A 230,686-nucleotide genomic window follows, 5' to 3' on the forward strand; every position below is an offset into this window, starting at 1 on the left:
TTTCCTCAGCGATTTTGATCATTCGTTTGACCATCTCGCCACCCACCGAACCGTTTTCACGTGCAGTTGTATCAGCTCCAAGTTCTACTTTGAACTCATTTGCAATTTCTTCCTTCATGTTGTCCACTGCATTTTCCGCACCAGGCACTAACAATTGATTTCTGTTGTTACGAGCCATCATCGATCACTCCTCGGTGTAGTTGAACAGAATTAAACTGCTCCATTTTATTATGAATAGTTAAGGTTATTTCTATACTACTTAGTCTAAAAATGGCATTTGCATCATATATTAAATTTGCATGTATTCATTACATAGGCAAAGGAGGTCAGTACGCATGGCACAAAGCATCCATCATGTCGAATTAGATATGCCAAGTAAAAGGATTTGGAATTTTGTTAGTGACATGAATAACTGGGCGCCCCTTGTTCCAGGATATACGGAACATGAAATTATTAATGAGCGTCAATCAACATGGAAATTACACGGTGATATTGGAGTAGTTCAAAAAGATGTACGTGTGAAAGTCCGGATTACTGAATGGACAGAACCATCACACATTATATTTGAATTAAGTGGTTCAAGCGAAAGCTGGGTAGGTGACGGATATTTTAAAGCAACTCCCTTATCCCAAGCAAAAACACAAATAACCGGAAGCTTAAATATTACGGTTAAAGGCATGATGGGAGCGATGATCAATCCCGTATTAAAAACAGTCATACCAAAAATCGGCAAAGAATTCACAGAGAAAGTTGCGGCAAAAATCGCTGAAACGGAAAAAATGACAGCAACTGTATAATAAGATAGCTTACACGGGTTCAACTTGAATCCGTGTTTTTATATACCCTTTCCTTTTGACCAACGCTTAGTTATATGCTATTTACTCTAATGCTCGCAAATGATAAAGTAAATAAGGTTAGGTTGAAAACGGAAAGGAAATAAGCGAATGAAAAAATTAAAACAGAATAAATCAATGATGGAATATATCTATATTATCCTTGGCGCCACACTTGTCGGACTTTCTTATAACACATTTTTTCTGCCAGCAAAGCTTGCGGCAGGTGGTATATCAGGAATTAGCACCATCCTATTTGAAATATACGCACTAAGTCCAGCACTTGTTCAACTCGTGATTAACATACCAATCTTCTTTATTGGCTGGTTTGCGTTAGGTAAAGACTTCAGCTTCAAAACACTGCTAGGTACATTTTGGGTTCCTTTGATTATTTATCTTTCAGCGGATATTCCGATTGAAATTACGAATCCACTGCTAGGAGCTCTTTACGGTGGAATCTTACTCGGTATTGGACTAGGTATTGTTTATAAAGGAAATGGATCAACAGGTGGAACGGCAGCAATCGCACAAATCGTAAAGAAGTTCACCGGTATATCAAGCGGGTATTCTCAATTTATTGTGGACGGGCTTGTCGTAATTGCCTCCATCATCGTATTTAGTTTAGAACTCACTTTATTTGCGCTATTAGCTATCTACATTAGTGGAAAAGCAATTGATTTTGTTCAATTACGAACAACAGCGACAAAGTTAATTTTAATCATTACCGATGAAGAAGAAAAAATTCAAACTCTTATTCATGAAGGAATCGACCGTGGTTTAACGAAAGTTCGATCTGTCGGCGGCTATTCTAACCTTGATAAGACAATGATTCTCTGTGTAACTGAACAACAAGAGGCCGTGCAGCTGAAAAAACTGTTGCAAAAAGAAGCTCCTTCAACTTTTGTTATTTTTATTAATGCATCTGAAATTTTAGGCCGCGGTTTTTCTCTAGATCGTTATTATGGTCAAAAATTATAAGGTTTCTTGTGGCATGCACTGTAGCATGCCTTCTTTAAGTTCACTTCTCTTTTCTGTGCATAATTTTAGCATCATTATTAAAAATAAACGATAATAAGTATTGTCACAATTATAAACCTTGTTATTAGGGAACGATTTATTAAGCGTGTTTAAAAGAAAATTAAGACCGGCCTCTATTATGAAAAAAGGTGGAGCACAATGACAGCAAGCAACAATACAGTAATTCAGTTAGACCATGTGAATTATTTTGATGGAGACGTACATATTTTAAAGGATATTACCGGCTCCTTTCCTGAAGGGAAAATAACAACATTGGTTGGACCTTCAGGCGCTGGGAAAACAACATTATTTAGATTATGTAATGGACTTATATCACCAAAATCCGGTGAAATTTATATTAAAAATAAACGGATTACGGATTATGAACCAACCACATTACGTCGCAATATCGGGTTAGCATTACAAAGTGCAACTATGATAAGTGGTACGGTTTTTTCAAACTTAGCCCTACCTTTAACATTACAAGGTAAACAGTTAAAAGAGGAAAAAGCAAAGGAATTACTGCGCGATGTTCGCTTAGATGAAGAATTTTTATATCGAAATGTCAAGGATTTATCTGGTGGACAGCGACAAAAAGTTTCAGTAGCGAGGACGCTTGTAAATCGACCAAAAGTTTTATTGCTTGATGAGATTACTTCTTCACTTGACCGTGTTTCACAACAAGATATTGAGGAATTGATTGTGAAAATTAACCAGAAATATCGTACAACAATTATATGGATTACCCACAATTTACAGCAGGCCTTATCAGTTGGGGATTATACATGGGTGATGATGAACGGAGAAGTTGTTGAAACTGGAGAAACTAGCCTTCTGGATAACCCTCAAGATGAAAGAGTAAAACAATTTGTAGAGGGGGTTAATGTATGAGCTATTTGACATTAGCCTTAGCTCTTATTTTCGTCTTGATACCAATTTTATTATCAAAAACGCTTAATCTAGGATTAGAAAAAGATACCATTGTCGCAGTGATTCGCTCAACGATACAATTATTAGCAGTTGGCTATGTTCTGCAATTCGTATTTGACTCAGAAAGTATGATCTTTATCATACTCATGATTATGTTGATGATTTTTGCTGCAACACATAATGCAAGGAAAAAAGGTGTTACGATAAAAGGGATTACATGGAAACTCGTTTCGACATATGTTTTCATCGAAGTATTAACTCAAAGTATTTTACTCGGGTTCCACATTATACCACCCACGGCTCAATATATTATTCCCATTAGTGGTATGATGATCGGGAATTCGATGGTGCTTTCGATTCTATTTCTTAATCGGTTTACAGCTGAAATTGATACCCATCAAGATAAAGCAGAGCTAATTCTATCCCTTGGCGGAACACCAAAGCAAGCAATTCATAAACAACTTATTACATCGATTCAAGCAAGTACAATACCGACAATTGAAAGCCAGAAAACAATTGGGCTCGTTCAGCTTCCTGGAATGATGAGTGGACAAATCATTGCGGGTGCAGATCCTATACAAGCTGTACAATTTCAATTACTTATTCTTTTTCTAGTTTTAACTTCTGCTGTCGTTACAAGTGCCATGCTAGGATTCTTATCCTATCCAAGTCTATTTAACAATCGGATGCAATTGTTGAAGAATGATAAGAATACTTAAACTGATTCGCAGTAGCTTTATAATTTAACCTCGTGTTTGAATGTTATTATGAACGGAAATTATAGAGGCATGCAGCAGACATGCCTCTACATATTATCTGGTTTTTAATGCTGAATATTTAGACTCCGGCATTAACAAACCTAAATGGCCCCGAAGTGTACTGTAATCATATTCCTTTCTAAATAGCCCGCGCTGTTGAAGTATTGGAATAACTTGTTCAACAAATTCGCTTAAGCCACCAGGTAAATATTGAGGCATCAAATTAAAACCATCCGCACCTTCAGCTACAATCCAAGCTTCTAATTGGTCTGCAATCTGTTCCGGTGTACCGAATATCGTGAAATGTCCTCTTGCACCAGCAATTCGTTTATAAAGCTCCCTAATTGTTAAGTTTTCTCGCCTCGCCAGTTCAATTATTAATTTTCTTCTGCTTTGGTTTCCATTCGTTTTCGGGATTTCATCCGGAAGTTGATCATCAAGTGAAAGATTTGAGAAATCCATACCACCAAGATAATCGGATAAGAAATCAAGTCCAATCTCTGAAACAATCAGGTCTTGTAATTGCTCATATTTCTCTTTAGCCTCAGCCTCTGTCCTGCCTATAAAAGGGGAAACACCTGGCATAATTTTTACTTCATCCGGTTTTCTTCCAGAGGCAATTACCTTTTTCTTTACTTTTTTATAAAATTGTTGTGCCCCTTCAAGCGTCTGCTGTGCTGTGAAAATAACATCCGCTGTCTGGGCCGCAAGCGTTGTGCCAGCTTCTGAAGACCCCGCCTGAACGATAACTGGATGACCTTGCGGTGAACGCGATGCATTTAATGGTCCTTTTACAGAAAAATGCTTTCCTTCATGATTCAATGAATGCAACTTATCAGAATTAAAGTAAACACCAGATTCTTTATCACGAATAAGTACTCCGTCTTCCCAACTATCCCATAAACCTTTCACGACTTCGACAAATTCACCTGCTCGTTCATAGCGTAGGTCATGCGCTAAATGTTCCTTCTTACTAAAATTGCTTGCTTCGTGCTCATAATAGGACGTCACCACATTCCATGCTGATCTTCCATTGCTTATATGATCTAGTGAAGCAAATTTTCTAGCTAGATGAAATGGCTCATTGTATGTTGTTGATGCTGTAGCTGCAAGACCAATTTTTTTTGTAACAGCAGCTAATGCAGGAAGAAGTGTAAGCGGATCTAGCCTTACTAATTCTGCAGGGTGTGATAATCGATGAAAAGAAAGACCATCACTTAAAAAAATCATATCTAGCTTTCCTTTCTCAGCAATTTCAGCAACTTCACGATAAAAGTTAAAATCCTCAAATCCATCGGCTGGAACATCTGGGTGTCTCCATGAGGCCATATGATGACCTGTTCCCATAAGAAAAACACCTAAAGCTATCTGTTTTTTCTCCACTGTTTTCAATCCTTTCATACTATTTCTTTTGATAAACTGGATTCCACTTTAGGAGTCTGCTCTCTAATAGCTTCGCAAGAGAATCTGCCAGCTTCCCTAAAAGTGCGTATAGTAATATCGCTAGAACAACGATATCAAGTTGCATAAATTCTCGGGCATTATTTGACATGTAACCAATTCCAGAGGAAGCTGCTACTGTTTCTGCTACGATTAACGTTACCCACATTGTTCCCAGTGCATATCGAATTCCAACTAAAATAGATGGCAGTGCTCCCCTCAGTACAATTTTTGAAAAAAGCTTCTGCCTTGATAATCGATAAACATTCCCCATTTCAATTAGCCCCTTATCAACCGAACGAATGCCGTGATACGTGTTTATATAAATTGGAAAAAAGACACCAATAGCTACCAAAATAACTTTGGGCTCTTCACCAACCCCAAACCATAATATAATAAGTGGAATTAAAGCTAAATGTGGGATATTACGGAACATTTGAACGGTAGTGTCTAAATGTTTCTCCGCAATCGGATATATTCCATTTAATAAACCAAAAATTAACCCTAATCCACCACCGATTATAAAACCGGTTAATGCACGGTTAAAGCTAATAAAAATATGAGTCCACAGATCTCCATTCACAGCCATTTGAGCACCCGCTTGAACAACTTCCAAAGGGGGAGGCAATATGCTGCCTGAAATTGATCTGTTCATTGTAAATAACTGCCAACCCAATAACAATGCTACCGGAATTATCCACGGGGCTATTCGGTCATAAAAACTACTAGTTTTTTCTTTCACTTTTTTCACTTCCTTTTACTTACATAATTCATCCGTGAACTTATGAACTATGAATAGAATGTTTGGTGGTACACACCTAGATTTCACTTATGCAGATAGGAAGGTCTATACTTTCCTATCTGCTAAGCTAGCCATTAATTAACTGATTTTAATTATTTATTTTCTGGATACCAAATGTTCTCTGTGAAGTCTATTTCATTATTAATTAACCCAATGTCTAATAAATCTTTTGCTTCGACTTGTAAATCTTCTATTGCTTGATTGTCTATAAACTGTACATTGGATTGTTTTCTTGCTAAGACCGTTCCCCATGTGGCCGAAGGAATTTTGGTCGCTTCTTCTAATAGCTCAGCTGCTTCAGTAGGATCCGCATCAATACTCTTGCCAACTTGTGATAAGTGTTCAATGAATAATTCGACTACCTCAGGAGCTTCCTCGGTTATCTCAGAAGTCGCAAAGTAAAATGATCTGTATGGAACAATATCTTCTGCTGTCTGTAAAACCACATTCCCTCTAGATTCAGCATCAGCTAAATATGGATCCCAAACAACCCATGCATCTACCTCTCCTTTTTCAAAAGCAAGACTAGCATCTGGTGGATTAAGAATGACAGATTCAATATCATCAATCGATAAATCGACAGCGTGAAGCGATTTCGTTAATAAATATTGAGCAATCGATGCGTTATTATAAGCAACCTTCTTCCCTTTTAAATCTTCAAGAGACTGTATATCGGAATTTTCGCTTACTAAAATCCCCTCCGATGTTGGGGCAGATGGTTCACTAGCAATATATTTAAAGTCACTTCCTTTATCTAAAGCAAAAATAGACGGAATATCCCCGGCTCCTGCAAAGTCAATACTTCCAGAATTTAATGCTTCAAGAATTGAGCTACCAGTATTAAACTCCGACCAAGTAACTGTATAACCTAGATCTTCAAGTTCTTTTTGAAGCTCCCCATCATTCTTTAGAGTCAGTGTTGTGCCATTTTTCTGATAACCGATTTTGATTTCATCCGAGGAACCTGCAATCGCACTGCACCCTGCAAATAGAACGGATAGCAATAATATACTGAACAAAATGAACATGTTCCTTTTCGAAAAATAATCCATTTTATATACTCCTCTCACCTATACTGTTTGCCGTATGCTAATAATCTCATGCACCTTGGGTATAACCTTTTCACCTATTTCTTGTATTGTTTCTAAATGCGGGAAACCCCGTAACAATACTTTATCGAATCCTAAATCAGCAAATGCAACAATCCGTGCTGCAACCTGATCTGGCGTTCCAACGAGTGCAATCGAATTTCCAGACAATACCTGGGTCAGTCCCGCCCACAAATTAGGGCCAATCTTAAAATCATTTTCTCGCCCTTCTTCCATTAATTGGTGCAGCCTTTTTACACCAACGGAATCACCTTTTGCTGTTGCCTGCTTTTTCTCGTTTAACAAATCAATTTCAGCCTTTGTGAGCAGTCTATCAGCATTCTTATAAGCTTCTTCTTCTGTCTGACCTAATACAACTTGAAAAGAAACACTATAACTCAATTCCCGATTGTAAGCTGCTGTCCGTTTCTTCATTTCGTTAATTCGTTCTTTCGTATTTTCCAGTGTTTCCCCCCATAACATATAAACATCAGACTCCGCTGCTGCTACGTCCTTACCAACATCTGATGCGCCACCAAAATATATTTTTGGTATAGCTTCAGGCTTTGGAAATAATGTTGATCCTTGAAGTTTATAAAATTCACCTTCATGATTAACGGTTTCTTCTGTAAATAGTCGTTTCAATACTTGAATATACTCCCGAGTTCTCCGGTATCTTGTTCCATGATCCAAAAAATCACCATCAGCAGCTAAATCCACTGGAGAACCTCCTGTTACCACATTAACGAGCGCTCTTCCTCTTGACCAATAATCTACTGTAGCAAACTGTTTAGCAAATATAGTTGGTTGAATCGAACCCGGGCGAATCGCAAAAAGAAATTTTAAGCGATCTGTCTGACCGATCAAATTAGCTGCAACAACTAGGGAATCCAGGCACCCTCCACCTGTTGGCAATAACAATGTTGAGAATCCTCCTTTTTCTGCTGCTTGTGCAATATCCCTAATATATTCAAATGTAGGCAGTCTTTCCGAACTTTCATCTGTCCCTGTCCAAGGGTTCACTTTTCTGCGTGAAGCATTATTGCTGGATGCGCCAACAAACTCTCCATCGCCTGATGTTGGTGCCATTGTAATAAATTCAACCATGTTAAAACCTCCACAATGTTATATATTTAACTTCTTTTTTCAAAGCCGTTGATATAAGAATAAAACTGCAATCAATCACATAGTAAAGTTATTCATTTCCAACTTTTCTCATCCTGTGTTCCTGTATATCAAGCTTTTGTTTTCCAAGTACACTCGATAAAAGTTCTTCTTCTAACTTTGCAAATTTTGGATTTGATCGAGTTCTTGGTCTTGGGAGATCTATTCGCAAATCCAGTTTCACCGAACCGTTTTCAATTAAAATAACACGGTCCGCAAGCTTAATTGCCTCACTCATATCATGAGTAACCAGAATCGTTGTAAATTTCTGTTTCAACCAAAGTTCCTCAATAAGTAACTGCATTTCTAACCTAGTCAACGCATCAAGCGCTCCCAATGGTTCATCAAGAAGCATCAATTTTGGTTTTGATGCCAATGCTCTAGCTAAAGCAATCCGTTGCTTTTGTCCTCCTGATAAAACGGCTGGCCACTCTTTTGCCCTCTCTTCTAAGCCGACTTGTTGTAAAGCCCACTTCGCTTGTTCCATCCATTCTTTCTTTAAACCTAATCCAACTCCAACATTCTCCAGAACTGTTAACCAAGGCAATAACCGAGCATCTTGAAACATAATTCGTGCCTGTTTATTTAAACCATCTAATAGGATATCATCCTGCTTAACCTCTCCGGTGGTTGCTTTCTCAAGGCCAGCAATATGTCTAAGCAAGGTACTTTTTCCGCATCCACTCTTTCCAACAATTGCAATAAATTCACCAGGATTGATACGTAGATCAACTTCACGCAATACTTCTAAATGTCCAAAGGATTTTTCGAGTTGGTTGATTTCCAATTCGACACCTAAATTTGTCATTCTAGAGAGAGCCTCCTTCTCATTCATTTTTAAAAACTAGGAGCAATTTCATTTTCTGGCAACTCTGATTGATGCAAAAGTAAATTGGACTTAATTCTATCTTCAAATTGGTCAAATGAGATTGAATTGCTTAACTGAAAAAACTGAATACCATCATTTCTAGCTTTTTCATATGACAGTTCACAGAATGTCTGTGGTGGGGCAACGAATGCCTCCACACCTTGCTTTTCAGCAAATTTTAATGCTGCACCCCTTCTTCCTTCTTTTAAATGTACAGCTGGATTTTCATAGTCTGCAACCTGTTTAGTTTTTGAATTATAAATCCGTAAAACCTTTCCTTCAACAATTGGTACGATAAACTTCCTTTCATCCAGTACTGCAGCAATAATCATACTTTTCTCTCCTCACTTCTTTGTATTTTTCTTTATTCTACAAAACTAGCTCCCAGGCTTTTCCGTAAAGCGGAATTAATATCAGCTTTTATATCCTCAGCATCTTCTAATCCGACCGATATTCGAATTAATTCTGGTGTAACACCGGTAATTCGCTGCTCTTCTGGTGATAATCTAGAGTGGGTCGTACTTGCCGGATGGATAACAAGTGTTTTTGAATCACCTACATTAGCGACATGTGATAAAAGCTTTACCGATTGGATAAACGTTTTTGCCGCTTCAAGTCCTCCTTTTATGCCAAATGTAAAGATTGCTCCTGCTCCACGAGGTAAATAAGTTTCCGCAAGCTCAAATTGACCATCTCCTTTTAAACTAGGGTAGTTTACCCATGTTACAAGTTCATGCTCATTTAAATACGCAGCAATCTGTTTCGTATTTTCGACATGCTGTTTCATTCGAAGCGACAGTGATTCAAGCCCTTGAATAAATAACCAACCATTAAAAGGAGATAAGGCTGTTCCAAGATCATGCCCTAACTCAAATCTAGCTTTTGAAATAAAAGCACTTTCACTAGTCAGTTCCACATATGATTGGTTATTTAGTGAATCTTTGGGTGTTGTAAATTCTGGAAAGTTACCATTTGCCCAGTTAAACTTTCCTGCATCGATAATGATTCCGCCAATCGATGTTCCATGCCCACCAATAAATTTCGTTGTCGAATGAATAACAATATCTGCTCCAAATGCGATCGGGCATTGGAGATACGGTGTCGTGAAAGTAGAATCTGCAACTAAAGGTATACCGTGTTCATCAGCTATTTGGCCTAATTTTTCGATATCAGCTATTTGCAGCCCAGGATTCCCAATTGTCTCCGTAAAAATTGCCTTTGTATTTGCATTAATCGCATTGGTTATTTCTGAGAAATTTGTTCCATCAACGAAACGAACCGTTACACCAAAACGTTTAAACGTTTCAGAGAAAAGATTGTACGTTCCACCGTATAATGCATTTGTTGTCACAATCTCATCTCCTACTTTTGCAAGTGTTAATAAAGCGATTGTGATGGCTGATTGTCCAGAAGAAACTGCAAATGCATCCACACCACCCTCTAACCCTGCTAGGCGTTTTTCAAGGACCCGGTTAGTTGGGTTCGCATTACGTGAATAAATATATCCTTCCTCCTGCATTTGAAATAGGGATGCAGCATGATCTGTGCTTTCAAACCCATAGGATGTTGTTTGATAGATAGGTACAGCCCTAGAATGTGTTACCGCATCAAGTTCTTGTCCCCCGTGCTGTGCAATAGTATTAAAATTTAAAATACCATCATGTTCATTCGTCATTTTTTATATCTCCTTTTCATTATTTAATGGCAGCAAAACTAATTTAATTAAACAGATAGGTTAACTTGGTTTAACAGATAAAAAAACATCGCTTTTAAAAAATGTTTTTCAATAACAAAGAGGCTGAAAGTGTTTTTATCAGTAAACATTCAAACATGATTGACAAAAATATCCGATTCGGAAATATACTTAGAGCATCAAGCGACAGATGGTGAGCACCCTTGTGATATGTACCCCAATGTCTCACCCATGCCCCTTCCGTCTACGTATATTTTCTGCGCTAAGTTTGTCTATCGTTCTTCATTTATTTAAATACTTTAGATATCTCGCAGCCTCTTTGAATTATCACATACACCCTCCTTATTTTCAGTGGAATTAAGAATTGGCACCTTGCTACTCAACTTATGACATAATTGCTGCCGCAGGATCATTAGACCAGATTCTTCCCCAGACTCTAGATAAGGATTTTTTATGGGTCAACTAATTTGCACTGGGGGAACTCCCTACATGTTCTCTCAATTTCTCCAGTTCACTCCCTAAAAACCTCGCTACTTCCAGCATACCGTATTTTCCGCTTTTTGCTTCTGCTTCGCTATTGTAGTTCGTATTTGTGTTAATATCGTACGTGTAAATATTCCCATCCTTATCCTCAATAAATTCGATTCCTGCAATACGAATATTATTCGCCGCTAGGACACGCTCATATTTTTCTAATACTGGATGATTAAATCCCTCACGAATTTGAAACTTAGCTGGCTGGGCACTTTCTTCACCCACCGGGCAAAAAAGATCATCGATTGTGCAACCATCTGCCGGACATAATTCAAATCCCTCTGATGTATCCACACGCACAGCATAAAGGAACTTTCCATTAACAAACTCACATCGCGTAATATAGGATTCCGGAGATTCAATATACTCTTGAAGTAACGTAACGCCATCAACCGGCTCTTCAAACGACTCCCCTTCCACATAATTTTGCAGTGCGTTTATGGAAGTAAATAATTGAACGCCCAAGCCTTTACCTGCACGATTATGCTTCGTTATAAACTTCTTCCCTTTAAAAGCTTCTGCTGCTTGTAAAATATTTTCTTTCCCTACAGCTGCAATTGTCTTTGGTGTCTTAACACCATACTTTTCAAGCTCAAGATATTGCAGAACCTTGCTTACTTCAAGCTGCAGTGCACGACTGCCGTTTATTACAGTTCTTCCATGATGCTCTAACCACGCGAGTACAGCATTCGTTAATTCTGGTGCAAACCGATTTCCACGGGTATGTGACGAGGCACTCATCCGATTGTAAAAAACCCCTTCTGGAGGTGCTGCACTAAGATCAACCGTACCATTATCAAGCAACCAATCTTCATAAGGTAAATTAAGCTCTTTTAATCGATTAATTAAATGCTCTGTCCACTCATTATTTTCATGGATAACGTATATTTTACTCATTTATAATTCTCCCCTAACTTAGATATGCGTTAATGAATTACGTAATTCTTCAACCTTAGGCATTACTTGCTTTGCAAAGCGTTCCAATTCTTCAAGCTGTGGAGAGCATTGTAATAATAGTTGATCTACTCCGGCTGCTTCATAAGCTAAAATTCGCTTTGCAATTTGTTCCGGTGTGCCAACAAGATTCGGACGCAATCCCCGGTTTGATACTGAGTAATCTTGCAATTTAAGCTGTTGCTCAAGCTCTGACTTCGTTGTAAAATCTTTCATACCTGCATAGCCTGCAGCATCTTTAACTGTCGTAATACGGTGTAATTCTTCCTGTGCCTCTTCCTCCGTATCTCTGCAAATAACATAGGCAGCCATACTAAATGATTGCAATGCTTCTTTTTCAGCCTTCTTTCTACGTCTCTTCATATCTTCAATTTTATTCCTAACTTCTTCCACCGTTCCGCCATGCATCACATATGCGTCACAATAAGCTGTAATAACTTGCTTTCCTTTTTCACTCTCACCACCAGCATATAAAATTGGATTTGGCCGTTGAACTGGCTTTGGTGATAAATTTGTATTTTTAATGTTATAAAACTTTCCATCATAAGAAAATGTCTCTTCCGTCCATAATCCTTTTAAAACTTCTAAAAATTCACTTGTACGATCATAGCGATCATTATGCTCTGTAAATTCTCCACCATACTGTTTGGCCTCTTCCTCCCACCAACCAGAGACAACATTTAAAGTGAATCGACCATTGCTAATTTGGTCAATATTTGCGGCCATTTTAGCAGTTACCGCCGGGTTATGGAATACCGGTCGGACAGCGGTCATAATTTCCATTTTCTCGGTAACAGCTGCCAGTGCTGCGGCAGTTGTCCATGCTTCAATAGAATCGGCTTCAATCCCTTTAATATCATTCAAATATAATTCAGCTATTAACGTTGTATCATAACCCCACGTTTCAGCGTGTTGAATGACTTTCTTTGCGTAATCAAATGTTGGTGGCATATTTTCATCCTCTACATTCCTTAGCCATCCACCAAAAATCGGTAACCAAAACCCATATTTCATTGTTCCATCTCCTCCTAACTTCTGTTCAACAAAAAACCTCTATTCTAGGATAAGAATAGAGGTTTTACATATTATGTATGTATGCTCTTCTTATCTTCCAAGCAGTCCGCTTGATGGAATTAGCACAGTATTCTTAAATGAACCTGTTGCCGAGGATTCTTTGGGCCATGTCCCTCCACCTCTCGTGATAAGATAAATCAAATAATGAAGTTGTTGGTTGAATAATAATATAGAACTTAAGAAATGTCAATCAATTAATTCTTATAATTCTTAGTTGACTTATATGATTTGATATATTAGAATATATCCAACAATTGAAAATTCTTATCAAGAGAAGCTGAGGGAACTGGCCCTATGACGCTTCAGCAACCACTAATTATTTTAGAAAGGTGCTACTTCCAGCAAGATTTTTTCTTGAGAGATAAGAGCTGATAAATGATGTAGTGTACCCTCTTTTCTCTTTTTAGAAGAAAAGGGGGTTTTTTACTCGTATTAAATATTTAGTACCTGTCAACTAAATTTAAACTGTGAACTAACTGCTGTGGTATGAGCAATTCCGCTAAATATACACAATGATCTAGCACTAGCGGTGGAAACAAACAGTGACTTCTGCCGGGGGACGGAGCCATAGTGAGACTTCAAAAACGACAGTTCAAAAAGGTTCACGGGTCCCCCGAATAAAGCGTAGTGTGTTTCCGTAGCGAGTATACGTACCAATCCATCATTACGGATTAGTGCAATTTCTCAAAAGTCTAATATTAACCAGTGTTTCGTAGAGTACAAATAAAAAGCTAAAGGAGAATGTTTACATGAGCGAGATTGTAATTCTATCCGGAAGTCCTTCTGAGTTTTCAAGATCTGAGCAGGTGCTTAAATATTTGGGTACTTTATTAGAAGGTGAGCAATTCTCAGTAACGCATATTTCCGTAAAAGATGTAGCCTATGAAGATTTATTTCAAGGAAATTTCAATAGTACTGCTGTTAAAGAAATTGCAGTCAAAATCCAACATGCCAAAGGACTAATCGTCGGATCACCAGTATATAAAGGAGCATATTCCGGTGTACTAAAAGCTTTGATTGATATATTGCCACAGGATATTTTGAAACATAAGCCAGTACTACCGCTTATGACAGGTGGAAGTCCCTCCCATTTACTTGCTGTCGAATATACGTTAAAGCCGGTTCTTGCTACATTAAAAGCACATAATTTAAAAGGTCTTTACCTATTGGATAGACAGATTGATAAGCAAAATTCCCTTCCAATTATTGATGAAGATATTTTACAACGAACAAAAAAACAACTCTTTTACTTTGTTCAGCTTATAAATAATCCAGTTGCTAGAGAAGTTGTTACGTACTAAAGATGCTATTCAATAATAAAAAGGGAGAAATAATATGACAAAAAAGCGTATTTTTTTAAATGCTTTCGATATGAATACTCCGGGACATCAATCACCTGGACTATGGACACATCCAGATGATCAGTCGCATCGATACAAAGATAGTACCTATTGGACTGAGCTTGCAAAAACATTAGAAAATGGAAGATTCGATGCAGTCTTTATTGCAGATGTATTAGGGACCTATGATGTATATGGTGAATCCCGTGATGCAGCAGTAAGAAATGGTGTGCAATCACCAGTTAATGATCCATTTCTAATTGTTCCATACATGGCAGCAGTGACAAAGCATCTCGGTTTTGGAATTACTGCTTCTGTGACACATGAGCATCCATACACATTTGCTCGTAAAATCAGTACGTTAGATCATTTAACAAATGGACGTATTGGCTGGAACATCGTTACCTCTTATTTAAAAAGCGCAGCTGTTAATATGGGATTAGAAGATCAGATTAATCATGATGAACGCTATAATATTGCGGAGGAATATTTGGAAGTTTGCTATAAGCTTTGGGAAGAAAGCTGGGAAGATGATGCGGTAAAGCTTGACAAAGAAAATCGCGTTTTTACAGATCCAAGTAAAGTTCATGATATTAACCATCAAGGAAAATATTACCGGGTCCCTGGTGCTCATCTATGTGAGCCTTCTCCCCAACGGACCCCTGTTCTTTATCAGGCGGGCGCATCCAAAAAGGGGCGTGCTTTTGCAGCTAATAATGCGGAGCTTGTTTTCATTGGCGCACCAACGATTGCAACAGCAAAAGCAACCGTGGATAAACTGCAAGAAGATATCGAACGGGCAGGAAGATCCAAAGATGAAATAAAAATTCTTACGATGTTTGTACCGATTGTTGGCAAAACAGAAGCAGAGGCTAAAGAAAAATATAAAGACTATCAACAATATATAAGTGCAGAAGGTGCACTAGCACTATTCGGTGGGTGGACTGGAGTCGATTTATCCCAGTACGCAAAGGATCAAGAAATCAGTTATATCGAAAATGATTCGATTCGGTCCGCACTTGAAAATTTCACAAAAATCCATCCTGATCGACCATCAACAGTAGAGGATGTTATCCAAACAATTGGTATTGGTGGAATGGGAGCAACGGCAATTGGCGCTCCCGAACAGATTGCAGATGAGATGGAGCGATGGGTCAACGAAGCTGGTATAGACGGATTTAACATCGCATATGCCATTACTCCAGGGTCTTTTAATGATTTCGTTGAGCTCGTCATACCTGTTTTACAAGAAAGAGGGCTTGTTCAAACCGAATATGAAGGAAGTACTTTAAGAGATAACTTATTTGGAAAAGGCGATAAGCTCCTTGATACGCATCCTGGAAGGAAAAAACACTTGCTTGTAAAGTAGAAATAACTAAAAAAGAAAGCATGCCATTTCATTATAGGCATGCTTTTTTACTGGTGAGTTTACCATTCAATGTCTGTGCTCCTCACTATGTATTACTTCTTCCAAAAATGTTTCAGATTTCGTATGATCATGTTCATCACAGTAATAAACAACTGTTTTTATTTTATGAGAAATATCACATACATATGAATATCTAAGGAGGTTTTTCATATACGAACCCTCATGAGAACCTACTTCCAATACAGTTGTATCCGTACTATATTCTACCCAATTATGATGTGATGATTCCTTATCATTACTCTCATGCTCTATTACTTCTGCATTCACTGTATTATATGACACTGCTAGGACAATTACTTGGAGAAGAACCACTGCAAAAATCAATTTTTTCATCAATTCACCCACTAATTTAAAGTCATTAAATAATTTCTGCCGTTTTTTATGAAAATATACATTTAGACTCAATTCTCTTGTATGGAAATTAAAAACAGGAGCACTATCCCTATAAATGATAGTACTCCCATTATAACTTTAAAGGCTTCTCAGTCTAAAATAATATTGCTTTTATTTCTCATAAACCTCATCGCTCTCATCACTTTCCACAGGTTGTTCCGGTCCGCCACCTACTACATAATCTTCCGGTGCATCCTCAAAGTAATCGGACGGATTCGGTGCTGCCGAAGCATTATTGCTGATACGGATTTCAACCGTATAAGTCATCCGAACAAATTCATTAAATACACCCATGTCCACGACGGTACCTTTCACTTCAGGGGAATCAACATATTTCACAATATAGTTAATATCGGCACCTTTCGAGTGATATTCTTCATAAAACAATCTTGGGAGATCGCCTTCTAACTGACCTCGAAAATCACGTAAATAAGGACTTCCTTCTGAATAAGTAACGGTAATATTCTTATTATCTTTATCCGTCAGCTTTGTTCCTGCCTCAACGGACTGTGAAATAAGTGTTCCGTATGAAACATCTGTGCTAAATTTATGTTTTACTGTCACGAGTAGATCAGGATAATTTGCCACAGCTTCTTCTGGAGTCAGCTCCCCAAAGTTCGGAACTTCAGTAGCTTCTCCCAATGAGACAACAACTTTCATTTTATCCCTTTTAGCAATTTTTTCATCTGGTGCTTCACTCTGACTAATAATATTCCCGGCTTCAATCGTGTCGGAATCCGATTCTTCATATGTCATTTCAATTTCATTGGTTTCTGCCCATTTTTCTACTTCTTCTTTGGCTACCCCAGCAAAATCAGGTATGTTGATATTCTTCTCGAAAACTTCTTTTCCTTTTGAATAATAGACAGCAGCACTATCTTTACGCTTGTATTCTGATTCATCAATGTTGCTATCCCTGATGGAAAACTGAATAAAGCCACCTTCTTCGATATCATCGCTATATTCTGTGACCATCTGCAAATTTTCTGCTTTATTTTCATCAATCCAGGTTTGCGCTTCCTCATGTGTCATCTCCGAAAAATCAACAAGCGGAATAACCTCTTCTGGGTCAGCTCCTAAGCTGCTAGTTAATTGAAGCGTTTTTCCTTTTCTAATCTTTTCTCCAGGAGATACACTTTGCGAAATAATCTGGTTTGCATCATACTCCATACTATATTCCTGCGCTAATTCAACCTCTACATCATTTTCACTTGCCCAAGCACGTGCTTCTGAAACAGGCTTGTCCACAAAATTTTCAACTTTCACATGAACAAGCATATAGTAAATGAAGAATATCAAAACACAAGCTATGACAGTTCCAGAAATAATCAGCCACATCCGGCGTCTTTTTTTCTTTCGATAATCCTGATCAATTTCTACTTCTTCTTCTGCGTCTTGACGGCGACTGCTTCTGGAAGAATTAGACTCTGACTTAAGCGGGGTATTACGCTCAGGTACTGTTTCTTCACTTTCCGCAGCAGAAGCTTGTTCTTCCTGCTTCCGCTGCGTTTCTATTTTTTCCTGCTTAACACTTTTCTCTTCTTTCTTATCTTTTATTTCTTTGTCTTCTTTTTCATTTACCAGATCATCATACTTGTCTTTATTAAACTTTGATAAAAAATCACTCATAGGAAGACAGTGCACCCTTCCTCAAATGGAAAGCCTGATCAGACTGTAAAGCAATTTCATTGGAGTGCGTTACCACAATGACACATTTCCCGTGTTCATGTGCCAATTTTTTAAAAATATCAATAATTTCCTGTTCCATCTCTTCATCAAGGTTTCCTGTAGGCTCATCAGCAAGAATTAATTCCACATTGGTCGCGAGAGCTCGGGCAATAGCCACACGCTGCTGCTCCCCCCCAGAAAGCTTATTAACGAAACGATCTGCTTTACTTTTTACAATACCAATATAATCTAGTAAATTATAAGCTACTGTCTTTGCATCTTCTGGAATTTCATTTTCCGTAATCGTCATAGGAACCAGTACATTTTCCACAGCTGTAAAGGTCGGTATTAAATTATAGCTTTGAAAAATAATCCCGACATTATTACGACGGTACTTTTCATAGCCAATTTTCTTAATGTCTTCTTCATTAAATAATACTTTTCCGCTATGGGGCGAATCCAAGGCACTGAGTAATGATAACAAGGTGGTTTTCCCTGAACCGGACTGCCCTAAAATCGTATAAAACTTCCCTTTTTCAAAAGAGACAGATGTATCCTTTAAGATATAACGACGTTGTTCGCCATCTTGATAATAATAATTTAAATCTTTCGCTTCTAATATCATATTCTCACCTCTCTAGTAATGAGCGTAACCTCTCTATTACATCAGTATTTTCTTCGGATTTAGCCTTACAATATAAATTAGCGGGATAACCGTTGAAATTAAAATAGTTAACAGGCCAATTCCATAGAAGCCCAGAACATAGCTTGAGTTAAGATTTACCTCATAAGAGTCTATGACATCCTCTGTTGTCAAATCTATTTGTGTATCACCAAAATAAATATACTCTTCATAATACTCATCTTGATTCTCATTAGCTTTCATCATCATATCAGATACCTGTCCAGCTAAGAGATTCCCGCTAAACAAGGATAATGTGATACCAATTACTGCAACCACCATCACTTCAATTAGAATTTGTCCTACCACACGGATCCGTCGTTCCCCTAAGGATAAGTAAATGCCCAGTTCGCGTTTCCGGTCCCGGAGGAATAGTAAAACTACTAATCCAGTTATCAGCACCGTTGCAATTACTGCAACAAGCAAAACATATTTTGCTAGTTTGGACATCGACTCCATTGGTCCTGCGATGCTATCGTATTGATCCGTAGCATTGATTACAGTATAAAATTCGGGCAGCAATGGAGCTACCTCTTCTTCAAATGCTTCACTATCTTCAGGGCTGTTTAAATAAAACATCGGTGTGTAATATTCGAAAGAGTCCCCTTCTTCTTCCATCATTTTTGCAAATTCTTCATCCTCTTTCATATATTCTTCCATATGATATCTATTTTCGCTGGCGACAATCTCATTTGGAACATATACTGTATTTTGATACTCTATGTCCATCCAATCTATCATACCGGTATCTGAGTCTACTTCTATATCTTCTTTAATTGACTGCGGTTCAAATAAGCCAATTACTTCCAATACGACATCTCGAGAAGTGACTACATCCTCTTCACCTGTTTCTTCATCATACGTATAGACTGCATTCTCTAATGTAAAAGTATCACCTACATTTAGATCATTTTTTTCTGCCAATTTATTTGAGATGATAGCTACAGAAGTGCCATTGTCCACTTCATCTTGGGTAAAAACGCGACCATCAACTAATTTACCCTTCTGTTCTTCAAAATCAATCACGGGAGCATAGTTAATTCCATTCAGCTTAAAGTCCATGCTGGGGCCCATCATAACTACTTCATCTTCCGTCCCTTCACCCTGATAGCTCTCAATGCTCTCTGACCCTAGATAGGTAGACGTATTATAATCAAAGTATTTCACATAGGAAAGCGCACCAATTTGTTTTATCAAATCAATGTCTATGTTTTCAATCTCTAGCCACTCTTCCTCGCTTAGATCTTCCACTGCTTCATGATCGAGCTCGAGCGTTGCGGCAGTTCCCAGTCTATCTTTAATATTCGTTTCTACATTACCAGTTGCCTGTTGAATAGAAATTGCTCCTGATATTAAATTCCCTAAAATAAAAATAACTGCTAATAAAATTAATGATTTCCCTTTTTTTCTTGTAATACCTAAAAACCCACGTTTAATAAAATTCATTCCAAACCCCCTCACTAAAATAATTCCACTTTTGCCAATAAATCCACTTATGAATAAATATATGTATGATAGATGTTATTCAAGGCTCCCTTGGAAGCTAACTCTCACCTCACTCTATTTAATTGTATTATTTTTGTAATATAAATGTATTATATTCGTAATACACCAGAAAAACAACTAATATTTTAAAAAAAATCCAAAATTTGTATTTACTTATTGATTGGATAAAATTACCATTTCCATCATAATCAATTTTACAGAAACCTCTCCTAGAAACTAGCAAACTCTGTATTTGATAATATATTGTCCTAAGACAAATGAATGCATAAAAAATCCTTCTAAGATTTCTACTATCTTAGAAGGATTTTCTTAAGTTACACCATACTTGTATTACTTCTTTGAATACTATTATTTTAATAACCCCTCTGGGAAGGTTGTTAAATCAATATTAAATATAAGCGGCAGCATAAAATAAGCAAATAAAACAATGAGTATCGTTGAGAACACATTTAAAGCAAATCCTGTTTTTACCATTTCGATAATTTTTAGTTTTCCAGTCCCGAATATAATCGCATTTGGCGGCGTTCCAACCGGCAGCATAAATGCACAGTTAGCCGCAATGGCACATGGAGCCATTAAAGCAAGCGGGTGGACATCAATCGCAACTGCTAAAGCACCTAAAATTGGCATAATCATAGTCGCTGTAGCTGTATTAGACGTGATTTCTGTTAACATCATAATTAATAAAGTTGCACCAGCAATAATGATAAAGATATGGAGACCATCGAGTATTGTAAGCTGTTCTCCTAGCCAACTAGATAAGCCACTTGATTGGAAACCTGCTGCAATTGCAAGTCCTCCACCAAATAATAACAACACACCCCATGGAATGTCTTTCGAATCAGCCCACTCGAGTACACGCGGACTCGCTTTTGCGGGGATTAAAAATAATAGAACAGTTGCCATCATGGCAATCATCCCATCTGAAATTCCTGGTAATTGGTAAATCAGTGCACTTTCTCCACTCCAGAAAAAGTCTTTTGAAATCCACATAAAAGCGGCAAAAACAAAGACGGCTGAAACAACGCCTTCTTCATAGGAAATTTTCCCAAGCTTCTTTCTCTCATCTTGGATCAATTCTTTTCCACCCGGTATCTGTTTAAGATTAATCTTAAAAGCAATTTTTGCTAAATAATACCAAGTACTAAGCAGGACTATGATCATGAGTGGTGTTGCAAACAACATCCATGATGCAAAGGAAATTTCGATGCCAAATAGTTCTCTAACCTGTCCGGCAAGTATTATAGTTGGAGGTGTTCCAATTAAGGTCGCAAAACCGCCAATCGTCCCAGCATAACCAACTCCAAAAAGCATTGACTTTTCAAATTTTGGCAAATCTGATCCATCTTTTTGACCTTTAAGTGTAGCAGCTACTTGTGCAGTTATTGCAAGAGCCATTGGAATCATCATCATTACCGCCGCTGTATTAGAAACCCACATCGATAAAAAGGCGGTAGCCGACATGAATCCAAGTAAAATCCGTTGTGTACTCGTTCCAATAACAGCTATAATGAACAGGGCGATTCTTCTATGTAAATCCCATTTTTCCATCGCCGTCGCAATAAAGAAACCACCTAAAAACAAGAAAATAATATCATTTCCGTAAGCAGAAGCAACCGCTGAACCTTCCATACTTCCTGTCAGTGGCAGTAAAATAAGGGGCATTAAGGACGTCACCGGAATCGGAATCGCTTCTGTAATCCACCACGTAGCAATCCATAGAGTAGAAGCTAATACAAACCTTCCTTCTGTTGATAGACCTTCTGGAAAGAAGAAAATTAGTGTTAGCACAAATAACATCGGTCCTAATATTAATCCAACCTGTTGACCTTTTGAGTAAGGTTTTTTCTCATTTGGTTTATTTGGCTTAGCATCTTTTTGATTCAGTTGTTCATAATCACCTGACTCCTTTTTTAAGGCTTGACTGTCTTTTTTAGCATAAGCAAACACGTTAAGTGCATCTTTTGTTTTCTTATGCTGCTGCCACATTTTGTTCCAAACAAGGGCAAAGTCTTGTTTCATCATATCCACCTCTTTTTCAAATATTTGAAAGCGTTTACTACATTATTCATGAAACCAGAAGCTACGTCTAGTTTATTTAATTAAATGAAACCAGCTTCTAAAAAAAGAGGTGCGTCAATTGTAGCTTTATATTTTTGTAAAGGCCGACCTAAAACTTGGTAAATTAATTGTGTTTCGATTAATTTTTCTTCCTCAAAAAAACGCAGGTATTTACGTAAAGATACGTGTGATATGGAACATTTTTCAGCAAGCTCCGTTGCAGTAAGCCAGTCATCGATTTCAATCAAACATTGCATGATACGAAAGGCAGTTTCTTTCGTAATTCCTTTAGGCAGCGTATAGACTTTATTTTGTCCGCCCTTATGAAATAATCGGTCAACTTCTTGCTGCGAAAAAACTTCACTTTTATCTAGCTTGTTCAAACGGTATCGATTTAAAGCTTTTTGAAAACGTTTAAAAGAAAATGGTTTGATTAAATAATCGACAACACCAAAGCGGTGTCCCGTTTGAACCGTTTTCGCATCATTAGCTGAAGTAATTAGGATCACATCCAAATCTATTCCTTCTGCTCGAATTTTTTTCAGTAGGTCGAGACCATTCGTCGTGCCGATATAAACATCAAGCAGAAGTAGATCAGGTTGATGTTGCTTAAGTTTTTTCAATCCATCTTCGAGCGTATGTGTATCAAATATAAGTTCAAAACCGTCTATTTTATTTAAAAATAGACGGTGAAATCTACTAACATCTACATCATCTTCAATCATTGCAACCTTAATCATTTGCTTAGCTCCTTTCTGTATAAGGAATGTGAACCGTAATAATAGTCCCTTTATCTTTTTCAGATAAAATGTCTAATGTTCCATTAAGCAGCTGAATTTTCTTTTTGATATTGGCTATTCCATATCCATGATCACCTTTTTTTGAACTTATTAAAACTTGTTGCTCGCTTGCCGAAAACCCAATGCCATTATCTTCAATCACATAACGCAGCACTCCACCGACTTGCTTTAATGTGAGTGTCAGGTTTTTATGCTCCTTATGCTTCATCGCTTCCCATGCATTATCACAAGTATTACCGATCACCGTAACCCAAGTATCAATGAACTCCGTATTCATGCTTGGCCAAGGTATTCCACTTTGGACATGAACGTTAACCCCCATTTGTTCCATCCAGCCAATTCTTTTAGCTAGATAATGAGCAATACTCACATCTTCAACTAGCTGGCCGACTTGGCTTGCAGCACTTGCTGTTTTCAGATGGTAACGCTCAGATATATCTGCAATATAATCTTTTAATTCTTCATAGGATTCTGTTTCAACCATCGCCTGAATGATATGAAGTTTATTCATAAATTCATGTGTTTCACTTCTTAAGCTATGTGCATACACTTCTGCTCCAATAAGTTGTCTCATTAAGTCATTGAGTTGGCTTCGTTCATTAAAGGTTGCCAGTGCACCGACACATTGATTATTGACATAGATAGGAACTCGAGTGACGATTGTTTCAACATCGCCTCTTTTGATTAGCTCATGGAGGGCAGTAGATTTTGTCTTTATCGCCTCTTGAAGTTTTAACTCTGGCCAAATAAGATCAATAGGAGTATGTTCGAATTGTCCTTGGTAGCCAGTCCGCCTTAAAAATTGCTGGGCTGTATCGTTGGCTAAAAGAACTTCTCCCGTATTATTTATCGCTAACATCCCATCATTAACAGCCTCAAGCATGGAATTTCTTTCTTGAACAGCTAAAGCGATTTCTTTTGGCTCCATGCCATTCAATGTTTTCTTCATTCGGTTAGCGAGATACCAAGCACCAATAAGACCAAGGATTAAACTTATCGCAGTAATCATAATTAAGATAATTTGATTTTCTAAGACAGCTTCTTGAATCGATTTCGTTGCAATCCCGACAGAAACAGCTCCAATTTGATTGCCTTGTTGATCCCAAACAGGATGAAAAGCCCTCATGGACGGGCCTAATGTGCCTATATCTTCTGATGTATATTTTTCGCCATCCAAGACTTCTTCAGCATCTGACCCAACAAAGGTTTGTCCAATTTTTTCACGGTCAGGATGGGTAAAACGAATTTTTTGGTTATCCATTACGACAATATATAGAAAGTCATTTTCTTCACGAACAAGCTCAACGTAATCAATTAATTCTTGATTGGTTTCTCCAACAAGTAGTGAATCTTGAATAAGTGTATTATAAGCAATGTGGCTTGCGCTAATTTGAACCTTTTCGGCTAGATTATCCTTTGTATTTTTGGATTGGTTATAAGCCACAAACAAACTCAATATTAGGAGTGATAGTATAACTATAAGACTAGTAAATAACATCACTTGGCCTTTTAATGAAACTTTCCCCCATAGTTGCTTCATCTGTCACGCACTCCTTTAAATACTGTATACAAGTTATATGAAATGGTGTTTAAGCTAGAGATAGTGACCCAATTTTGATGTATCTCATAACAAAAAAGCATTCTTCTATGATTTATCAATTTTATTTTAATTGGGAAGCTATGCGTATAGGTGCTCTATACGTTTTGTATCTCAAATCAATTGAATTTCTTTTCAGAATAAAGAGCATACGTTTATTAGTATTATACTTTTCAGTATTTGTGTCAACGTTAAGAAAGATTAATGAATCAGGGAATTTAATACCATTTGTCTTGCGTTATTTTTGTTCCATAATAGTACTTTCTCGTAAATAAAAAACTTCCTTCTAAGATATATCACCTTAGAAGGAGTTATGTTATTGTTTCATATATACATCTTTCAGGTTTAAAAGCTGTGTCGGCATTTGCGTTAGACCATTCACGTCTTCATTTACGCCCATTAAATATTCCTGATGATGGATGTAAACCATTGGTGCAATTTCAACTAATAGTTCCTGTACTTGACGATAGAGTTCCAACCGCTCATTGGGATCAACAGTTTGGCGGGCTTGATCTAATAGTTCATCAAGCTCTTCATCTTCGGTAAACGTACGATTCCCAGCATTACCCAGGTTATCTGAATGGAGTAACGGATATAGTCCATTATCTGCATCACCAGTAACCGTTGTCCAGCCGAAGACAAACATATCGTGTTCGCCATTAGCTGTTTGCTCAAGCATTGCTCCCCACTCCAGGATTTCCACTTCAGCAGTAATTCCAATTTCCCTAAGCTGAGCCTGAATATTTGTTGCAGTATCTATCCGCTGGCGATCATCGTTCGTCCAGATAGTTGTTGAGAAGCCGTCTTCGAACCCAGCTTCAGCTAGCAAATCCTTCGCAGCTTCTACATTATAATCAAGACCCGTAACCTCTTCACTATAACCAAATACATTCGGAGCGATTGGACCTTTTGCAGGTATTCCTATACCATCATAAATCCCCTCAATAATTTGCTCTTTATCAATTGCCATTGAGATTGCTTTTCTTACACGTGCATCATCAAATGGTTCCTTTGCCATATTAAATCCCAAATAAGATAATGCAGAGCTTTCTTGGCGTTGAACGGATAAGCCATCTGTTGCTTCGATTTGGCTAACATCTGATGGACTCAGTGGATTTGTAATATCCGCATCACCAGTTTCAAGTTCTGCGATACGAGTTAAATCTTCCGCAACAACTTTAAATGTTACCGAATCTAGTACTGCAGGCTCACCCCAATAATCTTCATTTTTTAACAAGCGTACAAATTGGCCTGGCTGCCACTCATCATAGACAAATGGCCCTGTTCCTTGTGGGTTTGCACTAATGACAGTTCCAGGATTTTCGCCATTTTCCATCGCAGCATAATCTTCTTCAATTTGTTCTTTTGAAATCATCACTCCACCAGGATGTGCAAGATGTGCTGGAAGTGGTGCGAATGGATACGCTGTTTTAAATTGAACGATATAATTATCGATTACTTCTACTTCCGTAATCATGTTGTACATAATCGCTCTTGGTGATCCAACTTCCGGGTCAAGTGTACGATCGATATTTGCTTTCACTGCCTCCGCGTTAAAATCAGAACCATCATGGAATGTGATTCCCTCGCGAAGCTTAAATACCCATGTTGTATCATCAATTTGCTCCCAGCTTTCGGCAAGCAATGGCTGGTTCTCCATATTTTCATCTTGTGTTACGAGTGTTTCAAAGATATTGCGCTGTACATCACTAGATGGCGTATCATTTGATGCAGCTGGATCAAGTGACACCACATCAGATTGCTTGGCAATAATTAAATCGCCACCTTGTGTTGTTTGTCCATCTGGGTTTCCTTCATCTGCATCATCTACATCATTAGGTTCGCTTGCACAAGCAACAAGCGCGATGCTTAGAAAGCCAATTAAAAAGATTAAAATATAAGATTTCTTCCGCATTCTCATGTGCTGTTTTCTCCTTATTCGTTTATGTAGTTTAACTCATCTAATATATCGAAATTAATCTTTAATTTCAAACTTTTGTCACTTATTGAACTGATTCTTTAACCATATGATGTTCTAAAAAGTTTTGATAACTAAAACCCTTAACCTCATCCTCTGAATAATAATGTAGAAGTTTTTCAATAAGAGTTGGATATGACGAAGCATCCTCTAATCCTGTAACAAAGTTTGATATCCCATCGAAGTCCGATCCAAACCCAATATTCTGTACACCACCAAGTGCGCAAATATGCTCAATATGTTTCAGTAAATCATCTATTTGAGCTTCCTCTTTATCTTTATGAATAAAGGGAGGATAAAAGACAACATGAATAAGTCCATTATTGGTAATCAATGCTTTGATTTGTTCATCATCCAAATTCCTAGGGTGATTGCAAATCGCTCTTGCATTGCAATGACTGGCAATTGGATAATCAGCATGCTCAATAATATCCCAAAATCCGTTCACTGTTGAATGTGCAACGTCTGTAAACACCTTTTGAGCATTGTTCAATTGAACGACCTCTTTACCGAACAATGTTAATCCACCGCCACGAGGCTCTTCTGCACCATCCGCGCAAAGATTGGCATTATTCCACGTTAACCCAATAGATAGAACACCAAAGCGATATAGCTGCCGAAGCTTCATTAAATCATTGCCAAATGCATCGGCTCCTTCTAATGTCAAGACTGCACCAATTTCCCCTGGCTTCAGGGAAGCTAGTTCGTTCCATTTTTTAATATGCTTCATCTTTGGGTTTTTATTGATAATCTCCGTATGAAATAGATCAATTTGTTCTAAAGCATGCTGCCACTTTTCATCTGATGGTACATGCGGTGGAATAAAGACAGCAAAAAATTGAAGCATGACATTTCCCTTCGTTAAACGGAATAAATTCGTTTGTAATTCAGGGGCTGTACGAAAATCCAGAGATAACTGGTTTCCATATTGCCCTCTTTTCGAAAGCTGCAACTTTAAAAGCGCGTCACAATGTGTATCAACTATTTTCATTTTTCCACACTCCTTTTTCTATTTTATCATGACTAATTCAATGAAATGAACAAAACGAAGAGATTGATCATCTCTTCGTCTTATTGTTTTTATGCATTATTTTTTTCATATTGTCTCAATTCCACCCGGCGAATTTTTCCGGAAGAAGTTTTGGGAAGTTCCTCAATAAATTCAATTTTTCTTGGATATTTATATGGTGCAGTTGACTGCTTCACATGGTTTTGTAATTCTTTTATTAGATTTGGGTTATCCGCATCTTCACGATCTTGCAAAACAATAAATGCTTTTACTACATTCCCCCGAATTTCATCTGGGCTTGCAACTACTGCACATTCCTTTACCGCTGGATGCTTTGTCAATGCATCTTCTACCTCAAACGGTCCAATTGTATAACCAGAGCTCACGATAATATCGTCGTTTCTACCCTCAAACCAGAAATAGCCTTCCTCATCTATTTTGGCTTGGTCTCCTGTAATGTAAAAATTACCTCGTTGCGATTTTTTGGTACGCTCTGGATCCTTATAATATGATTTAAATAATGCTGGTGTATCTAGCGGAATTGCAATATCTCCAACTTTTCCAACAGGAACTGGATTACAGTCCTCATCAATTAGCTGCACACCATTTCCCGGTGTTGGTTTTCCCATCGATCCAGGCTTTACTTTCATTCCTTTTAAAAATCCAAGGAGCAGTGTATTCTCCGTTTGACCGTAGCCATCACGAACGGTAACGCCAAAATATTTTTCGAACTTGTCAATCACTTCACGATTCAATGGTTCTCCGGCAGAAACTGCACTATGTAATGCTGAAAGGCTGTATTCAGAAAGGTTATCTAACTTCGCCATTAGTCTATATTCTGTCGGTGTACAGCAGAATACGTTGACTTGATTATCCTCTAATAAGGTTAGGTATTTTTTTGGACTAAATTTCCCGTTATAGACAAAGCCTGTCGCACCAGAACCGAGTACAGATAAAAACGGACTCCATACCCATTTTTGCCAACCTGGAGCTGCAGTTGCCCAAACAGTATCACCGTTTTGTATACTCAACCAGTTTGCTGGAGCTGTTTGCATATGTGCATACCCCCAACCATGAGAATGCATAACTGCCTTAGGATTACCTGTTGTTCCAGAAGTGTAAGGTAAAAATGCGATATCATCTCTTGTAGTTGCTACCATTTCTAGCTCATCTGATGCATTTTCTTTTATTTCATCAAGCAGACTCCAATCTTCAGCTTTTTCACCAACAGAAAACTTCATAAGTGTTGGATACTCTTCTATAGTTTTGAATTGATCTACATAATCAGCATAACTTACAATAGCCCGTACTTCTCCGTGCGTAATCCGGTATTGCAAATCTTTTGTTCGCAGCATTTCTGAAGAAGGGATAATAATAATTCCTGCCTTTAATGCAGCAAGATACACTTCATAGGTCTCGATAATCCGGGGCATCATGACCAATAATTTATCACCTTTCTTAAGCCCATGTTCAAGAAAAGTATTTCCAATCCGGTTTGCATTTCGCATAAGTACTTGATATGTAATTTCTTTTCTGTTCCCCTGTTCATCTTCCCATATAATTGCCTTTCGATCTGATTCATTGGCGTATTTTTCTATTTCCATCACAATATTATACATTTCCGGTGCAATTAAATGTTCCTTTTTCATTTTATAACCTCCATTTAGAACCTGATACTAACTCCTAATCATTATATCAGAATAGGATTAGAAATATCAAAATTCGAGGATATCGATTAAGTATGGTAAGATAGAATTAACTAGGAGGAGGTTCTACGATGACGAAAATGCAATTTCAAGTCCAGTTGAACAAGAAAAAAATACACCTAACAGCAACCCAGCTTGTTTTCTACAAACAGAGCAAAGTGTTAGAAGCCACCGATAAAAATAGCAACTATTATTATTTGATTTTTTATAAAAATAATTTTATTAACGGGGCAAAACGTAATCAAATTAAAATTAACTCTCATGTTCATCAAGCATTTAAGAATGGTATTCGCTACCTGGGTGAGCATCCAATTACTAGGACTCTAATCAAAAAACAGAAATCCTTCCACCTCATTTCATTTAATCAGCTTTATAAAAGCATTCAAAAAAAATACACAACGCTTGAAACTGCGCTTATCTTTTCCTATTTCGATTCATTTATAAAATTGGAATCCACCCATAAATTATTTAGACAAACATTTTATGAATATCGCAGAAATGGCCAACATTTCGCTGCCTATAAACTGTTGAATTGCTACAGCCTTGCATATCCAAATAATAAATTTGCTCATGATATGCTGCACAACTTGCAATTTCAAACTTATAAACCAATCTATCAAAACATGACAACCCTTTACGAAAAGGACCCAATTTATTTCGAAGCTTCTTTCGAAAGTTTTAAAGGTAATAAAGGTAATCAAACCTTCCTAAAATTACTCTTTCAATTATATCGTGAGCAAAACCGCCTTCTTGATGAACTTGCAGTAAGAAGTGAATTGCTCCAATTACATGATTCAGAAGAAAACAACTCCACCGTCATATTTCTATTAGAAAACTTCTCTTTAGACGATCAGCTTTTAATTTTACAACAACTAAAGCAGCACGCTGCCATTCGAGAAAAGAGTATGCAACTGCTTTTATCCACTGGAAAGGCAAATGACTTCGTTCACTTCCTATTTAAGACTGATTTCCAACCAACCCCTGAACAAATGGACGCTATTATCACCCGATTTGAGCAAGCTGATTCCGATGTGCTCTCTTCTCACTATCAATTGTCTAAAACAAGATTGCTTACATTATGCAGCTTCGATGCCCGTATATTAGATAAGTTAGTCACACCATTCGTTACTGCATTTTTTAACCATTATTCTCTTCATGATATTTTAGACTGGACCGAGGCTTTTCGTAAAGCCAATTTCCATTTACCTATCGAACAAAAGCTAAGAAAGATGCAAACAATGACAGAAGACCCCGATCAGCAATTTGCGCTGGGCGAACTCTATGTTCATTTTCAGCAATTAGAAAAATCGATCGACTGCTTCAAATGGGAAATGGAAATGCATCCAAATAATCCAAAGCCAGTGTCGTACTTATCAAAAATTTATAATCGGCTCGGGCAACAAGAAGAAGCTACCGCATACCAACAGTTATTTCTACAGATGAATCGATAATCAGAAACTGGAAATACTCGTATTTGATTAAAAGAAGAGAACCGTCCGCACCTATTAGGTAACGAACGGCTCTCTTCTTTTTTAACCTACCTCAGTTTCTAATTGCTCTTTCGGCAATACTTCATTCATGCTTCCTGTTCGATAGCCTTTTAAATCAACAGATACATAATCAAAACCTAATGATACAAGTTTTAATTGGATTTGCTCGCGTTGGTTGAGTAAATCTACTATTGAATCTTCTGTAACTTCAATTCTTGCAACATTTTCATGATAACGTACACGTACCATATCAAATCCAAGCTTAATCAGGAAAAGCTCCGCCTCATTAACTTGGTTAATTTTTTGACGATTAATTTCTGTTCCGTATGGGAATCGAGATGCTAGACTGCAAGACGCAGGCTTATTCCAAACAGGTACTTCCAATTGCTTTGATAGCTCTCGAATTTCGTTTTTATAAAGGCCAACTTCTTGTAAGACACTGCGTGCGCCTTCTTCCGTTCTCGCTTTCAGGCCTGGCCGAAAATCATCCATATCATCCATTATCATGCCATCCAATACATACGGGTAACCTAGCTCTTCAGCTAATTCATTCAGCCGCACGTAAAGCATTTTTTTACTATGGTACCAGCTGTCTGGCGTATTTGCTACAATTGCTGGATTATCTAATTCTTTCATTTCTGTTTTTAGGACACGTACACCCATTTTTTCAGCAAGCTCTACTGCTCCATCGAATTCCTCTTGTCGGAAAAGCTCTGATGCTACTACTACTGCTAGCACATCGTCACCTAGTTCCTGCTGGGCACGCTTTAATAGAAATGAACTGTCCACTCCACCTGAAAACGCAACCATTACACGGCCCATATCAGTAAGGATTTGACCAAGCTGACTGTTTTTTTGATCCATTGAATTACTCATTTGCTTCGCCTCACTTTGTATATAGTTAAAACCATTATAACATAAACAATTCTTTCACTATTAGTTTATCGTCCAAACAAAACACTGTCAATGAAATCGCTTAATAATATTTAGTTGACAAATTTAAGCGTTGGCTACATATTATAATAAAACCTATAATATTACTATGAATTATATAAAGGCGGTGAATATAGTGTATCTCACTTTAAAGGGTGTTGAAAAAAGTTTTCAACATAATACAAACGATAAATTGAAGGTTTTGGATGATATAAGCTTTGATATTGAAAAAGGCCAGTTTGTTTCGATTGTCGGTCCTTCTGGTTGCGGAAAGTCTACATTACTTTATTTAATTTCCGGTCTGGATAAAGCGACAAAGGGCAAAATTGAAGTGGCTGGAGAACCTGTAAATAATCCAGGTCCAGATCGTGTTGTTGTGTTTCAAGAGGATGGGCTTTTTCCTTGGGCAACCGTGCTGGACAATGTAATGTATGGATTACTTTTGAAAAAAACACCGAAAAAAGAGGCGGAACAAAAGGCAAAAGAAATGCTGAAGCTTGTTCATTTAAGCAACTATGCTGGTGCCTATCCGCATCAATTATCTGGCGGAATGAAGCATCGTGTGTCAATTGCAAGAGCTCTTGTTATGGATCCTGATATTTTATTAATGGATGAACCATTCGCTGCATTGGATGAACAAACAAGAATGACGCTTCATCACGAATTACTTGAGATATGGAGAACAACGAAAGTGACTGTTTTATTTGTTACGCATAATATACGTGAAGCAGTGCTTTTATCTCAAAAAGTTATTGTAATGGGGACGCGACCGGGAAAAATTAAAACAACGTTTACTGTTCAAACCACGCAAGACGGAGTAACCCCAGATAGTATTACACTTGATTTGGAACAAAAGATTCTTGCTGCATTAGAAGAAGAAATGGAAAAAGTGCTAAGGGAGGAGCTTGGAGATGATTACAGCTTTAAGACGGGTTCTGTTCATCGGGATTCTAGCGGTGATATGGGAAGTGGCATCTAGACTTTCATCCGTTCCGGACTTTATGTTTCCCGGAGTACTCCAGGTGCTCGAAACACTTTTCACAGGAATTACTGGTGGACAAATAACAGAAGCCATGTTTCGCAGTATTGGGCGACTGCTCTTTGGATTTATTATCGCATCAACGCTTGGACTATTCCTTGGTTATTTAATATGGCGTTTTAAAATTGTTGATGAGACACTAGGATTTCTAGTCGTTGCATTACAGTCCATTCCTAGTATTGTGTGGCTGCCACTTGCAATTGTCTGGTTCGGTCTTGGAGAAACAGCGATCCTGTTTGTTGTCACAATTGGTGCAACGTGGACGATGACCATGAATACGACGAGCGGATTTAAAAATGTACCTACCCTCTATCAACGGGTTGCGAAAACGTTTGGTTCTAGTGGATTTCATTTATTGCGAACTGTGATTATCCCTGCATCCGTCCCACAAATTATTTCTGGCATGCGGTTAGCTTGGGCGTTTTCCTGGCGTGCGTTAATGGCCGGGGAATTACTTGGTGCTGGTGGTGGACTTGGTCATTTACTTGAAACAGGACGTTCGTTAGGTCAAATGGATTTAGTTATATCTGTGATGATTATCATCGCAATTATTGGAACAATTATTGACAATGTTGTTTTCACAAAGCTTGATCGAAGTGTTCAGAAAAAATGGGGATTGTCTTCCTAAAACTTCTGAATCTATGAAACTATGTATTTCATTTGGAGGGGTAAAAAATTGAGTAGATATTCGATTCTGGTCATAGCTTTTACAGCTATGTTGGTATTCTTATCAGCGTGTGGCGGATCTTCAGAAGAAAATGAGACGAATGAAGTAACCATTGGCTACTTCCCGAATTTGACACATATTGCAACAATTGTTGGTTTAGAGAACGGTTATTTTGAAGAAGAATTTGGTGAGGATATTACGTTAAAAACGAAGACAGTAACAAATGGCGGGTTATTTATGGAAGCAATGGCTACAGAAACAATTGATGTTGGTACCGTTGGTCCTGGCCCACTATTAAACATCTATGTAAAGGATCCAAGCTATCACATTATATCTGGTGCTGTAAATGGCGGCGCTGTCTTAGTTGCCGATAACGACAGCGGTGTTACCGAACTTGCTGATTTAGACGGAAAACGCGTTGCAATTCCTGTTATTGGAAGCACACAGGATGTGATGCTCCGTAAAGCACTGCAAGAGGTTGATTTATCACCGACTACAAGTGGTGGAACTGTTGAGTTATATGCAGCTGCCCCCGCAGACACAACCACCCTTTTTTCACAGGATTCCGTACACGCTGCAGCAACACAGGAACCATGGGGGTATGTGCTGGAAACACAAGCGAATGGACAAAAACTGCTTGACTGGGATGAATTCGCATGGGGGAAAGAATCTACGAATACAGTAGTTGCTGCTTCGGAGAATTTTATGGAAAATGACGCATTGACCGAGTCTTATTTAAAAGCTCACCTTCGCGCAGTAGAATTTATCCAGAAAAACCCAGAGGAAAGCCAAGCATTAGTTATTGAGCATTTGAAAGAACTCACAGGACAAGAGCTTAATGCCGATGAAGTAGAAGCAGCATTTAATAACTTGGAAGTTACAACCTCTGTTAATGAGCAAGTGATTCAAGAAATGGCAGACATCAGCTTAGAAGCTGAATATGTTTCAAGCAATAACATTGATGGGATGATTAACCTTTCGATATTAGAAGGACTAAAAGAATAGAGATTTAACATGAAGCTGTTGTGAAGACTTACTATTTACGACAGCTTTTTGTGTTTATTGGAAAGAGAAAGCGAAGTAGCGTGCAATTATGGTTGGAGCACTGCTAATTGAATTTCCGTAGCTGGGGTTGTCAACTTGACTTTCATCTCTGCCTAAAATGTTTTACTAAGTAGATTTTTCACCGTTTTGGTTTCTAATCAGCCGTGATAAGCCTTATCTCGGTCGATTCTTCTTATTTTTTTATTCTCAAATCGGCCGTGACAGCCTTTCTATCGTTGAATTTTTCCTATTTTTTACCCGTTTGCCAGATTGAAACTCCGAAGAACGAGTTCAAGGTGCCTCACTGGTCGCGGAAAGCGACTGCTCGGAACAATCCCGGACGGCGGAAACTGCTCAAACTTAAAAAAACAGTAGTTAGTTCGCATTTTATCTTATCTGCAGCAAACAAAAAATCGCATCGTCAATACAAGAAACTGTTTGAGCCTAATATATTAGCAAGTTTAATTTTTACGTGTCTACACTTCACTAATCTGGTAAAATAATGATTAAGGATGTGATATCTTGACACAATTTAACGATGAAGAATTTGAGAATGCATATAAACAAGAAACAGATCGAATCAATGCCCAGTTGGATAAAGAGATATTATTTGCCATGATTGGGGATGTAAACACTGGAAAATCATCAACGATTAATCAGATAATCGGTGAAGAGGTTGCCTTGGTTGGAGCGAAGCCAGGCGAGACCACAGGAATCGATCGCTATATATATCGTGACAAAATCATTTTCGCAGATACACCTGGTCTGGATGATATTAATCGTCATAACTCGGAAGAAACAATGAAATTTTATAAAAATGCAGATGTCATCCTATTCTTTCTAAATGCAGCCGGAACGGTTTTTTCTGAAGGTGAAAAGAGATCATTTGATATGATTTCAAAGGAAAATAAAAACATCCTTTTTGTTTTAAATAAAATCGATGCAGCAGATGACATACCAAGCCTTATCCAATATGTAAAACAGCACACGAAAAATAAATATAATGTCGTTCCTATTTCTTCTCGAACAGGAGAAAACATTGATAAGCTTCGAAATGAAATAATGGCTATTTTGAAAAAAAAACATAAAGAAATACAATTTGCGAGGCTTGTAAAAGAAAAATCTTCTACGGCTAACAGGTGGATTGTAGCTGCTTCAGGCTCCGCAACTGCTGTTGGGGCTGCTCCAATACCAGGTTCAGACTTTATTCCATTAACCGGAATTCAGGTTGCACTATTGGTTAAGCTAGCAACGCTTTATGAAAAACCACTATCTAAAGAGCGCGCTAAAGAGCTAACGATAGCAACCATCACGGGGAATATCGGAAAAACGCTATTCCGTCAAGTCATTAAATTCATTCCTGGAGCTGGATCTGTGGCAGGCGGAAGCATTGCCGGAGGAATGACGCTCGCTCTCGGATATGCTGTTAAATATGCATATGAGAATGATATTGAATTAGATGCTAATAGCTTAAAATCGTTATACGAGTATTTCCGGAAAAAGGACAAGATTAATTCATAACAAAAGGGCAGCCAGAAAGCTGCCTTTCGTTATGGATGTTTTCCTAATATCCTTTATAATAACTTTGTGCGGTTCGTGGTAGACTTGGTGTCTAAACAATTTTTAATAATTACTCATACCCTTGTATCCTCATTTACCTTTAAAATCAATTAGAAGGACCGACCCCCTCTGTCAATTTTCTAACCATCTATAAAACCTCCAAATAACGATAAGGAAGAGAAAGTAACCCAAAAGAGAAAATTCATGTTTCCAATATACAGAATGAATAAATAAACCATATTGCTCTGCTATTTGTTCTGCGATGTATACAAATAAACTGCAAAGGAAAAGAAAAATGTACCTGGGTAATTTATGTAACCTCTTCAATACAAAAATAATGGTAAGGGAAAATAACGGAAGAATACAAAGCGTGAATAAGATATTTATTGTAAATAGCTCGGAAAACGGACGCCTTGGAAAAGAATACAGACCTGCCCCCACCAGCAAAAGATCTAAATACGTTCCTATAAGTGATGCAAAAATAATGGCAGATAAATAGGTTTTAATTCTGTGATTTCTTCGGTAATAATGCTTCTTTCGCGAGGATTGAAAATTCGATTTTCTCAAGGGTTTTACAATATTCATGATAAATAGCTCCATTTCCTTTAAACATATCCATTTTTAAATAATGAACTACTTTCCAATTCAAATACCAGTCCCCTTTCTCAGCTTCTTTCTGTTCTATATTATTCCATGCGAACTTTAATATGGGACTATATAATTTTGGGGCGTTTGGTTTGATGCAGCAGCTTTTTATTCTTCGCTGGTAAGATCCCCCAGGTACGGATTCATCAAGATCATTAAATAAATGAGGCCAAAAATCTTTTCTTGATCCAGTGTGGGGGTGTTGAATCGCCCACTTATAAATAGATAGATAGTTTTCTTTATCAAAAAGTAATTGATACAAACGTTTTCCCAACAAAATCCGGTTATGTAAAGAGGCAAATTGGTGAATGGTTTGACCAATAATTCTTATCTCCTTTTCATCGATTGATGGAAAAATGATTTGGTTTAAATCCAATAACTCATGCAGTTTATATTCCAGTGTTTCCAGTACAGTGGATTGATAATAAGGATTTTGGATGACTCTTTTCTCCAAATAGCTTTGTTCATTGACAATAAGTGCGGCGGTCAAAAGATGTCGATCTTTGATTTGGTAGAAATAATCCCAAACTACTCTCATGAAAAAGGAGACATGAAACAATGGTAAAAGGTAAAAAAGATTGGTGTTTCTTTTTACACTTTCTTCATAGAGCAGTAATTGCGGATAAATGTCCTGAAAGATTAACCAATTGCCTCGCTCTAAAAAAGTAAAAAAATCCTTCTTTTCCTCCTCAGATAATAGCCTGGATAATAGACTTCCTTTTAAATCGGTCATGTTCCATCCACCATTTCGAGAAACCATATGTCCTAGAAAGGCCCAGTGGATTTCAGGGAACCTTATATAAAATTCTAAGTAGGCATTCGTTCTGGTCACATTATTTACATTTCTTTTTTTCGTTTCACGATGAATGTATTCGAATAATTCATGTTCCACAGCATTTAATTTATTTTCATGAATCGTGGGTCTCGACTTCTTCGTTAATTCCTTTTTTATTGCTGCTAGTTCAGGAGTAATTGGTTGACTGGCCAATTTCTTTGTTAAAAATCCAATGATGGAGTATCACTCCTTTACTAACTATGTTATGGATATGTATGAGAATAAATGATGAAAAGTTATAAAAGCAACAAGCTGTATTCTAGGATTTTGGAATTTTTACAATAGGGATGGAATAAAATGATATAGCTGTTTGGAGGTGTCATTGTGAAAAGCAAAATAACAGATGAAATCAATCGAATCATCGAGGTATTAAAAAATGATCAATCCTCTGATGGATCCTGGGATTATCCTTTTGAAACAGGCGTCTCTACGGATGCCTATATGATTATTTTGCTTCGTACCTTGGAAATAAATGATGAAAAGCTCATCCAGGCTTTAGTCGAAAGAATACTTAGCAGACAGGAGAAAAACGGATCCTGGAAACTTTTTTATGATGAAAAAAACGGAAATTTAACTGCTACCGTTGAAGCTTATTATGCACTTTTATATTCTGGTTACCGAAATAAGGATGATAAAGAAATGGAAGCTGCAAGAAGGTGTATTTTGGCATGGGGCGGTATTGAAAAAAGTCATATGCTTGCCAAAATCATGCTCGCTCTAACCGGTCAATATAAATGGCCTAGTTTCTTTCCAATGCCTGTTGAATTTATTCTTTTGCCATTGTCATTCCCTATTAATTTTTTCGATTTTTCCGTTTATGGAAGAACGAACATTGCACCGATATTAATCTTAGCCGATCAAAAATTTGTGATGAAAACGAATAGAAGCCCCGATCTTTCTGATTTGTTTCTTTCAAGGGGAAATGCAGAAAATGACGAATTCTTCCTAAATCGATCTGGGGAGTGGCGCTCCTTTTATTCCTTTATTCAACAAGGTATTAAAAATATCCTTGGGTTCCCCGAATACATCCATAACATGGCCATACAACAGACGAAAAAATATATGCTAGACCGAATCGAATCGGATGGGACCTTTTACAATTATTTTAGTTCTACCTTTCTGATGATCTTTTCGTTATTAGCTCTCAGATTTCCCAAAAACGACCCAATCATAAAAAAAGCAGTAGAGGGATTGAAAGGCATGGCCTGTCAAATTGACGGCAAAACGCATATGCAATACACAACGGCAAACGTCTGGAACACATCCTTAATCAGTTATGCATTACAAGGCGCTGGTATTGCCTGGGACGATCCAATGATCGGGCAAGCAAATAACTACTTACTTTCCCATCAACAGTATCGTTACGGTGACTGGGCGATTCATAATCCAACGAAAACCCCGGGCGGATGGGGATTTTCTGATAAGAACACCTTGAACCCAGATATAGACGATACAACGGCTTCATTACGATCTATCACTGTTTTAGTACAACATGAGGTCGTTTACCGACAGGCTTGGGACAGAGGAATCAACTGGATTTTTTCCATGCAGAATTATGATGGCGGCTGGGCTGCTTTCGAAAAAAATGTGGATAAACATATTGTAAAGCTTATTCCAATTGAAGGGGCTGAATATTTATTAACAGATCCCTCTTCCGCAGATTTAACAGGTAGGACCCTGGAGTTTTTCGGCAACTTCACCAATTTGTCTAAAAATCATAACGCGATAAAAAATGGAGTGAATTGGCTAAGGAACAATCAAGAAAAAAATGGTTCTTGGTATGGAAGATGGGGAATTTGTTATATTTATGGAACATGGGCAGCCATAACCGGGTTGATTTCAACTGGAGTTGATACCGAGAATTCTTCCGTTCAAAGATCGTTAAAATGGCTGATAAGCATTCAAAATCAAGATGGAGGATGGGGAGAATCTTGTTATAGTGATATCAATCAATCCTATACACCACTCGGGGTCAGCACATTAACACATACTGCCTGGGCATTAGATACGCTTATTGCGGCATCTGATAATGTCACACCAGAAATATTGGCGGGAGTAAAATTTTTGCTGGACACTTCAAATAAAAAGGGTTGGACCTTATCCTATCCAGCAGGGCAAGGAATGGCAGGAGGATTTTACATTCATTATCATAGTTACCAATATATTTTCCCTTTGTTAGCCTTGAGTCATTACAGAAATAAATTTTTAGAATGACGGGGACAGAGGGTTAGGCCCTTTGATCTCTCCGTCCCGTTTTCTCAATTGCGCTAGCTGCTAGAGATTACTAAATAGATTTAGATTTTAGAGGCCGATGTAAAACAAGTAGTAAGAGAAAAACCTCTTATCAGGAATTACGATTATATTTTTGTCATAGTTCTAAACTATCCCTCAATTACCCTCATGTTTTTAAAAAACTCCTAGCTCAATAAATTCATTACCGTTATTTTCCCTATTAAATTTCCTCTTATAATCAATTTATTTTCTTCTTGAACTGACCATTACCGATAATTAAAGAAGGTAATTTACAAAAGAAACAGATATTTATAGTATAATAATATTGGAGCACTAATCTAGAAAACTCTGTTCCGAAATTAAGCTCATTTGAGGAGTCGATGCACGTTGACAAAGGTACACGAACAAACTATTTTTCATCATATTGGAAATCGGTTTCAAACAGAAGATCGAGAGATTCATATCGTAGCTCGTCTAGAAGAACCGCTCGTGGTAGTACTAGGGAATGTTTTGAGCGATGAAGAGTGCGACGAACTCATTCGATTATCAAAAGATAACATGCATCGTTCAAAAATCGGCTATTCACGGGAAGTAAATGACATTCGGACAAGCAGCGGTATGTTTTTTGAAGGCACTGAACACAGCATTCTGTCTACTATTGAAAAAAGAGTATCCAATATTATGAACGTCCCCGTAGAACATGCTGAAGGGCTTCAAATTCTAAATTATACGCCTGGACAAGAGTATAAAGCTCATTTTGATTACTTTTCAGCTACAAGCAAAGCATCCGAAAACAACCGAATCAGTACAATGGTCATGTATTTAAATGAGGTCGAACAAGGTGGAGAAACCTACTTTCCGGAGTTGAATTTTACTGTTTCTCCAAAAAAGGGAATGGCAGTGTACTTTGAATATTTCTATACCAATCACACCTTAAATGAACAGACCTTACATGGTGGAGCGCCCGTAATTGCAGGGGAAAAATGGATAGCCACACAATGGATGAGAAGACAAAGAGTGAGATAATCAATAATGAAATATACAGTAAAAGAGACTTAAACAGTCAAGTCTCTTTTACCTTGCATTAGCTCGCCCAACCTTTAATAATTTTTTAAGCCAATCTATCAATTCTATTTCCCTCGTTTTGATACTTCTCTTCCGTCATAGGTAAACACCGTTTCCCTTCCTTCAATTACCGTCTCCATATGAACTGGTCTTCCCCATAGCTGATAAACATATGGCATTACATGCTCTAAATATCGAATATCTAATTCTGTTCCTTCATACCCATGAACGAGATATAATTCACCGTTACGCAGATAATCTCCATCCTCCACGACAATATATGGAAAACCACCATTTACCCGAATCGATATGAGCTGATCCCTTACCTGTTCATAATCCTTCTGCGTTATTCGGTAATCTCTTCCCTTTTTCTCAAATAAATACATATCCTCCCGTTCGACAAGTTCCTTCGTTAAATAATTGCGGATAAATGAAATATCTGATTCAATCTCCCGAACCTCAAAAATTTTCTCCCTGCCGGCATTCGGCTTGTAACCTCGGTATTGCATTTCCTCAGTCGGATTATTATAACGTTCTTCAATATCTTCGAATATTTTTATTCCTAGATAATAGGGATTAATCGAAGTACGTGATGGCTGAACGACCCCAGCATTTAACTTGGAAAATTCAATCGTCTCATCGGTTGTTAAATCCATTTCTCTTAAAATTCTCTGATGCCAATAGGATGCCCAACCTTCGTTCATGATTTTCGTTTCGAGCTGTGGCCAGAAATAGAGCATTTCTTCACGCATCATTGTTAAAATATCACGTTGCCAATCCTCCAATTCACGACTGTGCTCTTCAATAAATAGTAATAGGTCCTTTTCAGGCTTAGGCGGCAGTTTTTTTAGTCGTTTTCTAACTTTCGGTTTTGGGTCGATTCGTTTCTCGTCTAAACTCCATAAATCGTCATATGGACTTTTTGTTCGTTGCTCTTCTTCCACTTCATCCTCGTCTACTATAGGTAGTTTCGAACGAATAATCGATGGATCGATGTGTTCTTGAATCGACAGAATTGCATCTAAGAAACTCTCCACCTCATCTTTCCCATACAGCATCTCGTAATCAGCAATTCGTTCTGCAGTAGCTGTCATGCTCTCAACCATATCTCTCCTCGTATTTGAGAAGCGCACATTGTTTTTGAAAAAATCACAATGAGCTAGTACGTGTGCGATAATTAATTTATTTTGTATCAAGCTGTTTGTATCGAGCAGAAAGGCATAACATGGGTCAGAATTGATTACTAGCTCATATATTTGACTTAGCCCAAGATCGTATTGAAGCTTCATTTTATGAAATTGCTTTCCAAAGCTCCAATGCGTAAACCGTGTTGGCATTCCATATGCACCAAATGTATAAATAATATCTGCTGGACAAATTTCATAACGCATCGGGTAAAAATCAAGCCCAAAACCAGTTGCAATTTCTGTGATTTCTTCAATTGCAAACTTTAGCTCTTTTGATTGTGTCAACTTCATCCCTCCACAAGTGCTTTATATAGTTTATGATATGTCAGAAGAAAAATGTCCAACAAATCGTAAGCCTCGGTAAACAGTTTATACGATTAAGCAAGAATCTAAAGAAGTTTTATATGTGACAGCATATACATTTATCACTTTCAATCGAAAAAATAGTAATAAATTTTAAAGGATCAATCATTTGATTTTTGTTCCTTTAATAATTCTTTTTTTATTCGGTCAATTATAGTAAAATAACTCTATATTAAAAGGCAATGAAGAGAAGAGTAAATGTGTTCAAGCATAACAGAGAACTCCAGTAGCTGGAAATGGAGGATGTAATAGCACATTGAACCAAAACTTAGAGCTGCACATAGGATTATTCTTATCGATTATGATGATGTGTCGGGTTCTCCCGTTATAGAGATAGAGTATATTTCGTACTCGAAAAGGTTTCTGTGGAGATACAGAAATAAACTGGGGTGGCACCACGAACTTCTAAATTCAAAGAGTCTCGTCCCCAAGGTTATTAACCTTGGGGGTGAGACTTTTTTGTTCGCAAAATAATTCTAGATTTAGGAGTTGATCTCGTGAAGTGGAAATACCCTCTTTTACTTTTGTTAGGAATCGGTGTTTCAAATTTAGGTGCATGGGTTTATTTAATCTCATTGAACTTAATTGTATTGGACATGACAAGATCTCCCTTAGCCATATCATTTCTTTATATCCTTATTCCAGTTGCAACTTTATGTACTAATTTTTGGGCTGGAAGTTTTATTGATCGAATAAACCAAAGAAGTTTAATGATATTCTTAGATTTAATTCGAGCAATATTTATATTTACATTAGCTTATATCGATTCACTAGTTCTCATTTATACTTTTGCTTTTGCCATTAATATAGCAAGCTCCCTGTTTGCGCCAGCTTCTATGATTTATATGACAAGGGTGATCCCCAAAGACGATAGGCAAAGGTTTAATGCACTGAGAAACTTTATAAATTCTTGTGGTTTTATACTAGGCCCTTCCATTGCAGGGTTCCTCTTTATACTTGGGACTCCAAATTTAGCCATTCAATTAAATGCTATAGCATTATGTTTATCTGCAATCATTATTCTTTTACTTCCAAATCTAGAACGAAGAAAACAGGATGACCTTTCAGAAAAAGTTACCATTACTTTAATTGTAAATGACTGGAAAAAAGTTCTTCGTTTTAGCAAATCAAATCGTTATGTGACTTTGATTTATGTTTTCTTTAGTGGAATTACAGTACTTATGACTGCTTTAGATTCTTTAGAAGCCGCATTCGCAACCGAAATACTTTCTTTATCTGAAAGCTCCTATGGATTCCTTGTAACTGTTGCAGGAATGGGAATTATTGTAGGATCATTCATAAACACTTTATTCACTAAACAATTAAAGCTAAATATTCTAATTGGTCTTGGTTCCCTTTTTACACCAGCTGGTTATTTAATCTTTGCTTTTTCACATAATTTCATCTGGGCCGCTATAGGATTTTTTACTTTAACATTTGCACTGTCATTTGCAAACACTGGCTTTTTAACTTTTTATCAAAATAATGTATCAGTAGATATTATGGGGAGATTTTCAAGTGTGTTAGGAATTTTAGAGGCTTTCTTAATCATTCTGTTTACAGCAACTATTGGGATAGCTGCTGAACTATTTGAAATCCGACTAATTTATATTATAGGTTGTTTTGTATTTTTAGTGCTAGGGTTTGTAATTTATTTGGTTGTATTCAATAAATCAAACAGCAACTACTATCATTAAGTGTTTCGTAATGATAATAGTTAGAAACAGAGGAATTCACACATTGGCTGTGTGAATTCCTCTGTTTGTATATTTTCCATCGATATAAACAACGAATTTCTTACTTTGTTAAACTGTGGCTGCACCTTTTAGGAAAAAGCTTTTCATCGCATGATAAACATCGCCTTTTTCCTTTAACACGTAATATCGAAATTTTGGATCATCAATATTTTTATATGCATTCATTAATGTGGAGTAACGGTTATACCCATTTACTTCTCCATAGCCAAACATATTGGAAACATCCATAATTTCTTTTACGAGCTTGATGCATGTTGCATTGTCTGAGCTAATATTTTCTCCATCTGAAAAATGAAATGGATAGATATTATAACGGGATGGACTAAATTTGTCTTCTATCAGCTCTAACGCTTTTTTATAAGCAGACGAGCAGATTGTTCCACCGCTCTCTCCCTTCGAAAAGAATGCTTCCTCTGAAACTACTTTTGCTTCCGTATGATGTGCAATAAATGCAAATTCCACTGTTTCATACTTTGTTCGCAAAAAGCGATTCATCCAAAAGAAAAAGCTTCGCGCCATATACTTTTCGAAATTTCCCATCGATGCACTCGTATCCATCATGGCAATGACAACTGCTTTTGATTCTCGATTAATCACTTCGTTCCATGTCTTAAAACGTAAATCTTCATTATAAATTGGTGTGATTTTCGCTTCTCCATCTCTTGCATTGCGTTTCAGTGCTGTTAAAATGGTTCGTTTTTTATCCACATTTCCCATTAACCCTTTTTTTCGAACATCATTAAATTCAATTTTCTCTGTTGTGATTTCTGCCGATTCCTTCTGCTTTAGGTTTGGAAGTTCTAAATCTGGAAATAGCGCATTTTCTATTTCTGCAATCGAAACCTCTGTTTCGTAATAATCGGTTCCTGGATTTTCTCCTGCCTTCTTTCCATTTCCTGCACCTTTTTGCCCGTTCGCATCCGCATTCGGATCACGAGCAATTACATCTCCTACTTCGGAATCGCCATTTCCTTGCCCTACATGTTTCGATTTTTCATAGTTATAACGTATCTTATATTCATCTAAAGATCGAATCGGAATTTTAATGACGTCTTTCCCATTGGACATAATAATATTCTCTTCACTAATAAGGTCTGGCAAGTTATTTTTGATCGCATCTTTCACTTTATCAATATGACGTTGCTGATCCTGATAACCTTTCCGATGGAGAGACCAGTTTTCCTGGGAGACAACAAAGTTATGCTCATTTTCTTCAGTCATTTGTATCCTCTCCTATTTGAATTTTCAATCTCTTATTATGAAAATATACTTTCTTTATACTATGCAGAGAGAAACAAGTTATTGCCACTAATTCAAGAAATCTAGTATAAAAACAAAAGAATAATCAATATTTCATTTATAGATATGCAGTTTTCATAAAGTTTATCTAAGTGCAGCCTCTCTCATATCAACCCTCCAAAAAGTGAAAACAGGACTAACATTAAGTCAGCCCTGTTCGCATTTTTTCTTCACACATTATCGATTTAGCAAACTACCAACATAGCGTAATAAATCGTTAGCAGACACAGAGTTATAGCCATGTTCATCGATGAGACGTGCAATGACTTCATTTATCTTTTTCAATTGTGACTCATCTGGTGTTTTCGATGATGTCGTAATTTTTACAACATCCTTCAAGTCTGCAAATAGTTTCTTCTGAATTGCTTCACGCAAACGTTCATGTGAATTATAATCAAATCGTTTTCCTTTTCTTGCATAAGCAGAAAGTCGAATAAGAATTTCCTCACGAAATGCCTTTTTCGCATTTTCTGAGATCCCAATTTGTTCCTCAATCGATCGCATCAGCTTTTCGTCTGGACTCATTTCCTCTCCAGTAAGTGGATCACGTAATTTATTTTTATTGCAGTACGCTTCCACGTTATCCAAATAGTTATCCATCAACGTTTTAGCTGATTCTTCATACGAGTAAACAAACGCTTTTTGTACTTCTTTCTTCGCAATCTCATCATATTCTCTTCTTGCTACCGCAATGTAATTCATATATTTTTCCAAATCATCCTTTGAAATAGACGGATGTTGATCAAGTCCATCCTTTAACGATCGCAATACATCTAATGCATTAATCGATGGCACTTCCTTACGAATTATCGTTGAGGATATCCGGTTAATGACATAACGAGGGTCAATTCCAGACATTCCTTCATCCTGAAATTCCTTCTTTAACTCTTCTGTATCCACTTGATTAAACCCTTCAACACTTTCGCCATCATAAAGCCTCATCTTCTTCACAAGGTCAATTCCTTGTTTCTTCGATTCCTTCAATCTTGTCAGGATTGAAAATATCGCAGCAGCTCGAAGTGCATGTGGTGCCACATGAACATCCGCAATATCACTTTCTTTAATCATTTTCTCGTAGATTCGTTCTTCCTGACTAACTCTTAAATTATATGGAATCGGCATTACAATAATTCGAGAATGCAATGCTTCATTTTTCTTATTTGCTATAAAGGAACGATATTCCGATTCGTTGGTATGCGCCACAATAAGCTCATCAGCGGAAATTAACGCAAATCTCCCAGCCTTGAAATTTCCTTCTTGAGTCAAAGATAATAAATGCCAAAGGAACTTTTCATCACTTTTTAAAATCTCTTGGAACTCCATCATGCCTCGATTTGCCTTGTTTAATTCTCCATCAAAACGATATGCCCGTGGATCGGATTCAGATCCATATTCTGCAATCGTAGAGAAATCAATACTCCCGGTTAAATCAGCGATATCCTGCGACTTCGGATCAGATGGACTGAACGTTCCAATCCCAACACGTTTATCCTCTGAGAAGAATATTCGCTCCACCTTCACATCTTCAATACGGCCACCATACTCCTGATCAAGTCGCATTGTATTTAATGGTGATAAGCTCCCTTCAATTCGGATACCATACTCTTCATAAAAATCTTCTCGCAAATGCTGTGGAATTAAATGAAGCGGATCCTCATGCATTGGGCAGCCTTTTATCGCATATACTGCTCCTTCTTCAGTACGTGAATATTGCTCAAGTCCTCGCTTTAACATACTGACGATGGTCGATTTCCCACCACTTACTGGACCCATTAATAATAATATCCGCTTTCTTACATCTAACCTTTTAGCCGCTGGATGAAAATACTCTTCTACTAATCGTTCAATGGCCGTCTCTAATCCAAAAATTCCTTCCCCAAAGAAGTGGAACATTTTCTTATCGTCTTTTTCAGTAACCCCTGAGCTTTTAATCATATGATATACACGAGAATGTGCTGTCTGTGCGACTTCTGGTCTCTCTTTAACAATCTCTAAATATTCTTCAAATGTACCTTCCCATTTTAAACGATTTTCTTCTTCCCTATAGTCTCTCGCCTTATTTAATATATTCATCAGCTACTCCCTCCATCTATGCAGCGGTTTATATATCCTATGCACGGACACATCTTTTCATGCTTTGTATTCAAAAGCGGAAGCGCCCGGGTAGCGACGTACGGACTGCGCCCCGAACTTTGGGGTGGTTCGACGAGTCGAACATTCCTACGCAGGAGATAAAGGAAACACGCCCCTTTAGGGGTATGCCGATGTTAGGCGTAGCCTGATTTTAATCGGCCATCCTTTTACCTAGAGACGGTGTTGACTTTCACCGCCAGGGTATAAGTGCGACTAAGCCTCTGACACAGCCAATCGGCAAGTCTTCTTTATCGTGTCATGAGGTGAGGGAAGTCTCGCTAGTCGTTGGGCGCTGGAGCTGGACTTGGCTATTCTACTTTGAAAAATAAATCAAGCTAATTATTATATTTGTTTTCCCTTAAAAAGGCGGGGAATTGTAATTTTCTCTTTAAAAGCAAGTTAATCTATATGAATCCAGGGTATGATATAATGCAAATAATCTAATAAAGGCTGGAGCACTAGCAGGATAAGAAGTTACTATGCAATCATTAATATCTGTTCCAATACAATGCGTCTCGTTATCTATTCACAAGATAAATCAGGCAGACTGCATGAGGTCGAAAATGTCAAATCAGTTGCCCGTCTTCTTTTTATAACTGACTAAATCCCATTTACATTGAACAAAAAACAACCCAGAGCTGATTGTATCTGGATTGTTTTTCATTTACTATTTAATTATGTCTTGTATAGACTCGACCGCTTTTTCGATAACTCGATCTGTAATGATATAATGTTGTTCCAATTCTTCAAAAGCTTTACCTGCCTCCACTAAATCCTGAATCCCTTTTTTCATATACGATTTGTAATTACGATTCACCGTATCAATTTTCGTTGCAAACCTTTCATCAGTACCTGGAGTAACAGCTTCCACATACAAATCCACTACCTTTTCACCATCACGAGCTGGAAAAAATTCATGTGGATCCGTGCTATCAAATATACAAAATCCAAGCTCAAGGACGAGAACCATATCTAAGCTTTTGGGGTCAAAGCTACAATGATACAACTCCACATCATACCCACGCTCTTCACATGCTTTTGCAATTTTTTTCATAAAGGTTGATTTTCCAGTACCTGCTCTTCCTTTAATATAATAAACATTAGAAAGGTTTTCGATTAAATGCGGGACCTCATTAACAACTCCATTCGGTGTATTCGTACCAAATAAGCGGTGGTATACCTGCGCATCTCTATTCAAGGTTGTGGCTGAAGACAATAAACCTTGAATAAAAGTTTCGGCTAACTTATCCGCTCGTTCGAAGTTCATTTCATTAATATAAATGGCTTCTAAATCATCATGAATTTTTAGACCTGTTGCAAAGTTTTCATAAGCTTTCTCTGTAAAATGATTCACCTTATCTTGTAGTTCCCACTTTTCAGCTGTTGGTTGATGCTTCCCAGTTATTTGCTCTAAATCAAGTTCTATCCCCTTTGTCTCATTTAATGCAATACGGTCGGTAACGATTGCTACAGATTTTTCTCGAATGATTATACCATCTAAATAGTTTCTGCCCAGAGGGCTTTTTAAAGCTTCTAGCTTATCCGTTGAATTATAGATGTCAATGAGCTTTTTTAAAATATTTGTTTTATACGTTTCAGAGGGATGCTTTAAATAAATAATTGTCTCTAATTGTTCTATGTTTGTCTGTAAGTAATTCACTAATCCCACTGCAGTATTACCACTCACATAATAGTTATGAATAGACAAGTTAACACATCCTTTTGGTCGTTTTTCCTAGTTTATGTATTGCCCAAATGAATGTGAATCATGTTCTACGACCATACATTTGCGAGCAGGTAATTTCTGGAGTTTATTGATACAAGAAGAAGCTGAGACAAAAGTATTTTTATGAAATAAAAACCGAACATGATTGGTGCAAATAACTCGCTCCGGAAATATACTTCGCGCATCCAGAGACGGCTGGAGTCTACGTATATTTCCTAAGCTAAGCTTATGCATCGTTCGTCTTTAACATTAATCACTTTTGTTATGTCCCAGCTTCTTCCCGTTCTTATTAACTGTTTGCTAACTGACGCATTTCATCTTCTGTAAATACACGAGATCTCGTAATAAATCGTTTCCCTTCCGGACCTTCTAATGAAAACATTCCACCTCTACCATCGATTGCATCAATAATGAGCTGGGTATGCTTCCAGTATTCGTATTGATCTTTTGACATGTAGAAAGGTGTATCGCCTATCTCTCCTAGTAAAACATCTGATTCTCCAGTTCGAAATTCTCCGAGTTGATAGCACATTGGTGAACTGCCATCACAGCACCCTCCTGATTGATGAAACATTAAAGATCCGTGAATGTTGATCAAGGTATTAATCAGACGTAATGCGTCCTCTGTAGCCGTTACACGTTCGACCATGTAAACGCCTCCCTTTATCAGACCCTATTTAGAATAATCCTGCTGGACCTTCACTATAGCTTATTAATAAGTTTTTCGTTTGCTGATAATGGCCAAGCATCATTAAATGATTTTCCCGTCCGATACCTGATTTCTTATAGCCGCCAAATGCTGCATGTGCTGGGTATTGGTGGTAGCAGTTTGTCCATACACGGCCAGCCTGAATTTCACGGCCAAATCGGTAAGCTATGTTAATATTACGTGTCCAAACACCTGCACCTAATCCATATAATGTGTCATTAGCGATTTCCATAGCTTCCTCTTTATCTTTAAACGTTGTCACGGAAAGAACAGGTCCAAAAATTTCCTCTTGAAAAATACGCATTTTATTATTCCCTTTAAAAATCGTTGGCTCGACATAATAACCATTTTCAAGCTCACCTTCAAGCCTGTTTACATTGCCACCAATCAGGACCTCTGCACCTTCCTGTTTTCCGATATCCAGATAAGATGCGATTTTTTCCAATTGCTCGTGTGAAGCTTGTGCCCCCATCATTGTTTCCGTATCTAGCGGATGACCAATTTTAATTTGTTTTACGCGATCGATCACACGTTCCATAAATTGATCATAGATCGATTCATGGACCAGAGCACGAGACGGACATGTACAAACCTCACCTTGGTTGAGTGCAAACATAACGAAGCCCTCCACCGCTTTATCCAAGAAACCATCATTTGCATCCAGTACATCCTCAAAGAAAATATTTGGTGATTTGCCACCAAGCTCCAGTGTAACAGGGATAATATTTTCAGATGCATATTGCATAATCAATCTTCCGGTAGTTGTTTCCCCTGTAAATGCTACTTTGGAAATACCAGGGTTCGTAGCAAGTGGTTTTCCTGCTTCAACACCAAATCCATTTACAATATTAACAACACCTGGTGGTAACAGATCTTGAATAAGCTCCATGAACACATGGATGGAAGCCGGTGTTTGTTCAGCTGGCTTCAGTACGACACAGTTCCCAGCAGCAAGTGCCGGCGCTAGCTTCCATGTTGCCATCAGCAATGGAAAGTTCCAAGGAATAATTTGTCCGACGACACCAAGTGGCTCATGAAAGTGGTATGCTACTGTATCATCGTCAATCTGACTGATCCCACCTTCTTGTGCTCGGATAACACCTGCAAAATATCGAAAATGATCAATAGCAAGCGGTATGTCTGCAGCTAACGGCTCTCGGACTGCTTTTCCATTATCCCAGGTTTCAGCGACTGCCAGCTTTTCTAAATTTTCTTCCATGCGATTGGCAATCTTATTTAATATATTTGAACGTTCTGTAACAGAAGTCTTTCCCCAAGCGTCTTTTGCTGCATTAGCCGCATCAACTGCAGCCTGAACGTCTTCTTTTGTAGAGCGAGCAATCTCACAAAATACCTTGCCCGTTACGGGACTGACGTTTTCAAAATACTTTCCATTCATCGGTGGCCGGTATTCCCCTCCAATAAAATTATCATAACGCTCCTTGAATGTGACGATTGAACCCTCTGTATTTGGGTTTGCATACCTCATACTCCATTCCTCCTCTTATATTGTAATGATTTACAAATACATGCTGAAGAATCATGTTGTATTCCCTATTTTCAATTATATCGGTATTATCAGAATCATTCAAATAAATCTGGTGGATTCGCCTAAAAAAACCTTAATAAACTCAACATTGCCAAGCCTTTAGGCGAATCTCTTAGTTGCACTTATGCAAGATAAGAAAGTTTATACTTTCTTATCTGCTAAAAAAAAGCTGTGACCAATCTTCCCGTCACAGCTTTTCCTAATTTTAATGATGATGGCTATGCCCTTTTGATGGGTTGGTAATCACAAATCCTTCGTTGTTCACAAAGAAGTATTGAATCCAAATTCCATCTAAAAATTCCTCACGTGTATCAAGCAATATATCAACATCTTTATCTGTTTTCACAATTTCATCATGCTCTGTTGGTGTATCTAAAGAAATACCATAATGTGCATGATCACCGTGCATATGAGAAATATTTACTCGGATCATTTTGCCTTCTGCTTCTTCTTTTGCCAGCATTTCCTTTAGCATTTTTGCTGCATTACGATTTATTTTACATTTCATGTTCTAGTCTCCAATCTATTATGCATCTGTTGTACAAGTATATATTATCCCATGAAATCGATGAAAATCCTAATATTTCAGACTGGCTTTAGGGAGAATTAAAAAAATCCCCATTCATTCGGAGATTTTTCTAATTATTTCTTCCATGACTTATAATCGCCTTGTAAAAGCTTTAATATCTGAATAAATAATCCTTCACTTTCATAATCCATACATGTTACTTATTCCATTACATATTGAACCCACTTGTTAGGACGTCACTACCAGCCAGAATAAGTAAATATTTAAGCTGTCTGGATTTGTGCTATTTGCGTTAATTTTTTTAGCAGGGAATGAAATATATGCTCCACATCGCAAGCTTCTGGAACTTTAGGATTAGTCACAATTCCATTACCGCTAAAGGAATCTTCTACAAGCAGCGGAATGCTATCTTTAAATTCCTCTAAGTCAATATATCGTAACGCATCCTCCCAAATGGCAAATTTATCATTATATGATTTAATTAGCTTATGAGCCTGTTTAGCTAATTGATCTCTTTCTCCAGTATCTTCTTCTCCTAAATTTACTGCAATAGCTGCATATTTCTCTGCTGCTGCTTCTAGGCCAAATTCGACTACAAACGGTAATAACAGCGCGACACTTAATCCATGTGGAATATTAAACCTTGCACCTAATGGTCTCCCTGCTGCATGTGCCAAATTTGTAGATGCATTGGAGAAAGCAATTCCGGCATAACAGCTTGCGAGCAGCATTTCTTCACGAGCCTCCACATTTGCTCCGTTTTCATAAACCTTAGGTAACGACCTGCCAATCATACGAATTGCGTTTAGCGCATAATTATCTGTTGTTGCGCTGGCAAGCGTTGATACATATGCTTCCATTGCATGGGCCAGTGCGTCAAGACCAGTGTAAGCTGTGAATTGACTTGGTAGACTTTTTGTCAGTAACGGATCTAGAATAGCAACATCTGGTACCAAGTCTTTATGTCCTGGATTCATTTTAATCTCTGTCTTCATATTTTTTACGACCATTACTTTTGTCGCCTCAGAACCTGTACCAGCTGTAGTAGGCACAGCCAGCAGCGGAAGCCTTTTCAACCGGTTTTGAGCAGCTATATCCTCCCACGCTAAAGTTGGATTAACCGCAAACACAGAAGCTGCTTTGGCAATGTCTATAGCGCTTCCTCCCCCGATTGCGACAACACAATCTGCATTAGATTTGAGCAGACTATCCAATGCGGCAAGAAGGTGATCAGTTGTAGGCTCTCCCCTGTAATCAGAAAAAATCGTAACTGCAAGATTTTGTTTTTGTACGATAGATTTGATTTTCACATCATAATTTAGACCTTCAGAAGCTAGAAACGCATCCATTACGACAAATAACTTCGTTGCTCCATTTTCAACTGCTATTTTCCCTAAGTGTTCTAAGCTATTTGATCCCAGTTCAATTTGACGTGGTAAATATGTTGAAGCCATTATTAAACCTCCTTCAGTAATTTTCCATCTGATAATTTTTTCAGTATTTGCAGTTACTCACTCCCTTCAAAGCACTATTATTAAATGAACGAAACCCATTACCTCATATATTCAACCAGCCATAAGCTGATATCTGGTATATAGGTGACAAGTAGCAGAACAACGACCATCGTAATTAACAATACTCCAATTCCTTTAACCACTTCCTCTATTTTCAATTTGGCTACTCCAGCTGCAACAAATAAATTCACTCCTACTGGTGGTGTAATGAATCCAATTGCTAAATTGAAAATCATAATCAAACCGAAATGAACTGGGTCTACCCCAATTGCTAGTGCCATTGGCAGCAAAATCGGTGTTAAAATAACGATTGCCGCTAATGACTCCATTATTAAACCAACGAGTAATAAGAAAGCATTTAGTAACAGCAGAATGACCCATTTATTTTCACTAATACCCAGTACAAAGTTAGCTACTACTTCTGCAACTCTTTCCAATGTGATTAATCTCCCGAATATACTTGCCATCACAATTAGTAAAATAATGACCGAGGATGTAATGCCTGCTTTTGCTAGATTTCTATATAAACCTTTAAAATCCATATCCTTATAGATAAACATTCCTATAATAATTCCATAGCCAGCTGCAACTGCTGCCGCTTCCGTAGGGGTCATGAATCCACCATAGATACCGCCTAAAATAAATATGGGAACGAGTAAAGCTAGTTTGGCATCCCACGCAGCAGACAATGTATTTTTTAAACTGAAAGCAGTTTTATCTCCTCGCCAATCATTCTTTTTTGCAATAAAGTAGGTCACCACTATTAAGGCAATGCCTGTCAGAATTCCAGGAATTATTCCTGCAATGAACAATTGTGAAATCGACTGTTGGGAAACAACTCCATAAATCACCAGAGGATTACTAGGGGGAATAATAACTCCAATTGTTCCTGCAGCAGCTACGACCGCAGTTGCAAACCCTGGTGAGTATCCTTGCTTGATCATAGCTGGTATTAATAATGTTCCAATAGCTGCAACCGTTGCAGGACCCGACCCACTAATCGCTGAGAAAAACATACTTGTCACAATTGCTACGAGTGCAAGACCACCTGGCAAGTAACCAAGTAACTCATCTGATAAATTCAATAGCTTTCTGATGATGTTTCCACCACCCATAATAATTCCAGCAGCAATAAAAAACGGAACAGCCATGATTGGGAAATTATCAATACTTGTAAATGCGGTCTGCGGAAAAAAATCTATTGGAATTGCATTGGTAGCTAATACCGTTGCTAATGTACTAACACCGAGTGCAAAAGCAATCGGCATACCAAGAACAATAAACAATATAAAATAGCCAAATAGCAACAAGGATATGCTTGATTCACCTAAGGTCAAGACAGGAAGGATCATTATAAATGCAAGGATTGTTCCAATTAGTCCATCCTTTACATCCATATGTTTTGTATCCTGCATTAGATTTTGAATTAAGCGGATTGCCATAAGCAAGAAGCCAAGTGGTACAGCGCTATAAGGGATTGCCATCGGCAGAGATAATGCTGGTGTAGTCTGACCTGTTTCAAACTGGAACATAATTAACGTGTATCCATATTTAACAATCATGTAGCTGAAGTAAAGCATAAAAATTGTGTTGGCAATATGAATCGATTTTTGTAATCCTGAAGGAAACCTGTCTACTAAAGCAGTAACCTGGATTGAATCTCTCTTTTTAATAGCTAGACTAGCACCTAGAAATGAAACAAAAATAAAAATGTAGCGGGAAACTTCTTCTGTCCATGTGGTAATATTAGCAAACTCAATAAATGGTAAAATATATCGATTGATCACTTGAAGATTAATTAAGATGATAAACGTCAGAAAGCCCAGTACAATTAGCACTTCCTCAAATCGCTGATCCATAAATTTCAATGTTTTTAGTAATCCGCTGTTTTTTTTCATTAGTGGTGAATTATGATGCCTATTTTCCATTGCGGATAAATCTCGCCCCATATTTTCTCAGCTCCTCCCACCCAGTTGAGGGATTTTTTAAAACTGAAATAGATTATTTAAAGATGTCTTCCCTTGTCTTCCCAAGTGTTTCAAGAATGATGTCGACATACTCAGGCTCTGCCACTCCCTCTTTCACAAACTGATCCCAAACTGGCTCTGCAGTTTGCTTCCATATCTTCATTTCTTCTTCTGTTGGTTCATAGATTTCAATTCCATAATCAATAAACTGCTGCTTTGCTTCGTCTTCTCTTTCATTCGCAAGATCACGTTGCCATTCCGTTGCCTCTAGGCCAGCCTCCATAATGATATCTTGATATTCCTTTGATAGTGCATCAAATTTATCTTTATTCATAACAACGATGTCCGAACTGTAATTATAATTCACCTCAGTAGCATAATTTAACACCTCTTGATGTTTGGAATCCCAAAGCAAAGAATAGCTATTTCCTTCTCCTTCTACTGTACCTTGCTGCAATGCAGTAAAGACCTCTGACCAAGCTACAGGTGTCGGACTTGCACCAAATTCACTAAAATCAGCTTGTTCAATTCTAGAATTTGTTGTTCTAATTTTAAGCCCGGCCATATCTTTTGGAAGTTTAACTGGTCTTACGTTATTAACAACCTGACGAAATCCATAGTCAGGAAAGAATATAACTTTGAATCCTGACTTTTCCATTTCCTTTCGAATGATTTCTCCTGGCTTCCCATCTACGGCTTTATACACTTCTTCTTTATTCTCAAAAATATAAGGAAGATCCCAAGCGGTAAAATAATTTGTGAAGCTAGTCATATTTGGAGTAGAGGAGCTGGCCAATTCCAGACTTCCTCTCTGAGCACTTTCGATTACTTCTCTATCACTTCCGAGCAGAGAATCGTGAAATGTATCCACGGTTATTTTTCCATTTGACTTCTCCTCAACTAGTTCCGCAAATTTGTTAATTCCGATTGAAACTGGGTGACTACCAGCTTTTGATTGACCAAGTCGCAGTGTTATTTCCTCAGATTGACCAGCAATAGCATTTTGATTGAGTACATTATTTCCAATCAACGTAAAACTTAAGAAGGCTAAAATAACTAGGAGGATAATAACAGTGGATTTCACTTTTTTCATCAAATAACTCCTCTCATTTGATAACGCTTACATTTATGTTAGTTTTCTTTTTATTTTGATACGGAAAACATACATATCCGGACGATATAAGCCTTGGTAAGACTCAACAGCTTTTCCAAACTGATCATAAATAACTCTTTCTGTACAAAGTACAGTTGAGGATTCAGGTATTTCTAAATGTGCAGCTTCTTGTTTATTAGCTTGATGGGTTGTAATTGATTGCTCTGCTTCACTTAAATTGATAGATAGTTCATTTTCTAACAGATCGTAAATTGTTGCTGTATTTAAGTCAAATGCTGAAAGCTTTATTCCTATTTCGGATGGATAAAAGTGCTTTTCAATTGCTACTGGAATGTTATCTGCAAAACGCAACCGCTCGATTAAATAAGCATCCTTGTTGAATTCAAATATCTTCACTCCATCTTGCTGTAATAGTTTTCCAGAATATAATAGCCTGCTGCTCGGATTCATTCCCGTTCTTATTACCGTATCGGTAAAGCTATTTAATGAGGTTAACCACTCTTGTATTGGGGGATGTTTAGAAATAAATGTACCTTTTCCATGAACCTTTTGAAGTTTTCCTTCATTTACTAATTTGGAAACAGCTTCTCTGACTGTCGTTCTGCTAACAGCATACATATCCATTAATTCTCGCTCACTGGGTATCTTTTCTTGATATGCTCCAACTCGAATTTGCTTTTCCAGCAAATTACTAATTTGTGCGTGTAATGGAATTGGTAAATCAGCATTAATCATCTACATCCTCCTTTGCATGTATACTAGTAGTGATGTCATGTCGTACGTACCAGAAATCTCATCTTGACGATTAAGCTATTATTTTCTTTTATTAAAACAGTTGCTTTTTTATAAGTCAATAGATTCTGTAAATTCGGATTATCAGAAATTATAATATACCTTATTATAATTTCTAATATTGAACATACATGCCAATCTCTATACTGTTGATAGAATCGCATAAAAACAAGAAAGGATGAACCTTTCTTATTTCTTAAACCTATATAATGGCTTCTAGCTATTTCAATACTTCACGATTATACGTCTTAACATCCATCACCTGACCATCTACAATGTAATATTGTGTTTCACCTCTTAAAACTACCCATGTTTTAATGGTGTTCTCACCTGTTTGAACCACGATAAAACGCCAGTCCTCATCATACACATTATTCAGATCCTGGGAGATATCTTTCTGGAGATTTCTTTCTTGAAGCTCTTTCATATTTAGTAAATTTATCCCACCACGATTGTGAACGTCTTCCGCTAACTCGTCCGATAACTCTTCTAGCGGGTGCCTCGCTAGATAATCCTCGGAAAAATATGTTTCTACTAATTCATCATCTTCCAATAAAGCTGCTTCATACATATCTGATACTACAGATACAGCTACTGCATTAAAACATCCGCTCAATAACAGCATTGGTATACATATCATTACGGCTATCAGTCGTTTCATAAAATAACCTCTCTTAGCAATTTCATCAATTAAATTCTAAGCTATTACTAGAAAAATTTAAACTCTAAACATTAGAAAACAGAGCATTCGGCTATAGGCGAATGCTCTAGTTGCACTTATGGAAGTAGAAAAGTTATTTTACTTTCCTACTTCCATAAATGATGCAGATTCATTTGAACCTTGCATCATTGATATGATAGATGTAAGATTTTTCTTTTTTAGTGAAAAAGGTTTTCATGCATAAGGGAGTGAATGTTCCACTGATCATCCACCGCATCTTCAGTGCTATTTAACGCTGAAACAATGATTAAAACAGAAATAATGAGAAGTGATAGTACGGTGACGATCCAAATCAGTTTGCGACCGGTCATACGTACACCTCCTGTTTGAATTGGTCAAATTGGCAATTGCTTTTTACTCTTTTTCTGACCTAATTCATTCTATGTACACTGTTTCATAGTTAGAATTCAAATGTAGCATGTTGCATTTCTAAAGATCATAGCTATCTGGATTTGTCCCTGCCCGATCATTGTTATTCATCGCATCCAACTTTTCCATATCCTCTTTAGTGAGTGAGAAATCAAATATGTCCGCATTCGCTTTAATCCTTTCATCTGTAATCGATTTAGGAATGGTAATAACTTCATGCTGAATATCCCAGCGCAAAATGATCTGCGCTGCTGTTTTCCCATGTTTTTTTGCAATTTCTATAAGTGTTGGATCATCAAACAATTGTCCACGTTTTAATGGTGACCATGCCTCAAAATTAATATTTTCATTTGCGCAAAATTCCCGCAGCTCCACTTGGCTTAAATGCGGGTGAAATTCCACTTGATTAATGACAGGTTGAACATGACTATCCTTTAATAAGTTCTGTAAATGATGTACATGAAAATTGCTAACACCAATTGCACGAACCCTGCCCTCATTATATAATTTTTCCATAGCTCGCCACGTTTCCTTATACTTTCCTTTTACTGGCCAATGAATGAGATAAAGATCTAAATACGCAAGCCCTAATTTCTGTAAACTTCTTTCATAGGCTTCCAACGTGCTCTCGTAGCCTTGCTCATCATTCCAAACCTTCGATGTAATAAAAAGCTCTTCTCTAGTGATACCAGACTCACTGATTGCCTGCCCAACCCCGACCTCATTATCGTAAAAAGATGCAGTATCAATACTGCGATACCCATACTTTAATGCCGCTTTAACAGCATTGACCACCGTTTCTCCATCTTCAACCTTATAAACTCCAAGTCCAAACCCTGGCATTTTCACATCATTATTTAATGTAACGGTATCCTGCAAATGTGTAATCATATCGAACCCCTCCTATTCCATTCTCCATCTATCTTATCTTAGCTTTTTTAATGGACATTGTTAATCTATATGTTTATTAGTAGGCATAAATAAATCCCAGGTAAACAATTAAATCGTTTATCTGGGACCCAATTTACAGTGTATACCAATACTTCCCATCTCTAATTTCCCGCTGACACTCCCCGTTATACCGTAGATATTCCAAGTGGGCGAGTGTTTCACCAACCGCAAACCTTGTTTCATGAATGGTCAGCTGCCTTTTGAAAAGCTTTTCAGTAGCCTCATAAATCGTACGTCCATTTTTTAATATACCTATAAGTACACCTAATCGTTCATCATGATGTGCTCTAATTTCATCAATCCGTTTGCTTGCACCGTTAAATGGGTTTCCATGTGATGGTACGACTAAATCAGCATCCAATTTTCTTATTTTAGCTAATGAGGTAAAATACGTTCCTAAAGGATTTGGGTCACCATGAAACCAGTAGGAAATGTTCGGTGTGATGCTTGGTAAAATATGATCGGTTGAAAGCAGCATATTTTTTTCTTTGTTATAAAAGCTTACTAGTCCATCTGAATGTCCAGGTGTAAAAATCACCTCATATTCATATTTTCCAATCGGAATCGATTCACCTTCCTCAAAATAATGGTAAACATTTGGATATGGTGTTACCAGCGGTACAAATTCCCTTGTATTCGAGCTCATTTTAGTTGCAACATCTGCAGGAATTCCCGACAGCTGATAGTTTTCATGCAGACCATTTAAAAAATGTTCCTGCCATGCTACCAGACCTGCCTCAGCATCAATACGTGACATCGAAACTTTTGCAGCCGTCTTTTTCTGCAACCCTCCAGCATAACCAAAATGATCTGGATGGTAATGTGTAATGATAATATTTGTTACTGTCTTACCATCCAATTCTTTCTCCCATCGCTCTGCAGTTGATTTTTTATGCAGCCCTGTATCAATTACTTGAAAACCATTTTCCCCCTCTGCCAGAAAACAATTTACATGGTTTAGGCGAAAGGGAAGGTCAATTTTAACTAATTGGATTCCGTATTCTTCTAACACAACAATTCACTTCCTTCTCTAAAAACACACTTAAGCATAGCTTCGTTCTACTTCTTATTAGTTAACTTTCCTTTCTCCTTCCCAGAACATTTCACGTAACAGGTACTTTTGTAATTTACCCGTTGCAGTTTTGGGTAACGCTTCCACAAATTTCACAGCCTTTGGTGCTTTAAAATGTGCCATATTATCACGACAATAGCGAATTACCTCATCTTCTGTCAACGTCGCATCGGGTTGAAGCACGATGATGGCAAGCGGCACCTCTCCCCATTTTTCATCTGGAATCGCAATCACAGCCACCTCAAGGACATCTGAATGCTTGTACAACATACCTTCAACCTCCGTAGAAGATATATTTTCGCCACCGGAGATAATCAAATCCTTGGCGCGGTCACGAATTTCTATAAATCCATCCGGGTGGGTTACAGCAAGATCTCCCGTGTGGAACCAGCCATCTTTAATTGCTGCATTCGTTTTTTCCTCATCTTTATAATAGCCCTTCATAACTACATTTCCTTTTGTAATGATTTCACCTAATTCTTCCCCATTCCAGCGTACTTCCTCGCCATCCTGATGGACAACCTTTGTTTCGCCATTAAAGGCAAGCTCAATTCCTTGCCTCGCTTTTATCGTTGCTTGTTCATCCATTGATTTGCCATCAAACGCTTTTTTCCACTCACAGTAGAGGATAAATGGAGATGTCTCTGTTAAACCATAAACATGAATCATATTTAAACCGAGAATCTCCTGGGCTTTATGGATAAGTGCCGCTGCAGGTGGTGAACCAGCTGTTGCCATCCGTGGACTGGTCGTTATCATTACATCCTTTGCCTTTGGTTCGTTCACTAGCATATTAATCACTGTCGGCGCTCCACATAACAATGAAATCTTTCTTTTTTCAAACAGGTCTAAAATAAGTGGAGGGTCTACTTTTCGCAAACATACATGGGTAGCACCTGCTGCGGTAATTGCCCAAACGCCTCCCCAGCCATTTGCATGAAACATTGGCAATGTATGTAGATAGACATCATCATGCTCCACACGCAAATGATGTAAAAAATTAGCCGCGTTCATATAATTGCCCCTGTGCGTTAGCATCACACCTTTTGGATGTGAAGTCGTTCCGCTTGTGTAATTAAGCGTTAAAAGCTGATTCTCATCAAAATTCACCGAAGGAAGCATAAGGTCTGCTTGTACGCCACTTAGATAATTCTCGTAATCGATTCCAGTTAAAGAAGTCTTTTGATCATCAACAGCAACAACAATAATCGTTTCCAACGATAGCTTCTCTTGAATTTCCTCAATTGGTTTAGCAAATTCCTCATCAACGATCAGCATTTTAGCATCACTATGGTTAATAATATACGCTAAATCGTTTGCAGTGAGGCGGTAGTTTAATGGCACCATAACAGCACCTAACTGACAAATCCCATAGAAGCACTCAAGCATATAATGCGTATTCGGGAGCATCACTGCAACATGATCTCCTTCCCCGATCCCAGTTTCGATTAAAGCTTGGGAGAGCCTATCCACCCGATTGCCAAATTCTTTATACGTAAATTCCTTTTCTCCATCAATAACAGCAACTTTTTCTGGATAGTATTTGATTGCACGTCTTTTCCAATCTAGTGGTGTAAGTGGTGATAACATCGTAACAACTCCTTCATCTTTAATCGTTTATAAGAATAGATCTTTACCAATAATTAACTTCATTACTTCCGAGGATCCGCCATAAATTCGTTGTACCCGTGCATCTGCATATGCTCGGGCGATGGGATATTCTGTCATATACCCATATCCTCCAAAAAGCTGTAGACAATGATCCATCACTTCTCCCTGAACCTCGGTACAGCTTAACTTAGCCATGCTTGCTGTTACTGTATCTAATTCTCCCTTAATTAATAGATTTGTACATTCATTAGCAAAGGAGCGTTGAACCCTTGCCTTCGTTGCCACTTCTGCTAAAACAAATTGAGTATTTTGAAAGGAGGCGAGCGTTGTTCCAAAAAGTTCACGCTCTTTCACGTATTGAACCGTTTGCTCAATTATTCCTTCCATCGAAGCTACAGCATTGTTTGCAACAATTAATCGTTCCCTCGGTAACTCGCTCATTAAAATCTTAAAGCCTTGATCCTTTTCTCCCAAGATAGCAGCTTCCGTTACAAGAACATCTTCAAAGTATAATTCTGATGTATCACAGGAATGCAGACCAATTTTATCCAGATTCGTTCCTCGTTCAAAACCAGCTACAGGAACATCCACGATGAACAACGTTATTCCTCGAGATGGCTTTACATCCAAATTTGTTTTTGCAACAACGACAACAAAATCACAATGCTGTCCATTTGTAATAAATGTTTTAGAACCATTTAATTGATAAGCTGCTTGTTTTCTATCATACTTAGCGATCGTTTTAATCCCTTGCAAATCGCTTCCTGCTGCTGGTTCGGTCATAGCAATTGCACCAATCAATTCTCCGGTCGCCATTTTCGGAAGGTAGTGTTTCTTTTGTTTTTCTGTGCCGTAGTTTAATAGATATTGTGCAATGATTGTATCATGGACCGATAAATTAGCGGCAATCGAGTTATATCCTAATCTACTAAACGTTTCAATAATCGTTGTCGAATATAAAAATGTCGTTCCAAGCCCACCGTATTCTTCAGGTACCTCTGGTAAAAGAAACCCTTGATTTCCAAGCTTATTCCATAAATCTCTTGGAATATTTCCTTGCTTTTCCCAAGTAGCATAGTGATCAGCAATTTCCTTTCTGCAAAATTCTGCTGCGCTTTTACTAAGCAGATTAATTTCCTCTTTCTCTTCAGATGTCTGATGCATTTTCTCCTCCCCTTTGTGATGCATGATAACTACTTACCTTTGAAGCTAGGTTTCCTTTTTTCAAAAAAAGCACGAATTCCCTCTTCATTATCTTCTGTCTGAAGGAGTAGCGTTTGTACAGCTGTTTCTTGCATATCGTTCGTGTCATAAGTTAGTTCCTGTGAATGATTAACCAATTGTTTTACAAACTGATTGGCAAGTGGTGGACCATCAACAATAAACTGAGCAAACTCTGTTGCACCTTCTAATAAATTTCCTTCAATTACGCGATTAATAACGCCTTTTTCATGAGCAACAATTGCTGAAATCGGACGAGCCGAAGAAATCCACTCCTTTGCAAGATTAGCCGGTAGCTTTTCTGCTAATGCCTTGATGAGGCCAAGATCTGGAATAATCCCGACATTCGTAAAACTGCATACGAATTTTGCATCTTTTTGTGCAACAACAAAGTCTGCTGCAACTGCAATACTAAATCCAGCACCAGCAGCAAAACCATGAACCGCACTTACAACATATTTATCTAATTTCCTTATCGTTTGGATGATTGCTAAAGCACGCTTCATGTACTTCATAATTTCTACTGAGTTATTTAGGCTATTTATTGTTTCGAGGTCGCCACCAGCGGAAAACGCCTTCCCTTCTCCGTAAAGAATTATTGCCTTCACATCATCATCTTGATTTGCTTCCTCTAAAGCAGCTACTAGCTCATCTGCCATTTCAATCGATAACGCATTTCGTTTATCTGGTCGATTCATTGAAATATAAGCAATCTTGTTTTCTTTTTTTACTCGTACCACTTCCGACATGTTGAGCCCCCCTTATTGTTTAACAATAGAATTATATTCCCGACTTACTTTTTCCTGTGCGGCTTGATATTGCTTGTTCAGTTCTTCGGTAATTTCTGCAATGGACTGTACCTTCTCAATTCCACCAACACCTTGTCCAGCTCCCCAAATATCTTTCCATGCACGTATATTTGGATCCCCTAGCTCGGAAAAATCCATTTTTTTGTTTTCAGGTAGATTTTTCGGGTCCAGACCGGAATTTATAATACTAGGAATCAAGTAATTTGCTGGAATCCCACTAAATGCAGGGGTATAAACAATATCATCGATTGTTGATGCAATTGCCATACTCTGGTAACCCTCACTAGCCCCGCTCTCTTTTGCAGAAATAAAATGAGTTCCAAAATAAGCAAAATCTACTCCCAAAACCTGTGCTGCCAGTATATCCTCGCCCTTAGACATCGCCCCAGCAAGTATGAGCGGTCCGTCAAAAAAGCTACGTACTTCATGGACGAAGGCAATTGGATTTAATATCCCAGCATGACCTCCGGCACCACTGGAAACTAGAATGAGACCATCACTTCCCTTTTCCAGCGCCTTTTTTGCGAATTTGATGTTAATAACATCGGAGAGTACGATCCCACCATAATTGTGAACGATGTTTACTACCGGACTCGGATCTCCAAGTGATGTAATGACAATTGGTGGCTGGTGCTTTTCAATTAGTTGAAGGTCTTCCAAAAAACGTTTATTAGAATTATGGCTAATAAAATTAATAGCCCATGGCGCAATTTTACGGCCTGGATTTTGCTCTTTCAGTTGTGTGAGTTCCGACTTTATTTCTCCCATCCACGCATCCAGCTTTTCCGTAGTTCTGGCATTCAAGGCTGGAAAAGAACCAACGATTCCAGCGTTACAAGCTTCGATGACCATGGTTGGATTAGAAATTAAAAACATTGGAGCCATAATGACTGGTAGTGTCATTTGCTGCTTTAACTCGTTTAATTCCATTTTCTTCAATCTCCTTTACTTTTTTGTTTCCATAAAATAATCATGTATTACTCATTGGAAATTGCTAATTGTTTCTTGACTTGATCACGCAATGCCATTTTCAGGAATTTACCGACAGACGTCTTTGGAATTTCTTCTAAAAATAAAACCTCATCCGGTAACCACCATTTCGCAAACTGTGTCTTTAAAAACGCAAGTATTTCCTCTTTTGTGACATTCGCGTTTTCTTTAAGTACAACACAAGCTATCGGTCGTTCCTGCCATTTTGGATCTGGAATCGCAACAACAGCCGCTTCATAAATTGCTTCATGTGCCATTAATGCATTCTCTAAATCAACAGACGAAATCCATTCGCCACCACTCTTAATAAGATCCTTTGTACGATCGACGATTTTTACCGCACCTTCCTCATCTATCGTGACAACATCTCCAGTGTGTAACCAACCATCACGAAAAGCATCCGCCGTTCGTTCATCCTTGTAATATTGATCCGCTATCCACGGGCCACGAATCAACATTTCCCCCATTTCCTCTCCATCTGCTGCAACCTCACCATTTTCATTTACAACCTTAAGCTCAAGACCTGGAACAATCATTCCTTGTCTTGATCGGAATTCTAATCGATCTGCCTCCGATAAATCTGATTGATAACTTTTCAACCTGGAGACCGTTGCAAGTGGTGACGTTTCTGTCATACCATATGCATGGATAAAAGGAATACCATACGTTGATTCAAACGCCTTTATCATTCCTTTTGGCGCTGCCGATCCCCCACATAAAACAGCTCGTAAGCTTTTCATGTTGTAGCTTCCCTGCTCAAGTGCTTTTAATAAACCGAGCCAAATTGTAGGAACTCCGGCCGTTATTGACACTTGGTTTTCTTCGATTAGAGACGCTAATATTTGCGGTGTAGGCGAAGGTCCGGGCAGCACTTGATCTGCACCAAGCCAAGCTGCTGCAAAAGGTATCCCCCAAGCATTCACATGAAACATAGGTACAACTGGCATAGCTATGTCAGCTTCCGACAAGCCAACTGTATTCGCCATTCCAAGTGCCATACTATGCAAGTAGATTCCCCGGTGCGTATATAGCACACCCTTTGGCTTTCCAGTTGTGGCAGATGTATAACACAATCCTGCTGGATCATTCTCATCTAAATCTTCCCGAAATTCATATGTTGGATCAGCATCTTGTACGAGCGCTTCATATGAATATAAAGATGTTAACTTTGACTCTGGTAAAAATGCTTCATCTGTCATTACAACAAAAGCCTCTACTGTTTGGAGCCTGTCCTGTATTCTTTCAATTAGTGGCAGTAAATCGGGGTCAATTAAAAGAATCTTATCCGCTGCATGATTAATAATGTAAATGAGATGCTCTTCTGAAAGCCGGATATTAATTGTATGCAAAACTGCTCCCATACTTGGAACAGCAAAATATGCTTCCAGATGACGATGGTGGTTCCAAGCGAACGTTCCAACTCGATCTCCCTTTTCTATCCCAAGAGATTCAAGCGCACTAGCAAGCGATCGCATTCTTTTCACGATTTTCTTATACGTAAACGAATGGGTTCCAGATAGTGTTCGTGAAATAACCTTTTTCTTCGCATAATACTTTTCCGTATGATTGATCATAAAAGGCAGTGTCAATTGCGTGTTCATCATTGGGCATTTCCCCTTCTCTATTAATTAAAATATAGATAACTAATTTAATACGCCTATTTCTCGAAGAATTAATTCCGTGTGTTCACCACGTTTTGGTGCCGGCAAGAAAGTTTCTTTAGGGCTTTCCGACAATTTTATCGGGTTGCCAATTTGCTTCATATTACCTAATTCAGGGTGAGCTATTGTTTGTATCATTTCTCTTGCCTGCAGCTGCGAATCTTCCAGTGTTTCTTCCATTATCTTCACTGGTGTAACACATGCTTCCTTTTCAGAAAAGATATCCAACCATTCCTCCAAGGTTTTCCCGGCAATATTCGTTTGGATTTCGTGTATCATCTGCTCTTGTTTCTCCTTTGGAGCATCTAAACAGTCAATGAAATCCTGTCTTTCGATTCCTTCGCAAAAAACCTTCCAAAACTTTTGTTCAATGCCACCCATCGATAGAAACCGATTATCTTTCGTTTCATATACTTGGTAACAAGCAAACCCTCCGTTCAAAAGCTCTTCCCCCCGAGTTACTTCTCGTTCAGCAAAAACATTTGGCAATAGCATGTGCATCCAAGATACGACCCCGTCCAGCATCGATACATCGACAAGCTGTCCTTTTCCTGTTTTCTCCCGTTCAAATAATGCTAGCAAAATCCCTGCAATTGCCGGATATGCTCCACCACCAATATCAGCAATTTGTGTAGCTGGGATAACTGGTTTGCGATCCTTTTCCCCCATCACATGTAATAAGCCCGCATAGCTAAGATAGTTTATATCATGTCCAGGTTTGTTTTTATATGGACCGGTCTGTCCATAGCCAGTAATAGCACAATAAATCAGTCTCGGATTTATTTGTTTCAATGTTTCATAGTCAAGTCCAAGCCTCTTCATTACTCCTGGACGAAACGATTCCATAACAACATCCGCAGTTTCTACTAGCTTTAAAAAATGGCTTCGTTCTTTTTCAGTTTTTAAATCGAGACAGATACTTTTTTTATTGCGATTTAGAGAATGAAAGACTGCGCTATCCGCATCAAGCTTTGGTTCAAAGTCTCTTAAATAATCTCCAGCCACTGGATCCTCTACTTTAATTACCTCTGCACCAAAATCAGCAAGCATTAATGTACAATATGGGCCTGGCAGCAGTCTTGTGAGATCAAGTACACGTATCGCTTGTAAAACCATACCTCTCACCCTTTCAAAGCTTAATCGAGTCTTTCAATAATGGTTGCATTTGCCATGCCATGTCCTTCACACATCGTCTGTAACCCGAAACGTCCTCCGGTACGCTCAAGCTCGTGTATCATCGTCGTCATCAACCTTGCCCCGCTTGCACCTAACGGATGACCGAGTGCGATAGCACCACCATTTGGATTTAACTTCGAAGTGTCTGCTCCAGTTTCTTTCAGCCAGGCAATTGGAACAGAAGCAAATGCCTCATTCACTTCAAAAACATCGATATCTTCAATCGTCAGTCCTGCTTTTTTTAATACTTTCTCTGTTGCAGGTATTGGTCCAGTTAACATCAATGTCGGATCAGAACCAACTACCGTTCTTGCTAAAACTCGGAATCTTGGCTTTAGCCCAAGCTCTTCCGCTTTCTCTCGTGACATTAAAAGGATTGCTGCTGCACCATCACTAATTTGGCTCGCATTCCCTGCCGTTATCGTTCCGTCCTCTTTAAAAGCTGGAGCCAGACTTGCTAGCTTCTCGATAGATGAGTTAGCACGTGGACCTTCATCTTCCTTTAACATTGTTTTTGTTCCATCCGAATGTGTAACCTCAAGTGGCATGATCTCTTTTTCAAAATGACCTTTCTTTCTAGCTGCCACCGCTTTTTCATGACTGTTTAATGAAAATTCATCCATCTCTCGTCTTGTGATTCCCCATTTTTCCGCGATACGTCCTGCTGATAAACCTTGATTAATAATTTCATAGTTTCCTGTTAATGCATTACTCAGTTTAACCCCTTGCATATTGGAGCCCATCGGTACCCGTGACATATTTTCAATCCCTGCTGCAACAACTACATCCATATCTCCGCTAATAATTGCTTGCGCTGCAAAATGAACTGCCTGCTGACTTGAACCGCACTGTCTGTCAATGGTCGTACCTGGTACTTCGATTGGATAACCAGCAATTAAAGCTGCTTGTCTTGCAATATCAAAAGCCTGTTCCCCCACCTGGGTAACACAGCCCATGATGACATCCTCAACCAAGCCCGGTGAAATTCCTGCTCGCTTCACTACTTCTGCCAGTGGTTTTGCGGCTAACTCTTCGGCTCGAATACCACTCAATGATCCGTTCCGTTTTCCAACTGGAGTTCTGACTGCCGCGACGATTACTGCTTCTCTCATAGTTAACTTCTCTCCTTGTTATTTCGGCTGCATCCGGATCGCACCATCTAGCCGAATTGTTTCTCCATTCAACATTGGATTTTCGATAATACTCTGCACTAATAGCGCATACTCACTAGGTTTACCCAATCGTGATGGGAATGGTGTCATTTTACCGAGTTCCTCTCTTGCTTTTTCAGGTAAAGTTTCAAACATTGGAGTTAGAAAAAGACCTGGCGCTATTGACATCACTCTGATTCCATATGGAGCAAGATCACGAGCAATCGGAAGTGTCATCCCAGCAACGCCACCTTTAGAAGCACTATATGCAGCCTGTCCAATCTGTCCTTCAAATGCAGCAACAGAAGCTGTGTTGATAATTACACCACGTTCATCAAGCTCATTCGGTTCATTGGAACCCATCCGCTCTGCTGCTAAACGAATAACATTAAACGTTCCAATCAAATTGATCTGAATAATCTTAGAAAAGGCTGCTAAATCATGCACGCCCCTTCTTCCATAAGTTTTTTCAGCAATTGCAATCCCAGCACAATTGACAACTACATTAACTTTTCCAAAATGATTTTCCGTTTCATTCAGTGCTCGCTCTACACTTTTTTCATCTGTAACATCCGTCTCAACAAATAAACTACTTGTCCCTAGCTCTTCTGCAAGAATCTTCCCTCTCTCTTCGTTTAAATCAAGAATGGCTGCTTTTCCGCCATTTTTAATTATATTTCTAGTTGTCGCCTCACCTAGTCCTGATGCTCCTCCTGTAATCACAGCTACAGTACTTACTAGTTTCATCGAGTCCACCCACCCTTACTTTTATTTATTTTTTAGCAGCATGAGCATTACGTAATCTGCAATAACTGCGGCGATTTCTTTTTTATCTTTTTTTCCATCAGCTGAATACCACTGTGTCACCCAATTCATCGCGCCAAAAAGAATATTTCGAGCAATTTTCTTATCTAAGTTGCGAAATACTTGCGTGTGGATTCCTTGTTGAATTATTTCGTCAAAACAATGACTATACTTTGCCTGAAGCTCGCGTAACTTTTCCTGCTGTTCTTCTGAAAAGAATTGTTCCAGCTTCAACATGAGTTCAAACCCAGATTGTTCATGAATAACATGCTCAATATGAACAACCATGGATTGTTTCAACTTCTCTTCTATAGATATGTCTTGTTGTTGGATATATTTCACATTTTCAATACTGCGTTCCAGCAGCATTTGGTGACTTTGATAGAGTAGGTCCTGCTTATCTTTAAAATAATAATAAACAGCACCTTTCGTCATGAGGAGGTTTGCGGCGATATCTTCCATTGTCGTTCCTTGGTAGCCTTTTTCTGCAAAAATATGAACCGCAGAACGTAAAATCTCTTCCTTTTTCTTTGCTATCTTTCTTTCACGTAAAGACATTCATCACACATCCTGACAAACCATTTGTAATCGCTTTCATTTTTATTCTAGTTAGTTAGTTTTTGAATGTCAAGTATGTAGTCAGAAAATTTATATTAAATTTATAAATTAAGATTATTCTTATCGAAAAGAAAACCAGGATAAACTTTATATCCTGGTTTTCTTTGTGTTTTTTTATTCCATACCTCAATTATCCAATCATACTGTGCCCGCCATTTACGCTTATTGCTCCGTTCCTTGCAGAACCAGAAATGATTAAGCTCCTGTCACGACGAAAAAGTTCACCAATTACGGCCAAAACCCCAGCCACTTCCACCACGTAAATACGACAATCAAGGTTACAATCGTACTCGCAATTGTGGACAAAATACCAGGAAGATAAAAATCCTTTTGGCTGACCAATCCTGTTCCATGAACAACAACATTTGGCATTGTTTCCACAATTAATATATAACCAAACAACATTGTTATTGCTGAAGCAAAGCTTATAACTACAGGATCCAGACCAGTCTGTAGAGACAGACTAATCAATACAGGCAGTAAAGTTACAACCGCAGTCGATACATTGGTTACACCTAGGTGATAAAGTTGCGATACTAAGATAACCACGAATATAGAAATCCACGGATTCGAAAATACATTTAATATGTATTCTGATGTAATAAGAACTTCTAGTAACTCAATTGCTCCAGACTCAATTAAAGCAAAACCTAAAGAAAGAGTTGCCCCGATTAATAATACTAAATCAAAATTTATATTTACCAGCTTTTTCCATTCCACAAAACCAATTCCAGGCATTGCCATTAAAAATACTGCCATTAAAGCCGGAACTGTTGGATGATAGCCATGTAATGATTCGGTCATCCACAGAAGTACTGTAATGAATAAAATTACAATACATTTTATTTCGGAGCTGGTAAGTCTACCGAGTTCCTGGTTTTGCTCTCTCATAGTTGATTGTAATTTATCAAAGGAATATTCTTCAGGTGGAAAGCATTTCCATACAATATAGGGAATAACAATAATTAAAATTAACCAGATAGGAAATGTATACAGAAACCAGTTCAAATATGATATTGTTCTTCCAACATATAATTGTAAAATCTCTATTGTTAATATATTCCCAATAGCAGCTGTTAAAATTGCCGTACCACTGATATTACCTGCATAGGCAGTGCCTATAAGCATAAGTTTGCTAAAATTACTTCCCTTTTGCGCCCCAACCGATTTGAGTATAGAAACAACAACAGGAATCATTAATGAAGCCCGTACTGCAGTTGCCGGTATAAAAAAGGCTTGAATTTGCATAAGTAAACATATCCCGATAAAAATACCCTTTGCAGTTGATCCCCATTTTTGAAGCATCCAATAGGTGACTCTGTTCATTAAAGGAGTTTCATTAACCCCTTTAGCAATCATCATTCCAGCAATAATTAAAAATACAGCGGGGGATGCAAAACCACTTAATACGACATCTACTGAAACAGTATGTAAAAATAGTAACAAAACAAGTACGAGGACAGAGGTCATTCCAAGCGGCAGTGATTCAAAAGCCCATAATAGCAACCCGTAAACCATAATCGATATTGTCGCTTTTGCTGACCAGTCTATATCTTCTGGCAACAGAAACAATAGCCCTAAAAAAATGACTGTAGAAAATAAGAACGAGACTATGTTTCCTGACATCTTTATTCTATTGGGTTGATGCTTGCCTTTCATTTTGAAAAACATAGATTGTATCCTTCTTTCAGGTTCTTATAGTCTTTATTAATGAGAAATGGAAAGAAATAAATTTCAAATGAATGTTCCCGTACCAATTAGTAAATTGTACGGGGTACGCTTGAACTACCCCAGATAAACCCTCACTTGCACATACCCCATCACTAACACATACAACACAACAGCAAACTTCCAATTAAATTGAATGCCATTTTTAAATCCACTTAATTGATTTTGTCCACTCAGCATAATAATTGGCATAATCACTGGCGATAGCAATATAGAAATAGAGCTTCCCAGTGTAATTGCCAATACAATTAACTCTGGAGGATATGGTAGGTGGATACTTTGTAATATACCAGCTACCAGAACCATTACCGTAAGAGGGCCTAATGCTACAAAACCTAATAGGATTACCATAATCGGCAGGAAATACAATATATTCAAAAATGGCAGCATCTCTTGTAGAGAATAAATCCCATTCACAATAGAGTTCGCAAATTCAGTCTGATTAAGAGCAAAAATTAGAAATCCTGCTCCAAGCATGACACAAAGCTGATAGGATTGCTTTGCCATATCGGTTCTTACATAGCTTTTAGCTAAATCAAATAATTTGTTCATCCTACCTTTAATTATGTAGTAAACTACAATCCAGACCATAACGACCAATGGAATTAAAATAAGCAGCTCCATTGTTACTATAAAATTTAATATAAATATAGTGCCGAACAACGAAATAAACAGGATAATAAATTCTTTAACATTACGGTGCATCACCTTTTTATTGGAAGTATGGTTTAGAAGTTCTGCGATTTCAGTCTTTAATCCAGCCGTCAAGTTTACTCCATACTTTTTTTCTTCCGATTTTGAAAATAGTAGTGCGACAAAAATTCCACATATCGAGATGATTAATCCCTGAATAATAGAAATGCTTAGTGATGCATCCATTGTTTCAACAACATAAGCAAAACTTGGAATACTAATTACCCAAAGCACTGAAAGTGAGAATCCCCGCAGGAGAGCAGTTCCTTTAAAATGTTCCCACGCTTCTCCCTTTTCATCTTTTAAAATCATATTTACAAACTGATACATCATCGTAATCGAGCCGAACAGTAAAAAATAAGCAATAACTTGTGTAAAAGAGATCATACCAAAGTAAAATTTCCGACTAGTATTCAAAAAGCGATGTCCAAATCCCATAATTGCTTCCAAAAATGGCTCTTCTCGTAGCACCCAGCTAATCATTGGTACAATGACAAGGAGCCCAATGATATTTCTCATTTGTAAAAATCCGCTCCAAAATCCTTCTATTAAAGAAGTTTCAGAGAAAAATAAAATCATAAAACCTATAACAAACAATGAAGATGGCATTTTTATTTTTGGAGGTGTGTACTTGACCACCGTAAACACAAAAATTCCGATTCCACTAATGGAAAGGATTCTTGACAGCCATTCATTATCATAAAAATATGTGACGAAATGCAAAACAGTAAACGTTATAATAGAAAGCGTTAAACACCAGTTTGTCAGATTTTTCATTGTAATATCCCCTAGACAACATGTTAACCTTATTCTTCCATAGTTCCGTCAATTCGTCTATAGATTACAGTATGGACAACCGTCATTTCAACTTGTTCCTCCAGACGAAATTTTACTAGTAAACCAATTTAGGCATAATAAAAACTGCTTATCTTGATTAATATCCAAGATAAGCAGTATAAAAATGTAGAAATGTTTCAGACTAAATCACTGCATGTTCTTCATCTTTAACATCCGTTATAAACATATGTCCAGGTGCATGGGTAATTACTAATTCGGGTTTACTTGCCATAACTGCTGCCTGTGGAGTTACACCACACCCCCAAAATACAGGCACTTCATCTTCATGAATTGTTACAGCATCCCCGAAATCCGGATTATCAATTGCGTCGATTCCGATTAAGCTCGGATCACCAATATGGATCGGTGCACCATGGACAGAAGGAAAACGCGAAGTAATTTGTGTTGCTCGAATCGCTTCTGCAGGCTTCATCGGACGCATGCTTACGACCACTGGTCCTTCAAATATACCAGCTGATTCACAAGCTATGTTTGTTTTGTACATGGATACATTTCGGCCTTCCTCAATATAACGAATTGGAATACCATTTTCGAGCAGCGGTTTTTCAAATGTAAAACTGCAGCCGATAAGAAATGAAACAAAATCATCTTGCCAATAAGAAGTTATATCTGTAACTTCCTCAGCAAATTCTCCATTTCGATAAATTCGATATTTTGGAAGATCTGTTTTTAAATCACCGTCTGGCGCAGTCTTATGTGGTATAGATGAGCCGACATCCGTAACTTCTATTAGCGGACAGGTTTTAGGGTTTCGCATACAGAACAATAGAAAGTCATAAGCGTATTTTTTCGGTAAAATCACTAGATTGGCCTGTGTGTAACCAGGTGCGAGTCCTGTCGTCGGCTTTGTCCAATCTCCTTTGCGAATCATCTTTCGAATTTCATTTACTTGTTCATTCGTATCATTAACCACTTAAACACTTCCTTTTTATTCAGTTTACAAATTTAAGATTTTAGATTTACAACTAGTACATCTATGTCAATCTTAATTCGATTTACAAGATGCCTCTGCTTTCCGTGCCATGGTGATTAATACGAGCAGGAAGAATGAGGCATCTTATTCTGTTAAAATCAATTTCATTCTTGACAACCATCATTATTTTCTATCCAATAACTCCTGCTCCCAAACTCAAGCATCTTAACAAACGTTCACGTTTCACATAAAGCAATTGTGCTTCTTCCACTTGGACTGTCTCAAATCGCAATTCACTGCCAGTATATTTCTGAGCTACAAATGGCAGGTCAACAGAAATAACAGTCCCTATCCTTGTATATCCACCGGTTGTTTGGCGATCAGCTAGTAGAACAATGGGCTGTCCACTTGCAGGAACTTGAATCGTTCCAGAAAGCACGGCATCGGATAAAATATCTGCTCCATGCTTATGAGTGAGCTCTGCCCCTTCTAACCTGTATCCCATCCGGTCAGATTGCGTGGATACTTTATAGCTGGATGATAAAAATTGCTCGATGGAACTTTCCGCAATCGCTGCTTGATCTGGTCCAAGGATAACACGAACTTTTTCTACATTTTTGTAATTTGGTACGTATGTGGGAGATAATCCCCTACCAGACACACTTTTTAAAGAGAAACTGAATGGACTGCTAGCTAAGTGATCTCCCTTTTGTAAATATCTTCCTTTAAAACCACCTATCGCGGCTTTCGTATAAGTAGATTTACTTCCCATTACAACAGGAGTATCTATACCACCTGCGACGGCAATATAAGCATATGCTCCGTCTTTTGGTTGTCCAAAGGTGATAACTTGTCCCTTTCTAACAGAAAATGATTTCCATACCGGGAGCAGTTCCCCATCTAGCTTGGGTGATAAATCTGCACCACAAATAGCAAGTACAGTATCCTCAAGTATTCGGAGTTCCGGTCCCATAATCACAATTTCAATTCCTGCTGCTTCTCGAGGGTTACCTACTAAGATATTTCCAACCTGTAACGCGAAGCTATCCATTGCTCCTGATACAACAACGCCAAATGCCTGAAACCCAGTTCTTCCAAGATCTTGTACAGAGGTTGCTAGACCTGGCTTTACAACTTCAATAATTGTATTACTCATTTACTTCCCTACTCTTTTTATGATAATTCCGTTCTCCGTTAATGCTGTACATAAACGTTTAGCAAACTCCAGCGACTTTGGTTCGTCCCCATGAATGCAAATAGTATCTGCATTGATTGCTATATCTGAGCCATCAACCGCCTCTACTTTGCCATCCTTTACCATCCGAATGACACGGCTAACTGCTTCGTTTGCATCCTCAACCATCGCATTTTCAAGCGTTCTTGATGTTAGTGAACCATCCGGCTGATACGTGCGGTCAGCAAAAACTTCTTCAGCAACAGGCAATCCTGCTTTTTCCCCAGCTTTGACTAACTCACTTCCTGCTAGACCATATAAAATAAGTTTCGGGTTAATTGCATAAACTGCTTCAGCAATAGCTTGGGCAATTTCTGGATCTTTTCCGGCCATGTTATACAACGCCCCATGTGGTTTCACATGATTCAATGCATTTTGATTAATATGGGTAAAAGCTTGAAGCGCTCCAACCTGATAAATCATAAGATTATAGACATCTTGCGGATCTATTTTCATTGGACGACGACCAAACCCAATTAAATCCAAAAGGCCAGGATGAGCACCAATTCCTAGCTTTTTCTCTGTCGCCATTTTTACCGAGTGTTGCATTACATTATAATCTCCAGCATGGAAACCACATGCAATATTGGCAGAAGAAATATAGTTCATCACTAAATCATCCATGCCAATTTTAAATGCTCCAAAGCTTTCTCCTAAGTCACTATTTACGTCAACAAAATAGGTCACGTGCTAAAACCTCCCTATTCTATGAATGTTTCTACATAAGGAATATACGTTCCTGCATTCACTTCTTTCTCAATCACTTCATATTCTTCAACATCAATTGGTTTAAAACGAATATAATTACCTGCTCGCAAAAGAATTGGAGACGAGCTGTTCGGATCATATAATTTTATAGGTGTTCTTCCAATAATTTGCCAGCCACCAGGCGATTCAAGTGGATAAATTCCAGTCTGCTCACCTGCAATCCCTACAGATCCAGCCGGAATTGCAGCACGAGGATTTTCAAGCCTTGCTGTTGCAATTTCCTTGGACATTCCCCCAAGATAAGCAAATCCTGGGATGAATCCCATCATATAAATTAAATAGTCCCCACTTGAATGAATGGAAATCACTTGCGATTCATCGAGGTTATGAAGACGAGCAACTGCTGCTAGGTCAGGTCCCATCTCCCCTCCATAACAAACTGGAACATGCATGATTTCTGCAGGTGGAAGCTCCATATCTGAAAGCCTGTTTTGCAACTTCTCCATTTGAGTTACTAATGCACTATATAAAATCGTGTATGGATCGTACACAACCGTAATCGCTGTGTACGTTGGAACCCACTCAATTACACCCGGTATTCCTTCTTTCTCTAATAAAATACAGAAGCTGCGAATTTGTTGGTTTATATCTTTTGATATATGGTCACCAAACTGAATCCGTAGACCTGTATCCCCAAAAGCACTTATTTGAAACATACGTATCCCACCATTAAAATTAATCATTATTAGAGGTTGTTCAAAAAGTCTAACCTCCTTTTTGAACACGCACTATTATATATAAAAAACAAAGTTATATCTTAAAAAATATTACTGCGCAACATTAGAAAAGTTGCGGCAATGTTTGAATTAGTGTTCTAATTCCAAGGAACGTTGTCAGCACTACTATAATTATACCAAAAACAGTCAACCAGACAGGATGTTTATAATCACCGACAATTTTTGTATTATGTGCAGCAAGCAGAATAGACCCTAATGTCAATGGTAAAATTAAACCATTTACAGCACCAGCAAACACGAGCAATGTAACAGCTTGGCCAATAAACACAAAAATGAGGGTTGATAATAATATAAACCCAATTATCCAATAACGATAATATTGATCAATTTTTTCGTGGAATGTGCGTAAAAATGATACAGATGTGTATGCTGCACCAATAACTGAGGTAATTGCCGCAACCCAGAGTACAAGACCAAACATACGATAGCCAAATTCACCTGCAGCATATTGAAATACAGTTGCAGCAGGATTATCCGGATCTAAAGATACACCGGCTGAAACTACCCCAAGTACTGCTAAAAACAGTAAAATTCGAATCGCAGAAGCAATTAGAATTCCCATGACGGATGTTCGATTTACTTCAGGAATACTTTCCTTCCCAGAAATACCCGCATCTAATAATCGATGCCCACCAGAGAATGTTATGTATCCTCCAACTGTACCACCAACAATTGTGATAATTGCGTATACATCAAGCTCCAAAGGAACAAAGGATCGGTAAATTGCTTCACCAACCGGTGGTTGACTCACAAACATTACATAAGCAATAAGGATAATAAGCAATGCCCCAAGCCATTTTACAATTTGATCCATAGCAGCTCCTGCTTCTTTTGATAAAAACACAAAAATAGCAATTCCCGCCGTAATGACAGCACCAATTCTCGGATCGATTCCTAGCATTGCATTAATACCTAGACCTGATCCACCAATATTTCCAATATTGAAGGCAATTCCACCAATTACAATAAATATTGCTACAACGAAGCCTAATCCAGGTAAAACTGCATTGGCAATCTCCTGACCACGCATCTTCGAAACCGTAATTATTCTCCAGACATTTAACTGCGCACCGATATCTAATATGATCGAAGCTAAAATAACAAAGCCGAAACTTGCCAATAGTGCTTCTGTAAAATACGCTGTTTGTGTTAAAAAACCTGGCCCAACTGCTGATGTAGCCATTAGAAAAGCAGCACCAATTAACGAATTTCTCCTGCTTTTCTTGTCTTTCTCTGTCATCACATGATGACCTCTATTTTTATCTGTCATGATGTCACACTCCTATGTTGAAATACCCCAGATTGATTGTCAATTATCGAATGAAATGAAGAAAGATTTTATTATTATAGCACAAAACGTATTTTTGATAACTTTTGAACTAATTATTCCCATCAAGAAATTATAAATTCTATGCTCACAGCAGAAGATAACTCACTTTCAATTACCTATCATGAGCATGTATATATTTCAAAAATGAGGAAACCTAGATGTAGATATTCTAACAGTGATTCAATATCTAAAATAATAATTTTACAAACTGGATAAAATGTAAACTTTTTATATACAATAAGATTATAATTAGTATAAGCTAAACTTTTCTAATGTATCCTTACATTTACTCTATTTTACACTCTATTATTAGAGTTTAATTTTTTAACATTCTGTGGTAAAGTGGCTTAATAAAGTTGATAATTGGTAGGTGAGCCTATTGGAAGAAAAGGCATCTTTAAAAATGATGCAAATTGAAGATAAATTTATTGAAAATATCGCGGATAATATGCGGATGTATGGGATTTCTACAACTGTGGGCAGGGTGCTAGGCATCATATATATTAATCGAAATCCGATGACATTGGACGAACTATCTGAAGCTACTGGAATGAGCAAAACGAGAATGAGTCAAGTCGTTCGTGAAATGGTCGATCATAATATTGCCGAGAAGGTATTTGAAAAAGGGGTTCGCAAAGACATTTATAATGTGGAGCAGGATTATTACCAGACCTTTATTTCTTTATTTACATCCGGTTGGCAGCGTGCAATTAAGCGGAATAGGTTAGTTGGTAAAAAGTTATCTGCCGAATTAGCAAACCTCCTTGAAAACGAAACAATAAATGAAGAAACAGAAGCAAAAATTAATGATTTGTTAAGTGAAACAAAAGAATGGTTAAACTATTATGACTGGCTTCATCGTTTAGTTGAGTTTTTTGATAGCGGAGAAGTATTTAATCATGTCCCCAAAGAGAAATAATTGTTAGATAGGTTTTTTCAGAACTAAATTAAAGATTCAAGATATCTAAAAACGTTTTTTCTATATATCATCCAATATTTGCCAAACAAAAGCTGTTGATTTTGATTAAAACCAACAGCTTTATTTAAAGGATTTAATGCAATTGAGGGTTCTCCAGCTCACAAATGTGTTATCGCAATTCTAATAACTTCTGCTTTAGTTCTTCCTCCATGCCAATCAACTCTTGCTCTGCTTGATTGCGCTTCGCACGTCCTTCTGTTTGAATTTGAATCGTTTCTTCAATCGTAGAAACTAAATGCTCCTGTGTCTGCTTCAACGTATCAATATCAACAAGTCCGCGTTCATTCTCTTTTGCTGTTTCAATCGTATTTGTTTTTAACATTTCCGCATTTTTCAGCAAAAGTTCATTCGTTGTTTTCGATACTTGTTTTTGCGCTTCTACCGCGTTGCGCTGCCGTAACAGCGTTAATGCAATCGCAACTTGATTTTTCCATAACGGAATAGCTGTTAAGATAGATGATTGAATTTTTTCAACAAGTGCTTGATTTGTATTTTGAATCAAACGAATTTGCGGAGCAGTTTGCATCGTAATTTGTCTGCTTAATTTTAAATCATGCGTCCGTTTCTCCAAACGATCAGCAAATTGCATGAGATCATTCACTTCTTGAAAATCCATTTGGCTTTGATTAATTTCTGCTTTTTGCTTTAATTCCGGAATTAATTTGGTTTCCAGTTCTTCCAGCTTTACTTCACCGGCGGCAATATATATATTCAATGCGTCATAATAATCTCTGTTTTGATCAAAGAGCTGTTCCAGCATGCCATTATCAGTAATCAATGCATCCTTGCTTCGATCTAGTTTCACTCGAATACGATCGATTTGAGCACCTGTCTTTTGATATTTTGATAAAATCTCATTTACCGTACCAGAAATTTTACCAAACATTCGAGAAAGCAAGCCACGTTTTTCTGGTCGAAGCTCGTCTGGATTAACTTGCTCAAGCTTCTTCATTAAATCACTTAAAATGGAACCGATCTCGCCAACATCCTGTTTTTGCACGTGCTCTAGCATTCCATGCGAAAAATTCAATAGTTTTGATTGTGCCTCTGTTCCATATTGTGCAATCGACCCGTTATTTTTCGGATCAATTTGTTCTGCCAATTGTATTGCTCTTGCTTGATTTTCTTTCGATAACGTATGAATCAACTTCTCAGGCTTGTCTGCATTTTGCTGTGCTAAAGTTTCTGATGAGGAGTATTTAGACTCTCCCCCAAATGGGTTTGCTAATATATCATCAATTGCTTGTGAAGCTTTATGTTGATTGTGTTCACTCATTTCATCATCCCCTTGTTGTTCTTATTCATCCGATGAATGGACTGCTTTGCAACATCAAGTTCGAAGTGTAACGTATCCATATCATCATTAAGCATAACATGTAAATCTTTTTTTATCGTTTCTCCAAGCGTTGTAATTGTTTGACGTGTTTGTCTTAGCGAGCTTTCCATTTCTCTGGTTTTAGCAGGCTGTGTTGCCAAAAAAGCGTATTTTTCTGCTAGCTCTACAAGAGAGTCCAAATGATTATAGAAAAATCCTTCTGCTTGATAAAAACGATTTGGATCCCGCTTTGCATTTATATATATTTTTTGAGCTGTACGGGCAATTTCCAAATTTCGTTTGGCATCCTGCAGTGAGCGAACACGAAATAACGCTTTTTGCAAACGGGAAATCTTTTGCTTTGCTTCTTTTAAGTTTGATTCGATAAATTTGTATTCTCTTCTTGTCAACCCATTTCTTTTCACATACCGATAATCCAAAATTTGCTTGGAAGTAATGAAAAATACAATACCTCCCCCTAATGCGATCAAACTTGATAATAAAAAGGTTTGACTAAAAGCGAAAAAGCTAACAAGCCATGTTAATATCGTACCAGTAAAACCAAGCATGGATTGAATAATAAATTGTAAAAACGCCCTCAAATCCATCAACTCCTATTCGAAATTCCTCTATACAAGTTCAAAAAGGTCATGTCATTCTCCCCAGACTTTTTGAACTACCATTAAAGTCAATTATTAAATAAAATCATTCTCCTACCATTATACTATTACGATAAAGACTCGCAATAGGTTTCAATTTTTTTATGTTCGAACTAAAGTATGATCAAGTTTTGACGAAGGTTTTAGTACTAAACTATTTAAAACAAACATCATACAAAAGGTCAATACATATCGCTGCACACTTTACAAAATGTCTAATGAAGCAACTGTAATTATCCACTATAATTCATATATCCAAATATTTAGAATTAATGTTTAAATACCATAAAATGGTAACGTTTTCAAAAAATATCAGTATTCTTCTTTAGGCTAGTAGATTAGCAAAAATAGTGCATGCGGTAAATAAAGGATACACATATAGCTATTGAAATTTACATCTATATCATTTATCTTATATAATAATATCTGAATATTATTTAATTTATTTTTGGAGCTAATGTTTCGAAAAGTCATATTTAAACAGACGCTGCATTGCAATTCTTAAATGAATGAGGTGGTAGTATGAAACAACTAGGGACAGAGAAACTTCTCGAAGTAAAGGATCTAAAAGTTAATTTTGAAGTTGGCCACAATAAAATTGCAAAGGCAGTTGATGGTGTTAGTTTTTTCATAAATAAGGGAGAAACGGTAGCATTAGTTGGCGAATCAGGTAGCGGAAAAAGTGTTACTTCCCTTTCCATTATGCGACTAATTCCCATTCCACCTGGGAAGATAGTAGGTGGTTCGATTGAACTGGATGGGCAGGATTTACTTAGCTACACTGAAAAAAGAATGAGAAAGGTTCGTGGTGAGGACATCGGCATGATTTTCCAAGAACCCATGACATCCCTCGACCCTGTCTTTCGGATCGAAAACCAGTTGATAGAATCTATTATATACCATCAACGTATCTCTAAAAAAGAAGCGAAACAACGTGCACTGGAGTTATTAAAACTTGTTGGGATTGCAAATCCAGAAAAAGTATTACACGAATATCCTCATCAGTTATCCGGTGGAATGCGCCAACGCGTCATGATTGCCATTGCAATGTCGAATAATCCAAAATTGCTCATTGCTGATGAGCCAACAACTGCCCTAGATGTAACTGTTCAAGCACAAATTCTAAAATTAATGCTTAAAATGAAAGACACGTTTAATTCTTCAATTTTATTAATCACGCACGACATGGGGGTTGTAGCAGAAACTGCTGATCGCGTGTTAGTCATGTATGGTGGTCAGATTGTTGAGGAAGCGCAAGTTAAAGAATTATTTTTAAATCCAAAACATCCGTACACAGCAGCCCTGCTTCGAACAATTCCGAGCTTGGAACAAAATATGCGAAGATTACCTTCCATTCCTGGAAACGTTCCCCCTGCACATAAATTTCCAAAAGGCTGTCGCTTTGCTGACAGATGCGAGTTTGCAATGGATATTTGCAAAGAGGTTGCTCCAGCATTAGACAGTATATCAGATGGACATCAGGTCCGTTGCCACCTCCATGTGAACAAAAGCGGAAGCGCCCGGATAGCGACGTACGGACTGGACTGAACCCGAGGAGATAAAGGAAACACAACGACTTAAGGAAGTTGATGTTGACTTTCACCACAAGGGTATAAGTGCGACTAAGCCTCTGGCACGGCCAGTCGGCAAGTCTTCTGTATCGTACGGAGGTGAGGGAAGTTTCGCTAGTCGCTGGGCGCTGGAGCTGGACTAGGCTATTCCGGTACATGAAGTAATTCAGTCATATTTTATACTTTCTTCCAGCACGCGAAAGGAGGACAAGCAGTTGACGAAAAAACAAGAAGTATTACTGGAAGTATTTAACTTAAAAACTTATTTTCCAGTGAAGGCAAATAAAATTGGAAAAAAGCCGGTATTAAAAGCAGTTGATGATATCTCACTTACCGTTTATAAGGGAGAAACACTCGGTATTGTTGGAGAATCCGGATCTGGAAAATCCACATTTGGCCGTACAATTTTAAGGCTGGTTGAGCCAACCGAGGGTGAAATTATTTTCGAAGGTCAGCATATTGAAAACTTAAAACCAAAGGAATTGCAGGTAATTCGAAATCAGATGCAAGTGATATTTCAAGACCCCTTTGGATCACTCAATCCCAGAATGAGAATTGAAGAAATCATTGAAGAACCGATTAAAATGCATACAAGATTATCAAAATCAGAAAGAAAAAGCAGAATAAAAGAATTGATTGAAAAGGTTGGTTTATCGGAGGAAGCATTAAAAAAGTTCCCCCACGAATTTTCGGGAGGCCAGCGCCAACGTATTGGCATTGCTCGAGCACTTGCTATTAACCCAAAATTTGTCATTGCAGATGAACCAGTAAGTGCTCTTGATGTTTCCATTCAATCTCAAGTTTTGAATCTGATGATGGATTTACAGGATGAGTTTCACTTAACTTACTTATTTATCTCCCATGATTTAAGTGTCATCAAACACATCAGTGATCGAGTAGCTGTCATGTATTTAGGAAGAATTGTAGAAATAGGGACGAAGGAATCTATTTATAAGAACCCACTGCATCCTTATACAAAAGCACTGCTCTCGTCTATACCTGTTGTTGATTTTGAGAATAAACGAGAAGAAATTATGATTTCTGGTGAATTGCCAAGTCCAGTAGATCCACCAGTTGGCTGTGCTTTTCACACGAGGTGTCCGTTCGCAATGGATATATGCAGAGAGAAACGCCCACAACTACAGGACATCAATGCAGAGCAACAAGTAGCATGCTTTTTATATAAGAAAGAAGAAACAAAAGAAAATGATCCATATCATACAATTGAAGTTTAAGGGTGATGAATTTGCTGAAATATCACAATATCACAGATGTTCCCGGTATCAAAGTAGGCAATGTAGAGGATATAGACGCATTAACTGGTTGTACCTCCATTATAGCTGAGTACGGCGCTAGTTGCGGTGTCGATGTCCGTGGTTCTGCTCCAGGCACAAGAGAAACGGATGCACTTGATCCCATTAATGCAATTCAAGAAGTGCATGCAATTTGCTTAGCTGGCGGGAGTGCTTACGGTTTAGAAGCAGCGTCTGGGGTTATGCAGTATTTAGAGGAGGAAAATATTGGATTTAACGTTGGCGTTGCAAAAGTGCCAATTGTTCCAAGTGCTGTTATTTTTGATCTTAATATTGGAGATTCCAACGTTCGACCTAATCTCCAAATGGGCTATGAATCTGCTAAAAAAGCTAGAGTTGGGGATTTTCCTCTGGGTAATGTTGGCGCCGGCTGTGGAGCAACAGTGGGAAAACTAGCTGGTCCTGAAAAGGCAATGAAATCAGGGTTAGGTAGTTCATCCCTTGCGGGTGCTTCTGATTTAATTGTCGGAGCAATTGTTTCTGTAAATGCCGTGGGAGATATCAAAAATCCGGATACAAATACAATACTTGCCGGAGCTTGGGACCCCGATGCGTCTATATTCATCAATTGTAACGACTACATAAAACAGAACCAGACACATCAAGCCCAGCCAGGAGCAAACACAACCATTGGAGTTGTTGCAATGAATGCAAAACTAACAAAAGCTGAGGCTAAGAAGATTGCTAGCCTTACACAAAATGCTTTAGCACGAACAATATTCCCTGTTCACACAATGTTTGATGGCGATACTATTTTTGTGTTGGGAACAGGAACGAAGAAATATCCAGTGGATTACTTAGGTGCACTTGCAGCTGAATCAATGGAACAGGCAATTGTAAAAGCTGTTAAAGCAGCAGAATCTATTAATCATATGGAAAGTTATACTAGTTTACAAGAGAGAAAAACAGAAATATCTGGTTAACAACGTACAGAAGTGAAGAAAGTTTCGTTAGAACTTTATGCTTTGCAGGTTTGGTTCTTCCGATATAAGGAATACCTCCAGCTAAATTTTATAGTATCTTTACTAAATAAAAGGGGTGAATGCAGTGTTAAAGAGAAAATGTTGGTTATCATTCGTTTTGGTTTGCGTTCTATTTTTAATCGGTGCTTGTTCAAATTCAGAGGGAGATAATAGTTCTACAGCAATGAGTGGTGATACAAATGGACAATCGTCGTCACAAGCACAGGAAATTCGCGTTCGTATCAATGACGATCCAGACTTTTTAGATCCACACCATGCAACAGCATCAATTTCCTTCCAAATGATTTTAAATATGTTCGAAGGGTTATTTATTCCAGAACAAGACGGCTCCTTAACTGAAGGGGTTGCAGAGAGCTATGAAGTATCTGATGATGGTTTAACGTATACCTTTAAAATCCGTGAAGGGATTACTTTTCATAACGGTGAAGATTTAACAATTGATGATATTATGTATACATTTGAGCGTTTAATGGGACTAGCTGGTGGAGAAAAATTATCCAATAACTTTGATAATGTTGATTCCATTGACACACTGGATGACACAACCTTTGTTATGACATTAAAAGAACCAAACTCGAACTTTCTATACTCATTAACCGCATTACAATCAGCGATTATACCAAAAAGTAATGATGGGAAGCATAATGAAAATCCAATTGGTACAGGACCTTTCGCCTTTGTGAACTATTCACCTGGATCAAGTTTGGAACTGAAAAAACATGAGGGATATTGGCAAGAAGGCTTGCCATATTTAGAAAAAGTAAATTTTATCTTTCAATCTGATGACCAAGCAGCTGTAATGAACCTATTAGCAAATGAGGTTAATCTAACAGGGATTCCTGGACATCGTGTTTCTGAAGTAGAAGGTAACTATAATGTTTCACATCAAAATAACAATTCTAGCTTAATTATTACATTTAATGGTGATAAAGAACCATTTAATGATGTAAAGGTTCGACAAGCAATTAACTATGCAATTAATAAGCAGGATATTATTGATTCTGTATTCTCTGGCTATGCAACGCCAATTGGGTCAAATATGAGCCCTGCTATGGGAGATTATTACTTAGACGGACTTCAGGAGGTTTATAACCGTGATGTAGAAAAAGCAAAGGAACTTCTTGCAGAGGCTGGTTACCCCAATGGATTTTCAACAAAAATAACCGTATCTTCACATAATGATATATACTCCAGTATTGCTCAGATTGCAGTTGAGAACTTAAAAGAAATTGGAATTGATGTTGAGATTGAGGTAGTTGAATGGGGAATTTGGTTAGAGCGTGTTTACTCCGGTCGGGATTATGAAATGACAACCATTGATTTAACAGGACGTCCATCTGCTTATGAGGTTCTTAATGACTACATTTCAGAAAACGATGCGGAGAATTTCTTCCTCTTCGATAATGAGGAATTTGACCAAGTCATGTCAGATGTGCTATTGGAATCAAATCGGGATAAGCAGATTGAATACTATCAACGTGCTCAGGAAATTTTAAATGAACAAGTACCGGCTGTTTATATTGCTGATTATCAAATTCTGTGGGGATCTACGAATAATATTACAGGTCTAAAAAGTTATCCATTCTGGTTCCATGATATGAAAGAAGTTAAATTCGAATAGTGAAGGGCTGGTACTATGTTCTTTTATCTTCGTCGCATCATTTTACTTTTTATAACGGTAGCACTAGTGTCGGTCATTACGTTTGCAGTCTTTCAAGTATTACCAGGTGATCCAATTCGAACAATGCTCGGAACTGAGGCGGATGAGACGCAAATTGAAAATTTAAGAAGCGAGTTAGGTTTAGACCGTCCTTTGTATGAACAGTACTTCACTTGGATTAAGGGACTGTTCACTGGTGATTTAGGGAATTCAATCCGTTTTTCAATGCCAGTCAGTACATTACTAATGGAACGGTTACCCGTGACATTATCTGTAGCAAGTATAGCATTACTAATCGTTTTACTTGTTGCACTTCCGCTAGGGATTTTCGCAGCTCGCCGAAAAAATAAAGCTAGTGATGTCGTTTTATCATCTGTGACCCAATTGGGGATGGCGGTCCCCTCCTTCTGGCTCGGAATGATTTTTATTCTCTATATCGGGATGAATGTAGACTTTTTCCGAATTAATGGATATATTCCATGGACTGAAAGTATTCAGGGTGCATTAAGTACACTGCTATTACCTGCACTAACAATTGCTATTCCACAGGTTGCTGTTAAATTCCGATATGTTCGGACGTCGATTTTAGAGCAGGTGCAGCTTGATTATGTAAGAACGATTCGAAGTAAAGGGTTACCAGAGAAAATCGTTGTTTATAAACATATCTTGAAAAATGCAATGATCCCGATTCTCACTATTTTCGGATTGATCACTGCCGAAATTGTAGCAGGGACAATTATCGTTGAACAAGTCTTTGCTTTGCCTGGAATAGGTCAATTGTTAATCACATCGATAAGCAATCGGGATTTTCCACTCGTACAAGGAATCGTTATGTATATAACTGTTGCCGTTGTATGTATCAACTTTCTTGTGGACATTTTATATTCTGTCGTTGATCCAAGAATCCGGTTACGTTAGGGAGTGTAAACCATGCAAAAACATAAAAAAAATATCAATCTCCTATTGGGATCGGGTATACTGCTGGCCTTTATCGGTATTTTAATTGTAAGTTTTTTCTATACTCCTTACGATGTTAATTCAATGGATATTCCGAATAAGCTAAAAGAGCCAAGCACAACACATATCTTTGGGACAGATGAATTTGGCCGTGATATTTTTAGCAGGATTTTAAAAGGCAGTCAAACAGCGTTTTTAGTAGGTATACTGACAATTGCGATCGGCGGGTTCTTCGGTGTATTAATTGGAGGAATTGCTGGCTATGCAGGTGGATGGCTAGATGAAGTGTTCATGAGAATAATGGATGCTCTCATGGCTTTCCCAGGGATTATTTTAGCTTTAATGCTTGTTGCTGTTTTTGGTCCAGGAATAATTAACACTTCTATTGCACTTGGCATCATTGCTGTTCCAAGTATCGCTAGGGTAACACGGAGTGGCTTTGTACAGCAAAAAGAAGCAGAATATGTGACTGCAGCCAAGCTAATCGGAGTGAAAAACTACAAAATAATGTTTAAGCATATTTTACCAAACATTTCTTCGCAAATTATTGTAGCTCTATCAATTGCCTTTGCAATTGCCATGTTAGCAGAAGCAGCACTCAGTTATTTAGGGTTAGGCGTACAGCCTCCTGATCCAAGCTGGGGAAGAATGTTAAAGGATGCTCAAAGCTACTTAATCAACTCTCCTTGGTATACGTATGCACCTGGTGGGGCAATCACATTACTCGTATTGGGGTTATACCTATTAAGCAACGCATTAAGGGATTTAATGGATCCTCGTTCAAAATAAAGCTCAAAAGCGGAAGCGCCCGGTTAACGACGTACGGACTGCGCCCCGAACTCTGGGGTGGTTCGACAGTCGAACATTCCTACGGAGGAGATAAAGGAAACATGTCCCTTCAGGGGTATGCCGATGTTGACTTTCACCGCAAGGGTATAAGTGCGACTAGGCCTCATGTCTTAGCCAGTCGGCAAGTCTTCTTTATCGTACGGAGGTGAGGGAAGTCTCTCTAGGCGCTGGCGCTGGCGCTGGACGTGGCTTTCCGGTAAAAGAAATACTACATCCACATTTTATGCTTTCTTACACTAAAATAAAGGGATGGTTTTTATGCAACTTCTCGCATAAGAACCATCCCTTCTTTACATATTATATTTCACGGCAATATTTTTAATTTGAACATAATTCTTCAATGCTTCAAATCCTTTTTCTCTTCCTATTCCGCTTTTTTTATAGCCTCCAAATGGCATTTGAACTCCGCCACCAGCACCATAATTATTTACAAATACTTGGCCGGACTTGACTCCCTGAGCTGTATAATGAGCTGTATCAATATTTGAAGTCCAAATTCCTGTTACTAAACCATATTCCGTCTGATTTGCAAGTGCAATTGCTTCTTCTATATCCTCAAAGGTAAAAACAGTAAGAACCGGTCCAAAAATTTCCTCCTGTGCCAATGTACTATTATGCTCCAGACCGTCAATAATGGTTGGTTGAATATAATAGCCACTTGTATCTTCAACTTTAACCGGCTCTCCCCCAGTAAGAATTTTTCCTTCTTTTTTGCCTATTTCCAAGTAAGACAATATCTTCTCATATTGACGTTTATTTAAAATTGGTCCAATGTCTGGATCTTCTATTCCCCGACCAACTTTTAATGCATCAAATTTTTCTGCCAATTGATTAACAAACGTCTCTTTAATTGATGAGTGCACAAGTAATCTTGAGCCAGCTGAACATGTCTGACCTGCATTTTGAACAATTGCATTCTTAACACCCTCTGCCGCTTTTTCTAAATCCGCATCCTGAAACACGATGTTCGGAGATTTCCCTCCTAGTTCAAGTGTTACTGGAGTGACACTTTCAGCAGCAGCCTTCATAACAGTAATTCCCGTTTTTACAGAGCCAGTGAATGTAATTTGATCGACACCTTCATGGGAAACCAGATGGCTGCCTGCAGTTGAACCAAGACCTGTAACATGTTGAAAAATTCCTTTTGGCAACTTACATTGAGCGAACCATTTCGCCAGAGCATTTGCTGTCAATGGTGTATCCTCCGCACTTTTTACAATAACAGCATTACCTGTTGCAATTGCAGCAGCTACACTTCTGGACATAATTTGAATCGGATAGTTCCAAGGTATTATATGGGCGGTCACTCCCATCGGCTCAAGTACAGTTACATCAAGAAGTCCATCTTCAATCGGAATGCTATCCCCCATTAACTTATCTGCCGCTCCAGCATAGAATTCAAAATATCTTGCAGCTGCTTCGATATCATTCCTTGCTTGTGTCATCGGTTTTCCAACATCTAGACATTCCAACTCACTTAACTTATCTTTATTTTCGCGAATATAGGTTGCGAGCTCCATTAACAACTGTCCACGCTCATACGGTTTAAATGACTTCCATTCCTTACTTTCAAAAGCTTCACGCGCAACTTCTACAGCAGTATCAATTTGCTTCTCCGTCGCATTCACAATTTCTGCTAGCTTTTCACCTGTTGATGGATTATATACTGGAAGCCATTCGTCTTCTCCAGCTCCAACCCATTCCCCATTAATCAGCATTTTTATCTTATCCATTTATTTACCCCTTCCTATAAACTTCTTCCACCATCCACATGGAGTGTTGTCCCAGTAACCATCTTTGCTCCATCTGATAACAGATAGCTAATCGCTTCCGCAATATCAGTCGGTTTAATCAGTTCACCTAATGGTACACTCATTTTAAAATCATCTAGTGTTAATCCATTTTCTTGGTCCTTCTCAGATGGAAATTGCACAAGCATTTGTGTTTCCGCTGGTCCTGGATGCAGTACATTAACACGAATTTTATCTTGGGCAACTTCAATTGCGAGCGCTCTTGAGAAAGCTTCTACAGCACCCTTTGTTGCGATATATGATTGAAGACCGGGTCTTGGTCTTGCCACAGAAACAGAGCCAACATTTATAATTGCTCCTCCCTCTTGCTTTTTCATATAGGATACAGCTTCCTTACATGTTAAAAAAATCGAGGTAGCATTAATGCCAATGATTTTATTCCAAAAATCTAAAGAAACATCCTCAATTGGAGTTGATGATTGAGCTATCCCCGCCAGATTCACAAGTCCATCTATTTTCCCATATGTTTCAAAAATCTGTTTAAACACTTCCTTAATCCGATTACTGTCTAAAAGATTTACTTCTTCTTGTCGGAAATTATTATGCGTAATGTGTGCCATACCTTCTAAAGAAATATCAATTCCAACAACAAATGCTCCTTCAGAAAGTAATGTAGAGACGACTTCATTACCCATACCTCCTCCAGCACCTGTAACGATAAATACTTTTTCCTTCTGTTTCACACGTTCACCCCTCTAGAATTTTATTAACAATCTTGTCTCCCATCTCAGCTGTTGATGCATTCCCACCTAAATCTGGTGTTATGTTATCACCCTCAACTAACACACTTTCAATTGCTTGTACAACCTTCTCAGCTAAATCGATATAACCGAAATGATCTAGCATCAAACTGATACTCCAAATTTGTGCAACGGGATTAGCAATTCCTTTGCCTGCAATATCTGGTGCGGATCCGTGTATTGGTTCAAACATAGATGGATACGTACCTTCCGGATTGATATTTCCAGATGGTGCAATACCAATACCACCTGCAATCGCTGCACCTAAGTCTGTTAATATATCGCCAAATAAATTACTGGCAACGACCACTTCAAATTCTTCTGGCTTTAAGACAAAAAAGGCAGCCAATGCATCTATATGATATAAATGGAACGGAATAGATGGATATCCCTTCGCAATTTCACGGACGATGTCATCCCAAAACGGCATCGAATAATTCATAGCATTTGATTTTGTCGCAACGGAAAGCTTGCTCCTTCCCTTTTGTTTTGCATATTCAAATGCATATTTAACAATCCGTTCTGTTCCATACCTTGTGAAAACACTGTTTTGAATCACTGTTTCGTGAGGCGTATTCTCATGAAGCTTCCCACCGCTATTTGAATATTCACCTTCTGTATTTTCCCGAATCACCGTAAAATCGATATCTTCCACCGACTTATAACGCAGTGGGCTTTCAATCCCTTTCAATAGCTTAATCGGCCGTAAATTTACATATTGCTGAAAGGCTCTGCGAATTGGCAATATAAGCTCCCACACCGAAATATGGTCTGGAACTTCCGGTGCTCCTACCGCACCAAATAGAATAGCATCATAGTCTTTAAGGATCTCTAAACCATCATCCGGCATCATCTTGCCCGTCTCTAGATAACGCTTACAATTCCAATCGAATTCGTTTCGCTCAAACACTATTCCACCATGTAAATTTTCCAGGGCTTTTAATACCTTATACCCTTCATGCATAACATCAGGGCCAATACCGTCACCTGGAATTGAGGCGATGTTAAAGTATTTCATTTCTTTCAGCTCCATTCTTCAGTACATCATACGTATTATGTATATGGTATAATAAAACCAAAACATTGTAAATACAAAAATCAAAAAATTCATTATACTTCCAAGAGTGAACCCAGCTTGTTATTTTTATCTATCGGGATTTGCAGATATCATATTTAAACAAGTCTTTAGAAAATCGCATCTAAATCTGAATATATTAAATAATAATAAACCGGAGTGAATAAGATGGAGCCTTTTTCAAAACTAAGTTCAGCAAATAAACGATCAGCAGAGATTGTCGCGCAGATAAAAGCCCATTTATTAAATGGTACGTTAAAACCTGGTGATAAACTACCAACTGAAGAGGAGCTGGTTGAGCAATTTGGTGTAAGCAGAACACCCATCAGGGAAGCTATTAAGACACTGGAGGCAATCGGGATTGTGCAAATTAAACGGGGAGAAGGCATGTTTATCACAAAACAGCCTACGAGCGATTCTCTCAACCCATTGATATTCAGTTTGCTATTACTCAATGAAAGCCTAGATAAACTGATAGAGTTCAGACAACACTTTGAAGTTTTAATGATGAATGTCATTAAATCAAATTGGTCAGAAGAAAAAATTGCAAAGATCAGACAGGTCTATGAATCCCAGAAAGAAACGCTAGCATCTGATATTTCTATTGAAGACTTAGTAGAAATTGATTTAACATTCCATTATGCAATACTGGATACGACAGAAAATGAATATATTATTGAAATCGGTAAAACGATTTATGAATTGTATAAACCGAAAATGCTCCAAGCCAAACATACATGTAATGTTGAAAAAACGCTGAAAGCACATAAATACCACCTAGAATTGCTTTCAAGTAAAGAACCACTGACGCAAATGCAGATAGATGAGATGATTAAGTATAATAAAGAATGGATTGGTTAAACCACTCCTGTTGTTCTTTATTTCATTGAACAATCATCTTACTTACAAAACTAATCATTTACGAGATGCTATTAGAAAGACAAAAAACAAAGCGAGGGATTATATAATGGACAGAATCGGAATTGATGCTGGAGGAACGCTAATAAAAATAGCCTATGAAGAACATGGAAAGCTTCACGTGAAGACATATCCCATCCAAGAAAAAAATGAGCTGCTTCAATGGTTACAATTCATTTCTCCTCATGCTACATTACATGTAACTGGAGGAAAACGTAAGTTGATTTCTCACCAGCTAAGCCAAAACATCCGTGTTTTAGATGAATTCCAATCCCTCATTGAGGGAACGCGCTATTTACTAAGCCTAGAAAAGCAACAAAAGGAAGAGGATTATCTCGTTGTAAATATCGGTACTGGTACATCAATATTCCATGTAACAAAGCATAAGTTTGAGCGCCTTGCTGGAAGCGGTGTTGCTGGAGGAACATTAATGGGTCTTGGTTCATTAATTACAGGAAAAAGCAGTTTTCTAAAACTTATTGCATTAGCTGAGAAGGGAAATCATGAAAACAGTGATTTATTAGTGAGGGATATTTATACACCAAATGAGCCTCCTATTTTTGGAGATCTTACTGCTGCTAATTTTGGTAAAGCTAATCTCAATAAAACAGCCTCAAAAGCAGATCATATGGCTGCACTTATTCAATTAATTGGAGAAATTACGATATCACTTGCTAGTCAAGTTGCAATCCAAAAAGACATAAGCACCATCATTTTTATTGGCAGTACATTAAATGGTAATACTCTTTTTAAAAAGGTATTAAGCAGTTTTCAAGATAAGCTATCCTATGAAGCAATTTTTCTTGATAAAGGAGCATATGCAGGTGCAATAGGTGCCTTAATTTCTTAATCATTACCCATTCATGGACTTCATTAGTTTTAATCGTACTAAATGTAAATCAGAGCCACATACTGGCTTCGATTTCAGATGGCAGAAGATTTTTGGAGATAATCATCTCTTTTTTTAATTCCTTGAGCAATATTACAGCTTGATTATTTTCAACACGGTTGATTACCCCATTAAATTTTTTATCCGATTAACATACGCTATCTGTTTTCCCCCTATAGTTTCATAGATTTTACTGCTCCTTTTTGATACCCTTATCTGTGAAAATACTTTTTGGAGGTTAACAATTGAATAGAAGATTTATACTAACTTTGATTTTCATCATCTTTTTAACTGCTTGTGGGCAGACTAGTGATCTAACAGAACCTTTATCCATTGCAAACAACACAAATGATGAACGGTCTGCTTCGCTTATGGAGAAAAATGTGGATACAGGATCAAATGAAACCTCCTCCCTTTCCGATTTAAAAGTTCATTACATTGATGTTGGCCAAGCAGATGCCACGCTCTTCCAATATTCCGATCAAGATAAGTCGTATACAATCCTTTTTGATACAGGAGATTGGAAAGGCGATGAGGTTGTAAATTACCTAAAGGCACAGGATGTTTCTACAATTGACCTTGTCGTTGTCAGTCACCCAGATGCTGATCATATCGGTCAATTGGATGATGTCGTTCAAGATTTTGATGTTGGTGAGGTTTGGATGTCAGGAAATGAGAGCTCCTCTCAAACCTTCATGCGTGGTGTCGAAGCCGTTATTAATAGTGAGGCAGATTATCACGAGCCAAGGGCTAATGAGGAATATGAAATCGGTCCACTAGAAATCACAGTACTTTACCCTGAAACAATTACCGGAAAATCAAACGAAGAATCCATTTCATTACTGTTTACATATGGTAGCACGAAGTTTTTATTTACAGGTGATGCTGGAAAAAGTGACGAACGAAACATCCTGAGCAGTGGAATCGATATAGGAGCGGATATTCTGCATCTCGGTCACCACGGATCCAACACATCAAGTGACCATGCTTTTATTCATGCAGTTGATCCAGTAGTTGCAATCTATAGTGCGGGTGTAAATAATCTCTATGGACACCCTAGTCAAGATGTAGTTTCACATATTAAAGATGCTGGAGTTGAACTGTACGGAACGGATAAAGATGGAACAATTGTAGTCACATCTGATGGAGAAAATTTTCATATTGAAACAAACAAGGAAGAAACAACAACAGATTCCAATACTTCAAATAGTTCTGAGCAAGATCCAGGTGCAAATGCAGAAACGGCAGCTGATAATTCTTGTATCAATTTGAACACCGCTACTATTTCTGAAGTTCAAGCAATCATCCATATTGGCCCAGAGCGAGCTGCAGAATTAATAGATTTAAGACCATTTAATGCATTAGATGACTTAAGTCGTATCCAAGGAATAGGACCAGCTAGAATGGCAGACATAAAGGAACAAGATCTGGCTTGTATGGATTAACAGGGAGGGAAACATATGAGAGGAATACTAGATCGATTTGAGGGAGACAAAGCAGTAATTTTACTTCAAGATACGAAAGAAGAATATATTGTAAACGAAAGTGAGCTTCCCGCTGGGAGTAAAATCAATACCGTCTTTGATCTTGAAAAAAATCGTACTACATATAAAATAAAGAGAATTAACATTTCTAACACAGAGGAAGCTGCACAACAATCGTCTGATTTAATGGCAAAACTTAGAGCAAAAAGCAGGAGAAGCAAATTTAAAAAATAGTGGTAGTATTTGTTGGAATAAAGGTTAGCTTTATCATTAATTTAAAGGATAGAGCTAACCTTTTTATTAGGTTTTTAAAGTAATTTTAATAAGTTCCCCACCAGGAATAGATTCGAAATCATGCCTCACCATCTATGATACGCTGCAAGCTTATATTAAAGTCTCTGCCCCAATTCATTACCGCTTCAATGGTAACTCCCTCTTGTTCTGCAATTTCCTTTATCGGCAAATTTAAATATAACGATAGGTAAACCCATTTCCACTGATTTACAGTTAAATTGTTCTCATAATACTCCCATAAGGAAGCACTATTGTCAGGATATGTAACTGGTGAGTTTGATTCTATGGTTGCGACTGGAAGAAGTTTTATTTTATGTTGGTTGATTGATTTAAGCTGAAGTAATTCGAAAATATGCTTACGAATTATAATATTGAAGTATGTAGACAGGACACCTTGCTCTGGCTGTAATGCTAATGTATTCTCTATTCCTTTATTAACGTAGGTATCATAGTTTCTAAGTCTATACAGATGAAAATGAAACCTACTACGATTCTCTTCAAAAATCTCCTCTAAATAAAATTTCTTTACATTCTCCATTCCTTCGCCTCTTTTCCCCCTGTTAGTATATAACAGCAAAATTTTAAATTTTATATATTTCCATCTAATCCCCATTATAGGAAAAAAGTAACAAAAATTCAACAGTAAAAGCTAAAACTTTCCAAAAATTTAGGTATTTAGCACTTCGAATTTTAAATATTTTAATGATGAAAGTTTTATTATAAGATCACCATCCTGTAGATTTATTTCAAAAAACAATATATTTTTCAAAACGCATTAGATACAACGAACTGCTAAATAATTGGCAATTACCGATAAGTGACAGTCATCCACATTTTCTGTACAATGAAATTAATTCTATTTAAGAGGTTGTTGAAAAAGTCCGGTAAACATGATAAGGAACTTCGACGCCCAGGACGTGTTAGTGTCGGCGTCACAAAGGGACGTTTCGACCTTAGCCGACCTCGGTCCTTTTTATCCTCCTTTTTGAACACGCACTTTAATAGACTTTTTCTATGCTGTAACTTGAATTTTGATAAATTATGTTGCCTTGTTCAAATCTATGAAAGGAGATTCGATCATGCCTATTTCTCTATTTTGGCTACTCATTACAATGCTATTAACTTTCCCTACTACATTAGGTACACTTGATAATTTTCCTATCCAATTAAAGCACGAATCTCTAGAAAATACGGATAGTATACATAAAACAGCAACAATCGCTGATAGTCATATCGATACGATGATGAATGTACTTAACGAGAGCACATGGCTCCCAGAAGTCGATATTGGTGAAAATACTTCCCTTCATGCTGATATACCGAAGCTTGAGGAAGGTGGTATAAATGTAGGATTTTTCGCAGCATTCACAGAGGGATATTATGATAATAATCCTCGTAGTATTAGTCGTACACTCGCATTAATTCATGCACTTTATTGGATGGAGGAAAATAATCAGGACCATTTTCAAATTGCCAAGACAACATTTGATATTTGGAAAACAATAAAAGCAGGTAAAATTGCAGCCGTCCCTACAATTGAAGGTGCCTATTCTTTAGAAGAGCATAATGCAATTGAATTACTCCATCAATATTACGACCTTGGTATTAAAGCGATTGGTTTTAATTGGAACTATTCCAATGCACTCGGTGAAGGTGCGAATAAAATATATGGAGACCCAGCAAGAACTCCTTCAAATGGTGGCTTAACGAAGCTTGGTGCTCAGGTTGCAACAGAAATGAATAAGCTAGGCATGGTTATTGATGTATCTCATATGTCAGAAAACACGTTTTGGGACGTATTAGAAGTCACCAATGCTCCTATTATGGCAACACACTCTGGTGTCAAAGCGCTAAGAAATCACCAGCGCAACCTAACAGATGAGCAGCTAATCGCCCTTGCTGAAAATGGTGGTGTTGTTGGTATCGTCTTTTATCCAGTATTTTTAACGGATAAACCATCCGCCTATGTTACCGATATCGTTGATCACATTGATTATGCTGTTAATTTAATTGGGATTGATCACGTTGCAATAGGTTCTGACTTTGACGGTTCGGATATGCCTTCAGACTTACAAGATGCAACCGAGCTTTATAAAATTACGGATGAATTACAAAACAGAGGGTATTCTGATGAGGAGATTGAAAAAATCCTTGGAAAAAATACGCTTCGTTTATTGTTAGAAGTTGAAAAAGCTGCAACTAGCAATCCATATGCAAAAGGGTTAGATTTCGAAATAAATCCGGAATATAGAATGGGTGAAATGATCGAAGAAACAACGCCAACTTTAGAAGCAACTATTGATGGTCCAGCAAATACAATTGAAACGCTGGATTTCCGAGTAATTGTCGATGGAGTTGCCTATGAACCGGAGTACGATAATAATTCTGCTACACTATCCTTCAAACTGACAGAACCTTTGACCGAGCATTTTCATGTTGTGACATTTGAGGCTGCAGATAAGGATGGAACCGTCCAGCGAGCTACGCGTATTTTCTATTTGAACAAGGAAGCGTAAAATGATACAAGCAAAATAAAATATCAACAGAGATTGATTGTAATCCTGTTGATATTTTTATGCTTTTCTTCTACTAAGCCAATTTCCAGCGCAACGTTTTTGCTTTATGATATCGATCTGCAACTGCTGGCCAATTGACGACGTTCCACCACGCGTCAACATAATCCTTTTTCTCATTTAAATATTGTAAATAGTAAGCATGCTCCCATACATCTAGTACTAATAAAGGAATCATATCTTGCTGGGAAAGATTTTGGTGCTTCTCTGCTTGTAAAATTTCCATTCTTCCTGAACGTGGTGCCCAAACAAGCATCGCCCAGCCTCCACCTTCTACTTGGTCTGCTGCTTGAGTAAAGTGCTCCTTAAACTGTTCAAAACTGCCAAAGTCACGCTCGATTGCTTGGAGTAATTCTCCTTCTGGTTGCCCTCCCGCATCAGGTGCCATAATCTCCCAAAATATCGTATGCAAATAATGCCCAGCACCATTAAAAGCAGCCTCTCGCTCCCAATGTTTAATGAGGTCAAAATCACCTGTTTGTCTTGCTTCTTCCATTTTAATTTCTGCTTTATTTAATCCATCCACATAACTTTGATGATGTTTATCATGGTGTAAATACATAATTTCCTTTGCGATATACGGCTCTAATGCGTCATAAGGGTATGGAAGCGGCGGCAAATGATGTCCACCTATCGGAACAAATGACTGCCTTTTCTCTGCTTGCACAAACACTTCTTTTTGCTCATACAATGCATAAACTTGTTCAACTAATTTAGAGATATACTGTTCATCTATAGTTTCTCGCTCTGCATCTGTAAACACGTGTTCAAAGTGATTTAATATGCTAGCAAGCACTTCCTTTGTTTGTCCTTCAAAATGAGACAAATCGCGTTCAAGTTGACCCTTATTTTCCTGATACCATTTCTGCACTTCCATTAAGTATGAACTCATAATTCCCTCCTAATCACCATATTGATATTATCGTATGAGTAAATTGCTTAGATGTTCCTTAAAATTCTGCTGCTTATTTATTCGGAGAGCCGTGAAATCGTCTCTGCCAATAAGAAGCATCTTTCCGTTAAAGAATCTATCTCTAAATATTCATCTTCATTATGGAGCCCTCCACCAACAGGTCCTAGCCCATCCATTGTTGCTACTCCTAAATTAGCGGGGAATGATGCATCAGAGCCACCTCCAGTATGAACAGCTTTCAATTCAATTCCGATTGAGTCTGCAGCATCTTGAATCACCTGTAAAAGTTTCTTGTTTGCTTTATTTAATTCAAGAGGAAGCCGATTAATTCCACCTTTCAACGTAATATTTGTACCTTTTATATCAGGTTTAGCGCAGATCTCTTCAATTCTCTTCCTTACATACTTAGCTTGATCACTACTTGTAATTCGCACATCTACCATGCCTTTTGCTTCAGATGGTACAACATTTACTGCATTTCCACCTTCAATCATACCAACATTAATCGATATTCCCTTTTGCGCATTATTCAGCTGTTGAAGTTTGATAATTTTATGAGCAAGTTCTTCTATCGCACTTTTCCCTTCTTCTGGAGAAACTCCGGAATGTGCTGCTTTTCCTTTCACAGATAAAATATATTTTCCACCTCCGCGTCTTTCCGAGACAATGGAACCATCTTTTCGTGCAGGTTCCATAATAAGTGCATATTTTTTCGTAGCAGAAACTTCCTCAATTAGTTTTCTAGACGTTGGTGAACCAATTTCTTCATCACTATTTAAAATAATCGTTACATTTTTATACGCATTGTTATGCTGATGATGGAGTGCTTTTATTGCATATAATAGTGTTACTAGACTTGACTTCATATCAATAACACCTGGTCCATATGCACGGGTTCCCTTAATGGTAAAAGGGCGCTCACTTACAGTCCCTTCTGGAAAAACAGTATCCATATGTGCAACAAGTAAAATATCAGTTTCTTTATTTTCCTCGTATTCTATGACAACATTATTTCCGTATCGCTTATTTTTCTTTATCGTAACCTGAAAATCCATCTCTCTAAATTGCTTTATCAATATTTCTGCTACTCTATCAATACCTTTTTTATAATACGATCCACTATCAATGTTAACTAATTGTTCAATTAAATCGAGCATCTCCTTTTTATGATTCAAAATGTACTTCTCCATGATGATTTCCTTCCCTTAGATAGACAATCCCCTTATCCTCCCTTAAGGGATAGTGACACGCTGCGAAATGTCCGGATTCTTTTTCTTCAAATAATGGCTCCTCTTGTGCACAAAGTTCTGTAGCATACGGACAGCGTGGATGAAAAACACAACCTGAAGGTGGATGAACGGCGTTTGGGATATCTCCTTTTATTAATACTCTATGTTCTTTCAAATCCCGCTGTGTGGGGTCTGGCACAGGAATAGCTGCTAAGAGCCCCTTAGTATATGGATGCATCGGCTTTTTAAATAGATTCTCTTTTGTTGTTAACTCAACATTTTTCCCTAAATACATGACAGCGATACGATCACTAATATGTTTCACAACAGGAAGACCATGTGCAATAAAAAGATACGTAATTTGAAGTTCCTTCTGAAGTTTTACAAGTAGATTTAAAATTTGGGATTGAATGGATACATCAAGCGCAGATACAGGTTCATCGCACACAATTAACTTCGGATTCAAGGCAATAGCTCGTGCAATACCAATACGTTGTCTCTGACCTCCGCTAAATTCATGTGGATAACGATTTGCATAGGAAGGATTCAGTCCGACAACCTTCATTAATTCTAGCACGCGTTTTTCAAGTACTTTTTTCGATATTGTTTCATGTGTTCGAATTGGTTCTGCTATTAAATCAAATACACGCATTCGTGGATTAAGGGAGGAATAAGGATCCTGGAAAATAATCTGAATGTCTGATCGTTTCTTTCGCAATGCTTCCCCTTTTAGTTTCGTTATATCCTCGCCTTCAAAATAAATCTCTCCTGCGGTTGGTTCTAATAACTGAACAATCATATTACCCGTTGTCGATTTACCACACCCTGATTCTCCAACAATACCGAGTGTTTCCCCCGCATCGATAAAAAAGCTAACATCATTTACTGCTTTTAAATCGTTTTTATTTCTTTTTAAAAAGCCACTTTTAACTTCAAAAGATTTCTTTAATCCTCTCACTTCAAGTAAATGCCCTTTCCCTGTCAAGTTCCTTCCCCCTTTCTTTCATGTAGCCAGCATCTAACCAAATGCCCGGGTTTGACCTCGATTAATTCTGGATGAACCGTTCTGCAGGTTTCCATAACCAAAGCACAACGGTCTGCGAATCGGCAGCCGATTGGATAATCAATTGGATTTGGCACAGAGCCAGGAATAGGTACTAGTTCTTCTTTTAATTCATGCACTTTTGGTGTACTGGAGAGAAGTCCCTTCGTATACGGATGTTTCGGATGCTTAAATAACGTAAAGACATCTGTTTCTTCAACAATTTGACCACCATACATAACGATAACTCGATCCGCCATCTCAGCTACAACACCTAAATCATGTGTAATCAGCAGAATTGATGTTTCGAATTCAATAATTAATTCTTTCATTAAATGAAGTATCTGAGCTTGTATGGTAACATCAAGTGCAGTTGTTGGTTCATCTGCAATTAATAATTCGGGGTTACAGGATAATGCCATTGCAATCATTACTCGTTGTCGCATTCCACCGCTTAAAGCATGCGGATAGGAATGAAACACTCTATCAGGCCGTGGGATGCCAACCTTTGTCAGCATCTCAATCGTCAGCTGCTTTGCTTCTTTTTTACTTTTATGTTGATGCTCGATAATAGATTCTGAAATTTGATTTCCCACTGTAAATACTGGATTTAAAGAGGTTAGCGGTTCTTGGAAGATCATAGCTATTTTATTGCCACGAATTGCTCGCATTTTTTTCATAGAATAGTCTACTAGATTATGGCCTTCAAAGAGGATTTCTCCAGATTCAATTCGACCTGGCGGATCAATCAAACGCATCAGTGATAGTGAGGTTACACTTTTTCCGGATCCTGATTCACCTACAATTGCAAGTATTTCCCCTTTGTTAATCGATAAGGATACATCATCAACCGCGGGCACAGTTCCATCTTCTGTATGAAAATAGGTCCTCAGATTTTTAATGTGAATGAACGGTTCCTTCATTGTTATTCCTCCTTATCGGCGTCTATTTTGTTCGGGGGTCCAGCACATCACGGAGCCAATCACCTAAAAAGATAATACCGAGAACCATTATGGTTATCGCAATGCCTGGAAAGGTCGCCAACCACCAGCTTGTAGCTAAGTAATCCCTTCCATCACTTAAAACCGTACCCCATGATACGGTCGGGGGCTGTATACCCAACCCTAGAAAACTTAAAGACGATTCTAAGATAATCGTTGACGCTACACTCAATGTTGAAATAACAATAAATGTTGAGATAACATTAGGCAGCAGATGTCTTATTATAATCTTATTATTTTTCACACCAATGGACCTGGCCGCCCTTACAAAATCTCTTTCCTTTATCGATAGAACTTCACCGCGCACCAGTCTTGCATACGATGTCCAATTTGTTAAACCGAGCACAATAATCAGCGTGATAATACTCGGTCCAAAAACGGCTAAAAAGACGAGTGAAAAAAGAATGGTTGGTATGGCGAGAAATGAATCTACAAAGCGCATTAAAATATTATCTAAAAGCCCACCGTAAAACCCGGCAATTAATCCGATACAGACACCAATTATTCCAGATAATAGAACTGCCGCAATCCCGACAAGCAATGATACTTGAGAACCGTAAATTATTCGGCTTAAAATATCTCTCCCTAGATTATCTGTTCCAAGTAAATGTTCTGCGCTTCCCCCTTCCATCCATGAAGGCGGTACATGCAATCCCCCCGGATTAATAGCATTTGGATCATGCGGTGCAAGTATTGGTGCAAAAACAGCTACGAGGGTTATAAAGAACACAATGAGAAGTCCTACTGTTCCTGTCTTACTTCTGAGAAGCAGCTTACTCCATCTTTTGATTGTTCCATTTCGTTTTCTCATATAAACTTGAGAATCTGCATCAATTATTGCTTTCGATTGCTCTCCCAATCACTTCGACCTCCTAATTCAATTTAATACGAGGGTCAAGGATGCGGTAAATGATATCAGCTAACAGATTCATCAGTATGACAATCGCTGCAATAATCATGACACATGCCTGAACAATCGCCATGTCACGCGTATTGACTGCCTGTATTAGTAATTGTCCTATTCCCGGCCATGCGAATACCGTTTCGGTGATTAGGGCTCCGCCAATCAGTGTTGATGTTTGTAGTGCGGTTATCGTTACAAAAGGAATAAGCGCGTTACGAAAAGCATGTTTATAAATCACGTGCACCGATTTAATTCCTTTGCTTTTGGCAGTCCGTATATAATCCTGATTTAATATTTCGAGCATGCTTGAACGTATCAGCCTTGTCATTTCAGCAGCAATCCCTGTTCCTAATGTGATAGCAGGAAGAATCAGGTGAGCAATACTCCCTCTTCCCGATACCGGTAATACACCTAATGTTACCGAGAACAATAAAATCAGCATAATACCAAGCCAAAAATTCGGCATCGCTTTTCCAACAACTGCAGCACCAGTAGCAATTAAATCAATACTTGAATTTTGTTTTGTCGCGGACCAGACTCCAAATGGTATAGCTATCATAATTGCAATCACAATCGCTGCAATCGCTAACTCAAACGTAGCCGGAAGCCGTTCTAAAACGACAGATAACGCATCTTGTCCATAGCGAAAAGATTCTCCAAAATCCCCTTGAATCATACGAAAAACATAGTTTCCATACTGTATATAAAAGGGTTCATTTAGTCCAAGCGATTCTCGCAACTGTTCAATTTCTTCCAATGCAGCATCCTCTGGAAGCATGAGCGCAACAGGGTCACCAGCAATAAAAACGAGTGTAAAAACAATAAATGAAATGATTAGTAAGACCGGAATAATTTGCAGCATTCTCCTTACGATGTAATGCATCATCTGTCGCCACCTTCCTGTTAGGTATGGAAAGGAAGAGTGGAGACATTCCCCACCCTTAGCAAGTGCTACTTTCTAGTAATCGAATCGATATAAATCATCTCATCCATCGTTGGCTTATAATCAATGTGATCAACCACCCCTATATTTATTGACTCTTGGTGCAAGACAAGGTGTGCGACATCTTCAGCAAGCAGTTCTTGAATTTTTATATATTGCTCATTTCTCTCCTCTGCATCCATATTTTGTTCAGCAGCTGCTAGCAATTCCTCTACTTCATCATTTCGATAATCAAGCTGTCCGATAAAACGATCATACCGGTAATAATCAAGTGCATTTGCGGCATCAAACATCGAATTACCAAGCCCTAATAAATAAGCGTCTTTGTTTTCTCCAGCGTTTCGCAGTTCAAGATAATTACTCCACTCCATAAATTCGATATTTATTGTTACTCCTATTTCTGCTAACATTCCAGCTACCATCTCTGCAATTTCCGCATCCTGCAAGTAACGTCCTCTAGGTGAATGAAGTGTCATTTCAAATCCATCTTTAAACCCGGCTTCAGCTAATAATTCCTTTGCTCTTTCCGGATCATAATTATACGTATTATATAAATGCTCTGCATGACCAACATCGCCCGGACCAACACGAGTTATCGTTGGTGTACCAGCACCTCCTAGTATATTGTCTACAATTGCTTGATTGTCGATTGCTAAATCTAGCGCTTCACGCACTCTCCTGTCTTCTGTTGGATAACCTTCCGTCGACCTTAAGAAAATCATTAATGTTCGATTGGAAATTCCTTGTGTTAAATAGGTCCCTTCATTTTCATTTACTCGCACCCAATCACTAGGTGGAATATTGACAGCCATATCGACCCCACCTGTCAGTAATTCGGAAACCCGTGTTGAATTTTCTGGAATAATCCGATAAACAATTTCATCCCATTCTTCATTTTTCTCATCAAAATAATCCCCATATGTTTTCAGCACAATCCGGTCATCCCGAACCCATTCGACAAACTCAAACGGCCCAGTCCCTATTGGATTTGCAAGAAAATGATCGAAGCCATTTTCTTCAATATAATTTGCAGGTAAAATACTTGAGCCAATTCTTGAAATACGATTTAACAGGGCAGGATCTGGTTCATGTGTATGAATACGAAATGTAGTGTCATCGATAACTTCAACCTCTTTAATTGTTTTATAGTTCGCATGGTCAAGCAGTGTCGTATCAGTTGCTACACGTTCCAGCGAATACTTGACATCAGCTGAAGTTAAGGCGTCACCATTATGAAACGTCACCCCATCCTTCAATTTAAATTCCCATGTTAAGTCATCGATATTTTCATAGCTTTCCGCTAAATCCGGCTCCATTTCTCCTGTTTCGTTATTTCGTTTTACCAAATAATTAAACATATTAATATGAATAGCTTCTGTTGAGGTATTATTGTGATTATGCACATCAAACGATACCATGTCTGTACCGAGTGCAATTGTTAGTGTACGATTATCTTCGTTACCTTCTTCCGTTTTACCAGCTTCCCCATTTTTTCCACCAGTACAACCAACTAAAAGCCCGATTGCAATAAACAGGATACAGATAAACCAAAGCTGTTTTCTCTTCATCTTATTGCCCCCTTTTGAAAAAAATTCTATTTCTATTGAAAATCAGTAAACCCATTATTTATTTTATTAAGGTGTAATTTCATTGGGAGAACTAGCGGATTGATGCGATGGATATACTATGAAAGTTGGCTGGCGAGAGGATAGATTAGAACTTCGGTTATATTCAATTGATTATATGTTATGGGATAAAAATTGATGATTATTTTTCGATAGGGGTGGGTTCGAATCGTTGGGATTTAAATTAATGTTATGTCCATGAAAAAGATGAGTAAGAAACAGTCATTCTACTCATCTTTTTCATGGCTTAGAAAACTATAAAATTTTAGTACTGTGGATAATTCAGGCCCCGAAACAGCCAGGTTCACGAAGCGCTAACTTTTTGTTATTCGTTATTAAGGAAATTTTCCAAATTACTATCGGCCAAGTGACCGGAACCCTGTCTCTTTTAGATTTGATATCAAGCAGGTATGCTTTTAATATTGCTTTAAATGCTGGATAAATCCAAAACTGTCTGTAAAACGACATTTACCCCTCGTTCACAATCTTCCCAGGATGTTAGTTCATCTTCGGCGTGGCTTTTTCCATTAACGCTTGGCACAAAGACCATAGCAGCAGGTAGATATGTCGCAATGAATTGCGCGTCATGTCCCGCACCGCTTGGTATGCGTTTATACGAGTAGTCTAGGGACCTGCAGGATTCCTCTAAAGAGTTTACTAGTTTATCATTAAACCATACTGTATCACGGTCCCAGAGTTTCGTTACCTTTACTTCACATTTTTCTTTTGTGTCCGATTCCGTTAATCCTTGAATAATGTCCTCAACTTGACTGATTGTAGCCGCTTCTTTATGACGAGCTTCAAGTGTGAAAACGACTTTATTTGGAATCACTGTATGGATATTCGGACTAACATTCATCCGGCCAATGGTATAAACAAGATCACTGTCCAATTTACTCATTTGCTCTCGTATTTCATTGATTAAGGAATTGGTTGCAAATAAGGCATCTTTTCTCATTTGCATTGGAGTAGTACCCGCATGGTCAGATTCTCCAACTACTTCAATTTCATAGCAGCACATGCCTACCACACATTCTACTACTCCGATATTGATGAATTCACTTTCTAAAACAGGACCTTGTTCAATATGCAGTTCCAAAAAAGCCTTTGCATCTGTCAAGCGGTTTTCTTTATTTCCTTTATAACCACTTGCATGTAAAGATTCGGCAAATGTGATGCCATTTTTATCGGTCGACCTCAACATCTCATCTTTATCGAACCTTCCTGATAAGACCCCTGAAGCCATTAGCGAAGGTTCGAATCTAGCACCTTCTTCATTGGTGATATTAGCTACCACGATTGGAATCTGTGGCTTAATATTATTTTCGACCAATACTCTTACTACCTCAAGGCCAGTTAAAACACCTAGTACACCGTCAAATCTTCCCCCTTTTTCTACGGAGTCCAAATGCGATCCGATAACAATTGGGGGCTTGTCATTTTCCACCCCTTCTAGCGTCGCATACATATTACCCATATCATCCCATTTTACCGTCATCCCTAACGCTTCACAGTCAGATTTAAAATGATCCCTTACTTTTATATCAATTTCGGATAATGCTAAACGAGTGACACCGTTATTATCTGTTCTTCCATAGTCTGCAAATTCTTCCACCGTTTGTTTTAATCTTTCTCCATTAATTAATACTTTTTGTTTCTCCACCGTAACTCCTCCTGGTTTTATTGTTTTTGAAGTTGTCTTTTAATTAGTAGTGTCGTTACATACTTTCTACTATCAGCATTCAAAAGCAGAATGGACTTCATTTTGATTAAGCCCTCTTTTCGGAACTCCACCTTATCACCGTCCAAACTCCCTGTAATCGCAGTGATTTTATAACCGTTATTAACAAACTCATCAATTAGCTGTTTTTCTTGTAAAAACGCTTGATAGCTTGACAATGTGATCCCCCTAATCTAATCATTCTATATTTTGCTGCTAAGATAGCATTTTCTAAATCCTATCCAGGGACTTTAAGTAATAGCGATATCCCTTTCCTGAATACAATCAACCCTCCTCTTCATTTTTTTGTAAATTAAAACTGAAAAGCTGCTTCATTATTTATTCATCAAGCAGCTACAGGAGATTTCATGAAGTTCATTTAAATGCTTTTAACTTTTTCTTCTTCATTCATTTGCACAGAATTAAATTTGGCTCGTTTTAAGAACTTCCCTGTCCCTAGTTTGGCTATTAATTCCTTGTCCTTGATGACATATTCTCCGCGAGATAGAACTGTTACGGGCTGACCAATTACCCTCATCCCTTCCAAGGCGCTATAATCAACGGCCGAATGATGTGTATCAACGGAAATCGTACGTTCCACATTTGGATCGAATAGGACGATGTCAGCATCTGTCCCAGGCGCAATCGTTCCTTTTTGCGGGAATAACCCAAACAATTTGGCAGCCTGCGTTGAGACCATGTCAACAAATTGATTAATAGAAATGCGTCCTTTTTTCACGCCTTCAGAGAATAGAACGCTAAAACGATCTTCGACAAATGGCCCACCATTTGGAATCTTAGTAAAGTCACCTTTTCCTAAATCCTTTTGTCCATCAAAGTCGAAGGAACAATGGTCGGAACCAATCGTTTGCAGTTCTCCACTTTTCAAGGCATTCCACAATACTTCCTGGTTAGATTTATCGCGTAATGGCGGAGACCATACATATTTTGCACCTTCAAAATTAGCTTTTTCCAGATAGGTTTGATCAAGTACTAAATATTGGGGGCAAGTTTCTCCGTAAACAGAGAATCCTTTGCTTCTAGCTTCAGCAATTTGTTCCACTGCTTCTTTACAAGTGACGTGCACTACATATAATTGAGAATTAGCTAATGCCGTTAACTTCGCAGCACGGCCTGTTGCTTCACCTTCCAGTTCTGGTGGGCGAGTTAAGGCGTGATAGATTGGATCTGTCTTGCCTGCTTTTAACGCTTCTTGTGTCAAGTGTTCGATAACGTCCCCATTTTCTGCATGTACCATAACTAATCCACCATGGTCTTTTGCAGTAATTAGGGTTTGGAAAAGTGTTTCATCATCTGCTTGTAAAACATTTTTGTAAGCCATAAATACTTTAAAGGAAGTCACTCCTTCTTCAATTATAGAAGGTATCTCCTGTAAGACATTTTCATTTGCTTCTACGATTTGTAAATGAAATCCATAGTCAATCACTGCTCTGCCTTCTGATTTAGCATGCCATTTTTCCAAAGCACTTTTCAGCGGTTTTCCTTTTTCTGTTAAACAGAAGTCTATAACCGTCGTTGTTCCACCGTATGCAGCTGCAATGGTTCCGCTTTCAAAATCATCTTTTGTTACAGTTCCGCCAAACGGCATCTCCATATGAGTATGCGGATCAATGCCTCCAGGGAAAACATAAAGTCCTGTTGCATCAATAACTTCTGCATAGACATCACTTAAATCTTGACCAATCGCTTTTACTTTTTCATCTTCAATTAATACGTCCGCTTGATACGTGTCTGTTGCTGTGACAATCGTTCCATTTTTAATAATTTTTTTCATCTATGATTCCTCCCTCATATAAAATTCTATCGACAGTAATTAGCGTCTTTCCAATATCTCAATTGCTGCTTGACGGTCATTCCAGGACATCGGGGCTTCAGTTGGAATTAAATCAATCATGTCAATCGCACCGTCCACCGGACAAACGATGGAGCATAGATTACAGCCAACACAATCATCTTCTCTTACCCTCAGAATATCATTTCCATTTTCATCTGTAAGCATATCAATACATTGATGGGATGTATCTTCACAGGCTATATGACATTTATTACAATTAATGCAGACATCATTATTTATACGGGCAACCACCTTATGATTTAAATCCAGGTTACTCCAGTCCGTATACTTTTCAACAGATTTTCCTATTATGTCACTTAGGGAATCAATTCCCTTTTCATCCAGATAATTTTCCAAGCCCTCTGTTAAATCATCAATAATCCGGAATCCGTGATGCATCGCTGCTGTACATACTTGTACACCACCAGCACCCATCAGCATAAATTCCACGGTATCTCGCCACGTAGAAATTCCACCAATTCCCGATATCGGGATATTCACTTCCGGATTTCTTGCGCACTCTCCAACCATATTTAATGCAATTGGTTTCACTGCTGGACCGCAATAACCACCGTGTGCCCCTTTTCCATTCACATTTGGAAGCGTGTTCCATGTATCCAAATCTACACCTATTAAACTATTAATCGTGTTAATCAAACTGATGGCGTCTGCCCCACCTCGAGCAGCAGCTTTTGCTGTTGCTGTTATATCTGTAATGTTTGGAGTCAGTTTCGTGATAACTGGAACCTCAGCAGCTTCCTTGGCATACATTGTCGTCATTTCTACTAAATCTGGATGCTGACCAATAGCTGAACCCATTCCTCTTTCAGACATGCCATGTGGACAGCCAAGATTTAGCTCAAACCCATCAACTCCGACGTCCTGAACTCTTTTTACAATCTCATGCCATTTTTCACGCTTAGGCTCTACCATCAAGGAAGCGATAATGACACGTTCAGGAAAAAGTTTCTTCGTTTCATAGATTTCTTTCAAATTAACATCTAGTGGTCGATCTGAGATTAATTCTATATTGTTAAAACCAGCAACTCGCTGTCCGTTAAAATGAGAGGCACCAAATCGAGAGGTGACATTTAATACTGGTTCTCCTAATGTTTTCCATACAGCCCCTCCCCATCCTGCTTCAAAAGCACGCTGTACTTGATATCCGGTATTCGTCGGGGGTGCAGATGCCAGCCAGTACGGATTAGGTGATTTGATTCCAGCAAAATTAATACTTATATCAGCCATTTACATCCTCCTTATATTTAATTAACTCTATTATGCATATCTGTTACAGATTCTTTAAAGCGTTCGTGAATTGCTAATGCCGTATCTTTTCCTTGTTGAGCAGCAGTTACGACCATTGCTTCTCCAAGCCCTTTGCCAAAAATCATATCTCCTGCAGCATACACTTTTGGATTAGATGTGATAAAAGTTTCTGGGTCAACTTTTACAACTCCGCCATTATGATTCAAACCAAAAGCCTCAATCATTTTCATATGTCTTGTTTGACCAATGGCTTTGACAACGATATCTACATCCATCAAGAATTCGGATCCTTCTTTTTCCACTGGTCGAGGGCGTCCATCTCCTTCAGCTTCATGTAACTCCATCTTCACGCATTCCATTTGTTTTACATGCCCATTTTCATCACTGATAAGACGTTTTGGATTGGTCAACCATCTAAATTCCACACCATCCTGTTTGGCAAACTCATATTCAAAATCATAAGCAGTCATTTCAGCTTCCGTTCTACGGTAAAGAATTTTCACATTGTCAGCACCAAGTCTCACAGACGTTGTCGCACCATCAACAGCGGTATTCCCTGCACCGATAACAGCAACACATTTTCCAATAAACTCCTCTGCATAGTCACCATTTTTCGTTCTTTCTACCAAGTCAATAGCGTCGTATATTCCTTCTAGTTCCTCGCCTTCAATTCCGAGCATTGGAACTTTGGACATTCCAATAGCTAGTACTATCGCATCATATTGTTCTACAAGATCATCCGCAAGAATATCCTTGCCGATTTCGGTATTCGTTCGAATTTCCACTCCTAAATTTTCCACTTGTTCCACTTCCCAAAGTGAAATATCTTTCGGTAGACGGAAAGGAACAATCCCAAATGTATCTAACCCACCAGCTTCACTTTTGGCTTCAAATATAGTTACTGCATAACCTAATCGAGCCAATTCACGTGCCGTTGATAAGCCAGCAGGTCCACTGCCGACAATAGCAACCGTTTTTCCATTCTTTTCACCTGCCTTAAATAATACTTCTTCATTCTTAATTGCCCAATCTGTAGCAAATCGTTGCAAATCCCCAATTGGAATAGGTTTGGTAGATTGATTTAGTACACAGGCACCTTCACAAAGTTCTTCTGTAGGACAAACTCGTGCACAACTAGCCCCGACAGGATTTGAATTCATAATCGTTGTTGCAGACCCCTTCAAGTTCCCAGAAGCAATCTTTTTAATGAACCCCGGTATATCAATCCCTGTTGGGCATGCTGTGATACAAGGTGCGTCATAACAATATAAACACCGATTCGCTTCATCCAGTGCTTCCTCGGAGTTAAAACTTGTTTTAGATTCCTCAAAGTTTGCTGCAAGCACCTCACCTGATATAAGATTTTTTAATAAATCACTCAATGATAAACCTCCCTTTATAACTCTTTTTAAAAATGAAATAGAAGATTACTATATATTCATGTTCAAAAAGGAGGATAAAAAGGACCGAGGTCGTCTAAGATTGCAACGTCCTTTTGCGACGCCGACACTAGCACATCCTGTGCATCGAAGTTCGAGGCGGCGTTGCTCCCCGTACCGGGCTTCCACAGGACGTGGACGGTTTTAACAGAAGTTCATTAAATCTTTTGGTACGTGAGGAACGGAAAAGCAGGCCAACGAGCTTCTCGCGTGTTGTGGTGACTTCGACGTTCGACACAGGATGTCTCGGTAGTTAGTCGAAGATCCTCTGTTCTCGATGTGTCATTTTTACCGGACTTTTTGAACAATCTCTATATACTTATGCGGTAACCTATTAGCAAATCACCATTTTAACTATAGCAATCTTCTTCATTAAAGCTTATTTGCTTATATTGCTGGAAATAATTATATAAATTCACTAGTGGTGTAAGAGAAGATCGAGAAAAGTGTGATGCCAAAAATTTAATTAGTATGACGTGAATTTACTAGAGGGTATCTTTCATCCATTTCTAAAATAGCGAATATTCCATTAATTAATTTTAATAATTTAATCTTAACAACTGCCCTACAATTTCGAAGAATTTTCTTCCTTTTTTTTGACATTAGAAAAATTTATATTTTACTTATGTCAAGCTAATTATACGGGGCCAGATCGAATATTTTCTGTAACCGATCCCCCAAACAGATTAAATTTATTTTATCCTTCCTTCGCTATTCCTTGAACTTTACTTCAAAACTTAACAGAGCTTACCATTAACAATTCTGATAAGCTCCGTTATATGTTACCTAGGTGTTAAACCCACTTCGTCGTAATAACTTTCTTCCTCGTATAAAAATGCAATCCATCTTTTCCGTTCGCATGAAGGTCGCCATAAAACGAATCTTTCCATCCAGAGAATGGGAAGAATGCCATTGGTGCAGGTACTCCGATATTGACACCAAGCATACCTGCATCAATTGTCTCTCGGAACCGACGAACACTTCCACCATCCTTGGTGAAAATACAAGCACCGTTCGCAAAACGGGATTGATTGGATAAATCAATTGCATCATCCAAATCCTTCACACGCGCGATTGATAATACTGGTGCGAAGATTTCATCCTGCCAGATTTTCATTTCTGAGGTTACGTTATCGAAAATTGTTGGTCCAACAAAGTAGCCTTTTTGCTGAACTGCTTCATCATTTCGACCATCACGCACAAGTTTTGCTCCTTCTTGTTCTCCTGTTTCAATATAGTTCAGTGTTCGCTCTTTATGTTGCTCTCGAATCACTGGTCCTAGGAATACACCATCATCTAGCCCATTGCCAATTTCGATTTCATTGGCTTTTTGCGTTAACAGAGAAATAAATTCATCCGCAACGGAATCTTCAACCGCAACGACTGATGCTGCCATACAACGTTCACCAGCGGAACCAAATGCTGCATTCATGATTTGTGTTGTTGCATTATCTAAGTTAGCATCTGCCAGAACGATCGAATGGTTTTTAGCCCCAGCTAAAGCTTGCACGCGCTTCAGGTTATCCGTTCCGCGTTTGTATACATATTCTGCCACAGGCTGCGATCCAACAAAAGAGATTGCTGCTACTTTTTTATGATCCAGTAAACCATTAACGACATCATGTGCTCCATGCACAATATTAAACACACCTTCTGGTAAACCTGCTTCCTCTAGTAACTCTGCTAAACGATTTGCTAAAAGCGGGGTACGTTCAGATGGCTTTAAAACAAACGTATTTCCAGTTGCGATTGCCATCGGGAACATCCAGCAAGGCACCATCATTGGAAAGTTAAATGGCGTAATCCCACCAATAACACCGATTGGATAGCGGTATACACCAGACTCTAATTCTGTTGCAATCGATGGAAGCTGTTCTCCCATCATTAAGGACGGGGCACCTGCAGCAAACTCTACATTCTCAATTCCACGTTGCACTTCACCATATGCTTCCGCGTAACTTTTTCCATTTTCAATCGTAATGATTTTCGCTAATTCTTCCCAATTGTCTACGAGCAACTGCTGATATTTAAATAGAATACGGGCACGTTTTGGGACCGCTACTTCTTTCCATGATTGGAACGCCTCAGCGGCTACCTGTACTGCATGATCAACATCCTCTTTTGTTGAGACAGGTACGTTTGCAATCACCTCACCTGTTGCTGGATTGTACACGGCTTCCGTTTTATCTGTATTCGCTTCTACCCATTTTCCACCGATATAGTTTTTAACTTCTTTTACTGCTGTTTGTGTCAATTGAAATCCTCCTAGCTTCATCTTTTAGAAATATAGATTTCTTCTAGTCTAGCATTTTTATCCCAATAGGTTGACTAATCTGCACCTACTGATTTTTCCGAACACTTAACTGTTAATTTCCCTGGTTATGCATTTTGTTAGTTATCAGCATTCTCACTAAAAACTTTTCGTAAAACAGAAATAATAAAATCAATATCTTCATCTGTAGATGATAATGGAGGGCTTAGCGTCAAAATATTGTTATAACCCGCAACTGTATCTCCATTCTTACCAATTATCAATCCTCTGTCTTTACAATCCGCAATCAGCTTTCCTACACGTTCCTTTGAGCCTGGTTCCTTCGTCAGCTTATCTTCAACAATTTCGATTCCAGCGACTAAACCTAACCCACGTATATCCCCAACATAATCATAAGCTTTCAATTCATCTAATCCATTTAGCAAACGTTCTCCTAATTCTACAGATCGGTCAACTAAATTTTCTCTCTCCATAATTTCAATATTTTTTAATGCTACTGCACAAGCAGCTGGATTTCCACCAAATGTATTCACATGACGAAAATGGCTATTCTCTTCATTGCTTTTAAATGCTTCGTAAATATCCTTTCGAACTGCTGTTACCGATAGTGGTAAATAGGCACTCGTTAAGCCTTTTGCCATCGTTATCATATCTGGCTTAATATTAAAATGTTTATGTCCGAAAGATTTACCCGTTCTTCCAAACCCGCAAATTACTTCATCAATGATAAGAAGAACACCATGGCGCTTACAAATTCTCTCAACCTCTTCCACGTATACAGAATGTGGTATTAATACACCGCCGCCAGTAATTAATGGTTCCATAATAAGCGCGGCAATCGTTTCCTTTTGTTCCCAAATAATTGTTTCTTCTATTTCTTTCGCTTTTTGTAAATTATATTCCTCAATTGATACTCCTTCTGGTTTCCGGTAGTTATCCGGTGGTGCAACATGTAAAAACCCAGAAGTCAGCGGTTCATATTTATATTTCCTTAATGCCTGGCCTGTTGCAGATAAAGCTCCCATCGAGCTTCCATGATAAGCACGATAACGAGAAAGAATTTTGTAGCGGTTTGTATCGCCATTCTGTTGATGATATTGACGAGCGATCTTAAATGCTACCTCATTCGCATCTGAACCGCTGTTGGAATAAAAGATCATATAATCATCGTCAAGCAATTCATTTATTTTCTCTGCTAACTGAATCGCTGGAAGATGGCTTTGTGTCATTGGAGTGTATGCCATTTTTTTAACCTGTTCATAAGCAGCTTTAGCTAATTCCTCGCGTCCATAGCCAACATTGACACACCATAATCCAGACATTCCATCAAGGTACCTGTTTCCTTCATGATCTGTAATCCAAGAACCTTTCCCTTCCTCTACAATCATTGGCGCATTTTCTTTACTATAGGGTGAAATATGATGCCACACATTTTGACGATCTTTTTCAACTAATGTTTGTTTTTGAAGCGTTTCCATTTTACCTTCTCCTTCCATGTTTAGATTTTCCTTTTAACGAAATGTCCATTTTGCTCATCATGTTGTATTTAGTTTCCTTTTACAGAATTCTTAATTATTAAGTTTGACACAACTTTCTTTCTATTACATAATTATTTTATATCGTTTATTTTAAAAAAGCATTTTACATAAAGTAAAATAAATCATTTTTTTATTTTACAATTTGGAGGGCAGTCCATGGAAAATTGGAAAGTAACTATAAATGATATATTAGGCAGAGACATATTTAAAAATGCGAAATTAATTGCTGGGGAAAAGGGAAAAGATCGGGAAATAAAATGGTCACATATTTTAGAGATGGAAGCGTTTGATTCATTTATAAATGGAGGAGAATTAATTCTTACTACAGGATCTAACATCGAATTTGACTCACCAGCAGGAATACCTAAGCTAAATAAACTAATTGAAAAAGATGTCGCTGGAATTTGCATTGAACTTGGAACACATGTGAAAGCAATAGCACCAGAAATTATAGCATTCGCTAACGAACACCATTTTCCCATCATAGCTTTTTCACAAATTGTTAAATTTGTAGATATCACCCAGGATTTACATACGATTATTATCAATAGACATCATCAAATGCTCAACCACCTCCATGTTCTCTCGAATCAATTTAATGAATTATCTTTAGAACCAAACGGTATTTTAAAAATCCTAAAAAAACTGTACGATCTATTTCATGCTACTGCTTTACTTATAACCGATGATAAAAAAGCATTTTACTACCCGCTTAAACTTAAAGAGCGTACTGAATTTATGAACTTGATAATGAATAATTCTATAAAATTGGAACCATATAAAGATCATCTATTGGATAATGAATATTACACTACTTTTCCAATTAAAGGACTTGGTCATTCATGGGGAAATCTCTGTTTACAAAAGAAATCAAATGATTTGGATGAGTTTTCATTTTCCGTGATGGATCGTGCTTCATTAGCCATTGCGCAAATCCTGCTTCGAAATCGAACGATTGAAGAAAGAAAGCAAAACCAAGAAGAGGAAATTGTTCAAAAATTACTGCACGGCGAGGAATTTGAATCATCAATAGCACATAAATTCCTACCTGCTCCTGCTAATAATTGTTATTACAGACTGATTCTTATTGAAAATAATTCCATTGAAGAAAACTTGAAAGAAGAAGATTGGGAAGAGATAAAGCTACAACAGTCTATCATTCTAAGATCATTATTAAAGAAAAATGGCTTCTTCCCAGCTATGTCTGTTACCAAAAATAAAATTGCAGTAATCGCCTCTTTCTATAAGAAGAGTAATACAATAAGAGATATCGACAGTTTTACTATTCTAGCAAAGGAAATTCGCAACATTCATGAGAATCATATTTTTCACGGAGATCATTATGGCATTGGGATAAGCAGTCTTCAAAAAGATTATAAAAAAATAGCTACATGCTGTCATGAAGCAAACGAAGTACTTTTTATTCAGAAAAAGAAACTCTTGGATACGCTATTCTATGAAGAGATAGGGGTTTATCGTCTTTTATCGAAGCTTAACCAAAATGAATTAAAAGCTTATGTATCAGAGTATTTAGGTCCTTTATTAGAATATGAGGAAAAAATAAAGGGTAACCTGCTTTTAACCCTTTCTATATTTCTCGATACCATGGGATCCAAAAAAGAGACTTCTGACCGGCTTTATATTGTACGGCAAACGCTTTATCACCGTTTGGAAAAAATAGAAGAGTTACTTGGTGATGACTTTATGGAACCAACTAAAAGACAGGCGATTGAATTGGCAGTCAGCGCCTATAAAATGCTAAATAATACGGAATTCTAAAACCGAAAGAAAATAAAGGAAAACTCAAAAAATAAGTGTGGTACCTATCACACATCATCTTAATTTGCAGAAGGTATCACGCTTATTTTTAAAATAATTGCTCTCCTATTTACTCGTTATATAGACGTTACGTGGACTGCAGGACGCTGACCCTGATTCCATTTCCCATCCAATGCTCGTTCAATCTGTGCTCCTAGTTGCAGAAGCAATCCATCATTTCCTTGACGTGCAAGGGCGTGAATTCCTAATGGAAGCCCGCTTTTAAGCTTAGCCATCGGTAACGAAATACCCGGAAGCCCACAAAGGTTAGCAATCGAAGTATAAGCAAATATGCTCCATAGATTCTCAAACCAATCGTACACAGATGGGTTATCACTAGTAGTCAAATATTCCTTCGTTCCAATTTTCGGTGTAGGTAATGCCATTGTTGGAGTTAGAATGATATCCCAAGCTTCAAAAAAGCTGCCTAGACTACGGGAGGTTTGATTAAAGGCAGCTTGCATTTTCGCTCGGTCCGTATAGGAAGCAATACGCCCTTCTTCCCATACTTTAATACACATTGATTCAATCAGTTTGACAGGTGGCCGTTCTAAGTTTTTTTGCTCCAGCAACTCTGCAATCACTTGTGAAAAATTCATGATATAGCATGAAGTCTGCGCTTCGTAAGCAGTATGGAAATCAATATCAGGAATAACCCACTCGACGTGATGACCGAGTTTCTCAAGAAAACGTGCTGTCCGCTCCAATTCAGCAACAATTTCCGGTGTAGCCCGATAATCTCCCCACTCATGCGAAACCGCGATACGCAGCTTCTCTGGATCCCGATGAATAAGCTCAGAGTACGGTTCTTTCGGCATCCAATAAGGCATAAACTCGCCAGGTGCCCCACCCCTGCAATTATCTACAAACGCAGCAGTATCACGAATCGTACGTGAAATGCATCCTTGAGCAGAGACAACTCCCATTAAATCCGAACCAGCAGGTCCTACCGAAAAGACTCCACGAGATGGCTTTAAACCAATATTTCCGTTTACACCAGCAGGTATTCGAATCGAGCCACCACCATCAGTCGCATGTGAGAGTGGAACGATACCAGCAGCAACCGAAGCTGCCGTGCCAGCAGAAGAACCACAGGTCGTATATTCAAGATTCCAAGGATTTCGTGTTACGTAGACTTCTGGATTCTCTGCTGAACTGCAGAGCCCAAACTCAGGTGTTGTCGTTCTACCTATAATATTAAGACCCGCTTTACGGATCTGCTCGGTCAGGAAGCTGTCAGCTTGAGAACGATTTCCTTGCATAAAAAGAGAGCCCATCTCTTGCAGACGCCCTTTGACAGTGGGGCCTAAATCTTTCATTAAAAAAGGTACTCCCGCGAATACCCCATCCGGATTTGTTCCATCTTTCATAGGTTCATTAATCGCATCATCAAAAACTTCAATAACAGCGTTAATTTCGGGATTTAAGGCTTTGATAGCAACGGTAACCTGCTTGGCCACCTCTTGCGAAGAAATTTGTCCATTCTTTACTAATTCAGCAAGACCGATGGCATCAAGATCAGCCCATTCATCCCAGTTCATCACTTTTCCCATAAAATTTCTCCCCTTTAATCCCGCACTGATTTGATGGTTGTACGTTAGAATTAATCATCATTATATAAAGCGCTTTCATTAAAAAATTAGTACAAATCTATTGTTATTCCTATCCTACAAGAGATTCATTTGATTTGCATTTTACAATGTGTCTAATAATTTCCATATTTTCATACAAATTGTAAAGATCACCGTATTATTTGCAGCTTAACCTTTTAATAAATAAAAAGTAACAATAAAGATGCATAACCAGAAGATCGATTATGCATCCTCCTTCATATTATTTAATACGATTACATGGTTTCCCTTTTATCCAGGATAACTTATTATCTGTTAAATTCATAACGATACTAAACACGGTTTCCATCCCGGTTAGGGCAGATTCTTCGTCTGTATCGTTCGTAACATGACTACAAATAGAATTCGGATAATTATCATGATTGGATAGGAAGTGAAATAGATCTTCGGCTTCTAAAGCTTTTTCTTTTAAATCTTTTACTTGGTTACGAATTGTATCGAATCGACTGTAAGAGTTTGGTACTACCTCTTCCCTGATGAAGTCTCTCATTTCCGTTGAACAGAGGTGATTGGTATGGACAAGCGTCCCATTTGTTGCCTCAATTCTTGCAGTATGAATTGGTGATACTTCCAAGCTTGCTGCATCTCCCGGCTTCGATGCGATTAAAAAGTGTGCAGGAGATGCCATTTGATTACGATCAACTTTAGAGATAGCTTCTTCAAATGATTCCGATTCTAAAATAGCTCTTAGCCCTAAATGAATAGGAACTTTAGGCTGCCATGTATTGGTTACTAATGCATTGAGACATACACCAACACCTGCACTGTTGCAGCCGATTTTTCCAATAATACCAGCCTCTGTAATCATCTGTACTGTTGGCAAAGTGTCCTGCTGAATTTCAAGGTGAACTAAAGAGTCTATTTGTGCACCTTTCCAATCCCAGTTTTGTGCTAACCATGTTTTAGATGTTTTCGGTTTCGTTAATGCAAAGGAAGTACAACCATCTGGTGCGGTGCTTAATGCAATCTCACTTCTAGCGTTCAGTGCAAGTATATCTTCAAATTGTACTGCTGCTCCTTTAGCTAATCCTTCCATCTCCTTCATGTAATTTGCATTATATTTTTCAATTGCGGAAACATGTAATAGTGCTTTATTGCATGCTTCCTTCCAGGAGATTCCAGATGTTTCTTTAAAGAGCTTTTCATACGTTTGTAAGCTGCTGTGCACCTGCTCTTTTGCAAGGCTGCCATGTTTAAATCCTATTTCATATGATGTTCCTGATAGAGTAAGAACGGTATCTACATTTGGCAGCAATCTACTCATGCTTGGACGCCAACCTTAGAATTTCTATATACGATATCTCCGTCAATCATCGTCCATTCTACTTGAACATCTGGTATGTCATCGTAAACAAATCCACCAATGGCAACCCTGCCACCCGTTACCATCTCCATTTTAAACTCTCCTTTTAATGATGCGGAATCTAGCATTTATATATAATTTATTATCGATACCATCTAAAAACTGCTTAGGTTTTTCAATATAATATATTACTGTTGTGAATTGCAAAACGGATACTTTACATGCTTACAATCCAATTCTCTCCTGTGAGGTTTACTAAATAAACCTTATGCTGAGTACATTTTTTGCTTGGAATCATTAGGTATTACAATCCAACGATTAAACAGATCTATTAAAAATCCTATACCAAACATAAATAACAAGGTGCCTGGACCAAGACCAGTTATGTGTTGTCGAAAAAGAATTATAAGAATACTGATGGATAAGGGAATAGCTGTGCAATAGATTGTTCCTAATGTATAATTTTTCATTAATTTCCCGAACGCCTTCAACAAATAGTCAGACGGCAAGTATACATTACTCGATTGGAAATAAATACATAAGGCAACTGCAATCAGGCTGAGTCCTATGAATAGGTATAGATAACGAACCACAGTTTCACCCGGTACATACACAATTTGATGGATATACAAAAACAGATCAACTAATATTCCAAAAACAAAAGTAAGAACGATACTTTTGATAATCATTTCAATCGTGAATTTTATTTTCATCAAATAGCTTAGTAAAAAAGATAGAATGTTTAGCAAAATAATACAACCGCCAATGGAAAACGGTAATATGAAGGCAAGATTTTCACCTGCAGTTGCCCAAGGAGCGCTTCCTAAGTTGGCTATTATCATAAAGCTATTTCCTAGTGCGTTTAACATAATCGAACATACAAACCATAATGAATTTAATGATAATCTTCTCATATTGCCCTCCAATAATCCCTGATTTTTAAACGTACGATTAAAAACACTGATTCGTTCAATTTAAAAACAGGAGTAAATATTCAATTATGAGAAAGCAAATCTATTCAATTAAAATATCAAACTGGAATCTAAATGATGTAATAAACAGAAAATCTATTACCAACACACATGTTAGTTTAACTCAATTTCATTTTTTTCTGTATCAGGAAACTGAATAAATTTTAAAACCTGACTCTATCATTCTCATTTCTTTAGCTAATATTATCTAAAACCAAATGTCGCTTACCTGATGTCCGTATGCAATCGGATCTGTGGGGTCAGTCCCCAGCTCCATAATGCCAGTTATCCATGCTTGGCCGGCAATGGTAGGTACTACTGCATCTTTTCCACCTATTTTAGTGTATTCAACGATTCGACTTTCAAATTTTGTCCCAGTAATGGATTGATTTTCAAATCTTTCTCCTTTTTGAATTTGCCCCTTTGCTGCCATTACTGCCAAGCGAGCGCTCGTACCTGTCCCGCATGGTGACCTATCAAGCCTACCATGTAACACAACTGTCCCATTTTTACTTAATAAACCTGTGTCACTCCGTTTAACAGCGCCTTCAAAGATAATGTTTGATACACCACGTATTTTCTTATTTTCAGGATGAATTACTGTAAGTTGTTCATTCACTGCTTGCTTAATTTTTTGACCTACCAAGCACATTTCATGGGCCTCATTCGGAGAAATCTGAAAACCAAGCTTTTCAGCATTAACATGCGCGAACATCATGCCACCATATGATGTGTCGACACTTAATGTTCCAATTCCAGGAACTTCGATGCTAGCACCTAGATCAATAACAAAGGCTGGTACATTCGTAAGCTTGACTTGTTTCACCTTTCCATTTTCACATGTACAATCCACACGAATTAAGCCTCCTGGTGCATCAAGGACCAACCTAGTTACAGGCTCTTTCATGGGGAGGATTCCTGTCTCTAAAAGAACAGTGGCCACACACATCGTATTTGAACCTGACATAGGTGGATATTCCGTACTTTCTAATATGACAAAGCCCATATCCGCCTGTGGGCTACAGGGAGATAATAGTATATTGGCATTATGAAATGGGCCACCACGAGGTTCAAACAGTAACATTTGCCTAATTTCGTCCAAATGCCTCTCTAGATACTCCTTTTTTTCAAACATATTTTCACCGGGAATATGTGGAACACCGCCCACAACTACATTTCCCACCTCGCCCTCAGCATGTGCACCTACCACACTGATTTTTCGTGACCACCTCATTGAAAGTCCCCCTTTTTATTTCAATAATTTCTTATCAGCATTTACATATTGATGTTTCATCAAAGATTAAAAGTGATTCTTCGTATTAAACTTCATCCATGTTAATGCTTTCCACCCTACTTTACCGAGTATCCTCCATCAATAAACAGATGCGTGCCCGTTATAAAAGAAGACTCATCAGATGCCAGAAAGACAACTGCTCCCAAAACATCATCCGGCTTTCCAATTCGATTTAACATCGTAAGCGCAGCTTCTCTTGCAACAACTTCTTGATCTTGTAAGCGTGCACCGGTTAAATTTGTTTGTATCGTTCCCGGGGCTATGGCATTAACTCTAATATTATGGTCACCTAAATCCATTGCCATATGTCTAGTCATCGAAGCGACAGCTCCTTTGGAAGCACCATATTGAACGGCATTCGGTTCAGCCAATACGGAGGTAGTAGAAGAAACATGGATAATGGATCCTTTTCCTTGTTCAACCATTACTCGTGCAGCTTCTTGGCTGCATAAGAATACCCCTTTTGCATTTACATCCATAACCCTGTCATAATCTTCCTCTGTCAATTCTAAGAATGGTTTTCTAATTGTAATACCAGCATTTGCCACCATTATATCCAGACTAGAAAATACCTCCAATGTGTGAACAACTAAATTATTTACGGAATCTTTCTTAGATACATCCACCTCAACTGCCTGCCAAAGTTCTTGATCATATCCAGAATTTTTGGCTTCTCGCTCAGCACTTTTAATATCTATATCTGCAAATACTACTTTAGCCCCTTCTCTGAGGAAACCTTTGGCTATTGCAGCACCATTTCCAGAACCAGCTCCAGTTACTATTGCTACTTTATCTTTCAATCGCATAATCTCTACCCCTTTTCATCCTTATATTTTCCGAATCTTTCCATCACTTTGATCGTTCTTATTTTTTATCTGCTCTTCCCAGAAATCTGCGTTTTTAATACCAAGCTTAATTGGATCAAATACTGGGTCTTTGCCAGCTTTTCTTTGTTCCTTATAATCTTTTAACACCGCGAGTGCTGGTTTACGAAGAAGAACAATGGCGAAAATATTAAGATATGCCATGCTCCCTAGACCAATATCACCTAGTGCCCATGCTGTACTTGTAGCAACGATGGAACCAGTGAATACAAAAATTAACACCAAAAACTTTAATACATCTCCAGTTAATCGTTTATTTATTTTCTTATTACGCATGATATATGCCAAAGAAGTTTCTGATTTATAATAATAAGAAATCATCGTTGTAAAGCAAAAGAACAACAAAGCAATCGCGAGAAATGGATACCCAAATCCGGCCAGAACATTATCGACAGCTAATTGAACATTTGTAGCACCTGCCTCTACTCCAGGGATATTTGTAACAACGGCTTCTTCACCGATCGGATGGACATTAAACATCCCGGTTATCAAAACCATAAACGCTGTAGCCGAACAAATTATCCATGTATCTATATATACCGCTAAAGCCTGTACTAATCCTTGTTTAGCAGGATGAGATACTTCAGCAGCAGCGCCTTCAAAAGTTTCACCACCAGATCCAGCAGCATTGGAGAAGAATCCGCGTTGTACGCCCCAAGCAACAGCAGAGCCAACTAATCCGCCAAAAGTTGAGTTGATACCAAAAGCACTTGAAATAATTAAATTAAAAACTTCAGGAATGAACGTAAAGTTTACAATTAATACAATGATACATACAACGAGATAGCCAATCGCCATAATAGGCACAAGGAACTCTGCTGTTTTAGCGATTCTTTTCGTTCCACCAAAAATAATCATTGCCAATACGATTACCAAAAACAATCCGATAAAAATTGGCTGAATTCCAAATGCTCCTTGCATCGATACTGCAATTGTATTCGATTGAATATTCATTAACAGAAATCCGTTTGCCACGATGGTTAGAATGGCGTATGCGACAGCTAATTTTTTATATCCTAACCCTTTTTCGATATAATAGGGTGGTCCACCGCGATATTCTCCATCTTGTTTACTTTTATAGATTTGTGCTAAAGAAATTTCAATAAATGAAGTTGCAGCGCCTAAAAATGACATCACCCACATCCAAAAAACAGCACCAGGTCCACCTAAAGCAATCGCGGTTACAACACCAGCAATATTTCCCGTCCCTACTCGACTCCCTAATGACATCGATATTGCTTGAAAGGATGACACACCACTTTTTGAATCCTTCCTGCTAAATACTAATTGAACCATATCTTTTAAGTGGGTTACTTGGACAAATCGCGTAATTATGGTAAAGAATAATCCGATTGCTAAAAAAGCATAAATAAAATACTGATTCCAAACCAATCCACTAAACCAGCCTACTATTTCTCCCATAAATAGCCTCCTATTGACATTTGGTTTTAAATGACTAATCTCAAGTGAAAATAACCGCATTTATTATTTTAATTTTCTGAAATTTAATCATGTAATAAAATTTAATCTGATGAGTGAATTTCATCATGAATTATTTAACAGTGATTTAAAATCGTAATATCCTTAACATACATCTTATGTTGATTTTGAAGGCTTCCAATAATGACATCAGACACATCATCAGGGTCCATAAAGCTAGCTAACCGTTCCTCATCCATGTCTTTTTCCCATAGATCAGTTCTCATATTTCCCATGTAAGCAGAATGAACTTTAATATTCGTATTTGCTAATTCCAGTACAATCGCGTCAGTGAACCCACGAACTCCAAACTTACTAGCACTATAAACACTTTCTGTTTCCTTCGCTACTTTCCCAGAGCCAGACACAATATTGATTATTTGTCCTTTATTTTGTTCTTTCATATATGGCAATACTTCCTGTGTACAAAATATCGTCCCTTTTAAGTTAGTATCTAGCATTTGGACGATCTCATCTTCTTCCAACTCATCTAAATACTTAAAAATCCCCACCCCAGCATTATTAATCAGATAGTCTATCGATCCATGAATACGCTTAATTTTTCCTATTACTTCCCGTACACTTTTTTTAGATCTCACATCTATTTCATAAAAGGAAGTGTCGCCTTTTATTTGTGATGCACTTTGAATTAATTTTTCTTTTGATCTCCCTAATAAACATACGTGACTACCTAGCAGTGCAAATTTTTTCGCTAAAGATGCTCCTAACCCACTTCCGGCACCAGTTATTACAACAGTTCCATAGTCCATACCTTAATCCTCCCTTCCTGAAAGAAGCCACACTTGCAAATATGCAACTCCTTTCAAGCAAACTTTAAAACATTCTATTTGGATAATTTCTATCTCGGAGATAATGTTTCTTTCTTCTTTACAGCTCCACCTAAATTTTAATTTCATCTATATAACTTTGCGATCTTTTTTGGAAACTTGTTCTACTTTTGACGCAATTTCTTCCCTTGAACCATATTCTTTCTCCCAAAATTCTGCTCCTTTAATTCCAACCTTACTAGGCCTGAATACAGGGTCTTTACCTTGTTTCCTCTGCATTTCATAATCCTTTAAAGCTTTTAATGCAGGCTTTGTTAAAAACAAGATAGCTATCATATTTAACCATGTCATGACCCCAAATCCTAAATCACCAAATCCCCATGCTAACGAAGCTGAATTCGTACTATTGTAAAACACAGTAACTAAGAGCCCGAACTTTAACACAGTTAACGGCCAAGTAACTTTTACTTTGCGATTACGATTCATATATGCGAGGCTTGTTTCTGCTTTATAGGAATACGTAATCAGACTTGTAAATGCAAAGAAAAAAATTGCAATCGCGACAAAAGGACCGCCAAGACCGGGTAAAACAGATTCAACTGCTAGCTGTACATTACTAGAACCTGCTTCCACCTCACCGATATTATTCACAACCGTTGTACCATTCGCCAATTCTACGTTATACATGCCTGTGATGATGACCATGAAAGCAGTTGCCGAGCAGATAACCAGTGTAGTGATATAAACAGAAAGCGCTTGCACCAAACCTTGCTTTACAGGATGAGAAACTTCTGCAGCTCCCGATTCAAACGTTTCACTACCAAACCCTGCAGCATTGGAAAAGGCACCTCGCTGTACGCCCCAGGCAATTGCGGAGCCAATAATTCCTCCAAATGTAGCGTCAGGGTTAATTGCGCTAGAAAAAATTAATGAAATCACATTCGGTATTTCCGTAAAGTTAGCAAGTAGAATAATAATACAAATGACAATATAACTTATAGCCATAACGGGTACGATGATCTCAGCGGTTTTTGCAATTCGCTTTACGCCCCCGAAAATAACAGCTGCAAGCAATAGCACCAGAAAACTACCCGTAATGATTGGATTAATTCCAAGTGCTCCTTCAAGAGAAAGAGCAATTGTGTTTACTTGAATTCCAGGTACTAGAATTGTCATGGAAATCATCGTAACGATAGCAAAGATTGCAGCGAACCATTCCAGATTTAACCCCTTGCCAATATAATAAGGAGTCCCGCCTCGATATTCTCCATCCTGTTTAACTTTATATATTTGAGCAAGTGTCGTTTCTATAAAAGCAGTACTTGCTGAAAAGAAAGCCATTACCCACATCCAAAATACTGCCCCTGGCCCACCAAGCGTAATTGCGGTTGCTACTCCGGCAATATTACCAATCCCAACTCTGCTTCCTATAGACATGGATAAGGCTTGAAAAGAAGACACTCCTGCATTCGATCCATTGCCAGTAAACGTCAGCTTAATCATTTCTTTAATATATCTAATATGAAAAAAACGAGTAACAATGGAGTAAAATAATCCAACGCCTAAAATAAAGTAGACCAATGCTGGACTCCATATAATCTCATTTAACAAACTAATAAAACTATCCATAGGATGCCTCCTGGTTTAACATCACCTAATAAGATTCTAGTATACTGCGTGAAACTTATTAGGTGATTAGAACATTTTGAGTTTACTGTTTTCTAAAGGTTGTTTCCTTTCTAGCTTCTAGTAAACATTGTAACTTTGACCTGTTTGCGCTCCTAAGATACTCTTTTTAAATGCAAGAGCAACACTTTTCGATTTAACAGGTTCTGCTCCTACAAATATAGAACCATATTTATCGATTGATTCTTCAACTACATTCGGGCTTACACTATTAATACGAATTCCTCGTGGAAGCTCGATAGCTGCTGATTTAACAAAGGCGCGAACACCGCCATTTGCCATAGCTGATGAAGCCGCCCTCACCAGAGGATCATCCATCAAGATACCAGTGGTTAATGTAATACTTCCTTTATCTTGAATATATTCCAAGCCTAGAAGCACCAAATTGATTTGTCCTAAAAGCTTACTATTTACTGAAACAAGATTTTGTTCAGGAGTCATTTCTTCAACTAACCCGAAATGCGCTGCACCTGTTGCACATACTAGGGCATCAATATTACCAACTTCTTCAAACATTTTTTGAATGCTTTCTGTTGAAGTAATATCAACCTTTACTTCTGAGCTATTGCGACTAGCCTGGACAATTTCTACATCATCACCTTGCAATTCATTTACTACAGCTTTTCCTATTGTCCCACTTGCACCTACTACTAAAATTTTCATTTCTCCACCTCATTTATTTTTCAATCTATATTTCTATTTTATGCCTACCAATAATTCTCTCAACTATTTCTCTTTAGGAAATCGATCGTTTTGGACTTTCCATATTTCTGTCTTCTAATTCAAATTCTTGATAGATTAAATCTCTTGCTTCAGCAATGTTTGGCTGGAACTGTATTAATGCTTCGTCCCTTTCCTTTCTAACCGCCGCTACAGCCTTTTCTATAAGCGATTCCATCTGAAGCTTATTGCCATTTATTTCAGAGGCAATGGTAAGACCTGCCACAGTACCTTGCGCCATTGCAATCTTTGCATTCTCTACTCCAGTTATATTGCCTGCAACAAAAAGATTTTCTACATTTGTCTCCATTCGCTCACTATGAATTGGAACATGGCCTCCCAACTCCCGGACATATTTAAACACACAACCTGAAAGCGCTGCCAATTCGGGTAATGGAGCTAATCCACCTGCTATACAAACAAAATCAGCTTCAATTATCTTCTCCGTATTTGAAATAATTTCTCCGTTTGGTCTAACATTTACTGTCTTAACACCTGTGACCTTGCTCTCTCCTAAAATTTCTGTAGCTGCAGTTTTTATTTTTATTGGAATATCAAATAACTTTATGCCATTTTTAGGATAAAATTTGACTGCAAAACTTGGATGAATATACTTTGCAACCTTACCAGCTTGCCGCAATAAAACAGTTGGAGCCATGTGCGTAAGTCGCATGAACGATTCCATCACTTTTTCAGGAGTCCCATTATCTGATAGATTAGTGTTCGCTTGTGGGATAATAATTTCTTTAACGTCTACTCCACAAAGTTTTAATTCGTTAGCTATTGCAATTGAAAGTACATTGGCACCAATAATAACGCATGTATTGCCTGGTTTAACCCGATGCACATTTCCCATCACTTGAGCAGCGCCAATGGACATAACACCAGGGATAGTCCAACCTGGAATTGGGTTTGGGACTTCCGTTGCTCCTGTCGCTAATAACAATTTATCCGTTTTTTCAATTCCTTGGGAAGTATAAGCCTTCCATCCAAACTCGGATTGTTCTAAATCATATACAGATACACCGCATTCTATCTTAACTCCTAAGTGAACTGCTTTTTCATGAAGTCCAGTTGCAACCTCTATTCCATTCCACCAATTACCTGTTGACTCTTGATGAAGTTGCCCAAGTAGTCGGCCTCCAACTTTCGTAAATTCATCAATTATCTTTACCTTCAGGCCTTCTTCTGCAGCTGCAATTGCTGCATTTAAGCCAGCGGGACCGGCTCCAATAATGAGTAAATTCCACAACTTCATCCACTCCTTTCGTCAAATCCAGTTAGTGAATCAATTTTCATCCCATTATAGATAGGAGTAATACATGCCCGAACTACTTTTCTTTCCTCTAACTTTACGCGGCATTCATAACAGTGACCAATATTACAATAGATTCCTCTCTCTTTGCCACTTACTTCGTGTTGACGAAGAGCGTATATCCCTTGCGCCATCATTGCTGATGCAATCGTGTCACCTTCATATGCCTCATATGGTTTTCCATTAAAATAGATGGTAATCTGATTCCGCTCTGTTTGTTTTCCTAATACTGGATGATTGTCAATTCTCATTGTCATGTTTTCCACCTCCAAGCACGGCGAAAGTTGCTGGACGTATTGGAGAACGATAGCTAAGCTGTACTTCGTCTTTAATAGGTTCCTTGTTAGTTTCCGCAACAATTTGATCAATCACATTCCGACATGTTCTTCCTCCACAGTATCCCATCCCTGCTCTTGTACGCAATTTCACTTCCCGTGAGGAACAGGCGTACTGATGTACCGTATCTTGGATTGTCTCTAATGTTACTTCTTCACATCTGCATACAATTGTTTTTTCTACCGCCATAAATAACCCTCCTATCAAATGAAACCGTGATATGGTTTCTGGGTCGTTGCCATATGCGCCCACTTTATCATGGTAATAAAGTCAAAGACCGGAAGTCCTGTTGCACGCTGGATATCAGAAGCATATGGTGGCAAATCACTGCATTCTAGTAAGATCGCAGCAATATTTGGATTCTCTTCTATAAGTTCCAAAGCAGCATCAACGACTTCTTCTCGTAAGATATTATTATTAAAGCTTCCTCTGCTTTCAACTATAGCTGAAAACTCTGGTAGCTCCCCTAAACCTTTAACTTTTACATAGTCTGAATTCGTTATGCCACAGCTTCTAAATAAGTTTTCCGTAATTCCATGAATATCCGCAGTCAACATGCCAACTTCCTGATTAATTTTTAAACCTGCTTTTATCCATGGCAGCTGAATGACACTTGATAAGTAGACGGGTATATCAACAGCATCTGCTACCTGTTCTTGGAAATTACCAAAGAATCCACAAGCCGCACAAATGGCACGTGCTCCTTCCGCTTCCAATTGTTTTGCTGTTGCAATAATATCATCGACCAGCGTCGGATCCCCAATATGGATTCTTTCTTGCGTGCAATTTGGTACAACTTTCATCACTACAGGAAAATCATAGGTCGATAGATTTGCTACATTTCCAGGAATTGTTGGATACCAGCAGTTGTCTAAAAATAAAATCCCAATAGAGAACCCTGATACATACATGCCCTTTTTCATCGAAATAATACCGCACTCTTTTTCCTTACCTAAATACTCATGTTCTCGTTCTCTATCCAACTCTTGCAAGTTAATCATGGCTCCTCCTTATTGTTTCAGAGAATGACTTTTCTCCGAAACGATTCATCTATTTATTTTAGAAAAGCTCTACTGATACTAATTCGAAACAACAGATTTATCCAGTTCGCTAACTTCATATCCTAGCTTTATTAGTTCTTCTTTAATTTTCGTTTTTATTTCTTCAGTAGGTTGTGTTAAAGGTTTTCTCACCTTTCCACCTTTTATACCAATCAAGTCCATCCCTGCTTTTACCGGTCCTGGATATGGATTGCCTTCAGCCTCCATCAGGCCATAAATACCTGATAATTTCTGATTCAAAGCACGTGCTGCATTTATATCGCTCTTTCGGGCTACCAATTCGTAAAGCTCTACAAGTTCCTTAGGAAGCAAATTAACGAGAATTCCAAAAGCACCCTGACCTCCAATTGAGAGAGAAGGAAGAATAAATGGTTCTTCACCGGTAAAGACAGTAAAGTTTTCAACATTCTTCGTTATAGCTAGAACATCACAGAAGTGGCCAAAATCCGCAGATTCTTTAACACTTACAATGTTTTCTTCCTGACTCAACTCATAGATCAATTCAGGTGAAAGGGAAACGTTAGTTGCTCCTGGATAATTGTAAATGACAATTCCGACACTTGATTTTTCAGCTATTTCCTTATAAAATGCACGGATTCCTTCTTCACTTGTCTGTTGATAATAAGGAGGTAGAACAAGCCCCCATGCCGCTCCACATTCTCCAGCATAATTCGCAAGTTCGATTGTCTCCTCGGCAGTCGCGCATCCAACACCTGCCATTACAGGCACTCTTCCTGCAGCATACTCACAACCAGCCTTGATCAAACTTTTGCGTTCCTCTAATGACATCACATGGTATTCTCCTGTTGTGCCTCCAACGAGAAGACCATGAACTCCATTTTCAATTTGAAAGTCGATTACTTTCTTATAATCCTCAAAATTAATCGTTTCATCTTCATTGAACGGTGTAATTAGCGGTACAATTATACCTTTTGGTGCAATACTCATTAGTAATTCCTCCCCATGTTTTTTTATGAAATAATAGCTTCTTTATAACGCGAAAATCTGAGACGACTTATATCGAAGTCTGTTTTTTCTCCAGAAATTAATTGGGTAATCATTTTTCCAGTAATAGGTGCCATACTAATACCGTCCCCTTCATGCCCGCTAGCAATATAGAAGCCTGGAACTTCCTCTACTTCAGACACAATTGGCAAATGATCAATTACCCAAGGTCTTATTCCTGCATACGCACGTATACAATTTACATCCTTTAAAACTGGCAGAAAACGCATCGCCCGTTCAGCAATTCCTCTAATCACTTGATTTTCTGACCGAATATCATATCCATTAAAAGCGCGGTGCCCACCTACGAGATAGTTATCCGCATCTGTTGGCTCAATCGTAAACGCAATATTATGATCTTCTACCAACTTACTAACGTCTCGCTTATAATTGATATCCTCAAATTTGGAAAGCATATAGCCAAACTCATGCACTTTTTGATTCACAATTCTATCCGTCTTTTCTGTTACTAGAATCATTCCTTTTCTTGGACGAATCGGAATATCGATTCCAACCATGTCACCGATTTGGCTTGCCCATACACCAGCACAGTTTACAATTCGTTCGGTTCGGATTATTTCTTTGTCTGTTATCACTTTTTCAATACGACCATGAACTCCTCTGCCAATCTCTCTAACTTCATGATTCGTAAAAAGCTTTAGACCATATTTCTTTGCTTCTTCTATAAAGGCGTAACAGACTAAATAAGGGTTCATTGTTGAATCAACTTCCGTCCAAATCCCACCAATTAAATCTTTGGCTAATTTAGGTTCAATCTCGAGAAGTTCTTTTTGATCAACAATTTGCATACGGTATCCATCACTTCTCTGCTGTGCAGCGTACTCTGCAGCAATCTCTAATTCTTGCTCCGTTTCACATACATATAAACTACCTCTGGAAGAGAATTGAAAATCAAAGGATAATTCTTTGGCCAATTCTTTATACATTTGAATACTTTTATAGCCTATATCTGTATCAATCCCAGGCTTTTTATCACTAATAAGTGCTACTGCATCACAACGACTGGAGGTTCCGCTTGCAATATCTCCCTTCTCTACTAATCCAACCTTATATCCGGCTTTTGATAGATAATAAGCTGTGCTGCAACCAATAATTCCAGCTCCAACCACGATAATATCGAAATTCATGAAGCCCGCCCTCCTTTCGTTAGCTGTTCTTTCTATTTAAATGTGTCTAGCCTTTATAAAAACCAGAAGGCTTTACTTCAAGGGCAATATTTACTTGCTTTTTATATAGATACTCTTCAAAACCATATGTTCCTAAATCTCCACCTAAACCGCTTTGCTTGTAACCACTCCAGGGCGCTTCATTAAAAGTCGGGTGGTACGTATTAATCCATGTAATCCCTGCTTGCAACCTGCGAATCACGCGTTGTGCTTTTGCACCATCATTTGTAAATACTGCTGCTGCAAGTCCAAAGTCTGTTCCATTTGCTAATTCAATTGCTTCTTCCTCCGTTTCAAACACTTGAATAACAAGAACAGGTCCAAAGATTTCCTCTTGAACAATGCGCATATCTGGAGTCGTATTCGTAAAAATCGTTGGTTCAACAAAGTTACCTTTTGCGAGATCCCCTTCAGTTACTTGCTTGCCTCCACATAAAAGTTCTGCGCCCTCTTCTTTGCCAATTTCCACGTAATTTAATACGTTTTCCATATGAGATATCGATATAAGTGGTCCCATTTCAGTAGTATCATCCCATCCCGGCCCGAGCTTAATCTTCTTTGCTCGTGAAACTAACTCTGGTACAAACTTGTCATAGATGCTTTTTTCAAGGAGGAGCCGTGAACCAGCTGAACATACTTGACCTTGGCCTGCGAATATTCCTAACAGTGCATAATCAACTGCTGTTTCAAAATCCGCATCAGCAAAAACGATATTCGGTGATTTTCCACCAAGTTCCAATCCAACTTTTTTTAGCGTATTTGCAGCATCCTTCATAATTTGCTTTCCTGTCGATGTTCCCCCAGTAAAAGATATTTTTTCAACATCAGGGTGATTGATTAATTCATTTCCAACAACAGAGCCAGATCCGTGTACTAAATTTGCGACTCCATTTGGCAGACCAACCTCATCGATAATTTCAAACAGTCGAATTAACGTTAGTGGTGTCTGGGTGGATGGCTTAACGACTACCGTACATCCAGCCGCTAATGCGGCCGACATTTTTTGCGCTGCCATTACGAGTGGGTAATTCCACGGAACAATAATTGCAACAACTCCAATCGGCTCCCGTATAACCATTGCTTGAATTTCATCTGGTACTTCATATGTCTGTCCATGCGGCTTTGTAGCGAGGCCAGCATAGTATTGGAATTGATTAATAGCATCTTCCACATCGGTAATTGAATCATCATAAATTTTTCCATTATTTAATGTCTCAAGCATCGCAATTTCGTCTTTGCGTTCTTCTAGCTTACTGGCAATTTGGAGCAGATAATCTGCTCGCGTACGTGCATATGTGCTTTTCCAGCCATTTTTATAAAAGGCATCTTTAGCAGCTATCACTGCTTGATTTACTTCTTCTATCGTACCTTCCGTGACACTTCCAATTACTTCATTCGTTGCAGGGTTGATTACCTCACGTTTATTATTCGAAGCGCTTACTTTCCATTCCCCATCAATATACATACCTTCCACTGTATCCTTATCGCGTAAGACAGACATATTATGAGCTACTGTATTTAACATTTGGTCAAACTCCCTTCTCGATGCATTCGATAATTTGTAAACGAATACAAATTATATTTTTTGAATTAACTATAAATAAATGCTATATTAAAAATTACCATTAGTAAAATAACAATTTTACATACTTGCCATCAAATTTATTCATGAAAGGAGGATACGAAATGAGCATTCAACGGTTTGAAATATTAAATAAGGTTGTTCAATTACAAAACATAACAAAGGCTGCAGCAGAGCTAAATCTCTCTCAATCCGGTATCAGTTATGCTATAAAAAATCTGGAGGAAGAGTTAGATATACAGCTATTAATTCGTAATCGTTCTGGTGTTACGTTAACAAGTGAGGGGGAAAGAATTTATCAGCATTCCCTTTCAGTTACGAATGCTTATGAAAATTTAATCCAAGAAGCTGCAGCTATAAAAGGGATTGAAAGAGGAACAATTCATATTGGCACTTTTGCAAGCGTTACCACTAATTGGATGCCAAAAATTATTACTGTGTTTAAGGAAAGGTTTCCTGGAATAACCATTAAAATATACGAAGATGATTATCAAAGTCTAGAAAATGCAGTCATAGCTGGTGAATTAGACTGCTGTTTTTCAACCATTTCGAACAATAAACAGCTAGTGTACATCCCATTAAAAAAAGACAAGCTCTACTGTATTGTTTCGAATGATTGTCCATTATCTAAACAAAAAGTGATGAAAATCAGTCAAATTGGGGATTATCCGTTAATTAAACCAAAAGTTGGCTGGGATAATGAAATATCCGATTTTTTCAGCAGTCACAAAATCAATCCTGCAATTGCCTATGAGGTATCAGATGACCAATCCATTATAGCCCTTGTTCAAGCGAACTTAGGCATTAATATTCGCCCAGGACTTGTCCTAACGAAACGAACTCCAAAAATAACCGTACTTGATTTAGAAGATGATGCATATCGAATGATTGGATTAGCAACGTGCAATCAAGTATCACATGCAACACAACGGTTTATTTCTGTTGTTACCGAGCTGTTTCAGGAAATTTGAAGGTGTTCGGTATAAACTACTTAGAGTATAGTTAACGGTTTGACTTAATTTAATATTACACGATCAAAATAAGGCATGGAATCCAAATTCGATTCCATGCCTTATACACCGTTATACTATTCTTCTAATACCGTCTTCGCAATTGTATTATCCAATTCTTCGAAATCATCGTAGGAAATGGTTTTATAGAGCTCTTTTCTCGTTTGCATATTAAACACACCATCTGCTTGGGAGCCTTGCTCTTTAATTAAGTTAAAGATTCGTTCATATGCTTTCGCTGCTACTCTTAAAGATGTAACTGGGTAGATTACCATCCGAAAGCCCATGTTTTGAAACTCCTCTGCTGTAATAAATGGAGTTTTACCAAACTCTGTCATGTTTGCAAGTAATGGAACGTCTAATTTTTTCGCAAAAAGACGAAATTCTTCATCGGTTTGTAATGCCTCCGGGAATATTGCATCTGCACCAGCTTGTATATAACTCTGGGAACGCTCTACAGCAGCATCTATCCCCTCTACTGCTCTTGCATCTGTTCTTGCAACAATGATTAACGAAGGTGCTACTTCTTTAATAGCTTTGATTTTTTGTACCATTTCTTCCGTCGTTACAAGCTGCTTTCCATTTAAATGACCGCATTTCTTCGGTAACTGTTGATCTTCAATTTGAACTGCGGCAACATTCGCTTCTACCATTTCGCGAGCAGTTCGAGCAACATTTAACACACCGCCAAAGCCTGTATCGATATCAACTAAGACGGGTAAATTTGTTGCCCTGACAAGGTCTCTTGCACGTTCTGCCACTTCTGTTGATGTAACAATTCCGAGATCAGGTAATCCTCTGCTTGCTGTGTAAGCTCCACCTGATAAATATAAAACGGAAAATCCTGCATCCTTTGCGATTAATGCTGCCATTGCATCATGCGCACCAGGTATTTGTAAAATGTTATCGGTAAGCATCTGTTCTTTAAACCGATCAGCTAATTCCTTCTGAGTCGATTGTTGGTCTACAATCCATGCCATAAACGTTCCTCCCTCTCGTTAAATATAAACAGAAATTCACAGGATGTTTATCTCATCTTGCCTTATTCTCTTCCTTACGCATATTGTTTTAAGGGATTACAGCCCTTTATTGCGCAATAAATAACTCTACAAATTCATTGACATTCATTTTTGCTAGCTTGTTGTAGTCATAGCTAACTTCTTCAATTTTCTTACGCTGTTTTTCCGTGTAATGTGTAGCAAGGTTTGCTGCATACTTCTCAATGATTTTAGGTATTGCTTCATCTCTGCGGAACCGATGTCCTAATGGATATTCTCGCTCTACATTTTCCGTCACTGTGCCATCCGTAAAATGTACCTGCACCGCATTTGCAATCGAGCGCTTGCTCGGATCAAGATAATCCTCTGTATAGGATTTATTTTCTACAACGACCATTTTATCGCGCAACCCGTCAATAATTGGATTTGCAGCAAAATCATTCTCATAGTGCTCAGCGCGAATATCTCCTTCTAAAAGTCCAATTGCTGTAATATACTGCAAGCAGTGATCACGATCGGCCGGGTTATTGAGCGGACCCTTTTTATCAATAATCCGAATCGCTGATTCATGCGTTGTAATTGTAATTTTATCAATCTCACCTATACGATTGACTACTTCAGGATGAAGCTTTACCGCTGCTTCGGCTGCTGTTTGTGCATGGAATTCAGCTGGGAAGGAAACTTTAAACAACACATTTTCCATTACGTAACTGTCGAGCGGCTGACTAAGAACTAATTCCTGCTTGTTAAATAGTACGTCTTGGAATCCCCAGCCAGGTGCGCTTAATGCTGTCGGATAGCCCATTTCTCCTTTCATTGCCATCAGAGCTAAGCGTACTGCCCTGCTTGTCGCGTCTCCAGCAGCCCAAGACTTCCGTGAACCAGTATTCGGAGCGTGACGATACGTACGTAAGCTTGAATTATCAATCCAGGCATTTGTCAATGCATTCGTGATTTCTTCACGTCCACCACCAAGCATTTTTGTTACAACAGCTGTTGTTGCTATTTTTACATATAGAACGTGATCAAGTCCTACACGATTCAAGCTATTTTCTAACGCAAGCACACCTTGAATTTCATGTGCCTTAATCATCATTTCCAGTACATCTTCCACCTTTAGCGGCTCTTTCCCCTTCTGAATTCTAACTTGACTGAGATAATCAGCAACTGCTAAAATTCCACCTAAGTTGTCTGAGGGGTGTCCCCACTCTGCAGCAAGCCACGTATCGTTATAGTCAAGCCAGCGAATCATTGTTCCAATATTAAATGCTCCCTGAATTGGATCAAGTACATGAGATGTCCCAGGCACGCGCACACCATTTGGAACAACTGTACCAGGAACGACTGGTCCGAGCAGCTTCGTACACTCTGGATAATCAAGTGCAAGAATTCCGCATCCTAATGTATCGATTAGTACATGGTGGGCTGTTGAATATGCTTCTTCACTCGTTATATCTTTATTCAAAACGTAATCTACAATTTCCTCTATTAATGCATCTGTCTTTTTATAAGTATCCGTTTGTAACATGATAAGCATCCTTTCCCTTACATTCTTTTTTTTGTTTATCAAACATGCCGTGCGCCAGTGTAATTAACTCGCGGCCGGAACAATCGATTATTTTCATGCTGTTCAATGACATGTGCTGCCAGTCCTGCTGTTCTCGCACTAAAAAAGATTGGCGTATATAGTGGGATTGGGATTCCCAGTTTCCAATAAACTGGTGCTGCATAGTAGTCAAGATTTGGATAAAGTCCTTTTTCTTTCTCCATAACCTTTTCGCCTGCCTCACACATTTCAAGCAACAGATAATCCCCGTCTTTTTCACATAGCTGCCTTAATGCTTCTTTCGTAATCAATGCTCTTGGATCCATTTTTTTCATATATACACGATGACCGAACCCCATAATCTTTTCTTTCTTTTGTAATTTCTTCAGTAGCAGTTCTTCAAATTCTGATACGGTTTTTACTTCATTTAACATATACATCACAGCTTCGTTTGCCCCGCCATGTAAATTTCCTTTTAAAGAAGCAATTGCCCCGGTTAACGCTCCATAGATATCCGAGTTCGTGGACGCAATCACACGTGCAGCAAATGTAGAATTCGGCATTTCGTGCTCACTATACAATAGAAGCAAACGGTCAAAAATTTCTACTTCTAACTCAGAAGGCTTTTCACCAGTAATCATGTACAAAAAATTTGCGCTGTAGGATAAATCCTGAAGTGGATAAACCGGTTCTTGTCCATTTATTATCCGGTGACTATTCACCGTTATCGTCGGAAGCTGACCCAGCAATTGATAAGCTCGTTTTTTATTAGCTGGCAATGTTCGATCTTCAATCGCCTCATCGAATCCTGCTAAAACAGACAAACCAGTACGCATCCCATCCATTGGATGTGTTTGCTCCGGCAATAATCGAAGTACATCCATCACATTTGAAGGCACATCATAATAATCCTTCAATATCTCTTCTAACTTCGCTTTCTCAGCTGCTGTTGGCAGTTCCCCTTCTAATAAGAGATGCACGATTTCAGCATAATCTTTACGTTTCGATAGCTCAATCAGATCATAGCCTTGAATAATGATTTGTTCCTTCTCCACATCAAGAAACGAAATGGACGTCTCTGCTGCAATTACCCCTTCCAGACCTGGCACATATTTTGCTTTTGTTTCCATGAATATCCCCCTAGCTTTTTTAAAATCTCAGAAAATACTATGACGAACAATTCGGCTCACTACATCACCAAACAGACAGCGCTTTCAAACCATTTCCAATTTCATTATAATATTGAATTGAAAATTATAAAAATATATAATATTAATAATTAGCCATTGATTTTTTCTATAGCTCATAAAAGTGAGGCGATTAAGGATGAACTATCAAGATTGGGAAATGCTGGCTGCACTATATTCTACTGAAAATATTACAAAAGCAGCAGAGCATCTTTTTTTATCACAGCCCACATTAACATCAAGGATTCAAAAATTAGAAGAGCACTACGGTGTACAGCTCATTCTCCGAAAGCGCAGAGGTGTTACATTCACACCTGAAGGAGAGCATTTAGCACAGCATGCACAAAATATGCTTCGGGAACAACGGAAGATTGAAGAGAAAATTAATAACATGAAAAATCAAGTAACAGGTACGTTACGAGTTGGTGTTTCGAATTTTTTTGCATTAAATAAGATGCCGAAATTATTACGTCTTTTTAAAAAAGAATATCCAAATGTTGAGTGTCAAATGGTAACCGGGTGGAGTAGTGAAATGCATCGACTAATTTTAAACAATGAGGTGCATATTAGCTTTATTAAAGGGGACTATCCATGGAAAGAAAACAAAGAGCTTTTATACGAAGAAGAAGTATGTATTGCATCTCCATGGGATTTCAAGTGGGAGGAACTGCCGCGCATGCCACGGATTGATTACCGCACTGACGAGCATATGAAAAGCATGGTGGATGAATGGTGGTTCCATAACTATTCACAAAGGGCTAATATTACCATTCAAGTTAATCAAGTAGAAACCTGTAAAGAAATGATTGTAAACGGACTAGGCTATGCGATTATCGCAAATTTAGTTGTTCGTCCTTATACAGAACTTTTTATAAAACCAATTATGCTACCATCTGGAGAGCCAATGATAAGAAAAACATGGATGTATTATCATGAAGATGCATTACAAATGAACATTGTACGAGCTTTTATTCGATTTATTCAAACGTTGGATGTGAAATCTTTATAACTCTCTTAAAGCCGAAACAAGAAATAGCTTATATCCGTGCATAAATAATATTATTAGTCAGAAACTAACGGAAGAAAATGAGCGAACACTTTATGAGAGGAATAAATACGTATGGGAAATCATGATAACATTAAATTAACGGCTCCAGAGATTTCAACTTTATGGGCTGGCTATCAAAGTAATTCAATGGCCATATGTGGTTTAAAGTATTTTTTAATGCATGTCGACAATGAAGATATCCGCAGCATAATTGAAAATGCACTCACATTATCAGAACAGCAGCTTGAAAAAACAACCGACTTTTTCAGGAAAGAGGATTATCCAGTTCCACAGGGGTTTACAGAGAAAGACGTAAATTTAAATGCACCCCGTCTATTCTCTGATAAGCTTTATCTTGCTTTTGTATTCAATATGACCGTTGTCAATTTAGCTAGTCATGTCGCCTCTTTGACGACTGCTGTCAGAAGTGATTTACTGCAATTCTACGCTGATTGTTTATCAGACTCTGAAGAACTGCACATGAAAACAAAAGAATTTTCAAAAGAGATAGGTATCCATATCCGTGCGCCACACATACCGACTCCCAGTCAAATTGACTTTGTTAAAAAGGAAAGCTTCACTGCAGGATGGCTGACAGACAGACGCCCATTATTAGGGTCCGAAATAACAAATCTAGTGTTCAATGCACGAAGAAATTCACTGGGGCAAGCTGTTATGACCGGTTTTAGTCAAGTTGCCCAGTCAAAGGATGTACGAAAGTATTTTGAAAGAGGCCGTGAAATATCCAAAAAACATATAGAAGTTTTTAACTCTATTTTAAGCAATAGCTATTTATCAGACGGTACAATCTTGCTGACTCCAGAAGTAACTGAATCTACTGACCCTCCTTTTTCAGATAAGTTCATGATGGTTTTAACATCGTCGTTAATTGCATCTGGTATTGGCCAATATGGAATGTCTATGTCCTTAAGTCCCAGACACGATATAGCGGTTCAATACAGCCGTTTAATGGTAGAAATAGCTAATTATGCAAATGACGGTGCTTCTATTATGATTGAAAATGGCTGGATGGAGCAACCACCAATGGCAGCTGATCGAAAAGGGTTAGCTAAGTAGGTTAAAAATGGAAAAAAGGGCAGATTTAAAAAGTAAAAAACTTGAAGTACTTCTGTGGAGTATTGCTTTACCAGGATTCGGTCAACTTTTAAATCGTAAATATATGAAAGGTTTCGTACTAATTGGATTAGAGTTTTTAGTTAATGTAATGGGGAATTTTAACACCATTATTGTACTTAGCTTTAATATGAAAATCGAAGAGGCCATTGCACAGACAAATTATTTATGGTTGATGTTTTACCCCTGTTTATATTTCTTTGCTATCTGGGATGCTTATAAAGATGCCGGAGGTGGTGAAAAACCTTTCGCTTACCTCCCCCTTGTATTTTCAGCCTATTTTGTTACAGTAGGCTTAATTTTTTCTCCCACACTTACAATATTTGGTGTATACATTGGACCGATGTGGCTGCCTATATTATTTCTTCCAATTGGGTTAGGTGTTGGGGCACTGATTCGAAAGGTATTGTTTAAAATTTATGTTAAAAGCTCTGGATAAATTCTTTCTGCTGCCGGTTTTAAGTATTTTATACGAAACCGGCTAATGCAAAGAAATATCCACTTTTTATTTTGTGCTATACTTTCCAGAAGTTAAGCTCTTTTTACTCCTGTTCATAAATCCACAAAGCAACCTGTAATATTAATGCATCATTAAACTTCCTCGGATCATAACCTGTCTCATTAGCAATCTTATTTATCCGATAAATTAGCGTATTACGATGCAAAAATAACGCATCAGCCGTTTTTTGGATATTCAAATCATTTGCAAAAAACGCCTCTAACGTTCCTGCTTTTGTTTTGTCCACACATTGCAATATTCTGTTAGAGAACCTTTTTCCAACAGACTTATCAATTTGATACAATAATGCCCTCACTTCTAATTGAGCAAATGAAATAATCTCTGTTTTAGGATCGCCTATCCTTAAGGCAAGCTTACAATCAGAGTAGGCTTTGTTTAATTGTTGCAATTCGTGAAACATTAAGCTATAAGACATTCTAAATTTTATTTTTAGCTTCTTTAAAAGCCGTGCAAGTGATTGGATGTTAGTCAGCAGGTCCCTCTCTTCAAGTCCCGTTGTTGCAATAAAGATTTGATTAAGACTGATAAATCCTGTTATTACATACGTTTCGCCAAATACCTTCTCCAAACTCTGAATAAAATCCTGCTTGGGAATCTTAAGTTCATCTATTCGAATGACAATAGCTGTGAAAGGTGGAATAAGTTCTAATTTCAGCATACTTAGTCCTCGATTCATTACATCATAGGAAGGAGAACGTTTTAGCAGTTGTTCAATTATCATTTCTTTTGTACGTTGTTTCCATTCAAGCTGTGAAGCAATAAACTCTTGGTTAATCATAAGCTCTGTCGCCATCTTTACTAATTCTGCAATATCTCCCATTTCATCTGGATTGCCTGTTATCCCAATCACTCCGATAATTCTCTCTTTGAAAACAATTGGTAAATTAATACCCGGTTGCGCTCCTTCCCATGCTTCATCCTGATGTGAATAGATTGTAAGGGATTTCCCGTTTTTTAATACCTCAACTGCTCCTTCATGAACCGTATGTAATCTTTTTTCATCCTTTGTGGCAATAATAGTTCCATCCATATCCATAATATTAACGTTACGACCTAAACGTAAAGAAGTTTCTCTAACGATTGTCTTTGCAATTTCTTTTGTTATCATTTCCATGATTCATCATCCCCTTTAGTCGATACGTACAAAAAATGTCGGATTCACTTCCTATTTTTCATATGGTATAACCATATACATTTTTAGTCAAGATTCGTATAATTTAATCTACAGATAATGAAAACGTTTACCAGGATGTGATTGTGTGAAAATTATTATAGCACCAGACTCATTTAAAGGGAGTTTACGTGCGGTTGATGCTGCTAATTCAATCGATAGAGGAATCAAAAAGGCTTTTCCAAAAGCGGAAACAGTGATGCTACCTGTTGCAGATGGTGGCGAGGGGACATTAGAAACACTTGTCACTGCGACAAAAGGCGAGATACGAAACGTCACAGTGATCGGACCTTTAGGGGATGAAGTGAAGTCATCCTATGGTGTTTTAGGAGATAAGAAAACCTGTGTCATTGAAATGGCAACAGCATCAGGACTTACACTTCTTACGGATGAACAGCTTTCTCCTTTAAAAGCAACAACATATGGAACTGGCCAGTTGATAAAACAAGCGTTGGATGATGGATTTACTTCGTTTATCATTGCCATCGGTGGATCAGCAACCAATGATGGCGGGGCTGGAATGCTCCAAGCACTTGGATTAAAGTTATGCACTAAAGATGGTAATGAAATCGGATATGGTGGTGGTGAATTAAATAAGATCGCTTTAATAGAGGATGATTCTTTCGATTCGCGTATTAAAGCTTGCAACTTTTTAATTGCTTCTGATGTAGAAAATCCGCTTATCGGTCCAAACGGTGCCTCCTTTGTTTTTGGTCCACAAAAAGGGGCAACTCCAGAAATGGTTGAAACGCTTGACCAACATCTTACCCATTGGGCCGATCATGTTGCCAAGCTTACAGGAATCCACTTACACAACCTGCCTGGTGCAGGGGCAGCAGGAGGAATTGGAGGAGCCTTTCAAGCTTTCTTCCCATGTAAGGTTAAACGAGGAATCGATGTTGTGTTAGAGTACAGTAAATTCAGCGAATTCTTGCCAAATACAGATTTAGTTATTACCGGAGAAGGTAAAGTAGATGGACAAACCGCATCAGGCAAAACTCCGCTCGGCGTTGCGCAAGCCGCAAAAAGCCAGGATGTTCCGACAATTATTATAGCTGGTTCAATCGGAAATGGCATTGAAGCACTGCATGAATTTGGTATTGTGAGCATTCATAGCATAATCAATCAGCCAATGACCCTAAAGGAATCAATTACAAATGCAGCTGGATTATTAGAACAAAGTACCGAACAGGTTGTTCGAGCTTACTTTTATTCTAACAACCATAACAATAAAGCAAATAGCGACACTACTGCGAATGGACTTCCTGTAACATAACTATAATGGTCCAGTCTGTTAATTGATTCATTGAAGCTAATATTATAATCCTATTTTTAAAAATATCAAAAGGAGGAACGATTTGATGAACATAAAAGATACGATAGAAAAAGTACCCGGAGGACTTATGGTCGTTCCGCTTTTATTAGGAGCTTTTTTAAATACAATTGACCAAATGCATATACCTGCAGTAATGAACGTTTTAAAATTCCTCGGTGCACCCCAAACGGAGGAAGGCTATTACGAGTTTTTACAAATCGGTGGTTTCTCTCAGGAGCTGTTTAAGGATAGCGCACTTGTATTAATTGCTTTATTTCTATTTTGTGTTGGAAGCCAAATGAATTTAAAAGTTGGTGGAAAGGCATTAAAAAAAGGTGTCCTCCTAACTGGATCGAAATATTTTGCTGGCGTGGCAGTCGGCATGGCTTTCGGATACTTTTTCGATCCGATGAGTGGATTGTTCGGACTTTCGACGCTTGCATTAATTGCTGGGATGACAAATAGTAATAGTGGAATGTATGCAGCATTAACAGGTAAATTTGGAAACAGGTCTGATGTCGGCGGGCTTTCTATCCTTGCAATCAATGATGGACCGTTCTTCACGTTAGTTGCACTTGGTGTATTAGGTACTGCTTTCCCAATGATATCATTCATAGCTGTTTTATTACCTATCGGAATTGGTATGCTTTTAGGAAACTTGGATCCGAAAATACGAGAGTTTTTAAAACCTGGGGAATCGATTACAATCCCATTTTTTGCATTTGCACTAGGAGCAGGTATGGATTTGGCAAACTTCTTTAATCCAACAGTTCTTGCAGGTGGTTTGATACTTGCGATACTTACTTTCGTTTGCTCAGCTGGGATGGGAATTCTTATGTTTAAATTATTTAAAGAAAAAAGCTTTATTGCACCCATTTCAGAAGCTTCTACAGCAGGAAATGCGGCTGCAACACCGGCCGCCATTGCAGCCGCAGCAGCTGTAGCTGTTGGCGCAGGAGCAATGACACAAGCAGAGCTAGAAGCAATCCAAAACATTGTCCCTATTGCTACTGCTCAGATTTCGATATCCACAATCACTACTTCCTTACTCTGTCCAATAGGTGTTATATTAATGGATAAATATCAACGAAAAAGAGGAATTGATGGTACACGGGAAGATCTTGGTCTGAATAATGCTGAAAGCACTTCGGGCACCCAAGAGAGGCATGCAGTCAACGATTAACATCAAAGAAAGCGCTATCCTATATGATATTTAGTCGTATACGATTTAATACGAGTAGATCCTGTTGCCCGTCAGCACAAATAAGAAAAAAATTATTAATGAAATGAGGTATGCATCATGAAGACAGAACTGTTATATGGAAAGCATGGTATTTCATTAGAATTGCCGGACAACGCTTTCCTTATTGAGCCAACAAATTTGCCAAAACTTGAGAATGAAAAAGAAGCAATCCGACAAGCATTGCGACATCCAATTGGTTCTGGATCTTTAAAAGAGTCCGTTAAATCAACGGATACGGTATCCATTGTAATAAGTGATATTACAAGACCAACACCAAATCATATACTCGTCCCCCTGCTGATTGAGGAATTAAATCATGTCCCATTAGAAAACTTTATCATTATTAATGGAACCGGAACCCATCGTGACCAAACAAGAGAAGAGTTTGTTCAGATGCTGGGAGATTGGGTAGTAGACAATATTCGAATCATAAATAATCAATGTCATGATAAGGATACACTTGTTAACCTTGGAAGAAGCAAATTTGGTTGTGATGTCTACCTTAATAAAGAATATGTTGAATCAGATTTTCGAATTGTAACAGGTTTTATTGAACCACATTTCTTTGCTGGGTTTTCTGGAGGTCCAAAAGGTATCATGCCAGGGATCGCGGGTATTGAAACAATTTTGACATTTCATAATGCCCGAATGATTGGTGACCCTCTTTCTACGTGGGGCAACATGGAGAATAATCCAGTCCAAGATATGACTCGTGAAATTAATAGTCTATGTAAACCAGATTTCATGTTAAACGTTACATTGAACCGAGAAAAAGAGATTACAAATGTGTTTGCAGGGGAATTGTACGAATCACATGATCTCGGGTGTGCATTTGCAAAAGAGCATGCAATGTTCCGTTGTGATGAACGCTTTGATGTTGTCATAACATCCAATTCTGGCTACCCACTTGATCAGAATTTATATCAAGCTGTAAAAGGAATGAGTGCTGCACATAAAATTGTGAAGGAAGGCGGATCTATTATTGTCGCATCCGAATGTTCGGATGGTTTGCCTGATCACGGCAACTATGCAAAAATATTTGACATGGCTGAAAGTCCACAAAAATTGCTGGATATGATTAATGATCCAGAATTTAAAATGTTTGATCAGTGGCAGGTTCAGAAGCAAGCCGTTATCCAAGTTTGGGCTGATGTTTACGTTTATTCTAAACTATCCGATCAACAAGTAAAAAATGCAATGCTAAAGCCTACTAATAACATTGAACAAACTATAGAAGATTTGAAGAAAAAGCATGGTGACACGATGACAATTGCTGTTCTTCCACTTGGTCCACTAACAATTCCATACGTTGAAGAAAAAGTAAGTACTAAATAAGAAGGCCATCATTTCTGGTCTTCTTATTTAGTATGTCATCAATTATTGTAAAGTAATTATACCCCCTCCCCTTACTACAAATGCCTCTTTTATTCCATATCTGAATATGGTAATCTATAGTGAGGCAATTTTATAATTTTCCTACAATAAGCTAAATGAATATGGAGAAGGTGAGCTGAATTTGAAAAGGTCTTACATTTACATAGCATTTTTTGTCTTACTGATCTTTCTTGCAGGCTGCAAAGATACTACAAATGAGGAACCGAATTCATCCAAAGCAAAAGAGAATGGTTCTGGTGAGGAACAAAGCAAATCCAAAGAAACGGAAGGTCAGAAAGAACCTAAAGAAAGTCCAATAGATTATAAAGAAGATATTGGCAACCTAAAGGTTTGGATCGGGGGCGAAATGATAGTAGAGGATGATGAAATCATTGTAGAAGGTCAAAGCAACCTATTGCCAGGCTCGATTATTAGCTCTTCCGGAAATAGTACATTACCGATTGCAGCTTTTATGAAGAATGCTGAGGTACAAAAGGATGGCTCTTTCCGTTTTGAATATCCCGGCTATGAAGGAAATGCGATAATCGATTTCCGATTATCTTCTCTGGGTGAGGATACGACAAAACATTATGGTGTATACTTCAACCAAGTTACAGGACCCCAACGTTATAAAACATCACAAAGCGAGCAATATGAGGTTAGGGCTAGCGTTTTATTAGATGCAAACAAGGACATCCCGTACACACTCCCAATCGAAACGCCCAAATGGAGTGAACTTCCTGCGGATTATGGAGAATCGAATATATGGATGAATGTTGATGTAACTACTGATCATAAATTCATCTATATACACGGAAAAAGTAATCTACTTGAAGGAACATGGTTAGGTGGCGATTTAATGAACGCGACCGATGTTATTGTTCCATTTTCTTATGATTATACGAATGTAAATCCAGATGGTTCCTTCGCACTTAAAATACCTTATCTATCATTGCGCCCAGGCATGTATATCCCAATTCAAGTCCATGCCGATCAAAATTCTTGGGATGATGTTCTAGCAGCCTATGGTGAAGACTTTGGGAAGTTGGAAGGAGACCTTTTGCAAACCACTGATGATGGAAAACGTTATCTTGAAAAGACTATTGAATTAGATATACCAGACATGGAACCACCAGAAAAAGTGGATTTAACTGTGGCAGATGAAGAAATTAAGATGCAAGTTCCTGATGATCTGTTGTTTGATTTTGATGAAAGCACATTAAAAGATAGTTCGCAAGAGACATTAGATGGGATTCTTGCTGAATTAGAAGAATTAGAGCCTGAGACAACTGTTCATATCAATGGCCATACGGACAATCAAGGTGAGACATCGTATAATCTGAATTTATCTTTAGAACGAGCTCAATCTGTCTTTCATTATTTGGAGGAGCATGGTGATATTAGCCATTTAACGATTCATACAGAAGGATATGGCCAGACAGCTCCAATTGAATCAAATGAAGATGAAGATGGCAGAAGTAAAAATCGCCGCGTAGAGATGGTCATCAATCCAGAAGGTTAAGTATAAAGGGATTTTCCACGAACTCTTTTTAGTGGGAAATCCCTTTTTCCTATCCGTTTATACATAGTAGGTATGCTTCACACTATCCCAACTATCCGTAATATTTGCGATTAAAATTGAAGAGATTTATTTATTCTATTAACGTGGATTTTCATCCATATGAGCAAATCCAGAGCTAGTATCTATCTCCCCAAAGATTTTACTCCGTTCTAGATTTTTGCCACTCAACCAGGATTCAAAATCAATTTTTACTGGCTCCTGATCTCCTCCAAGTGCAATCCATGCCTGGTTTTCTTTTGGAAAATATGCCGATGTATGTAATGTACCTGACCAGCTTTTGTAGTTGCTTACAAACACCCCTTTATCCGTATCATTCAACAGTCGAAATGCTTTATACGCATCTGTTGCTTGCGCTTTCTGGTTGTTGATTGCATTGAGTCGTTCTTGTGACTCTGCGATAAAACGACGATTTTCATGCTGGAGAACCTCAAAGTGATTCGTACAGACATTCGATTGATGTACTTGAACAGACCTTGGCGTTGCTTCAATTACATAGGTTTCTTCTTTTTCATCTAACACAATGTAACTAAACGAAGTCCGGTGTGGTATCTCCTTCACAAGCTCAATTGCTTCTTCTGTAGTCGCACACACCTCTAATATAATTCTACCAATCATATGACAAATAAATCCATCGCCTGGATCTTTACGATGCATGAAGTTGTACCCCATTACGAGTCCTTTTTCATTCATGCCATCCATCCGACCAGTAACACGTTGAGAAGGTCCGATGACAGCATATCCACCATCGGTCGGCTGGAATAGGTTGTAGCGCCCTTCATAGGTTTTCGGATGATAATCATAATTTCGGATCATATAGTCCTTCCCTGTCAAAATCGAACAGCCACTATAGACTGGTTGAACACGATAATTGCCGAAATCGCGAAGAATCATCGACATCGGCTGTTGAAGAGCATCTCGTAGACCAAGCAGTTCTTCCCATATTCCTGGTGCAAACCGCATAAATGCTTGTTTGGCTTCAGCTTCGTCAATCGTAAACCGTGGTCTTCTCAATCTCCAATCGCGATGTCTGTTTTTAATAATTAAAGAATTCTTCAGATGCTCACCTTGCATATAGCCATAATCGTAATGTCTCCCGCGAAATTGAATAATATCACTATGAACGCTTCTCACCTGTAACCACCCTTTGTTCTTCAATTTGATAACATGAATTTTATAATTACTGACGTTTACTATATAGCTTACCATCTTTCAATGAATAAAAGTGCAGTAAAGATTCAGCTATACAATTGTCTCGTTACAAACTGCATATTACAAGCAAAGCCGTTTTATAGTATGTATTCATACAAAGGAAATCACTTTTCTCTAGCTTCAACATTCACGAGGTTGATTACTATTTAATTCCTCAATAACTTCTATTACACATTCAAATGATTAAAAGTTCTGAAACTTATTGATTATTAAAACATGACATGCTTTAATTTATATAGCTTAATTGATAACGCTTACAATTTGGAAGGAGAATGAAATATGGAAGAACGTCAGCAATTAAACAAAACATTGAAACCACATTGGGTTTGGGCAATTGCATTTGGGTCAGCTATTGGTTGGGGAGCTTTTGTGCTTCCAGTAGACTGGCTATCCATGGCTGGGCCACTTGGGGTAATTATCGGATTTTCAATCGGTGCGATTCTTATGATTATTATCGGAGTGAGCTTTAGTTCTCTTATCGAAAAGCTGCCAGTAACTGGAGGAGGGTTCGCATACGCTTATTATGGTCTAGGCAGATATCATGCTTTTATTTGTGGATGGTTTCTAACGTTAGGATATGTTGCAATTGTTGCGCTTAATGCTTCTGCTCTAGCACTTCTAGGAAAATTCGTTTTCCCAAGGGTTGTAGAACAAGGTTACATGTATACAATTGCCGGTTGGGAGGTTTACACCGGAGAAGTTATTGTAGCCTGTGCTGCATTAGCTATTTTCGCCCTTGTCAATATCCAGGGTGCAAGTTCTTCTGCATTTAGTCAGTTTGTGTTTTGCGTCTGCTTATTTGGAGGAGTTTTGTTATTAACCATCGCTATGATTATTCATCCTACAAGTTCCTTTTCCAATTTACAACCTCTCTTTCAGCCCGGAGTCGGTTCTATTGCATCGATAGCAGCAATAATTGCAATTGCACCATGGGCTTATATTGGTTTTGACAACATACCACAGGCTGCAGAAGAGTTTAACTTTTCCCCCAAAAAAGCTTTTCGTATTATCGTTATTGCCTTAGTTTTTGCAGCTCTTACTTACTCAATGACTGTTATTGCAACTGGAATTGGTCAACCATGGATGGAAGCTGTTCAAGCCGGGTCAGTGTGGGGAACAGCTATGATTGTTGAAAATGCTTACGGAACAATTGGTGTTATTTTATTATCGTTTGCATTAATTATGGGTATTCTGACAGGACTGAATGGGTTTTACATGTCTGCTAGCCGTTTATTGTTTGCCATGGGCAGAGCGAAAGTTATTCCTGCAGCTTTTGGAAAATTGCACCGCTCCCATAAAACACCTCATGCTGGTATTTTGTTCACATTAGCATTCACGCTTTTTGCCCCTTTCTTTGGGCGAGAAGCATTATTATGGGTTGTTGATATGTCCGCCCTTGGAGTCACCATCGCATACTTCTATACTTGCTTTATAGCATATCGATTATTCAAGTGGTCAGACAGTAATAATAAAAGGAACAATAAACGTGCTACTGTCTCCCCTGGAAGAAAGTTTCTATGTCTATTAGGTATCCTAAGCAGTGCCGGATTCCTACTATTGTTAATCGTACCAGGTTCACCTGGATTTTTGAGCACCCCTTCATGGATTGCTTTATTTGTTTGGCTAATTCTAGGAGCCCTCTTTTTCCTAGTTAAATTTAAACATATTCGAGCAATCCCTAAGGCAGAGCTAGATCATTTGATTTTAGGAGACTTTAAGGATAAACAAGAAGCAGCTGATATGGAAGACGATTTGGAAAATGTATCATCATAGTTCTTTCAAACCAAGCCATCCTTAAATCTAATAGCTTCAATACTTAGACCTAGAATATCCTAACCTATAAAAACCACCGTATCAGAGAAATCTGTTACGGTGGTTTACAATTTTATTGTAATAATAAAAAGCTCGATAATGCGTTTTATCCCAACAAAGCGCCCTGTTTTTCGTATACTTTTTTTCCGTCAATTAGTGTTGCTTCCACTGTGATATCTTTGATTTCAAGTGGATCCACGTTTGTTGGATCTTTATCTAATACAGCAAAATCTGCACGTTTTCCTATTTCAATACTTCCCACAGTATCTTCACTAAAATTCATATATGCCCCATAAATGGTCATTGATTTTAATGCCGTTACGACATCGATTTTTTGTTCTGGCCCCAGCACTTCCCCTTCTTTCGTTAGGCGGTTTACAGCTGCCCAAACAGAAAATAGCGGTGAAATCGGAGTGACTGGACAATCGGAATGTAACGTAAATAAAATATCTCGTTTTACAATATCCGCTAACGGACTTATTCTTCTAGAACGTTCTGGACCAAGGAAAAGCCGCTTATGACGGTCTCCCCAGTAATAGACATGATTAATAAAGACCGAACCAGCTACACAGAGTTTCTGCATATTGTCAAGATCATCAATTGTTGCCGTTTGCACATGCTCTATCCGGTGACGATGGTCATCTCTTGGTGACTTTTCTTGAGCGAAAGCATACCCTTCTAAAATGGATCCTATTGCTCGATCTCCATTGCCATGAATGGTCACACGGAATCCTCGCTTGTGTAAGTCTAATATTTCTTCATTAAACGCTTCCTGAAAATGAAGTAATTCTCCAACAACATCTGCATTATTATAATAAGGTTCTCTTAGAGCACCAGTTAAGCCTTGGATGGATCCATCCTGAAACATTTTCGCACTGTCCAGGCATGCTTTACCGTTAGATGCATTCATTATTTCTTCATTTAATTGTTCTGCTGTGTAATTACCAAACTTCTCTCCCTCTCGTAGAAGTGTGTGTATAATCATTAATTGTGAATGCATTGGATTGATACCTTTTTGTGCTGCTATCAGATGCGCTTCTAATTCTGATTCACCAAGGAACAAACCTACTCCGGCATCCGCATTTGTTGTAATCCCTTGGGCTAAATAATCCTTTGAGCCTTCTCCCAGTGCCGCTACCATCTCATCTACCGTGGGAACTGGAATTACTTTTTGAACATATTCCAACGCAGGTATTTCATGAAGCACACCATCTAAACGTCCGTTTTTATCACGCCCAAAAAAGCCTCCCTGGGGGTTCTTTATTTGTTCATCAACACCAGCTAGTTCCAAAGCCTTTGAATTGACAGCTGCGAAATGACTCGAAATATGCGTAATAAATACTGGGTGATCAGGTGCAATCTGGTCTAGCTCTTCCCTTGTTGGATGTCTCTGTTCTTTTAAAAGTGTATCATCATAACCGTATCCTTCCAACCATTGTCCTTTTGGAGTAGAATTTGCTTTCACTTTAATTCGTTGTAATATATCATCAATACTTTCATTCGGTGGTGTACTGCAATTAACCTTATTTTTATTCAGTGAGTACATTAGAATGTGGTTATGTGTGTCGATGAAACCAGGAATTAATGTTTTTCCTTTTAAGTTAAGAACTTCAGTATTTGACGTTATTCGGACTGAAGCTGGTGGTTCTGATTCTTGCCATATTTCAATAATTCGACCATCAGTAATAGCTAATGAATGAGCAATACTATTTTGCTCGTCAAGTGTTAGTATATTGGCATTTGTAATTAAGGTATCTATCTTATCCATTGTTTTTTCTCCTTTTTAGAAATTTTTGCAACACAGTCAGATTTACCTTATGAACTTATGATTTTATCAACTGGTTCTTGTTCTGTAGGATCCTTCACTGCTTTTAATGAGAAGAAATAGGCAGTCACGTCTTCGTCAGCTGAATGTTTTGTTTTAAGACTAACAATGATTAATAATAGAAAAGACATGATTAAGCCTGGCAGAATTTCATGCACTCCATAAGGTGTTCCAGCCAGCTTCCATAAAGAACAAACAATAATACTGCCAACCATACTTACAATTACTCCTGTTTTTGTAGCACGTTTCCAGAACATTGCGGCCATTACAGGTGCAACAAGCGTTACAGCTGTATAGGAAAGGGCAAATTGATAGATGGTTATAATATCTGTAATATATAATGCAATAACAAGTCCCAATACAGCCATACCTAATACAGAAATCCGGGATGTTTTTAACAACTGAGCATCTTCTGCACCAGGTGAAATCCACTCTTGGTAAATATCTTTGGCAATATTAATTGCTCCACTGAGCAAGAAAGATGTTGCACCGGTTAACAGTGCTGCTAATAGTGATACCATAAATAACCCACCTAATGGTGCTGGAAATATGTCTACTAAAAATTGGGTGTACACCTGATCAGGAGGTGTACTTGTATTTAGTATTTGTACGGCCATAATTCCAATTAATATTGCTAGTAAACCAATAAAACCAGAAATGATAAAACCAGTTGTAACAGACCATTTTGCAATTTTAGTAGATTTAGCTGCTGATAAGCGTTGCCATGTTGTTTGCCAAACCATATAGAATGGTCCGAACACAAGGAACCAGTTTAATAATTCTTTACCGCCAATACTGAAAAAGTTAAACAGATGCTTCGGGGTTTCATTTGCCAATACCTCGACCCCACCTATATGGTTAAGCCCGAGGAAAAACAATAAAATAACCCCAGCTAGAATTACGATGGTTTGCACCGTATCTGTCCAAGCAACACTAAACATTCCTCCCATAAGTGTAAAAATGAGACTGATTATAAAACCGATAACAATTCCCCATGTTACGGTAAGTGCTGTAGTAGAGGCTAATATAGAACCCATTCCTACTAACTGCATCGCAAATGTAGGGGTCATATAAAGTAATCCAATAATTAATGCTGGAAGTAATGCAGACGCTTTTCCAAAACGTTTTATAAATAAATCTGGTATTGTATATAATTTAAGTTTACGTATGGTTGGAGTTAGAATAGCGACAAATAGAATAGTAAAAGAAACGAAACTAATAGAAGTAATAAAATAGGAAATACCGATTTCAAAACCTTTTCCAGCTCCACCGATAAGTGCTGCAGATCCAGTAACTGTTGCTATAACTGTTCCTGTGATAGGAAAGAACCCAAGACTAAAGTTGGCCATTAAAAAGTCATCTGAGGTTTTAATTTTTCGTGAGGAAATAATACTTATACCAAAAATTACAATTAAAAAAACTACAATCCAAACTAACCACCAATTCATACGATCTCCCCTTAGTAATTCAATTGATTGCTATTTACTGAAAATAAACTTAATATTCACACATATATAGAGGCATCAAGGGTGACATTACATAAATATCAGATAATAACTCGGTAGTATATGTAACTATTTAAAATAGATTATTTATACTTTATCATTAGGTATAAACGGAGTCAATGTATTCTAAAGAAATGAAATTATCGGATTTTACGATATAATTTATAGATGTTCTTTATAAAACTTAAAGTCTAATACCTTCTCCCAATATTGACATTCCTCATATTGAAAGTTACGTTTAAAATGATAGAAAAACAACCATCAACAAACTGAAAGATTACTTGAAGGAGCTTATGAAGATGAAGAAAAAAATTATTGTTTATGAGCGGCTTGAAAAACCCGTACTTAAAAGTCTACAAGAAAAGTACGATGTGAAATTTTTTAAAAATATTGATACCCAAACTAATGAAGAATTTATGAACCATCTGAAAGAGGCAGAAGGTATTATTGGACTGGCTTTAGAAGTGAATAAAACATTATTAGACAATGCCCCTAATTTAAAAATCGTGAGTAATGTCTCTGTTGGTTATAATAATTTGGATATCGAAGAATTAACAAAGCGGCACATTATGGCAACAAATACACCGGACGTATTAACAGATACCGTTGCTGATACCGTGTTTGGTATTTTACTCGCAGCTGCCAGACGCATTCCAGAGCTAGACAATTTGGTTAAGTCTAAACAATGGGTAGAAGCATTAGGGCCAGACTATTATGGAGTCGATATTCATCATAAAACGATAGGTATTATTGGAATGGGAAGAATTGGGCAAGCAATTGCACAGCGTGCTAAGTTTGGATTTGATATGAATATTTTGTATCATAGCCGGACAAGGAAACAAGACGCAGAAACAAAGTTTGATGCTACATATTGCAGTTTAGATGATTTATTATCCAAATCTGATTTTCCTGTTTTAATTACCCCGCTTACCCCAGAAACAAGAGGTCTTATTAGTAAAAGAGAATTTCAGCTTATGAAGCCTTCAGCAATTTTTATTAATGCTTCACGTGGAAAAACAGTTGTAGAAAAGGATTTAATCGCAGCATTACAAACTGGGGAAATTGCAGCTGCAGGACTGGATGTATTTGAACAAGAACCCGTCAGTCCAAACAATTCATTATTAGAAATGAAAAACGTTGTTACCCTGCCACATGTTGGGTCTTCCACATATGAAACCGAGTTGAAAATGTCGGAATTAGCAGCTAGAAATCTTGAAGCTGGTCTTAATGGAGAGAAACCACCTACCATGATCAATCCAAAAGTTTGGGAGCTTTTAACTAAATAACGAGGCACAGACAAGTATATAAAATCGAGTAGAGGGAAAAGTTAAGTAACTTTTCGCCCCTCTCCCACCACCGTACGTACGGTTCCGTATACGGCGGTTCAATAGTTTGAGTGTACGAACTGGTATTGTAGAGCGATATCTTTATATCCTCTTGATGCCAGTTCTTTATCTGTCAATGAACGGTGAAGAATATAGCTCTTGGATATAGTCCAGTAGCCTTTTCTTGTATTTGACCATTCATAAGCTTTATATTTGTCAATTCCTAAGCGAATTAGATTTCTCCTTTTCGTACGTGGGCTTTTCCACTGTTTCCAGATATATTGTCTAATTCTTCGCTTCAGCCAGCCATTGAGATCCTTCATAAATCCTTTCATTTCCCCTATGCCATAGTAGTTTATCCACCCTGTCATAAGTTGCCGGATTTCTTTTAGAATCACTTCAAGCTCTCTCCCGCGATTACGTTTGGTGATTTGCCTGAGTTTCGATTTCACCGTTACTTTTGCTTTTTGGTGCGGACGAATTTTTATACCCTTCTTCGTAACTAATAAACAGAAACCCAGAAACTTTCGTTTCAGCGGGCTACCGACTGCACTCTTTTCTCGATTGACGGTAAGACTCAAATCCCCCTCAAGAAATTTGGTGATACTGTTCATCACTCGATAACCAGCTCTTCTACTTTTCACATAGATATTACAATCATCTGCGTAACGAACGAATTGATGACCACGCTTTTCCAAGAGTTGGTCCAGTTCATTTAAATAGATATTACTGAGTAACGGAGATAAGTTACCGCCTTGCGGCGTTCCTTGTTCTGATTTTTCGAAGATACCGTTAATCATAATTCCACTTAATAAGTATCTTCTTATCAAGTGAAGCACTCGCTTATCAGATATCTGTTTTTCCACGAAGTACATAAGTTTGTCATGATTCACTGTATCGAAGTAGGATTTCATATCCAAGTCCACCACATATTTGTATCCTTGTTCGTAGTACGATTTCGCCCGTATGATGGCATGATGCGCACTACTTTTTGGACGAAACCCAAAACTATTATCGGAGAACGTTGATTCAAATATTGGTTGTAACACTTGGTTAATAGCTTGTTGAAGCATCCGGTCGATGACTGTAGGAATCCCCAGTTTTCTTTTTCCACCATCTGGTTTCGGAATTTCAACCCGCAGAACGGGTTGCGGTTTGTACTTTCCTTGCCGTAACTGGGTTAATAATTCCTCTTTATGTTCCTTCAAGTATGGAAGTAGCTGGTCGTACGTCATACCGTCTACTCCAGCTGTTCCCTTATTCCTGGCTACTTGAAGGTAAGCTTGATTTAGGTTGTCCCTTGATAGGATTCTTTCAAACAGATTGGATACACCATTTTGATTGTTCTTTTCACCATGAAAGGCACTATGCACTTCGACATACCCTTCATGTTCCACACTATTTCTCTGCCGATAGCCAGATTCTCCTGTTTTCTGCAGTTGTCGCACCTTCCACCCCTCCTAGAGCTTTCAAAATTACTATTGTTCGGTCCTTCATGTTTCGTCCGTTCACATTACTATGACCTCTGCTGACTTCTTGCGATTCACCAAAACGTCACCGCTTTGGTTGTGCTGGTTCGTTATCATTCAACTCCCACTGCACCCTCACAAGACCTCCCCTGGTAAGAGCGAAAACTTTCCTCCCATGTAACTGCTAGATTTACTGTATAGGTTTCGGGCAGTATGGGACTTCGTCTTGTTTAGCAGACTTATCCGACCTAATTCAGCCTTCTATCTAGTTTCTGTTCGTCAGTTCAGGAGTTTGCGTCCAGCTTCCTTCAGCCACTACCTCACGATAGCCACCTTGCCTTTCGCTAACAGTTCCTACTGCCAAGCCTGTAGTGGACTTTCACCACCTAGTTTCCGCCCATGCAGGGCACACTAAAGAACCTCTATACAACATATTGCGTAGTATAGAGGTTTCTTCATAATGGATTTAGTTTTTATCAGAACCCCATGTCTCATAATCCAAGTGTTTATATTTATCTAGCAATCTTGTCGGCAACTGCAATGCATCTCTTCTAAATGGAGGAGCAAGTTGTGTCCCATCCACATAAATGTTTAAAACTGCTGGCTTACGCTTCTCTAATACTTCTTTCACAACAGGTCCTATGTCTTCTGGCTTTTCAATCGTATAACCTAAAGCACCCATTGATTTAGCAACCTCGGCAAACTCTGGCGCTTGGATGTTCGAACCGATAAATCGGTTATCATAATAATCTACTTGGTTTTTCTTTTCAGCGGCCCATGATTTATTATTGAATACGCAGGCGATAACCGGAATATCTTGCTCTACAGCTGTACTTACCTCATGTAAACTCATTCCCCAAGCTCCATCCCCAATAATTGCAACGACTGGTGAATCTGGCTCTGCAAGCTGTGCTCCGAGTGCTGCTGGGTATGCAAAACCAGTATTTCCAAAAGTTAATGCAGCTATATGACGTCTCGTTTGATTAAATCTTAAATAAGCATTTGCAGTAGATGAGACATTCCCAATATCAGTTGAAATGATTGTATTGTCCGGCAACACTTTTGTTAGTTCTAAGAGTGCTCGTCTCGGATTAATTGGAGATCCATCCTCCATCGCAAGGTCTACTAACTCTTTTTCCCATGCTGTTTTTTCTTTGCTTACTGCCTCTAATCGATATTGTTTTTTGTCTGGAGTAGGAACTGCCTCTTTCAGTAATCTATAAATTTCGTCACTTGTTGCTTTGGCATCCCCAATAATTCCTACTTCAACCGGGTGTGTTCTAGCTATATTTCTTGGGTTAATATCCACTTGAATAATTTTTGCAGCTTTCGGGAAATAATCGATATCGTAACAAGGCAATGTGCCAAAGACTGACAGCCTCGTTCCAATCGCTAGTACTACGTCAGCATTCTTTAACGTATTCATTGCAGATTTAGCTCCCATATAACCAATTGGGCCGACTGCTAGTGGGTGGTCAGCTGGAAATGCGTCATTATGCATATAAGACACTGCTACTGGAATTGTCAGGTGTTCTGCAATTTTAACAACGGTGTCCACCCCATCTGCATCAACTGCACCGCGTCCTGAAATAATTACTGGATTTTTTGCGTGCTTTAAAAGCTCTACTGCTTGTTTTGTTAAGGCAGGATCTCCACTTCCTCTAGAATCTGCACGATATTGATGTGGCTGAAGGATCTGATCCTCAAGCTCCCCATAAAATAAATCTCTCGGAATATCGTAAAGGACCGGGCCACGCTCAGCATAAGCGATCCGGAAAGCTGTTCTTAAACAATCAGCTACACGACTCTTATGCGTGACGCGCACTGTTTCTTTTGTAATTGCACTGAAAATCGAAACCTGATCAGCTTCTTGGAATCCGTCCCACCCGATTGTCGGCGTGCCTGCAGAAGGCGATATAACTACCATTGGCGTATGTGCTTGGTTTGCAGCTGCTACAGACGTCACCATATTTGTAATCCCAGGACCATTTTGACCAATAACAACTCCCGCAACACCGGACACTCGTGTATAAGCATCAGCCATATGTGCTGCACTTTGTTCATGTCTTACCGGTAAGAAGCGAATACCGGCAGTTGGGAATAAATCAAGCATATCCATAAATGCGGAACCAACAATTCCATATACTTCTTTTACCCCTTCTGCGACGAGCGTTTCAACAATTGCTTCACTTGGTGTCATTTTTACTTTTTTAACGACACCCTTTTTCATTTCTGCTTGCTGTTTCACCATTAGAAATTCCTCCTTTTTTTATAACCTTTAATCGAGTAAGTGGATTAAATGACTTGTATGGTTTGGTCAGTTGCATTTTTTTTCAATTCATTCAAAAACAAATCTGCAGTTGATTTTAAAACCTGATCTTTACGCATTGCAATATAGAAGTAACGATAGAATGCTATATTTTTAATCGGATATGATGTCAGCAACCCTAGCTTTTTCTCTTTTGAAATCGTTGCTCTAGAAATAATAGACACACCTAATCCGGCTTCAACTGCTGCTTTAACAGACTCTGTACTCCCTAATTCCATCACGATGTTTAATTCACTTTCTAATATACCAACCATCTGTAGATAGTGATTCACTACTGCCCTTGTGCCAGATCCTTTCTCTCTCATAATGAGGGGGATCGTCTTCAAGCTTTCAGCGGAAATTTTACCATCATTTTCTTTTAAAAAATCAGGAGCTGCTATCAGCAACAGTTCATCTGTTAAAAATGGCTCCAATATAATTTGTGGATCATCAATTGGGGTTTCAATTAACCCGACATCTATAGCGTGATTTTTTATACTGGAAATAATAGTATCCGAATTAGAAATATCTGCACGAATCTGCACCATTGGAAAATTGTCTTTGAAACGCTTCAAAAATATTGGAAGAATGTATTCACCAATTGTAAAACTACATCCTATCTCTAAATCCCCATGTATGTTACTGCCAATTTCCTGTATTTTCTCCTGTGCAGCATCACTCAGTTGGATAATCTCCCTAGCGTATTTTATTAAAATCAACGCAGCCTCTGTCATTTCAACCCTTTTTGTTGTTCGCTCAAATAGTTTGGTATGAAGCTCCTCTTCCAATGCTTTGATCTGCGAGGTAATGGTTGGCTGGGAAACAAATAATACTTTAGCGGCCTCGGAAAAGCTCTTCTTTTCGGCAACAGCTACAAATGTTTTCAGTCTTTCATAATTCACGTAAACTCCATCCCCTCGGATTCCCTTTCTCTCTTATAGGAACAGACTTATTTAAAGACTTCGAATTGCTGACGTTAAAGTATCAATTAAAAAATCTAAATCTTCTACAGTACTTGTTAATGGCGGCGCAACAATAATGACATTGTTTTGTTCTGGAACGGTATCTCCATTTTTACCAATGATTAATCCTTTTTCTTTACACAAACCTATTATTTTTGCCAGTTTTTCATCAGACATCGGCAGCTTAGACTGTTTATCTTCTACCATCTCAATCCCTAAAAGAAAACCAATTTGCCGAACCTCTCCCACGTTTTTGTGATCTATTAAATGATGCAGCTCCGATAATTTAGTCCCGGCAAGTGTGCGAACTCGTTCAACAATGTTCTCACGCTCAATGATATCAATATTTTTTAATGCAACTGCACATGCGGCTGGATGTCCTCCATAGGTAGATACATGACGAAAATGTGAATCCTTGCCAGCCTCTCGAAATACATCATATATTTCAGATTTAACAGCAGTAGCTCCTAATGGTAAGTACCCACTTGTCAGCCCTTTTGCCATTGTCACAATATCAGGCTGTACCCCCGCCGCATGCTTAAATCCAAACATTTTTCCGGTACGTCCATAACCGGATACTACTTCATCCATAATCAGAAGCACATTGTATTTCTTACAAATTTCCGCAACTCGTTGAATATATTTCATTGATGGAACAATAACACCGCCCCCAGAAATAAATGGCTCCATGATAAATGCTGCAACTGTTTCTTCTCCTTCCCAGTTAATCATTTCTTCCAACAGCTGTGCTGCCTTCAGATCTGACTCTTCTGGACTTCCATCAAAAATAGAACGGTAGCTGTATGGCGGATAAACATGTAGAAATCCTGGGACACCCGGATCATATTTTACTCGCCTATTTGCTTGTGCTGTTGCACTTAATGCACCTAATGTTGAACCATGATATCCACGATAACGAGAAATCACTTTATACTTCTGCGGATTACCAGTTTGATTATGGTATTGTCTCGCAATTTTAAATGCAGTTTCATTAGCTTCAGAACCACTATTAGAAAAAAATGTCTGGTATTTCCCACCGAGCAATTCACTAATCTTTGCAGCTAGTTTAATTGCAGGCTGATGGTTCATTGTTAATGGAAAATAGGAAAGGTTTTTCATTTGCTCAGCAGCGGCTTCGACTATTTCTTCACGGCCATGACCTAGATTTAAGCACCATAATCCAGAAACCCCGTCCAAATAACGTTTACCAGATTCATCGGTAAACCAGGATCCTTCCCCCTTAACAGCGACTACTTGTTCCGCTTCTGGATTGTAACGATGCATGGCATTCCATAATAACGATGCTTCTTTCCCAACCACCTGATTCATTTCGCTTTCCGTCTTCATTCAACCTACCTCCATTCATTTAGTTAGATTCTTTATGAAGCAATACATAATCAATCGAAACCTGATTTTGAAAGATTGATTTAGATGGTATTTCATGCACATTAGCACCCTGGATGGTTATCCATTAATTTCGTTTCCTACATCAGAAACCGCTTACATTTATTAGATAATATTTTTAAAAAACTTCCTAGGATCGAGAAGATATCACAATACTAAGCTCATTCGTTTTAACTCATTTGAAATCTAAACAATCGTCATTCAATCCTCCTTACATGAATTTGCAAAACGATAAGTCTGACCTATCATGATGATACTGACGTCCGAACCAGTTGTGATGTGATGGTCTGCTATCAGTATAAAACAGTCCGATTTTAAATTCAATATATTATATAAATTCAGTTATTTAAAATGATAATAAGTCTTATTATGCCTGCTAATAATCTTATTCCAAATACGTGATACAACTTTTGATGAACCCTGTTAGCCAAACTTACGAGACAAGTTTATTTTAAATGTATATAGGTCATTCCGATAAAAGGCTTTTTCGAATTCAATGATTTCACGATTTCGATCTCTAATAATTCGTTCGGCAATTAACGCGTTCGTTCCATTCGGCATTTTCATAAATTCCCTATCTTCATCTAAAAAAATTCCACCGCTAATTGTCTGCTCGGCTTCTGCTAGTCTAATTCCTAAATGATTTTCCAGCAAATCATATAATGTTGCATCATTGAGGTCGTATTTAATTAATTTTACTCCTATTTCGATTGGATAATAATGTCGCTCCACACCAATTGGCATATCGTCAGCAAAGCGAATTCGTTTTATAAAGTAAGCATCTTTGAGACCAGTTTTTTCTTGAATATATGGTGTGGTTTCCGTCAAATAATGCGTAACTAACTGTGCTCCTGGCTTCTTCCCCATTTGCATAATCGTATCAGTTGTACTGCTTAGATTACCGAGCCAATCTTGAATTGGTTTTAAGGAAACAAATGTACCTTTTCCATGCTTTTTCTCTAATACTCCTTCACGAACCAAAAGGTTAATAGCTTCCCTAACCGTACTTCTACTAACATGATATTCCTCCATAAATTGCCTTTCACTTGGTATTTGCCCGGTAAATATTCCTTCTTCAATTTTCTTTTCAATAATATTCTTCAATTGAATATGCAACGCTATCGAATTATTATAATCAAGCATGTTAAAGGCTCCTTTTTGTTTTACATAAATCATAGCAGAGATTAGATTATTCGGAAAGATATAGATAAAGGATGTACTCATTAATAATTTGATAACCATTTTCCAAGTTTAAAAACTTATCAAATATACTGTCTATTGGTACGCTTTACTATATAGCGGGTCTGGTACCTTATCTCAAAAATGCTCTTTGAAGAATGTATTAAAGAGTCTTTGTTTAATTGGTCATGTCCAGTGTTGGTAGATTTTGAGGAATCTTCTTTAATTAGTAGCGGAATGGTTGCCATGCTATCGCGTCTTAGAGAGTTTTGAGTAGATATTCTTGAGGTGAAAAATCTGATTATAATATAGCATAATTTTTCAGCGAGGCAAAAGGTTTAAATACTATATATGAGCTAAAGGGCTGACCCTTTTTTCCGTCTATTTTTTCATTTGGAGCATACAATGTTTTCGAGGTGGAAAATTTGAGAGAAGTAACCGCAGACAAATTACACATTTTTGTCATTATGTTTTTAATCAGCCTGATCATGAGTATTCAAGCACCGATTTTCACTCCTTATGCTGCAATGATTGGAGCATCCAGTGTATTGATTGGAATTATGCTTAGTGCCGCTCAGTTCGCTAATCTAGTAGGAAATTTAATTGCAGGTCCACTTGTTGACAGGTTTGGGAAGCGAATATTTATTACGCTTCCATTGCTTGTATCGGGTAGTTTGTTTATTTTTCATGGCTTAGTGGCTAACACTGCAGAATTATTACTACTGCGGGCATTAAATGGATTTTCATTAGCCTTTTTGATTCCAGCAGCAATGGCACTACTTTCAGGATATGCAGGAAATAGCCGACAGCAAGGGAAAAACATGGCTGTAAATGGGATTCTCGGTACAATCGCAAGTATTATTGCTCCACTGATTGGTGGAAAGCTTGGAGTTATGTTCGGATACGCCAATTCTTATTTTGTTATTGGGGCAGCACTGATTATAACGGCTGTTTATACCATGTTTTTTCTAAAAGATAGACAAGCAGTCACAGTGAATAAAAGAAATCAGTCATTGAGTCTTATTCAGGTTTTGGCAAATCCGGGTTTGCATGTTGTTTTTCTGACAGGCTTTGCTGTGATGTACATTCATGGTGTGATCATCTATGAAATTCCTTATTTATCGGTGGAAAAAGGACTATCTACCGTCACAACAGGTAAAATGTTCAGTTTTATGGGTATTGGAACATTTTTTTCCTTATCTCTGTTTTTTATTAATCGATTTGCTCCTGTGAAAAGGCTGATTTTCGGTTTATTTGGGATGTGTATGACTCTGTTTGCACTTTTAAATGAGTGGACTACAGCCTTAACGCTTTTGTTATTTTTAATGGGATTCTTTTTTGGGGTGATAATGCCGGCAATGGCCACAGCAGTAACAGATGCTGTCGCAAGGGAAGGACATGGCCGTGCTTTTGGGGTGATGTCGGCGGTCTATTCATTGGGAATGATTTTCAGTTCATTTGTAACCGGGCTTATTCGTGAAGTGATTTCTCCATATTTTATTGCGTTTTTAATAGGTATGCTGGTTTTGTCTTTTGTCGGCTATATGAAACTACGGCTACCGCGATCTGCACATACAAAAGCTACTCCTTTACGGTAAGAAGGAAGCGATGACGATACCATGATTTCTGCGACTACAATCCAGAACTGATTTCCGTCCAGGGTGTAAAGAAATCCCGTGGAAAATCATTGGATAAACAGTTTGAACCGAAATACGGAAAAGATGCAGTTGCTCGAGCCATGCTCTATTTTTCACTAAAATATACGGATGAAATTGAAGCTTCGCATAAAAAAGAAATAGATGTATCCCTGCTTCTAAAATGGCATGAAAATTTTATTTTCCACCCGACATTTATAAAAGTCATCACAACCTTGCTATCTATGAAATTCAAGGCAGTCGCAATCCATGGATCGATTATCCAGTTAATCTGATGTGTATTTCTCAATAAAATGAAGAAGAGGCTGGGAGAAAAGCGTCTAGAAAAATCCGAACATAATTCAAAAATTTTTCTATTAGATTTTGAATTCGCTCGGATTTTTCTTTTTATACCTTTTTAATCATTCGTCGGTTCGCTCCAAATAATTACTTGCCAATTGAAATAGTGCTGCAATTCCATAAACAAAAGCCTGTTCATCCACATCGAAGCGTGAATTATGATTGGAATATGCTGTTTCAGGATTACCCCCGTTTGTCCCTAAGTTAAAGAAGACAGCTGGAATCTCATGTGAATAATAAGCGAAGTCTTCTCCACCCATGGATGGATTTTTGTATACGATAGCATCGCTTGTAAATAGCTCCGTAATCGTTTCTTCAAATAATCCACGTAAAACCTTATCAATTTTAATCGATGGCGTTACAAAACGGTAATTCACATCACATTCGCCGCCAAGCCCCTCCGTAATAGTCGTTGCAATTGAACGGACTTTTTTAGCAACCGCTTCTCTTGTTACAGGGTTCAATGTCCGGACAGTTCCACTAAGTGTTACTGAATCTGGTATGATGGTTGATTTCGTCCCACCATGGATTTGGCCAATACTAACAACTACAGAATCAAGTGGATCCGTATTTCGGCTGACGATTTGCTGAAGTGCTGTAATAACTTGCGCCGCAATTGCAACAGGATCGATTGTGCGGTGCGGATGTGCTGCATGTCCGCCATTTCCTTTTATTTCCAGTTCAAATAGATCCATTGCTGCACAGCTGAATTCCGTTTCTGTGATTCCAAATTGTCCTGTTTCTATGGTTGGATGTACATGCAGACCAGCCATCATATCCACTTTTGGATTTTCCAGTACACCATCTGCAATCATTGCAGCTGCACCTTCACCAATTTCCTCAGCTGGTTGAAAAACTAATTTTAACGTCCCTTTTTTCAAGCCTCGTTCCGCAAAAATCTTTGCAACGCCTAATAGAATCGATGTATGAGCATCATGCCCACATGTATGTGCAACATGATCTGTTAAACTTCGGTAATCAGCTGTAATTTCATCCATCATTGGAAGTGCATCCATATCCGCACGGAGTCCCACAACAGGTCCTTCTTTTTCACCTTTAAGGATGCCAACCACACCAGTCTTTCCAACACCTTCCGTTACCTGATAGCCCCAATCACGCAGTTTTGTTGCCACAATCTGAGCTGTACGGGTTTCTTCAAAGGCAAGCTCTGGATGCTTTCGCAAGTCTCTTCTTAATGCAATAACTTCTTTTATAATAGAATTAATCTGATTATATAAATCTGGATAAGACGTTTTTAAATTTTCAAAGGATGACAATGCTTCATATGTTTCCATGCTGAATGCTCCCTCCTAACTTATTCTTCAATATAAACATCTTTGAGCAGCAAGGTTTTGCCTGGTGTCATCGATAAACCTTTAACTTCTTTACGTACACCTAATAAATATTCTGGGTGCACTAAGTAAACCATTGGTGTCTTTTCAGTTAAAAACTCCTGTGCTTCTGTATACAGAGAAAGGCGCTCTTCTTCTACTACCGTTTGTCTTGCTTTTTCTAGAGTTTCGTCCAATTCATCATATCGAGTAAACATCTTGTTTCCACCTGTACCTGCATTACTGGAATGAAATAATGGGAATAGACCATTATCCGCATCTGCTGTTCCGTTATTCCATGACATCACATACATTTCATGCCCGCCATCGCTTGTTTCAGCTAAATAAGCACCCCATTCAAATACCTCTATTTCCAAATCAACTCCAATTTCAGCGAGCTGTGATTGAATGTTGGTTACAATATCAATGCGTTCACGGCTATCATTTGTCCAAACTGTGGCTGATAAACCATCTTCGAATCCGGCATCTGCCAACAATTCTTTGGCACCTTCAGGATCGTAATCAGTCGTTGAAATGGAATCATCATAGCCAAACACATTTGGTGATAACGGACTTATTGCTGGCGTCCCAATATTGTCATAAATTCCTTCTAAGATTTGTTCCTTATCAATCCCCATTGCAATCGCACTTCGAACACGTTCATCATCGAACGGCGCTTTCTCAACATTGAATCCGAGAAACTCAATTCCTAAGCTGTCCTGCCGTACGACAGTTAATTCTTCATTCCCCTCTACCTGGGCAATATCAGAAGGACTCAACGGATTTGTAACATGCGAATCCCCTGTCTCTAACTCTGCAAGTCTCGTTAAATCTTCAGGCACAACTTTAAATGTGACGGAATCAAGTTTAGCCGCTTCCTCTCCCCAATAATCTTCATTATTAACAAGGACAACATGCTGACCTGGTGCCCATTCATCAAATTTAAAATAACCTGTTCCAATTGGATGCTGATTCACGACACTTCCTGGATCTTCTCCTGCTTCCATTGCTTCGTAGTCTTCTTTAATTTGCTCTAACGAAACGATTCCAGCACTGCCATGAGCTAAATTCGATGGCAATGGTGAGAACGGATACTCCGTTATAATTCGTACAGTGTAATCATCGACCACCTCTACTTCGGATATCATTTCAAATCTACTATAGGAAGATGAACCAACTTCCGGATCTAGCAAACGATCAATATTTGCTTTTACCACTTCTGCATTAAAAGCTGAACCATCATGGAATGTTACATTTTCACGTAATTGAAACTCCCATGTTGTCTCATCAATCGCTTCCCAGCTGACTGCAAGCCCTGGCTCCAATTCCATTTGTTCATTCTGATTAATCAGTCGCTCAAAGATATTAAATTGTATATCACGTGATGGAACATCATTCGAACCTGCTGGATCCAGTGTCACTGCATCAGATATAGTGGCAATAACAAGATCTCCTCCAGCACCTTCCTGCTCATCTCCTGATGTTCCATTTGCGTCACCTGGTTCATCCGCACAAGCAACTAGCACGCCCATCATACAAATTACGATGAAAAGTAAAAATCCTTTTTTATAATTTCTCATTTCTAACTCCCCCCAGTTACATGTCGACAATTTTTACACTATTTCAAAGAAATGCTAATTTAAAATATAACTGATTTCCATTTCAATCACAAGTATTTTGGTTGGAATTATATAATTAATCTAATGAATTTTAAAAAGAACCCGTAATCAATTAGACTGATTACGGGTTAAAGTTTATAAAAACCAAGCTCCCCAAAATCCGAAGAGTAGAATTCCAGGAAGAATAAGATCACGCTTTGTTACAAAAAACTGACGGTAAAAGGTTCGATTTCGATCACCTGTAAATCCTTTTGATTCCATGGCAACAGCTGTTCTTTCCGCTTTTCGAATCGCACTCGCCAGCAACGGAATTGCAAAGCGTTTATATTTTGAAAATTTATCTTTTAATGATTTGCCTTGGCTAACACCACGGACTTGATGGGCAGCATGGATTATTTTAATTTCATCCTTCATCATTGGTAAAAATCGATATCCCGCTAAAACTCCATAAGCAATTTTAGGTGGAAGTTTTAACTGCTGGATCAAGCTTAAAATAAAATCAACCATATTGGTTGTAAAAATAAACATTAAGGATAGTGCCGCAACATTTAATATTCGCAGCGAAAGAGCCAAAGCAACGAGAAATGAATCAAGTGGCAACGTTAGTCCGAGCATGTTGATAACCTTATTTGTATGCTCCGAAGTATCTGCAAACGCAATTGTTGTCCAGAGCATTCCGATTGCAAAAATAAAAAAGGGAAGAAAATAGAGAACATATTTTTTCCAATTTACCTTACCGAAAATAAAGGTTGCCGCAATTGTCCAAATCAAAAATAAAAACACGGTCATCGGCTCAAATACAAATGCCAAATGTACAACTAATATACAAACTGTTAGTGCTTTTATGCTTGGATTAAGATGATTGAGCAGCATAATCACCTTCCTTTTTTAAGCAGTTCTGAATCTGAACTTGAATTGGTAATGCAAGCTGCCAATCATGCAATTTTTCTATTGGCTGCGCCCATAGTTCCGCTGGTGCGAGATCTGCAACGAGTCTGCCTTTGTGGAGAACTAGAACCCTCGTTGCATAATCATGAATCAATTCCATATCATGGGTAACCATCGCAATTGTTGCTCCCGATTTATATCTTCCTTGTAATAGTCCCATCAGCTGAGCATTGGAAGATGCATCTTGTCCGAAAGTTGGTTCATCCAGCAATAGAAATGGCTGATCATCAACAATCATTGTTGCTACACTCAAACGTCTCTTTTGTCCTTGGCTCAATGTATAAGGATGCTCATGTTGTAAGTGTAATAATCCACATGTTTCTAATACTGCCTGTACTTTCTCTTTAACTGTTGCTTCCGTTTCCATTTTTAAGCGAAGACTAAATGCAATTTCCTCATAAACCGTGTTTGCAATAAATTGATGCTCAGGATTCTGGAAAACATAGCCGATCTCTTCCCGTAACTGCGACTCCTTCCAACTTCCAATCTTTCTATCTTTTATAGAAACGCTTCCTTTTGTAGGCCGCTGAATACCTGCTAGAATTCTAGAAAAAGAAGTTTTCCCACTGCCATTTGCCCCAACAATTGCAATAAATTCACCATGGTAAAGCGTTAGCGATATATCGTGAATAATTGGTTGCTGTTCTACCTTCCATGATATATGAGAAGCTTTTACATAGGGTAAACCTGCTTCAGAGGGAATACTTGCTGTATTCACGCTTTTACTCTCGAATAATGAAAAAGGGTTTATCTCTCCTACGGTAAGTGGTAATTCCCGCTCTGTTTGCGGTCTGTTTTTCAAGAAATATTGCGTTACTTTCGGTAGCCAAATACCTTGTTCTTCCAACTCTTCTAGCCTGCTCGCAATGGCATTTCTTAAATCACCATCATAAAATATCTCTCCGTTTCGATTCAATAAAAGACAGCGATTTGTTAGCTTTGTCCAGCCATCCAGTTGGTGTTCAATAATAATAAGAGAGCAATTTGTTTTTTCTTGTATCAATTGGATGGTCTGAATTACATCCTTTGTTGCAATCGGGTCTAGATTAGCTGTTGGTTCATCTAAAATTAATAAAGAAGGCTCTAATGCAAGAATACATGCAAGTGCTAATCTTTGCTTCTGCCCTCCTGAAAGTGAGCTTATTGCAGACTTTTTAAACGCAAGCAACTGTACTAGTTCTAGAACATGGTTAATTTTTTCTTCCATAAATTCATGCGGAATGCCGATATTCTCTAATCCAAAGGCAACTTCATCTTCAACAGTCAGCATACAAAATTGTGTCTCTGGATCCTGGAAAACAACTCCGACTTGCTGACTAATTTCGCCCGGACGATATGCTGTCACTGTTTTTCCATTAATGACAATTTCTCCATGTACTTCTCCATCTAATTCGCGAGGATATAGTCCGTTCAGACAATACGTTAATGTGCTTTTTCCGCAGCCACTAGGACCTAATAGCAATAAGCTTTCACCATGATTTAGACGAAAATTCAAATTGGACAGGGTGTCCCCCTGTGGATTCGATTCAAATTTTAAAGAGAATTGCTTTACTTCTACCATTAAACTCATGCCGCATTTTTCCTCCGATATTCTTTTCCTAAAGCAAAGCTTGATAACACACCTGTTTTAGCTAGTCCATCACTCAATGCCTTTCCTAATAATCCAGCAATCAATGCTCCGCTAATTAGTCGAATAATGAACATTGCTAGAACATAGCCTGTAGCTAAAGCAGCATAGCCACTCATGAAATAACCATAAATAAAACTGGTGACAGCTGATCCCATTCCCGCTGCCATTAATACCCAAGTCGAATAATTCTTCCATTTAGTTGCTGCAAATACAGCTTCCGCACCAATACCTTGAATCATTCCAGTAACAATGAGCATTGGCCCAACAGCATTTCCGATTAACACTTCGACCATAGCTGCTATCGTTTCAGATAAAAATGCGGCCCCAGGCTTCCGTATAATGTAGGCTGCAATAATCGAAACAATAAACCAAATACCAAAAATAAAGTCATAGCCAATTGGTCCAAAGAAACCAACTAAGACTGCTCCAACTGGCAAAAAAGCTAAATAGACGACTGCGAACACAACGGACAAGGCTGCTAATACAACTATTTCTTTAAAGCGCCAATTATTCATTTTGATTCGTTCCTGTATGGGATGGACTGTTCGCTGACATCGAAACGGTCATTACCGTATGACTTGAGCCGCCTTCAACGGTTGCTTTAAACACTTTTTCCAATCCATCAAATATTGCAATCGCTTCACCATCTAATCGTGTAGCATAATGGGCGTGACTAACATCTACGTATTGCTTCATTGCCTCAATTTGACTGTAAATTACATCCATATAACTACCGCCGCCCAATGGATACAAGGAAAATTTTGCTGCAACCCGCTGCTTTATATGTTTGACATGCTCTGCATTCAGCGGAATCTCATCTTCTGCCATATAAGCCTCCCCCATTGAATCCCCAGGACATCCTAATGAATACGTAGCTTCAAATGCAACATGTTTCCCACTTTTTGCTGCATGAGCAAATATCGCCTTTGTCACATCAAAAACATGTGTCAGCTTTCCTCTTACAGTTGTTGTTACATCATCTGTATCCATATGAACCTTCGATGTATCTGCCTCCTCTAAAGCACCTTTAATAATCTCGATAAACTGATCACTCATCGGATGAATTGAAAAACTAGCTCCTGCAATATCACTTTCCGTACAAGTTTGATGTACCATTGTAAATTCCTCCTTGTTATATATATTTCCAAACAAAAAAACTACATCCCTGGGGAATGCAGTCTACATGTATATATCGATATCAATAGAAAGATATACAGATTGACTACACTTCCCCACGCTAGTATTATCTAGTTCGGGTGCAAAGGGTCAGAACAATCCAGTTCTTCTCAGCCGCTTTCACAGCTCCCCTAGCGTAAAAATAATGATGAAGTTTTCTGTCTTCAAGATACCACAGGCTTGATTTATTGTAAAGCACTTATTATTTTTAAAATTTAGTAATTGAATACGTTACCCATTAGACTATATATCCTTTTACTAATATCTAGCCACTCCACATTTTAACTTTCTCCTAGCCTCTTTTCCCCAGCTTTTTACAGCCTCCATCGAAACACCTTCTTGTTCAGCAATTTCTTTAACAGACATGTTCTCGATAATAAAATAGGTTACCCATTTCCATTGATTTCCGGTAAGTTGTTTTTTCACATGTTCCCAAAAAATCTCATCAGTTATCGGCTTTTCAGCTATCATCATTGGATAGGAAATAACATGACTACGATAACAATTTCCATTATGGAGAAGTCTTTTCTGTTCAATATTCAAAAGTATCTGCTTTTCCTTCTCTCTATTTGTCTTACGTATTAAATCTATCAAACGGTTGCGAATTATATAGTTGAAGTATGTTGTGAATGGGCCTTTATCTGGTTGATGCTTCTCGTATGCATTCCACATCGCCACTAAACCCTCTTGAAAAAACTCCTGTTCGGTGTCTCTAATATTTAATCGATGTATATGATAGTGAATTCTTCGCTCATTTTGTTCAACAATCTCTTCAAATGTTACGTTGTTATTGGTCATTCAATCCCTCCTCGTCTAAAATACACATTGGCTTTTAGACTTTTTCGTTCGATTTACAACCCTGTTCACTTTGATGGTACAAAGATAAAACGATTAACGAATGCTAGTCCGTTATTTCTTCTTTTTCTAATCACCTTCATTATAGAACAAATGTTCCTATTAATAAAGTGTTTTCCTTTAAGTAATTAATAGAAATGTGGGAGAGTTATTATTGAAAACATGTGATTTACCTTGCGATTCTCATTGGAGCGCTCACTGACTGGATTTTTGCAGATTAACATGTCATGCCGGCTCTTTCCTTTTCGTAAAATTTCTTAACTCGATTGTTTTTGTTTCTAAGTATCCGCGCCTCGGCTGTTTCTTCTCATCATTTCATCCAAAACGACCGTGACTGCTTTCTTATCGATAGATTCTTTCTGCTCTTTCAACCAAATTAACCGACACACATGTCTGCTGGGAAGCTTTCCAGAGGAGGCTGAGACCGTATTCTCAAAATGCTTCCGCCCGCAGTATTTCGTGGGGGAGTTAGCTCATACCACGGAGCTTAGAACCAGGTTATTTTTATAATGACTAAAATATCTGCAAGTATGAACTAAGCTATAAAAAAAGAACCAGCTCATGATCAGAACTGGCCCTTTGATTAAAATACAATTGTTTTATTTTTATAGACAAGGATGCGGTCTTCGAGATGCCATTTTACTGCTCGAGCTAGTACACTTCGCTCAATCGATTGGCCAATTTTTTTCATATCATCTCCATTATCACGGTGATCGACTCTGCCAATATTCTGTTCGATAATTGGCCCCTCATCCAAATCATTCGTTACATAATGTGATGTCGCACCAATCATTTTCACTCCACGCTGATAAGCACGCTCATATGGTTTCGCCCCAATAAAAGCTGGTAAAAATGAATGATGGATATTAATAATACGGTTTTCATAATGCCCTACAAAATCTGGTGTCAGAATCTGCATATAACGTGCAAGCACAATTAAATCGACTTCATATTGTTCAAGCAATTGCTTCTGTTTTTCTTCCACCTGATGACGTATTTCCTTATTCGCTGGTATATAATAAAATGGAATGCCCAGCGATTCGACCATCTCACGAGCAGTCTCATGATTACTTATCACAAGTGCAATGTTTGCCATTAGATCGCCACTTTGCCATTCCCAAAGGAGCTCTAATAAGCAGTGCGGTTCATTCGAGACAAATATCGCCATGTTTTTAATATCACGAACATACATGATTTTCCATTCCATATTGAATTTCTCTGCAATTGGAAGAAACGTTGTCTCCAGTTTATCCACTTGCCCCTTTAAATCAGGACATTCGAACTCGATCCGAATAAAAAATTCCCCACCTTCAGGGTTCATCGTAAACTGATCAGATGCGACAATATTGGCATTGTGCTCATAAAGGAACTTTGAAACTGCCGCCACAATACCAGGTTGATCTGGACATTTAATTAAAAACCGAGCACGATTGTCATTTTGTTTTTGAAACGCTTGTATTTTACCTTCCGAATAACTGTTCATTCCTATTCCCCTCATTTTTCGAATATCATTTTACTTTAGGCAATTGATTGGAAACAGTCAAGTATTATCTATATTTTGCAATTCAACAAAGACATCCTACGCTTTTTAACGTAAATCTGCATCAAATACAATTTCTGCGTCTTTTCTCGCTGCCTCCAGCACTTCAACAACTGACTTTGTATAATCAAGCAACGCATAGCATTTTTCAAAATCCTTTGCAGCAAAAATTTGCTGCATCTCAGCTACCTCATAATAAAGGCGATTTTCATTTGTTTGTGTATTGAGCTTTATTTCGCGATTTTCCTTCTTAATCATAACCTCTTGACAACCATTCGCACCGTTTACTACGTTCAAATATCCTTTTTCGCCTTGAATCATTGCAAAATTCATACTCTGTGTATCTTTCGCACCGACGCACTCTGCGATAAAGTTCGGATAGGACAATACCGCAACACCAGATGTATCAATTCCATTTCCATGTTTATTTGCTGTGTAGCTAACTTTTTCCGGTTTTCCAAACAGATTCATTACAAAGTGCAGATTATATACATTGATATCTACCAGAGCACCTCCGGAAAATTTCGGACTAAAAATGTTTGGTGTTTCTCCACTTAATAATACTTCATATCTGCTTGAGAACTGACTGTAGTTACATTGAATGAACTTAATTGCACCAAGACTAGCGATATGCTCTTTCACTAATTTATAATTTGGCATATGGATCGTGGAAATTGCTTCAAAAAGCATCCGTTGTTTTTGTTTTGCCAGTTCAATTAATTGTTCGGTTTCACGTATGGTCGATGTAAAAGGTTTTTCACAGATTACGTGCTTACCGTGTTGTAATGCAAGATATGCCTGTTCAAAATGCAGGCTATTTGGTGATGCAATATAAACAAAATCAATAGCAGAATCATGCATCATTTCATTTAAATCAGTATAAATAGCAGAAACATCAAATTTATCTGCCAGAGCTTGTGCTGATTCTTCTTTCCTTGAATACACAGCAACACATCTAGCTCCATCAACTTCACGAACAGCGGATAGAAATAATTCCACGATCCTTCCAGTTCCGATTGTAGCAATGTTCATATGTAACACTCCCTCAAAATTCTATAGTCCAACCTATTTTAGCATGGAATGTTCGATACTTGCAGTTTCTCTCGCTAAATGCAATTTTTATCCTAAAAGATATTGTTCAAAAAGTTCAGCAAGATCACATATTAAAAAGCCTGCTCCTGAATTTAATCAGGAACAGTCTTTTCTTTTTACAAATATTTATTTAAGCTAAAATACTCTTTTACCGCTTGAACCGTTTCTATACCCTGGTAGAAAAACACAGACAAAGCAGTTAGAGAAAAGAACCCTAATATGACAAATCGTATCCACATCATGAACATAGCCTCCTTTTAATTAAAATCATTCATTTAATTAAAAGAGGTCTGATCACATAATTAGATTGGTAAAATACTGGAGTTAGCACTATGAGTCTTCTCATGAGCTTTATACAAAAGTAAGACAGGTATGGTAAACATATAAACAGAAATAATAAAAATTCAAACTTAACAATTGAAATCTTTTGCTTTCCATCATCTGTAGGGTGAAACCCTGTTGAAGTATTGTTACTTAAGTTCTCACCTTGCTCCATAACAAAATGATTATGCAGCTGTCCATCTATGGCAAAATAGGAATACCCAAATATCGTCGTGAGATAAATGAAAAGGACGACGTATTTTTTCATAAATACACACCCTTTAGAATTGTTTATACAATTATACACTATTAATGTCTATGTTGAAAGTAAAAATTTGTGATGCACTATTTTAACATACTACGAGATTACAGTAAAGCTCACGCCATGATGGATGGAGTATATTTAATTTCCCGCTAAGTAAAGACCTAGACTAGCAATCAACGTACTTCCTAAATATGTTCCAGTAAAAACAAACATACCTACTATCGCAATTTTCCAAGATGTTTTTCTCAGATCAACAAGCCGATTTGCTACAGAAATTCCCGCAAATGTTAAAATAGGCGTGGTTATTGAAAGAAAATCAACAGCTTGAATCGCTGTAATAAAAAAGTCAAATAAAAGGCAAAGTACTAAAGAAGTAATCGAAACCCAACCTAATACAGGGAATTCCCTCATAAATTTGACTGGTGTCTTCTGCATTAGATCTGAAATACCAATTCCAATCATAGAAAAGAGCCATAACGTACTAAGACCAAGAAAAGTCATTGATGTGACTGGCATTGAATCTGGATTTTTTAAATGTTTAATTTCTTGTGTAAAGACAATCAGGCTAACACTAAGAAGCAATATCAGGCCGTACTTTATATATTTATTCGTTAACATGTTAGCCATTATTCTTCACCTCTAACCAATAGTTTGTACATAAATTTCTGTAATGGCGCAGCTAAAAATACCATTGTAAATGTTCCAAGAAAGCTTGTTAATAATTGACTTGCAGAAGCATAGGCTAAAATCGTGCTTTCCATGTCAGGAACCTGTGCAACTAAACTTGCAGAAGATGCACTCATCATACTTCCAGATCCCACTCCTGATGCCATCGCCAGTGCTTCAACCGGAAAACCGAAACCGAGCAATACAGGTGCTAAAATACTGAAGAAAATCGTTCCGAATAATGTACCAATAATATACAAGGAAAGAACTCCTCTTCCCTCACTGGAATTAAGGGTATATTTTTCTGATATATACGCAAGTTCACCTTCACGCCCAATTCCTAACGTTGCACCAATCGCTTCACGTCTTAATCCAAGCAGAATTGCTATTGGCAGTCCAAATACAACTGTACCAAGGTTTCCAATTTCTTGGAATAAAAATACCCATCCAACCTGAAGTATTTCTCTTATTTGCGGGGCTACATCTGCTCCGTACCTGGCCATTAACGGCAACATAATAAAAATTAAATACTTCCCGGCAAAATCAATGTTTGCTTTACTATAAACATGCCTCCAGAAACCTTTTCGAAACAGTTGCAACCCTAAAATCATCGTAATCACAATAGCAAATACTAAAGGTAATAATCCAATCGAGATACTTCCTATTGGTATACTCTGAAAACCAATCATTTCAGCTACTGTAATAATAATAAGCACAAAGATAATAAGAAATATAAAGTTTTTGTTCTTCATGTGATTGTCCTCTTCCCCAGATAGTTACTTAACAATTCCTTCAATTAATTCTATATACGATTCATAACTTCTTTTGTATAACTTAGCTTTATCAATTCGTCCGTTCATTTTTTTCAAAACGTCAGCTAAAAACCTTGGAAAAATTTCATAAATGTACTCAGGATCGATATCGATAAAGTCATCACCATGAATCGTGCCAGTAAAGCCACTGTAACCAATTTGGATACATGGCATCATATAGGATAAATCACCAATGTCTCCAGCAGCACTAATAAAGTTATTATTCTTTATCGCTTCAATTTCCTCGTTTTCCTCGAATGCCTCCAGCACAAATTCTGACAGGTAACGATCTTGAACAAAAGGAAGATATCCCATTTGGGTAGTCCCTTCAACTTCTCCCTGTAAGGCACAAGCACTGCCTTTAGCAGCAGCATCTAATTTCATTGCCGCTTCTTTCATATAGTCCACCGATTTTGTACGCAAATCTGTACCTACCATAATGCGGTTTGGCACGACATTTGTAGACATGTCAGATTCCATTACAATCGGATTTATTCTGACTTGTTCTGAATCTTTTAATTGCTGACGACTTAAGCCAACAGCAACATTAAATAATGTCGACATATTGTATGCGTTTTTTGACGAAAACGGATCAAATCCAGCATGTGTTGCTTTTCCTTTGAATGTATATTTTTTATACAGAAAACCAGCTAGATCAGCATTTATTTCTGTAGACCGCTTATCAAATTCTCCACCCATTGCATGAACGCAAATGGCGAGATCAATATCATCAAATACCCCTAATCTCATTGCCTCAGGTTTACCACCATAATGTTCAATCGTTTTTTCTTTCATTAGCCCTTCGCGATAAGCTAAATCCAAGTACTCTTCTGCAGGAACAAAAACAAATGTAATTTGATAGTCTAAGTCTCTGTATGCTTCTGTCTTGAACAAATAATGATATAAGCTAAGTGCTATTGCTACCTGTGTATAGTGCCCACAGTTATGCGCTGCACCTGTCTCTTCATTTGCATGCATATGTGTAGGCGCATATACAGCATCCAATTCAGCAATAAAAGCAAGGTGCAAGTCTTTCTTTTCATTTCCTAGTGTAACTCGGAACCCTGTTGTACTAAATTCATCAATTTGGATGGTTTGATTAACTTTTTTTAAATAATCAATTATTGTTTGCTTCGTCTGATGCTCTTTATATCCTAACTCTGGATGATAATATATTTGTTCAGCAATTTTTTTGATCTCTTCATAATGTTTTTTGAAATGCACAGCCAGATCTCCTTTTGCTTAAAGTATGATAATTAATATAAAAACAGTACTGAATAATACTATCACGATTGAATTATATCGTCAATACCAAACATTTTATTATATATTTTTAATAAATGTTCGGTTTTAGCTGTTAATGGATTATTCAACAATATCCATATTGGAAAACGTCTATTTACTGCTATCACACACTTTCTATAGCCTTTTTTCTATTTTGAAATTATACTATTCTAGAAAGAATAGATAATTTTCTTTTAAGCATAAGAAATGAGACAGTTATTGGCATCATTAGTATTAGCAATTATTATTGCTTTTCACCTCAAACAGCTTTAGCAATTGAAACTGATGAGCCCGAACTCGGGGCATTTTTAGAAGATATCAGTTGGGAAGCAAAGGATTATATTGATTACCAGGAAAGTTTTCAGTAATGATTTTTCAATAATCAAAATGGAATATTTTAATAAGAAATAGGAGTAATCTAACGTTGAAATAATGGCTTCATCTTTTTGGGTAGGTTCCGTCTCGTATAACTCTTGAATGCTAGGTAAGCCACACTAACCAATTCAGAAGGGGGAATATGAAATTGGATTCAAACATGATTAAATTTCGAAGACTTATATTAGAGGATTTACCACTTTTGTATAACTGGATTAGAAATGACCACTTTGTTAACCGTTTTTGGGCTTACAACAAAAAGGAACCTTATGAGAAGGTAGCTAAGGAATTTTCTGATTATATCAAACGGGTTGAGCCAACTGATCCGTATCTAATTCTTTATGATGATACACCTATTGGTTATATACAAACATTTAATTGGAGTGATTATCCAATATTTGAAAAGTACGTTGATCTAACTAACTCAGCCAGCTTAGACCTATTTATAGGAGAAGAGGAGTATAGAAATAAAGGACTTGGCACTAAAGTTCTGTCACTTTTCCTAAGTCAGTTTGTTTTTTCAGATGAAAGTGTAGACAGGTGTATTATTAATCCAGAGGTTAACAATCGTATAGCTATCCAAGCTTATGAAAAAGTTGGATTTCAGATTATCAAAATGGTCCCAGATATCCCAGAAGAGCCTGGACCTGTTTTTTTCATGAGCTTAAATCGTCATGAGTTCCAAGGATAAATACCATTACCGGAAAGAGTGAGCAGCCAAACGGAGTCCATTTTTAAAATACGATTAATCAAAATGGACTCTACTTCAAGGAACTAAATTTCAACTAATTTTATAAGGAAGCTGTATCTGACCGTGTTTCGCATTAATCACCGTAATAGACAAAAAAGTCAAAATCGAGGCCACACTAAAAGATATATTTTTACTCGTTCATTATTTCGCTGGTACTATTCCTAATTCGAAGAAAAACAGTATATATTTCCTGGGAAATATTTATCGAAATTAATGTGCTGTTGTCATCCAGGCTCGATTTTTCTGCCATTCAACATTAACAGAGGTATTAAAGAAACGAGACAGGTTTCGATCTGTTAATACATTTACACTTTTACCTTTATCAAATATTGTGCCTTGACGAAGCAACAGTGTGTTTGAGAAAATCGGCAATATCTCTTCAATATGATGTGTTACAAAAATAATGGTTGGAGCTTCTTCTTCTAATGACAATTGATTGACTGCAGCTAATAATCCTTCTCTTGAAATAAAATCTAGTCCATTTGTTGGCTCATCTAAAATAAGCAATTCCGGTGATGCCATTAATCCCCTTGCAATTAATATTTTTTGCTTTTCTCCCTGTGAACAGGTTTGATAGGTACGACCTTGTAAATAATCGCAGCCTAATTGTTCCATGATTCGATTCGCTTTTTTATAGTCTCCCGTGGTAGGGTTATCGTACAGTCCAATTGAGGCAAAACTCCCGCTTACAACGATATCTTCTGTATAATTGCTTCCTTTTATTTTTTCCTGTAGAGATGAACTGACCCAGCCAATTGATTTCCGTAATTCTCTAATATCCGTCTTTCCAAAGACTTGATTTAATACACTGACTTGTCCAGTGGTTGGCCAAATATAGCCATTGATCATGTTTAATAGTGTCGTTTTTCCTGAACCATTTAATCCTAAAATTGCCCAATGCTCACCTTTTGAAACCTGCCAATTGATATTAGAGAGAATGTGCTCTCCCTCTCTTCTCCACGTTACATCCTGCATGTGAATTACATTTCCCAACATTGACCACCTCTTTGTACCCTATTAATTTCCGTTTTGTATTTAATAGTAAGATTAATTCGATTATTATTATATTCTAACAGTTTATATTGAATTAAGGAATCATTAACATTTTTCGACAAAGATGCTTGAGGTTTCGATAATAGATCTAGATCTACTAGGTTGTCCAACGATCCACAATTATACCAACCAAGTACCAATCATCGTTCACTTCCTCAAAGGCAAGAATAAGATTTGCCCAATCCATTTCCTCATCGGTTCCAGGTACATAATAGCTTACAAACCTTGCTTCTGGATAAACTTCTCCCACATTCATCCTCATATTGCCACGCGGATCAATGTCATTTACTAGTATTTCGGTTGATTCCGTAAAATCACGAATATAGAGATAGTCATGATAATACGCATTAGGAGTTAACCGGATTGCATCTCCTGTCCCATCCTCTGTTCCCCATTCATATACTTCACTATCATTAGGGAATCCACGCACTTGTTCAGCCTCAAAAATAGGCTGCTCTTCTTCCTCTATAAATGCATATGGAGTAAATCGAATCCCTTTTTCCGGATGAACAAAAGTGGATAATTGTTCAAAATCTTTATTATCTAATGCGTCTACAATCAAATCTGCGTGTGCTCGTAATTGCTCTTTATCTGCAGCTGTTTCTTGAGCTTCTTTATTCGCATCTTGTGCATTACTCTCCTCAGTGGTCGTCTCAGAGCTGCTGCAAGAGATTAGAAACATAACACTACTAATACCCAAAATTATAATGAAACTTTTCATTGTTAGAACCGCCTTATTAGAGATTTTACAAATTAAGTTTCCCGTACCGAAGCTTTATAAACTTTTAACATCCTCTCGTACTTTCTATAGTCAATGAAGAAAAAATTCAAAATTCCATTCGATTTATTGAGGAACAAAATGATAGACTATATAGGAGTAATAAATTTCGAAGATTAAGCCAGAATTTGTCAGTAAATTATATGGAAAGGATTGATGTTATGGTAAGTAAACTAATTGCAGATAAAACAATGGAACAATGGGTGAAGCAACATCCAATTCTTGAAGAAATAGTCTATGCAGATGAAGTTTTCTGGCCAAACCCTGCATATCGAATGGAGAACTCCAAAAACACACTAACAAATGCGGATATAGATGATGCAGCAGAACGACTAAAACGTTTTGCACCCTATATAGCTAAAGTTTTCCCTGAAACTATGGAGACAGAAGGTATTATTGAGTCACCTATAAAACCAATACGTAGCATGCAGAGAGTAATGGAGCAAAAATATGATGTTGCATTTCAAAAAGACCTCCTATTAAAATGCGATAGTCATTTACCAATATCTGGATCCATTAAGGCTAGGGGTGGGATTTATGAAGTATTAAAGCATGCTGAAGAGGTTGCCTCAAAGCATCATTATATTTCTGTTGATCAAAACTATACCCAATTTGACAGCGATACATTTAGAACGTTGTTTTCAAACTATGAAATCTCAGTTGGTTCTACGGGTAATCTCGGCTTGAGCATTGGCATTATGAGCGCCCAACTTGGATTTAAAGTAACCGTACATATGTCTGCAGATGCAAAGCAATGGAAAAAAGACCTTCTGCGCAGCAAAGGTGTTCAGGTTATAGAATACGAATCTGATTATAGTAAAGCAGTGATTGAAGGGAGAAAGCAAGCCGAAAATAATCCTAGGTGTCATTTTATTGATGATGAAAACTCAAGAAATCTCTTTTTAGGCTATGCAGTTGCCGCCTCACGATTAAAAGAACAATTACATGTGATGGACATTGAAGTTAATGCAGATCAACCATTATTTGTATATCTTCCGTGTGGCGTTGGAGGCGGACCAGGCGGGGTTACTTTTGGTCTTCATGCTGAGTTTGGAGAACATGTCCATTGTTTTTTCGCAGAGCCTACAAATTCCCCATGCTTTTTACTGGGTCAGTTGACAGGGCTTCAAGACAAGATCTCTGTTCAGGACTTCGGCTTGAGTAACCAGACTGATGCAGATGGGCTTGCTGTAGGAAGGACTTCCAGTTTTGTAGGTGAAACGATTAGACATTTGCTAAGTGGCTGCTATACGATCCAAGATGCGAGACTGTATGCTTTGCTTCGTGATTTGGCTGATACAGAAGACATCTTCTTAGAACCATCTGCACTAGCTGGGTTTTATGGTCCTGTTCAGCTTATGTCACAGCAAAGTGGTCGAAACTATATCAAAAAACATAATCTGACAGATAAGATGAAACAGGCTCACCATCTAATATGGGCAACTGGTGGGAACATGGTACCGCAAGAAGTGATGCAAGGGTATTATAAAAAAGGTAAAAATATAAACATTTAGTTTTTAATATACACGCAACAGAAAACGCCTGCGGATTATTTATTGTCTCCACAGGCGTTCCTTTAATCATTTATTTATTTTCGTAAATTGTATCCTTTTTAAACCTTGAACCCTTAAATGCGTATTTCGAAATAATAATATAAGAAATACCTGCAACAATAAAGCCGATTATCCATGCTAGATCAACAAATGAGAAGGCTGCAGCTGCACCGATTAACATCGCAGTAAATGCTGCTGGGTTCGAGCCTGCAAATTGTCCACCTTTTTCATATAATTTCTTTATATCCACTTTTTGTTTTCTTAATAGGTAGTATTCAACTAATAGAATAGCAACTAAAGGTCCTAAAAATGCTGAATAAATAAGTACAAACATGTCGAGACCTTTTGCGGAAGAGTCTTGTACTAATAACCAAGGGAATGAAACCATTCCTAAAAGTCCAGTTATAATTACAGCAATTTTATAATCTAATTTTGTAAACAATTGAATTACATAGGTTGGTGATACAATATTCGCAACCATATTAACAGCAACCGATCCAAATACGATAAAAGCAGATATAAAGATCGTAATAAACGTATTATCAATTAATGCTGGTAATGCTCTTGCCGGGTTTGTGAATCCAGTTGCAGTCGCAAGCATTGCACCAACTACAATTACCGAACCATATGAAATAGCAATTGGCAAGAAGTAAAATAGCCCACGTTTTTTATCACTAATCCCTGATTTAAGTTCTCTTGAATAATCAGCAGCGCTTAAGAAAATCGCAGCATAGTTACCCATAAATACCATAATAAATCCAAAGAATGGAAGTCCCCATGATCCTTCTGCACGTACCCAGCTATCTGCGATAACAGCACTATGATCTTTCAGAAGTACTACAGCTACAAACGCTATAATTAGCATAAGCACCACAGATGCCACCGTTTCAACCCATTTAATTGCATGGAATCCAAACATAGAAAGCACAATTTGTAAAGATTGTAATATGATAAAACAAATTGCAACGTTATCGATCGAACCGCCTGAGGCAATCTTAACAATTTCATTTAAAGCCGTTGCCCCGATCCAGCTTTGAATACCATACCAGATAACTGCCGGTACTCCTCGTAGTAGTGAGGATATTATTGTACCTTTTTCACCGAAAGACATTCTAAGTTGTACAACGTAAGGTATTCCTGTTCGATAACCAAGTCTGTCATTTAATGCAAATATTATTGAAATAATTCCAATCGCTACCAAAGCTGCAGCAAAAGTTTGAACAGCATTTAATGTTGCCACACCAAGTACGATGATACTAGCACCTAGTGTCATATTACCCATGTTAACCCCGTCACCGACCCACATCGACATATAGCCAAATGGACCTAACGTCCTATCTTTTTCAGTATTCGGCTTTAATGAATCGTTTTCGTGACTCTGTAAATTCTTTTTATCATCAACAGTCAGTGTATCATTTTTTGTAGACATACTGGCTTTCAACCCCTTTTCATCAATCTATCTATTTTATAATTGTTAAGTCATCAAGTAGTTTATGATAACTCTTAAGCCCTTTTGATTATAAGCGCTTCCAGGTATAATGTCATTGTTCATAACGTACAAACTAAATCGTTTTTTATTATATAAAACCGACATAAAATATTGTGATTATGCTATTTTTGCTAATTTGTCTCTTCTTTTTATCACATTTGCACAAAATAACGACTTATTACATAAGAACCAGTTGGGTAAATAGCACTGAAAATTCGCTCTGCTAACTAATGCTTGCGTAAAAATTGATGGGTTATTCTGTATTTATTTCCCTTCATTCGGGTGCTCATCGCTCCCATGAGTTACCGTTTCTCTTTTATTTCTCTTCATTTGGGTGCTCATCGCCCCTATAAGTTACCGTTTCTCTTTTATTTCTCTTCATTCGGGGGCTCATCGCCACTATGAGTTACCGTTTCTCTTTTATTTCTCTTCATTTGGGTGCTCATCATCTATATTTTGCGTATTAAACAAAAATATATTATAGGATCGATAAATTTGGTCATATTTTCGCGGAAACATTGTAATTTTAAGTAAATAAAAAAACGGAATCAGATGAGTAACCTCTGATTCCGTACAATATCTATTAATTTCATCCATGTTAGTCGACTTTATCCCATGATATTAGATTTTCTAAAATTAATGCAAGTGTAATACCAACGATTAAGCCATTACTTAATAATGGACGAATGATTTCCGGTAATGAATTAAAATAATATGCCGGCATTGTCATAATGATGATACCTACAAGTAATGGAATCGCAGAACGATAAACATTTCTTGTATTCCATTTAACAAGCCTAAAGAAGTTCCTAGATGAAATAACAATCTGCAAATAAGATACAAATAAAACCGCACTACCAATACTTAATGGAAGCGTCGAGAAAAATGCTCCAACTGCAGGAATAATACCCATCATGAAGAACAGAAATCCACCAATAAGAAATGGTATCCTTTTAATGATTCCAGTTTGGTTTAGAAAACCAATCGATGACACGTACGGTGAATATGGAACAAGCCCAAACATACCAGCAAAACCTGTCACAAATCCTGTGATTGTAAACGAATTACGGTATTGTTTGTTCGTTGCTTCTTTTCCATACATACTGTCAGTTCCTTTAAGTGCACCAAATGTATTAGCCGTATTTAACAAGCCGGTTAAAACAACCGTTAAAATAATACCAATATCCCATGCTGGTGCTCCAAACGGAAATAATTCAAAACTGAATGCCTTTGCTTGGGCACCTGCTACAGATTCTGTTTTGAAAATAATTGCATATGCAATCCAACCAATAATTATTCCAATTAATAAACCATACTTTCGAATTTCTAATGAACCCTTAATACTAATAATAATAACGATAAGTGCAATTACAATTGATAGTATGGAAATAGCTGGATCAATATAAACCTCGCCCTCAACATTTCCAAAAGGAATACCTAACATTCCTTTCAGAAAGATTCCAACCAATTGACATGCAAATAAAAACATAAAAACACCCATTACACCTGGGTTAAAAAGCTTGGCAAGTATTGGCCCAATTCCAGTTATACCAATCAAAATTGTTAGAACACCGGAAATGATAATACCAACCGTTAAACTACCACCTAGTACATCTAATGGCATTCCTTGTGCTACAGCAGTATTAACAAGTGTAAGGATAACTCCCCACCATAGCCCTGACTGCCCTTCCATAATTGCACGATGGTGACCAAGCAATGCTTGAATGATACATGCGAGCCCTGTCACAATGAAGGATAATTGAAGCATTGAAACAATTGTTTCTTGCGATAATTCAAATGCAGCTCCAACTGTTATCGGTATGACAACAATATTTGTAAAAATAAAAAAGAGCCATTGTAAGCCCGATACCCAGTTACTAGATTTTAGCAACTCTTTCATATTAACACCAACCTATAATAATATATTAACGTAATATTTCCATATGGATATTCCATATGTTCGTTCTTTCAAGCCAGTTACCCGACTTCAAAACAGAAGGCAAAAACGAAAAAGCATGTTAGTCAACGAGTCCAATTTTCATCCCCAATAACACACCAATTATTGTGTCTGTTCCAGATGTATGTCCTATAGCCCTCATTTCCTCTAAAACAGCTGATAAACTTGACTCCTGTTCTGTAAGCAAAGCCGAACAAAACTGAATTAAATGGGAATGATATTTATGCTGCGCTGCATAATAGAGGTATTCATAACCTACTTGTGTTGTACGTTGCAAACCATATTGTGTCACGTACCCTCTAAGCTGTAAATGGAAGCGATTCGATGTTCCCTGCAAAACAGAAAGACTTGCACATATCCCAGTAAGAAGATCGTCACCACTTGGTGTAAGACCTAATCCTCTACCAATCCAATAATCAAAGACATTTTGAACATCCGGACCGTAACAATTCTTCACAACACAATCCAACTCATCAAACTTGCGAAACAGCGATTGATTTGCATCTGTAATTTTCCTCGATAAAAGATAATCGATAATATATTCCTTTTCTTCAACTGTCTGAGCTAATCCTGTTTGCCAAGATTCATGACGTAGTTTAGAAATTATCCAATCTAGATTGCGCTGAATACTTGTAGTATTAAACGATTGTTCAGACAGCAGATGATTTGTTCGGACCACCTGATTTAATGAAAGGAGATGTTTGTTTCCAATAATTAACTGCTTGTTAAAAGCATCCCATTGAACCGGTAGATTTCCTTTGATTTGTCTCGTTAGCAGTTGTGCATTCATGTGCTCCATCCCAATACCAAATGGGGCTACACCATTCTCTACGGAACCAATATGAATCATTCTTTCACCAAAAATCAAATTAAAGCTATTATTAAAAACGCTGTGAACGGTGCCATTTGAATGGTCATTAAGAATCTGGAAAACGATTTTACTTGTAGCGTTTGCTTCCCAGCTAGTTAACGAATTTCCACCTCGGATGGCCTTCTTATTAAAATCGTTCATGAATTAGTACCTCAAATCCTTCATTAAATTATCCGTAATTAACCGCTACCTATCTATTTTACACAAATCAATTAAAAATATCATTGTTTAAAATGACTAAAAGCCCTTTGCTTTTTTATTTACTTTAACCTTAAATAAGTATATAATTACAATGTATTTCACTTCATGGAAACAGCACGAAATAGAACAAATGCACAAGGGATGGTATTAAAGTGAAAACGTTAAATAATTTATTTATTTTAGAAGCAATGAAGGACTGTACCGTTATCGCTGGTCATCGCGGATTAACAAAAAACGTACAATCTGTCAATATTTCCGATACACCTGATGTTATTCAGTTTTTAGATAATAACCATTTATTACTTACTTCAGGATATGCCTTTAAAGACGATGCACAAGAACTCTGTAAACTAATTAGACAAATGCATGACTTAAATTGTACTGGCATCGTCATCAAGATCAATCGTTTTCTAAAGGAACTACCGGAAGAGGTTAAACTCCTAGCCAATGAATTAGCATTTCCTATCATCGACCTTCCAACAGACCTAACTTTAGGTGAATTATCCCGTCACATATTGAATTACTTAAATGATGATAAAGCAGAACAGCTTTATTATGCACTACATGTCCAAAAACAGTTTTCCGATATGATGTTTAAGGAGTATAGTTTAAATTCTCTTGTCGAGCAACTGGGGCATTTTCTAGATCGTCCTGTCATGCTATTGAATCATAGAGGAGAAAAAATCGCCCATAGTCATGATTTCCGAAAAGAATCCATGCAGACTGTGGAGGAAGAAATCGTTCATGCAATAAAAAGTGATTTACCGCGTGGACGGCAGGGGGGCACATTTAAAATCTCCACTGGTGAAGGGATATCGATTGCTACCTTTCCAGTACAGACAAAGAGGCAGCATAACAGTATGCTCGTCATGCTCGATGCATCTACTTTACCATATCCTTCATCACAAATGGCAATTGAACAAGCTGGTAATGTTATCTCATTTACGATTATAAAAGAACAAGCAATTGAGGAAAATACTCGATTATTGAAAAACAACTTTTTTGCAGACCTAATTGAAAGACGAATACACTCCAATGAGGAAATTTTAAGCCGCACACATTACTATGGCCTCGATGATAAACTGGATACGATTAGTATTATTTGTACAATTGATCCAGATGGTGATAACTATGAGGCATTGCAATTATATGAAAAAAAAATAGCTGAGCTTCATAATAGCATCTATGACCAGCTGGAAGACGAAATTGTAAATAATGATATGGATGCCATTTTATTTACAAAGGAAAAATATTTCGTCATGCTCTTACAATTTTCCAATTATAATGAAACAGAAATCAATCGCGTAACTGAATTTGTTGAAAATGTGCAAAGGAATTTACAAGATGGAAATCTCACAATTTCATTTGGCATTAGTAATTTAGTTCAATCACCCATTGATATTCCAAACGCATACTACGAAGCAGTGGATGCAATTATGAATGGCTATGATTTAAATAAGTCTGGCTTTATTAATTTTTACCGAACAAGAGAGATTGACGAATTGTTAACAACCTTGCCTCGAAAGGATTTAAAGGCTTTATACGAAAACACATTAAAAACACTCGCTTACCCAAATACGAAAGAGGAAATTGATTTAGTAAAAACCATGGAGACGTATTTGGACTGCCAATGTGAAATATCTGAAACATCCAGAAGATTATACGTTCATCGAAATACAGTGAAGTATCGGATTGAAAAGATGGAAGAGTTGCTTGGCTGTTCCTTCCGAGATCCAACAGATTCACTTCGAATTCGAGTTGCTTTACTAATCGGAACAATTTTGGAAAGCGAAGAATAGGTTAGAAAACTAGGCATTCACCAACCTTTCGGTGAATGCCTTCGTTGCATTTATGCAAATAGCTAGGTTTTTACTTTCTTATTTTCCTAAAACAAAAGCAAGAAGAAAAGTATTCCTTCTTGCTTTTGTTTTACTTCAAAAAACTATAAAATTTGTTGTTACTTAGTTGCCAAAATAGCCTTAAAATCGAACTTACTCTTTATAAGCCAATTCGTACAGTGCACCCATTAATGCTTTTACACCCTCAGCTAAGTCTGCTGGCTCTGTATATTCAGCAGGGTTGTGACTTATTCCATCACGACTTGGAACGAAAATCATTGCAGTCGGAATCTTAGGAGCAAAGATTTGGGAATCATGACCCGCACCGCTGTGCATTAATTTATAATTTAAGCCATTTTCTTCGCATTGCTTAATCATTAGATCAACGATATTCTTATCCATTGGCACTGGATCTTCATCCATCCACATGTCAATATTTAAGCCTACTTGGTGCTCTTGTGCTAAACGATTTAGTATTTCATATACTTCTTCTGTAAACTGAACTAAAGCGTCTTTCTCCGTATGTCTGATATCTAGTGTAAACAATGTATTTCCTGGAACAACATTGACAACATTAGGTGTTACTTCAATTTTACCAACAGTTGCTACTAATGGATCCCCATGCTTTCTTGCAGCAGTAATTATTTCGGATACCATTTGACTCGTAGCGAAAACTGTATCTTTACGGTAGCCCATTGGTGTTGTACCTGCATGGTTTGCTTGGCCGCTGATTTCAATATTGAATCGACGTTGACCAACGATACTGTGAACGACACCAACTGATTTTTCTTCCGTTTCTAATACATTTCCTTGCTCATTATGAATCTCAACAAATGCTTTAAAATCTTCACGCATTCCTTTTGTATCATCTCTGAAGTCAAATCCAGCCTTATGCATCGCTTCTACAAATGGAACACCATCAAAATCCGTAATGTTTCTTACATCATCGTTTTTGGCGATTCCGACAATGTTTTTTGAACCCCAGAATGAGTAAGGGAAACGGCTTCCTTCTTCTTCAGCCATTGAGACGACCTCAATATTACGTAAAGGCTGTCCATATTTTGCTTTTAGATGTTTGATCGCTATGAAAGCTGCTACGATACCAAATTGTCCATCATAATATCCGCCGTTTCCAACAGTGTCTACGTGAGAACCTGATAGGATAGTTTCATTAGGATATTTAGACCCTTTCAATGTACCAAATAAGTTTCCGATTTCGTCAAAATGTACATCTAAGCCTTCATCCACCATTTCTTTCTCTAAATACTTTTGTGCAGCAACCCATTCCTCTGTGTAAAGAAAGCGTGATACTCCGCCTGCAGGATCCTTGCCATGTGATCCTAGCGTTTCTAGCATATCTGTTAACTCTTTACTTAACTCAGTCATATTACATTTCCTTTCTATCACACACTATCTTTGTAAAAGATAGCGTTAAAATATAATTTCTATTAGCTCTATAACTTATTATACCTATCTCTAGCTACTGTTTCTATGCCATTTATGATAAAAAAATAAATCATTTTTATCCATATTAAACAATAACAAAATACAAATACAAAGCTTCAAAAGAAAGAAGCTGGAACGAAGTGTTTTTATCACCTGAAATTCAGACGTGATTGATGCAAACACTTCGATTTGAAAAATACCTTACGCATATTTCCTACACAAAGTTTATGCATTGTTCACAAATTAAACACCCTGGTTATGTTCCAATCTCTTTCCTTTATATGTTAGCTCGTTCAGCCTGTGTATTGAATCGATTGGGCAATGACTAATGCAATAATCGCGATTCCTGAAAAGATGAAAAACAGCGGCAAGAAGAATTTTACCCATTTTTGCCAAGTAACACCCGCAATTGCTAAAGCAGCCATAAAGTATCCTGATGTTGGATAAAGAATATGTGCAAATCCATCTCCGAGCTGGAAGGCAAGTACTGCCGTTTGTCTCGTCACACCGATAAGATCAGCTAAAGGTCCCATGATCGGCATTGTTACTAGTGCTTGTCCACTGCCAGACGGAATGATAAAGTTTATGGTTAATTGAACGAGGTACATTCCAACTGCACCGAAAACAGCAGGAAAATCGCCAACTACCGATCCTAAGCTATAGACAATTGTATCCATAATATGACCATCTTCTAGCGCGACCGAAACCCCACGAGCTAAGCCCATGATAATAGCTCCCATTAATACATCCCGGAAACCTTCTGTAAATCCTTCTGATATTTCTGTTGAGTTTAGTCCTGAAATTAAACCTACAATAATACCCATGAAGACAAATAGTCCAGCCATCTCGACCATGAACCAGCCATGATTAAGTACGCCATAGACTAAGATTCCCATAAATAGGAGCGCTGCAAAAGATGCATACTTTTGTCTCGCTGTCATTGTCCTAACTTCTAATTTATCCTGGTGTTGATATTGCTTTCTTTTCTCTACATCATCTTCATAGACAAAACTATTTAACGGATTGTTTTTAACTTTTTTAGCGTAGCGCATGATGTAAAGTGAGGCAACTGCTACAGTTAGAACAAAAATAATGATGCGAAAGCTCATCCCTGAAAACAGCGGAACACCGACAATTTGCTGTGATAATCCTACATTCACTGGATTAAGTACTCCCGCAGTAAAACCAACTACTGACCCAATTAAAGCAATAGCTGCCGCAACAATAGAGTCATATCCCAACGCAATCATCAGTGGCATGATAACAGGAATATACACAAGTGTTAATTCTGGTGTACCAATTAATGTAGCAACGATTGCAAAAACAGTTGTAAGTACAGGAATGATCAAAATACTTTTATTAGCAAAACGATTTGCTAAGCGATCAACTACTATTTCAATGATGCCTGTTTTTTTCAGCACCATGAACATTCCACCAATCATAAATGTGAAAAATATAATTTCTCCAGCTTCAATTAAGCCTCTTGGGATGATTGTCAAGAAGTCAACAATCCCTACAGGTGATGATTCAATTTGTGTAAAAGACTCTGGATTCACTGTTTCCCTTCCGTCCGGTCCTGGCACCCGCTCAAATTCACCTGCCGGTACGAAATAGGTAGCGATTGCAGCAAGTGCACTAAAAATGAATAAGATTACATAAATATGAGGCAATTGAAATTTTTTCTTTTTCTCTGTTTTCTCCATTCTTGTCCCATCCTTTATTATTAACTTGTACAGAAAACAAGTGAAACTACTGACATGCATTTATGTAAAATACCCCTTATTGCTCACACTGCCATGTGAACAATTTAGAAATCCTCTAACTATATGCTATGTTGTATCCGCTCCCAACTCTGTACTGCATTTCATTGTAAAATTAATTGAATTACATGTAAATGTCGATTACAACTAAATTTATTAAGTATATTGTTCATACTAACCAACTTATATTCATCTTTTATGTACTCTAAATAGCCAATTGTTCAATTTGTACTGCACCTGAGAAGAATTTAATAGTGTGCTTTGCGATTTGTCCAATAAGACAAGGGATCAAGCTCTTATTAAACTCAGCTATTTTCTATGCAAAGATAACAATTGCCTTTTTTAATCTCTATCTATTAGGGTGATTTATTCCTCATTATTTTAAACATAATGTGCTGTCAGGATGAAGTAACTTTCAAAATATGCAATTTATACAAAAGGTGTCCTTCCTAGGAAGGACACCTTTTGTAATGCAAATCATATTAGTTATTCACAGTCATCAGCTTACCAATTGGTTCGCCTACAATGCCTTGTTCTAAATCATAAACAACATTTCCGCGTACAATCGTTTTCGTTACACGACAGTCAATGTTTCTTCCTTCATAAGCACTATGCTTATTTTTATAATAAAGATCTTCTCTGTTTAGCGTGTAAGAGCTGTTTGGATCAACTAGAATGATATCTGCATCCTTGGAAACTGCAATTTCACCTTTATTTGGTAAATTAAAACGCTCCGCTGGAGTTGTTGCGATTAAATCCACAAATTTTTGCACGGGTAACCCGCGTTTTTTAACAGCTAGATCAAACATAATATCTACATTATTTTGTGCACCACTGATTCCGCCCCATGCATCGAAAATATTTCCTTGTTTAAGGTCTTCTGTACATGGAGAATGATCGGAGGTTAACCAATCGATATTGCCTGCCATCAGCTCATCCCATAATCTTGCTTGGTCTTTTGCTTTTCTCAATGGCGGTTGGCATTTAGCTCTTGGTCCAATTTCTTCTACATCTTCTGCAGTAAGTGCAAAATAATGTGTACATGATTCAACTGTTACATCGACACCATCTCTGCGTGCTTCAAGGATTTTCTGAATTGCTTCAGAAGTACTAATGTGCACAAAATGCAGTTTGCATCCAGTTTCTTTCGCAAACAATAATGCACGCTGAACTGCTTCAACTTCCGTAAAAATTGGACGTGAATCAACATAATCCATTGCTGTTGTTCTGCCTTCACGCACCATTTCATCTGCCAGTTTCGCAGTAATCGTTGGGTTTTCAGCATGAATACATAGAATTTGATCCAATTCAGCTAATTTTTGCATGCCTTTATACAATGCATAGTCATCAACATTAACAAAGTCGCCAGGAACTTCTGCAGTTATTGCAGACATAAAGCATTTGAATGCTGGAACGCCTGCATCTACTAATTCTTCCAGCTGATCGATGTTTTCTGGAACAAGTCCACCATAGAATGCATAATCGACATAGTTCTGACTTTTAGCAGCTTCTAGCTTCAAGTCTAATGTTTCTTTATTGATGGTTGCTGGAATAGCATTAAGCGGCATTTCAACATAGCTTGTTGTTCCACCTGCTGCAAGTGCTTTAGAACCTGTTTCAAAGCCTTCCCACTCTGTACGGCCAGGTTCACTAATATGCACATGTGTATCAATCATTCCCGGCATAACATATTGACCTTTTGCATCAATTACTTCATTTGCTTGCTCTGTAATTTCCTCTGCAATGCTAGCAATTTTTCCATTTTTAATTCCGATATCCACATTATATACACCATCACGAAGTACAACATTTCCATTTTTAATTACTGCATCAAATCCCATTTGAATACCCCTTTTCTAATTGAATGTTTATATAGTGAAGCTTCATTAAGTGGAGATTTCCTTACCTCTCCCACTTAAATTAGTTGAACAGAATCAGGAATTTACGGGCTGTTCCCTCACACTCAGAGGTGAAGGATTACAGCCAGTTAATGCTGGATAAAGATTTATTTCTCTACTATCTCTCCATTTGTAAATACAACTTCTCCATTTACGATTGTTGTTTTTACATTTCCTTTAAATGTTTTACCAACATATGGAGAATGCTTGTGACGATATTTTAAATCTTCTGCTTTCAGTACAAACTCTTCATTAAGATCAACAAGTGTTATATCCGCATCGAAACCAGCAGCAATTGTACCTTTTGTTTCTAATCCGAATAGTTCTGCTGGGTTTGTTGATGTTAATGCAACAATTTTTTCTAATGGAAGGTTACGTTTGAAATAACCTTCTGTTAGCATAATATTCAACGTAGATTGAGCTCCGGAGATTCCGCCCCATCCTTCAAAATAGTTATCCGTAATTGTTTTCATGGATGCTGGTGCTGGAGAATGGTCAGAAGCAATGACATTGATTTCTCCTGCTGCTACTGAAGCCCATAGATCTTCTACTTCATCCTCATCTCGAAGTGGTGGAGCACATTTTGCTATTGCTCCTTTTTCTTCTAAGTCTCTTACAGTTAAGGATAAATAATGTGGACATGTTTCAACTGTAATATCAACGCCTCTTTGTTTCGCATCATTGATTACTGCTACAACTTTACGGCTGCTTGCATGCACAATATGAAGCTTACATCCAGTTGCTTCTGCATAAGAAATAATTCTTCTAACCGCTTCGATTTCTGAAATAATTGGTCTTGATTCAACAAAGTCTCTGGCAGTTGTTTTTCCTTGCTCTTGTTTTTCTGCTGCTAATTGGTCACATATTACCGTGCTTTCCGCGTGAACAGCTAGCAGAGAACCTAGTGATGCAATTTCTTTCATCCCTTTAAAAATGGATTCATCATCTACATTATTAAAGTCAGCAATTCCACTTGGTGACATAAACGCCTTGAATCCAATAACACCGTTTTCATGAAGATCTTTTAAATCAGCGATGTTTTCAGGAACTAATCCACCCCAGTAGTATGGATTGACAATTGATTTCTCTTCAGCTCGTTCTTTTTTCAAATCTAGGTTTGCTTTGTTAATAGTAGGCGGTGTACTGTTTAATGGCATATCAAAGAATGATGTTGCGCCTCCAGCAGCTAGGCTTCGACTTCCTGTTTCTAGTCCTTCCCACTCTGTTCTTCCGGGTTCGTTAAAATGTACATGTGAGTCAATTAAGCCAGGTAAGATATGTAATCCTTCTGCATTGATTTCTTTCACAGCAGTTCCTTCGATAGCCTTATCATTGGAAACCTCAACTATTTTCCCTTCTTTAACTGCTATATCTCCTGAAACAATTGAATCTGCTGTTACAATCTTTCCATTTCTAATAATGAGATCAAATGTTGTCATCTGATAATTCCCCTTTCCTGTTTCACTTGCTTCATGAAGTTAAACCTTTATCTAATACCAATTCTATTGGTTAGATACAATTTGTTTTAGCAGTAAAGAAATAGTTGCCTACATCTTTACTGCTTTTATATGGTAGGCCTTCCTTTATTAAATGGACGTACCAAATTGAACAACTTATTACAGTTATGCGCCTTTTTTATTTAACTCTTGAAACTGCTCTTTTTTTTTAGAAAGCTCCAATAGTATATAAATTACAATAGCAGATACAATTCCCACAAACCACGAGATATCATAAAGGGCTTTAAAGAACGGTACAAACTGACCAATCAAACTCAGAACAGCACCGATAATCGTAGCTACAATCGCATTCACATTATACCCGTTTTTATAATTATACTTACCATTTTTAGAGTATAACTCGTTTATATCAATCTTCTTCTTTGAAACAATGAAGTAGTGTGCAAGCATTACCCCAGTAATTGGTGCTAATAAACCAGCAACAATGTTTAAAAATGTAAAAATACTTGTAGAATTTTCCATTAGCTTCCACGGCATAATAAGAATTCCGAGGATTGCAGCTAATGTTGCAGCTGATTTAAAGGTAAAGAGCTTCGGAAAAAGTGATGCAATTTGGTAGCCTGCAGGAACAATATTTCCGGTTACGTTAACAGACAAAGTTGTTAAACATAGTGTTAATACAGAAATAGCAATAGCAAATGTTCCATCAAAACGAGCAACCACATCAAGTACATTCCAAATTGGTGTTCCAAATGCAATTTCTGAACCAACAATAATCGAAATACTTGCAACTGCAAAAAGCAGGTAAGTTACAACTAATCCTAAAGTTTGACCGACTGCTTGATGTTTAGGCGTTTTGGCTAATCTTGTAAAGTCAGATACACTAACCATCGGTGCAGCCCAGGCTGCAATTATTGCAGTAACAGCAGCTAAAAAGACAATAATACTATTTCCTTCAAATCCAGCATTTGTATAGGAAAGAATTGGTCCGATTCCACCAGCCAAGTTAATTGCCCAAATCGCCATTCCACCAAATACAATATAAATTAATGGGGAAAGAATATTTGTAAACTTCCCTAAGATATCCATTCCACCATAAATTAATGCTACATTAAACAGCCAAAAAATAAGGAATGAAATAAGAGCTGGCAATGTCAGTCCGAAGAAACTCCAGTCTCCGCCTAGTGTTAAATAGCCTGGCCACAGCTTGCCTAATAGTATGGATAGTGCCTGGCTTCCTGCAAATGTTTGAAAACCAAACCACATAATTGCTGCGATAACCCCCCTGATTACACCGGGAAATAGGGCTCCTTTATTTCCATATGATGAACGAATCAGCATAGCAAATGGTAAACCATATTTTGAACCAGCATGGCCATTAAATACGAGCACAGCTGCTATAATAAGTGCTGCCACCATAATTGCCGAAAAAACCTGCCCAACAGATAATCCAATAGCAAAAAGACCACCTATTGCAATATAGTTTGGAATATTATGCACACTACCCATCCAAACAGTAAAGAAATTTCCTGTATTCCATGTTCTATCCTTATCTTGTGACGGTAGAACATCATCACTGAAACCAGCTGCTTTAAGCTGGTCTCGTTTCAGGCTTTCCAAAAAAAAATCTCCTTTCACGATCAACAACGAATCCACACTACTTGTCCAAGCATAGGTCTTATTGTAATCATTTTACTCGAAAATAATTACGCCCCTAGTAAAAGGAGAAATAGTGCAAATTAGTAGGATGTTTCACAAATAAAGCTGAAGGTATATGTTATGTAACCTCATGTTTTGTATCTTCACATATATTAATAAGATGGAAGACGTCCACCTGATTCGCTTGAATTAAGTATATAACAGATGAATATTCAGGTCTTTATATTGAGTAAACAAAATAGTTAACTATTGTTGTATAACTTGATTCCTGAATTGTTCAAAGTAAACAACGAGTTGTTATTAATTAACATAAATACGTCAGCATAGTTTTGAAAACGGTATAGATAAAACCCTTATAAAGAACAAAAGCGCAAGCGCCCGTTTAGCGACGCACGGACTGGACTGAGCCGCAGGAGATAAAGGAAACACGGCGACCGTAGGAAGCCGATGTTGACTTATCGTACGGAGGTGAGGGAAGTCTCGCTAGTCGTTGGGCGCTGGAGCTGGACGTCGCTGTTCCGGTAACTAAGTTATCCACAGCATTCAAATTTTATAGTTTCCTAAGCAATAAAGAAAAAGTCACGCATTCCCTATCATTCCGATAGATGCAGTGACTTTTAAATCTATCTTTTACTTTGCAAATGGATCCTTGTTTCCATAGGAATCATTATGAACAACGTCAGACTCAAGATATTCATAAATATCATCAACAATTTCAATGCCTTTTTCCATATATGCAGCTTCTCGCTGTGCACTTCGTTGACCAGGATAAGACACCTGTTCAAACCCTGGAGCTGGTTTAATATTGTTTAAATCAGTCATTGTTGTCGTAATATGTTGCTTAAATGTTTCTAGATTTGTAAAGTATTCTGGGTTAATTACGATGTGTAATTGCCCTAGATTTCTTCCCTCACTTAAATCATGGTACATGGATGATACTTTGTTTCCAAAAGGAAGACCTAATAATATTCCAGAAAGTACATCGACCATCATCATCAAACCATACCCTTTTGGTCCTGCAATAGGCAGCAATGCGTTGACACTAAATGGATCTGTTGTTGCTTCTCCGTTTTTATCTACTGCCCATGTATCTGGAATGCTTTCATTTTTAGAACGAGCATGCAATATCTTGCCCCATGCTTGTACTGTTGTTGCCATATCAAATGTGATGATGTCGTCTTCACCTGGTGCAGCAAAAGCAATTGGGTTTGTACCATAGTAAGGTTCTGCTCCCCCAAAAGGCACTACCATTGGATCTGATTGGCAGACAGAAATTCCGATAAGGTTTTCCTTAGCTGCTTGCTGTACAAAGTAAGATAATGCGCCACTATGGCTTATTTTTCTTACTCCTACAACAGCAACCCCATTTTCTTTTGCCATTGCAATCGCTTCATCCATTGCCAATTTTGCTGCAACATGCCCTGCCCCGTTGTCGCCATCAAACAAAGCTGTAGTTGGCCCTGTCTTTTCAAACTTGAAATCAGGGTTTGTATTAATTCCACCTTTGGCAATGCGCTCTGCGTAATATTCAACACGCATCGCACCATGTGAATGAACACCTCTTGCATCCGCGTGAACTAAAACGTCAGCAACACCGTCAGCATGTTCTGCTGTTAAACCAGCCTTGTTAAGCTTGTTTTTTATTAGATTCTTCAATTCATCTCTCGTTACTCGCAAAATATCACCCCTAATGATTTATTGTAAATATAACAACTTTTAAATGAACCATACATGTAAGGAAATAAAAACTATTCCACAGGTAATTTGTCTCATAAAATCGAGTAGGGTAAGTTTTCCCTACTGAAAACTCACCCAATCGTATGAAATAGTACAGCTATAAACTAGTATGAATCGAAACAGCAGCCTATTTATTCTGCAAATGGGTCTTGATTATCATATGCATTGTTGTGAATAACATCAGAAACTAAATATTCATAGATATCATCGACAATTTCAATACCTTTTTCTTCGTATTCCTTTTGAATGAATTCAAGGTTTTGTCCTGGATAGAAAACTTGGTCAAATCCTGGAGCAGGTTTAATCCCGTTCAAATCAGTCATTGTTTGTGCAATATTTTCTTTAAATGAATCTAAGCCAGTAAATACCGCTGGATTAATCACGATATGTAACTGCCCTAAATCTCTGCCTTCACTTAAATCATGGTACATAGAAGACACTTTATTACCGAATGGCAAACCTAATAACACGCCTGAAAGTACATCTACCATCATCATGAGGCCATAGCCTTTTGGTCCGGCAACCGGCAATAACGCTCGTACCTTGTGTGGGTCTGTTGTTGGCTCACCATTTTCATCAACTGCCCATGTATCAGGAATGCTTTCATTTTTAGAACGAGCATGCAGAATTTTACCCCATGCTTGTACAGTCGTTGCCATATCAAAGCTAATTAACTTACCATCTTTTCCTGGAACTGCGAATGCAATTGGGTTTGTACCATAATAAGCTTCAGCTCCACCAAATGGTACAACCATTGGATCTGATTGACATACAGAAAGAGCTATTAAGTCTTGTTTTGCAGCATACTCTGTGAAATAAGATAATGCTCCACTATGTCCCATTTTCTTAACACCTACGACAGCAACACCGCTCTCTTTCGCAATGCTGATTGCTTCATCCATTGCAAGCTTTGCTGCAACATGTCCAGCTCCATTATCGCCATGGAAAATAGCTGAACTCGGTCCGGTTTTTTCGACTTTAAAGTCTGGATTAGCAGTAATTCCGCCTTTAGCAATTCGCTCTGCATAATATTCTACACGCATTGCACCGTGAGAATGGATACCTTTTGCGTCTGCAAATACAAGTACATCTGCCACTTGTTCCGCATGTTCTTCTGATAATCCTGCTTTGTGAATTTTATTTTTAATTAAATCCGTTAATTCCTGTTTTGTTAGTCTCACTTTATACACCCCTTAGCTTTCCTATGGAATTTCCTTCACGAAAAATTGTTGCACATATACAGGCAAAGGTAAAAGGCAAAATGCCTTTTACCTTTTCAGTAATGCTTTTGAACTTATAAATCGTGTTCCGTTCTTACAGTTCTTCGTCACGATTACAATCTTTAGAATACAAGTAAACAAGTGGTTCTCTGCCTACTGCGTATGTTGCTTGCAAGCAGTATGGAGCCATGTAAATGTAATCTTCTTTTTTAACTGTTTGCCATTTATTATCCAAGTTGTATACACCTTCACCAGATAATAAATATGCACCATGCTGTTGTACATGTGTTTCAATAAATGGATGGCTACCAGCCGGATCAAATGTTAGAATATGGAAGTTCATATCAAATGCAATATCCGTTGGAAGTAAGTCTTTAAGACGCATATTGTGCATGCCATCATAATCGATCTCTTCTAAATCATTTGTGTTTCCAGAAACAACCCAAGGTTTCTTACCTTCTAAAGGTTTATGTTTTTGTTTGTAAAGAAATAGTTTAGAATCTCCGTCTTGTAAGTTCTCCAAGTACATGGTTACAGATGGAGGACAGTATAAGTAGCCACCTGATTCAAGAATAAATTCTTCATCATCGGCTTTAGCTTTTACTTTACCATCTAAAACACATACAAATGTTTCAATGTTATCTTGTCCACCGAAACCTGCTGTATTTTTACCACCTTCATGGAAAGTTAAAATATAATCAACAAAAGTTGCACCTAATTTAGGTGATCCTAAAATAGTCATGGTGCAATTTTCAAATCCAGGTACTACGTTGTTTACTCTTCCTTCTGGAGGAATTACCGCGTATTTCCCTGGTTCAATAACTGCTCTGCTTGATAAAAGATCTGTTGGATATCCCATTTAAAATCGCTCCTTTAATGAATTGATTCTTCAAGGTTGGTAAAAAGTCCGGTAAAAATGACACATCGAATTTCTTCGTTGGCTTGCTTTTCCGTTCCTTAGAAAAGGGAACCACTTTTCCTGCGTGCAAGAACGTCTGCTCACGTATTAAACCCATACGTTCCGCTACTCAAAGCCACGCCTCCTCGAACTTCGACGCACAGGACGTGCTAGTGTCGGCGTTGCAACAGGACGTTGCGAATTTAGCCGACCTCGGTCCTTTTTATCCTCCTTTTTAACCTCTTTTTTGAATAGACATTTCATTAGAATTCATATGAAATGCTTATTCCCTACTTATTTAGAAATAATCGTTCCACTTTCACCACGGATTGCTTTATCAACTTGTTCTAATGAACAGATGATAGCTGTGCCAGTAGTTTTAGCAAATTGTAATGCAGATTCAACTTTAGGTCCCATGCTTCCTGCACTGAATTGACCTTCAGCAACATAGCCATCCATCTCTTCTACTTTGATTTGACCTAATGCTTTTTGTTCCGGTGTTCCATAATTAACGTAAACATTTTCAACATCTGTTAAAATCATGAAAACATCTGCTTCCATTTCTTGAGCAAGTTTAAAGCCACTGCGATCTTTATCGATTACTGCTTCAACACCCTCAACCGTTCCGTTTTCTGCTGTTACAACCGGAATTCCACCGCCGCCACAAGCTACAACTACATTACCCGCTTCTGCAAGTGTTTTAATTGTTTGTGCTTCATGGATTTTAAGTGGTTCTGGAGAAGGTACAACACGGCGATAGCCACGGCCTGAATCTTCTACCATTTTCCAGCCTTTTTCAGCTGCAAGCTGTTTTGATTCTTCTTCTGAATAGAAGGCACCAATTGGTTTAGAAGGATTTTGGAAATCCGCATCATCACGTGAAACTTCAACACGTGTTAACAAGTTAGTTACTGGTGCATCAATACCTAGTGCTTGGAATTCATTTACTAAACATTGAACCATCATATAACCGATAAAACCTTGGGATTGACCACTTAATGCGTCTAATGGAAGTTGAGGAACGACATCTGCAGCTACTTCATTTTGACGAAGGATATTTCCAACTTGTGGACCATTACCATGTGTAATAACTAGCTTATAGCCATCTTTAATTAATTTCGCTAAAAATTTAGCACTTGTACGAACATTGTTCATCTGGTTCTCAAACGTACCTTCTTGACCAGCTTGTAAAATTGCATTCCCACCTATTGCAGCAACTATTGTTTTACTCATCTATAAACCCTCCAACTAAAAATCATAACGGCATCGTTCATTAATGGCAGGATAGGATGGTATGCCTGCATACAGTACATACCATCCATCCACACATCTATCCTGTTGCCATTTTATATTATTTATAAGAAATTAAACTTCTACGCCGTATTTTTCAGCAAGTGCTTCTAAAGCTTTTTCGAAACATCCAAGTGGTACACGTACTGTACCAGCACCAATTTGTCCGTTTCCTGCTACTTTATGAGCAATACCAGTATTGATTACTGGAGTAATTCCAGTTTCAACTACTTTACGGATATCGATACCTAAACAAGCACCTTGGAAATCCCAAGTAGGGATTTGCAAGTTATTGTTGTTAGCGATACAGATTTCACGCATTTCATCACTTGTGTTAACAGCATCGTTGAATCCGCCAGTACCTACGAAGCGAACAACACCTGGTGCAGCAACCATTGCCATACCACCAACACCGTAAGCTTCAGTGATTGCACTATCTCCCATATCCGGAGTTGCATCTTCAGAGCTGTAGCCACTGAAATACAAACCATCTGGAGTATTAACTGGTGCAGTAAACCATTGATCACCTAGTCCACTAACTTTGATTCCGAACTGGTCACCATTACGAGCAAGTGCAGTAACGATACTTCCTTCTGTTTCTATAGCAGCAGTATCCATTACAGATTTAGCAGTTGCCATCATAATGTTCAAGAAGAACTGGTCATTATCTGCTAGGAATTTTGTAACTTCCTGTAATTCTTTTTCTGAGATACCAGAAGTGATTAAGTATGGAACGATTTGTCTTAAGAATAATGCAGATGCCGCAATATTTCTTTGGTGGAATTCGTCACCCATTGTAATAGCTTTTGCAACAAGTACGTTAACGTTCATTCCGCCATCGATTTGTTTTAATGATTTAGAAAGAGCAGGTCCTAATACATCCTTCATCCAGTTTAAGCGATTGATTACTTCTTCGTTGTACGCACCGAAACGCAGTACCGCACCAATACCTTCGTTTAGGTTACAGTAAGCACGTTTTTCACTTGCTTTGTTTTCTACAACAACAACTGGCATATTTGCAGAAGTGATTCCGCCCATTGGTCCTACAGCACTTACAGAGTGAGCAGAAATAAATGTAACTTCACCGTTTTCAAGCATTTTTTGAGCTTCTTCTTCTGTTGCAGCCCATCCTTCAAATAATGCTGCACCGATACAAGAACCTTGCATTGGATGAGGCATTTTTTCCCAAACTGTTGGAGGTCCTGAGTGTAAAAGAGCCTTTCCGTTTAATTCAGAGATAACACTTTTTGCCGGAACGACATCAAGTAAGAATGGTTCTGATGCTGTAATATGTTGAATAACCGCCTGATTTGCTTCATCAATTGTTTTATATTGCATGATAATCCTCCTAATCTTATAACTTGCTTAGTTTGTCTAAAATTGCAGCTAAACGCTTATCTCCACCTGCGATAGGTGCCCATTGATATTGAACCACTTGACCGCCATTTTCTTGAACGGTATCAGCGAATCCAGTCAGACCAACGTTGATTACTCTTGGTTTATCTGAAATCAGCTCAGAAGCTTTTGTAAGATCTGCAACTGCTGTTTTTTCTGCTATTGTTTCTGCTGCCTCTTCTCCTTCAAGAGAATCAATAATTGCAGCAGCAAGTTTTGTTGCTTGTGCATTGCTTTCTGTAACGATAACACCAGCAGCTTCTAATTTATCTACTTGATCCTGGTATACTTGAGGATCTTGTGCAGTACCTGTTACAGATGCAATTGCGATAACTGCTCTACCTTGTTCAGCAGCTTCTTTCTTACCTTTTTCGACAACTGGTGCGAATACGCCAGCCATATCATCATGCGCTCCATATCCAATAACGTTATCTAATAAAAGTACTGCAGTTTTAGGGTTTGCAATAGCTTCTTTAACCTTTTCCACACGGAAAGTAGGGTCGATCATTGGATGCGCGCGACCTTGCGTATAAGCGTCATCACCTAAGTCAATCACTTCATGCTCGCCATGTTGTAGCATCATTCCTTCAGGATGTGCCGCATCTGGATCAAGATTGAATGCATCTTCAAGGATCATTGCTGCTTCAAGTGCTAATGTACCACCACAATAGTATCCTTTAATGAAGCGTTGATCTTTGTTTTCTTTGATTTTCTTCAAGTCTTCGTTATCTGCTAGGATACTATCTGCAGAGGTGTTGCTTGTTTGAGCTAATTCTAAAGCTTTTAGCGCTGTATCTTCTAAAGTCCATGCATAATGTACATTATCATGTTGCTCTTTTGGCTTATCACCCATAAAGATAGAAACAACAGGCTTGCTTAAAGTCTTGAATACTTCAACAACCTTTTCACGCACTTCTGGTGCAGGTGGCTTCGAAATATAAACAATTACATCTGTTTCAGGATCTGCATCCAACACACGTAATCCTTGAATTGTTGTTAATGCGCCGATTTCTAATGCTAAGTCACGTCCACCAGTACCGATAGCATGTGACACACCGCCGCCGTTTCTTCCAATGATTGTTGTAACTTCTTGAATACCAGTACCTGAAGCACCTACAACACCAATATTTCCTTTTTCAATTACGTTTGCAAAAGCAATCGGCACACCGTTGAGGATACCTGTACCACAGTCAGGACCCATTACCATTAATCCTTTTTCCGCAGCTCTTTGTTTTAGTTGTAATTCATCTTCGATACTAACGTTATCACTAAACAGGAAAACGTTCAGATCACGGTCAAGGGCTTTATTCGCTTCAGCTGCAGCGTGTTCACCTGCAATTGAAATAAGAGCTAAATCAGCATTCGGCAGTTTGTTTCCAGCCATTTCCCATGTACGAACTGTAGAATATGCAGTTGCTTCAGATGCTGCAGATTGGTTATTTAAGAAATCCTCTAACTCCTCAATAACACGATCAACATTTTCTGTTTCAGCAACAACACAAAGATCGTTCGGGCTTGCAGCTTCTAGCTCGTCAGTGTATAAACCTGACCCCTTCATAATATCTTTGTTTGATGGTGTACCCATCATAACTGAAATTCGCTCAACACCATCCATAGCGGATAAGTGATTCGTTAATAACATCAGGCTAACGGAGTCCTGATATAAGTTCTTCTTAATCACAGTATGAAGCATGTTTCTCACTCCCAGACCAATATTTATTGTTACATCTTCGAAGCCGTTTCACTTCTCTATCCTTAGGCAAATGAAAAGTCTTCTTTATATTAATTCCATACAGAGCGTGTAAAGGGCTTGTGCGCGCTTTCACGAGTCGGCGCATTCTTAACACCTTCAAGTGATATCAGGTACCTTTCCAACATCATATTGGTTCTAATCAAAAATTCAAATGGTTTATATTTAGACATAAACACCTTTGTCTTTTAAAACATTTTATAAACCCATTTCAGTTGAAATGATTCTCTGTATGTCTTGCATTAAATCGTAAGTGGATTATTATATTGGCAAACTTTTAAATCCCATGTTCCTTTATTAAAAAAACTGAAAACTTATTCTTGTTCACACCAAATCACCAATTACGCAATATTAATATCTTTTCCTAACAGCGCAATTAGTAAATACCTCATGGTACCTATCAGATATACCACTTACCAACAATTATTATAGCCGAGTACCCTTGAAATGTAATTAGTTACTTTTGATAAAATATAGTTCGGCTTTTGTATATAGTTAACAAGAGTAAAGATCCATAATAGTATACTCCTATTGTGTACAAAAACACTAATAGGATACATTGCTTCTCACTAGACGAACAGTAAAATTATCGTTAAACTAATGAAGGCTTTTGCTAAATCGCAGGAGCTGCAACTTATAAAAAAGTGAGTGATTCATAAGATGGGTTCAACATTTGTATACAAAAATGTCGGAAATTGTGCAATCAAAGGAGACTTTTACTCAACGGAAGCATCAAACGCACCTTTGCTTGTTTATATCCATGGTGGTGGGCTAATTTGGGGAAGCCGTGATGAACTTTCCGAAGAACAAATTAATCTTTATAACAATGCTGGCTTCAACATTTGTTCCATTGACTACCGCCTAGCTCCGGAATCAAAGTTACCAGATATCATTAGCGATATTCAAGATGCGCTCAGGTGGTTAAAAGACGAAGGGGTAAACACGTTTAACTTTGACCCAGATAAAATTGGTGTAATCGGCAGCTCTGGTGGAGGATATCTTGCCTTACTTACAGGTATATTTGAAGTAAAACCAAAAGCAATTGTATCCTTCTACGGTTACGGAAATATTACGGGTGACTGGTACACAAAACCAAGTCCCTATTTTACAAAAATGGCAAAAGTGCCAGAGGCATTACCAAAAATGCTCATTCAGCCAAGCATATTGTCAGAGGCTCCAATTGAAAAACGTTATGGCATATACTTATACTGTAGACAGCAAGGTGTATGGAATGATTACGTTATCGGCAGAAATCAAACCAAAGCTGAGCTGACAAAGTATTGCCCAATTGATAATATTCATTCCGATTATCCGGCAACATTGTTATTACATGGTTATAAAGACGACGATGTTCCCCACGAGGAATCCGTTAATATGAGCAGAGCTCTAGAAGATGCTGGTATTACAAATAAACTCATTACCATTCCTAATGGAAAGCATCAGTTTGACAAAGAAATGAATGATCCAAATGTAAAAGATGCATTTCACCAAGTCATTCAATTTTTGAAAGAAAACTTGGATGTTAATTAGCATGACCATATGTTAGAGGCATATAGCTGTGAGAACTTCAGCTTTTTATTTGTAAACATCAGTCAATTAACTTTGAAATTCAGCTTTTAGCATTAGAAATATTGATGCGTGCTTATAAATGAGAACAATCTTAGAAAACAAAGACATTCGCCAAGCTTTTAGGCGAATGTCTTTGTTGCATTTAAGCAAGTTGGAAGGTTTTATACCTTCTTATTTGCCAAATTCATTGTTGGATTTTTTCATTACTTAGATCGCTTTGCTACCATTTCAATTTCCACTTCAGCTCCGAGTGGAAGTGCCAAGACCGCAACACAGGTCCTAGCCGGATATGGTGCTGCAAATTGTTTTTCGTACACAGCATTCATTTCCGCGAAGTTATTCATATCTGTCAAATAGACATTTACTTTCACGACATCATCTGAAGTAAGACTTGCTTCCTTCATTACTTCAAATAAATTTTCAAAGCACTGCTGCGTTTGCGCAGCGATATCACCAGTCATATCCTTAGCTGTAGGTGAATTTTTTGCAGTCTGACCGGAGAAATAGATAAATTCCCCTGCATCAACCGCATGTGAATAAGGCCCTGAAGGCTCCGTGCCTTTTGCGTCATATACTTTTCTCGTCATATTGATTCTCCTTTTTCAAAATCTACTATCCAATATAGCATCTTTTTGAAAAAATACTATTCTATAATCCAAGCACCGTGGAAATAATCCAGGCTGATCCGTAGAAAATCATGAACTGAACACCAACTCCGACCCCAAGAAAACGATTCAGCATTCCGCCAACCATTGCCATCGCAAACGTAACAACAATTCCGACCAATCCACCTTCATAGAATGCCAGTAAACACACGATTCCAATAAACATCCCAATGATTGCTTCCTGATTAATTCGCTTTAAAACAAAAACAGTAGCTTTACGGGCAAAATTCATTGAAAACGGATAAGCAATCACTGATGCAATCACTAAGCCAATCAATCCATAAATAAAAAAGTCTATTGGATCCATCATCGAATGTAAATTATTTACTGGATCCGCAGTGAAAATTGGCGGTGCATTAAATAAGGCTTGTGCAGGACCGATAGCGACAGGACTTAGCGGGATTCCAAATGCAACTAATGGAATGATTGTCTCTGCAACGTATGTAGATTCTGTTACCCCATTCATCGTAGACAAGCTGGTTGTCGTTTTCTTATATTGTCCTTTGACACGAGAACCGACGATTTCCCCCATTAATGCTGTCATTCCAACAGGACTGAGCGCAAAGGTTAACGATGACAGAAAAGAAGTGCCACCAACAGCAGCAGTTTGTTTTTTCGTCAACACCTTAAATGGATTTGGAAAGTACCCAGACCATGATTTCTGTTCAGGGGCAAGCTTGTATTCATTTGGTTTCGTCCGCTGAATCATCGGGCGAGCACTATTTGATGTTGCAATAAGAATATCCGTCAACATCGGTCCAATTGCGATACCGAGAAAGAAGCTAATGGATAGACTACTCCCCAAAATCGATGTACTAACTAAATTTAACCCTTGAATAACTAAAGCTAAAGGCAAGATAAGTAAAATACTCACCCATCGTCCTTTGGAAAAATAACCTATTAATACAGCAGCACCTGTAAAAATAATCCCTGCATTTTCTTGGAAGAATGTTCCAAACTGACTTAAAAACATCGCAAATAAAAGTGAAACAGGAAGTGCAATAAAAGCACCAATAATTCCACCTGAAATCATTTTTCTGAGCGCGATGTGCGGCAGTCCAATTCTCCGCATAAAGTTAGCATGCTCCAGCATCGGAGCTGCAAGTGTGTCTCCTGGAACTCCCATTAAAGCAGTTGGGATAGCGTGTGTTAAATGCTTGGCCAAAATAGCTGACATAAAAAATGCGAAAACCGCTTCAGGTGGTGCACCTAGCAAGACAACAATTAATGTAGTTGGAACTAGAATTGCCGTTTCATCTGAACCCGAAATCAAACCAAGCAATGTAAATACTACCCCGGCCAAGATTGCTAAGAGAATAGCGATTACCAATACACTCATTTTCGCTTATCCTCCCCATCTTGTATAAACATATCGTAGATTCCCTGTTCCTTCATTTCTTTTGTCGTAACAAGATCATTCAATATAGATTCTCGTTCTTCTTCTATATCAAATTGTAGTTTTTTATAAACCTCCGCCAATTCGTCATTCGTGCTTGGCATCTCATTCAATGTCCGTTTTGGCTTAAATAATAACGTATTCGTCACTAAAGCTACCAAACTTCCTGCAATTCCAAGCAGCAATGAATAAGATTGCACCATTTCTTCTGGAGCAATCTTCGGAAAGATACTTTTCCCAATAAAAAAGCCTGCTAAGCTTAGCGTAATACTTATTGCAATAGTACTTATTAAATGTTTCCCATAAACAGTATCCCCAATTATTTCAACATAGCTGTCTGTTCTTTCATCCTTTTCATTACCCGCAGACATGTAACACTTACCTCCTCATGATTTCACTGAAACTAAAAATTACCTTCTTTCTTTACGAAACCAAGGCTTACAAATTTCAGTAATCATTATACTACAATAAACACAAGGAGGCTTCTTTTATTTCCTCCATTCAACAAAGTTTCCTTAAGATAAACTTTGTTGAATGTTTATTCGTATCATAAACCACATGACATCTATTCTGTGAAATACAGCCACATATATTCTTTTAATGTAAAAACAATAAAAAACCATCCCATGTATGTAACGTACAAATGAGATGGTTTTAACAATAAACCCTATCCTATTGTTTTTTTATCGGCGTACAAACTGCGTATAGGCTTTCTGTTGAGTCAGATAAATTTACTTCAATGACTTTATATCCGCTATCAACTGAGTCCACATTTTTCAACTGCATGATTAAGCTTTTATCCATTGTTCCTCTTCCTTTCCTATAAATTTATCACACCGAAATCAATATATGCAGGGAGTTCGAAAGTGTGCATGCTTCATTAAAAATATTTGGCCCATTTACTTAAATTCAGGTACCACAGTAGGTTCGGTAAGGTGTTTCAGTTTTCACAGGCGGTCTTGTAAACTCAGATTGCTCGTCCGTATGTGCGTAAGGATCAGCTAGAACATGTAGTAACTTCTCCAACACATGATAATTTCCCTCTTCGACTGCGGCAGAAAGCGCTGCTTCCACTTGATGATTCCGTGGGATTACTGCAGGATTACTATCCCGCATTAATTGATGTGATGAAGCTTTTGAATCTTCCTGTCTATCTAATCTTTCCAGCCATGACTGATACCATTCCGTAAATCCCGGAGTATCAGCTAGTTCAAAATTCTTCTGCCAATTAAAAGTTAGTGCCAAAAATGTATTCGTATAATCCGCTCGGTGCTTCTGCATCATACGAAGAAGGTCTTCAACAAGAGCTACATCCTCTTGCTCTTCATTAAATATACCCAATTTTGCTCGCATTCCCTTCATCCAGTGAAAACGAAACAAATTCGAGAAACCAGATACAGCTTCCTGTGCAAGCTCCAATGCTTGTTCGTCATCTTCATGCAGTAATGGCAGCAAACTTTCCGCAAATCGCGCGAGATTCCAGCCAGCTATTTGCGGCTGATTGCCATAAGCGTAACGCCCGTTAATATCAATAGAGCTAAAAACCGTTTTCTGATGGTACGTATCCATAAATGCACAAGGACCGTAATCAATCGTTTCACCGCTGATCGTCATATTGTCGGTGTTCATTACACCATGAATAAAACCTGCCAGTTGCCATTTGGCTACAAGAATAGCTTGACGCCTTATTACTTCCTGAAGCAGGTATAGATAACGATTCTCTCCAAAATCACCACCTGAGAAATGTCGCTCTAATGCATAATCAGCTAAAGCGCGCAGTTCCTCCGTCGATCCCCAATTTGCAGCATACTCAAAAGTTCCGACACGAAGGTGACTGTCAGCAACACGGGTTAAAATCGCACCAGGCAGTTCAGTTTCACGCATAATAAATTCCCCAGTGGTTACAATTGCCAAGCTACGAGAAGTAGGGATGCCAAGTGCATGCATCGCCTCACTAATGATATATTCTCTTAACATCGGTCCAAGTGCAGCACGGCCATCACCGCCCCTAGAATATGGGGTCCTTCCCGCCCCCTTCAGCTGAATATCAAAACGTTCTTTATCAGGAGTTACCTGCTCTCCTAATAATATTGCTCTCCCATCTCCAAGCATGGTAAAATGCCCAAACTGATGTCCCGCATAGCTTTGCGCAAGCGGATTAGCTCCTTTTGGAATTCGATTACCAGCCAACAGTTCAACACCATTTTCACTGATTAACTCCTCGATGTTTAGTCCAAGTGAATTGCCTAACTTCTTATTAAAAATTACTAATCCTGGTAACTGGACAGGAGTTGGATTTAGATTTGTATAAAATAAATTTGGTAAACGAGAATAGCTATTCTCTAAATTCCAGCCAGCATCATTTCCATTCTCTTTTCGCATGATAGCACCCTTCCCTTCGTAAGTTTTAAATTTGTTTATAGCGTTTTCGTTTTGCCATTTGATTATCCATTCAATTAGCAACCTAAATTTCTAACTCAACTCGAATTTCCTACAATTTATAATTCCAGGCCATACGAAATCTATCAAAATCAGCGTGCATTCGCTAAAACTTGTACATGTTTGCACTTATAATCCGACAGCTATCTAAACAGCAATGCGCTAGAATAGGATATAGCAATCTACAATTCAACTATTTTACACAACGTGATAATATTTTTTTCAAAAAGAATTGTCTCCCATTCAACTTCCCTGCAACAAATACTAATAAAACAGTTTCAGCGATATTAGATTCTTGTAAAACAATGTATCCTTGGGGATTCTATATTTAAACTGGATTACATCTATTCTAAATGAAGTTATTGTTTAGCAGCAATTAATTGACAGTAGTTTCGTTTTCTCAATTCGTAAGTATAACCAAACTAGATAAGCTGTTATTTAACGACTTCAATTATTGACCAAAATACAAAAGGGAGAGTGCAATATGGCTACTGAAAACTTCCAACACAGCTACAGTTTAACTGAGATTGCAAAACAACTCGGCCGTCCACGGACAACCGTACAAGAATGGCGAAATCAATTTAAACCATACCTTCCGACTGTTCAGGGTACTCAAGGAAGAACTACAAGATATGAAGCTAGCGCATTAGCACTTTTTCAATTAATCGCCCATCTGAAAGAAGCAAACGAACCAATTAGCATTATCGAACAAGCATTAATAGAAAACAGTGCAACCACTTCGGACAATACAACTGCAAACATTCCATCTTTTCAGCCACAAGTTTACGAAGGGTTAAAACAATTAGCTGTTGCACTGGATGAACAGCGACAGCTTAACAAAGCAATCATGAAAGAACTGCAGGAGTTACGACAGCAGCAGACCACATACTATCACGAACTAATGGAGCTGCTAGATCGACAAAACAATGTAGAGGAAAATATTCGAACCCGAGACTTTCGCTTGCTAGAAACGATGCGTGATATGCAAGATAAGAAGAAGAAAGAGAAACAGCGTGGAGGTTTTTTTTCCATTGTATTTAATAGGTGAATTAACCACTAATTGGACTAGCCAGCTCTAATCAATCTGTTGCATTCATCTTCTCTTACATCCTTTGAACCTATCTTCCGCTAACTTTTACATAAACCATCCAAGGAAGCACCACATGGATGGTTTTTTTATTCTTCTCTTTTACAGGCATCAAAATATATCTTTCCCTTAATCAAATAATAGAAGTTGTTCGTTTTGCACAAAATTAAACATAATAAATAGTGCAGAATGCTTAATGATATATCATCAAATTTTTAGTACAATATTAGAATCGTTAATTAATTTAAACAATAGCTTAACATTTCATATTTTACATCCTCCATTCCACACTAGTTAGTCTAGTTAATATATCCAGTAAATTTATAAAAACTGAATCTTTTATAAATTAATCGATAAAAAGGAGAAATTCAACTATGTACACAGAACTAAACACACCAGCTAGAACGATTATGACTCCAGGACCGGTAGAAGCTGAGCCACGTGTGCTTCGGGCAATGGCTACTCCTATACTAGGTCAGTTTGATCCAGCTTTTACTGAAATCATGGATCGTGTAATGAACATGCTTCGAGAACTTTTTCAGACAAAAAATAAATGGGCTTTCCCGATTGATGGAACGTCAAGATCAGGTGCTGAAGCGCTGCTTTGCAGTATTATTGAACCAGGAGATAAAGTTTTCATTCCGATATATGGAAGATTTGGTTATTTATTAAATGAGATTTGCGAACGATACGGTGCAGAGGTTCACACGATGGAATGTGAATGGGGAGAAGTTTTTGACCCAGAAGCAGTAATCAAAGAAATGAAAAAAGTAAACCCGAAAATTACAGCAATCGTGCATGGTGAAACATCAACAGGTCAAATGCAGCCTTTAGAAGAAATTGGTAAAGCTTGCAGAGAACAAGATATACTGTTTGTTGTTGATGCTGTTGCATCCATCGGGGGTACTCCTGTAAAAGTAGATGAATGGTTTATTGATGGTATCGTTGGCGGTACACAAAAATGCTTATCTGTTCCGTCTGGGATGGCACCAATTACGTATAATGATAGAATTGAAAAAGTAATTCAAGCCAGAAAGAAAGTTGAAAAAGGGATTGAAACAGAAGATGACAGACAAAATCTTGGAAGCAATCCTTTTATAAAAAGCAATTACTTTGACGTCAGTATGCTTCAAGATTACTGGGGTCCGAGACGCTTAAATCACCATACAGAAGCAACTTCTATGATTTATGCTCTTCATGAAGGACTTCGGATTGTACTTGAAGAAGGATTAGAAGAACGTTTTGCTCGTCACAAGCATCACGAACAGGCTCTAATAGCTGGTATTGAAGCAATGGGATTAGATATATTTGGGAATTTTGACTCCAAACTCCCCGTAGTTACCTGTGTCACAATACCAGAAGGAATTGATGGTGAATCCGTACGGAAAATGCTGCTTGATGAATTTACAATTGAAATTGCAAGTTCATTTGGTCCTCTACAAGGAAAAATCTGGCGAATTGGCACAATGGGTTATAGCTGCCGGAAAGAAAATGTTCTGTTTGCATTAGCAGGATTAGAAGCAGTATTGATCCGTCACAATGCTCCTATTCAGGTTGGTAAAGCGTTGCAGGCAGCATTGGATGTTTACAATAACAACTAAAAATAAGCGGAAGATGAAATAGTATAATTTTCTGCATAAAACAAAAGCATCGCTACAAAGGGCGATGCTTTTCAATATTCATTAATAGTGAAGCGGTCCACCAGGTCCAAGCGGAATTCCGAACAGGAACCATATAATTAGCATGATTGTCCAGCCAATTAAGAAGAACATAGAGTATGGTACCATAACCGATACTAATGTCCCAATCCCCATTTTCTTATCATACTTCTGGGCAAATGCAATAATTATTGCAAAGTACGTCATTAACGGTGAAATAATGTTTGTTGACGAATCTGCAATCCGGTATGCCATTTGTGTCAGTTCCGGGGAATAGCCCATCTGCATCATAATTGGCACAAAGATTGGAGCCATCATTGCCCATTTTGCAGTGGCACTTCCAATAAATATGTTTATGACCGCTGTGATGAGAATAAATGTAACAATTAATGGTATTCCAGTTAGGTTAACACTATCCAAAAATTCTGCACCGTATACTCCGAGAACTAGTCCCATATTCGACTCGTTAAAGAATGCAACAAATTGACCTGCAGTAAAGGCCAGTACAATAAACATTCCCATGGAAGCCATCGTATCGGACATTTGCGCTGCAACATCTTTATCGTTTCGAATTGATTTCGTAACAATACCATAAACAAGTCCAGGAACAAAAAATAGAATCGCGATAATTGGAACTAATGAACTCATAAATGGTGATTGGATAATTTGTGCCATCAAATCTCCTTCTGTGCCACGCAATGGCGCATTTGGCGGCAACACAAGCAGTAATGCCAGTACTAAAGCGACAAACACCGCAACACCAGACCAGATAAGTCCTTTCTTCTCAATCGATTGAAGCCCGTCCAGTTTTTCCTTCTGATCCCCATTATATGCTCCAAGTCGAGGTTCAACAATTCGCTCGGTTACCCAAGCTCCGATAAACGTCAACACAAATACAGATGCTGCGATGAAAAACCAATTCATTGCAATATTCATGGTTTCTGCATACGCCGGGTCAATTATTGCTGCTCCAGCAATCGTCAACTCTCCAAGCAGTACGTCCGTACCTGATAATAATAGATTCGCACTAAATCCACCTGAAACACCAGCAAATGCTGCTGCAAGTCCAGCTAGCGGATGTCTGCCAAGTGCCGCAAAAATCATTGCACCAAGTGGTGGCAGTACAACATAGCCAGCATCAGAGGCTACACTTGACATGATACCGGCAAAAACTAACCCCAGTGTAATAAACCGCTTTGGTACGGATAATACAAATCCACGTAATAATGCACTTATCAAGCCTGTCCGTTCGGCAACACCGATACCAAGCATCGTTACGAGAACAACACCTAGTGGAGCGAAACCAATAAAGTTATCTGTCAAACTTGAAAATATATACTGGATGCCTTCCGCACTTAGTAAATTCTTGATTTCAACAGTTGATCCTTCTTCTCCAGGATGTTCTACACTTATTCCCAACGGTTGGAAGGCAGCTGATAACAGTAATACAATCAGAGCTAAAATAGCAAATAATGTTACTGGATGCGGAAGTTTATTTCCGGATGCTTCAACAAAATCCAAGAAACGCTGAAAAAATCCCTTCTTTCCTTTTGCCATAAAGTAATCCTCCTATTAAATTTAAATGAATAATTTTCTGAAAAATATAACCAAATTTAGTCACGACATCCATTATACATACTTATAGACTTAATTTAAACCGCTCTAAAAATAGTAATAATAATAGATCATTTCCCAATTTATATGTTATTTAAAATCTTAGATCAACTATAATATCAATTACAATTAGCCCCATGTGTTCAAAGAACACATGGGGCTAATTGTAATAATAGCAGTATTTTATTATTATACATGCAAAATAGGTTATATGGAGTGCTGATTCACAATCTCTTTTCATGGTGCCTTCATTGCTGTATTGATTATCCGTTCTGGATGTGTATATACATTCATTTTATTTCCTCTGGCAAAGCCAATCGTCGTAATGCCTAGATCAGCTGCTAGCTGCAATCCCAAATCTGTCGGTGCAGATTTAGAAAGGAGAATGCCAACACCTATTTTAGATATTTTCAGCAATACTTCCGATGAAATCCGACCACTAAAAACGATAAGTTTATCTGCCACTCTTATTTTTTCATGAATAATATGCCCATATATTTTATCCAATGCATTATGGCGTCCGATATCGGTCCTTATCGTAAGTATTCCTTCGCAAGTAGCAAGTGCTGCATTATGGACACCGCCTGTACGAATAAATTGCTCCGAATTCGTTTGCAGTTCTTTCATTAACTGAAAGCATTGATCGACTGTTATTGATAGCTTACTCGTTATCGTTTTGGCCGTTTTTACATCACTTTTAAAATAAAACTGTCGGCTTTTCCCGCAGCAAGAACCGATAAAGCGTTTCGAGTGGTCAATTTGAGAAGGATCGATCTGTTTATACAGATCCACATAAGCAAAGCCGAGTTTCTCGTCTATTGAGATTCGCCTTATTTCATCCTTAAACCGAATTACCCCTTCTGAGGCAAGAAAGCCGATGACTAGATCACTTTGATTGGACGGTGAACATACAATCGTTGCAAATTCACTTCCATTAATCCTAATCGTGAGCGGTGCTTCGATTGCAACCTCTTCATGTAAAATGGACTGGGAATGCCCATTAAATCGGATTATTTCCCAGCCATCCTCTTTCACATCAGTCATCTTAGCCCCCCTAGCTAATATCTACTTCAAGCTCTTCTACTCTTTTTTCCACATATTTTGTATCTTTTTGAGCAAAATATGTTTCCGCCTTTTCAACGATTGCGGCTGCATTATATTCTGGAATTCCCGCAAATTCTTCATAAACACCCTTTGGAATAAGCATGTTTCCTTCTGGCCAATGTGCTTCAATATTTCCTCGTTTGACCGCTACAAATTTTGCACGGCCATGGAATGTTCCGTGCTGATTGTATACAACAATTGCATCGCCTTCTTTTATGCCGATCTCTGTCCCATCTGCTTCATTCATTAATACATCATATCGATCCGCATCATTAAACGGATCTTTTTCTCCATAGATCATCGAATTAAACTGTTTGCCACGACGTGTTGTGACATAAAAATGTCCTTCAGGCTTGCGAAGCTCTGGCAATTCTACAGTTATCAAGTTTCCTTTTCCACCTGGTGTCGGACATACTCCACCTTCACAAAGCCATGCCCCTCCCCACTGAAACACATCACCCCGATTTTTCAAATGCTGAATCCCTTCATAGTTTGGTGCTGCCTTGGCAATTTCTGCACGTATTTCATCCGCTGTATTAAAATCAATTAAATGCTGCTGATCAGGTTTTACCCGTTTAGCAAGATCAACGTATATTTCCCATTCCATCCGCGCTTCCTCAATACGTGGTCCCTTAATTTCCGGTGAATAATATACCATTCGTTCTGTAGAGGTAGAAGTACCACCACCAGGCTGCTCATATCTTGTCATCGCAGGTAAAACAATCACAGCTTCTCTCGCATCAGCAAATGTTGACGTATTAAAAATAATATCCTGGTGCACACGAATATCTATATTTTCCAAACATCGCTTGACAAAATCAGGATCTGGCATTGTTTCTAAGAAATTACCACCAGATAAATAGTAAAGATCTAATTTACGTTCATGTTCCTCAGGCAAGACCGCATTTTCTAACGATACCCCAACGATATCTCCTTGCCACTCTGGAATATCAAATCCCCAAACCTTTTCTACTCGTTCTCTATTTCCCTTGTCCATTCCGCCACCAGGTAGTACGAACGGGTCTGCTCCCATTTCTCCAGATCCTTGTACACCAGAATGACCACGGATTGGCATTAACCCGCAATGTTCTCTTCCTAAAAACCCTCTAAGTAATGCTAGGTTTGCAACTTGGGAGATATTATCTGTGCCAAATCGATGTTGCGTTAGCCCCATTGACCATACAAAGACAGCTGATTTCGATTTCGCAAGCAGTTCCGCTAGTTCAATCATCCGATGCTTCTGGATACCTGATGATGTGACAAGTTGATCCCAATCATAAGCAGTGACCTTTTCTCGTAATTCCTCAAGCCCATTTGCATGCTGGGAAACGAAATCATGATCGATTGCTGATCCATGCTCCATCTCTTCCATTTCAAACCAATGCTTCATGATGCCATGCATAAAGGCAATATCACCACCAATATTCACTTGGTACACATCATCCGCTATTTTTGTTCCGAATAATGCGGACTCTGCAATCGATGGTACCCAATAATTATCCATCGCTGGCTCATGGTATGGATTAATAATAATGATTTTCGTGCCTTTGCGTTTTGCTGCATACATATACTTCGTTGAAACTGGTTGATTGTTAGCGGCAACAGATCCCCAGAAAATCAGGACATCCGTTCCAATCCAATCCTTATAATTACAAGTAGATGCGCCGACTCCGATCGAGCGATTTAGTGCCGTTTTCGAAGGAGAATGACAGATTCTCGATGCATTGTCGATATTATTTGTACCTAAGAAACGTGCAACCTTGCCAACCGTATAGTAAACTTCATTCGTAATCCCTCGTGAAGTTGTATAAAATGCATAACGTTTCGGGTCAAGCTCTCTCATTTTGTCCGCGATTTTACCCAGCGCATCATTCCATGAAATACGACTAAACTTTCTCTCTCCTGCCTTACGAATAAGTGGATAAGGAATTCGACCGAGCTTCCGCAACTCCGTACTGCTCATTTTTCGTAAATCTTCTATATCCATATTTAATACACGCTCTTCAATCGCAGACATCGTATTTAAACGAAGGACATTTAATCGTGTTGTACATACATGCGGACCTGTTAATGTTTGATCATAAAGTCCAGAGACACCCAATGCGCAACCGTCACATACACCTTGTGTAAGAATTCTCGTAGCGTATGGTAAATTATCTTTATTCTCCCAAACAACCTTCATCGTATCACGGATATGATGTGGCTTAATTTTTCCTAAACCGAACGGAACCTTACTTGCCCATAGTGCTGGATCAGGCTTTTTCGGTAGCTTGATAGGCCCTGTGTGCTTTGTTTCTCCCAACATTTATCCCTCCAGTTTCCTTTTATTAATGTACATTCAGCTTACTTTGTTACAGCTACACCAAGCTTTTGATTTGTAGCTTGTTGTGCATTTCGTAAACGATTAATATCTGCCCGGATCCAGATAGAAATAGCAAATGCGATGATAAATAAGATACCAAAAATCATCATCGTTAAATTATAACTATTCGTAGAGTCGTAGATTAAGGATAGTAGAATTGGACCAACTACCCCAGCAACCGCCCATGCAGTTAAAATATATCCATGAATCGCTCCAAGCTGTTTGGTTCCAAAGAGATCACCAATATAAGCTGGTATTGATGCAAACCCTCCACCATAACAAGTTAATATCGTAAAAATAAGGATTTGAAAAACAATTCCATTCGACGCGAAGGGCAGCATGAAAAACGCGATAATTTGGAGGACAAAAAAAGCCGTATATACATTCGGCCTTCCAATATAATCGGATAATGATGCCCAGCCCAGTCTTCCACCACCATTAAATAATCCCATTATTCCTACCATTGCAGCTGCAGCTATCGGTGTCATCCCAGCTATATCCTGTGCCATCGGCGAAGCTACAGCAATCACCGCAATTCCACAAGTAACATTTAAGAAAAGCATGCACCAAAGCATCCAGAAACGACGTGTTTTAATTGCCTCATTTGCTGTCAGCTGTGATAGATCCGCTTTAATTTTACGCGCACCATTTTGCCCGCTTTCTTTAAATCCCTTTGGTGCCCACCCCTCTGGTGGTGGAGATAAATATTGTGCTGCAAGTATCATCACAATAAAATAAACTGCACCAAGCACATAGAAAGTATTGGAAATACCGACCATATCAATCAGAGCTGCAGCTGCTGGTCCACTTAAAAGTGCTGCAAAACCAAATCCCATAATTGCTAATCCAGTAGCGAGGCCTCGGCGATCAGGAAACCATTTTACTAATGTTGATACAGGAGCAATATAACCAATCCCTAAACCGATTCCACCAATTACACCATAAAATACATACAATAAAAATAAGGACTCAAAAGCTGTTGCTAATCCAGATCCAGCTACACCAACACTAAAAAATATCGCAGCAAGCATGGCAGACTTCTTTGGTCCTTGCTTTTCCACAAACCTTCCCATAAAGGCAGCAGAAAAACCAAGCATAAAAATAGCAATACTAAAAGCAAGCGATATTTCCGTTGTTTCCCATCCATATTGAGCCACCATAGGGTTAGTAAAAACACTCCAAGCATAGGCAGAGCCAATTGAGATGTGAACCCCTACTGCAGATGCAGCAATTAACCAGCGATTTTTAACTTTTCCCATACACATCCTCCTAAATATGATTATGATATAAGGTTGTCAATACTATAAAACAACTGAATGGAAAGGCTTACATAATATACCTTATTAGCCTGGCTAACTAAATAGAAAGCCATGATTAATTTTTAATATATTTTATTTTTTGAAATTTTAACCCAAATTTATCATGTAAGTAAATTTTAGTCAATTACTTGCCCTTGAAAATATATATGGTACGAAACTTCTTATTTAATTTACCCAATAACTTGAAAATTCTACTCTTCAACATTAATAAGTCTTTTGTTCTAAAACTATTAGTCTGTGTGATTGTATCGAACAATAGTTTAAGACTATATAAAATAATTAAAATATTTCAATTATTGTTGAAACCAATACGATTTGATGTTATATTGAACATTAGAATCAAGCGCTTTCATAGACAAGCATCTCTAATATCATTTTATAAGGAGTGGTAGTATGAGTAACAAAGCAGTTGTATATGTTAAAGCTGGAGAAGTAGAAGTGCGGGATATTGGGTATCCTGATCTAATACTTCGTGATGGCCCAGGAGTTAATCCTTTAAACGTAGGAAGAAAATGTAATCATGGGGTCATTTTAAAGGTAATTTCCACTAATATCTGCGGTAGTGACCAACATATGGTAAGAGGTCGTACTACGGCTCCAAGCGGTTTAGTTCTTGGGCATGAAATTACAGGTGAAGTTATCGAGGTTGGAAGTGATGTGGAATTTATCCAAAAAGGAGACATCGTATCTGTTCCATTTAACATTGCCTGTGGACGCTGTCAAAATTGTAAGCAGCAGGATACACATATTTGTACGAATGTTAACCCTGATCGTCCTGGTTCGGCTTATGGCTATGTTGATATGGGCGGCTGGGTCGGCGGTCAATCAGAATATGTTATGGTCCCTTATGCGGATTTCCAATTATTAAAATTCCCTGACCGCGATCAAGCATTAGAGAAGATTCTTGATTTAACGATGCTATCCGATATTTTCCCTACCGGATATCATGGTGCAGTTAGTGCAGGTGTCAAAACCGGATCAACGGTATATGTTGCCGGTGCAGGTCCTGTAGGCTTAGCCGCTGCACACTCCGCACAATTATTAGGCGCTTCGGCTGTTATCGTTGGCGATTTAAATGAAGAACGACTCGAACAAGCAAGAAGCTTCGGCTGTGAAACCGTAAACTTACGTGAGCATGATGATCTCGGTGAGCAAATCGAGCAAATTCTTGGTACGCCTGAAGTAGACTGTGCAGTTGATGCGGTAGGCTTTGAAGCGAGTGGTCACGGAAAAGACGCCGGCGAAGCTCCTGCTACTGTATTAAACTCAATTATGGGTGTAACTAGAGCTGGAGGGCGCTTAGGAATTCCAGGACTATATGTAACTGGGGATCCAGGGGCAGCTGATAACGATGCAAAAGAAGGAACATTAAAGATCCGCTTCGGACTTGGATTTGCAAAGGCACATACATTTGTAACTGGACAAACTCCAGTTATGCGATATAATCGTGATTTAATGAAAGCTATTTTAAGTGGCAGAGCACAAATTGCCAAAGCAGTTAATGCAACGGTTATTTCCATCGGTGAAGCTCCAGATGGTTATAAAGCATTTGACGGTGGTGTATCTCGTAAATTCGTTATCGACCCACATGGTATGATTAAGCAGAAATCTTATGGAGTTGCTGAGCAACAAGTTAATGGTTGATTGAGTGGTTGAGAGGAAAGTGAAAGACCTAATCGATGGGATTAGGTCTTTTTTGTATTTCTATGTAATGATATTACTTCCTTTTTTTATATAAACAGCTATACTGAAGTTAAGAAATAATATTTTGCAGTCTTTAGTTTCTCAATATTTCATTTTTTTAGCAATCTAATTTACCAAAAACTAATTTCATATGTTTATGCTTTAGTCATACATTAAATTTTAATAGAACAAAGATTACATATAATGCACTATATGTAATTTTTTTGGGAAATATATAGTTCTATATATCCATTTCAAAAGGAGGATTTCGGTTGATAGAAGCATTGATTGCACTTTTATTTTTGGCAGTGATGGGGGTTATTTATGGTTTCGATCGAAGGATAAAAAGGTATGGAAGAAGGTAGTTTACTCAATTTTAGGGATCTTTGCATTTTTAGCATTTATAGTCATTACTATAGGTGATTCTGAAGCGACCGTTCAACAAAACTTAGATGAAGAATTAGAGAAAAACGAAAAATTAACTGCAAATATCTCAGAATTAGAGGAAAGTAATTCTAATTTACAGGATGAATTTGCTGACCTTGAAAGTACAATAATTGCACTAAACGAGGAAATTACCACTATAGAAAATGAACATGAAAAATTACAAAAGAATTATGAATCTCTACAAAAGAAAAAGAAAGAGCTAAAGGAAGATTATAAATCTGTTGAAGAAGAGAACGAATTACTTGCGGAGAATATCGAACAACTGAAGGATGAAAAAGCATCATTAAGGAAAAAATTAGAAGAAAAAGAAACAAGTCCTACGAGCAGCTCTAGTACCCAAAATAAAAGTACTAGTGGGGCTAAATCAAGCGAGAATAATAATAATAATAATAGTACTAGCTCTAATTCAGCTCAAGCATCAAGCAGCTCTACGACTTCCAATGACTACTCAGAGGAATCAGAAACAGACAGCTGTGATATTAAAGGTAGTAACAGTGGAATTTATCATGTCCCAGGAAGTACATACTACAATCAAACAAAAAATGTAGCACAATGGTTTTGCTCAACTACCGACGCCGAAAATGCTGGTTATAGAGCCCCTAAGCGCTAATGAATCCTTATTATAAAATAAAACAAAGCAGAAATAGTAAATCTTTCTGCTTTGTTTTTTTTTATATCACTTTGCAAATTCTAAAATTCCACTCACTCTAAAAAATATATCTCACACTAACACACCAAACTCTAGATCGTCCAAACAAACAAATGCACAATCGTAATAATAATCGCCCCAACAATATAAGATAACACTATAACAGGCCAAACCCATTTAATCCACTTTATCCACGGTATTTTTGCCAATGCGAGCGATGCCATTAGAACACCAGATGTAGGAGTAATTGCATTCGAAATCCCGTCACCTAATTGAAATGCCAGTACAGCTGTTTGCCTGCTTACACCTGTTAAATCAGATAATGGAGTCATAATAGGCATTGTCAATGCAGCTTGCCCGCTACCTGATGGCACAAGGAAGTTTAAAAAGCTTTGCGTTGCATACATTCCCATCGCAGAAAATGTTGTTGGCAATTGACCAATTGCACCCGATAGACTATATAAAATCGTATCAATTGTATTACTTTCCTCTAGTACGACCAGGATACCGTAAGCCATTCCGACTACTAGTGCACCTACAACAAGTTCTCGGCAGCCGTCTACAAAGGATTCAGCAATCTGGTTCACCCTTAGCTTAGCAACAAAACCTGCGATAACGCCCATCAGCAGGAACAAGGAAGCGATTTCCATGATATACCAATCAAAATAAGTTACCCCAATCGCAAGTCCAATAATCGTTAAAAATAACAGACCAATAATAATCGCATGTCTAGGAGTTAACTGCATTATTATAGGGTCATGTTCAGCATCATCCATAATCCTTCGCTTGTCAATCTCATACATCAAACTGGTTTCCGGGTTTTTCTTAACTTTTTTGGCATAAATCATGACAAATGCAATACTAAATGCGACAAAAATAAGCCAGATAATAAAACGAATTCCCATCCCGGAAAACAGCGGTAATTCTGCAATTCCCTGAGCCACACCAACCGTAAAAGGATTCATAAATGATGCTGTAAAGCCTGCACAGGATCCTACTATAACCATTCCCGCTCCGACAAGCGAATCGAATCCCATCTTGATTGCTAATGGAACTAATATTAAGATAAATGGAATTGTTTCTTCCGACATCCCGAATGTTCCACCGCCCAGTGCGAATAATAACATAACAACCGGTATGAGATAAATTTCCTTTCCGGCCATTTTTGCTGAAACATTCGCGAGTCCGGTTTCAATTGCTTTTGTAGCATTCAGAATCCCAAAAGCTCCACCAACAATAAAAATGAAAAAGATGATTTCAGCTCCATTAACCATCCCCTTATGCACAGCTTCTAAAATCCCAAAAGGGCTAGTCGGATTTGACTCAACCTGCTGATACGTTCCGTCCACTACAACTGTTCTTCCTGCATCATTTACCTCTCGTTCGTATTCACCAGCTGGAACGATATATGTAAATAAAGCGGTAATAATGATTAAGCCAAATAACAATGCGAATACATGGGGGAATTCAAATTTCCTTTTCTTTCTTTTCAGATTTCCTTCATTAGAAATCGTATCGTCATGCATTAAAAATCTCTCCTTCTGTATATTCTCACGTGTTGTATATAAAAAAATAACAGGCAGTGAACCGCTACAAACAGCTAAGAAGCGGCAATTCACTACCTGTAACCATGTAAAAACTGAACTTATCGTTTTTCAAATTCGGTTTTTATGGCGGATAGTAAATCTTGATCCGTCATAATGTCATAACCAGTTTGTGCTAAGGAAAGCACTGCATCAGCAATTGCTGTCTCGCCATCTTTCGTAATCGTTTGATCTGCAAACTCTTTCGTATGGAATACAAGTCCAGGCTTATTCATTCCAACAAATGGATGGATCGATGGTACCACTTGACTTACATTTCCCATATCGGCCGAACCAGTTGCAGCTACAGCTGGATGGACAGGGTGCGGACTGTGCGCTTTTAGATTTTTAGTAAATACGTCCGATAGTACATTATTTGTGACCATATTGTCATAGCTCAATTCATAATTTGATATTGCAACAGATGCACCTGTCATTAATGCTGCACCATCTGCAATATTTCTTACCTTTTGCACTACCTCATCTACAACCTTGCGCTCATTTGCGCGAATATAAAATTGAGCGACAGCTTTCTCCGGCACTACGTTTGCGGCCTGTCCCCCTTCCGTAATGATGCCATGCATTCGTACATCTGACGGAACATGCTCTCGTAATGCGTTGATTCCATTAAATAATTGAATAACAGCATCCAGCGCATTAATCCCTTCTTCAGGTGAAGCAGCTGCATGGGATGCTTTTCCAGTATAATCAAATTGCAGAGCATCCATTGCCAGCATCGGTCCACTTTCAGAAGAAACGTCAGCTGGATGCACCATCATCGCCACATCAATATCATCAAAAGTTCCTTGCTCAGCCATTGGTACTTTCGCTCCATTTGTTTCCTCGGCAGGAGTTCCAAGAACAACGACCTTCCCGCCTATTTCTTGTACATGCTTACTAAGAACAACTCCAGCACCAACTGCCATCGTTGCGATTAAATTATGACCACAGCCATGGCCAATTCCAGGCAGCGCGTCATATTCTGCTAGAAACGCAACTGTTGGTCCTGGCTTTTCGCTGGAAAACTCTGCCCGAAAAGCTGTCGGACGATCTACAATGCCTGTTTCCACTTCGAAATTGTGGGAACGTAAATATTCAACCAGTAGCTTCATAGATTCAAATTCTTGATCTCCAAGCTCTGGATTTTCATACAATTGATTACTAATTTTAATAAGTTTATCTTTTATATTTTCAAAATCTTTCACGAGTGACACACTATTGCCTCCAATTCAAAATACTTCCGTTTATGGATTATACCATAATATCTTAAAAAATGTTGCATAGCAAATGAATAATTATACTCATTTCTATTTATATAAGATGTTACTCCTTAACAATCAAACTAATTTTAGTAGATTTGGATTGAGCTACTTTGTATATTCGATTAAAATAATTGTATAAAAATTAAAGGAGCGCAAATCATGATCTACGATGTTGCAATAATCGGTGCTGGTTCTATGGGGATGGCAGCCGGATATTATCTTGCCAAGAATGGCAAAACAGTAGCTTTAATTGATTCCAATAATCCGCCTCATTCTAATGGATCTCACCATGGCGAAACTCGAATTATTCGGCATGCTTATGGGGAAGGTGATAGCTATGTTCCTTTGGCATTACGTTCACAAGAATTATGGTATGAGCTTGAACAAGCTTCAAATCGAAAGCTTTTTCATCAAACAGGGGTATTAAATATTGGTTCTAAGGAATCTACTTTTCTACAAAATGTCATGCAATCTGTTGAAAAATATAAGTTATCTGCTGAGATATTAACCGCCCAAGAGATAAATAAAAGATGGCCCGGTTATCATCTGCCAGATTCTCTAATTGGTTGCTTCGAAACAAATTCAGGAGTTTTAATGAGTGAAGAAGCTATTATTGCCTACCGTGACCTTGCAATAAAACACGGTGCGAATCTATACACAAATAGTCAGGTACAGCATTTGAATGTAACGAACGATCTTACAACAATTGAGCTAGCTGATCAGCATATTGAAGCACAACAGCTCATTATAACAGCTGGAAAGGGAACAAACCAGATTTTATCCTTACTCGGCTACGAGTTGCCATTGCAACCGGTGCGAAAAACATTCTCCTGGTTTGAGGCAAAGAAAGATATATACCATTCGCATACATTCCCAGCTTGGTCCTATGATAATGCAAATGAAATCTACTACGGCTTTCCAAGTATTGAGGGGGCTGGCATTAAAATTGGAAGACATGATGGAGGATACCCTGTCCAAACAATAGAGACATTAAAAGCATTTGGTACATATCCGGAAGACGAGCAAGATGTCACACAATTTATCCACCAATATATGTCTGCTGACTTAAAGCACAAACAAGGAAAAGTATGCACCTATACAAACACACCAGATGGAAACTTCATAATCGATCGACTTCCAAACTATCAAAATGTCATAACTGCTTGCGGATTTTCAGGACATGGATTTAAGTTTAGCAGTGGTGTGGGAGAGCTGTTAAGCCAGATGGTTATTCATGGGAAGAGCTCATTGGATATAGGTTATTTTTCGTTGGATAGGTTTTAATACTTCAATTAGATTCCAGCCGATTATTAGCTAAACAAGAATTCCCAGCAATAGAATGCTGGGAATTCTTGTTTCTTCAAAGTGCCTCGTATCTATTAATTTTCTTTATGAGTCGCCCCCACAGGCTCAAGCACATAACTCGCTGCAGACTCTCCCGCTAACTTGCCAAATACAGCACCAGACATTAATCCAGATCCACCTGGATAGTTATGATAAAATAAGCCACCTACCATCTCACCTGCTGCAAATAAACCTGGAATCGGTGATTGATTTTTATCTAGTGCTTCCCCTTTTTCATTAACATGAATCCCTCCAAATGTGAAGGTAATTCCACATGTTACCGGATAAGCATAAAATGGTGCCTGATTAAACGGAAGCGCCCAATTACTCTTTGATGGCGTTATACCCTTCGTTCCCTTTCCATCTTTGATGGCTGGGTTATACTCCCCTTCTTGAACCGCTTGATTATATTCCACTATCGTTTCTATGAATCTAGCTTTATCAATATTCATTTTATCAGCAAGTTCTTCAATTGTGTTTGCCTTGATACACGTTGCTTCTTCTAAATTATATTCTGCTCGCAGCAAAGGACGAACCTGCTCATCAAACAATTGAAATGCTTTTTGTTCTGGCTGGCGCAGCGTTTCTTTTCCATACTTTGCGTACGTATAATTCCGAAAATCTGCTCCCTCATCCACGAAGCGTTCTCCTTTGATATTGACAATTAGCCCGAGTGGATAAGAAGATTTTTTATAAATATCT

192 protein-coding genes, 4 riboswitches and 1 other annotated feature (2 of these 197 cut by a window edge) are annotated in these 230,686 nt (G+C 38.0%); of the genes, 48 read left to right on the forward strand and 144 right to left on the reverse strand.

Annotation, left to right across the window (positions count from 1 at the left end; genetic code table 11):
• On the reverse strand, positions 1-178 hold the 5' portion of the coding sequence (locus NST46_RS00530) for an alpha/beta-type small acid-soluble spore protein (protein WP_095310751.1). Its footprint begins 23 nt before the window's first position; the window shows 178 of its 201 coding nt (coding positions 1-178); the start codon lies at positions 176-178; its stop codon lies off the left edge, out of view.
• A gap of 157 nt (positions 179-335) precedes the next feature.
• On the opposite strand from NST46_RS00530, the gene NST46_RS00535 reads away from it, so the two are divergent.
• The 4 genes from NST46_RS00535 to NST46_RS00550 all read left to right on the forward strand — a co-directional run bounded on the left by NST46_RS00535 (position 336) and on the right by NST46_RS00550 (position 3,499).
• Positions 336-797 carry a CoxG family protein gene (locus tag NST46_RS00535; protein WP_339316454.1) on the forward strand — a complete coding sequence of 154 codons (462 nt, stop codon included), beginning with the start codon at positions 336-338 and terminating at the stop codon, positions 795-797.
• Positions 798-944: 147 nt separating this feature from the next.
• Positions 945-1,811 carry a YitT family protein gene (locus NST46_RS00540; protein ID WP_095310755.1) on the forward strand — a complete coding sequence of 289 codons (867 nt, stop codon included), beginning with the start codon at positions 945-947 and terminating at the stop codon, positions 1,809-1,811.
• A gap of 198 nt (positions 1,812-2,009) precedes the next feature.
• Complete coding sequence (locus NST46_RS00545; protein WP_341136576.1) at positions 2,010-2,741, forward strand: ABC transporter ATP-binding protein; 732 nt, start codon at positions 2,010-2,012, stop codon at positions 2,739-2,741.
• Positions 2,738-3,499 carry an ABC transporter permease gene (locus NST46_RS00550; RefSeq protein WP_118889888.1) on the forward strand — a complete coding sequence of 254 codons (762 nt, stop codon included), beginning with the start codon at positions 2,738-2,740 and terminating at the stop codon, positions 3,497-3,499. Before NST46_RS00545 ends, NST46_RS00550 begins: the two co-directional genes overlap by 4 nt.
• A gap of 93 nt (positions 3,500-3,592) precedes the next feature.
• Here the strand turns inward: NST46_RS00550 and NST46_RS00555 are convergent, their stop codons facing one another.
• From NST46_RS00555 to NST46_RS00595, 9 genes are all read right to left on the reverse strand, one after another.
• Entirely contained in the window at positions 3,593-4,939 is a 1,347-nt protein-coding gene (locus NST46_RS00555) for an LLM class flavin-dependent oxidoreductase (protein WP_341136577.1), read from the reverse strand.
• A gap of 1 nt (position 4,940) precedes the next feature.
• Entirely contained in the window at positions 4,941-5,720 is a 780-nt protein-coding gene (locus NST46_RS00560; RefSeq protein WP_303447595.1) for an ABC transporter permease subunit, read from the reverse strand.
• A 152-nt stretch (positions 5,721-5,872) separates the two neighbouring features.
• Positions 5,873-6,832, reverse strand: a complete 960-nt coding sequence (locus NST46_RS00565) for an aliphatic sulfonate ABC transporter substrate-binding protein (protein WP_339316449.1) — start codon at positions 6,830-6,832, stop codon at positions 5,873-5,875.
• A gap of 18 nt (positions 6,833-6,850) precedes the next feature.
• Positions 6,851-7,975, reverse strand: coding sequence for an LLM class flavin-dependent oxidoreductase (locus NST46_RS00570; protein ID WP_341136578.1), 1,125 nt, complete (start codon positions 7,973-7,975; stop codon positions 6,851-6,853).
• An 88-nt stretch (positions 7,976-8,063) separates the two neighbouring features.
• Positions 8,064-8,840: an ATP-binding cassette domain-containing protein gene (locus tag NST46_RS00575; RefSeq protein ID WP_251659243.1), complete on the reverse strand. Its 777-nt coding sequence runs from the start codon at positions 8,838-8,840 to the stop codon at positions 8,064-8,066.
• A 29-nt stretch (positions 8,841-8,869) separates the two neighbouring features.
• Positions 8,870-9,232 carry a hypothetical protein gene (locus NST46_RS00580; RefSeq protein ID WP_251659245.1) on the reverse strand — a complete coding sequence of 121 codons (363 nt, stop codon included), beginning with the start codon at positions 9,230-9,232 and terminating at the stop codon, positions 8,870-8,872.
• Between the two features lie 32 nt (positions 9,233-9,264).
• Positions 9,265-10,575 carry an O-acetylhomoserine aminocarboxypropyltransferase/cysteine synthase family protein gene (locus NST46_RS00585; RefSeq protein WP_341136579.1) on the reverse strand — a complete coding sequence of 437 codons (1,311 nt, stop codon included), beginning with the start codon at positions 10,573-10,575 and terminating at the stop codon, positions 9,265-9,267.
• A gap of 357 nt (positions 10,576-10,932) precedes the next feature.
• Positions 10,933-11,040, reverse strand: a riboswitch (SAM riboswitch).
• Positions 11,041-11,055: 15 nt separating this feature from the next.
• The gene (locus NST46_RS00590) at positions 11,056-12,024 is read right to left on the reverse strand and encodes an ATP-grasp domain-containing protein (protein ID WP_339316440.1); all 969 of its coding nucleotides are present in this window, start codon (positions 12,022-12,024) and stop codon (positions 11,056-11,058) included.
• A gap of 18 nt (positions 12,025-12,042) precedes the next feature.
• On the reverse strand, positions 12,043-13,095 hold the full coding sequence (locus NST46_RS00595) for an LLM class flavin-dependent oxidoreductase (protein ID WP_339316438.1): 1,053 nt from the start codon (positions 13,093-13,095) through the stop codon (positions 12,043-12,045).
• An 87-nt stretch (positions 13,096-13,182) separates the two neighbouring features.
• Positions 13,183-13,289, reverse strand: a riboswitch (SAM riboswitch).
• A 127-nt stretch (positions 13,290-13,416) separates the two neighbouring features.
• Positions 13,417-13,523, forward strand: a riboswitch (SAM riboswitch).
• Between the two features lie 381 nt (positions 13,524-13,904).
• Between NST46_RS00595 and ssuE the strand changes: the two genes are divergently transcribed.
• Positions 13,905-14,456: an NADPH-dependent FMN reductase gene (gene ssuE / locus NST46_RS00600; RefSeq protein WP_303447591.1), complete on the forward strand. Its 552-nt coding sequence runs from the start codon at positions 13,905-13,907 to the stop codon at positions 14,454-14,456.
• A 34-nt stretch (positions 14,457-14,490) separates the two neighbouring features.
• Positions 14,491-15,864 carry an LLM class flavin-dependent oxidoreductase gene (locus NST46_RS00605; RefSeq protein ID WP_341136580.1) on the forward strand — a complete coding sequence of 458 codons (1,374 nt, stop codon included), beginning with the start codon at positions 14,491-14,493 and terminating at the stop codon, positions 15,862-15,864.
• Between the two features lie 66 nt (positions 15,865-15,930).
• Here NST46_RS00605 and NST46_RS00610 read toward each other — a convergent pair whose 3' ends face one another.
• From NST46_RS00610 to mbcS, 10 genes are all read right to left on the reverse strand, one after another.
• A complete protein-coding gene (locus tag NST46_RS00610) occupies positions 15,931-16,257 on the reverse strand; it encodes a hypothetical protein (RefSeq protein ID WP_095310780.1) in 327 nt (108 codons plus the stop codon).
• A gap of 171 nt (positions 16,258-16,428) precedes the next feature.
• Positions 16,429-17,946, reverse strand: a complete 1,518-nt coding sequence (locus NST46_RS00615; RefSeq protein ID WP_339316430.1) for a PASTA domain-containing protein — start codon at positions 17,944-17,946, stop codon at positions 16,429-16,431.
• Entirely contained in the window at positions 17,939-18,610 is a 672-nt protein-coding gene (locus NST46_RS00620; protein WP_341136581.1) for an ABC transporter ATP-binding protein, read from the reverse strand. Before NST46_RS00620 ends, NST46_RS00615 begins: the two co-directional genes overlap by 8 nt.
• 36 nt (positions 18,611-18,646) lie before the next feature.
• Entirely contained in the window at positions 18,647-20,113 is a 1,467-nt protein-coding gene (locus NST46_RS00625; RefSeq protein ID WP_339316428.1) for an ABC transporter permease, read from the reverse strand.
• Positions 20,114-20,521: 408 nt separating this feature from the next.
• On the reverse strand, positions 20,522-22,195 hold the full coding sequence (locus NST46_RS00630; RefSeq protein ID WP_339317530.1) for an SLC13 family permease: 1,674 nt from the start codon (positions 22,193-22,195) through the stop codon (positions 20,522-20,524).
• A gap of 80 nt (positions 22,196-22,275) precedes the next feature.
• Entirely contained in the window at positions 22,276-22,974 is a 699-nt protein-coding gene (locus NST46_RS00635) for a response regulator (protein WP_095310791.1), read from the reverse strand.
• A gap of 4 nt (positions 22,975-22,978) precedes the next feature.
• Positions 22,979-24,574: an ATP-binding protein gene (locus NST46_RS00640; protein ID WP_339316425.1), complete on the reverse strand. Its 1,596-nt coding sequence runs from the start codon at positions 24,572-24,574 to the stop codon at positions 22,979-22,981.
• A gap of 373 nt (positions 24,575-24,947) precedes the next feature.
• Positions 24,948-26,552: a glutathione ABC transporter substrate-binding protein gene (locus tag NST46_RS00645; RefSeq protein ID WP_341136582.1), complete on the reverse strand. Its 1,605-nt coding sequence runs from the start codon at positions 26,550-26,552 to the stop codon at positions 24,948-24,950.
• An 82-nt stretch (positions 26,553-26,634) separates the two neighbouring features.
• Complete coding sequence (locus NST46_RS00650; RefSeq protein ID WP_095310797.1) at positions 26,635-27,600, reverse strand: dipeptidase; 966 nt, start codon at positions 27,598-27,600, stop codon at positions 26,635-26,637.
• An 89-nt stretch (positions 27,601-27,689) separates the two neighbouring features.
• Positions 27,690-29,267: an acyl-CoA synthetase MbcS gene (mbcS, locus tag NST46_RS00655; RefSeq protein ID WP_339316421.1), complete on the reverse strand. Its 1,578-nt coding sequence runs from the start codon at positions 29,265-29,267 to the stop codon at positions 27,690-27,692.
• Between the two features lie 128 nt (positions 29,268-29,395).
• Here mbcS and NST46_RS00660 point away from each other — a divergent pair, with 128 nt between their 5' ends.
• Positions 29,396-30,775 carry a tetratricopeptide repeat protein gene (locus tag NST46_RS00660; protein WP_341136583.1) on the forward strand — a complete coding sequence of 460 codons (1,380 nt, stop codon included), beginning with the start codon at positions 29,396-29,398 and terminating at the stop codon, positions 30,773-30,775.
• An 81-nt stretch (positions 30,776-30,856) separates the two neighbouring features.
• Here the strand turns inward: NST46_RS00660 and larE are convergent, their stop codons facing one another.
• Complete coding sequence (gene larE, locus NST46_RS00665; RefSeq protein WP_095310803.1) at positions 30,857-31,690, reverse strand: ATP-dependent sacrificial sulfur transferase LarE; 834 nt, start codon at positions 31,688-31,690, stop codon at positions 30,857-30,859.
• Positions 31,691-31,883: 193 nt separating this feature from the next.
• On the opposite strand from larE, the gene NST46_RS00670 reads away from it, so the two are divergent.
• The 4 genes from NST46_RS00670 to NST46_RS00685 all read left to right on the forward strand — a co-directional run bounded on the left by NST46_RS00670 (position 31,884) and on the right by NST46_RS00685 (position 36,018).
• Positions 31,884-32,726 carry an ABC transporter ATP-binding protein gene (locus tag NST46_RS00670; protein ID WP_095310805.1) on the forward strand — a complete coding sequence of 281 codons (843 nt, stop codon included), beginning with the start codon at positions 31,884-31,886 and terminating at the stop codon, positions 32,724-32,726.
• Positions 32,659-33,414: an ABC transporter permease gene (locus tag NST46_RS00675; protein ID WP_095310807.1), complete on the forward strand. Its 756-nt coding sequence runs from the start codon at positions 32,659-32,661 to the stop codon at positions 33,412-33,414. The genes NST46_RS00670 and NST46_RS00675 overlap by 68 nt, the downstream gene beginning before the upstream one ends.
• A gap of 87 nt (positions 33,415-33,501) precedes the next feature.
• Entirely contained in the window at positions 33,502-34,458 is a 957-nt protein-coding gene (locus NST46_RS00680) for an ABC transporter substrate-binding protein (RefSeq protein ID WP_095310841.1), read from the forward strand.
• 561 nt (positions 34,459-35,019) lie between these two features.
• Positions 35,020-36,018, forward strand: a complete 999-nt coding sequence (locus NST46_RS00685; RefSeq protein WP_118889873.1) for a GTPase — start codon at positions 35,020-35,022, stop codon at positions 36,016-36,018.
• A 171-nt stretch (positions 36,019-36,189) separates the two neighbouring features.
• On the opposite strand, the gene NST46_RS21830 is transcribed toward NST46_RS00685, so the two are convergent.
• A complete protein-coding gene (locus tag NST46_RS21830; protein WP_445321716.1) occupies positions 36,190-36,657 on the reverse strand; it encodes a CBO0543 family protein in 468 nt (155 codons plus the stop codon).
• On the reverse strand, positions 36,560-37,690 hold the full coding sequence (locus NST46_RS00695) for a DUF2515 family protein (protein ID WP_340002129.1): 1,131 nt from the start codon (positions 37,688-37,690) through the stop codon (positions 36,560-36,562). Before NST46_RS00695 ends, NST46_RS21830 begins: the two co-directional genes overlap by 98 nt.
• Before the next feature lie 171 nt (positions 37,691-37,861).
• Here NST46_RS00695 and shc point away from each other — a divergent pair, with 171 nt between their 5' ends.
• Together shc and NST46_RS00705 are read left to right on the forward strand one after the other, a co-directional pair.
• Positions 37,862-39,751 carry a squalene--hopene cyclase gene (gene shc, locus NST46_RS00700; RefSeq protein ID WP_341136584.1) on the forward strand — a complete coding sequence of 630 codons (1,890 nt, stop codon included), beginning with the start codon at positions 37,862-37,864 and terminating at the stop codon, positions 39,749-39,751.
• Positions 39,752-40,156: 405 nt separating this feature from the next.
• Positions 40,157-40,795, forward strand: a complete 639-nt coding sequence (locus NST46_RS00705; protein ID WP_240033811.1) for a 2OG-Fe(II) oxygenase — start codon at positions 40,157-40,159, stop codon at positions 40,793-40,795.
• Positions 40,796-40,899: 104 nt separating this feature from the next.
• Here NST46_RS00705 and NST46_RS00710 read toward each other — a convergent pair whose 3' ends face one another.
• Positions 40,900-42,306, reverse strand: coding sequence for a SpoVR family protein (locus tag NST46_RS00710; RefSeq protein ID WP_379600237.1), 1,407 nt, complete (start codon positions 42,304-42,306; stop codon positions 40,900-40,902).
• A 251-nt stretch (positions 42,307-42,557) separates the two neighbouring features.
• Positions 42,558-42,816, forward strand: a binding site (T-box leader).
• A gap of 65 nt (positions 42,817-42,881) precedes the next feature.
• On the opposite strand from NST46_RS00710, the gene NST46_RS00715 reads away from it, so the two are divergent.
• Positions 42,882-44,081, forward strand: a complete 1,200-nt coding sequence (locus NST46_RS00715) for an MFS transporter (RefSeq protein WP_341136585.1) — start codon at positions 42,882-42,884, stop codon at positions 44,079-44,081.
• A 108-nt stretch (positions 44,082-44,189) separates the two neighbouring features.
• On the opposite strand, the gene yhbH is transcribed toward NST46_RS00715, so the two are convergent.
• The 30 genes from yhbH to NST46_RS00865 form a co-directional block, all read right to left on the reverse strand.
• Positions 44,190-45,362, reverse strand: a complete 1,173-nt coding sequence (yhbH, locus tag NST46_RS00720; RefSeq protein ID WP_095310825.1) for a sporulation protein YhbH — start codon at positions 45,360-45,362, stop codon at positions 44,190-44,192.
• Between the two features lie 255 nt (positions 45,363-45,617).
• The gene (locus tag NST46_RS00725; protein ID WP_095310827.1) at positions 45,618-47,513 is read right to left on the reverse strand and encodes a PrkA family serine protein kinase; all 1,896 of its coding nucleotides are present in this window, start codon (positions 47,511-47,513) and stop codon (positions 45,618-45,620) included.
• 727 nt (positions 47,514-48,240) lie between these two features.
• Positions 48,241-49,281 carry a hypothetical protein gene (locus NST46_RS00730; protein WP_341136586.1) on the reverse strand — a complete coding sequence of 347 codons (1,041 nt, stop codon included), beginning with the start codon at positions 49,279-49,281 and terminating at the stop codon, positions 48,241-48,243.
• A gap of 307 nt (positions 49,282-49,588) precedes the next feature.
• Positions 49,589-49,948 carry a DUF779 domain-containing protein gene (locus tag NST46_RS00735; protein ID WP_095310846.1) on the reverse strand — a complete coding sequence of 120 codons (360 nt, stop codon included), beginning with the start codon at positions 49,946-49,948 and terminating at the stop codon, positions 49,589-49,591.
• A gap of 28 nt (positions 49,949-49,976) precedes the next feature.
• The gene (gene adh / locus NST46_RS00740; RefSeq protein ID WP_251659264.1) at positions 49,977-51,497 is read right to left on the reverse strand and encodes an aldehyde dehydrogenase; all 1,521 of its coding nucleotides are present in this window, start codon (positions 51,495-51,497) and stop codon (positions 49,977-49,979) included.
• 265 nt (positions 51,498-51,762) lie between these two features.
• Positions 51,763-52,065: a heme biosynthesis protein HemY gene (locus NST46_RS00745; RefSeq protein WP_095310851.1), complete on the reverse strand. Its 303-nt coding sequence runs from the start codon at positions 52,063-52,065 to the stop codon at positions 51,763-51,765.
• A gap of 284 nt (positions 52,066-52,349) precedes the next feature.
• Positions 52,350-53,540, reverse strand: a complete 1,191-nt coding sequence (locus NST46_RS00750; RefSeq protein WP_095310854.1) for an iron-containing alcohol dehydrogenase — start codon at positions 53,538-53,540, stop codon at positions 52,350-52,352.
• Between the two features lie 98 nt (positions 53,541-53,638).
• Entirely contained in the window at positions 53,639-55,549 is a 1,911-nt protein-coding gene (locus NST46_RS00755) for a TRAP transporter large permease (RefSeq protein ID WP_339316401.1), read from the reverse strand.
• 52 nt (positions 55,550-55,601) lie between these two features.
• Complete coding sequence (locus NST46_RS00760; protein WP_095310859.1) at positions 55,602-56,660, reverse strand: TRAP transporter substrate-binding protein; 1,059 nt, start codon at positions 56,658-56,660, stop codon at positions 55,602-55,604.
• Positions 56,661-56,693: 33 nt separating this feature from the next.
• The gene (locus tag NST46_RS00765) at positions 56,694-57,416 is read right to left on the reverse strand and encodes a GntR family transcriptional regulator (protein ID WP_340002134.1); all 723 of its coding nucleotides are present in this window, start codon (positions 57,414-57,416) and stop codon (positions 56,694-56,696) included.
• 277 nt (positions 57,417-57,693) lie between these two features.
• Positions 57,694-58,134 (reverse strand): hypothetical protein, encoded by a 441-nt coding sequence (locus tag NST46_RS00770; RefSeq protein ID WP_095310863.1) that lies wholly within the window; start codon positions 58,132-58,134, stop codon positions 57,694-57,696.
• A 218-nt stretch (positions 58,135-58,352) separates the two neighbouring features.
• Positions 58,353-58,505 carry a hypothetical protein gene (locus NST46_RS00775; RefSeq protein WP_303447574.1) on the reverse strand — a complete coding sequence of 51 codons (153 nt, stop codon included), beginning with the start codon at positions 58,503-58,505 and terminating at the stop codon, positions 58,353-58,355.
• A gap of 118 nt (positions 58,506-58,623) precedes the next feature.
• A complete protein-coding gene (locus tag NST46_RS00780) occupies positions 58,624-59,454 on the reverse strand; it encodes an aldo/keto reductase (protein ID WP_340002135.1) in 831 nt (276 codons plus the stop codon).
• A 133-nt stretch (positions 59,455-59,587) separates the two neighbouring features.
• Positions 59,588-60,526 (reverse strand): MBL fold metallo-hydrolase, encoded by a 939-nt coding sequence (locus NST46_RS00785; RefSeq protein ID WP_341136587.1) that lies wholly within the window; start codon positions 60,524-60,526, stop codon positions 59,588-59,590.
• Between the two features lie 57 nt (positions 60,527-60,583).
• Positions 60,584-62,176 (reverse strand): long-chain-fatty-acid--CoA ligase, encoded by a 1,593-nt coding sequence (locus NST46_RS00790; protein WP_251659276.1) that lies wholly within the window; start codon positions 62,174-62,176, stop codon positions 60,584-60,586.
• Between the two features lie 27 nt (positions 62,177-62,203).
• Positions 62,204-63,361, reverse strand: coding sequence for an acyl-CoA dehydrogenase family protein (locus NST46_RS00795; RefSeq protein ID WP_303447570.1), 1,158 nt, complete (start codon positions 63,359-63,361; stop codon positions 62,204-62,206).
• A gap of 29 nt (positions 63,362-63,390) precedes the next feature.
• Positions 63,391-64,167: an enoyl-CoA hydratase/isomerase family protein gene (locus tag NST46_RS00800; protein ID WP_251659280.1), complete on the reverse strand. Its 777-nt coding sequence runs from the start codon at positions 64,165-64,167 to the stop codon at positions 63,391-63,393.
• Positions 64,168-64,179: 12 nt separating this feature from the next.
• Positions 64,180-65,157, reverse strand: coding sequence for an NAD(P)H-dependent flavin oxidoreductase (locus NST46_RS00805; protein WP_340002136.1), 978 nt, complete (start codon positions 65,155-65,157; stop codon positions 64,180-64,182).
• A gap of 47 nt (positions 65,158-65,204) precedes the next feature.
• A complete protein-coding gene (locus NST46_RS00810) occupies positions 65,205-66,821 on the reverse strand; it encodes a long-chain fatty acid--CoA ligase (RefSeq protein ID WP_118889857.1) in 1,617 nt (538 codons plus the stop codon).
• A 39-nt stretch (positions 66,822-66,860) separates the two neighbouring features.
• Positions 66,861-67,994, reverse strand: a complete 1,134-nt coding sequence (locus tag NST46_RS00815; protein WP_118889856.1) for a CaiB/BaiF CoA transferase family protein — start codon at positions 67,992-67,994, stop codon at positions 66,861-66,863.
• A 20-nt stretch (positions 67,995-68,014) separates the two neighbouring features.
• Positions 68,015-69,166 (reverse strand): thiolase family protein, encoded by a 1,152-nt coding sequence (locus NST46_RS00820; protein WP_095310883.1) that lies wholly within the window; start codon positions 69,164-69,166, stop codon positions 68,015-68,017.
• Positions 69,167-69,184: 18 nt separating this feature from the next.
• On the reverse strand, positions 69,185-69,952 hold the full coding sequence (locus NST46_RS00825; RefSeq protein ID WP_095310885.1) for a 3-hydroxyacyl-CoA dehydrogenase: 768 nt from the start codon (positions 69,950-69,952) through the stop codon (positions 69,185-69,187).
• 21 nt (positions 69,953-69,973) lie between these two features.
• Positions 69,974-70,567, reverse strand: coding sequence for a TetR/AcrR family transcriptional regulator (locus NST46_RS00830; protein WP_340002137.1), 594 nt, complete (start codon positions 70,565-70,567; stop codon positions 69,974-69,976).
• A gap of 288 nt (positions 70,568-70,855) precedes the next feature.
• Positions 70,856-72,253 carry an SLC13 family permease gene (locus NST46_RS00835; RefSeq protein ID WP_341136588.1) on the reverse strand — a complete coding sequence of 466 codons (1,398 nt, stop codon included), beginning with the start codon at positions 72,251-72,253 and terminating at the stop codon, positions 70,856-70,858.
• 159 nt (positions 72,254-72,412) lie between these two features.
• A complete protein-coding gene (locus NST46_RS00840; protein WP_095310890.1) occupies positions 72,413-73,825 on the reverse strand; it encodes a hypothetical protein in 1,413 nt (470 codons plus the stop codon).
• Between the two features lie 202 nt (positions 73,826-74,027).
• A complete protein-coding gene (locus tag NST46_RS00845; RefSeq protein ID WP_340002140.1) occupies positions 74,028-74,819 on the reverse strand; it encodes a putative hydro-lyase in 792 nt (263 codons plus the stop codon).
• Between the two features lie 190 nt (positions 74,820-75,009).
• Positions 75,010-75,975, reverse strand: coding sequence for a 5-oxoprolinase subunit C family protein (locus tag NST46_RS00850; protein ID WP_118889776.1), 966 nt, complete (start codon positions 75,973-75,975; stop codon positions 75,010-75,012).
• Positions 75,976-76,740: a LamB/YcsF family protein gene (locus NST46_RS00855; RefSeq protein WP_095310894.1), complete on the reverse strand. Its 765-nt coding sequence runs from the start codon at positions 76,738-76,740 to the stop codon at positions 75,976-75,978.
• A gap of 14 nt (positions 76,741-76,754) precedes the next feature.
• Positions 76,755-77,477 carry a 5-oxoprolinase subunit PxpB gene (gene pxpB / locus NST46_RS00860; RefSeq protein WP_340002141.1) on the reverse strand — a complete coding sequence of 241 codons (723 nt, stop codon included), beginning with the start codon at positions 77,475-77,477 and terminating at the stop codon, positions 76,755-76,757.
• A gap of 124 nt (positions 77,478-77,601) precedes the next feature.
• Entirely contained in the window at positions 77,602-78,828 is a 1,227-nt protein-coding gene (locus NST46_RS00865) for an NRAMP family divalent metal transporter (protein WP_095310895.1), read from the reverse strand.
• Between the two features lie 463 nt (positions 78,829-79,291).
• Between NST46_RS00865 and NST46_RS00870 the strand changes: the two genes are divergently transcribed.
• A complete protein-coding gene (locus NST46_RS00870; protein WP_095310910.1) occupies positions 79,292-79,807 on the forward strand; it encodes a GbsR/MarR family transcriptional regulator in 516 nt (171 codons plus the stop codon).
• A gap of 169 nt (positions 79,808-79,976) precedes the next feature.
• On the opposite strand, the gene NST46_RS00875 is transcribed toward NST46_RS00870, so the two are convergent.
• Both NST46_RS00875 and NST46_RS00880 read right to left on the reverse strand, forming a co-directional pair.
• A complete protein-coding gene (locus NST46_RS00875) occupies positions 79,977-81,143 on the reverse strand; it encodes a toxic anion resistance protein (protein ID WP_095310897.1) in 1,167 nt (388 codons plus the stop codon).
• Positions 81,140-81,784, reverse strand: a complete 645-nt coding sequence (locus tag NST46_RS00880) for a 5-bromo-4-chloroindolyl phosphate hydrolysis family protein (protein WP_251659301.1) — start codon at positions 81,782-81,784, stop codon at positions 81,140-81,142. Before NST46_RS00880 ends, NST46_RS00875 begins: the two co-directional genes overlap by 4 nt.
• A 579-nt stretch (positions 81,785-82,363) precedes the next feature.
• Between NST46_RS00880 and NST46_RS00885 the strand changes: the two genes are divergently transcribed.
• From NST46_RS00885 to NST46_RS00910, 6 genes are all read left to right on the forward strand, one after another.
• The gene (locus NST46_RS00885) at positions 82,364-83,389 is read left to right on the forward strand and encodes an ABC transporter ATP-binding protein (RefSeq protein WP_095310901.1); all 1,026 of its coding nucleotides are present in this window, start codon (positions 82,364-82,366) and stop codon (positions 83,387-83,389) included.
• A 238-nt stretch (positions 83,390-83,627) separates the two neighbouring features.
• Complete coding sequence (locus tag NST46_RS00890; RefSeq protein ID WP_340002142.1) at positions 83,628-84,647, forward strand: ABC transporter ATP-binding protein; 1,020 nt, start codon at positions 83,628-83,630, stop codon at positions 84,645-84,647.
• 5 nt (positions 84,648-84,652) lie between these two features.
• Entirely contained in the window at positions 84,653-85,648 is a 996-nt protein-coding gene (locus NST46_RS00895; protein WP_341136589.1) for a P1 family peptidase, read from the forward strand.
• 223 nt (positions 85,649-85,871) lie between these two features.
• On the forward strand, positions 85,872-87,329 hold the full coding sequence (locus NST46_RS00900; protein WP_095310920.1) for an ABC transporter substrate-binding protein: 1,458 nt from the start codon (positions 85,872-85,874) through the stop codon (positions 87,327-87,329).
• Between the two features lie 15 nt (positions 87,330-87,344).
• A complete protein-coding gene (locus NST46_RS00905) occupies positions 87,345-88,286 on the forward strand; it encodes an ABC transporter permease (RefSeq protein ID WP_095310914.1) in 942 nt (313 codons plus the stop codon).
• Between the two features lie 12 nt (positions 88,287-88,298).
• Positions 88,299-89,114: an ABC transporter permease gene (locus NST46_RS00910; protein WP_095310916.1), complete on the forward strand. Its 816-nt coding sequence runs from the start codon at positions 88,299-88,301 to the stop codon at positions 89,112-89,114.
• 350 nt (positions 89,115-89,464) lie between these two features.
• On the opposite strand, the gene NST46_RS00915 is transcribed toward NST46_RS00910, so the two are convergent.
• From NST46_RS00915 to NST46_RS00925, 3 genes are read right to left on the reverse strand one after another with little or no spacing between them, the layout of a single operon-like run.
• Positions 89,465-90,907 carry an aldehyde dehydrogenase family protein gene (locus tag NST46_RS00915; RefSeq protein WP_118889781.1) on the reverse strand — a complete coding sequence of 481 codons (1,443 nt, stop codon included), beginning with the start codon at positions 90,905-90,907 and terminating at the stop codon, positions 89,465-89,467.
• A gap of 14 nt (positions 90,908-90,921) precedes the next feature.
• A complete protein-coding gene (locus NST46_RS00920) occupies positions 90,922-91,668 on the reverse strand; it encodes an SDR family NAD(P)-dependent oxidoreductase (protein ID WP_095310924.1) in 747 nt (248 codons plus the stop codon).
• Between the two features lie 4 nt (positions 91,669-91,672).
• Positions 91,673-92,743 carry a tartrate dehydrogenase gene (locus NST46_RS00925; protein WP_095310926.1) on the reverse strand — a complete coding sequence of 357 codons (1,071 nt, stop codon included), beginning with the start codon at positions 92,741-92,743 and terminating at the stop codon, positions 91,673-91,675.
• 225 nt (positions 92,744-92,968) lie between these two features.
• On the opposite strand from NST46_RS00925, the gene NST46_RS00930 reads away from it, so the two are divergent.
• From NST46_RS00930 to NST46_RS00945, 4 genes are all read left to right on the forward strand, one after another.
• Positions 92,969-93,661: a FadR/GntR family transcriptional regulator gene (locus NST46_RS00930; RefSeq protein ID WP_095310928.1), complete on the forward strand. Its 693-nt coding sequence runs from the start codon at positions 92,969-92,971 to the stop codon at positions 93,659-93,661.
• Between the two features lie 106 nt (positions 93,662-93,767).
• Positions 93,768-94,568, forward strand: coding sequence for a type II pantothenate kinase (gene coaW / locus NST46_RS00935; RefSeq protein WP_095310930.1), 801 nt, complete (start codon positions 93,768-93,770; stop codon positions 94,566-94,568).
• A 284-nt stretch (positions 94,569-94,852) separates the two neighbouring features.
• Positions 94,853-96,052 (forward strand): MBL fold metallo-hydrolase, encoded by a 1,200-nt coding sequence (locus NST46_RS00940; RefSeq protein WP_251659305.1) that lies wholly within the window; start codon positions 94,853-94,855, stop codon positions 96,050-96,052.
• Between the two features lie 15 nt (positions 96,053-96,067).
• Positions 96,068-96,325, forward strand: a complete 258-nt coding sequence (locus NST46_RS00945) for a DUF3006 domain-containing protein (protein WP_095310932.1) — start codon at positions 96,068-96,070, stop codon at positions 96,323-96,325.
• Positions 96,326-96,443: 118 nt separating this feature from the next.
• Here the strand turns inward: NST46_RS00945 and NST46_RS00950 are convergent, their stop codons facing one another.
• Entirely contained in the window at positions 96,444-96,923 is a 480-nt protein-coding gene (locus NST46_RS00950) for a sigma-70 family RNA polymerase sigma factor (RefSeq protein ID WP_095310934.1), read from the reverse strand.
• Positions 96,924-97,464: 541 nt separating this feature from the next.
• On the opposite strand from NST46_RS00950, the gene NST46_RS00955 reads away from it, so the two are divergent.
• Positions 97,465-98,901: a dipeptidase gene (locus NST46_RS00955; protein ID WP_303447541.1), complete on the forward strand. Its 1,437-nt coding sequence runs from the start codon at positions 97,465-97,467 to the stop codon at positions 98,899-98,901.
• A 73-nt stretch (positions 98,902-98,974) separates the two neighbouring features.
• On the opposite strand, the gene NST46_RS00960 is transcribed toward NST46_RS00955, so the two are convergent.
• The 14 genes from NST46_RS00960 to NST46_RS01025 form a co-directional block, all read right to left on the reverse strand.
• Positions 98,975-99,850: a superoxide dismutase gene (locus NST46_RS00960; protein WP_303447540.1), complete on the reverse strand. Its 876-nt coding sequence runs from the start codon at positions 99,848-99,850 to the stop codon at positions 98,975-98,977.
• Positions 99,851-99,927: 77 nt separating this feature from the next.
• Positions 99,928-101,061, reverse strand: a complete 1,134-nt coding sequence (locus NST46_RS00965; protein WP_095310940.1) for a M20 family metallopeptidase — start codon at positions 101,059-101,061, stop codon at positions 99,928-99,930.
• Entirely contained in the window at positions 101,036-102,085 is a 1,050-nt protein-coding gene (locus NST46_RS00970) for an ABC transporter ATP-binding protein (protein WP_341136590.1), read from the reverse strand. The genes NST46_RS00965 and NST46_RS00970 overlap by 26 nt, the downstream gene beginning before the upstream one ends.
• Positions 102,082-103,065, reverse strand: a complete 984-nt coding sequence (locus tag NST46_RS00975) for an ABC transporter ATP-binding protein (protein ID WP_095310944.1) — start codon at positions 103,063-103,065, stop codon at positions 102,082-102,084. The genes NST46_RS00970 and NST46_RS00975 overlap by 4 nt, the downstream gene beginning before the upstream one ends.
• A gap of 22 nt (positions 103,066-103,087) precedes the next feature.
• Positions 103,088-103,954, reverse strand: coding sequence for an ABC transporter permease (locus NST46_RS00980; RefSeq protein WP_095311059.1), 867 nt, complete (start codon positions 103,952-103,954; stop codon positions 103,088-103,090).
• Positions 103,955-104,015: 61 nt separating this feature from the next.
• Positions 104,016-104,933, reverse strand: a complete 918-nt coding sequence (locus tag NST46_RS00985; protein WP_095310946.1) for an ABC transporter permease — start codon at positions 104,931-104,933, stop codon at positions 104,016-104,018.
• A gap of 65 nt (positions 104,934-104,998) precedes the next feature.
• Positions 104,999-106,558 (reverse strand): ABC transporter substrate-binding protein, encoded by a 1,560-nt coding sequence (locus tag NST46_RS00990; protein ID WP_341136591.1) that lies wholly within the window; start codon positions 106,556-106,558, stop codon positions 104,999-105,001.
• 484 nt (positions 106,559-107,042) lie between these two features.
• Positions 107,043-108,278: a Zn-dependent hydrolase gene (locus NST46_RS00995; protein ID WP_341136592.1), complete on the reverse strand. Its 1,236-nt coding sequence runs from the start codon at positions 108,276-108,278 to the stop codon at positions 107,043-107,045.
• 17 nt (positions 108,279-108,295) lie between these two features.
• Positions 108,296-108,514: a hypothetical protein gene (locus tag NST46_RS01000; RefSeq protein ID WP_095310952.1), complete on the reverse strand. Its 219-nt coding sequence runs from the start codon at positions 108,512-108,514 to the stop codon at positions 108,296-108,298.
• A 200-nt stretch (positions 108,515-108,714) separates the two neighbouring features.
• A complete protein-coding gene (gene hydA, locus NST46_RS01005) occupies positions 108,715-110,130 on the reverse strand; it encodes a dihydropyrimidinase (protein WP_341136593.1) in 1,416 nt (471 codons plus the stop codon).
• Between the two features lie 39 nt (positions 110,131-110,169).
• Positions 110,170-111,438, reverse strand: a complete 1,269-nt coding sequence (gene preA, locus NST46_RS01010; protein WP_118889792.1) for an NAD-dependent dihydropyrimidine dehydrogenase subunit PreA — start codon at positions 111,436-111,438, stop codon at positions 110,170-110,172.
• A gap of 17 nt (positions 111,439-111,455) precedes the next feature.
• Positions 111,456-112,841 carry an NAD(P)-dependent oxidoreductase gene (locus NST46_RS01015; RefSeq protein ID WP_285844637.1) on the reverse strand — a complete coding sequence of 462 codons (1,386 nt, stop codon included), beginning with the start codon at positions 112,839-112,841 and terminating at the stop codon, positions 111,456-111,458.
• A gap of 850 nt (positions 112,842-113,691) precedes the next feature.
• The gene (locus NST46_RS01020; protein WP_095310960.1) at positions 113,692-115,152 is read right to left on the reverse strand and encodes a CoA-acylating methylmalonate-semialdehyde dehydrogenase; all 1,461 of its coding nucleotides are present in this window, start codon (positions 115,150-115,152) and stop codon (positions 113,692-113,694) included.
• Positions 115,153-115,289: 137 nt separating this feature from the next.
• Positions 115,290-116,648: an aspartate aminotransferase family protein gene (locus NST46_RS01025; RefSeq protein ID WP_341136594.1), complete on the reverse strand. Its 1,359-nt coding sequence runs from the start codon at positions 116,646-116,648 to the stop codon at positions 115,290-115,292.
• A 216-nt stretch (positions 116,649-116,864) separates the two neighbouring features.
• On the opposite strand from NST46_RS01025, the gene NST46_RS01030 reads away from it, so the two are divergent.
• Positions 116,865-118,487 (forward strand): PucR family transcriptional regulator, encoded by a 1,623-nt coding sequence (locus tag NST46_RS01030; protein ID WP_341136595.1) that lies wholly within the window; start codon positions 116,865-116,867, stop codon positions 118,485-118,487.
• Between the two features lie 116 nt (positions 118,488-118,603).
• On the opposite strand, the gene NST46_RS01035 is transcribed toward NST46_RS01030, so the two are convergent.
• The 17 genes from NST46_RS01035 to NST46_RS01115 all read right to left on the reverse strand — a co-directional run bounded on the left by NST46_RS01035 (position 118,604) and on the right by NST46_RS01115 (position 135,711).
• On the reverse strand, positions 118,604-120,079 hold the full coding sequence (locus NST46_RS01035) for an amidase (RefSeq protein ID WP_341136596.1): 1,476 nt from the start codon (positions 120,077-120,079) through the stop codon (positions 118,604-118,606).
• 280 nt (positions 120,080-120,359) lie between these two features.
• Complete coding sequence (locus tag NST46_RS01040) at positions 120,360-121,421, reverse strand: C45 family peptidase (RefSeq protein ID WP_341136597.1); 1,062 nt, start codon at positions 121,419-121,421, stop codon at positions 120,360-120,362.
• Positions 121,418-121,552: a hypothetical protein gene (locus NST46_RS01045; protein ID WP_341136598.1), complete on the reverse strand. Its 135-nt coding sequence runs from the start codon at positions 121,550-121,552 to the stop codon at positions 121,418-121,420. The genes NST46_RS01040 and NST46_RS01045 overlap by 4 nt, the downstream gene beginning before the upstream one ends.
• A 174-nt stretch (positions 121,553-121,726) precedes the next feature.
• Positions 121,727-122,374, reverse strand: a complete 648-nt coding sequence (locus NST46_RS01050; RefSeq protein ID WP_341136599.1) for a hypothetical protein — start codon at positions 122,372-122,374, stop codon at positions 121,727-121,729.
• Between the two features lie 265 nt (positions 122,375-122,639).
• A complete protein-coding gene (locus tag NST46_RS01055; protein ID WP_341136600.1) occupies positions 122,640-123,665 on the reverse strand; it encodes a proline racemase family protein in 1,026 nt (341 codons plus the stop codon).
• Positions 123,666-123,781: 116 nt separating this feature from the next.
• Complete coding sequence (locus NST46_RS01060) at positions 123,782-124,531, reverse strand: SDR family NAD(P)-dependent oxidoreductase (RefSeq protein WP_095310979.1); 750 nt, start codon at positions 124,529-124,531, stop codon at positions 123,782-123,784.
• A 21-nt stretch (positions 124,532-124,552) separates the two neighbouring features.
• Positions 124,553-126,031 carry an alanine/glycine:cation symporter family protein gene (locus tag NST46_RS01065; protein ID WP_341136601.1) on the reverse strand — a complete coding sequence of 493 codons (1,479 nt, stop codon included), beginning with the start codon at positions 126,029-126,031 and terminating at the stop codon, positions 124,553-124,555.
• 134 nt (positions 126,032-126,165) lie between these two features.
• On the reverse strand, positions 126,166-126,858 hold the full coding sequence (locus NST46_RS01070; protein WP_341136602.1) for an SDR family oxidoreductase: 693 nt from the start codon (positions 126,856-126,858) through the stop codon (positions 126,166-126,168).
• Between the two features lie 147 nt (positions 126,859-127,005).
• The gene (locus NST46_RS01075; protein ID WP_341136603.1) at positions 127,006-128,505 is read right to left on the reverse strand and encodes an alanine/glycine:cation symporter family protein; all 1,500 of its coding nucleotides are present in this window, start codon (positions 128,503-128,505) and stop codon (positions 127,006-127,008) included.
• 117 nt (positions 128,506-128,622) lie between these two features.
• Entirely contained in the window at positions 128,623-129,225 is a 603-nt protein-coding gene (locus NST46_RS01080) for a short chain dehydrogenase (RefSeq protein ID WP_095310985.1), read from the reverse strand.
• A gap of 73 nt (positions 129,226-129,298) precedes the next feature.
• Positions 129,299-130,534 carry an NAD(P)/FAD-dependent oxidoreductase gene (locus NST46_RS01085; RefSeq protein ID WP_095310987.1) on the reverse strand — a complete coding sequence of 412 codons (1,236 nt, stop codon included), beginning with the start codon at positions 130,532-130,534 and terminating at the stop codon, positions 129,299-129,301.
• Positions 130,535-130,536: 2 nt separating this feature from the next.
• Positions 130,537-130,854 carry a (2Fe-2S)-binding protein gene (locus NST46_RS01090; RefSeq protein WP_095310988.1) on the reverse strand — a complete coding sequence of 106 codons (318 nt, stop codon included), beginning with the start codon at positions 130,852-130,854 and terminating at the stop codon, positions 130,537-130,539.
• A complete protein-coding gene (locus NST46_RS01095) occupies positions 130,838-131,122 on the reverse strand; it encodes a (2Fe-2S)-binding protein (RefSeq protein WP_095310990.1) in 285 nt (94 codons plus the stop codon). The genes NST46_RS01090 and NST46_RS01095 overlap by 17 nt, the downstream gene beginning before the upstream one ends.
• Before the next feature lie 14 nt (positions 131,123-131,136).
• On the reverse strand, positions 131,137-131,934 hold the full coding sequence (locus NST46_RS01100) for an aspartate/glutamate racemase family protein (protein WP_095310991.1): 798 nt from the start codon (positions 131,932-131,934) through the stop codon (positions 131,137-131,139).
• Between the two features lie 78 nt (positions 131,935-132,012).
• Complete coding sequence (gene dapA / locus NST46_RS01105; protein WP_341136605.1) at positions 132,013-132,942, reverse strand: 4-hydroxy-tetrahydrodipicolinate synthase; 930 nt, start codon at positions 132,940-132,942, stop codon at positions 132,013-132,015.
• A gap of 23 nt (positions 132,943-132,965) precedes the next feature.
• The gene (locus tag NST46_RS01110) at positions 132,966-134,147 is read right to left on the reverse strand and encodes an NAD(P)/FAD-dependent oxidoreductase (RefSeq protein ID WP_095310995.1); all 1,182 of its coding nucleotides are present in this window, start codon (positions 134,145-134,147) and stop codon (positions 132,966-132,968) included.
• 46 nt (positions 134,148-134,193) lie between these two features.
• Positions 134,194-135,711 carry an aldehyde dehydrogenase family protein gene (locus NST46_RS01115; protein WP_341136606.1) on the reverse strand — a complete coding sequence of 506 codons (1,518 nt, stop codon included), beginning with the start codon at positions 135,709-135,711 and terminating at the stop codon, positions 134,194-134,196.
• A gap of 161 nt (positions 135,712-135,872) precedes the next feature.
• On the opposite strand from NST46_RS01115, the gene NST46_RS01120 reads away from it, so the two are divergent.
• Complete coding sequence (locus tag NST46_RS01120) at positions 135,873-136,739, forward strand: LysR family transcriptional regulator (RefSeq protein ID WP_341136607.1); 867 nt, start codon at positions 135,873-135,875, stop codon at positions 136,737-136,739.
• A gap of 116 nt (positions 136,740-136,855) precedes the next feature.
• On the opposite strand, the gene prpB is transcribed toward NST46_RS01120, so the two are convergent.
• From prpB to mmgD, 3 genes are all read right to left on the reverse strand, one after another.
• Positions 136,856-137,758 carry a methylisocitrate lyase gene (gene prpB, locus NST46_RS01125; protein WP_095311000.1) on the reverse strand — a complete coding sequence of 301 codons (903 nt, stop codon included), beginning with the start codon at positions 137,756-137,758 and terminating at the stop codon, positions 136,856-136,858.
• A gap of 106 nt (positions 137,759-137,864) precedes the next feature.
• Entirely contained in the window at positions 137,865-139,304 is a 1,440-nt protein-coding gene (locus NST46_RS01130) for a bifunctional 2-methylcitrate dehydratase/aconitate hydratase (RefSeq protein WP_341136608.1), read from the reverse strand.
• Between the two features lie 38 nt (positions 139,305-139,342).
• Entirely contained in the window at positions 139,343-140,452 is a 1,110-nt protein-coding gene (gene mmgD / locus NST46_RS01135) for a citrate synthase (protein WP_303447527.1), read from the reverse strand.
• Positions 140,453-140,648: 196 nt separating this feature from the next.
• Between mmgD and NST46_RS01140 the strand changes: the two genes are divergently transcribed.
• From NST46_RS01140 to NST46_RS01150, 3 genes are all read left to right on the forward strand, one after another.
• Positions 140,649-141,518, forward strand: coding sequence for a LysR family transcriptional regulator (locus NST46_RS01140; RefSeq protein WP_095311006.1), 870 nt, complete (start codon positions 140,649-140,651; stop codon positions 141,516-141,518).
• A gap of 111 nt (positions 141,519-141,629) precedes the next feature.
• Positions 141,630-142,634, forward strand: a complete 1,005-nt coding sequence (locus tag NST46_RS01145) for a DUF3231 family protein (RefSeq protein WP_303447526.1) — start codon at positions 141,630-141,632, stop codon at positions 142,632-142,634.
• A gap of 7 nt (positions 142,635-142,641) precedes the next feature.
• The gene (locus NST46_RS01150; RefSeq protein WP_095311010.1) at positions 142,642-143,130 is read left to right on the forward strand and encodes a hypothetical protein; all 489 of its coding nucleotides are present in this window, start codon (positions 142,642-142,644) and stop codon (positions 143,128-143,130) included.
• A gap of 103 nt (positions 143,131-143,233) precedes the next feature.
• Here the strand turns inward: NST46_RS01150 and NST46_RS01155 are convergent, their stop codons facing one another.
• Complete coding sequence (locus NST46_RS01155) at positions 143,234-144,325, reverse strand: CdaR family transcriptional regulator (protein ID WP_251659327.1); 1,092 nt, start codon at positions 144,323-144,325, stop codon at positions 143,234-143,236.
• A gap of 145 nt (positions 144,326-144,470) precedes the next feature.
• Between NST46_RS01155 and NST46_RS01160 the strand changes: the two genes are divergently transcribed.
• The 4 genes from NST46_RS01160 (at position 144,471) to NST46_RS01175 (ending at position 149,836) form a co-directional block, all read left to right on the forward strand.
• Positions 144,471-145,658, forward strand: coding sequence for a glycerate kinase (locus NST46_RS01160; RefSeq protein ID WP_095311014.1), 1,188 nt, complete (start codon positions 144,471-144,473; stop codon positions 145,656-145,658).
• 85 nt (positions 145,659-145,743) lie between these two features.
• Positions 145,744-146,880: a 2-keto-3-deoxygluconate permease gene (locus NST46_RS01165; RefSeq protein WP_095311015.1), complete on the forward strand. Its 1,137-nt coding sequence runs from the start codon at positions 145,744-145,746 to the stop codon at positions 146,878-146,880.
• Positions 146,881-146,997: 117 nt separating this feature from the next.
• Positions 146,998-148,275, forward strand: coding sequence for a nickel-dependent lactate racemase (larA, locus tag NST46_RS01170; RefSeq protein ID WP_341136609.1), 1,278 nt, complete (start codon positions 146,998-147,000; stop codon positions 148,273-148,275).
• A gap of 181 nt (positions 148,276-148,456) precedes the next feature.
• Positions 148,457-149,836, forward strand: coding sequence for an OmpA family protein (locus NST46_RS01175; RefSeq protein WP_341136610.1), 1,380 nt, complete (start codon positions 148,457-148,459; stop codon positions 149,834-149,836).
• A 138-nt stretch (positions 149,837-149,974) separates the two neighbouring features.
• Here NST46_RS01175 and NST46_RS01180 read toward each other — a convergent pair whose 3' ends face one another.
• Entirely contained in the window at positions 149,975-151,027 is a 1,053-nt protein-coding gene (locus NST46_RS01180) for a C45 family peptidase (protein ID WP_341136611.1), read from the reverse strand.
• 357 nt (positions 151,028-151,384) lie between these two features.
• Between NST46_RS01180 and NST46_RS01185 the strand changes: the two genes are divergently transcribed.
• Positions 151,385-152,878: an APC family permease gene (locus tag NST46_RS01185; RefSeq protein WP_341136612.1), complete on the forward strand. Its 1,494-nt coding sequence runs from the start codon at positions 151,385-151,387 to the stop codon at positions 152,876-152,878.
• Between the two features lie 145 nt (positions 152,879-153,023).
• Here the strand turns inward: NST46_RS01185 and NST46_RS01190 are convergent, their stop codons facing one another.
• Entirely contained in the window at positions 153,024-154,685 is a 1,662-nt protein-coding gene (locus NST46_RS01190) for an amidohydrolase (RefSeq protein WP_341136613.1), read from the reverse strand.
• A 47-nt stretch (positions 154,686-154,732) separates the two neighbouring features.
• Positions 154,733-156,190, reverse strand: a complete 1,458-nt coding sequence (locus NST46_RS01195) for a sodium:solute symporter family protein (RefSeq protein WP_095311024.1) — start codon at positions 156,188-156,190, stop codon at positions 154,733-154,735.
• A 356-nt stretch (positions 156,191-156,546) separates the two neighbouring features.
• Between NST46_RS01195 and NST46_RS01200 the strand changes: the two genes are divergently transcribed.
• A complete protein-coding gene (locus tag NST46_RS01200; protein WP_341136614.1) occupies positions 156,547-157,533 on the forward strand; it encodes a 2-hydroxyacid dehydrogenase in 987 nt (328 codons plus the stop codon).
• Between the two features lie 98 nt (positions 157,534-157,631).
• On the opposite strand, the gene ltrA is transcribed toward NST46_RS01200, so the two are convergent.
• The 5 genes from ltrA to NST46_RS01225 form a co-directional block, all read right to left on the reverse strand.
• A complete protein-coding gene (ltrA, locus tag NST46_RS01205; protein WP_303448328.1) occupies positions 157,632-159,020 on the reverse strand; it encodes a group II intron reverse transcriptase/maturase in 1,389 nt (462 codons plus the stop codon).
• A gap of 487 nt (positions 159,021-159,507) precedes the next feature.
• Positions 159,508-161,292 carry a sulfoacetaldehyde acetyltransferase gene (xsc, locus tag NST46_RS01210; protein ID WP_095311027.1) on the reverse strand — a complete coding sequence of 595 codons (1,785 nt, stop codon included), beginning with the start codon at positions 161,290-161,292 and terminating at the stop codon, positions 159,508-159,510.
• A gap of 44 nt (positions 161,293-161,336) precedes the next feature.
• Entirely contained in the window at positions 161,337-162,251 is a 915-nt protein-coding gene (locus tag NST46_RS01215; protein WP_095311029.1) for a selenium metabolism-associated LysR family transcriptional regulator, read from the reverse strand.
• 51 nt (positions 162,252-162,302) lie between these two features.
• The gene (locus NST46_RS01220; RefSeq protein WP_095311031.1) at positions 162,303-163,658 is read right to left on the reverse strand and encodes an aminotransferase; all 1,356 of its coding nucleotides are present in this window, start codon (positions 163,656-163,658) and stop codon (positions 162,303-162,305) included.
• A gap of 480 nt (positions 163,659-164,138) precedes the next feature.
• A complete protein-coding gene (locus NST46_RS01225) occupies positions 164,139-164,858 on the reverse strand; it encodes a GntR family transcriptional regulator (protein ID WP_095311033.1) in 720 nt (239 codons plus the stop codon).
• Between the two features lie 461 nt (positions 164,859-165,319).
• On the opposite strand from NST46_RS01225, the gene NST46_RS01230 reads away from it, so the two are divergent.
• Positions 165,320-166,492: an MFS transporter gene (locus NST46_RS01230; RefSeq protein ID WP_240033808.1), complete on the forward strand. Its 1,173-nt coding sequence runs from the start codon at positions 165,320-165,322 to the stop codon at positions 166,490-166,492.
• A gap of 89 nt (positions 166,493-166,581) precedes the next feature.
• Positions 166,582-166,824 carry a hypothetical protein gene (locus NST46_RS01235; RefSeq protein WP_341136615.1) on the forward strand — a complete coding sequence of 81 codons (243 nt, stop codon included), beginning with the start codon at positions 166,582-166,584 and terminating at the stop codon, positions 166,822-166,824.
• A gap of 126 nt (positions 166,825-166,950) precedes the next feature.
• On the opposite strand, the gene NST46_RS01240 is transcribed toward NST46_RS01235, so the two are convergent.
• The 13 genes from NST46_RS01240 to NST46_RS01300 all read right to left on the reverse strand — a co-directional run bounded on the left by NST46_RS01240 (position 166,951) and on the right by NST46_RS01300 (position 180,367).
• Positions 166,951-168,183, reverse strand: coding sequence for a M20 metallopeptidase family protein (locus NST46_RS01240; protein WP_341136616.1), 1,233 nt, complete (start codon positions 168,181-168,183; stop codon positions 166,951-166,953).
• Between the two features lie 20 nt (positions 168,184-168,203).
• A complete protein-coding gene (locus NST46_RS01245) occupies positions 168,204-169,799 on the reverse strand; it encodes a glutathione ABC transporter substrate-binding protein (RefSeq protein ID WP_341136617.1) in 1,596 nt (531 codons plus the stop codon).
• Between the two features lie 174 nt (positions 169,800-169,973).
• Complete coding sequence (locus NST46_RS01250) at positions 169,974-170,711, reverse strand: energy-coupling factor transporter transmembrane component T family protein (protein ID WP_095311041.1); 738 nt, start codon at positions 170,709-170,711, stop codon at positions 169,974-169,976.
• Entirely contained in the window at positions 170,692-172,356 is a 1,665-nt protein-coding gene (locus NST46_RS01255; protein WP_341136618.1) for an ABC transporter ATP-binding protein, read from the reverse strand. Before NST46_RS01255 ends, NST46_RS01250 begins: the two co-directional genes overlap by 20 nt.
• Positions 172,353-172,931: an ECF transporter S component gene (locus tag NST46_RS01260; protein ID WP_303447520.1), complete on the reverse strand. Its 579-nt coding sequence runs from the start codon at positions 172,929-172,931 to the stop codon at positions 172,353-172,355. Before NST46_RS01260 ends, NST46_RS01255 begins: the two co-directional genes overlap by 4 nt.
• A complete protein-coding gene (locus tag NST46_RS01265) occupies positions 172,924-173,532 on the reverse strand; it encodes a YkoF family thiamine/hydroxymethylpyrimidine-binding protein (RefSeq protein WP_341136619.1) in 609 nt (202 codons plus the stop codon). The genes NST46_RS01260 and NST46_RS01265 overlap by 8 nt, the downstream gene beginning before the upstream one ends.
• A 96-nt stretch (positions 173,533-173,628) precedes the next feature.
• Positions 173,629-173,735, reverse strand: a riboswitch (TPP riboswitch).
• A gap of 115 nt (positions 173,736-173,850) precedes the next feature.
• Entirely contained in the window at positions 173,851-174,390 is a 540-nt protein-coding gene (locus NST46_RS01270; protein WP_341136620.1) for a sigma-70 family RNA polymerase sigma factor, read from the reverse strand.
• Between the two features lie 640 nt (positions 174,391-175,030).
• On the reverse strand, positions 175,031-175,930 hold the full coding sequence (gene purU, locus NST46_RS01275; RefSeq protein ID WP_341136621.1) for a formyltetrahydrofolate deformylase: 900 nt from the start codon (positions 175,928-175,930) through the stop codon (positions 175,031-175,033).
• A gap of 105 nt (positions 175,931-176,035) precedes the next feature.
• Positions 176,036-177,019, reverse strand: a complete 984-nt coding sequence (locus tag NST46_RS01280) for a Gfo/Idh/MocA family protein (protein WP_303447517.1) — start codon at positions 177,017-177,019, stop codon at positions 176,036-176,038.
• A gap of 176 nt (positions 177,020-177,195) precedes the next feature.
• Positions 177,196-177,321, reverse strand: a complete 126-nt coding sequence (locus NST46_RS01285) for a hypothetical protein (protein WP_262366399.1) — start codon at positions 177,319-177,321, stop codon at positions 177,196-177,198.
• A gap of 482 nt (positions 177,322-177,803) precedes the next feature.
• The gene (locus NST46_RS01290) at positions 177,804-178,292 is read right to left on the reverse strand and encodes a hypothetical protein (RefSeq protein WP_095313164.1); all 489 of its coding nucleotides are present in this window, start codon (positions 178,290-178,292) and stop codon (positions 177,804-177,806) included.
• On the reverse strand, positions 178,292-179,083 hold the full coding sequence (locus NST46_RS01295; protein WP_095313166.1) for a DUF3100 domain-containing protein: 792 nt from the start codon (positions 179,081-179,083) through the stop codon (positions 178,292-178,294). Before NST46_RS01295 ends, NST46_RS01290 begins: the two co-directional genes overlap by 1 nt.
• A gap of 24 nt (positions 179,084-179,107) precedes the next feature.
• Positions 179,108-180,367: a M20/M25/M40 family metallo-hydrolase gene (locus tag NST46_RS01300; RefSeq protein ID WP_303447516.1), complete on the reverse strand. Its 1,260-nt coding sequence runs from the start codon at positions 180,365-180,367 to the stop codon at positions 179,108-179,110.
• A 583-nt stretch (positions 180,368-180,950) separates the two neighbouring features.
• Between NST46_RS01300 and NST46_RS01305 the strand changes: the two genes are divergently transcribed.
• The gene (locus NST46_RS01305; protein WP_341136622.1) at positions 180,951-181,493 is read left to right on the forward strand and encodes a GNAT family N-acetyltransferase; all 543 of its coding nucleotides are present in this window, start codon (positions 180,951-180,953) and stop codon (positions 181,491-181,493) included.
• A gap of 270 nt (positions 181,494-181,763) precedes the next feature.
• On the opposite strand, the gene NST46_RS01310 is transcribed toward NST46_RS01305, so the two are convergent.
• Together NST46_RS01310 and NST46_RS01315 are read right to left on the reverse strand one after the other, a co-directional pair.
• Positions 181,764-182,546, reverse strand: a complete 783-nt coding sequence (locus NST46_RS01310; RefSeq protein WP_118889853.1) for an ABC transporter ATP-binding protein — start codon at positions 182,544-182,546, stop codon at positions 181,764-181,766.
• 157 nt (positions 182,547-182,703) lie between these two features.
• Positions 182,704-183,327 carry a hypothetical protein gene (locus tag NST46_RS01315; protein WP_118889823.1) on the reverse strand — a complete coding sequence of 208 codons (624 nt, stop codon included), beginning with the start codon at positions 183,325-183,327 and terminating at the stop codon, positions 182,704-182,706.
• Between the two features lie 200 nt (positions 183,328-183,527).
• Here NST46_RS01315 and NST46_RS01320 point away from each other — a divergent pair, with 200 nt between their 5' ends.
• Positions 183,528-184,898, forward strand: a complete 1,371-nt coding sequence (locus tag NST46_RS01320) for a D-serine ammonia-lyase (RefSeq protein ID WP_341136623.1) — start codon at positions 183,528-183,530, stop codon at positions 184,896-184,898.
• Positions 184,899-184,968: 70 nt separating this feature from the next.
• Here the strand turns inward: NST46_RS01320 and NST46_RS01325 are convergent, their stop codons facing one another.
• The 3 genes from NST46_RS01325 to NST46_RS01335 form a co-directional block, all read right to left on the reverse strand.
• Entirely contained in the window at positions 184,969-186,366 is a 1,398-nt protein-coding gene (locus tag NST46_RS01325; RefSeq protein WP_340002179.1) for an NCS1 family transporter, read from the reverse strand.
• A gap of 658 nt (positions 186,367-187,024) precedes the next feature.
• The gene (locus tag NST46_RS01330) at positions 187,025-188,326 is read right to left on the reverse strand and encodes a uracil/xanthine transporter (RefSeq protein WP_251659350.1); all 1,302 of its coding nucleotides are present in this window, start codon (positions 188,324-188,326) and stop codon (positions 187,025-187,027) included.
• 118 nt (positions 188,327-188,444) lie between these two features.
• Positions 188,445-189,395, reverse strand: a complete 951-nt coding sequence (locus tag NST46_RS01335) for a DUF2877 domain-containing protein (protein ID WP_118889825.1) — start codon at positions 189,393-189,395, stop codon at positions 188,445-188,447.
• Positions 189,396-189,607: 212 nt separating this feature from the next.
• Here NST46_RS01335 and NST46_RS01340 point away from each other — a divergent pair, with 212 nt between their 5' ends.
• Positions 189,608-191,254 carry a PucR family transcriptional regulator gene (locus tag NST46_RS01340; RefSeq protein WP_095313185.1) on the forward strand — a complete coding sequence of 549 codons (1,647 nt, stop codon included), beginning with the start codon at positions 189,608-189,610 and terminating at the stop codon, positions 191,252-191,254.
• A 192-nt stretch (positions 191,255-191,446) separates the two neighbouring features.
• On the opposite strand, the gene allC is transcribed toward NST46_RS01340, so the two are convergent.
• The 11 genes from allC to fdrA all read right to left on the reverse strand — a co-directional run bounded on the left by allC (position 191,447) and on the right by fdrA (position 207,746).
• Entirely contained in the window at positions 191,447-192,679 is a 1,233-nt protein-coding gene (gene allC, locus NST46_RS01345; RefSeq protein WP_118889826.1) for an allantoate deiminase, read from the reverse strand.
• 353 nt (positions 192,680-193,032) lie between these two features.
• The gene (locus NST46_RS01350) at positions 193,033-194,442 is read right to left on the reverse strand and encodes a YfcC family protein (protein ID WP_118889827.1); all 1,410 of its coding nucleotides are present in this window, start codon (positions 194,440-194,442) and stop codon (positions 193,033-193,035) included.
• A 539-nt stretch (positions 194,443-194,981) separates the two neighbouring features.
• Positions 194,982-196,340, reverse strand: a complete 1,359-nt coding sequence (allB, locus tag NST46_RS01355) for an allantoinase AllB (protein ID WP_251659357.1) — start codon at positions 196,338-196,340, stop codon at positions 194,982-194,984.
• A gap of 164 nt (positions 196,341-196,504) precedes the next feature.
• Positions 196,505-197,836: an allantoinase gene (locus NST46_RS01360; RefSeq protein WP_095313193.1), complete on the reverse strand. Its 1,332-nt coding sequence runs from the start codon at positions 197,834-197,836 to the stop codon at positions 196,505-196,507.
• A 183-nt stretch (positions 197,837-198,019) separates the two neighbouring features.
• Positions 198,020-199,474 carry an allantoin permease gene (gene allW, locus NST46_RS01365; protein ID WP_303447513.1) on the reverse strand — a complete coding sequence of 485 codons (1,455 nt, stop codon included), beginning with the start codon at positions 199,472-199,474 and terminating at the stop codon, positions 198,020-198,022.
• A gap of 669 nt (positions 199,475-200,143) precedes the next feature.
• Positions 200,144-201,190, reverse strand: a complete 1,047-nt coding sequence (gene allD / locus NST46_RS01370) for an ureidoglycolate dehydrogenase (protein ID WP_095313197.1) — start codon at positions 201,188-201,190, stop codon at positions 200,144-200,146.
• Between the two features lie 191 nt (positions 201,191-201,381).
• Complete coding sequence (allD, locus tag NST46_RS01375) at positions 201,382-202,431, reverse strand: ureidoglycolate dehydrogenase (RefSeq protein WP_341136624.1); 1,050 nt, start codon at positions 202,429-202,431, stop codon at positions 201,382-201,384.
• A 133-nt stretch (positions 202,432-202,564) separates the two neighbouring features.
• Entirely contained in the window at positions 202,565-203,329 is a 765-nt protein-coding gene (gene allE / locus NST46_RS01380) for a (S)-ureidoglycine aminohydrolase (protein WP_118889833.1), read from the reverse strand.
• 333 nt (positions 203,330-203,662) lie between these two features.
• Positions 203,663-204,601, reverse strand: coding sequence for a carbamate kinase (gene arcC / locus NST46_RS01385; RefSeq protein ID WP_303447511.1), 939 nt, complete (start codon positions 204,599-204,601; stop codon positions 203,663-203,665).
• Positions 204,602-204,733: 132 nt separating this feature from the next.
• Positions 204,734-205,996 carry a YlbE family protein gene (locus tag NST46_RS01390; protein WP_341136625.1) on the reverse strand — a complete coding sequence of 421 codons (1,263 nt, stop codon included), beginning with the start codon at positions 205,994-205,996 and terminating at the stop codon, positions 204,734-204,736.
• 16 nt (positions 205,997-206,012) lie between these two features.
• Positions 206,013-207,746 carry an acyl-CoA synthetase FdrA gene (fdrA, locus tag NST46_RS01395; protein WP_095313206.1) on the reverse strand — a complete coding sequence of 578 codons (1,734 nt, stop codon included), beginning with the start codon at positions 207,744-207,746 and terminating at the stop codon, positions 206,013-206,015.
• A gap of 717 nt (positions 207,747-208,463) precedes the next feature.
• On the opposite strand from fdrA, the gene NST46_RS01400 reads away from it, so the two are divergent.
• Complete coding sequence (locus NST46_RS01400; RefSeq protein ID WP_341136626.1) at positions 208,464-209,333, forward strand: alpha/beta hydrolase; 870 nt, start codon at positions 208,464-208,466, stop codon at positions 209,331-209,333.
• Between the two features lie 242 nt (positions 209,334-209,575).
• Here the strand turns inward: NST46_RS01400 and NST46_RS01405 are convergent, their stop codons facing one another.
• The 5 genes from NST46_RS01405 to NST46_RS01425 all read right to left on the reverse strand — a co-directional run bounded on the left by NST46_RS01405 (position 209,576) and on the right by NST46_RS01425 (position 213,815).
• Positions 209,576-209,959, reverse strand: a complete 384-nt coding sequence (locus NST46_RS01405; protein ID WP_095313210.1) for a RidA family protein — start codon at positions 209,957-209,959, stop codon at positions 209,576-209,578.
• A gap of 61 nt (positions 209,960-210,020) precedes the next feature.
• The gene (locus NST46_RS01410) at positions 210,021-211,376 is read right to left on the reverse strand and encodes a tripartite tricarboxylate transporter permease (RefSeq protein WP_095313212.1); all 1,356 of its coding nucleotides are present in this window, start codon (positions 211,374-211,376) and stop codon (positions 210,021-210,023) included.
• Positions 211,373-211,804 carry a hypothetical protein gene (locus NST46_RS01415; RefSeq protein ID WP_118889839.1) on the reverse strand — a complete coding sequence of 144 codons (432 nt, stop codon included), beginning with the start codon at positions 211,802-211,804 and terminating at the stop codon, positions 211,373-211,375. Before NST46_RS01415 ends, NST46_RS01410 begins: the two co-directional genes overlap by 4 nt.
• A 301-nt stretch (positions 211,805-212,105) precedes the next feature.
• Positions 212,106-212,237, reverse strand: a complete 132-nt coding sequence (locus NST46_RS01420; RefSeq protein WP_262366397.1) for a hypothetical protein — start codon at positions 212,235-212,237, stop codon at positions 212,106-212,108.
• 105 nt (positions 212,238-212,342) lie between these two features.
• Positions 212,343-213,815, reverse strand: coding sequence for a protein adenylyltransferase SelO (locus tag NST46_RS01425; protein ID WP_341136627.1), 1,473 nt, complete (start codon positions 213,813-213,815; stop codon positions 212,343-212,345).
• 541 nt (positions 213,816-214,356) lie between these two features.
• On the opposite strand from NST46_RS01425, the gene NST46_RS01430 reads away from it, so the two are divergent.
• Complete coding sequence (locus NST46_RS01430; RefSeq protein ID WP_118889841.1) at positions 214,357-214,920, forward strand: MerR family transcriptional regulator; 564 nt, start codon at positions 214,357-214,359, stop codon at positions 214,918-214,920.
• 413 nt (positions 214,921-215,333) lie between these two features.
• A complete protein-coding gene (locus NST46_RS01435; RefSeq protein WP_341136628.1) occupies positions 215,334-216,560 on the forward strand; it encodes a pyridoxal-phosphate-dependent aminotransferase family protein in 1,227 nt (408 codons plus the stop codon).
• 81 nt (positions 216,561-216,641) lie between these two features.
• On the opposite strand, the gene NST46_RS01440 is transcribed toward NST46_RS01435, so the two are convergent.
• The 4 genes from NST46_RS01440 to NST46_RS01455 form a co-directional block, all read right to left on the reverse strand.
• Positions 216,642-218,174, reverse strand: a complete 1,533-nt coding sequence (locus NST46_RS01440) for an AbgT family transporter (protein ID WP_303447505.1) — start codon at positions 218,172-218,174, stop codon at positions 216,642-216,644.
• Positions 218,175-218,468: 294 nt separating this feature from the next.
• A complete protein-coding gene (gene fdhD / locus NST46_RS01445) occupies positions 218,469-219,275 on the reverse strand; it encodes a formate dehydrogenase accessory sulfurtransferase FdhD (RefSeq protein WP_341136629.1) in 807 nt (268 codons plus the stop codon).
• A 10-nt stretch (positions 219,276-219,285) separates the two neighbouring features.
• Positions 219,286-221,637: an FdhF/YdeP family oxidoreductase gene (locus NST46_RS01450; RefSeq protein WP_341136630.1), complete on the reverse strand. Its 2,352-nt coding sequence runs from the start codon at positions 221,635-221,637 to the stop codon at positions 219,286-219,288.
• Between the two features lie 41 nt (positions 221,638-221,678).
• The gene (locus NST46_RS01455; RefSeq protein WP_303447502.1) at positions 221,679-222,956 is read right to left on the reverse strand and encodes an L-lactate MFS transporter; all 1,278 of its coding nucleotides are present in this window, start codon (positions 222,954-222,956) and stop codon (positions 221,679-221,681) included.
• Positions 222,957-223,409: 453 nt separating this feature from the next.
• Here NST46_RS01455 and fdhA point away from each other — a divergent pair, with 453 nt between their 5' ends.
• Positions 223,410-224,660 (forward strand): formaldehyde dehydrogenase, glutathione-independent, encoded by a 1,251-nt coding sequence (fdhA, locus tag NST46_RS01460; RefSeq protein ID WP_095313229.1) that lies wholly within the window; start codon positions 223,410-223,412, stop codon positions 224,658-224,660.
• 964 nt (positions 224,661-225,624) lie between these two features.
• Positions 225,625-225,756 (forward strand): sunset domain-containing protein, encoded by a 132-nt coding sequence (locus NST46_RS21835; protein ID WP_445321729.1) that lies wholly within the window; start codon positions 225,625-225,627, stop codon positions 225,754-225,756.
• Between the two features lie 131 nt (positions 225,757-225,887).
• On the opposite strand, the gene NST46_RS01465 is transcribed toward NST46_RS21835, so the two are convergent.
• Positions 225,888-227,321 (reverse strand): YfcC family protein, encoded by a 1,434-nt coding sequence (locus NST46_RS01465; RefSeq protein ID WP_341136631.1) that lies wholly within the window; start codon positions 227,319-227,321, stop codon positions 225,888-225,890.
• Between the two features lie 119 nt (positions 227,322-227,440).
• On the reverse strand, positions 227,441-228,592 hold the full coding sequence (locus NST46_RS01470) for a M20 family metallopeptidase (protein WP_341136632.1): 1,152 nt from the start codon (positions 228,590-228,592) through the stop codon (positions 227,441-227,443).
• Between the two features lie 207 nt (positions 228,593-228,799).
• Here NST46_RS01470 and solA point away from each other — a divergent pair, with 207 nt between their 5' ends.
• Positions 228,800-229,924: an N-methyl-L-tryptophan oxidase gene (solA, locus tag NST46_RS01475; RefSeq protein ID WP_341136633.1), complete on the forward strand. Its 1,125-nt coding sequence runs from the start codon at positions 228,800-228,802 to the stop codon at positions 229,922-229,924.
• A 95-nt stretch (positions 229,925-230,019) separates the two neighbouring features.
• Here the strand turns inward: solA and tcuA are convergent, their stop codons facing one another.
• Positions 230,020-230,686: the 3' end of an FAD-dependent tricarballylate dehydrogenase TcuA gene (gene tcuA / locus NST46_RS01480; RefSeq protein WP_341136634.1), read on the reverse strand. The gene runs 848 nt beyond the window's last position; the window shows 667 of its 1,515 coding nt (coding positions 849-1,515); its start codon lies off the right edge, out of view; it ends in the stop codon at positions 230,020-230,022.

This window comes from Oceanobacillus sp. FSL W7-1309 (assembly GCF_038002145.1).
Classification (GTDB): domain Bacteria; phylum Bacillota; class Bacilli; order Bacillales; family Amphibacillaceae; genus Oceanobacillus; species Oceanobacillus profundus.

Excerpts from the sequence above, each read along its gene's own strand:
- NST46_RS00630 (WP_339317530.1), bottom strand. The coding sequence starts at position 22,195 with ATGAAACAAGACTTTGCCCTTGTTTGGAACAAAATGTGGCAGCAGCAT.
- NST46_RS00570 (WP_341136578.1), bottom strand. The coding sequence starts at position 7,975 with ATGGTTGAATTTATTACAATGGCACCAACATCAGGCGATGGAGAGTTT.
- NST46_RS01465 (WP_341136631.1), bottom strand. The coding sequence starts at position 227,321 with ATGCATGACGATACGATTTCTAATGAAGGAAATCTGAAAAGAAAGAAA.
- NST46_RS01240 (WP_341136616.1), bottom strand. The coding sequence starts at position 168,183 with ATGGAAACATATGAAGCATTGTCATCCTTTGAAAATTTAAAAACGTCT.
- NST46_RS01335 (WP_118889825.1), bottom strand. The coding sequence starts at position 189,395 with ATGAACGATTTTAATAAGAAGGCCATCCGAGGTGGAAATTCGTTAACT.
- NST46_RS01435 (WP_341136628.1), top strand. The coding sequence starts at position 215,334 with ATGTACACAGAACTAAACACACCAGCTAGAACGATTATGACTCCAGGA.
- dapA (WP_341136605.1), bottom strand. The coding sequence starts at position 132,942 with ATGAGTATTGCACCAAAAGGTATAATTGTACCGCTAATTACACCGTTC.
- NST46_RS00575 (WP_251659243.1), bottom strand. The coding sequence starts at position 8,840 with ATGACAAATTTAGGTGTCGAATTGGAAATCAACCAACTCGAAAAATCC.
- NST46_RS00775 (WP_303447574.1), bottom strand. The coding sequence starts at position 58,505 with ATGACCGGTCGCAAACTGATTTGGATCGTCACCGTACTATCACTTCTC.
- NST46_RS00725 (WP_095310827.1), bottom strand. The coding sequence starts at position 47,513 with ATGAATATATTAAATAAGGCGAGAGACTATAGGGAAGAAGAAAATCGT.
- NST46_RS01045 (WP_341136598.1), bottom strand. The coding sequence starts at position 121,552 with ATGGAGATGGTAACGGGTGGCAGGGTTGCCATTGGTGGATTTGTTTAC.
- NST46_RS01025 (WP_341136594.1), bottom strand. The coding sequence starts at position 116,648 with ATGGAAACGCTTCAAAAACAAACATTAGTTGAAAAAGATCGTCAAAAT.
- NST46_RS01290 (WP_095313164.1), bottom strand. The coding sequence starts at position 178,292 with ATGGCTAACATGTTAACGAATAAATATATAAAGTACGGCCTGATATTG.
- NST46_RS01390 (WP_341136625.1), bottom strand. The coding sequence starts at position 205,996 with ATGCAATATAAAACAATTGATGAAGCAAATCAGGCGGTTATTCAACAT.
- NST46_RS00930 (WP_095310928.1), top strand. The coding sequence starts at position 92,969 with ATGGAGCCTTTTTCAAAACTAAGTTCAGCAAATAAACGATCAGCAGAG.
- NST46_RS00950 (WP_095310934.1), bottom strand. The coding sequence starts at position 96,923 with ATGGAGAATGTAAAGAAATTTTATTTAGAGGAGATTTTTGAAGAGAAT.
- NST46_RS01040 (WP_341136597.1), bottom strand. The coding sequence starts at position 121,421 with ATGAGTAGATTGCTGCCAAATGTAGATACCGTTCTTACTCTATCAGGA.
- NST46_RS00735 (WP_095310846.1), bottom strand. The coding sequence starts at position 49,948 with ATGGTCGAACGTGTAACGGCTACAGAGGACGCATTACGTCTGATTAAT.
- NST46_RS00795 (WP_303447570.1), bottom strand. The coding sequence starts at position 63,361 with ATGCATCAGACATCTGAAGAGAAAGAGGAAATTAATCTGCTTAGTAAA.
- NST46_RS01140 (WP_095311006.1), top strand. The coding sequence starts at position 140,649 with ATGAACTATCAAGATTGGGAAATGCTGGCTGCACTATATTCTACTGAA.
- NST46_RS01265 (WP_341136619.1), bottom strand. The coding sequence starts at position 173,532 with ATGGTACATCAAACTTGTACGGAAAGTGATATTGCAGGAGCTAGTTTT.
- NST46_RS00810 (WP_118889857.1), bottom strand. The coding sequence starts at position 66,821 with ATGATGAACACGCAATTGACACTGCCTTTTATGATCAATCATACGGAA.
- xsc (WP_095311027.1), bottom strand. The coding sequence starts at position 161,292 with ATGGTGAAACAGCAAGCAGAAATGAAAAAGGGTGTCGTTAAAAAAGTA.
- NST46_RS00540 (WP_095310755.1), top strand. The coding sequence starts at position 945 with ATGAAAAAATTAAAACAGAATAAATCAATGATGGAATATATCTATATT.
- NST46_RS00965 (WP_095310940.1), bottom strand. The coding sequence starts at position 101,061 with ATGGAGAAGTACATTTTGAATCATAAAAAGGAGATGCTCGATTTAATT.
- NST46_RS01190 (WP_341136613.1), bottom strand. The coding sequence starts at position 154,685 with ATGGATAAGATAGATACCTTAATTACAAATGCCAATATACTAACACTT.
- coaW (WP_095310930.1), top strand. The coding sequence starts at position 93,768 with ATGGACAGAATCGGAATTGATGCTGGAGGAACGCTAATAAAAATAGCC.
- larE (WP_095310803.1), bottom strand. The coding sequence starts at position 31,690 with ATGAGTAATTCAATGGATCAAAAAAACAGTCAGCTTGGTCAAATCCTT.
- NST46_RS00820 (WP_095310883.1), bottom strand. The coding sequence starts at position 69,166 with ATGAGAGAAGCAGTAATCGTCGCGGCAGTCAGAACTCCAGTTGGAAAA.
- NST46_RS01295 (WP_095313166.1), bottom strand. The coding sequence starts at position 179,083 with ATGAAGAACAAAAACTTTATATTTCTTATTATCTTTGTGCTTATTATT.
- NST46_RS00555 (WP_341136577.1), bottom strand. The coding sequence starts at position 4,939 with ATGAAAGGATTGAAAACAGTGGAGAAAAAACAGATAGCTTTAGGTGTT.
- NST46_RS00780 (WP_340002135.1), bottom strand. The coding sequence starts at position 59,454 with ATGATTACACATTTGCAGGATACCGTTACATTAAATAATGATGTGAAA.
- NST46_RS00745 (WP_095310851.1), bottom strand. The coding sequence starts at position 52,065 with ATGAAATGTAAAATAAATCGTAATGCAGCAAAAATGCTAAAGGAAATG.
- NST46_RS00675 (WP_095310807.1), top strand. The coding sequence starts at position 32,659 with ATGATTACAGCTTTAAGACGGGTTCTGTTCATCGGGATTCTAGCGGTG.
- NST46_RS01410 (WP_095313212.1), bottom strand. The coding sequence starts at position 211,376 with ATGAGTGTATTGGTAATCGCTATTCTCTTAGCAATCTTGGCCGGGGTA.
- NST46_RS01255 (WP_341136618.1), bottom strand. The coding sequence starts at position 172,356 with ATGAGTTTAATGGTAGAAGTAAAGCAATTCTCTTTAAAATTTGAATCG.
- NST46_RS00590 (WP_339316440.1), bottom strand. The coding sequence starts at position 12,024 with ATGAGTAAAATATACGTTATCCATGAAAATAATGAGTGGACAGAGCAT.
- NST46_RS01070 (WP_341136602.1), bottom strand. The coding sequence starts at position 126,858 with ATGGACTATGGAACTGTTGTAATAACTGGTGCCGGAAGTGGGTTAGGA.
- yhbH (WP_095310825.1), bottom strand. The coding sequence starts at position 45,362 with ATGACTGAAGAAAATGAGCATAACTTTGTTGTCTCCCAGGAAAACTGG.
- NST46_RS01115 (WP_341136606.1), bottom strand. The coding sequence starts at position 135,711 with ATGTTAAATACAGTAGCTCATAATATGTCTGTCTTACGCGATAAGGAT.
- NST46_RS01245 (WP_341136617.1), bottom strand. The coding sequence starts at position 169,799 with ATGAGAAATTATAAAAAAGGATTTTTACTTTTCATCGTAATTTGTATG.
- NST46_RS00545 (WP_341136576.1), top strand. The coding sequence starts at position 2,010 with ATGACAGCAAGCAACAATACAGTAATTCAGTTAGACCATGTGAATTAT.
- pxpB (WP_340002141.1), bottom strand. The coding sequence starts at position 77,477 with ATGTTTCAAATAAGTGCTTTTGGGGATACAGGTCTACGGATTCAGTTT.
- NST46_RS01325 (WP_340002179.1), bottom strand. The coding sequence starts at position 186,366 with ATGTCTACAAAAAATGATACACTGACTGTTGATGATAAAAAGAATTTA.
- NST46_RS00815 (WP_118889856.1), bottom strand. The coding sequence starts at position 67,994 with ATGGTTTTACAAGCGATACGTGTACTTGATCTCACAAGACTGCTGCCA.
- hydA (WP_341136593.1), bottom strand. The coding sequence starts at position 110,130 with ATGAAAAAAATTATTAAAAATGGAACGATTGTCACAGCAACAGACACG.
- NST46_RS01360 (WP_095313193.1), bottom strand. The coding sequence starts at position 197,836 with ATGACAACATTTGATCTCATTATTAGAAATGGAAAGATTGTAACAGCA.
- NST46_RS21830 (WP_445321716.1), bottom strand. The coding sequence starts at position 36,657 with ATGGAGCTATTTATCATGAATATTGTAAAACCCTTGAGAAAATCGAAT.
- NST46_RS00565 (WP_339316449.1), bottom strand. The coding sequence starts at position 6,832 with ATGGATTATTTTTCGAAAAGGAACATGTTCATTTTGTTCAGTATATTA.
- NST46_RS00865 (WP_095310895.1), bottom strand. The coding sequence starts at position 78,828 with ATGACAGATAAAAATAGAGGTCATCATGTGATGACAGAGAAAGACAAG.
- NST46_RS00635 (WP_095310791.1), bottom strand. The coding sequence starts at position 22,974 with ATGATTAAGGTTGCAATGATTGAAGATGATGTAGATGTTAGTAGATTT.
- NST46_RS00895 (WP_341136589.1), top strand. The coding sequence starts at position 84,653 with ATGAATTTGCTGAAATATCACAATATCACAGATGTTCCCGGTATCAAA.
- NST46_RS00825 (WP_095310885.1), bottom strand. The coding sequence starts at position 69,952 with ATGAAACTAGTAAGTACTGTAGCTGTGATTACAGGAGGAGCATCAGGA.
- NST46_RS00535 (WP_339316454.1), top strand. The coding sequence starts at position 336 with ATGGCACAAAGCATCCATCATGTCGAATTAGATATGCCAAGTAAAAGG.
- NST46_RS01055 (WP_341136600.1), bottom strand. The coding sequence starts at position 123,665 with ATGAGGTGGTCACGAAAAATCAGTGTGGTAGGTGCACATGCTGAGGGC.
- NST46_RS00620 (WP_341136581.1), bottom strand. The coding sequence starts at position 18,610 with ATGATATTAGAAGCGAAAGATTTAAATTATTATTATCAAGATGGCGAA.
- adh (WP_251659264.1), bottom strand. The coding sequence starts at position 51,497 with ATGAGGTATGCAAACCCAAATACAGAGGGTTCAATCGTCACATTCAAG.
- NST46_RS01165 (WP_095311015.1), top strand. The coding sequence starts at position 145,744 with ATGAACATAAAAGATACGATAGAAAAAGTACCCGGAGGACTTATGGTC.
- NST46_RS00875 (WP_095310897.1), bottom strand. The coding sequence starts at position 81,143 with ATGAGTGAACACAATCAACATAAAGCTTCACAAGCAATTGATGATATA.
- NST46_RS00585 (WP_341136579.1), bottom strand. The coding sequence starts at position 10,575 with ATGACGAATGAACATGATGGTATTTTAAATTTTAATACTATTGCACAG.
- NST46_RS00680 (WP_095310841.1), top strand. The coding sequence starts at position 33,502 with ATGTTGGTATTCTTATCAGCGTGTGGCGGATCTTCAGAAGAAAATGAG.
- NST46_RS01440 (WP_303447505.1), bottom strand. The coding sequence starts at position 218,174 with ATGGCAAAAGGAAAGAAGGGATTTTTTCAGCGTTTCTTGGATTTTGTT.
- NST46_RS00800 (WP_251659280.1), bottom strand. The coding sequence starts at position 64,167 with ATGTCGGAAGTGGTACGAGTAAAAAAAGAAAACAAGATTGCTTATATT.
- NST46_RS01080 (WP_095310985.1), bottom strand. The coding sequence starts at position 129,225 with ATGAAAATTTTAGTAGTAGGTGCAAGTGGGACAATAGGAAAAGCTGTA.
- NST46_RS00840 (WP_095310890.1), bottom strand. The coding sequence starts at position 73,825 with ATGAAAAATCTGACAAACTGGTGTTTAACGCTTTCTATTATAACGTTT.
- NST46_RS00830 (WP_340002137.1), bottom strand. The coding sequence starts at position 70,567 with ATGTCTTTACGTGAAAGAAAGATAGCAAAGAAAAAGGAAGAGATTTTA.
- NST46_RS01430 (WP_118889841.1), top strand. The coding sequence starts at position 214,357 with ATGGCTACTGAAAACTTCCAACACAGCTACAGTTTAACTGAGATTGCA.
- NST46_RS01120 (WP_341136607.1), top strand. The coding sequence starts at position 135,873 with ATGAGCATTCAACGGTTTGAAATATTAAATAAGGTTGTTCAATTACAA.
- fdhA (WP_095313229.1), top strand. The coding sequence starts at position 223,410 with ATGAGTAACAAAGCAGTTGTATATGTTAAAGCTGGAGAAGTAGAAGTG.
- prpB (WP_095311000.1), bottom strand. The coding sequence starts at position 137,758 with ATGGCATGGATTGTAGACCAACAATCGACTCAGAAGGAATTAGCTGAT.
- NST46_RS00925 (WP_095310926.1), bottom strand. The coding sequence starts at position 92,743 with ATGAAATACTTTAACATCGCCTCAATTCCAGGTGACGGTATTGGCCCT.
- NST46_RS01225 (WP_095311033.1), bottom strand. The coding sequence starts at position 164,858 with ATGCTTGATTATAATAATTCGATAGCGTTGCATATTCAATTGAAGAAT.
- NST46_RS00610 (WP_095310780.1), bottom strand. The coding sequence starts at position 16,257 with ATGAAAAAATTGATTTTTGCAGTGGTTCTTCTCCAAGTAATTGTCCTA.
- NST46_RS01350 (WP_118889827.1), bottom strand. The coding sequence starts at position 194,442 with ATGGAGAAAACAGAGAAAAAGAAAAAATTTCAATTGCCTCATATTTAT.
- NST46_RS01285 (WP_262366399.1), bottom strand. The coding sequence starts at position 177,321 with ATGATGTGGATACGATTTGTCATATTAGGGTTCTTTTCTCTAACTGCT.
- NST46_RS00850 (WP_118889776.1), bottom strand. The coding sequence starts at position 75,975 with ATGAGTAATACAATTATTGAAGTTGTAAAGCCAGGTCTAGCAACCTCT.
- NST46_RS00990 (WP_341136591.1), bottom strand. The coding sequence starts at position 106,558 with ATGAAGAGAAAACAGCTTTGGTTTATCTGTATCCTGTTTATTGCAATC.
- NST46_RS00595 (WP_339316438.1), bottom strand. The coding sequence starts at position 13,095 with ATGAAATATGGGTTTTGGTTACCGATTTTTGGTGGATGGCTAAGGAAT.
- NST46_RS00975 (WP_095310944.1), bottom strand. The coding sequence starts at position 103,065 with ATGAAGGAACCGTTCATTCACATTAAAAATCTGAGGACCTATTTTCAT.
- NST46_RS00955 (WP_303447541.1), top strand. The coding sequence starts at position 97,465 with ATGCCTATTTCTCTATTTTGGCTACTCATTACAATGCTATTAACTTTC.
- NST46_RS00790 (WP_251659276.1), bottom strand. The coding sequence starts at position 62,176 with ATGTTATCACCACTTACACCACTAGATTGGAAAAGACGTGCAATCAAA.
- NST46_RS01060 (WP_095310979.1), bottom strand. The coding sequence starts at position 124,531 with ATGCGATTGAAAGATAAAGTAGCAATAGTAACTGGAGCTGGTTCTGGA.
- mmgD (WP_303447527.1), bottom strand. The coding sequence starts at position 140,452 with ATGGAAACAAAAGCAAAATATGTGCCAGGTCTGGAAGGGGTAATTGCA.
- NST46_RS00870 (WP_095310910.1), top strand. The coding sequence starts at position 79,292 with ATGATGCAAATTGAAGATAAATTTATTGAAAATATCGCGGATAATATG.
- NST46_RS01050 (WP_341136599.1), bottom strand. The coding sequence starts at position 122,374 with ATGAGAAGATTATCATTAAATTCATTATGGTTTGTATGTTCGATTATG.
- larA (WP_341136609.1), top strand. The coding sequence starts at position 146,998 with ATGAAGACAGAACTGTTATATGGAAAGCATGGTATTTCATTAGAATTG.
- NST46_RS01090 (WP_095310988.1), bottom strand. The coding sequence starts at position 130,854 with ATGACAATGAGAATTGACAATCATCCAGTATTAGGAAAACAAACAGAG.
- NST46_RS00660 (WP_341136583.1), top strand. The coding sequence starts at position 29,396 with ATGACGAAAATGCAATTTCAAGTCCAGTTGAACAAGAAAAAAATACAC.
- NST46_RS00960 (WP_303447540.1), bottom strand. The coding sequence starts at position 99,850 with ATGAGTTCATACTTAATGGAAGTGCAGAAATGGTATCAGGAAAATAAG.
- purU (WP_341136621.1), bottom strand. The coding sequence starts at position 175,930 with ATGAACAGTTATTCGGAAGGTAAAATACAAGCGTTTCAAAAACAAAAT.
- NST46_RS01400 (WP_341136626.1), top strand. The coding sequence starts at position 208,464 with ATGGGTTCAACATTTGTATACAAAAATGTCGGAAATTGTGCAATCAAA.
- fdhD (WP_341136629.1), bottom strand. The coding sequence starts at position 219,275 with ATGACTGATGTGAAAGAGGATGGCTGGGAAATAATCCGATTTAATGGG.
- NST46_RS00550 (WP_118889888.1), top strand. The coding sequence starts at position 2,738 with ATGAGCTATTTGACATTAGCCTTAGCTCTTATTTTCGTCTTGATACCA.
- allC (WP_118889826.1), bottom strand. The coding sequence starts at position 192,679 with ATGACTGAGTTAAGTAAAGAGTTAACAGATATGCTAGAAACGCTAGGA.
- preA (WP_118889792.1), bottom strand. The coding sequence starts at position 111,438 with ATGGCTGATATAAGTATTAATTTTGCTGGAATCAAATCACCTAATCCG.
- NST46_RS00605 (WP_341136580.1), top strand. The coding sequence starts at position 14,491 with ATGACAAAAAAGCGTATTTTTTTAAATGCTTTCGATATGAATACTCCG.
- NST46_RS00770 (WP_095310863.1), bottom strand. The coding sequence starts at position 58,134 with ATGAAACGACTGATAGCCGTAATGATATGTATACCAATGCTGTTATTG.
- ssuE (WP_303447591.1), top strand. The coding sequence starts at position 13,905 with ATGAGCGAGATTGTAATTCTATCCGGAAGTCCTTCTGAGTTTTCAAGA.
- NST46_RS00755 (WP_339316401.1), bottom strand. The coding sequence starts at position 55,549 with ATGGGGCGAGATTTATCCGCAATGGAAAATAGGCATCATAATTCACCA.
- allE (WP_118889833.1), bottom strand. The coding sequence starts at position 203,329 with ATGGGATATCCAACAGATCTTTTATCAAGCAGAGCAGTTATTGAACCA.
- arcC (WP_303447511.1), bottom strand. The coding sequence starts at position 204,601 with ATGAGTAAAACAATAGTTGCTGCAATAGGTGGGAATGCAATTTTACAA.
- NST46_RS00805 (WP_340002136.1), bottom strand. The coding sequence starts at position 65,157 with ATGGAATTAAACGAGTTAAAGCAGCAAATGACACTACCAGTCATTATG.
- NST46_RS01420 (WP_262366397.1), bottom strand. The coding sequence starts at position 212,237 with ATGGATAAAAGCTTAATCATGCAGTTGAAAAATGTGGACTCAGTTGAT.
- NST46_RS01030 (WP_341136595.1), top strand. The coding sequence starts at position 116,865 with ATGGAAAATTGGAAAGTAACTATAAATGATATATTAGGCAGAGACATA.
- allB (WP_251659357.1), bottom strand. The coding sequence starts at position 196,340 with ATGGGATTTGATGCAGTAATTAAAAATGGAAATGTTGTACTTCGTGAT.
- NST46_RS01425 (WP_341136627.1), bottom strand. The coding sequence starts at position 213,815 with ATGCGAAAAGAGAATGGAAATGATGCTGGCTGGAATTTAGAGAATAGC.
- NST46_RS01065 (WP_341136601.1), bottom strand. The coding sequence starts at position 126,031 with ATGGGAGAAATAGTAGGCTGGTTTAGTGGATTGGTTTGGAATCAGTAT.
- NST46_RS01415 (WP_118889839.1), bottom strand. The coding sequence starts at position 211,804 with ATGTCTGCGGGTAATGAAAAGGATGAAAGAACAGACAGCTATGTTGAA.
- NST46_RS01200 (WP_341136614.1), top strand. The coding sequence starts at position 156,547 with ATGAAGAAAAAAATTATTGTTTATGAGCGGCTTGAAAAACCCGTACTT.
- NST46_RS01330 (WP_251659350.1), bottom strand. The coding sequence starts at position 188,326 with ATGAAAGAGTTGCTAAAATCTAGTAACTGGGTATCGGGCTTACAATGG.
- NST46_RS01320 (WP_341136623.1), top strand. The coding sequence starts at position 183,528 with ATGGAAAGGATTGATGTTATGGTAAGTAAACTAATTGCAGATAAAACA.
- NST46_RS00750 (WP_095310854.1), bottom strand. The coding sequence starts at position 53,540 with ATGGCTTCAACATATTTACCACGTCAAATTGAACTGGGATCAAATAGC.
- NST46_RS01155 (WP_251659327.1), bottom strand. The coding sequence starts at position 144,325 with ATGGAAATGATAACAAAAGAAATTGCAAAGACAATCGTTAGAGAAACT.
- NST46_RS01075 (WP_341136603.1), bottom strand. The coding sequence starts at position 128,505 with ATGGATAGTTTTATTAGTTTGTTAAATGAGATTATATGGAGTCCAGCA.
- NST46_RS00765 (WP_340002134.1), bottom strand. The coding sequence starts at position 57,416 with ATGATTAATGCTGATTTACCAATTCCATTACACGCACAAATTAGTAAT.
- NST46_RS01145 (WP_303447526.1), top strand. The coding sequence starts at position 141,630 with ATGGGAAATCATGATAACATTAAATTAACGGCTCCAGAGATTTCAACT.
- NST46_RS00915 (WP_118889781.1), bottom strand. The coding sequence starts at position 90,907 with ATGGATAAGATAAAAATGCTGATTAATGGGGAATGGGTTGGAGCTGGA.
- NST46_RS01260 (WP_303447520.1), bottom strand. The coding sequence starts at position 172,931 with ATGAATAATTGGCGCTTTAAAGAAATAGTTGTATTAGCAGCCTTGTCC.
- NST46_RS00945 (WP_095310932.1), top strand. The coding sequence starts at position 96,068 with ATGAGAGGAATACTAGATCGATTTGAGGGAGACAAAGCAGTAATTTTA.
- NST46_RS01195 (WP_095311024.1), bottom strand. The coding sequence starts at position 156,190 with ATGAATTGGTGGTTAGTTTGGATTGTAGTTTTTTTAATTGTAATTTTT.
- NST46_RS01100 (WP_095310991.1), bottom strand. The coding sequence starts at position 131,934 with ATGATTAACTTGCAAGAGTTGGATAGAGAACGAGAACATGAGTATTTA.
- NST46_RS00905 (WP_095310914.1), top strand. The coding sequence starts at position 87,345 with ATGTTCTTTTATCTTCGTCGCATCATTTTACTTTTTATAACGGTAGCA.
- NST46_RS01150 (WP_095311010.1), top strand. The coding sequence starts at position 142,642 with ATGGAAAAAAGGGCAGATTTAAAAAGTAAAAAACTTGAAGTACTTCTG.
- NST46_RS00835 (WP_341136588.1), bottom strand. The coding sequence starts at position 72,253 with ATGTCAGGAAACATAGTCTCGTTCTTATTTTCTACAGTCATTTTTTTA.
- NST46_RS01280 (WP_303447517.1), bottom strand. The coding sequence starts at position 177,019 with ATGAACATTGCTACAATCGGAACTGGAAGGATCGTGGAATTATTTCTA.
- NST46_RS01110 (WP_095310995.1), bottom strand. The coding sequence starts at position 134,147 with ATGAATTTCGATATTATCGTGGTTGGAGCTGGAATTATTGGTTGCAGC.
- NST46_RS00885 (WP_095310901.1), top strand. The coding sequence starts at position 82,364 with ATGAAACAACTAGGGACAGAGAAACTTCTCGAAGTAAAGGATCTAAAA.
- NST46_RS00625 (WP_339316428.1), bottom strand. The coding sequence starts at position 20,113 with ATGAATTTTATTAAACGTGGGTTTTTAGGTATTACAAGAAAAAAAGGG.
- NST46_RS01220 (WP_095311031.1), bottom strand. The coding sequence starts at position 163,658 with ATGAAGACGGAAAGCGAAATGAATCAGGTGGTTGGGAAAGAAGCATCG.
- fdrA (WP_095313206.1), bottom strand. The coding sequence starts at position 207,746 with ATGCTTCATACTGTGATTAAGAAGAACTTATATCAGGACTCCGTTAGC.
- solA (WP_341136633.1), top strand. The coding sequence starts at position 228,800 with ATGATCTACGATGTTGCAATAATCGGTGCTGGTTCTATGGGGATGGCA.
- mbcS (WP_339316421.1), bottom strand. The coding sequence starts at position 29,267 with ATGAAAAAGGAACATTTAATTGCACCGGAAATGTATAATATTGTGATG.
- NST46_RS01185 (WP_341136612.1), top strand. The coding sequence starts at position 151,385 with ATGGAAGAACGTCAGCAATTAAACAAAACATTGAAACCACATTGGGTT.
- NST46_RS00640 (WP_339316425.1), bottom strand. The coding sequence starts at position 24,574 with ATGAAGCAACTATGGGGGAAAGTTTCATTAAAAGGCCAAGTGATGTTA.
- NST46_RS00580 (WP_251659245.1), bottom strand. The coding sequence starts at position 9,232 with ATGATTATTGCTGCAGTACTGGATGAAAGGAAGTTTATCGTACCAATT.
- NST46_RS01035 (WP_341136596.1), bottom strand. The coding sequence starts at position 120,079 with ATGGGAAAAGTGATGAACTGGGATGAATGGGCTGATCTTGATGCCATC.
- NST46_RS00980 (WP_095311059.1), bottom strand. The coding sequence starts at position 103,954 with ATGAGAAAACGAAATGGAACAATCAAAAGATGGAGTAAGCTGCTTCTC.
- NST46_RS01250 (WP_095311041.1), bottom strand. The coding sequence starts at position 170,711 with ATGCTGCTCAATCATCTTAATCCAAGCATAAAAGCACTAACAGTTTGT.
- NST46_RS01130 (WP_341136608.1), bottom strand. The coding sequence starts at position 139,304 with ATGTTACAAACGGATACTTATAAAAAGACAGATGCATTAATAGAGGAA.
- NST46_RS01270 (WP_341136620.1), bottom strand. The coding sequence starts at position 174,390 with ATGACCAATAACAACGTAACATTTGAAGAGATTGTTGAACAAAATGAG.
- NST46_RS01315 (WP_118889823.1), bottom strand. The coding sequence starts at position 183,327 with ATGAAAAGTTTCATTATAATTTTGGGTATTAGTAGTGTTATGTTTCTA.
- NST46_RS00650 (WP_095310797.1), bottom strand. The coding sequence starts at position 27,600 with ATGAAAATAGTTGATACACATTGTGACGCGCTTTTAAAGTTGCAGCTT.
- NST46_RS01455 (WP_303447502.1), bottom strand. The coding sequence starts at position 222,956 with ATGGGAAAAGTTAAAAATCGCTGGTTAATTGCTGCATCTGCAGTAGGG.
- NST46_RS01095 (WP_095310990.1), bottom strand. The coding sequence starts at position 131,122 with ATGGCGGTAGAAAAAACAATTGTATGCAGATGTGAAGAAGTAACATTA.
- NST46_RS00645 (WP_341136582.1), bottom strand. The coding sequence starts at position 26,552 with ATGAGAATGCGGAAGAAATCTTATATTTTAATCTTTTTAATTGGCTTT.
- NST46_RS00760 (WP_095310859.1), bottom strand. The coding sequence starts at position 56,660 with ATGAAAAAAGTGAAATCCACTGTTATTATCCTCCTAGTTATTTTAGCC.
- NST46_RS00985 (WP_095310946.1), bottom strand. The coding sequence starts at position 104,933 with ATGATGCATTACATCGTAAGGAGAATGCTGCAAATTATTCCGGTCTTA.
- NST46_RS00910 (WP_095310916.1), top strand. The coding sequence starts at position 88,299 with ATGCAAAAACATAAAAAAAATATCAATCTCCTATTGGGATCGGGTATA.
- NST46_RS00615 (WP_339316430.1), bottom strand. The coding sequence starts at position 17,946 with ATGAGTGATTTTTTATCAAAGTTTAATAAAGACAAGTATGATGATCTG.
- NST46_RS01405 (WP_095313210.1), bottom strand. The coding sequence starts at position 209,959 with ATGACGAGAAAAGTATATGACGCAAAAGGCACGGAGCCTTCAGGGCCT.
- NST46_RS00900 (WP_095310920.1), top strand. The coding sequence starts at position 85,872 with ATGAGTGGTGATACAAATGGACAATCGTCGTCACAAGCACAGGAAATT.